Source organism: Filomicrobium insigne, from assembly GCF_900104305.1.
GTDB lineage: Bacteria > Pseudomonadota > Alphaproteobacteria > Rhizobiales > Hyphomicrobiaceae > Filomicrobium > Filomicrobium insigne.
The window spans coordinates 400,844-609,227 of sequence record NZ_FNJC01000001.1 but is presented as its reverse complement, the minus strand read 5'-3'; the positions used below and the strand labels follow the sequence as shown (position 1 = coordinate 609,227).

The 208,384-nt window shown below is 57.3% G+C and carries 164 protein-coding genes, 4 tRNA genes and 1 CRISPR repeat array (1 of these 169 only partly in view); of the genes, 84 read left to right on the top strand and 84 right to left on the bottom strand.

Annotated elements, in window-relative coordinates; translation table 11 throughout:
• Positions 1-7: 7 nt before the first annotated feature.
• A CRISPR array of direct repeats spans positions 8-280; the repeat unit is 29 nt; unit sequence GGGACGACCTCCGCGTGGGCGGAGGAACC.
• A 45-nt stretch (positions 281-325) separates the two neighbouring features.
• From cas2e to cas7e, 5 genes are read right to left on the bottom strand one after another with little or no spacing between them, the layout of a single operon-like run.
• Positions 326-634, bottom strand: a complete 309-nt coding sequence (gene cas2e, locus BLS30_RS02720; RefSeq protein ID WP_090226412.1) for a type I-E CRISPR-associated endoribonuclease Cas2e — start codon at positions 632-634, stop codon at positions 326-328.
• A gap of 11 nt (positions 635-645) precedes the next feature.
• Complete coding sequence (gene cas1e / locus BLS30_RS02715; protein WP_090226409.1) at positions 646-1,539, bottom strand: type I-E CRISPR-associated endonuclease Cas1e; 894 nt, start codon at positions 1,537-1,539, stop codon at positions 646-648.
• Positions 1,540-1,543: 4 nt separating this feature from the next.
• Positions 1,544-2,305: a type I-E CRISPR-associated protein Cas6/Cse3/CasE gene (cas6e, locus tag BLS30_RS02710; protein WP_090226407.1), complete on the bottom strand. Its 762-nt coding sequence runs from the start codon at positions 2,303-2,305 to the stop codon at positions 1,544-1,546.
• Positions 2,302-3,072, bottom strand: a complete 771-nt coding sequence (gene cas5e, locus BLS30_RS02705; protein ID WP_090227351.1) for a type I-E CRISPR-associated protein Cas5/CasD — start codon at positions 3,070-3,072, stop codon at positions 2,302-2,304. The genes cas6e and cas5e overlap by 4 nt, the downstream gene beginning before the upstream one ends.
• A gap of 5 nt (positions 3,073-3,077) precedes the next feature.
• Positions 3,078-4,190, bottom strand: a complete 1,113-nt coding sequence (gene cas7e, locus BLS30_RS02700; protein ID WP_210183991.1) for a type I-E CRISPR-associated protein Cas7/Cse4/CasC — start codon at positions 4,188-4,190, stop codon at positions 3,078-3,080.
• Between cas7e and BLS30_RS18090 the strand changes: the two genes are divergently transcribed.
• Together BLS30_RS18090 and BLS30_RS02690 are read left to right on the top strand one after the other, a co-directional pair.
• On the top strand, positions 4,096-4,704 hold the full coding sequence (locus tag BLS30_RS18090) for a hypothetical protein (protein WP_170832372.1): 609 nt from the start codon (positions 4,096-4,098) through the stop codon (positions 4,702-4,704). The two genes, cas7e and BLS30_RS18090, sit on opposite strands and share 95 nt — an antisense overlap.
• A 105-nt stretch (positions 4,705-4,809) precedes the next feature.
• On the top strand, positions 4,810-5,136 hold the full coding sequence (locus BLS30_RS02690; protein WP_210183990.1) for a signal recognition particle: 327 nt from the start codon (positions 4,810-4,812) through the stop codon (positions 5,134-5,136).
• Between the two features lie 41 nt (positions 5,137-5,177).
• On the opposite strand, the gene BLS30_RS02685 is transcribed toward BLS30_RS02690, so the two are convergent.
• The gene (locus BLS30_RS02685) at positions 5,178-6,422 is read right to left on the bottom strand and encodes a tyrosine-type recombinase/integrase (protein ID WP_090226402.1); all 1,245 of its coding nucleotides are present in this window, start codon (positions 6,420-6,422) and stop codon (positions 5,178-5,180) included.
• A 174-nt stretch (positions 6,423-6,596) separates the two neighbouring features.
• Positions 6,597-6,681, bottom strand: a tRNA-Leu gene (locus BLS30_RS02680).
• Positions 6,682-6,859: 178 nt separating this feature from the next.
• Here BLS30_RS02680 and BLS30_RS02675 point away from each other — a divergent pair.
• Entirely contained in the window at positions 6,860-7,837 is a 978-nt protein-coding gene (locus tag BLS30_RS02675) for a complex I NDUFA9 subunit family protein (protein ID WP_090226399.1), read from the top strand.
• A gap of 74 nt (positions 7,838-7,911) precedes the next feature.
• On the opposite strand, the gene BLS30_RS02670 is transcribed toward BLS30_RS02675, so the two are convergent.
• From BLS30_RS02670 to BLS30_RS02625, 10 genes are all read right to left on the bottom strand, one after another.
• Positions 7,912-8,175, bottom strand: coding sequence for a BQ00720 family protein (locus tag BLS30_RS02670; RefSeq protein WP_046477846.1), 264 nt, complete (start codon positions 8,173-8,175; stop codon positions 7,912-7,914).
• A 183-nt stretch (positions 8,176-8,358) separates the two neighbouring features.
• Positions 8,359-8,793, bottom strand: coding sequence for an Hsp20 family protein (locus BLS30_RS02665; protein WP_046477848.1), 435 nt, complete (start codon positions 8,791-8,793; stop codon positions 8,359-8,361).
• 497 nt (positions 8,794-9,290) lie between these two features.
• Entirely contained in the window at positions 9,291-11,117 is a 1,827-nt protein-coding gene (locus tag BLS30_RS02660) for an ABC-F family ATP-binding cassette domain-containing protein (RefSeq protein ID WP_090226396.1), read from the bottom strand.
• 8 nt (positions 11,118-11,125) lie between these two features.
• Positions 11,126-12,319 (bottom strand): glycosyltransferase family 4 protein, encoded by a 1,194-nt coding sequence (locus BLS30_RS02655; RefSeq protein ID WP_090226394.1) that lies wholly within the window; start codon positions 12,317-12,319, stop codon positions 11,126-11,128.
• Between the two features lie 129 nt (positions 12,320-12,448).
• Positions 12,449-13,186 carry a sulfite exporter TauE/SafE family protein gene (locus BLS30_RS02650; RefSeq protein WP_046477853.1) on the bottom strand — a complete coding sequence of 246 codons (738 nt, stop codon included), beginning with the start codon at positions 13,184-13,186 and terminating at the stop codon, positions 12,449-12,451.
• A 122-nt stretch (positions 13,187-13,308) separates the two neighbouring features.
• Positions 13,309-15,630 carry a DUF3604 domain-containing protein gene (locus BLS30_RS02645; RefSeq protein ID WP_210183989.1) on the bottom strand — a complete coding sequence of 774 codons (2,322 nt, stop codon included), beginning with the start codon at positions 15,628-15,630 and terminating at the stop codon, positions 13,309-13,311.
• 90 nt (positions 15,631-15,720) lie between these two features.
• The gene (locus BLS30_RS02640; RefSeq protein ID WP_046477856.1) at positions 15,721-16,992 is read right to left on the bottom strand and encodes a TRAP transporter large permease; all 1,272 of its coding nucleotides are present in this window, start codon (positions 16,990-16,992) and stop codon (positions 15,721-15,723) included.
• Positions 16,993-17,051: 59 nt separating this feature from the next.
• Positions 17,052-17,552, bottom strand: coding sequence for a TRAP transporter small permease (locus tag BLS30_RS02635; RefSeq protein ID WP_046477858.1), 501 nt, complete (start codon positions 17,550-17,552; stop codon positions 17,052-17,054).
• A 41-nt stretch (positions 17,553-17,593) separates the two neighbouring features.
• Positions 17,594-18,631: a TRAP transporter substrate-binding protein gene (locus BLS30_RS02630; protein ID WP_046477859.1), complete on the bottom strand. Its 1,038-nt coding sequence runs from the start codon at positions 18,629-18,631 to the stop codon at positions 17,594-17,596.
• Positions 18,632-18,809: 178 nt separating this feature from the next.
• Positions 18,810-19,616 carry a GntR family transcriptional regulator gene (locus tag BLS30_RS02625; protein WP_082101066.1) on the bottom strand — a complete coding sequence of 269 codons (807 nt, stop codon included), beginning with the start codon at positions 19,614-19,616 and terminating at the stop codon, positions 18,810-18,812.
• A gap of 207 nt (positions 19,617-19,823) precedes the next feature.
• Between BLS30_RS02625 and BLS30_RS02620 the strand changes: the two genes are divergently transcribed.
• From BLS30_RS02620 to BLS30_RS02605, 4 genes are all read left to right on the top strand, one after another.
• On the top strand, positions 19,824-20,180 hold the full coding sequence (locus tag BLS30_RS02620) for an ArsR/SmtB family transcription factor (protein ID WP_090226392.1): 357 nt from the start codon (positions 19,824-19,826) through the stop codon (positions 20,178-20,180).
• The gene (locus BLS30_RS02615) at positions 20,173-20,673 is read left to right on the top strand and encodes an arsenate reductase ArsC (RefSeq protein ID WP_090226388.1); all 501 of its coding nucleotides are present in this window, start codon (positions 20,173-20,175) and stop codon (positions 20,671-20,673) included. The genes BLS30_RS02620 and BLS30_RS02615 overlap by 8 nt, the downstream gene beginning before the upstream one ends.
• 12 nt (positions 20,674-20,685) lie before the next feature.
• Positions 20,686-21,750, top strand: coding sequence for an ACR3 family arsenite efflux transporter (gene arsB / locus BLS30_RS02610; protein WP_090226386.1), 1,065 nt, complete (start codon positions 20,686-20,688; stop codon positions 21,748-21,750).
• Positions 21,751-21,891: 141 nt separating this feature from the next.
• Positions 21,892-22,980, top strand: a complete 1,089-nt coding sequence (locus BLS30_RS02605; protein ID WP_046477870.1) for a linear amide C-N hydrolase — start codon at positions 21,892-21,894, stop codon at positions 22,978-22,980.
• 2 nt (positions 22,981-22,982) lie between these two features.
• On the opposite strand, the gene BLS30_RS02600 is transcribed toward BLS30_RS02605, so the two are convergent.
• A complete protein-coding gene (locus BLS30_RS02600; protein WP_090227341.1) occupies positions 22,983-23,909 on the bottom strand; it encodes a LysR family transcriptional regulator in 927 nt (308 codons plus the stop codon).
• Between the two features lie 169 nt (positions 23,910-24,078).
• On the opposite strand from BLS30_RS02600, the gene BLS30_RS02595 reads away from it, so the two are divergent.
• The 15 genes from BLS30_RS02595 (at position 24,079) to BLS30_RS02525 (ending at position 39,899) form a co-directional block, all read left to right on the top strand.
• A complete protein-coding gene (locus tag BLS30_RS02595) occupies positions 24,079-25,050 on the top strand; it encodes an aldo/keto reductase (RefSeq protein ID WP_090226383.1) in 972 nt (323 codons plus the stop codon).
• Positions 25,051-25,123: 73 nt separating this feature from the next.
• On the top strand, positions 25,124-25,588 hold the full coding sequence (locus BLS30_RS02590; RefSeq protein ID WP_046477872.1) for a (2Fe-2S)-binding protein: 465 nt from the start codon (positions 25,124-25,126) through the stop codon (positions 25,586-25,588).
• Positions 25,585-27,903 carry a xanthine dehydrogenase family protein molybdopterin-binding subunit gene (locus BLS30_RS02585; RefSeq protein WP_090226379.1) on the top strand — a complete coding sequence of 773 codons (2,319 nt, stop codon included), beginning with the start codon at positions 25,585-25,587 and terminating at the stop codon, positions 27,901-27,903. Before BLS30_RS02590 ends, BLS30_RS02585 begins: the two co-directional genes overlap by 4 nt.
• 746 nt (positions 27,904-28,649) lie before the next feature.
• Entirely contained in the window at positions 28,650-29,909 is a 1,260-nt protein-coding gene (gene urtA, locus BLS30_RS02580) for an urea ABC transporter substrate-binding protein (RefSeq protein WP_210184009.1), read from the top strand.
• A 60-nt stretch (positions 29,910-29,969) separates the two neighbouring features.
• Complete coding sequence (gene urtB / locus BLS30_RS02575) at positions 29,970-31,574, top strand: urea ABC transporter permease subunit UrtB (RefSeq protein WP_090226373.1); 1,605 nt, start codon at positions 29,970-29,972, stop codon at positions 31,572-31,574.
• Positions 31,571-32,704: an urea ABC transporter permease subunit UrtC gene (urtC, locus tag BLS30_RS02570; RefSeq protein ID WP_090226371.1), complete on the top strand. Its 1,134-nt coding sequence runs from the start codon at positions 31,571-31,573 to the stop codon at positions 32,702-32,704. Before urtB ends, urtC begins: the two co-directional genes overlap by 4 nt.
• Before the next feature lie 12 nt (positions 32,705-32,716).
• Positions 32,717-33,484: an urea ABC transporter ATP-binding protein UrtD gene (urtD, locus tag BLS30_RS02565; RefSeq protein ID WP_046477881.1), complete on the top strand. Its 768-nt coding sequence runs from the start codon at positions 32,717-32,719 to the stop codon at positions 33,482-33,484.
• A gap of 22 nt (positions 33,485-33,506) precedes the next feature.
• Positions 33,507-34,202: an urea ABC transporter ATP-binding subunit UrtE gene (urtE, locus tag BLS30_RS02560; RefSeq protein WP_046477884.1), complete on the top strand. Its 696-nt coding sequence runs from the start codon at positions 33,507-33,509 to the stop codon at positions 34,200-34,202.
• A complete protein-coding gene (locus BLS30_RS02555; protein WP_090226368.1) occupies positions 34,177-35,031 on the top strand; it encodes an urease accessory protein UreD in 855 nt (284 codons plus the stop codon). The genes urtE and BLS30_RS02555 overlap by 26 nt, the downstream gene beginning before the upstream one ends.
• A 29-nt stretch (positions 35,032-35,060) precedes the next feature.
• Positions 35,061-35,687 (top strand): urease subunit gamma, encoded by a 627-nt coding sequence (locus BLS30_RS02550; RefSeq protein WP_090226367.1) that lies wholly within the window; start codon positions 35,061-35,063, stop codon positions 35,685-35,687.
• Positions 35,687-37,396, top strand: a complete 1,710-nt coding sequence (gene ureC / locus BLS30_RS02545; RefSeq protein WP_090226364.1) for an urease subunit alpha — start codon at positions 35,687-35,689, stop codon at positions 37,394-37,396. Before BLS30_RS02550 ends, ureC begins: the two co-directional genes overlap by 1 nt.
• Before the next feature lie 7 nt (positions 37,397-37,403).
• The gene (ureE, locus tag BLS30_RS02540) at positions 37,404-37,892 is read left to right on the top strand and encodes an urease accessory protein UreE (protein ID WP_090226360.1); all 489 of its coding nucleotides are present in this window, start codon (positions 37,404-37,406) and stop codon (positions 37,890-37,892) included.
• Positions 37,840-38,646, top strand: coding sequence for an urease accessory protein UreF (locus BLS30_RS02535; RefSeq protein WP_244512347.1), 807 nt, complete (start codon positions 37,840-37,842; stop codon positions 38,644-38,646). Before ureE ends, BLS30_RS02535 begins: the two co-directional genes overlap by 53 nt.
• On the top strand, positions 38,643-39,266 hold the full coding sequence (gene ureG, locus BLS30_RS02530; RefSeq protein WP_090226357.1) for an urease accessory protein UreG: 624 nt from the start codon (positions 38,643-38,645) through the stop codon (positions 39,264-39,266). Before BLS30_RS02535 ends, ureG begins: the two co-directional genes overlap by 4 nt.
• 36 nt (positions 39,267-39,302) lie before the next feature.
• Positions 39,303-39,899, top strand: a complete 597-nt coding sequence (locus BLS30_RS02525; RefSeq protein ID WP_046477889.1) for a HupE/UreJ family protein — start codon at positions 39,303-39,305, stop codon at positions 39,897-39,899.
• A 98-nt stretch (positions 39,900-39,997) separates the two neighbouring features.
• Here BLS30_RS02525 and BLS30_RS02520 read toward each other — a convergent pair whose 3' ends face one another.
• The 3 genes from BLS30_RS02520 to BLS30_RS02510 form a co-directional block, all read right to left on the bottom strand.
• The gene (locus BLS30_RS02520; RefSeq protein ID WP_090226354.1) at positions 39,998-41,074 is read right to left on the bottom strand and encodes a carbon-nitrogen hydrolase family protein; all 1,077 of its coding nucleotides are present in this window, start codon (positions 41,072-41,074) and stop codon (positions 39,998-40,000) included.
• A gap of 41 nt (positions 41,075-41,115) precedes the next feature.
• Positions 41,116-43,041, bottom strand: a complete 1,926-nt coding sequence (locus BLS30_RS02515; RefSeq protein WP_046477890.1) for a TRAP transporter permease — start codon at positions 43,039-43,041, stop codon at positions 41,116-41,118.
• 159 nt (positions 43,042-43,200) lie between these two features.
• Positions 43,201-44,220 carry a TAXI family TRAP transporter solute-binding subunit gene (locus BLS30_RS02510; RefSeq protein ID WP_046477891.1) on the bottom strand — a complete coding sequence of 340 codons (1,020 nt, stop codon included), beginning with the start codon at positions 44,218-44,220 and terminating at the stop codon, positions 43,201-43,203.
• 176 nt (positions 44,221-44,396) lie between these two features.
• Here BLS30_RS02510 and BLS30_RS02505 point away from each other — a divergent pair, with 176 nt between their 5' ends.
• Positions 44,397-45,314 carry a LysR family transcriptional regulator gene (locus BLS30_RS02505; RefSeq protein WP_046477892.1) on the top strand — a complete coding sequence of 306 codons (918 nt, stop codon included), beginning with the start codon at positions 44,397-44,399 and terminating at the stop codon, positions 45,312-45,314.
• A 6-nt stretch (positions 45,315-45,320) separates the two neighbouring features.
• Here the strand turns inward: BLS30_RS02505 and BLS30_RS02500 are convergent, their stop codons facing one another.
• The 3 genes from BLS30_RS02500 to BLS30_RS02490 are packed head-to-tail and all read right to left on the bottom strand — an operon-like array spanning position 45,321 to position 50,216.
• Positions 45,321-46,439, bottom strand: a complete 1,119-nt coding sequence (locus BLS30_RS02500; protein WP_244465062.1) for an ABC transporter permease — start codon at positions 46,437-46,439, stop codon at positions 45,321-45,323.
• Between the two features lie 10 nt (positions 46,440-46,449).
• The gene (rbbA, locus tag BLS30_RS02495; protein WP_090226351.1) at positions 46,450-49,209 is read right to left on the bottom strand and encodes a ribosome-associated ATPase/putative transporter RbbA; all 2,760 of its coding nucleotides are present in this window, start codon (positions 49,207-49,209) and stop codon (positions 46,450-46,452) included.
• Between the two features lie 2 nt (positions 49,210-49,211).
• Positions 49,212-50,216 carry an HlyD family secretion protein gene (locus BLS30_RS02490; RefSeq protein ID WP_090227331.1) on the bottom strand — a complete coding sequence of 335 codons (1,005 nt, stop codon included), beginning with the start codon at positions 50,214-50,216 and terminating at the stop codon, positions 49,212-49,214.
• Between the two features lie 547 nt (positions 50,217-50,763).
• Between BLS30_RS02490 and BLS30_RS02480 the strand changes: the two genes are divergently transcribed.
• Complete coding sequence (locus BLS30_RS02480) at positions 50,764-50,988, top strand: anti-sigma factor (protein WP_046477895.1); 225 nt, start codon at positions 50,764-50,766, stop codon at positions 50,986-50,988.
• Between the two features lie 37 nt (positions 50,989-51,025).
• Here BLS30_RS02480 and BLS30_RS02475 read toward each other — a convergent pair.
• Both BLS30_RS02475 and BLS30_RS02470 read right to left on the bottom strand, forming a co-directional pair.
• Positions 51,026-51,101 (bottom strand) — tRNA-Ala (locus BLS30_RS02475).
• A gap of 198 nt (positions 51,102-51,299) precedes the next feature.
• The gene (locus BLS30_RS02470; RefSeq protein WP_244512346.1) at positions 51,300-51,722 is read right to left on the bottom strand and encodes a TIGR02300 family protein; all 423 of its coding nucleotides are present in this window, start codon (positions 51,720-51,722) and stop codon (positions 51,300-51,302) included.
• A 240-nt stretch (positions 51,723-51,962) separates the two neighbouring features.
• Here BLS30_RS02470 and aroA point away from each other — a divergent pair, with 240 nt between their 5' ends.
• From aroA to BLS30_RS02405, 13 genes are all read left to right on the top strand, one after another.
• Positions 51,963-53,300 (top strand): 3-phosphoshikimate 1-carboxyvinyltransferase, encoded by a 1,338-nt coding sequence (aroA, locus tag BLS30_RS02465; protein ID WP_046477896.1) that lies wholly within the window; start codon positions 51,963-51,965, stop codon positions 53,298-53,300.
• A 5-nt stretch (positions 53,301-53,305) separates the two neighbouring features.
• On the top strand, positions 53,306-53,932 hold the full coding sequence (gene cmk, locus BLS30_RS02460; protein WP_046477897.1) for a (d)CMP kinase: 627 nt from the start codon (positions 53,306-53,308) through the stop codon (positions 53,930-53,932).
• A gap of 236 nt (positions 53,933-54,168) precedes the next feature.
• Entirely contained in the window at positions 54,169-55,902 is a 1,734-nt protein-coding gene (gene rpsA, locus BLS30_RS02455; RefSeq protein ID WP_046477898.1) for a 30S ribosomal protein S1, read from the top strand.
• A gap of 246 nt (positions 55,903-56,148) precedes the next feature.
• A complete protein-coding gene (sppA, locus tag BLS30_RS02450; protein ID WP_046477899.1) occupies positions 56,149-57,117 on the top strand; it encodes a signal peptide peptidase SppA in 969 nt (322 codons plus the stop codon).
• Positions 57,118-57,152: 35 nt separating this feature from the next.
• Complete coding sequence (gene ihfB / locus BLS30_RS02445) at positions 57,153-57,449, top strand: integration host factor subunit beta (RefSeq protein WP_046477900.1); 297 nt, start codon at positions 57,153-57,155, stop codon at positions 57,447-57,449.
• 172 nt (positions 57,450-57,621) lie between these two features.
• Positions 57,622-57,972: a hypothetical protein gene (locus BLS30_RS02440; protein ID WP_090226347.1), complete on the top strand. Its 351-nt coding sequence runs from the start codon at positions 57,622-57,624 to the stop codon at positions 57,970-57,972.
• Between the two features lie 48 nt (positions 57,973-58,020).
• The gene (locus tag BLS30_RS02435; protein ID WP_090227325.1) at positions 58,021-58,689 is read left to right on the top strand and encodes a phosphoribosylanthranilate isomerase; all 669 of its coding nucleotides are present in this window, start codon (positions 58,021-58,023) and stop codon (positions 58,687-58,689) included.
• Between the two features lie 153 nt (positions 58,690-58,842).
• Positions 58,843-60,096 carry a tryptophan synthase subunit beta gene (gene trpB / locus BLS30_RS02430; protein ID WP_046477902.1) on the top strand — a complete coding sequence of 418 codons (1,254 nt, stop codon included), beginning with the start codon at positions 58,843-58,845 and terminating at the stop codon, positions 60,094-60,096.
• A gap of 245 nt (positions 60,097-60,341) precedes the next feature.
• The gene (gene dctP, locus BLS30_RS02425; RefSeq protein ID WP_082101067.1) at positions 60,342-61,493 is read left to right on the top strand and encodes a TRAP transporter substrate-binding protein DctP; all 1,152 of its coding nucleotides are present in this window, start codon (positions 60,342-60,344) and stop codon (positions 61,491-61,493) included.
• 132 nt (positions 61,494-61,625) lie between these two features.
• Entirely contained in the window at positions 61,626-64,139 is a 2,514-nt protein-coding gene (locus BLS30_RS02420; RefSeq protein WP_052743785.1) for a putative bifunctional diguanylate cyclase/phosphodiesterase, read from the top strand.
• 188 nt (positions 64,140-64,327) lie between these two features.
• Positions 64,328-65,149, top strand: a complete 822-nt coding sequence (gene trpA / locus BLS30_RS02415) for a tryptophan synthase subunit alpha (protein WP_046477903.1) — start codon at positions 64,328-64,330, stop codon at positions 65,147-65,149.
• A 184-nt stretch (positions 65,150-65,333) separates the two neighbouring features.
• Positions 65,334-66,446: an acetyl-CoA carboxylase, carboxyltransferase subunit beta gene (gene accD, locus BLS30_RS02410; protein WP_046477904.1), complete on the top strand. Its 1,113-nt coding sequence runs from the start codon at positions 65,334-65,336 to the stop codon at positions 66,444-66,446.
• A gap of 216 nt (positions 66,447-66,662) precedes the next feature.
• Positions 66,663-68,006 carry a bifunctional folylpolyglutamate synthase/dihydrofolate synthase gene (locus tag BLS30_RS02405; protein ID WP_090226344.1) on the top strand — a complete coding sequence of 448 codons (1,344 nt, stop codon included), beginning with the start codon at positions 66,663-66,665 and terminating at the stop codon, positions 68,004-68,006.
• A gap of 64 nt (positions 68,007-68,070) precedes the next feature.
• Here the strand turns inward: BLS30_RS02405 and trxA are convergent, their stop codons facing one another.
• The 12 genes from trxA to BLS30_RS02345 form a co-directional block, all read right to left on the bottom strand.
• Complete coding sequence (gene trxA / locus BLS30_RS02400; RefSeq protein WP_046477906.1) at positions 68,071-68,397, bottom strand: thioredoxin; 327 nt, start codon at positions 68,395-68,397, stop codon at positions 68,071-68,073.
• Between the two features lie 111 nt (positions 68,398-68,508).
• A complete protein-coding gene (gene addA / locus BLS30_RS02395; protein ID WP_090226341.1) occupies positions 68,509-72,084 on the bottom strand; it encodes a double-strand break repair helicase AddA in 3,576 nt (1,191 codons plus the stop codon).
• Positions 72,084-75,233, bottom strand: a complete 3,150-nt coding sequence (gene addB, locus BLS30_RS02390) for a double-strand break repair protein AddB (RefSeq protein WP_090226339.1) — start codon at positions 75,231-75,233, stop codon at positions 72,084-72,086. The genes addA and addB overlap by 1 nt, the downstream gene beginning before the upstream one ends.
• A gap of 16 nt (positions 75,234-75,249) precedes the next feature.
• The gene (locus tag BLS30_RS02385; RefSeq protein WP_090226337.1) at positions 75,250-75,978 is read right to left on the bottom strand and encodes a nucleotidyltransferase family protein; all 729 of its coding nucleotides are present in this window, start codon (positions 75,976-75,978) and stop codon (positions 75,250-75,252) included.
• A gap of 60 nt (positions 75,979-76,038) precedes the next feature.
• Positions 76,039-77,595, bottom strand: coding sequence for a tRNA (adenosine(37)-N6)-threonylcarbamoyltransferase complex ATPase subunit type 1 TsaE (gene tsaE, locus BLS30_RS02380; RefSeq protein ID WP_244512345.1), 1,557 nt, complete (start codon positions 77,593-77,595; stop codon positions 76,039-76,041).
• Between the two features lie 142 nt (positions 77,596-77,737).
• On the bottom strand, positions 77,738-80,272 hold the full coding sequence (locus BLS30_RS02375) for a sensor histidine kinase (protein WP_046477911.1): 2,535 nt from the start codon (positions 80,270-80,272) through the stop codon (positions 77,738-77,740).
• 236 nt (positions 80,273-80,508) lie between these two features.
• Positions 80,509-81,918, bottom strand: coding sequence for an adenosylhomocysteinase (gene ahcY / locus BLS30_RS02370; protein ID WP_046477912.1), 1,410 nt, complete (start codon positions 81,916-81,918; stop codon positions 80,509-80,511).
• Positions 81,919-82,231: 313 nt separating this feature from the next.
• Positions 82,232-82,537, bottom strand: a complete 306-nt coding sequence (locus BLS30_RS02365) for an HPr family phosphocarrier protein (protein WP_046477913.1) — start codon at positions 82,535-82,537, stop codon at positions 82,232-82,234.
• 57 nt (positions 82,538-82,594) lie between these two features.
• On the bottom strand, positions 82,595-82,999 hold the full coding sequence (locus BLS30_RS02360; RefSeq protein ID WP_046477914.1) for a PTS sugar transporter subunit IIA: 405 nt from the start codon (positions 82,997-82,999) through the stop codon (positions 82,595-82,597).
• Between the two features lie 156 nt (positions 83,000-83,155).
• Entirely contained in the window at positions 83,156-83,641 is a 486-nt protein-coding gene (locus BLS30_RS02355) for an HPr kinase/phosphorylase (RefSeq protein WP_046477915.1), read from the bottom strand.
• Positions 83,625-85,577 (bottom strand): stimulus-sensing domain-containing protein, encoded by a 1,953-nt coding sequence (locus BLS30_RS02350; protein WP_052743786.1) that lies wholly within the window; start codon positions 85,575-85,577, stop codon positions 83,625-83,627. Before BLS30_RS02350 ends, BLS30_RS02355 begins: the two co-directional genes overlap by 17 nt.
• Before the next feature lie 85 nt (positions 85,578-85,662).
• Positions 85,663-86,370 (bottom strand): response regulator transcription factor, encoded by a 708-nt coding sequence (locus BLS30_RS02345; RefSeq protein ID WP_046477916.1) that lies wholly within the window; start codon positions 86,368-86,370, stop codon positions 85,663-85,665.
• Positions 86,371-86,893: 523 nt separating this feature from the next.
• On the opposite strand from BLS30_RS02345, the gene BLS30_RS02340 reads away from it, so the two are divergent.
• The 6 genes from BLS30_RS02340 (at position 86,894) to BLS30_RS02315 (ending at position 95,359) form a co-directional block, all read left to right on the top strand.
• Positions 86,894-88,483 carry a phosphoenolpyruvate carboxykinase gene (locus BLS30_RS02340; protein WP_046480142.1) on the top strand — a complete coding sequence of 530 codons (1,590 nt, stop codon included), beginning with the start codon at positions 86,894-86,896 and terminating at the stop codon, positions 88,481-88,483.
• Positions 88,484-88,714: 231 nt separating this feature from the next.
• Positions 88,715-90,490, top strand: a complete 1,776-nt coding sequence (locus BLS30_RS02335; protein ID WP_046477917.1) for an N-acetylglutaminylglutamine amidotransferase — start codon at positions 88,715-88,717, stop codon at positions 90,488-90,490.
• Positions 90,491-90,599: 109 nt separating this feature from the next.
• Positions 90,600-92,342, top strand: a complete 1,743-nt coding sequence (ngg, locus tag BLS30_RS02330) for an N-acetylglutaminylglutamine synthetase (protein ID WP_082101245.1) — start codon at positions 90,600-90,602, stop codon at positions 92,340-92,342.
• Entirely contained in the window at positions 92,329-93,489 is a 1,161-nt protein-coding gene (locus BLS30_RS02325) for an osmoprotectant NAGGN system M42 family peptidase (protein WP_046477918.1), read from the top strand. The genes ngg and BLS30_RS02325 overlap by 14 nt, the downstream gene beginning before the upstream one ends.
• Before the next feature lie 145 nt (positions 93,490-93,634).
• Positions 93,635-94,294, top strand: coding sequence for a peroxiredoxin family protein (locus tag BLS30_RS02320; protein ID WP_046477919.1), 660 nt, complete (start codon positions 93,635-93,637; stop codon positions 94,292-94,294).
• A gap of 99 nt (positions 94,295-94,393) precedes the next feature.
• A complete protein-coding gene (locus BLS30_RS02315) occupies positions 94,394-95,359 on the top strand; it encodes an HAD family hydrolase (RefSeq protein WP_082101069.1) in 966 nt (321 codons plus the stop codon).
• 37 nt (positions 95,360-95,396) lie between these two features.
• Here the strand turns inward: BLS30_RS02315 and BLS30_RS02310 are convergent, their stop codons facing one another.
• Entirely contained in the window at positions 95,397-97,283 is a 1,887-nt protein-coding gene (locus BLS30_RS02310; protein WP_090226331.1) for a hypothetical protein, read from the bottom strand.
• A 738-nt stretch (positions 97,284-98,021) separates the two neighbouring features.
• Between BLS30_RS02310 and BLS30_RS02305 the strand changes: the two genes are divergently transcribed.
• Both BLS30_RS02305 and BLS30_RS02300 read left to right on the top strand, forming a co-directional pair.
• Positions 98,022-99,614, top strand: a complete 1,593-nt coding sequence (locus BLS30_RS02305) for a BCCT family transporter (RefSeq protein WP_046477921.1) — start codon at positions 98,022-98,024, stop codon at positions 99,612-99,614.
• A 16-nt stretch (positions 99,615-99,630) separates the two neighbouring features.
• On the top strand, positions 99,631-100,557 hold the full coding sequence (locus tag BLS30_RS02300; protein ID WP_090226329.1) for a diacylglycerol/lipid kinase family protein: 927 nt from the start codon (positions 99,631-99,633) through the stop codon (positions 100,555-100,557).
• A 28-nt stretch (positions 100,558-100,585) separates the two neighbouring features.
• Here BLS30_RS02300 and BLS30_RS02295 read toward each other — a convergent pair whose 3' ends face one another.
• The 3 genes from BLS30_RS02295 to BLS30_RS02285 all read right to left on the bottom strand — a co-directional run bounded on the left by BLS30_RS02295 (position 100,586) and on the right by BLS30_RS02285 (position 103,472).
• Positions 100,586-101,647: a glycosyltransferase family 4 protein gene (locus BLS30_RS02295; protein ID WP_090226326.1), complete on the bottom strand. Its 1,062-nt coding sequence runs from the start codon at positions 101,645-101,647 to the stop codon at positions 100,586-100,588.
• Positions 101,648-102,442, bottom strand: a complete 795-nt coding sequence (locus tag BLS30_RS02290) for a UDP-2,3-diacylglucosamine diphosphatase (protein WP_046477924.1) — start codon at positions 102,440-102,442, stop codon at positions 101,648-101,650.
• 172 nt (positions 102,443-102,614) lie between these two features.
• The gene (locus tag BLS30_RS02285) at positions 102,615-103,472 is read right to left on the bottom strand and encodes an ABC transporter substrate-binding protein (RefSeq protein ID WP_082101071.1); all 858 of its coding nucleotides are present in this window, start codon (positions 103,470-103,472) and stop codon (positions 102,615-102,617) included.
• A gap of 300 nt (positions 103,473-103,772) precedes the next feature.
• Here BLS30_RS02285 and BLS30_RS02280 point away from each other — a divergent pair, with 300 nt between their 5' ends.
• Positions 103,773-105,800, top strand: coding sequence for a putative bifunctional diguanylate cyclase/phosphodiesterase (locus BLS30_RS02280; RefSeq protein WP_090226322.1), 2,028 nt, complete (start codon positions 103,773-103,775; stop codon positions 105,798-105,800).
• Positions 105,801-106,010: 210 nt separating this feature from the next.
• Positions 106,011-107,546, top strand: coding sequence for a glycosyltransferase (locus BLS30_RS02275; protein WP_090226319.1), 1,536 nt, complete (start codon positions 106,011-106,013; stop codon positions 107,544-107,546).
• Here the strand turns inward: BLS30_RS02275 and BLS30_RS02270 are convergent.
• The 3 genes from BLS30_RS02270 to exbB are packed head-to-tail and all read right to left on the bottom strand — an operon-like array spanning position 107,539 to position 110,029.
• A complete protein-coding gene (locus BLS30_RS02270) occupies positions 107,539-108,357 on the bottom strand; it encodes an energy transducer TonB (RefSeq protein WP_046477926.1) in 819 nt (272 codons plus the stop codon). The genes BLS30_RS02275 and BLS30_RS02270 overlap by 8 nt on opposite strands.
• A 4-nt stretch (positions 108,358-108,361) precedes the next feature.
• Positions 108,362-108,820 carry a TonB system transport protein ExbD gene (gene exbD / locus BLS30_RS02265; RefSeq protein WP_090226316.1) on the bottom strand — a complete coding sequence of 153 codons (459 nt, stop codon included), beginning with the start codon at positions 108,818-108,820 and terminating at the stop codon, positions 108,362-108,364.
• Positions 108,821-108,823: 3 nt separating this feature from the next.
• The gene (exbB, locus tag BLS30_RS02260; RefSeq protein ID WP_090227323.1) at positions 108,824-110,029 is read right to left on the bottom strand and encodes a tonB-system energizer ExbB; all 1,206 of its coding nucleotides are present in this window, start codon (positions 110,027-110,029) and stop codon (positions 108,824-108,826) included.
• Between the two features lie 637 nt (positions 110,030-110,666).
• Between exbB and BLS30_RS02255 the strand changes: the two genes are divergently transcribed.
• On the top strand, positions 110,667-112,016 hold the full coding sequence (locus BLS30_RS02255; RefSeq protein WP_090226314.1) for a globin-coupled sensor protein: 1,350 nt from the start codon (positions 110,667-110,669) through the stop codon (positions 112,014-112,016).
• A gap of 224 nt (positions 112,017-112,240) precedes the next feature.
• On the opposite strand, the gene BLS30_RS02250 is transcribed toward BLS30_RS02255, so the two are convergent.
• A tRNA-Gly gene (locus BLS30_RS02250) sits at positions 112,241-112,315 on the bottom strand.
• A gap of 187 nt (positions 112,316-112,502) precedes the next feature.
• On the opposite strand from BLS30_RS02250, the gene BLS30_RS02245 reads away from it, so the two are divergent.
• A complete protein-coding gene (locus BLS30_RS02245) occupies positions 112,503-113,504 on the top strand; it encodes a radical SAM protein (protein WP_090226310.1) in 1,002 nt (333 codons plus the stop codon).
• A gap of 3 nt (positions 113,505-113,507) precedes the next feature.
• On the opposite strand, the gene mscL is transcribed toward BLS30_RS02245, so the two are convergent.
• Complete coding sequence (mscL, locus tag BLS30_RS02240) at positions 113,508-113,912, bottom strand: large-conductance mechanosensitive channel protein MscL (RefSeq protein ID WP_425284144.1); 405 nt, start codon at positions 113,910-113,912, stop codon at positions 113,508-113,510.
• A 393-nt stretch (positions 113,913-114,305) separates the two neighbouring features.
• On the opposite strand from mscL, the gene BLS30_RS02235 reads away from it, so the two are divergent.
• Entirely contained in the window at positions 114,306-117,845 is a 3,540-nt protein-coding gene (locus tag BLS30_RS02235) for a hybrid sensor histidine kinase/response regulator (protein ID WP_090226306.1), read from the top strand.
• A 23-nt stretch (positions 117,846-117,868) separates the two neighbouring features.
• Here the strand turns inward: BLS30_RS02235 and BLS30_RS02230 are convergent, their stop codons facing one another.
• Positions 117,869-118,525, bottom strand: coding sequence for a response regulator (locus BLS30_RS02230; protein ID WP_046480147.1), 657 nt, complete (start codon positions 118,523-118,525; stop codon positions 117,869-117,871).
• 274 nt (positions 118,526-118,799) lie between these two features.
• Here BLS30_RS02230 and BLS30_RS02225 point away from each other — a divergent pair, with 274 nt between their 5' ends.
• Together BLS30_RS02225 and BLS30_RS02220 are read left to right on the top strand one after the other, a co-directional pair.
• Entirely contained in the window at positions 118,800-119,060 is a 261-nt protein-coding gene (locus BLS30_RS02225) for a DUF4212 domain-containing protein (RefSeq protein ID WP_046477934.1), read from the top strand.
• Positions 119,061-119,126: 66 nt separating this feature from the next.
• Positions 119,127-120,959 carry a solute symporter family protein gene (locus BLS30_RS02220; protein ID WP_090226303.1) on the top strand — a complete coding sequence of 611 codons (1,833 nt, stop codon included), beginning with the start codon at positions 119,127-119,129 and terminating at the stop codon, positions 120,957-120,959.
• Here the strand turns inward: BLS30_RS02220 and BLS30_RS02215 are convergent.
• Both BLS30_RS02215 and BLS30_RS02210 read right to left on the bottom strand, forming a co-directional pair.
• A complete protein-coding gene (locus BLS30_RS02215; RefSeq protein ID WP_090226301.1) occupies positions 120,953-121,426 on the bottom strand; it encodes a secondary thiamine-phosphate synthase enzyme YjbQ in 474 nt (157 codons plus the stop codon). The two genes, BLS30_RS02220 and BLS30_RS02215, sit on opposite strands and share 7 nt — an antisense overlap.
• Positions 121,427-121,448: 22 nt before the next feature.
• Positions 121,449-121,997 carry a hypothetical protein gene (locus BLS30_RS02210; RefSeq protein ID WP_139165279.1) on the bottom strand — a complete coding sequence of 183 codons (549 nt, stop codon included), beginning with the start codon at positions 121,995-121,997 and terminating at the stop codon, positions 121,449-121,451.
• A gap of 412 nt (positions 121,998-122,409) precedes the next feature.
• Here BLS30_RS02210 and BLS30_RS02205 point away from each other — a divergent pair, with 412 nt between their 5' ends.
• The 3 genes from BLS30_RS02205 to BLS30_RS02195 all read left to right on the top strand — a co-directional run bounded on the left by BLS30_RS02205 (position 122,410) and on the right by BLS30_RS02195 (position 127,459).
• The gene (locus BLS30_RS02205) at positions 122,410-125,247 is read left to right on the top strand and encodes an SEL1-like repeat protein (RefSeq protein ID WP_170832392.1); all 2,838 of its coding nucleotides are present in this window, start codon (positions 122,410-122,412) and stop codon (positions 125,245-125,247) included.
• A 233-nt stretch (positions 125,248-125,480) separates the two neighbouring features.
• Entirely contained in the window at positions 125,481-126,413 is a 933-nt protein-coding gene (locus tag BLS30_RS02200) for a sulfite exporter TauE/SafE family protein (protein ID WP_090226295.1), read from the top strand.
• The gene (locus tag BLS30_RS02195) at positions 126,413-127,459 is read left to right on the top strand and encodes a TIGR02186 family protein (protein WP_082101074.1); all 1,047 of its coding nucleotides are present in this window, start codon (positions 126,413-126,415) and stop codon (positions 127,457-127,459) included. The genes BLS30_RS02200 and BLS30_RS02195 overlap by 1 nt, the downstream gene beginning before the upstream one ends.
• Positions 127,460-127,483: 24 nt before the next feature.
• Here BLS30_RS02195 and pdeM read toward each other — a convergent pair whose 3' ends face one another.
• Positions 127,484-128,212: a ligase-associated DNA damage response endonuclease PdeM gene (pdeM, locus tag BLS30_RS02190; RefSeq protein ID WP_090226292.1), complete on the bottom strand. Its 729-nt coding sequence runs from the start codon at positions 128,210-128,212 to the stop codon at positions 127,484-127,486.
• Positions 128,213-128,308: 96 nt separating this feature from the next.
• Complete coding sequence (locus BLS30_RS02185) at positions 128,309-130,921, bottom strand: ligase-associated DNA damage response DEXH box helicase (RefSeq protein ID WP_090226289.1); 2,613 nt, start codon at positions 130,919-130,921, stop codon at positions 128,309-128,311.
• A 147-nt stretch (positions 130,922-131,068) separates the two neighbouring features.
• Here BLS30_RS02185 and BLS30_RS02180 point away from each other — a divergent pair, with 147 nt between their 5' ends.
• Both BLS30_RS02180 and BLS30_RS02175 read left to right on the top strand, forming a co-directional pair.
• Positions 131,069-131,356, top strand: a complete 288-nt coding sequence (locus tag BLS30_RS02180; protein WP_046477942.1) for a DUF6460 domain-containing protein — start codon at positions 131,069-131,071, stop codon at positions 131,354-131,356.
• Positions 131,340-132,713, top strand: coding sequence for an MATE family efflux transporter (locus tag BLS30_RS02175; protein WP_046477943.1), 1,374 nt, complete (start codon positions 131,340-131,342; stop codon positions 132,711-132,713). Before BLS30_RS02180 ends, BLS30_RS02175 begins: the two co-directional genes overlap by 17 nt.
• On the opposite strand, the gene BLS30_RS02170 is transcribed toward BLS30_RS02175, so the two are convergent.
• Positions 132,710-133,801, bottom strand: a complete 1,092-nt coding sequence (locus BLS30_RS02170) for a quinone-dependent dihydroorotate dehydrogenase (RefSeq protein WP_090226287.1) — start codon at positions 133,799-133,801, stop codon at positions 132,710-132,712. The two genes, BLS30_RS02175 and BLS30_RS02170, sit on opposite strands and share 4 nt — an antisense overlap.
• Positions 133,798-134,169: a DUF952 domain-containing protein gene (locus tag BLS30_RS02165; protein WP_046477944.1), complete on the bottom strand. Its 372-nt coding sequence runs from the start codon at positions 134,167-134,169 to the stop codon at positions 133,798-133,800. The genes BLS30_RS02170 and BLS30_RS02165 overlap by 4 nt, the downstream gene beginning before the upstream one ends.
• Positions 134,170-134,555: 386 nt before the next feature.
• Between BLS30_RS02165 and BLS30_RS02160 the strand changes: the two genes are divergently transcribed.
• Together BLS30_RS02160 and BLS30_RS02155 are read left to right on the top strand one after the other, a co-directional pair.
• Positions 134,556-136,289, top strand: a complete 1,734-nt coding sequence (locus tag BLS30_RS02160) for a DUF262 domain-containing protein (RefSeq protein ID WP_090226284.1) — start codon at positions 134,556-134,558, stop codon at positions 136,287-136,289.
• Positions 136,290-136,366: 77 nt separating this feature from the next.
• Positions 136,367-138,286 carry a DUF262 domain-containing protein gene (locus tag BLS30_RS02155; RefSeq protein ID WP_170832391.1) on the top strand — a complete coding sequence of 640 codons (1,920 nt, stop codon included), beginning with the start codon at positions 136,367-136,369 and terminating at the stop codon, positions 138,284-138,286.
• A 29-nt stretch (positions 138,287-138,315) separates the two neighbouring features.
• Here the strand turns inward: BLS30_RS02155 and BLS30_RS02150 are convergent, their stop codons facing one another.
• Positions 138,316-139,932 (bottom strand): lysine--tRNA ligase, encoded by a 1,617-nt coding sequence (locus BLS30_RS02150; RefSeq protein ID WP_090226279.1) that lies wholly within the window; start codon positions 139,930-139,932, stop codon positions 138,316-138,318.
• Positions 139,933-140,286: 354 nt separating this feature from the next.
• Between BLS30_RS02150 and BLS30_RS02145 the strand changes: the two genes are divergently transcribed.
• Positions 140,287-140,697, top strand: coding sequence for a tellurite resistance TerB family protein (locus tag BLS30_RS02145; RefSeq protein WP_046477948.1), 411 nt, complete (start codon positions 140,287-140,289; stop codon positions 140,695-140,697).
• Positions 140,698-140,739: 42 nt separating this feature from the next.
• Here the strand turns inward: BLS30_RS02145 and BLS30_RS02140 are convergent, their stop codons facing one another.
• Positions 140,740-141,405: an alpha/beta hydrolase family protein gene (locus BLS30_RS02140; RefSeq protein WP_244512344.1), complete on the bottom strand. Its 666-nt coding sequence runs from the start codon at positions 141,403-141,405 to the stop codon at positions 140,740-140,742.
• Between the two features lie 129 nt (positions 141,406-141,534).
• Between BLS30_RS02140 and BLS30_RS02135 the strand changes: the two genes are divergently transcribed.
• Both BLS30_RS02135 and mepA read left to right on the top strand, forming a co-directional pair.
• Entirely contained in the window at positions 141,535-142,404 is an 870-nt protein-coding gene (locus tag BLS30_RS02135) for a sterol desaturase family protein (RefSeq protein ID WP_090226276.1), read from the top strand.
• 92 nt (positions 142,405-142,496) lie between these two features.
• A complete protein-coding gene (gene mepA, locus BLS30_RS02130; protein WP_090226273.1) occupies positions 142,497-143,558 on the top strand; it encodes a penicillin-insensitive murein endopeptidase in 1,062 nt (353 codons plus the stop codon).
• Between the two features lie 31 nt (positions 143,559-143,589).
• Here the strand turns inward: mepA and msrA are convergent, their stop codons facing one another.
• Positions 143,590-144,252 carry a peptide-methionine (S)-S-oxide reductase MsrA gene (gene msrA / locus BLS30_RS02125; RefSeq protein ID WP_090226270.1) on the bottom strand — a complete coding sequence of 221 codons (663 nt, stop codon included), beginning with the start codon at positions 144,250-144,252 and terminating at the stop codon, positions 143,590-143,592.
• A 188-nt stretch (positions 144,253-144,440) separates the two neighbouring features.
• Here msrA and BLS30_RS02120 point away from each other — a divergent pair, with 188 nt between their 5' ends.
• Positions 144,441-145,313 carry a hypothetical protein gene (locus BLS30_RS02120; RefSeq protein ID WP_046477951.1) on the top strand — a complete coding sequence of 291 codons (873 nt, stop codon included), beginning with the start codon at positions 144,441-144,443 and terminating at the stop codon, positions 145,311-145,313.
• Between the two features lie 18 nt (positions 145,314-145,331).
• Here the strand turns inward: BLS30_RS02120 and BLS30_RS02115 are convergent, their stop codons facing one another.
• Positions 145,332-145,778, bottom strand: coding sequence for a hypothetical protein (locus tag BLS30_RS02115; protein WP_046477952.1), 447 nt, complete (start codon positions 145,776-145,778; stop codon positions 145,332-145,334).
• Positions 145,779-146,018: 240 nt separating this feature from the next.
• Here BLS30_RS02115 and BLS30_RS02110 point away from each other — a divergent pair.
• The 3 genes from BLS30_RS02110 (at position 146,019) to BLS30_RS02100 (ending at position 147,656) form a co-directional block, all read left to right on the top strand.
• Positions 146,019-146,108: transfer RNA gene (locus tag BLS30_RS02110), tRNA-Ser, on the top strand.
• A 268-nt stretch (positions 146,109-146,376) separates the two neighbouring features.
• Positions 146,377-146,718 carry an ArsR/SmtB family transcription factor gene (locus tag BLS30_RS02105; protein WP_170832390.1) on the top strand — a complete coding sequence of 114 codons (342 nt, stop codon included), beginning with the start codon at positions 146,377-146,379 and terminating at the stop codon, positions 146,716-146,718.
• Complete coding sequence (locus BLS30_RS02100; RefSeq protein WP_170832389.1) at positions 146,715-147,656, top strand: SRPBCC family protein; 942 nt, start codon at positions 146,715-146,717, stop codon at positions 147,654-147,656. The genes BLS30_RS02105 and BLS30_RS02100 overlap by 4 nt, the downstream gene beginning before the upstream one ends.
• A gap of 86 nt (positions 147,657-147,742) precedes the next feature.
• On the opposite strand, the gene BLS30_RS02095 is transcribed toward BLS30_RS02100, so the two are convergent.
• The gene (locus tag BLS30_RS02095) at positions 147,743-148,636 is read right to left on the bottom strand and encodes a LysR substrate-binding domain-containing protein (protein ID WP_090226268.1); all 894 of its coding nucleotides are present in this window, start codon (positions 148,634-148,636) and stop codon (positions 147,743-147,745) included.
• Between the two features lie 133 nt (positions 148,637-148,769).
• Between BLS30_RS02095 and BLS30_RS02090 the strand changes: the two genes are divergently transcribed.
• Positions 148,770-149,474 (top strand): FMN-dependent NADH-azoreductase, encoded by a 705-nt coding sequence (locus BLS30_RS02090; RefSeq protein ID WP_090226265.1) that lies wholly within the window; start codon positions 148,770-148,772, stop codon positions 149,472-149,474.
• Between the two features lie 600 nt (positions 149,475-150,074).
• Here BLS30_RS02090 and BLS30_RS02080 read toward each other — a convergent pair.
• The 6 genes from BLS30_RS02080 to BLS30_RS02055 form a co-directional block, all read right to left on the bottom strand.
• Positions 150,075-151,676, bottom strand: a complete 1,602-nt coding sequence (locus BLS30_RS02080; RefSeq protein ID WP_090226259.1) for an MFS transporter — start codon at positions 151,674-151,676, stop codon at positions 150,075-150,077.
• Positions 151,677-151,712: 36 nt separating this feature from the next.
• Complete coding sequence (locus tag BLS30_RS02075; protein ID WP_090226256.1) at positions 151,713-153,578, bottom strand: amidohydrolase; 1,866 nt, start codon at positions 153,576-153,578, stop codon at positions 151,713-151,715.
• A gap of 158 nt (positions 153,579-153,736) precedes the next feature.
• Positions 153,737-154,420: a hydrolase gene (locus BLS30_RS02070; protein ID WP_090226254.1), complete on the bottom strand. Its 684-nt coding sequence runs from the start codon at positions 154,418-154,420 to the stop codon at positions 153,737-153,739.
• A gap of 293 nt (positions 154,421-154,713) precedes the next feature.
• Entirely contained in the window at positions 154,714-155,175 is a 462-nt protein-coding gene (locus BLS30_RS02065; RefSeq protein ID WP_090226251.1) for an Rrf2 family transcriptional regulator, read from the bottom strand.
• Positions 155,176-155,235: 60 nt separating this feature from the next.
• A complete protein-coding gene (locus BLS30_RS02060) occupies positions 155,236-155,751 on the bottom strand; it encodes a winged helix-turn-helix domain-containing protein (RefSeq protein ID WP_244512343.1) in 516 nt (171 codons plus the stop codon).
• A 72-nt stretch (positions 155,752-155,823) separates the two neighbouring features.
• Positions 155,824-157,992, bottom strand: coding sequence for a TonB-dependent receptor plug domain-containing protein (locus BLS30_RS02055; RefSeq protein ID WP_210183988.1), 2,169 nt, complete (start codon positions 157,990-157,992; stop codon positions 155,824-155,826).
• 515 nt (positions 157,993-158,507) lie between these two features.
• Between BLS30_RS02055 and BLS30_RS02050 the strand changes: the two genes are divergently transcribed.
• The 5 genes from BLS30_RS02050 (at position 158,508) to BLS30_RS02030 (ending at position 173,701) form a co-directional block, all read left to right on the top strand.
• Positions 158,508-159,179: a LuxR C-terminal-related transcriptional regulator gene (locus tag BLS30_RS02050; RefSeq protein WP_090226245.1), complete on the top strand. Its 672-nt coding sequence runs from the start codon at positions 158,508-158,510 to the stop codon at positions 159,177-159,179.
• A gap of 459 nt (positions 159,180-159,638) precedes the next feature.
• The gene (locus tag BLS30_RS02045) at positions 159,639-168,518 is read left to right on the top strand and encodes a peroxidase family protein (protein ID WP_210183987.1); all 8,880 of its coding nucleotides are present in this window, start codon (positions 159,639-159,641) and stop codon (positions 168,516-168,518) included.
• Positions 168,519-168,599: 81 nt separating this feature from the next.
• On the top strand, positions 168,600-170,366 hold the full coding sequence (locus BLS30_RS02040; RefSeq protein ID WP_046477969.1) for a type I secretion system permease/ATPase: 1,767 nt from the start codon (positions 168,600-168,602) through the stop codon (positions 170,364-170,366).
• The gene (locus BLS30_RS02035) at positions 170,363-172,354 is read left to right on the top strand and encodes a cadherin-like domain-containing protein (protein WP_090226240.1); all 1,992 of its coding nucleotides are present in this window, start codon (positions 170,363-170,365) and stop codon (positions 172,352-172,354) included. The genes BLS30_RS02040 and BLS30_RS02035 overlap by 4 nt, the downstream gene beginning before the upstream one ends.
• Positions 172,355-172,372: 18 nt before the next feature.
• Complete coding sequence (locus tag BLS30_RS02030) at positions 172,373-173,701, top strand: HlyD family type I secretion periplasmic adaptor subunit (RefSeq protein ID WP_046477970.1); 1,329 nt, start codon at positions 172,373-172,375, stop codon at positions 173,699-173,701.
• A gap of 21 nt (positions 173,702-173,722) precedes the next feature.
• Here BLS30_RS02030 and BLS30_RS02025 read toward each other — a convergent pair whose 3' ends face one another.
• From BLS30_RS02025 to BLS30_RS02005, 5 genes are all read right to left on the bottom strand, one after another.
• Entirely contained in the window at positions 173,723-175,126 is a 1,404-nt protein-coding gene (locus tag BLS30_RS02025; RefSeq protein WP_090226238.1) for an amidase family protein, read from the bottom strand.
• Between the two features lie 69 nt (positions 175,127-175,195).
• The gene (locus tag BLS30_RS02020) at positions 175,196-175,900 is read right to left on the bottom strand and encodes a cyclase family protein (RefSeq protein WP_046477972.1); all 705 of its coding nucleotides are present in this window, start codon (positions 175,898-175,900) and stop codon (positions 175,196-175,198) included.
• 47 nt (positions 175,901-175,947) lie between these two features.
• Complete coding sequence (locus BLS30_RS02015) at positions 175,948-177,276, bottom strand: TRAP transporter large permease (RefSeq protein ID WP_046477973.1); 1,329 nt, start codon at positions 177,274-177,276, stop codon at positions 175,948-175,950.
• Positions 177,276-177,824 (bottom strand): TRAP transporter small permease, encoded by a 549-nt coding sequence (locus BLS30_RS02010; protein ID WP_046477974.1) that lies wholly within the window; start codon positions 177,822-177,824, stop codon positions 177,276-177,278. Before BLS30_RS02010 ends, BLS30_RS02015 begins: the two co-directional genes overlap by 1 nt.
• Positions 177,825-177,904: 80 nt before the next feature.
• Positions 177,905-178,972: a C4-dicarboxylate TRAP transporter substrate-binding protein gene (locus BLS30_RS02005; protein WP_046477975.1), complete on the bottom strand. Its 1,068-nt coding sequence runs from the start codon at positions 178,970-178,972 to the stop codon at positions 177,905-177,907.
• A gap of 215 nt (positions 178,973-179,187) precedes the next feature.
• Between BLS30_RS02005 and BLS30_RS02000 the strand changes: the two genes are divergently transcribed.
• Entirely contained in the window at positions 179,188-180,123 is a 936-nt protein-coding gene (locus BLS30_RS02000; protein ID WP_046477976.1) for a LysR family transcriptional regulator, read from the top strand.
• 101 nt (positions 180,124-180,224) lie between these two features.
• Positions 180,225-181,205 (top strand): DUF808 domain-containing protein, encoded by a 981-nt coding sequence (locus BLS30_RS01995; protein ID WP_046477977.1) that lies wholly within the window; start codon positions 180,225-180,227, stop codon positions 181,203-181,205.
• 16 nt (positions 181,206-181,221) lie between these two features.
• On the opposite strand, the gene BLS30_RS01990 is transcribed toward BLS30_RS01995, so the two are convergent.
• The gene (locus BLS30_RS01990; protein WP_210183986.1) at positions 181,222-185,352 is read right to left on the bottom strand and encodes a Pls/PosA family non-ribosomal peptide synthetase; all 4,131 of its coding nucleotides are present in this window, start codon (positions 185,350-185,352) and stop codon (positions 181,222-181,224) included.
• Between the two features lie 212 nt (positions 185,353-185,564).
• On the opposite strand from BLS30_RS01990, the gene BLS30_RS01985 reads away from it, so the two are divergent.
• Positions 185,565-186,887, top strand: coding sequence for a KamA family radical SAM protein (locus BLS30_RS01985; RefSeq protein WP_046477978.1), 1,323 nt, complete (start codon positions 185,565-185,567; stop codon positions 186,885-186,887).
• A 51-nt stretch (positions 186,888-186,938) separates the two neighbouring features.
• A complete protein-coding gene (locus BLS30_RS01980) occupies positions 186,939-187,619 on the top strand; it encodes a 4'-phosphopantetheinyl transferase family protein (RefSeq protein ID WP_090226235.1) in 681 nt (226 codons plus the stop codon).
• A gap of 19 nt (positions 187,620-187,638) precedes the next feature.
• On the opposite strand, the gene BLS30_RS01975 is transcribed toward BLS30_RS01980, so the two are convergent.
• Positions 187,639-188,691, bottom strand: coding sequence for a dienelactone hydrolase family protein (locus tag BLS30_RS01975; protein WP_090226232.1), 1,053 nt, complete (start codon positions 188,689-188,691; stop codon positions 187,639-187,641).
• Positions 188,688-189,704: a C45 family autoproteolytic acyltransferase/hydrolase gene (locus tag BLS30_RS01970; RefSeq protein WP_090226230.1), complete on the bottom strand. Its 1,017-nt coding sequence runs from the start codon at positions 189,702-189,704 to the stop codon at positions 188,688-188,690. The genes BLS30_RS01975 and BLS30_RS01970 overlap by 4 nt, the downstream gene beginning before the upstream one ends.
• A 263-nt stretch (positions 189,705-189,967) precedes the next feature.
• On the opposite strand from BLS30_RS01970, the gene BLS30_RS01965 reads away from it, so the two are divergent.
• Together BLS30_RS01965 and BLS30_RS01960 are read left to right on the top strand one after the other, a co-directional pair.
• Positions 189,968-190,558: a VOC family protein gene (locus tag BLS30_RS01965; protein ID WP_090226227.1), complete on the top strand. Its 591-nt coding sequence runs from the start codon at positions 189,968-189,970 to the stop codon at positions 190,556-190,558.
• Positions 190,559-190,597: 39 nt separating this feature from the next.
• The gene (locus BLS30_RS01960; protein WP_046477982.1) at positions 190,598-190,801 is read left to right on the top strand and encodes a hypothetical protein; all 204 of its coding nucleotides are present in this window, start codon (positions 190,598-190,600) and stop codon (positions 190,799-190,801) included.
• A 97-nt stretch (positions 190,802-190,898) separates the two neighbouring features.
• Here BLS30_RS01960 and bcsS read toward each other — a convergent pair whose 3' ends face one another.
• Positions 190,899-191,741: a cellulose biosynthesis protein BcsS gene (bcsS, locus tag BLS30_RS01955; RefSeq protein WP_046477983.1), complete on the bottom strand. Its 843-nt coding sequence runs from the start codon at positions 191,739-191,741 to the stop codon at positions 190,899-190,901.
• Between the two features lie 399 nt (positions 191,742-192,140).
• Between bcsS and BLS30_RS01950 the strand changes: the two genes are divergently transcribed.
• Positions 192,141-192,854 (top strand): MOSC domain-containing protein, encoded by a 714-nt coding sequence (locus tag BLS30_RS01950; protein WP_046477984.1) that lies wholly within the window; start codon positions 192,141-192,143, stop codon positions 192,852-192,854.
• Between the two features lie 39 nt (positions 192,855-192,893).
• On the opposite strand, the gene BLS30_RS01945 is transcribed toward BLS30_RS01950, so the two are convergent.
• From BLS30_RS01945 to BLS30_RS01925, 5 genes are all read right to left on the bottom strand, one after another.
• Entirely contained in the window at positions 192,894-194,348 is a 1,455-nt protein-coding gene (locus BLS30_RS01945; protein WP_090226222.1) for a GntP family permease, read from the bottom strand.
• A 3-nt stretch (positions 194,349-194,351) separates the two neighbouring features.
• On the bottom strand, positions 194,352-195,416 hold the full coding sequence (locus BLS30_RS01940) for a patatin-like phospholipase family protein (protein ID WP_046477986.1): 1,065 nt from the start codon (positions 195,414-195,416) through the stop codon (positions 194,352-194,354).
• Between the two features lie 56 nt (positions 195,417-195,472).
• A complete protein-coding gene (locus BLS30_RS01935; protein WP_046477987.1) occupies positions 195,473-196,036 on the bottom strand; it encodes an HdeD family acid-resistance protein in 564 nt (187 codons plus the stop codon).
• A 79-nt stretch (positions 196,037-196,115) separates the two neighbouring features.
• Entirely contained in the window at positions 196,116-196,430 is a 315-nt protein-coding gene (locus tag BLS30_RS01930; protein WP_046477988.1) for a hypothetical protein, read from the bottom strand.
• Between the two features lie 468 nt (positions 196,431-196,898).
• On the bottom strand, positions 196,899-197,228 hold the full coding sequence (locus BLS30_RS01925; RefSeq protein WP_052743792.1) for an HPF/RaiA family ribosome-associated protein: 330 nt from the start codon (positions 197,226-197,228) through the stop codon (positions 196,899-196,901).
• Positions 197,229-197,434: 206 nt separating this feature from the next.
• Here BLS30_RS01925 and BLS30_RS01920 point away from each other — a divergent pair, with 206 nt between their 5' ends.
• From BLS30_RS01920 to BLS30_RS01905, 4 genes are all read left to right on the top strand, one after another.
• Entirely contained in the window at positions 197,435-198,418 is a 984-nt protein-coding gene (locus BLS30_RS01920) for a zinc-dependent alcohol dehydrogenase family protein (protein WP_090226219.1), read from the top strand.
• An 81-nt stretch (positions 198,419-198,499) separates the two neighbouring features.
• Positions 198,500-201,181, top strand: a complete 2,682-nt coding sequence (locus BLS30_RS01915) for a bifunctional acetate--CoA ligase family protein/GNAT family N-acetyltransferase (protein ID WP_090226215.1) — start codon at positions 198,500-198,502, stop codon at positions 201,179-201,181.
• Positions 201,182-201,473: 292 nt separating this feature from the next.
• Positions 201,474-201,833 (top strand): phasin family protein, encoded by a 360-nt coding sequence (locus tag BLS30_RS01910; protein WP_046480159.1) that lies wholly within the window; start codon positions 201,474-201,476, stop codon positions 201,831-201,833.
• Between the two features lie 61 nt (positions 201,834-201,894).
• Positions 201,895-203,766, top strand: coding sequence for a PHA/PHB synthase family protein (locus BLS30_RS01905; RefSeq protein WP_244512342.1), 1,872 nt, complete (start codon positions 201,895-201,897; stop codon positions 203,764-203,766).
• Positions 203,767-203,795: 29 nt separating this feature from the next.
• Here BLS30_RS01905 and BLS30_RS01900 read toward each other — a convergent pair whose 3' ends face one another.
• The 5 genes from BLS30_RS01900 to BLS30_RS01885 form a co-directional block, all read right to left on the bottom strand.
• Positions 203,796-204,215: a c-type cytochrome gene (locus tag BLS30_RS01900; protein ID WP_170832387.1), complete on the bottom strand. Its 420-nt coding sequence runs from the start codon at positions 204,213-204,215 to the stop codon at positions 203,796-203,798.
• 31 nt (positions 204,216-204,246) lie between these two features.
• The gene (locus BLS30_RS01895) at positions 204,247-204,618 is read right to left on the bottom strand and encodes a hypothetical protein (protein WP_046477991.1); all 372 of its coding nucleotides are present in this window, start codon (positions 204,616-204,618) and stop codon (positions 204,247-204,249) included.
• A 68-nt stretch (positions 204,619-204,686) separates the two neighbouring features.
• Positions 204,687-205,118: a host attachment protein gene (locus BLS30_RS01890; RefSeq protein WP_046477992.1), complete on the bottom strand. Its 432-nt coding sequence runs from the start codon at positions 205,116-205,118 to the stop codon at positions 204,687-204,689.
• A 108-nt stretch (positions 205,119-205,226) separates the two neighbouring features.
• Positions 205,227-205,550: a DUF6455 family protein gene (locus tag BLS30_RS18485; RefSeq protein WP_353736545.1), complete on the bottom strand. Its 324-nt coding sequence runs from the start codon at positions 205,548-205,550 to the stop codon at positions 205,227-205,229.
• A 111-nt stretch (positions 205,551-205,661) separates the two neighbouring features.
• Positions 205,662-207,794 (bottom strand): DUF294 nucleotidyltransferase-like domain-containing protein, encoded by a 2,133-nt coding sequence (locus tag BLS30_RS01885; RefSeq protein ID WP_090226207.1) that lies wholly within the window; start codon positions 207,792-207,794, stop codon positions 205,662-205,664.
• A gap of 346 nt (positions 207,795-208,140) precedes the next feature.
• Here BLS30_RS01885 and BLS30_RS01880 point away from each other — a divergent pair, with 346 nt between their 5' ends.
• A protein-coding gene (locus BLS30_RS01880) for a DUF4212 domain-containing protein (protein WP_046477995.1) crosses the window boundary here: on the top strand, positions 208,141-208,384 show its 5' portion. Its footprint extends 8 nt past the window's final position; 244 of the gene's 252 nt are visible here — the first part of the coding sequence; the start codon lies at positions 208,141-208,143; its stop codon lies off the right edge, out of view.

Genomic DNA, 208,384 nt, shown 5'->3' with positions numbered 1-208,384 from the left:
TCGTTGGGGGACGACCTCCGCGTGGGCGGAGGAACCGCTTCAAGCAGCCATACACCCGGTGGCGTCCCGGGACGACCTCCGCGTGGGCGGAGGAACCGGAGGGCCGCAGCGCCATTTCTGGACCTTCCAGGGACGACCTCCGCGTGGGCGGAGGAACCTATCGGTATAAGCCTAGTATGATTACTGGTACGGGACGACCTCCGCGTGGGCGGAGGAACCGTGATCATGCGGCGTTATCAGACGCATGGCTTGGGACGACCTCCGCGTGGGCGGAGGAACCTCTACCCTCTAAAGAACTGAAATTGCTTCACTTGTCAAAGAACACTCAGCAACTGCCACGTAATGCCCGGCGAACGAGAAGGGAACCCTCATGCTTGACGAGGTCCTTCGGCGGCTCCCCCAAAGATTGCACGCGGATGCCACCAGGAGCGCTGCGATCGCGCCACGCCATGACAACGCTGCCGGTTTGAAGGGAAGCGTGCCAGTCTGAGACCACGCTCCAGACGCGCTCACGCACGCCCTTGCTGAGATTAGGTCCGATATAAAGTCCTGGGGAGAGTTCGAGCATCACGGACCCCAGGAACCCGCGGTAACGCATTTCGACATCGCGGGTTACGACAATGCATAGGGGCATACCCAAACCTCTTACGATTGCGACGTAGAAATGTATCCTGAAACCTGCTCCTCCAGGAGCGTCTTTATGTGCTCGATAAGCCTCGCCACGACCTGCTCGCGGTTGAATATCTCAGCCGCCCGTGTACGAACGAGGCGTTCTAGGTTCTCTCGTTCATTCTTCATAAATTGCTTAGCTGCGCCAAAGGCGATGGGCAGGGTTACGTCGTGTCGGACAAGGTCAGCGATGTCCAGCACAAATGACTGGCCGCTATCTTCGTGGACGAAGCCTAGCTGGGGGATGGTGGCCGTCGAAGCAACGGCGATCGCAGCCGCAGCTTCAACGGCGCTGGCCGCATGATTTATCGCCTGGTTTGGCACGTCAGTAGCATTTGGATTGGCACGATCATAGCGTCGGCCGTGCCATGGGACACCGTATTTCTGAGCTGTAAGTTCATAAAGGCGCTTGAGGCGTGCGCCCTCCATCCCCCGTAGCATTTCGATCGTACGGGCCTTGACCTCTTCGCCAAAGCGAATGGCATACATCTGGCGCGCAACGGCAATGCGTTGCTGGCTTGAGGCCCAAAGTGTTACCTGGCGACGGGCAAGTGCAGATGTGTCGGGCAATAGAGGCGGGGCCGTGTAAAAGCGCACTCCATCATTGCCAATGGCTGCAAGTGCGCAGCCGTGCGCGGCGAGAATGCGCAGCGCATCATGGGTGACGGAAGAGCCGGGTCCGAGCAAGACGATCGACACGGATTGATGAGGTATTTGATAATCGCCGGCATCGAGCATACCTCCGCCAGCGGTCATGAAACGTAGGCATCCGTCCTCCACCTCAAGCCTACCGCGGTCGAGAAAAATCAGGCCGTGCCGGTCGGAATGTGGAATGCGGGCTTTATCGAGGCCCAGACGCCCAAGCAGCATTGTCCTACTCCGATGGTGCGGGGCGCAGGAGGAGCATGCCGAAGCCGAACGCTCGGTGGCGGCCAACGCCGCGACCAAGCAGACGTCGAAAGGCATCGGGACATGTTACCTTCAGTATGCCTTCAAAAACGGCGTCCGGCCCTTCGATGTCACCAACCAATTCTCTTTTGCCGTTTCGTCGGCTGACGCGGGTGCGACGCAACGCGAGCGGCCGAGCCTCGATCAGCCTAGCTCCATAGGCCCCCAGACGGCCGCCGAGCCATTCCGCATAGACGGTGGCGCGATCGAGACCTGTGCGGGTTGCGCGCGGGCCGGCTTTTTCAGCTGCCGCTAGAAAGACATCGCGTTCGCGGTTCCTCGTGCGGTCATCCGCCAAGTGTTGGCGGATCGTTGGCCGCACGCGAACCTCGAAACCGAGGCGCTGGTCGGTTGCGAAACAGTCCGGCATGCGCTTGGCAGCAAGGCTGTCAAGGCCCAATGCGGCGGCGACAGCCGGTTCAGCGAAGGTTTCGGCGTGGTCGCGCAGCGTCGACAAGTTGGCTCGTGTATAGCCGAGAAGTTGCGGAGGCTTTCGCGGATGATCGATAATCCGGAACGGTTGCGGCGCCAGCTCGCCGAAGGCGGCTTTGAGCAGCGCGTGCCAACCATAGCCGTCGTCGGCTCCACGCTTCGAGAGCCCTTCTCCCGCGATCCACAAGCCCGCCCGGACAGGGTCGGGCTGCAATTGGATCATAAACAGCGGCTCCGCAGTTGCGTTCTCGGTCATAGCCGCGTCCCTTCGTGGGGCGGGAAGGATGCGCGAGGAAGCCTAAAGACGTACAGTTCACTCTCTCCTGCGTGTACGCCTGATATCCAATCGCGGTGATCGGTCAGCCTTGTGGCGCGGTGAGGTCCCGCGGGCCGGGGTTCGGCTGCGGGTATTACGACCGTGATGCTCTCTTCGGGCGTTGCATCGCGCCGCGTTCGTCCCTGTGTGGTCCAAGCCAGCGGCCAAGCACTCAGAGCAGCGAGCACATTCTCAGCCTCGGTCGGGGGCGCAGCTAGGATCGGGCCAGAGGGCAGGCAAGGCTTGCGACCGATGAATAGCGGTCGCGCGGGATACTCGAAAGCGGCCGATATATCTGCAAGTGTTGGGAATTCATCGGCTGGTTCTAGACGCATAGCGACGATCACACATGCGTCGGCGCGATGATAGCGCAGGCGGATATGTGGAGATTTGTAGGTCGCTGCCCCGCCAGCCCGGCGTTCGGGCTCACCGCGTGTCGTCCACCCCTTATCGCGTGCAGAGAGTTGGGCGGTTTGGAAATCACGCAGCTCCGTTCCTGGCCGGTCGATGCGTACGCCCATGACAATACGCTCCTGCAAACGCTGGTGCGCCTCGCGTTCTTCGCGCCGCAACCCGAGAGCGTTGGCGATCAGGCCCGTGACAAGCGAGACCAACGGAAACTCCAGCGTCGGCCCGTTGGCATCGATCATGGTGCCGCCAAAGGCCATTAGGGGAGCTTCGAGCCGCAAAATCAAATGGTCGGGCATCCGCTTCATGCTCCTGCAGGGTGCGCAGCAACCAACTCGCGCGCCCAGGAGGCCAGTTCGGGGAGGGGCGAAGCTTGAGAATGCGGCGGAGTACATGGCTCCACCGACGTATGACGGCGCATTTCGCTGTTCCCGTATGCTGCGTCGACTTTGCCAAGGTAGCTTGCGAGCGCGCTTGTCGCGGCCTCGACGCGAGCGGCGCAAGGAGTGCGAAAGCCGTTCGCGAGGGTTCGTGGCTGACGGCTGCCAGCCTCGATTAACATCAGCTCGGCATACGCATAGGGAGCCGTAGACCCCTTCTTTGCCCCGGGGGAGACACTGGCGATGAGATGGACTAGGTGCTCGACGACCTTTCCGGCGAGCGCCGGATCATCAGTCAGGTTGGCAATTAGAAGGGGCACGTCAATTACGACGTAGCCGTAGAACAGGCCGGCTGTCAGTTCGGTATCGAAGAGGCCTCCGGCCCCTGCTTCGCCTGCCTCGTAAGTCAGATCGTCGACAACGGTGAAGTAATCACTTTCCGAGGCTTCCGTGTGTACTGTGAAAGCATGTGCGACGTGGATCGCGGCGTCGGTGATGGCCTCTCTGTCAGACGTAATCATGCGTCCAAAGAGCGCCGCCTCAAGGCCCGCCGTCAATGCGCCCCGCTCGCGGAGCGCGGAAAGGTTTGCCTTCTCGCTCTTCGCAAAAAGCGCCTTGACTGCATCAGAGGCAGCATTTGGGTCTTGATGACTTTCGGCAATGGTAATCGCCTTCTTAGTGAGATAGTCGATTTCCGGTTCCCCCAAGAGCAGCGCCTGCCTGTCTTTCACTTTCGCCGATTTTTCTCCATGAAGGCTGAGAGCCATGGCTTCACAAATGGCTTGATGGACTTCCGGCGTGCCAAGCTGCGCAGCCGATAGCGCCGGTAGGATCCGGCGTTCAGGGATTTCGCGAGAGCGCACCCCCATGGGGGCACCAACATTCTTGAGCGACCAATTATCTTCTGCGGTCCGCCAATGTCGCTTCAGGCATTGTGAGGAGATGCGCGTACGGATTACCCTCGCGTCGATGGAGAGAGAGCGCGAGGCGCAAGAAGCAGGCTGGCGATCCGCATCCGACCAAGATCTCGCTGCCAAGGCTGGAATATTGGATGCTGCCGCCTGGGACGCACACGAGAGCGCCCGAAAGAAGAAGGCGGCTGAAGAGGCGGCGGAGAGACAGGCGGAACGGGAACGTCTTCTGAAACAGCCCACTGCGCAAATTGCGTTTTTGAAGGTGGTAGAGAACGCTCGTATTGAGTTCGCCGCTGCTGACACGGATTTCAAGCGTGGAGCAACTCGTCCGGCACGCGCCAAGGCGGTCTGCTCAACGTTGAATTCGCGCACGATCGGAGGATGGGTCGGACGGGTGGCGACGCTCAGCACCAACGGGGACGGCCTCGGCGTTCTCAGCGTGGAAATCGCAGACTACATATATCTATCGACCTGGAACAATTCCTTTTCTGATTTCGCAGATAACACGCTAATCCCCGCGAACTCCCCGCTGTATCAGACCATGTCCAGTCTGAAGATTGGCGATCATGTGCGATTTGATGGTCGTCTATTCCGGAGCGACACCAATGTCAGCAGGATCGAGCTTCCAAGGGATTGAAGGCTCTTGACCAGACCATCCAATACCTAGCGGTTAGCCGCTAAGGGCAGAAGCAATTCCGTCGGATCACGAAGTGTTCCCGAGACTGGCAGGAGAAATAGGTCAATGAAGATGGTACTCTCCATCGCAGGCGCGGTTGCTCTGATGCCGAGCACCGCTCATGCACTCTCCGATATGGAGCGGTTTGAGATCGCTAGCAACCTCGCGAGGGTTATCGCCGCAGAGGAAGCGTGCGGGTTATCCTATGACCAGGCAGCTATTGCGGCCTATGTCGATAAGATGGTGCCGCCGGACGACATGAAGTTCCCGGGGGAACTCGCGATGAGCACGAGTGGTGCACGCTTTGAACTCGAGCAGATGAGCAAATCAGCCAAAACAGCTCATTGCCGACAGATAGAGCGGGTAGCAAAATCCCACGGCTTTACCAAATAGTCGTTGAGGCGCGCCACAATACGGTTCGTTCAAGTTAAGCATTAGGCTGCGCCGCCAAAGTCGCGCCTGATGACCTTGGCACCTTCGCGCAACGTATCCAGATGATCCGCCCAACGCTGCATAAGCTCGACGCGCTGGTCCCAATAGGTCGCTCGGTTATAGGCGCGACGCACCGCGTCGCCGTCGACATGGGCCAAGGCGGCCTCGATCACGTCGGGGTCGAAGCCCAGCTCGTTAAGCATAGTGCTGGCGCTGCTCCTGAAGCCGTGAGCGGTGGCCTCTTCCTTCGCGTAGCCGAGACGCCGCAAGGCGGCATTCAGGGTGCCATCGGAGATGGGGCGCCGGGGCGTGCGCACACTCGGGAAGACGAGGCCCTTGGGGCCGGTGAACTCGTGCAGCTGCCGCAGTATCGCTGCCGCCTGCCGTGGCAGAGGCACTCGGTGTTCCTTGCGCATCTTGGTGCGGCTGGCCGGAATGACCCAAATCGCTTTGTCCAGGTCGAGTTCTTTCCAGTCGGCCTGCCGCAGCTCGCCGGGGCGCGGGAAGAGCAGCGCCATCAACTTGAGGGCTGCATGTGTTGCTGGCTGGCCGTCGTAGCCGTCGATCGCGCGTAAGAGGCCACCGAACTCCTTCGGGTCGAGGATGGCGGCGCGGTGTGTCACTGTGGGGGCCGCAATTGCGCCGACCAGTGGCGCCGCGGGGTCGCTTTCTGCCCGGGCCGTAGCAACGGCAAAACGAAAGATCCGGGACAGTAAGCTGCGCATACGGCGGGCGGTTTCTAATTGCCCTCGACCGGCCACTTTCTGCAGAATGACGAGAAGCTCTGCAGGCTTGATTTCTGCAATGGGCCGCTCGGCCAACGTAGGTCTTGCTAAGTCGATGAGCCACCGCGCCTTGTCGAGGGTTACCGGCGCCCGGCCCTCAGCCTCAATCTTGGCGACGTACTCGTCGGCAACGATGCCAAAGGTGTTGGCCCCGGCGATCTTGCCGGCAATCTTGTCCAACCTCTTTTGCGTGGCGGGGTCGATACCGTTCTTCAGCAGCGCGCGGGCTTCACTGACCTTGGCGCGCGCTTGCTCAAGCGAAAGCCCCTCGCTGCCGGCACCCGCATAGGAGCCGAAGGCGATCAGCTTCTGCTTGCCGCCGAACCGATACTGCATCCGCCAGAGGCGGGAACCGGTAGGGGTGATGAGGAGGTGAAGCCCGCGGCCGTCAGAAAGCTTATAGGGCCGCGCGCGTGGCTTGGCCGCCCGTATCGCGGCATCGGTCAGTTTTAGCTTTGCCATCCCCGGTCCTTGTTGGTATCGCGCTGACACGCTGTTGGTACTTGCCAACAATTATACCAACAATTGCTCCGGATACCAACGAATGGCGCCGGACGTCCGAGGGCCGCGTTCGGTCAAAAGTCCCTATTTGCAAAGGGCCTTGCGAATGTCCGGGAACTTCGGCGAACGGGAAAATGGTGCCCAGGAGAGGACTCGAACCTCCACGGTGTTACCCGCTAGTACCTGAAACTAGTGCGTCTACCAATTCCGCCACCTGGGCATTGGGTGGGTCAGGGCGCATGAGTTAGTTGGCGCCGCGGCCGTTGTCAATTGGTACGTGACCTTTCGCAGGCTTTCCGGTTGTCGCGACGTCGTGTAAAGCCACGAGTTCGGAGTTCGCCACGACATCAAGTATAAGATAAACACAGCAATCAAACTATCACGAGCGGGATCAGACGATGCAGCTTCTCCACGGTGGCTTGGTCACGATCTTTGGCGGTTCTGGCTTTGTCGGCCGCTATGCAACGCGTCAATGCGCTGAGCGCGGATGGCGTATTCGGGCAGCCTGCCGCCGTCCGGACTTGGCTGGGCATCTACAACCGATGGGCGTTGTCGGGCAAATTCACGCAGTCCAATCGAACCTGCGTTATCCCCAATCGATCGCCCCGGCGATCGAAGGTGCTGAGGCAGTTGTCAACTGTGTCGGCATACTGTCGCCGACCGGCCGCCAGACGTTCTCCGCCGTGCATGTTGAGGGGGCGCGTGCCGTCGCCCGGGCGGCGCGTGAAGCGGGCGTGCGCCGTTTGATCCATGTCTCAGCGTTGGGGGCTAATGCCAAATCGCCCTCGCAGTATGCGCGAACGAAAGCCGCTGGCGAACAGGCAGTGTTGGAGGAGTTCCCGAGCGCAATCATCTTGCGGCCATCGGTTCTCTTTGGAGCCGAAGACGAGTTCTTCAATCGCTTCGCGGGCATGGCACGAATTTCGCCGTTTCTGCCGTTGATCGGCGGTGGGCGGACGCGCTTCCAGCCGATTTTCGTCGGTGATCTCGGTACGGCGATTGCGAACGCCGTTGAGGGCGCCGGAGCCCCAGGTGAGGTGCATGAGCTTGGCGGTCCTGACGTGTTTACGTTTCGCCAAATTCTCGATCACGCCCAGCATTGGTCAGGCCGCCGCCGCCGCTATCTGAACCTGCCTTTCTGGCTCGCCAAACTCATGGCAGTCGCAACTTGGCCGCTACCAAATCAGGTTCGGCCTTTGACGCTCGACCAGGTTCGGCTACTGCAAGTCGACAACGTTGTAAGCGAGGCGGCAGAAAACGAGCAGCGCACGATTGAAAGTCTGGGCGTGGAGAACATCCACGCGGCGGGCATCATCGTTCCCACCTATCTCGAGCGCTTCAATCCAAAGGGGCAGTTCGCTCACTATCGCGGTTGAGGCGGCCAAAAACCGAAAGGCCCCGACATAGGGTCGGGGCCTGGAAAGTTTCTCAATTGTTGCGAGATTGCACCTTAGTGAAGGCTGGCAATCTCCAGTTCGTCTCCAAGTGCATGGCCAAGCGCAGCCTGCATCGAATCGGTAAGGGCCAGCGGCGTGCCATCTGCCGCGTGCAGGGCATAGAGATTAATACCCTCAGGCAACCCCTCGATCGCGGGAAACATCTTGTGAGCTTGATCTGAGGTGAGCGTTTTAATGTACGCCACCTCGCCACCACCGAGTTCTGCGAACTCACTGGTAGTCATAGATTTCTTCAGTTGGTCCCGATGTTCAGTCATGACGCAACTCCCTTCATCCGCCTTTGCCAAATCACCATGGCTCCAAGGCCATCATGCCCGACTACCGCGGCGGGACTGGAGCGCGTATCCAACCGCTCGACGCCAATAGCCTACATGATTGCGCGATTCGCGTGATCAGGCCACGCTACTTGCTTGCTCTACTCTTGATCTTAACGGTCGGGGCTAAGGCTTTCCGTTGCCGATATCGATCTTTCGGATCGTTTTTTCCGGCTCTAGCCTGACCAGATCTATTGAGAGGAGACCGTTCACCAAGTTGGCATTCTTCACTTCGATCCCTTCGGCCAGGACGAAGGTGCGTTGAAACTGCCGGGCAGCAATGCCGCGATAAAGATAGTCGCGGGCTTGGTCGTCCTGTTGACGGCCGCGAATGGTAAGCTGGTTGTCCTCTAGAGTGATCTCAAGCTGGTCGCTCGTGAAACCCGCAACCGCGAGCGTGATGCGAAGCAGCTCAGCGCTGCCGTTATCTCTCACTGCCACGCGTTCGATGTTGTAAGGCGGGTAGCCGCCATCGGCACCCTTACCGGCTCTGTCGACCAGACGTTCGATCTCTTCAAACCCAAGCAAAAGCGGGTGGGAGAGCATACCCATGCGTGTCATCTTTGAATCAAGTCCTTGTATTAAGCGACTTTTTTTTCCGGAAAAAAAACCGGCCCTTCCGTGGAGCCCTGACAGTTGGGCCTCCATGCCTCTTGAGTGCTTCTCTAAAGCCACCCGAAAAGCATCTTTAAGCAAACATATGGGGGGCAGCAGGGTGAGTTCAAGCAGATCTACTGAACTCCACATGCGCATAGCCGCCCTGCACTGAGCGGCGTCCTGAAGGGGAGTTAACTTGAATAATCAACCTGTGTTCCTTATATGTTCATGCAAGAGAAGGAACACAAGAGAAATGAGAAAGAAAAAGCAGCAGCAGACGACGACGTTGGCACCAGGTGAAAAGGTCAGGCATTGCCTCGTATGCCATGAGGAGTTTGTCAGTGCCTGGTCCGGAAACCGTGTATGCAATCGCTGCCGGTCTACGGCGGTTTGGAAGCAGGGTGCGTAAAAAACGGAAAACCCGCGAGGCCGCTTGTCCACGCCTCAGGCGGCCTCGCGAGTCAGCCTTCCAGTTCCTCTCGCTTCATTTCCAGTTCCAGCCATTCTTCCTCAAGCTGGGCGAGTTGGCGTTCGGCTGCGGCCAGCCGCTCGCTTGCCTGCGTAAAGCCGCCGGGATCCTTCGCGTAAAAATTGGCATCAGCGATGCGCGCATGAAGGCCCTGGATCTCACCCTGTAGCGCATCGATTTGGCCGGGAAGCTTCTCCAGCGCGTGCTTTTCCTTGAAGGACAGCTTGCGTTGCGCCGCACCCCGTTCGTTACCACTCTTCTCAGAGACTGATGATTTTTCTCGCCGCTCGGGTGCAGGCATGCCTTTGTCAGGCGCAATATCCATTGCCCCACGGCATTGCGCGATCATATCCGAATAGCCGCCCGGATATTCCCGCCAACGGCCTTCTCCCTCTGGAACGATAACGCTGGTGACCACGCGATCCAAAAAATCGCGATCATGGCTGACGAGCAGGATTGTGCCCGGATAATCCGCGAGCAGTTCCTGCAACAGATCGAGAGTCTCAAGATCGAGATCGTTTGTCGGCTCGTCCAGCACGAGAAGGTTGGAGGGCTTCGCCAATGCACGTGCCAGCATCAATCGTCCACGTTCGCCACCCGAGAGCACATATAGGGGGGAGCGCGCCTGCTCCGGCAGGAAAAGGAAATCCTTCATATAGCTCGCAACATGCCGAGCTTTGCCGTTGATGATGACTTGGTCGCCACGTCCGCCGGTCAGAGCATGGGCGACGGTGGCGTTGGGGTCGAGGTCGTCGCGCTTCTGATCAAGCATGACCAGTTCCAAATTGGTGCCGAGGCGAAGATCGCCACTGTCTGGCGTGAGCTCGCCCGTAAGCATGCGAATCAAAGTCGTTTTGCCCGCGCCGTTCGGTCCTACGAAGCCGATCCGATCCCCTCTCAGCACACGCAATGAAAAGTCCTGGACGACCGGGTTGCCACCATATGACTTCGTCAGGTTCTTTGCCTCGATGACGAGCTTGCCCGACAGCTGACTCTCCGAGGCCTCCAGAACCACATTGCCTTGTGCGCGGCGGAATTCGCTGCGCTCATTTCGCATTGCGCGGAGTTCCGCGACGCGGCGGACGTTACGCTTGCGGCGCCCTGTAACACCCCCATGCATCCATTGCTCTTCTCGAACGATTTTGCGATCGAGCTTATGTCGCTCGGTCTCCTCCTGTTCGAGAAGTTGATCACGCCATGCTTCAAAACTTGCAAAACCTTGATCGAGCCGACGCGCAATTCCCCGATCGAGCCAGATAGTCGACCGGGATAGGTTCTCTAGAAACCGCCGGTCGTGGCTGATCAGGACGAGCGCCGCTTTCGTCGTCTTGAGTTCGGCTTCGAGCCACTCAATGGCAGGGAGATCGAGATGGTTTGTGGGCTCATCAAGCAGAAGAACGTCAGGTCTTGGCGCCAAGACGCGCGCAAGTGCCGTCCGTCGCGCTTCGCCACCGGAAAGTTGCGCGGGGTCTTCCTCACCCGAAAGCCCGAGTTCAGAAAGCATGACCTGACCACGATACGGATCATCCGTCGGGCTCAATCCCGCTGCGACGTAGTCACTGGTTGTTTGGAAGCCAGAGAAGTCAGCTTCCTGCGGTAGATAACGGATCACCGCTCCTGGATGTGCAAAACGGGTTCCGGAATCAGGTTCGATCTGGCCGGCAGCGATCTTCAGCAAGGTTGATTTACCCGATCCGTTGCGCCCAACGAGACAGAGCCGGTCCCCTGCGGCAACGCTGAGTTCTGCGCCTTCGATCAGTGGAGTTCCACCAAACGTCAGATGGATATCTTTGAGGGTGAGAAGAGGTGGATTTGCCATGTGTAAAATTATGCGTTGTGCTGAGCGAGGAGCGCGCTGTAGGCACTGCGAATGCCTTCCTGCACGTGTTCCAGTGTGAAGCCGGACAAGACGCGCTCCCGCGCTGCCTTGCCCATCTCCACGCGCAAATTAGGCTCGCGCACGAGCCGGGCCAAAGCCGTTGCCAAAGCCTGTGCATCGCCTGCGGGGACGACATAGCCTTCCACCGCGTTGCGAACGAAGTGCCGGCAGCCGGGAACGTCGGTGACGATCAAAGGCCGAGAGCAAGCTGCGGCCTCTAGAACTGCCCGCGGCATACCTTCCCGCGTGATCGCCGGCAGAACGCATATATCAGTATCGGCCCAGACGTCGCGAACGTCCGAGACATGGCCGTGCCAAACAAGGAGCCCCTCGCGTTGCCACTGCGCGACCTGCGCCTCTGAGATGGCATCAGGATTGTCATGATCAATCTTGCCGTAAAGCTTCAACGTGATCTTTGTTCCGTCATGGCGCAAGATACGAGCCGCTTCGGCGAGTGTTTCCAGTCCTTTGGAACGGATAATCCGGCCCACAAAAGCCGTTGATGCAACTGTCGAAGTTGGAGGAGGAAGAGCGGGGTAAGCTTCAATATCTATGCCCGCTCCGCCCAATACGGTCGAGCGCGTTCCAATCTTTATGCCGTTGTCCGTGAGATAGGCGCGGTCATCGGGGTTTTCCGCTAGGAGCCACGTGTCGGGCCGGCCGAGAATACCGCCGAGTGCGGCAAATGCCGCCGGTCGAATAACCCGAGCAGCCATGCCTTCGGAAATTCCGAGGAAGCCAAGCCCTGTAAGGTGCATAACGACGCGACACCGTGGAGCCATTCTCAGGGCAAGGGCGGATAGCACCATGGGCTGCATCGCGACCACATGGACGACGTCAGGCTGCTCTTGCGCAATGAGCTGCGCTAGGCTCCGCACCGTTCCGGCCTGACGAAGGGGAGACAGCGAGGAACGACGGAAGTCGAACGGCACAACACGGGCGCCAAGCGCCTCGAGTTCATCGAAGCGCCCGGAGGATCGGGTCGCAATCACGACCTCGTTGGCAAACTCTCTCAAGGTCGCAATCAGCGGCTTGAAATGAGAAAGCGCGAACCAATCCTCGCTGATAAGCAGGAGGATCTTGCCGCTGTGCTGGTCGTTACGATGCCGTTGCATCAAATTTAGGTCATCCCCGATTGCCATTCTCCGAGCGTTTCTCACACTCGGGGCGACCTATATCAGATATTTGGGCCTGTGCAGCGCCCGCGCTGCGATGCCGCCACCAGGTTCCAGGTGGACAAGAACAAGCGGATATCAAAGCGAAGGGGCGTCTTAGATATTTGTCCAAACCAGAATGATCCCGGACACGCCCAGCAATGCCAAAATGATCTCTTTGAAACGCTTATCGTTGACGCGGGCATACAAGGCAGACCCGAGGAACGCACCGGCGAATGTTCCCGGCAGAGCGGCAGCTACGGCGATGCCAAGTTCCTTTGTCACGAGCCCGGCGGCAAAATGCGACGCCAGAGCGGCGCTGCATATGGTGATATTGAAGACTTGGAACACACTTCGTCTTTGGTCCTTCGTCCAGCCTCGGACATCAGCCCATATCGTCGGCAGTGGACCTGACAGCCCAGCCAGCCCGCCCAAAATTCCACCTCCGAGACCAACCGCTCCATCAGCCAGGCGACCACCCCACGCGACGGGGCTCCGAGACCGGTGAAGAAGCGAGTGCGTGGCGTACAATAGCAGCAAGCATCCAATGCCAAGCTTGAATGTTCTGACATCGATCGACGCAAGGAGTGCGGTGCCAAGGGGCACGCCGATCAGGCCGGGCACGATAAAAGGGACAACACGCTTCAACTCGATGGCGTGACGAATTTTGGGAAGAGTTTGAAGTTGAGCAACCAGAGAGCACACGATGACCAGTGTCGCCGCGACGGTTGGTGAGACCGCATAGAGCCAAATCCCCATTGCAGTGATGCCGGTCCCGAAGCCGGCAAGCCCGTTGACGAACCCGCCGGCGAGGGCCCCTGCGACCAGAATGACAACAAAGGATTCTAATCCCAATAGGGCAACTCCCGGTAAGCGGCCCTTATTGGTCGCTCAGACGCCAAGTTTTTATTGGTGCTCACACGTGAATCCGCGCGCGACCTTCCGAGCCGCGCGCGGACGTGGGGGCACTTCGGCCCTTATCTATAAACATAGACCGGGCTGGTCCATGCACGCGTGCCATCCTCTTGTGTAACGCGGATGTAGATGGCGTTGTCGCCGTTCGCATGCAGTGGAACATCGCGATTAAAGCGGAAGCTGCGGTGTGGGTTGTCTCCCGGCAAGCGGAAGACCTTGACGAAACGTGGCAATTGTCCCGACGCGTCGTAAACACGGTCTTCCATTCCGATGTCAGCCACCGGCAGTTCGAACGAGACAAGCGGTGTCTTCAACTCGAGAACGCCTGCCTTCACATCATTCAGCGTCACATCGAAGCCGCCGAAGTTACCCGTCGTCAGCGCCTTCCACGTCAGCCCGTCTGTGCCGTCCTGCTCCAGTTTCTTGTCCCGGTTCAGGAAGTTCACGGGGCGCGCTTCCACGACCCCGTTGCCGTTAAATCGTGCGCTTCCATCCCAGATCACTTCCCGGAAACGCCCGCGATATTCAGCGCCCTCCCAAAGCACCCGGACACGGGCGCCGAGATCGGCTTCGCTATAGGGACGCAACGTCTCTACAAGTTCGCGGCCGTTGAAGATGTCGATTCTCTCGATAGGCGAGTTCGAAGCGACCGACACATCGAGGTTAAACGTGCCGTCCGGCAAGTGTACGATGTCGCCCATCAGGGCTTCGGTCGCAGAGTGGCCTTCCGCCGGTCCGAGCTTCGGATCGTCATGATAGAGCGTTCCCGCTGCGCTGAAGCGCGCTTTGAGGTCGATGATCATACGGCCGCCCGGACCACCGGTCGTGCCGTAGTGGTGGCGCTTTCTCAGGCAATCAAGCAGTGCAGACCGCGAGAGCTCTTCCATCAGATAGCAGGAAAGTCCACCGATAGCGCCGAACTTTCCAGCACCAGGATAGCTTGCGCCCGGGCGCCCCTTGTGTCCATCCGAGTTTGTCACAACACCGACTCGGTAGCCTAAGTCCAACGCATCATGCAGCAGCCACTCGAACGTGCCCCATGATGAGTGAACTTCGACCGACCGTTCGAAACGTCCGTCATGCGCGACCTTGATATCAGCGTAACGCCCGCCGCAGTGCGCAAAGCAAACGACGTCGAATTCACCAGCTTCAGCAAAAGCTTCAAACAGTTTGCCTGCGGTCGTGCAGTCGTATTTGGCCGTCGCTTGGTCTTCGATCAAAGCATGCGAGGATCGGCGGATGATACGGTCTTCGACAGGAAAATAGACGTTACGGTCGCCACCAAGCGAAGTGTTTCCCGACCATTCGTATCCGGGCAGGGCAATAAAGCGGCCGGGTTCGTCGAACTCGGCTGTGATACGATTGAGTTCTGCCCAAAATTCGTCGGTAATCTGGAAATCGTTGCCCTGGTGGCCGCAGGCATCGACGAACGCGCGGTCGCGGGCAAAGGCGAAGTATTCGCGCGCGCTGCCCGTGCCGATCGTTTCTTCCGACTGTCCGTGCAGATCAGCCCAGAAATGGACGAGCTTCGTATCCTCGATGATGAGCGGATTGGTCTCCGCAACGACTGCGCCGGAAACATCGCGAACGAGGACGGAAACTTCCCCCGGTTTAGCAACAGAAAGTCCGTCCAACTCGAAGGCAAAACGACCGGGTTTCATTTCGAGCGTCTTTGGAAGACCGTCGATGGCGCCGCGTGCCTCCAACGTAAGCGCGGCGTCGCACTGATCTGAGGGGTTACCCCACTTGTCTTCGCCCTTCACTTTCAAAGCGAAACGCTCGCCGGGGCGCCGCCGCGTCGGCAGTACGGCGACATAGCGTTCCGGCGCGCCCGGAACGATCGAGATCATTGGCTGATCTGGAAGCGTCTGAAAGTTGAAGGTTGCGATCGGGTCGACCAGTACGCGGAATTCGAACGTCTGCTCACAGAAGGTCTGAAGCCGCATGCCGGGACCGCCATGATCCGTCACGCCAAAGCGGATCACAATGCGATCGCCCTCCTTGAGGTATCCCTTCACGACCTTGATCCATAACGTACGATCCCAGGGGCGCACGTTGGCCTTCGGATCCCACCGCACCTGGAGTACGGCGCCGTTGGAGGCTTCGACCGTGCAGTAGTTAGGGCCTTTAGGGTCGTCGAACTGCGGGTTACTTTGGTCCGAAGCGAAACGGAAGCAGACGCGGAGGCTTCCGGAATCATCGACGCCGAACACGCCGGCAGTGTAGGTCAGCGTGAACGATGCATAGGAACCGGCTTCGAAACGGCCTGACGGTGAGATCTCGGCGTGCCCGAGTTGATTGTCGGCGATCGCACGCCGGATAACACCGCTGTCCATTTCCTCCCACGGACGGTTCGAGGTCACGTCGGCGTTTGTACTTGTCATGGATCTTCCAGTCCTTCTTATCAGTAGATTTGGGCGCGCCGTTTTTTGCATCAGCGCGCCAGTTTCCTTGTGGATCGGTCTAGCGCGACCTCACTTGAAGACGTTCACCAGGAACGTGGAGAGCGGCGGGCAATAGGAGATCAAAAGGAGGTCGATGATCAGCACCAAGATGTAAGGCCAGATCGAAACGACGATCCGTTCCACCGAGACTTTCGTGATGGCGGAAGCAATGAACAGATCGACGCCAAGCGGCGGTGTGACAGTGCCGATGCTCAGATTCACCGCCATGATCACACCAAACACGATGGGGTCGATGCCGAAGCTCATCGCCGCCGGGTAGAGGATCGACGTGAATATAACGATGGCCGCGGCGGCGTTCATCATGCAGCCCACGAGCAGCAAGAAGACGTTGACGAATAGAATGTAGAAAATCTGATTGCCGGCAGTTGCCGCGAGATACGCAGAGATGCTTTGCGGAATCTGGTTGATGGTAATCAACCAGGCGAAGACGCCGGCCGCGTTCATGATGAACATCACGATGGCAGACGATATCACCGCCTTGAAGAACGCCTTATAAAGCGAGTTCAGCGAGAGCTCGCCGTAAGCCCAGCCAACGATCAGCCCGTAAAGTACGGCCACGACCGCAGCTTCGGTTGGCGTGAAGATACCGCCATAGATGCCCGAGAGAATGATGACCGGCATGAGGAGCGGCCAAAACGCCGCTTTGAACGTTCGGACGATCTCGCCAGCACCTTGAAACTCCGCTTTCTCAACTTTCTCCCGAGCAGAGAGGAACCAGTTAAGGAACAGCATGCTGACGCAGATCAGGACGCCCGGAAGAATTCCAGCGAGGAATAGATCCGCAATCGAAACGCCAGTAACGACTCCGTAAAGGATGAGCAGAATGCTCGGCGGAATAATCATGCCCGTGACGCCGGCGGCGGCGATTGTGGCCGCGGTGTACTGCGGGTCATATCCCTTCTCCGCCATTGGTCCGTTCATGACACTGCCAATGGCGGCTACGGTCGCAGCATTAGAGCCCGAGAGCGCAGCGAAGAAGCTGGAGCCGAGAATGGCGACTGCGCCCAAGCCTCCGCGGAAATGACCGACGAGAGATCCCGCGAAATCCACGAGGCGGCGCGACATACCGCCTGTCGACATGATCTCACCGGCAAGAATGAAGAACGGGATAGCGAGCAGTGGAAATGAATTGTTCGTCGAGAACATGCGCTGGGCAACAATCTCGAAGCTGATGCCGCTCAACGCGAGACCTGCGATGCTTGCCAGCCCGAGTGCAACAGCGATCGGCGTTCGGATCATCATCAAAGCGATGAGTGTGATAAAAATTGTAGCGGTCGTCATGTCGGAGGTCCCTCGTAGGCCGCTTTCGGCGCAGGTCTGAAAGAAGTGCGTCTAAGAGCTCAGCTTCCGCTCGAGACGAGTTCGGAAGCTGGGGCCGTGAGTTGCCGTACGAAAAGCTCCACGACATAGATCAGCATGAAGGCTGCACCGACCGGCACCGCCGCATACACCCAAGCCATCGAAACCTCGAGCGCAGGTGAGATTTGCGGCATCACCCGGAGGGTAAGTTCTCCGCCCTTTACGACAAGGATGGTGAAGAAGAGCGCGCTGGCCAATGATGCGAAGAGGAGCGCGACACGCTTGGCCCCATCGGGAAGTTGATCAATGAAGATTCCGATTGCAGCGTGGGAGTTGCGCCGAAGCGCAACAGCTGATCCTAAGAACATCACCCACACGAACAGATAGCGTATGAGTTCGTCGGGGAAAGCCAAAGAGCTCTCCACGACGAAGCGAAAGAACACCGTAGCGACGCCAAGCACAAACATCGCGGCGAAGCAGACGACACAAATGGCCGCCAGGATATGCTCGGAAAAGTCTAGGATTTTCTGGACGATTTTCATGATGATTTCTCCGGTAGTCGTTCCTGGCGGCCCATCCTTTCTCACTTGGTTTCGACAACGCTCGAGATCAGCTCACTGCCGAGCTTGCCACGGTACTCGTCCCAGACCTTTTTCATCGCGGCCTGGAAGGCTTTGGTCTGTTCGGGCGTCAGGCGGGTCACGGTCATGCCGCCAGCTTCCATTTCGGAAAGATATTTTGCCTCTTCTTCGTTGAGCGTTTCGCGTTCCCAAGCCTGCGTGTCTAGCGCGGCATCCTGGAAGAGCTTCTGAACGGCTTCAGGCTGCTTCTGCCACATCTTGTCGTCGGCGAGGAACATGATGCCGGCCCACTGGTGGTTGGACAGAGTGATGAACTTCTGCACCTTGTCGAAGCCGAAGGCCTTCACGTTGCCAACGGGGTTGTCTTGACCGTCGATGGTGCCCTGCTGAAGCCCGGTAAAGACTTCTGAGAGCGCCATAGGTGTCGGATTGGCGCCGAGTGCCTTGAAGGTCGCAACGTTCAGCGGGTTGTTCACCACGCGGAACTTGACGCCCTTCATGTCGTCCGGCTTCTCGACTTTTGTGTTGCGCGTCGTGATGGTACGGAAGCCGCTTTCATACATCGCGAGTGTACGAATGCCGGTCTTTTTCAACATGTCTTCATAGAGCTTCTTGCCGACAGGACCGTCAGCAACGGCATAGGCGTGCTCACGATCACGGAAAATGAATGGCAGATAGAAGATGTCGAGCGGAGCATAGAAGCTGGCGACATTGGTCGTGGGCACCAGTGCGAAATCAACAACGCCGCCAATCTGGAGACTTTCAACGAGATCGCGCGACGAACCAATGGTGCTGTTGGGGTAGACAGTGACAGTGATCTTGCCGCCGCTCTTTTCCTTCACGATATCGGCGAACTTCTGTGCACCGCGAGACAGAGGGTGAGCCTCGTTGTAGGGATGCCCGAATTTCAAGCTAAGCTCCGGCATGTCTTGTGCGGACGCAGGCAGGAAGGACATCGACGCCATACCGACGGCGCCCACCAAGGCAGCGCTATATCGGGCGAATTTGCGTGCGAGCCGCAGTGGATTGGGTGTCGTCATATCTTCTTCTCCTATGCTCAAACTTGAAAAGGGTTCCGGCTCAAACCGGCGAATGCTCTGGCAGACTTTGTCCGTCTGCGCTTGTTTTTGGCCCGTGCTCAATCCCCCGAGTTTCCGAGCTGTCTGCGACCGTCGAGACCTTCGGGAAGAAGAAATAAAAAACGCTATTTTGTAGAAGCTAGCCCCCACTCTTGCTGGCCCCCTCGTATGGTGCTCCGCTTGCGATCTCCAACATTCGATCGCTTGGAGGCAGGAAGATGCGTTGCCATGTGATGGGCACGTCGCGGTAAGTCATCCCGCAGATCGTCCAGACAATTCCGTATTGCCCAGCAGGCACTCCGATAATGCGCGTTACGCGCGGAGGAAGGGCCTGACAGAGCATTGTTTGACGCGAGTTGAGTGTAGGCGCGTTGAAGCGCTCGGCGAGCATGTCGCGGATAGAGACACCGTCGAGGTTTACCCGCTTCATACGCGCGAGCTGCCCGAAGCGGTCTGCCGGCAGGTAGACCTCGCTAAAAGCGTCGAATTCCTTGTTGATTGATGCGAGCCGCCGGATGCGGATGAACCGGTCCTCTTTGGCCTGGAGGAAATCCCGCCAAGGCCCGCTCTCCTGAGTCTCTTCAGCGTCAAGAATGGTGAAATAGACAGGCAGGAGTTGTTCCCCGCCGTCGGCCTTGAAACGGAAATGGCGCAGATGGCGCTCCGGTGCGCGTGCGCCGGATACGAAAGTCCCCCGCCCTTGGTGGCGTTCAACAACACCCATGTCGACGAGATTGCGAAGAGCACGCTGAACGGTGCCAAGGCTCGCCTTGGCTTCCTTGGCAAGTTGCTCTTCGGACGGAAGCTGACCGCCGGGCTTCCAGCGCCCGGATTCGATCTCGCTGAGGAGTTGCTCCGCGATCAACCGATGCTTCGACTTCGCGGATTCCTTGGGTTCCGAAGGTCCCCTGTTGTCGTCCTGTGCGTTCATTCTCGGGACCCGCATCAACACGATGTCCTATGGTGGACTTGCTGCATATTGAGATTAATGCCCCAGAGAATGGCGTCAACTCCTATATAGGAGATGGGCATAATTTCTACACAACGCCAAAAAATCAGGCTTGCGCGCTAGAAAATCCGGCCACAGCTGGTTTCCGCGATCTGGTGACAGATTGGGATTGACGGATGGCTACATTTCTGGATATCTCGATATATGGATCAAAGTGATGCTCTGCTCGCCCTCGCCGCGCTTGCTCAACCGACACGGTTGGACGCCTTTCGCCTGCTCGTTCGGCATGAGCCTGAAGGGCTTCCTGCTGGAGAGATTTCACGTCTTCTGGATGTTCCGCAAAACACGATGTCCACGCACTTGGCGCATCTTTCACGTGCGGGACTTGTCAAGTCCGAGCGGCATAGCCGGTCGATAGTCTATCGGGCCTCTCTCGAAGGCTTGCGGGCTTTGACGGTGTTTATGCTTAAGGATTGTTGTGGCGGCAGTCCGGAAATTTGCACGCCCATCATCAACGAAATCAAAAAAAGCTGTTCGCCGAAGGAGAGACGGCGTGCCTGATAAGAACTACAACGTGCTGTTCTTGTGCACGCATAATTCCGCCCGTTCAATCCTCGCAGAAAGCGCAATGAACCGGTTGGGGCAGGGCAGGTTCTTTGGATACAGCGCCGGCAGCCAGCCAAGCGGACGCATCCATCCCTACGCGATAGATCTCCTCGGAGAACTTGGCCATGACGTAGACGCTTTGCGTTCCAAATCCTGGGATGAGTTTGCCCAGCCAGGGGCTCCGCAGTTCGATTTCATATTCACCGTTTGCGATGCCGCTGCCGACGAGGTTTGCCCAGTATGGCCGGGTCATCCGGTGAGTGCGCATTGGGGAATAGCCGATCCGTCGCGCGTCGAAGGCGCACCTGCGGCCCAACGCCGTGCGTTTTCTGAGACTTTGCAGATCATGAGCGATCGCATCCGGAAGTTCATCGCTTTGCCGTTTGAAAAGCTCGATAGCGAGACGCTCAAAGAGCAACTTCGGGAAATCGGTAAAATCAAATTATAGACTGTAGGGCTCATGAACTCTTTCGAACGATACCTGTCTCTTTGGGTTGCGTTGTGCATGGTGGTCGGGATCGCTCTGGGCCATGTCATGCCCGAAGCGTTCCAGTCGATTGCTGCGGTTGAGGTGGCGCAGGTCAACCTGCCTATTGCCGTGCTCATTTGGCTGATGATCATTCCGATGCTCATCAAGATCGACTTCGCTGCGCTTGGACACGTGAAAGAGCACTGGCGCGGCATCGGTGTGACGCTCCTGGTCAATTGGGCGATCAAGCCGTTCTCGATGGCTGCGTTGGGATGGCTCTTTATAGGCTATCTCTTCCGGCCCTATCTGCCAGAAGATCAGATAACATCTTACCTCGCCGGGCTCATTCTACTGGCGGCCGCGCCGTGCACGGCCATGGTATTTGTGTGGAGCAATTTGACGAAAGGGGAACCGCACTTCACGTTGTCTCAGGTCGCACTCAACGACACCATCATGGTGTTCGCATTTGCGCCGATCGTTGGACTGCTGTTGGGCCTCTCAGCAATCACCATTCCGTGGAACACCTTGGTTTTGTCGGTGGTGCTCTACATTCTGGTCCCGGTACTGATTGCGCAAGTCTTACGAAGATTGGTCTTGGCGCGTGGAGGCGAGCCGGCTCTCGCAGGTTTACTTTCTGCGCTGCAGCCGACATCGCTGATTTCTCTCCTCGCGACGCTAGTGCTCTTGTTTGGCTTCCAGGGCAAACAGATTCTGGAGCAGCCGTTGGTCATTGCGCTGTTGGCGGTGCCTATTCTTTTCCAAGTCTACTTGAATTCCGGTTTGGCCTATTTGCTGAATCGCTTAGTGGGCGAGAAGCATTGCGTTGCCGGTCCCTCCGCTCTGATCGGAGCCAGCAACTTCTTTGAGTTGGCCGTAGCTGCAGCGATTAGTCTCTTCGGGGTCAACTCGGGCGCGGCACTTGCGACAGTCGTCGGCGTTTTGATCGAAGTGCCGGTGATGCTGTCCGTGGTCTACATCGTGAACGGAACGAAAAACTGGTACGAACGCGATCTGAATCCGGCGGCCGATGCGCGCCCGACGCGGCAAGAACTATGATACCTGCCGGAAAGAGAGATCTTAAACTAAACTGAAATTGTTAGCCATGCCGCCACGTTGAAGTGGTTGTCATTCAGCACCGATGAAATAGTCCCGCTCTGCGTCTCAACGACGGGGCTAAACAATTCATAGGTGGCAGGTATGAGGTTCCAACAATCCGTCTTGCGTCGCAGCGCCGACCGCAAATTATATCCCGCATTGGCACTCATTCTGGCGCCTCTGTTGATCACCTCCTCCACTGCGGAAGCTTGCACCCGCGCCGTATATTTGGGTGCAAACGGACAGGTCATTACAGCTCGGTCCATGGATTGGAAGAATGATGTTGGGACCAACCTCTGGATTTTTCCACGCGGTATGGAGCGTACGGGAAACGCTGGTCCTAACTCGATCAAGTGGACGTCAAAATACGGAAGCGTCATTGCCTCCGGCTATGATGTGTCCACCACGGATGGTGTCAACGAGGAAGGGCTGGCTGCCAACGTCCTTTGGCTCGTTGAGTCCGAATATCCGACGCGCGACAAATCAAAGCCTGGCTTGACAATCGCCGCGTGGGCTCAATACGTGCTCGACAATTTTGCGACGGTCCAAGAGGCGGTCGACGCATTGAGGAAAGAACCCTTCACGATCGTCACGGCGAACGTCCCCGGCGAAACCCGGCTGACGACCTTGCACCTGTCGTTGTCGGATGCGAGCGGTGATAGCGCAATTATCGAATACATTCAGGGAAAGCAGGTCATCCATCACGGAAGAGAATATCAGGTGATGACCAATTCACCGATATTCGAACAGCAGCTGGCCTTGAACGCATACTGGAAGCAGATCGGCGGTACGGTTATGCTCCCCGGGACCAACAGAGCGGCCGATCGCTTCGCGCGTGCTTCGTTTTACATCAAGGCCGTCCCGCAGGAGCAGGAGCCCAATCGCGCGGTTGCGAGCGTGTTCAGTGTCATTCGGAATGCGTCTGTGCCCTACGGCCTAAACACGCCCGAGGAGCCCAACATTTCCTCAACGCGCTGGCGCACTGTCGTAGATCACAAGCGTAAACTCTACTTTTTTGAATCCGCTTTAACGCCGAACACGTTCTGGGTTGAGCTGAACCAGATCGATTTTTCCGCCCCAAATTCGGTTCGCAAACTTGATCTCGGCGCGAACCAGGATCGCACGTATTCGGGAAATGCGACGAGCGAGTTCAAGGCGGCAAAACCGTTTGAGTTTCTTGGACTGCCGTAATGCTAGACGGTCGTCTCAGCCGCGTTTCGAGCTTCACTCATCAAGTCGAGAAAAGCCTGCGCCGCCGGATTTTTGGGCGCGCGGATGTGCAGATTGCCGGCAAAAGCGACGACCAGCTCCCAGCAGATTTCGGGCTCTTTCAGTTCCGCGTAGCCGATGCTGATGCCACTGGCTTCCGCAGCAGACGCGATCGCGATGGGTTCCGGCAGCAGGGCGACGCCGAGGCCGCGCGAAACAAGTTCCAGCATGACCTGAAGATCACTAACCTCGAACGCAGTCTGCCGTAAAACGCCAGCTTCTGCGAACGTACGGTCTATGAGGCGACGCGTTCCCCAGTCGGCCTGAAAGTCGACGAACGGTTCTCGTGCGAGCTCGTGAAGTGAAACGTCACGGCGTTCGGCCAGAGGATGCGACGGAGGACACGCGATAACGAGAGCTTCACAAGTGATCAACTCCGTCGTGATGCCTTTGGGAGGTTCGACGAGAGGCATAAATGCTAGGTCAACGCGGCCGTCCTGTAGTTTTTCCATCAGGGTGCCCATGCCGCTCTGACATAACTTGATCTCGATGGAAGGATGCTGCGCATGAAAGCGGCCCAACAGTTCCGGAAGATCAATGAAGGCGCTCAAGCTTTGCACCGTGCCGATCGCAAGAACGCCGCGCTGGAGACCGTTGATCGCCGCGACTGCCTCCCGTGCATCTTGCGCTGCAGCAAGAATGACCTTGGCCTTTTCATAAAGAACCTGGCCAGCAGCGGTCAGCTCTACTTGTCGGGTATTGCGAAAGAAGAGCTTCGTGCTGAGTCCCTCCTCAAGCGCGCGAATAGAGGCGGAGAGGCCGGATTGCACGATGTTCATGCGGCGCGCAGCCCGCGTGAAGTGCTGTTCTTCGGCCGCGGCCACAAAATGTTCAAGCTGACGGAGATCCATGCTCACCATCTCTAATTCAGAATAATTTGATCTCAAAATTCTATTAGAAAGATCAGTATGGCGCTTCCATATACGCACTGCAACATGATGGAGGTTCCCCGTGGGTCAGAGCGCATCCCGTCCACACGCAACGACTGCGCTTCCGACGCGCAGACTCGGGCGGACGGATATGGAGATTACCCGCGTTGGCTTCGGAGCGTGGGCGATTGGCGGTCCTGATTGGGCCGTTGGGTGGGGCAAGCAAGACGACAAGGAATCGGTCGCCGCAATCCGTCATGCCGTCGATGTCGGGATCAACTGGGTTGATACGGCAGCCATCTATGGGCTTGGCCATTCCGAAGAAATCGTCCGCGAGGCGTTGGCCGAAATTCCTGAAAATCGGCGACCGTACGTTTTCACCAAATGCGGGCTTGTCTGGGATGAGGCTGATCGGCTTGCTCCGCCACGTCGTGTGGGAGCACCCGACAGTATTCGCCGCGAAGTCGAGTTCTCCCTGCGCCGGCTCAATGTCGAGCGCATTGATCTTTACCAGATGCACTGGCCGGCTAACGACGGCACGCCTTTGGAAGTTTATTGGGAAACGCTGCTGGATCTGAAAAAGGAAGGGAAGATCCGCGCGGCGGGATTATCCAACCATGGCACGGCACAATTGGAAGCCGCAGAACGTATTGGCCATGTCGATACGCTGCAGCCGCCGTTCTCCGCAATCCGGCGCGAGGCTGCCAAAGGGGAACTACCTTGGTGCGCGGCTCATGAAACAGGCGTCATTGTCTACAGCCCGATGCAGTCAGGCCTATTAACGGGTTCGTTCTCCGCGGAACGTGCGGCAGCACTGCCTGCGGACGACTGGCGTTCCCGAAACAGCGAGTTCTCTGGCGAGCAACTGCAACGCAACCTCAGGCTCGCCGATGCATTCGGGGCGATGGCGGCCGAGAAGGGCACAACCACTGCAGCTGTTGCCGTGGCTTGGACGCTGGGTTGGCGTGGGGTCACTGGCGCCATCGTCGGCGCCCGGAACCCGGCACAAGTTGATGGCTGGTTGGACGCAGCCCGACTCGAATTGATCCGCGACGACATGAAAACAATCGCGAAGGCGATCGGAAAGACAAAAGCAGGAAGCGGTCCGGCTGGGCCGATGTGATGGCGCTTGGTCGACATGCTGCCGCTTACCGGCGGCAACGAACAACATCGCACCTTATGAGCAGGAACCTCGGATGACGACAGTCACAGTAAACGGCAAAGAGATGCAGTTCGACGGTGATCCCGAAATGCCTCTCCTGTGGTTTCTGCGCGATATCGCAGGCATGACAGGTACGAAATTCGGATGCGGCGCAGCGCTTTGCGGGGCGTGCACGGTGCATCTGGATGGGACGGCTGTTCGCTCCTGTCAGACCACGTTGGCCGATGCGGCCGGAAAGCAAGTCACGACAATCGAAGGCCTGGACCCCGAGGGTATGCACCCCGTTCAGGTCGCATGGCGAGAGTTGAACGTCGCTCAGTGCGGCTATTGCCAGTGTGGTCAGATCATGCAGGCAGCATCGCTTCTGAAGGATACGCCACAGCCGACGGACGATGACATTGATGCCGCTATGAGCGGGAACATCTGCCGGTGTGGCACCTATCCACGCATTCGCGCCGCCATCAAACTTGCCGCTTCCAAGCTGGGAGATGCACGATGACTACAGTAGCCAATGACGTCCTATCAGACATCACGAACGTCAGTCGTCGCGCGTTCACGTTGGGCTTGGGTGCTAGCGTGTTTGTCCTTGCGGCCGGCTTGAAGCCGTCTTTTGGGGCTGACGGGCAAGCGTACGGTGGCGATGCGATGCCACACGGTCTCAAGGAAGATCCGCTTGTCTTCCTCAGCGTTGCCGAAGATGGGACGGTGAGCATCATCTGCCATCGTTCGGAGATGGGTCAGGGCATCCGCACGAGTCTGCCCATGGTGATGGCCGACGAATTGGACGCGGATTGGTCCCGCGTGAAGATCGTGCAAGCGCCGGGCGATGAGCCAACGTACGGCAACCAGAATACCGATGGTTCGCGCAGTATGCGCCATCACTTCCAACCGGCGCGACGGATGGGAGCTGCCGCCCGTCGCATGTTGGAGGAAGCTGCGGCGAAAACCTGGAATGTCCCCGTCGAGGAAGTCGAAGCGGTGAACCATGAAGTGATTCACAAAGCGACCGGCCGCAAGCTCGGCTACGGTGCGTTGGCTAAGTCCGCAGCAGAGATGTCCGTTCCTCCCCGCGAGAAGATCAGCCTCAAGAAGCCGTCTCAGTTCCGGTATATTGGGAAAGGCAAGATCGGGTTGGTCGACAACTTCGACATCACGACAGGGCGCGCGAAATACGGCATCGATACCCGGTTCGACGACATGCTCTATGCCGTGATTGTTCGGCCGCCCGTATACGGTGGCAAAGTCGCAAAATTCGATGCCACTGAGGCCCTTAAAGTGCCCGGAGTCGTCAAGGTTGTCGAACTTGAATCGCCGCCGCCACCTTCAGAATTCCAGCCGCTCGGCGGCATTGCCGTCATTGCCTCAAACACCTGGGCGGCAATACAGGGGCGAGACAAGCTGGACATAACATGGGACCACGGTCCCAACGCATCGTATTCCACCGATATCTATCACGCGGACATGCGAGCAACGGCACAAAAGCCGGGCAAAGTCGTTCGCAGCTATGGCGACGTTGATGCCGCGATGAAGACGGCGGCTAAGCGCATTACTGCGGACTACTACATCCCTCACCACGCGCACGGCACGATAGAGCCGCCGGCAGCGGTCGCGCGCATCGTGGATGGGAAATGCGACGTGTGGGGGCCCTTGCAGGACCCGCAGGCGGCACGCGATCGTCTCGTAAAGCTTCTGGGCATTGCCTATGAGGACGTTACCGTGAACGTCACCCTCCTGGGCGGTGGCTTCGGCCGCAAGTCCAAGCCGGATTTCGCTTTGGAAGCCGCACTTCTCTCGAAGGCGGTGGACGGGCGTCCCGTCAAAGTCACCTGGACGCGTGAGGACGACCTCATGCACGATTACCTCAATACGACGGCCGTAGAGCACCTGGAGGCTGGGCTAGACGCCGATGGTAAGCCGGTCGCCTGGCTTCATCGCAGCGTCGCTCCAAGTATTACGTCGATCTTCAAGCCGGGCGTAAAGTATGAAGCCCCATTTGAGCTCGGCATGGGCTTGGTCGATGTTCCTCTCGACGTACCAAACCTTCGCGTTGAGAATGGAGAGGCTGAGGCGCATACGAGGATCGGCTGGTTCCGTTCGGTGACCAATGTCCCTCATGCATTCGCGATCCAGTCCTTTGTGGCTGAATTGGCGACTGCCGCGGGACGTGATCCAAAGGATTACTTGCTCGAGCTCATCGGCCCGCCGCGACGGATCACGCTCAAGTTGCCCGAATTAAAGACGGATGATCCGTGGTGGAACTACGGTGAACACCCTGAAACATATGCAATTGATACTGGCAGATTACGTCGCGTCACGGAGGTCGTGGCCCAAGCGTCGAAGTGGGGGCGCGAGTTGCCGAAGGGGCGGGGACTGGGCATTGCGGCACACCGTAGCTTTGTGACCTACACGGCTGCGGTCGTAGAAGTAGAGGTCGACGGTGGTGGGCGGATAACGATCCCACGTGTCGACATTGCCGTCGATTGTGGACCTCAGATCAACCCGGAACGGATACGCTCTCAAATGGAAGGCGCCGTCATCCAAGGCGTCAGTCTCGCGACGGTCAGCAACATCACATTCCGTGACGGGCAGGTCGAGCAAACCAACTTTGACGGCTTTGAGCTGACACGGATCGATGCGGCGCCGCGCGAAATTCACGTGCATCTTGTTGCACCTGACGAGACATACGAAGAGCCATTAGGTGGTGTTGGCGAACCGGGTGTGCCTCCAATAGCTCCCGCCTTGGTCAACGCAGTATTCGCAGCGACGGGAAAGCGCCTGCGTGAGCTGCCGATCCGGGATCAAATGGCAAGCTAAGGGGAAGCAGCGCCGCTATAACGCGGCCGGTAGGAAAGCTCCCCAATTGTACTCGTATATAGAGGCCGCTGGTGTCGTCACCGGCGGCCTCTCACGTTTCGAAGCACACAAATGCGCCGTACCAGATCGCATCAGCAATCCATGATCGCGATGTGCGGGTGAGCCGACCGGCCTCGCTACCCTGACGATCGGGCGCCGAAGGTGCTGGATTAATTATTCAGCATAACGCCTAGCAGTTAAGCAGCAATGGGTTTTCAACGAGCGCTGAAGCAGCGCGAATAATATCTGGCAACCCGCTGATTTTTATCGTGAAAAAATTACCTCAGCGGTCCTGGCACGCATGTTGCTGAGAATTTATTGGTCCGCATCGTCGGCAGACGAAAAGTTCTGATTTATCCGTATGTTGCCGCATTTTCAGGGAAGGCCTCCAGACCCGTTGTGAGCGAAATTGTTCAATCGAGCTGGAGGCCATTCGAATGGCCTCGGGGTTCTGCTCAGGAAGACGGCAAATGAGGGAATTTCGGTCGGAACTAGATCGGAACGAGGGGCTAGAAGCGAATGAAAAATCCGAACTTGAGACGATCGATTTTCGGCGCCGTTGGAGGGTGGCGCTGAGGGTCGCGTAGCGACTCGAGAAAGAGTGGAAGCTCGTTCTGCAAACGGAACAATTCCGCCGAGAATGAAAGTCAGCCGTGTCTGGAGGAAGCTTTATGGTTTTCCATACGTTACGAAAGTTCGTGCGTCTTATGAGTATTGCGTTGCCGATCGTCGTGTCGGCAGCTCACCACGCAACAGCCGAAGAGACGATCAAGGTCGGCATTTTGCATTCGCTCTCGGGCACGATGGCCATCAGCGAAACGACCTTGAAAGACGTCATGCTGATGTTGATTGAAGAGCAGAATAAGAAGGGTGGTTTGCTCGGAAAGAAGCTCGAGCCGGTTGTCGTTGATCCCGCGTCGAACTGGCCGCTCTTCGCCGAAAAGGCTCGTGAACTCATTGCTGGAAACAAAGTCGCGGCCGTCTTCGGTTGCTGGACATCGGTATCCAGAAAGTCTGTCCTTCCGGTTTTCAAGGAACTCAACTCTATCCTCTTCTATCCCGTGCAGTACGAGGGTGAAGAGAGCGAACGTAACGTCTTCTATACGGGTGCGGCTCCGAACCAGCAGGCAATTCCCGCCGTTGATTATCTGATGAGCGAAGAGGGCGGCTCAGTGAAGCGCTGGGTGCTCGCCGGAACAGACTACGTCTATCCGCGCACGACCAACAAGATTCTGGAGGCATACCTCCTCGCCAAGGGTGTGGCGAAGGAAGACATCATGATCAACTACACGCCGTTCGGTCATTCCGATTGGCAAACGATCGTGTCGGACATCAAGAAGTTTGGCTCCGCTGGCAAGAAGACGGCTGTCGTCTCGACGATCAACGGCGATGCCAACGTTCCCTTCTATAAGGAACTCGCCAACCAGGGCATTTCCGCAACCGACATTCCCGTCGTCGCTTTCTCGGTCGGTGAAGAGGAGTTGGCTGGTGTCGATACGACGAACCTTGTCGGCCACCTTGCCGCCTGGAACTACTTCATGTCCGTCGACACGCCGGAAAACAAAGAGTTCATCGAGAAGTGGCAAGCCTTCACCAAAAATCCGAAGCGCGTCAGCAACGACCCGATGGAAGCTCACGTCATCGGCTTCAACATGTGGGTGAAGGCCGTCGAGAAAGCAGGCACGACCGATCCTGACAAGGTAATCGACGCCATCGTAGGCGTTGAAACGCCCAACCTCACCGGTGGTGTGTCCAAGATGCTGCCGAACCATCACATCACCAAGCCGGTGATGATCGGAGAAGTTCGTTCTGACGGACAATTCGATGTCGTCTGGGAAACGGAAGATCTCGTGCCGGGTGATGCATGGTCCGACTTCCTCGACGGTTCCAAAAACCTGGAGTCGGACTGGGTTGAGCTGAAATGCGGCCAATACGACGCCGTGAAGAAGGCGTGTCTCACGCAATAAATTCGGAGCCACCGGGTGCGTTAAAACTCACTCGGTGGCCTTCCAATAGAAAGCGGTGCGATGCGGGAAACCTTCTTCTTTCTTCTAATGCTTTGCTTGAGCTTGGCTGCCGGTCACGCGTTAGCGCAGGAAGCCGACAGTTTCGAAACAGGCTTACAGCGGCTGTCTGCGAATTCGTTTTCAGAAACCGAGAGAGCTATCGAGGAAATAGCGGCCTCCGGCCATCCTCAAGCGTACAAAATTCTTGATGCAGCTTCTTCACGTCGTTTGTTCTACAGCAAGTTGCAAAACGTCGTTGCCTGGAAAAAAGATTCCGGCGCCTATGTCGATGCCCGAACGGGGGACGCGACCACTTCTCCGCCAGACGATCTGAAGGCGGTCCGGCTGAACAATAAACTGCGCGGCCTCGTTGACGCGGCCATGGGTGGCCTATCGTTACTTGCCGATGATCCGGGCAAGCGCCGTGATGCGGCGGCGAGCGTTTTCAAAACGCGCGATGTAAAGAATTTGCAATCAGTCAACGCGGCGCTCGCGAAGGAGAAAAACGCTGAAATTGCGAAGATGCTCACCGAGGCAAAAGCCGCGATCATCGTAACAACGACGGGTTACCCCGACGCCGAAGTTATTGATGCAATAAAATCGCTGGAAGCACGTGGCGATCAAGAGACCCTCGGGCTGATACGCGCAGTACCGGACACGGCATCAGAGGCTGTAAAGAAAGCAGCCGCCAGTGCTGAGGCATCGGTCGAGACGAAGCTCGCGCTCTGGGAAACAGCGCAAAATCTTTGGTACGGGCTTTCGCTGGGTTCTGTCTTGCTGCTCGCCGCGATTGGTCTGGCCATCACCTTCGGCGTCATGGGCGTCATCAATATGGCCCACGGCGAAATGGTGATGATCGGGGCCTACACGACCTTTGTCGTTCAAGAGTTCATCCGGTCCTCCGCGCCAGAGCTTTTTAATTATTCCCTGGCGATTGCTGTTCCTCTTGCATTCGTTGTTGCGGGCGTTGTCGGCGTCGCCATTGAGCGCGGTGTGATCCGCTTCCTCTACGGACGCCCCCTCGATACGCTCCTGGCCACATGGGGTATCAGCCTGATCCTCCAGCAGACCGTGCGTACGATCTTCGGGCCAACCAACCGAGAGGTAGGCGCTCCGGATTTCATGTCGGGCGCTTTTGAAATCGGACAGCTGTCCATCACATGGAACCGACTCTGGATCTTCATCTTTGCCGCGTTGATCTTTACGGGACTTCTTCTTGCCCTGCGCTACACCAGCATGGGACTTCAGATGCGCGCGGTCACGCAGAACAGACGCATGGCGGGCTCGATGGGAATTCGGACGGGACGCGTCGATGCGCTGACATTTGGTCTGGGTTCGGGCATCGCAGGCTTGGCAGGGGTTGCTCTCTCCCAAATTGACAACGTCTCGCCGAACCTCGGCCAGAGCTACATCATCGATAGCTTCCTCGTCGTGATCTTTGGCGGCGTCGGCAACCTCTGGGGCACTCTGATCGGCGCAATGTCTCTCGGCATCGCCAACAAGTTTCTCGAGCCGTTTGCCGGCGCAGTCTTGGGCAAGATCCTGCTGCTCGTCCTCATCATCCTATTCATTCAGAAGCGGCCGCGTGGGCTCTTCGCGCTAAAAGGGAGAGCGATAGAGCAATGATCTCACGGGCGATATTTGAAAACAACGTTGGCGGGACGATCTTCCTAGGCATCCTGGCAATCCTTGCCGTCATGGTCCCGGTCCTTCATTTGGCTGTTCCGGAGGATTCGTTTTTCCACGTCTCCACGTCGACGGTCGTCGTCTTCGGCAAATACTTAAGCTTCGCGCTCCTTGCCTTATCCCTCGATCTGATCTGGGGTTATTGCGGCATTCTCTCGCTCGGCCATGGTGCGTTTTTCGCGCTTGGCGGGTATGCGATGGGTATGTACCTGAAGCTGCAGACCAGTGGCGGTGCGCCGCCGGACTTCATGGTCTTCCTGAATTGGAAGGACCTCCCGTGGTACTGGTGGGGCTTTGACCATCTCTCGTTCGCCCTCCTTATGGTCCTCTTCATCCCGGGCATCCTCGCGTTTGTCTTCGGCTACTTCGCGTTCCGCTCTCGCGTAACCGGTGTCTATCTCTCGATCATCACGCAGCTCCTGACCTACGCCTTGTGGCTCTCATTCTTCCGTAACGACATGGGATTTGGCGGCAACAACGGACTGACGGACTTCAGCACCATTGCCGGCTACTCGGTGCAGGCTCCGGAAACACGAGCGGCTCTCTTTTCCACAACAGCCATCGCGCTGATGGCCGGCTACCTGATTGCCAAAGCGGTCGTGGAGTCCAAGCTTGGAAAAGTGCTCGTCGCAATCCGCGACGCCGAAAGCCGCACACGCTTCATCGGCTATCGTGTCGAGGCCTATAAGACGTTCGTCTTCACGCTTGCTGCCATGATGGCCGGTGTCGCGGGTGCCCTTTATGTGCCGCAGGTCGGCATCATCAATCCCGGCGAGTTTCATCCGGCGAATTCGATCGAGATGGTCATCTGGGTTGGCGCCGGTGGGCGCGGCACGCTTACCGGCGCCGCGCTGGGGGCGGTCCTGATCAACTATTTCAAGACGATCTTCACGACAGGTTTTCTGGCGCCCTACTGGCTGTTTGCGCTGGGTGGGATCTTCATACTTGTCACCGTCTTCCTGCCGAAAGGTATCGTTGGGACGCTGGCTTCGGTTGATTGGCGTCGATGGATTCCCGCGAAACGCGCACCGGCGGACGAAGCCCAGTTGAAGCCGGAGCCGGCAGAATAGGAAGGGCGATCTGTGGATCAAGTTTCTGGAAACAAGATCACGCGCGCTTTGCTGTACCTAAGCGGTGTCAGCGTGAGCTTCGAGGGCTTTCGCGCCATCAACAACTTATCGCTCACGATTGATCACGGTGAGATGCGCGCGATCATAGGACCCAATGGTGCCGGTAAAACCACGATGATGGACATCATCACAGGCAAGACCAGACCGGACGAAGGCGACGTTTTATACAACGATGGGAACGTGGACCTCACCCAACTCGACGAGACCTCGATCGCGAATCTGGGCATCGGACGCAAATTCCAAAAGCCGACGGTTTTCGAGCAGCACACAGTCGAGGACAATCTGCTGCTATCGTTGAAGGCAGACCGTGGCGTTTGGCCAAACCTCTTCTGGCGTACGACGGAAGCCCATCGCGAGCGTATCGACGAAATTCTTGAGATCACGAAATTGACGGCGCATCGCTCGCGCATGGCAGGTGCCCTCTCGCATGGCCAGAAGCAATGGCTCGAAATCGGAATGCTTCTCGGGCAGGACCCGAAGCTGCTGCTGGTTGACGAGCCGGTTGCTGGCATGACCGATGCGGAGACGGCACAAACGGCCGATCTGTTGCGCGACATCGCGAAGGATCACTCCGTTGTCGTCGTTGAGCACGACATGGATTTCGTGCGCGCCCTCGATGTGAAGGTAACGGTGCTGCACGAAGGGTCTGTTCTCGCGGAAGGCCGCCTCGATCAGGTGACGTCGGACGAACGTGTCATCGAAGTCTATCTGGGTCGGTGATCAACGAAGGAAGAGGCGCGCGATGCTGAGCGTTGAAGATATCGATCTGTCATACGGAGCAGCGAAAGCTCTTCGAAATGTCAGCATCACGGCAAATACGGGCGAGGTCATGTGCGTGCTTGGCCGCAACGGCGTCGGCAAGACGTCTCTCTTGCGCGCCATCGTAGGCCAGCATCCCATTCAATCCGGTAAGATCATGTGGGAAGATAAGGACATCTCCACGTTACCTTCCTACGAACGCTGCCGACGTGGCATCGCCGTCGTGCCCCAAGGCCGTGAGATCTTCCCGCTGCTGACGGTGCGCGAAAATCTCGAAACGGGTTTTGCTCCTTTGAGCCGCGGCGAACGTAAGATCTCAGATGAAATCTTCGAGTTGTTTCCAGTGCTCAAATCGATGCTCCACCGTCGCGGCGGTGATCTGTCGGGTGGCCAGCAGCAGCAGCTCGCCATAGGTCGCGCCCTCGTGACCAAACCACGTCTTCTGGTGCTTGATGAACCGACCGAAGGTATTCAGCCGTCGGTGATCAAGGACATCGGCCGCGCCATCGCCTATCTGCGCAACAAGGGAGAAATGGCGATCGTTCTCGTTGAGCAATATTTTGATTTCGCCTGCGAACTTGCGGATCGCTTTGCGGTAATGGAACGCGGAGCTATCGTCATGTCGGGCGGTAAAGAGGAGCTACAATCTCCCGATGTTCGGCAGCGCGTCTCAGTTTAGCGCGCCCGCGAAAGACGGAATTGATGTTCCGTCTTATGTGCGCGCCCACAGCGAAGTACAGGCTCAATTCACCCGTGTTGGTCACGCGACGCGGCTCGCGGATTGCTTTGAGACCGGTGGCCTGCGCCTCAAGCTTCCAAACGCCGAAGCGGTCTGCGAGGGCGTTCTAATCAACACCGCAGGTGGTATGACCGGCGGAGACACCGCGCGCATTACCGCCGCCGCGGGCGCCCATACACGCCTGAGAATTACGACGCAATCCGCTGAAAAGATTTATCGCGCCGAAGAGATCGCGGCGTCAGTAGATGTCGCTATCAGTTTGGGAACGAAGTCGCGTTTCACATGGATGCCACAGGAAACGATCCTGTTTGATGGCGCAGCATTGTCACGCACACTTACCGTGAACATGACGGAGTGTGCATCGGCCATGTTGTTTGAAATGACCGTGTTCGGGCGCGTCGCACGTCACGAGCAAATGGGGCTGGGTATTTTTCGCGATCGCTGGCGCGTACGGCGCGGAGGCAAGCTTGTCTTTGCCGAGGACACGCACCTCGATGGGAATATGTTTGAAACGCTGGCGCATAAGGCTGTCGGGGATGGCGCACGTGCCGTGGCGACGTTTCTCCTCGTAGCGCCCGACGCTGAGGCACGTTTGAACCATGCGCGGGAACTGCTACGCAACGCCGGATCCTATTGTGGGGCGAGCGCGTGGAACCGAATGTTGGTGGCCCGCTTTTCAGCGCGAGATCCGCACGACCTTCGCCAGGATGCGGCACAATTCATTTCAAGATTGATGCGTACAAAGCCGCCACGGGTGTGGGCATGCTGACGGGTGGAAACAGGTAATCTGGAAGCGCAATGAATCTGACGCCGAGAGAAAAGGACAAGCTGCTGGTCGCAATGGCAGCGATGGTGGCGCGCCGTCGTTTGGAGCGAGGCGTGAAACTGAACCATCCTGAGGCTATCGCGCTCATCACCGACACGGTTGTCGAAGGCGCAAGGGATGGCCGCACAGTAGCTGAGTTGATGCAACTTGGCGCGCAGATTTTGTCAGCGGACCAGGTCATGGATGGCATCGCGGAGATGATCCATGACGTCCAGGTCGAAGCGACATTTCCCGATGGCACCAAGCTCGTCACGGTCCATGATCCAATACGTGGCATGAAGAAGGCCCCATCCGTCGTGCCTGGAGAGATCGTGACACCCGACGGCGAGATCGAGCTCAACAAGGATGCTCCAACAATTACGCTAACCGTCGCGAACACCGGCGATCGGCCGATCCAGGTCGGCAGCCACTACCATTTCTATGAAACAAACCCCGCGCTTGAATTTGATCGGGAACAGGCGCGAGGGATGCGGTTGAACATCGCCGCGGGCACTGCCGTGAGGTTCGAGCCGGGGCAATCGCGTGAAGTTTCGCTGGTGCCGTTTGCGGGCGGACGCGAAGTCTACGGATTCCGTCAATCGGTGATGGGGAAACTTTGATGGCAACCCGTATGTCCCGCAGCGCCTATGCCGACATGTTTGGCCCAACGACAGGCGACAAGGTGCGTCTGGCCGACACCGCACTTTTCGTAGAAGTCGAACAGGATTTCACCATCTACGGCGACGAGGTCAAATTCGGCGGCGGCAAAGTCATTCGCGATGGTATGGGCCAGTCGCAGCGAACGCGAAGCGACGGCGCCGTCGATACGGTCATCACCAACGCGCTCATCATCGATCACTGGGGCATCGTCAAAGCCGACGTCGGCTTGAAGGACGGTTTGATTGATGCGATTGGCAAAGCCGGAAACCCGGATATCCAACCCGGCGTTAAGATCGTCATCGGTCCCGGCACAGAGGTCATCGCCGGCGAAGGTAAGATCCTTACCGCTGGCGGTTTCGACGCGCACATCCACTTCATTTGCCCACAGCAGATCGAAGAAGCCTTGATGTCAGGCGTCACGTCGATGCTCGGGGGTGGCACGGGGCCTGCCACCGGCACGAATGCAACGACGTGTACGCCTGGACCTTGGCACATCAGCCGCATGATTCAGGCAGCCGACGCCTTCCCGATGAATCTCGGATTTGCCGGGAAGGGTAACGCGTCACTGCCCGGAGGTCTCGTAGAACAGGTTGAGGCTGGCGCTTGCGCTCTGAAACTGCACGAAGACTGGGGCACGACACCGGCAGCCATAGACTGCTGTTTGACCGTCGCGGATGACCACGACGTTCAAGTCATGATCCACTCCGATACGCTCAACGAGAGCGGCTTCGTCGAGGATACGATAGCGGCCTTCAAAGGCCGCACCATTCACGCGTTCCATACGGAAGGCGCCGGTGGCGGGCACGCACCGGACATCATGAAGGTAGCGGGACTGAAAAACGTTCTGCCATCCTCAACCAACCCAACCCGGCCGTTCACCGTCAATACACTCGACGAGCATCTCGATATGCTGATGGTGTGCCACCATCTCGACAGTGCAATTCCCGAAGATCTCGCTTTCGCCGAAAGCCGCATCCGCAAGGAGACGATCGCCGCCGAAGACATACTTCATGATCTCGGCGCGCTGTCGATGATGTCGTCCGATAGCCAGGCCATGGGCCGCGTCGGCGAGGTCGTCATGCGCACGTGGCAAACGGCCGACAAAATGAAACGACAGCGTGGCCAGTTGCCCGGAGAAAATGGCAACGACAACGTGCGTGCCAAACGCTACGTCGCCAAATACACGATCAATCCGGCAATCGCGCATGGCGTGTCGCGATATGTTGGTTCCATAGAGATTGGGAAGCTTGCCGATCTCGTCCTCTGGACGCCTGCGTTCTTCGGCGTGAAACCGGACATGGTGATTAAAGGAGGGTCGATAGCAGCTGCCGCGATGGGAGATCCCAATGCGTCGATCCCGACGCCGCAGCCTGTGCACTACCGGCCAATGTTCGCCTCCTATGGAAAATCCCTCGCCAAAAGCGCGTTGACGTTCGTCTCCAAAGCGGCACTCCATCGAGGCATGGCGGGAGAACTAAGCGTTGAGAAACAACTCGTGGCCGTCGAAAACGTCCGCGGTGGAATTTCCAAAGAATGCATGATCCACAACGGCGCGACTCCACACATAGAGATAGATGCCGAAACGTACCGCGTAACTGCAGATGGCGAATTGCTTGTGTGTGAACCCGCCAAGGAGCTGCCGATGGCGCAGCGTTACTTCTTATTCTGAGGGAACTATGATCCGGGCAATTCGACATGAAAGCCAAGGCGCGGACCACGAGCCGGTCGATGATGAGGTGACACTGGATTTCGACCAGCGCCATCGCCGGCGTATGACATTGATGGGAGCTGCTGGACTCGAGTTTCTGCTTGATCTTCCAAAGGCCGAGCGCCTTCGCGGAGGCGACGCACTGATCCTTGATGATGGCAGGCGCGTTCGCGTCAACGCGGCACCCGAGCCGTTGGCCGAGATCGCCGCACCATCTGCGGATGCGCTCGTGCGCATCGCATGGCACCTCGGCAACCGTCACTTGCCGGTGATGCTTGCACCAGGCCGTCTGATCATACGGCAGGATCACGTCATAGAGGACATGGTGCGCGGCCTCGGTGCGACCGTCACTCAAGTAGAGTCACCCTTCGATCCTGAGAGCGGTGCTTATGCGGGTGGTGCGCATGGTCACCACCATCATCATCACGATGAGGGCCACGGCGATCAGCAGGCGTGAGCGGACAGAGGCCGGTCCATGGCCCACCCGGTGGGAGGATGCTTCCATTAACGTGCCTGCGGCGGAGACGTCGCAAGGCCATTCGGCGTTGCCCCTCTTTGCATGGCTGTCTCCGTCCTTCCCGGTGGGCAGTTTCGCATTCAGTCACGGGATGGAATGGGCCGTACATCAAGGGACGGTACGCGATCCGGAAACCACGAGGGCGTGGATTGGCGCACTGTTGACCCATGGATCGCTTCGCAATGACGTCATTTTGGCGAGTTGCGCGTGGTCATCCGTTCGCGCGACGGATGCAGCAGGATTGCGAGAGGCTGCAGAACTGGCGGTGGCGCTTTCTGGGTGCCGAGAGCGCCATTTGGAAACGTCGGCACAAGGTACGGCGTTCGTCACAGCTTTGAAAACAGCATGGATGACGCCGAAGATCGCTTGGGCTCTTGAGGCATTGAGAACGGAAGAGATTGCTTATCCCGTTGCACTCGCGATAGGTGGCGCGGGACATGCGATTGAGCGTCATCCGCTTTTGGAAGCCTTTGCTCTAGCCCTTGTGCAGAATCTCGTGTCTGCTGCGATACGATTGAGTGTCATCGGGCAAAGCGACGGTCAACGCGCAATAGCTTCATTGATGCCGTCCGCGCGCAGGCTTGCTGCTGAAGCGGAAGTCGCAACTCTCGACGATCTGGGCGGTGCCGCGTTTCACTCCGATATCGCCGCCATCAAGCACGAAACACAATACACGAGGCTTTTCCGCTCATGACACAAACGACAAACGGTCCTTTGCGCGTCGGCATAGGCGGCCCTGTCGGATCGGGCAAAACGGCGCTCATGGAAGCGCTCTGCAAAACATTCCGTGACCGTCTCGATATCATCGCGATCACCAATGACATCTACACCAAGGAAGACGCCCTCATCCTGACACGCGCAGCAGCGCTCCCGGCGGAACGTATCATGGGGGTCGAGACCGGCGGCTGTCCGCATACCGCCATCCGTGAGGACTGCTCGTTGAACCTTTCGGCGATTGCCGAGATGTACGCGAAGTTCCCGAACGCGGATATCGTGTTGATCGAATCCGGTGGCGACAATCTCGCGGCGACGTTTTCACCCGAATTGGCTGACCTCACGATTTACGTCATCGACGTTGCCCAAGGTGAGAAGATCCCCCGCAAGGGCGGTCCAGGCATTACGAGGTCCGACTTGCTCGTCATCAACAAAATCGATCTGGCACCACACGTTGGCGCCGATCTCGAAGTGATGGATCGCGACGCCAAAAAGCAGCGCGGCGAACGTCCGTTTGTGTTCACCAACATACGCGACGGCAAAGGCGTCAATGACGTCGCGGCGTTTATTGCGCGCGCGGGCGGTCTGCCTGACGCGTGAAGACTTCAGGTGGGAATTGCTACAAGGGGTGAAGAGATGAAAAGTCACGTGAACAGGATCGTCGTGCTGGGATTCGCCGGATTGCTCGCAACCACGGTTCCGGCATTGGCTCATGTCGGCACCGGCGTCCATGACGGATTCGCGCACGGCTTCATGCATCCGTTCAATGGGCTGGATCATCTGCTTGCGATGGTCGGCGTGGGATTGTTTGCAGCACAGCTTGGTGGCCGGGCGCTGTGGTTGGTGCCATTGGCTTTCGTGTCAATGATGGTTGCCGGAGGTGTCTTGGGCTTCAACGGAATTGGGTTGCCATTCGTTGAACTGGGCATCGTTGCTTCGGTAATTGCTATCGGCGTGCTGCTGGCCTTTGACGTGCGGTTGCCAGTTGCGATCGCCATGGCATTGATCGGTGTCTTTGCCGTGTTTCATGGGTACGCCCACGGGGCTGAGCTTCCTCCGGGCAACGATGCCATGACCTATGTCGGCGGGTTCGTTCTCGCAACCGCGCTATTGCATGTATTCGGCGTCGGTATTGGACTGGCGTTTCACAAATTGCCATCCGCATCGCGCGTATTGGCAGGCCGGGCTATGGGTGGAGCCATGACCGTTGTTGGTTTAGTCCTCCTGTCATAGGGAGCAACAGATTGGCACAGAATGAGAGCGGCCGGATTCTGCATCTTGCAGCCCGGCCGTCTTGTTATCTTTGAACATTGGCAGGATAGACGGCGTTCTCACGCTTGCGCAGATCGTCCGACAATCAAGTCATCCTCCGATGTCGTAGGCTCAGCCGTTTCCCGAGGTCGCCGCGTATCTTGCGTTGTCAACAACGGAGCCTGACGGGTCTGGTTCAAGGAAACAGAAAAGACATCGAGCCTATTATAGTAGCCCGCCATGTCGTGATGTTGCTTGAGCTCCGTGAGATGCGACATGTCAAGGTCGGCGACGACGAGCCCCTCTTCGTCGTCGCGAGATTCAGCGAGCGATGTCCCGGCGGGGGTGACAATCATGGATGCTGGCCGAGACGACCGCCGAAGGAGATCGGCGGATTGCCCGTCCTCCCCGCAAATCGCTGTCACTGTGGCGTCATCGAGAACGCCTGCCGAGACAATAGTGTAGACCTTAGCCTCGAAACAGTGGGCAGCAGCACGGATGCGAATGGCTTCGCGCAAGTCATACGGTGGCGCGGCTGGATCGTCACGGAACGGCCAAACGGTTGGATAGTTGGCGCAATGGATCTGCTCACCTTGCGCCATCAGCACATACCGAGCGAGTGGATTGCCGTTCTCGCCGCAGATCAAGCCGCCAACCTTGCCGAACCCCATATCGACGACCTTGAGACCAGCACCATCGCCGCGATTCCAGGTCAGCTTTTCATAGAACGTCGGCACGAGTTTACGGTGGTGGTTGACGATGTTGCCGTCGCGATTGATCAGGACCGTGCTGTTCCACAAACAACCGGCACTGTAGTTGGCTACCTCGGAGAAGCCGAGCGAGACGGCCACGCCGTGCTTGGCGGCAGAAGCTGCTATGGCGGCGATAGCAGGTCCATCGACTTCCAGCGAGGAGGCCGCAAACCGACGAAAAAGCGCGTGGCCATCAATAGGGCGAAGGAAAGCGTTCCAGATCGGAAAGCCGGGAATGAAGCTTTCCGGGAAGACGAGGAGCTCAACTCCGCGCGATCCTGCTTCCGCGATGAACTTACAGGCCTTCGCGACCCCTGCTTCAGGATCGAACATGACGGAAGCCACGTTCGCTGCGGCCACCTTGACCGAAGTAGCCGACCTGCCGTTGAGGACGTGGGAATTCATTGATGTCTCCATATTGAATGAGGCGCGCGATGCTACAGGTGTCAGCCTGTTTCGACGGCCGTGCGTTCGGAGCTGGCCAAGCGGCGGCGATAGGCAATCCAGAAGATGAGGACTGCGATGCATCCGAGCCCGATCGGCATTAGATGCGTGATGAGGTAAGCAAGGAAGAGCGCCGGTCCACAGATGACGAAAATCGCGCGTTCGATTCGGCTCAGCGAATATCCGAGATCCCCGTAGATCGCGCCGGCCAACATCGCCGTGGCAGCCAGATAAGAGAAAATTGCGACGACGGCTTCAGCTCGGATCTGTTCGGGATCGAGCATGGTCGGCAAGGACACAAAGAGGAAGGGCACGAGCACACATATGCCTCCGAGCTTGATCGACTCTTTGACCGTGCCAGCAAACGACCCGCCGGAAATTCTCACGGCCACGAGTATGCCAACGGCGACCGGTGGCGTGAGAGAGGAAAAGATCGCGAAGTAGAATCCATACATATTCGCAACCAGCGGCGACAGGCCGGCATCGATGAGACCTGGCACCACGACAATCGCGATGAGAGCGTAGGCGGCGGGTGTGGGCAGCCCCATACCGATGATCAAGCAAACCACCATCCCTATCATCAGGGATAGGAATAGAGAGCCATCTGAATAGAGCGTAACGAGGCGGCCCGCCGAAACGCCGAGCCCCGTGGTGCTCAACGATTGGACCGCGAGGCCGATGGCCGAAAGAACGACCGCGAGTTGAACGGCTGTTGCCAGTCCTGTAAGGCCACCGGAGAAAATCTCGGATAGGTTCGGGCGGAAACGCTTCGGCCGGAGTAGTGAAAAGCCAACAACGATGACACACGCCCAGAACCCGGCGAGCGCAGGCGAATAGCGCAAGACGAGCAGGACAATGAGCGTGAGAAATGAGAGTGCGAACGCAGGCAGGGTCCACCACACCATGTCCCAGTTCACGGCCATCCGATCCGTTTTGGGTCGTTCGCACTGACCCACCATGGCATAGACGCCGATGGCGACGGCAGCCATGTAAAGCAACCCGGGAATGAAGCCGGCGATGACGATATCAACGTAGGAAACGCCGAGGTTCACCGCCATGAGAAACGCACCCAGACCCATGATGGGGGGCAGCAACTGACTGCCGGTCGATGCAAGAACCTCAACGGACCCAGCTTCTTCCTTCGTGAAGCCGTTGCGCGCCATCGTCGGTATCGTCATGACGCCGGACAACGCGATGTTGCTTACCGCCTGCCCCGTGACCATTCCGATCAACGCGCTCGCCACGATCGCTGAAAACGCCACCCCGCCCCGCAGTAGGTTGCCGAATGCGGTGCCGATTTCAGCGAACATGTCTATGACACGTGTGCCGTGAAGTAGCCCGCCATAGATCAGCAGAAGAAAGATCATGTCTGCGGATAATGGCATGTACGTCAGGACGCCGCGCGGCCCCCCGATACCGGACAGGAACGTAATGACGACGTTAAGCGGCTGGCGCTGAATTCCAAATGGACTAGGCAACAGGTGACCAGCCAGGAAATAGAGCGACGCCAACAAACAGACGAGCGCAATGATGGCACCCCACCATCTCCAAGCAGCGAGTAGAACGGCGACGATCAGCAGGCTTCCCATAACGAGCGGCACGGCGCCGACGAAGGGTTGCATGATTTCGAGCATCTCAGCGTTGAGATAGAGGTAGCTGCCGGCGCTGACGGCAAAAATCCCGCAGACGATCCCAGATAGAACATCGGCCCAGTTGATCTGTCCTGACTCAGAATGGAGGCCGCGCCGCGCAATCATAAAAGCAGCCAGAACCAGCACGCCGACGAGATGCGACATGTAGTGCTGCATAGCGCCGTGGACGCTCCACCATACGGTGATCATTTGGTAGAGGACGAAGACCGATCCGAACACGGCAATGGCGAAATCGATCGGCACTTTCCTTGCGGTATGGCTTTCTGATTGCGACATTGTGAAGGCCTCGTTCTGAAGGGCACGACTGTGAAAGAAAAAGCTCTTCAACGGCTCTGCGGAACGCGATGCGCCTGATAGGCGTAGACCCGAGCAAACAGGCGCATCGCATGACGAAGAACTTCTAAGAGAGATGATCCAAGTCCAGGGAGCTCGGTCTCACTTCTTGACCAAGCCGGCCTCGACGTATGCCCGCATGGCACCAGGATGGATGCGTTCCGGAGATGTCCGAGCCATGATTGAAATCGTCTCCGGGTCCCAGATTTTGGCGATGGCGCTATATTTGCCGAGGCTCGGACCGGAAGAAATCCAAAGCTTGGCCATTTCATATGCGAGATCGTCGGGAAACGATTTGTGCGCTGTCAGGAGTGTGTAGTTTCCAAAGCTGGTGAACTCGCCAGTCTGGCCCGATAACGTTTTCGCTGGAACTTTGCGAATGGCGAACGGAGCTCCCTTTGAAGAATTGTATTCCTCAATCTTTTCTGCGGGAATGTTGATGTAATGCCATGGCCGGCCAGCGCTCTCCAACGTCTTGAACGGAGCCGCTTCGAGGTTTGATCCGAAATTCAAGCTCGAGTGCACGACGAGCGTACCGATGTCGGAACGTCCATCGAGCATCGCATCTATATTCTGGCCCGGCCCCAAGGCATCGAACGAACGAAGCTTGGGTGTGATCCCCCAGGCGTCGAGCAGCATCCGCTGATGCATGCCCCACTCATTTTGCGTCAGGAGACCTACGGCGACACGTTTGCCAGCCATGTCATCGATCGTCTTGATCTTGTCGTCCAGTGTGACGAACACGTTTGTGCTTTGGCTCATGACGCCAATGACGCGGAAATCTTCAACAACCTTGAGCGGTTCTGGAAAAAATGGCTTTACGCCGTTGGCTGCTGCCCATTCGACCACTTCGCCGGAACCGATGAGCGTGTTCTTCCAAAGCTCGGGAGAGGACGCAAGAAAGCGGACGTTATAAGTGAATCCTGGCGTCTCGACCGCAATCGGTTGGATAGCTTTTGAATAGTCCGGTGCATAATTTTGCATGGTCGCCCAGGCCAAATACGGGCCCGAACCTGCTGGAGACACAAGTATATCAACCTTTGCGGGGTCAGCTTGAGCGGTAGCTACAGTCATAAAGGAAAAAGCAGCAGCGATTGCCGAGCATACCGAGATTCTATTCATAAGCTTTTCCTTAAGATGATTTCAGTTCAACTCGAAAAAAGCGGTAACGCCTAATTTATAAGTCAATTGCTCGCCAGTTGTGCACAGCAACAAGCAAGACAAGTCTTGAATTAGACTACCTGTTCGTGGTCAATTGGGTAAATATTGTTTTACGTTCTAGTGGATAGGAAAAAGCTATGGATGTCTCCATTCGCTTCCTTCGCTATTTCGTTGCGACGGCGGAATGCGGCAGCGTCACGAGCGCCGCCACCAAGCTGAACATCTCCCAGCCGAGTGTGTCAGCTGCCATAGCCCAGCTTGAAGCTGACCTGGACATGCAGCTCCTTGTCAGGCGGCCATCACGGGGCGTCATGCTGACGCCGCAAGGCTCGGAAGTTTTGCGCGCCGCACGGGAGCTCATAGAGCGCGTAGAACAATTCAGGGCGGCCACCGGCGCCGTAAACGTCGAGATGCGAGGCGAACTTTCGATCGCCTGTTTCATCAATTTGGGCGCCACCTATCTTGGCCAGCTCATACGATCCTTCGGAGAAAAGTATCCCAACGTCGACATCCTGTTTCAGGACATCGATCAGCAGGACATTTTCTCAGCTCTGACGAGTGGAAGGGTCGAGCTGGCATTGACATTCGATCTCGATCTGCCGTCAGGTCTCGACGCAACGATCGTTGCGCAGCGACCCGCCATGGCCATTCTGGCAGAGAACGACCCGCTGACGCGTCGCAAGACAGTGACCATGGAAGCTCTGTCGGAACGCCCGTTCGTTTTGATGGATCTGCCGCACACGCGTGACTATTTTCTCTCGCTCTTCACGGCCAAAGGTTTGAGCCCGAATATTCGACATAGGACGCGATCCTTCGAAACGGTCCGCAGTCTCGTCGGAAATGGTCTTGGGGTGTCGATCCTGAATTTGGAGCCGAAAACGCCTATCACCTACGACGGCTGCGCGATTGTCACGCGGCCAATCACGGGATCGCCGAAGCCGTTGCAGGTCGTCATTCTTACGCCTCAGCGCCTGCGTCAGAGACGACTAGCCCAGGCCTTCACCGAGCATATTAGCGATTATTTCTCCGCTCCGTCAGGTAGCCCCGTCCACTGATCATTCTCATCGACTTGCGGCGATGGAACGTCGGAACAGCAAGAGGCTGGTGCCCAGGAATGCTGAACCCAAGATGACGACGGCCAGAAACTGAGGCCAGACTGTTTCGAAGCCTGCCCCGCGAAATATGATGGCCTGCGCATAGGCCATGTAGTGCCGCGAAGGTAGAAGCAACGTCAAAGGCTGCAGCCACTCGGGCTGGCTCTCGATGGGCGTCACGCCGCCTGACAGCATCATCATCGGCATGACGGTCATCAGCAGCAGGAGTGAGAATTGCGCCATGGTGCGCGCGACAGTGCCGAGGAATATGCCGATCGCTGCGGCGGAAAACAGATAGATCGTCGTCCCGAGCAAAAGCAGCGCGCGAGAGCCAGCGATCGGCACGCCAAGGATGTACTCGACAACAACGGCCATCGAAATGGCAAAGGCGATCAGGATCACCAAGCCGTTGGCGAGAACCTTTGCCATTGCGATTTCGAAAGCCGTAAGCGGCATGACGAGCAGGTGTTCAATGGTGCCATGTTCTCGTTCGCGTAACAGGGCAGCCCCCACGAGTGCGATCGTGAGAATCGAGAGTTGGTCGAGGAGCGCGACGACGGACTGAAACCAGATCTGCTCACCGTTGGGGTTGAATGCCCGCCGAGACACAAGGTCGATCATTGATATGCTCGCGGCATCGGAGCGTTGTGCGAAGTTCGCAATTTCCTGAAGAAGGATTGCATAGAGATACGACGCACCGGTCGCTGCCTGCATAACAGCGGTCGCGTCGATGTTGAGTTGGAGTTCAGGCTCCAATCCTTTCGCAATGTCGGCCTCAAATCTTGGTGGGATGACAATCACGAAGGTATAGAGGCTCTCGTCCATGCCTCTATCGATCTCGGCGGCGGAAATGATCTTCGGCGTCTGGAAATAGGGAGGCGTGATTGCGTTGCGCAACTTGCGGGAAAGTGCGGAGTGATCTTCGTCGACGATGGCCACACTCGCGTTGTTGACGGGCTCTTTAAAGCCGCGCGCCCGTTCGATGATGCTCGGGCCAAGCGCCCACACGATTAGTACGATCATGAGGACGTCACGCATAAGACTGCGTATCTCCTTCGTCCCAAGCCAGAAAATGTTGGAGAGCATCTGCACGCGGTCACTTCTCCTGCTTGCGGAGGCCGACGACCGCGATCGCAAGGAACACGGGAACGAACAAAGTGAGTGTCAGGATGTCCGGCAGAAGTTCATGCCACCCCAGGCCCTTCGTGAAGGCGCCGACACTCATGTGCATGTAGTACGTGGTAGGCCAAAGCGTGCCCATGATCCGCGCGCCACCTTCGAGAGAGGAGACCGGCTGCAGAAAACCTGAAAACTGCATCGTCGGCATCATGGTGAGGATTGCCGCAGCAAACACAGCCGCCACTTGGCTTGAGGTGAATGTTGCAATGAGCAAACCGTAGCCAGTCGCTGCAGCGGCATAGATGAGCGCGCCGGCGGCTAGAGCGAAAAAGCTGCCGTGGAGTGGCACATTGAAGATGAAGATCACAACAAACGTCATGATGAGAAAGTTCGCCATCGCAAGCCCGATATAGGGAAGTTGCTTGCCGAGCAGGAATTCCAGCCGCGATGTGGGTGTCACATAGAAATTTGTGATTGTGCCGATCTCTTTCTCTCGCACCACGCTAACGGCCATGAGAATTGCAGGAAACAGAATGAGCAGCATCGCCGGCACCGCGGGGGCTATCGCGTAAATGCTCTCGAACGTGGGATTGTACAAATAGCGCATCTCAATTTCCGCAGGTAAGGCGGCAGTGGCCATTCCCGTCTCATTGATCCTTTGCTTGATGAAAAGGTCATTCACGCTGCTGACGTAGCCGGACATTGTTGACGCGCGAATCGTATTGGCGCCATCGATCCATGCGGACACCTTTGGTCGGCTGCCTCGCTTCAGGTTGCGTCCGAACTGCGGGGGGATTTCGAGCGCAAGGGAGATGGCGTTGCCTGTGAGCCGGGCCTCTAGGTCCTGAATGTTTCGCAAAGGCTTAGCTTCGCGAAAGTAGCGCGATCCCCGAAATTCCTCGATGTAGGCGCGGCTTTCGGGGCTTCGGTCGTGGTCCAATACAGCAAACGTCACGCGATCGACGTCGGTCGTGATGCCATAGCTGAATATGAAAAGAAGAATGGTGCTGCCGATGAAAGCAAACGCCAGCCGCACGGGATCGCGCAAAACCTCCTTAGTTTCGCGCAGACTGTAAGCAAAGAGCCGGCCGAGGCTGAGTGAATGATGGGATGCTGATTGTTCCGTGCCTTGAGGCTCAATAACAGGAAGAGAAGTATCTTGCACCTTCTCGGAAGCCACGCTTTCCTCCGTTGCTCCTTCGCGAAGTGCGCCTTCCATGTAACTGATAAATGCATCTTCCAGGGAAGACGCGCCGCGCATATCGATGAGTTCTTGCGGCGTACCCACAGCAAGGACTTTGCCCGCATGCATGAGCGAGATGCGATCGCACCGCATCGCTTCGTTCATGAAGTGAGTGGAGATGAAAATCGTGACATTGTCCTTCCGGGACAGATCAATCAGGAATTTCCAGAATTCGTCGCGAGCGATCGGGTCAACGCCTGAGGTTGGCTCGTCGAGAATAAGAAGTTCGGGCTCGTGGAGCACAGCAACCGCAAGCGATAGCCGCTGACGAAGGCCAAGGGGAAGACCGCCCGCCAAGTCGTCGATATGCTCGGCCAGGCCGAAGCGGGAAACGAGGTCGCTGATCCGTGCGTTCGCCTTCTCCGTACCGAGATGAAAAAGCCGAGCATGGAGGTCGAGGTTCTGGCGCACGGTCAATTCGCCATAGAGCGAGAACGATTGCGACATGTACCCCACGCGTTTGCGCATGCTGAGACTGCTTGCGTCCATGGGTTCGCCGAACATGAAGGCCGTCCCCGAACTCGGAGGAAGCAACCCCGTCAGCATTTTCATGGTCGTGGTCTTTCCGCAGCCATTTGAGCCGAGAAAGCCAAAGATCTCACCACGGAAAATAGTGAAATCCACGTTGTCTACGGCGACGAAGTTGCCAAATTTTCGCGTAAGACCCTCAGCGCGAATTGCCGGTCCACCATCGTCCACAGTCCGCGGTGGAATGACGATCTTGCCCGTTTCCCGGTTAAGCGATTCCGGAAGAAGACCGACGTAAGCGCCTTCCAAATTATCGCTGCCGGTTCTCTCCATGAGCTGTTGGGGTGTGCCGGAGCCGATCTCGCGCCCATCGTTGATGGCAATAAGCCAGTCGAAAGCCTCTGCTTCGTCCATATAGGCCGTCGAAACCAGCAAACTCATGCTGGTTCGCTCCGCCTTGATGGAAGCAATGAGTTCCCAGAATTGACGGCGCGACAAGGGGTCGACGCCCGTCGTTGGCTCATCGAGGATCATAAAGTCGGGCTCATGGATCAGCGCGCAACACAGCCCGAGCTTCTGTTTCATCCCGCCCGAAAGCTTGCTAGCTGGACGGTCAAGAAAGGGATGCAGTCCGGTCGCACGCGTGACCCGGTCAATGCGTGCTTTGCGCTCTGCCGCCGACAAGTTAAAAAGCCTTCCAAAGAAATGAAGGTTCTCCGCAATGGAAAGATCGCCATAAAGGTTCTTTCCCAGGCCTTGGGGCATGTACGCAATACGGGGGCAAACGGCGTTGCGGTGGGCAGCCTCAGCCATGTTGCCGCTGAGCACGTCCAGATCACCTAGCTGTAATTTCCGCGCGCCGGCAATCAGTCCCATCAGCGTCGACTTGCCGACCCCGTCTGGACCGATAAGACCCACGGTAGCTCCTGCCGGCACGTCAATATCCATGTTATCGAGCGCCAACGTCTTTTTGTAACGGTGCGATAAAGCCCGCGCCCGGGCCACGAGCTCAGGCCCAGTGTCCATGATTACGATCCGCTGACCTTTGGTTCGGGGGGCACAAAGCGCTTTTCAAGCCAAGCGGGCCACGGCGGCGGATTAATCCCGGGCCGGACATATGCAACGCCACGAATGCCCGTTTTCACGACATTAATATGCTCTTCGATGAGCTCCGGCGGGATGCGCACCTTAACTCGAAACATGAGTTTTTCGCGCTCGCTGGACGTCTCAACCTGCTTCGGTGTGAATTGCGCTTCGGGCGATACGAAGGTGACCTTCGCAGGAACCGCGAAGTCGGTGCCATCAACGATGATACGGGCCTCCGAACCGATAGAGAGCCGATAGGCGTCCTCCGCCGGAATAAAGATCTCCATGTAAACGTCGGCGAGATTTACAAGTGTCAGCACCTTGCCGCCAGCCGCCATAACTTCCCCTGGTTCGGCAAGCCGATAGAGCACGCGGCCAAGCGTTGGCGCGACGAGGACGCAGTCATCAATCTGCGTTTTCACCTCTTTCTTGACGGCCACTGCAGCGTCAACTCCACGCTGTTTGGAGACGAGCGTTGCTTGGGCCGCTGTAAGATTGGCTTGCGCAACGTCGCGCGTATTTTTGCGCGTGTCGTAGGCCTCCTGGCTTGCATGCCCTTGCTCCAGCAGTCGGCTGGTGCGGCCGAGCTCCGTCTCTGCAAGTTGGAGCTGCGCCTTCGCTTGGGTGATTTGCGCTTCAGCCTGAGCGACTTGGCTTTGAGCGCTTGCAATATCAGCTTCCGATCGCGCGAGCTGAGCCTGAAGTTGTGAGTCGTCGATCTTCGCGAGGGCATCCCCGGGCTTTACGAGGTCTCCCTCTTGCGCCTGAATGCTTTCCACGCGTCCTGGTATTTTCGTGGAAATATCGACCTGGACAGCTTCGATCCGTCCATTTCCGGAGACGATGCCGGACGGCAGTTGATTACTCCCGCCATGGAAGAACACAAGATATCCAAATAGCCCGGCGAGCCCGAGCACAGCAGCCAAAACTTTAATGTTGAAGCTCATCGGCTCCTCGTAGCTATCCAGCAATAAATAGCCTGACATCGCGGAAACGCAGCATAGTCTATATCGCAAGGGGAGACGCAATCGACCTGTCAAAAGGCGTATGCGGTGTCTTCGTCGGCTCACGCAGTAACGTAGACGGATATTCTCGGTCCGTTATAGCGTCAAAGCTATCTGACTAAATAGGAGATCCCGATGTTTTAGGGATAAATTCTGGACATCGTAATATCCGACAAGATATATCGAATGAGGTGGCGGAGCTTCTATGCATCTGCGGGAGAATGCCGGGAGTTGAGCTGACGATGAGCCCTCAAAGGCGAAAGTGCTCAGTTTGTAAAGGAAGAGGCTACCTGGACGGTCCATCGCTCATTGCTGGAATCGGGACCGATCCGGACTTCTGTCTCCAATGCAAAGACGTGGCTCCCTTTGAGGGAAGTCGTATTCTGAAACTGCCCGGTAATCACATCGGACGGCCTATTCTTCGGATCGCGGCAGGCGCCTATCTGGCTGCTGCGTTGCTCACGCTCGCGGGGCTAGCGTGGAAGCAGTGATGGCCGCTCTTCCAGTCAGACAGGAACTGAACGCCTACGTTGACGGGGAACTTCCACCCGAGCGAGCGGCTGAGATTGCTAAAATCGCTGAACGTAACGCCGATATCGCACAAGCCATCGCCGTGATCGCAAGCCTGAAAGTAGCATTACACCAGATGTTTGAGCATGAGGTGCGCGCGACGAGCGCCAGCCCTCTGCTCATCGATCCGGAACGTTCATTCTGAAAGGAAAGGGCTTAGGGTGACTAAGCAATTTCAAATCTGGTGGAGCCGAGGGGAATCGAACCCCTGACCTCTACAATGCCATTGTAGCGCTCTCCCAACTGAGCTACGGCCCCGACCGGTATTGGGAATGTACTCTTACAAGTAAGCCAAACGGAGCTAGATGACCGAGTCTCCGTTTAGAGGGCGTTCAATAGGGCGAGCCGACGTAAACATCAAGCCAAAATTGAATGCCTTGCACTTTCCAGGGCAAGAGCGGTTTTTCCGCGCCTCGCCCTGGGTGGTTTCTGGCCCCGCCTAGCCACGTCGCAGGCTTAGGTTTCGTCCTCGTCCCCATCGTGGGCGCCGCCAATAATATTGGAGACATCACCGCCGTCGGTTTCCTCATCTTCAAGGAAAGTATCATCGTCGGCATCGGCCAGATCATCGTCGGCTTCGACATCGACGAGATCTTCCTCCTCGTCCTTCTCATCCGCTTCACCATCGGCGCTGGCGAACTCGGACTTCTTGGTCTTACGTGCAGACGCTTCGTCGACTTTGTCGATCACCGCGCCCGGAGGGGCATGCGCGATTTCGTAGATCGTGCCGCAAATCGGACAAACGATCGGATCGCGATTGAGATCATAAAATCGGGAACCGCATTCGCTGCTCTGGCAGGTGCGTTTTATCCCGCGCGCGTCCTTGACCATGGGGTGTTGTGCCTTTGTCGTCTGGAAAAAGAGCGTGCCCTCTGCCATACCACCGTCGCTCTGTCAAAACTAACCTTCGGTGACAGCGAAAGTTCTCTAATATAGATGCGAACGCAAAAGGGCGATCCGTTCGCGTTCAGGGGTGAAAAAAGATCCCTGAGCAACGCCGATTGACATGAGCATGGCCGGCTTGCTCTAAGACGCCAAGATTTGCGCGCTTCCCGATTATAGAGCCCGGGCTGCTGCGTCCCCAATCCCGGCAATCCCAGCATAACCGGTGCCAAGCCGATGTCTTACGTTCCGAAGCCGCTTTCGTCTACTCGATCCGGACCATTGTCCGGCCAACTCACTGTTCCCGGCGACAAATCGATTTCCCATCGTGCGCTGCTCTTCGGTGCGCTCAGCCTGGGAACGACACGGATCACGGGATTGCTCGAGTCGGAAGATGTGCTCAACACGGCCAAGGTCGTCAGCGCGTTGGGCGCGCCTGCAACTAAGACAAAGGACGTATGGCAGGTGCAGGGCCGCGGGCTCGGTGGGTTCCAGCAGCCTGATGTTCCGCTCGATTTCGGCAATTCGGGAACTGGAGCACGTTTGGCCATGGGCGTCGTCGCCGGCCAGGCGGTTAGCGTCGAAATGATTGGGGACGAGTCTCTTTCCCGTCGTCCCATGAGCCGCGTCCTGAACCCACTCAAGCAAATGGGGCTCCAGGTCGAGAACAAGGATCGCGAGACGCTGCCACTCAAATTGCGCGGTACCGTCGATCTCGTACCGATTGAATACGAACTCCCCGTTCCCTCCGCGCAAGTCAAATCTGCGGTTCTAATCGCGGGCTTGCAGGCGACAGGCACGACGACGGTCATAGAGACCGAACCGACCCGCGACCATACGGAGCGCATGCTCCGCTTCTTCGGAGCCGAAATTACAACAGCGGCCGGGGGCGATGGGAAAACGCGGATCTCAGTAACGGGCGGTCAGCAGATGCAGGGCCGCGAGGTTGCGGTGCCAGCTGATCCCTCTTCAGCAGCCTTTCTCGCCGCCGCTGCGGTTTTGGTGCCGGGATCAGACGTCACGATCGAAGGCGTCCTTATCAACGATACACGCATTGGCTTCTACAAGACCCTCCAGGAAATGGGGGCCGACCTCACGTACGCGAATAAGCGTGAGGAGGGTGGCGAACAGATTGCCGACATCCGTGTGCGCCATTCCGCGCTGAAGGGCGTTCGGGTGCCGCCGGAACGTGCTCCGTCTATGATTGACGAATATCCTATCCTGGCCGTCGTGGCAGCTTTCGCTGAGGGCGAGACCGTCATGGAAGGCTTGGCCGAGTTGAAGGTCAAGGAAAGCGACCGGTTGGCGGCAACTGCGGCGGGCCTTGAAGTCAACGGCGTTAACGCGCGCGTTGAAGGAGATGCTTTGATCGTGGTTGGGTCGGACCGCGTTTCAGGGGGCGGGGTGGTCGCCACGCATCTCGATCACCGTATCGCAATGGCGTTCCTGGTCATGGGCTTCGCGTCCGAAAAGCCGGTCAAGGTGGACGATACATCCATGATCGCCACCAGTTTCCCGGAGTTCATTGGTCTTTTAGAGAAGCTGGGAGCGCGGTTCGACGCGGTTGCGGAGTGACCGTTATGATCATCGCGATAGACGGGCCAGCGGCATCGGGAAAAGGAACTCTTGCCCGGCGTCTCGCCGCCTATTTCGGTTACCACTATCTTGATACGGGCCTTCTTTATCGCGCTGTCGCCCGCGATTGTCTGGAGCTCGGCCACGATCTTAACGATACGCGCGCAGTTACCACGCTAGCCTGTTCGTTGGACCCGGTGCGGCTGGACGATGCAGGGCTGCGCGCCCCCGGTATCGGCGAGGCAGCTTCAATTGTCGCGAAAATCCCCGAAGTTCGGGCGGCGCTGCTGGAATATCAACGCAGTTTTGCGAACCGGCTGCCGGGGGCCATACTTGATGGACGGGACATAGGCACCGTGGTTTGCCCGGATGCGGACGCCAAGATCTTCGTCACCGCGTCTGTCGAAGAACGTGCCAAGCGCCGGTTCCGCGAGTATGAGGCGGCGGGCGAGAGCCCGGATATGGAGAAAATGCTGGAGTTAATCCGCGCGCGCGATGCGCGCGATGCTGGGCGCGGCGCGGCCCCGATGCGCCGCGCCGAAGACGCGGACTTGCTCGATACCACCGAAATGGATATAGAAACGGCATTCGACGCCGCCGTCGGATTGATCAAGAGGAAGATCGGCCAATAGGGTGTATGCAAGACGTACGCCCCAAATCTTATTGGCAGGGTGCGATACTCATCGCGGCGGCAACAAAATTCACCAATCGTATGATCGAGCCGGACGTGCTTGTTGCGGCGGCGGGAACGCTCCCGCTGGGCCAGCATTAATCCGTTGGGATCATTGACTAAAGCAACCGATGCCACGACCCGGATTTTATCTACGGGGCGGCATCAACCCCCTATTACTCAGGAGCGCAACTGCGTATGTCGCAAACCGAATTTTCAAAAGATCTTAACCCCACTCAGGACGAGTTTGCCGCCCTTCTGGCCGAAAGCCTAGCCAAGGACGACATTTATGAAGGTGCCGTCGTCACGGGTAAGGTGGTCGGCATCGAGAAGGATCTGGCCGTAATTGATGTTGGTTTGAAGATGGAAGGCCGCGTTCCTCTGCGCGAGTTCTCCACCAGCGGCAGTTCCGAAATCAAGATCGGCGATGAGGTCGAAGTCTACCTTGAGCGCATCGAAAATGCGCTCGGTGAAGCAGTTCTGTCCCGTGAGAAAGCACGCCGCGAGGAAAGCTGGAACCGTCTTGAAAAGCAGTTCGAGGCTGGCGAAAAGGTGACGGGCGTCATCTTTAACAAGGTCAAGGGCGGCTTTACGGTCGACCTCGATGGTGCAGTGGCCTTCCTGCCGGGCAGTCAGGTCGACATTCGCCCCGTCCGCGACATTGGCCCGCTGATGCACCAGCAACAGCCTTTCCAAATTCTCAAAATGGACCGTCGCCGTGGCAACATCGTCGTGTCGCGCCGCTCCGTTCTCGAAGAAACGCGTGCCGAACAGCGCGCCGACATCGTCGCCCGCCTGGAAGAAGGTCAGGTTATCGACGGTCTGGTCAAGAACATCACCGACTACGGTGCGTTCATCGACCTCGGTGGTATCGATGGTCTCCTTCACGTCACCGACATGGCTTGGCGCCGCGTCAACCATCCTTCCGAGATCCTCAACGTCGGCGATACCGTGAAGGTGCAGATCATCCGCATCAACCCGGAAACGCAGCGCATCAGCCTCGGCATGAAGCAGTTGCTGTCCGATCCGTGGGAAGGCATCGAAGCCAAGTACCCCGTCGGCGGTCGCTTCACCGGAACCGTAACGAACATTGCCGATTACGGTGCCTTTGTTGAGCTGGAGCCAGGTGTTGAGGGCTTGATCCACGTCTCCGAAATGAGCTGGACCAAGAAGAACATCCATCCAGGCAAGATCGTTTCCACGAGCCAGGAAGTGGAAGTTCAGATCCTTGAGGTCGATTCCAACAAGCGTCGTATCTCGCTGGGTCTCAAGCAGACGCAAGATAATCCTTGGGAAGTCTTCCTGGCTCAGCACCCGCGCGGTACGGAAGTCGAAGGCCCGATCCGCAACATCACAGAATTCGGTCTGTTCATCGGTCTCGAAGGTGGTGTCGACGGTATGGTCCACCTCTCCGACCTCGACTGGAACCGCGCTGGCGACGAAGCCATCAAGGACTTCAAGAAGGGCGACAATGTCAGGGCTGTGGTTCTCGATGTTGACAGCCAGAAAGAACGCATTTCGCTCGGTATCAAGCAGTTGGGCGGCGATCCGGCCGAAACCATTGGCGGATTCAAGAAGAGCGAGATCGTAACCTGCGAAGTGATCGGCGTTCAGGAGAACGGCATCGAAGTCAAGCTGGCCGATACCGACCTGACCACGTTCATCAAGCGTTCGGACTTGTCGCGTGACCGCTCCGAACAGCGCCCTGAGCGTTTCAGCGTAGGCGACAAGCTTGATGCTGCCGTTATCAGCCTCGACAAGGCGGCGCGCCGGATCAACGTTTCCATCAAAGCGCTGGAGATCGCCGAAGAGAAGAAGGCTGTTGCTCAGTACGGTTCGTCCGATTCAGGCGCATCACTCGGCGACATCTTGGGCGCTGCGATCAAGAAGAGCCAGAGCGACGACGACTCCGACGAGGAAGAGCAGGACTGAACGCACAATGCATGAACGTCGGGGTGTCTTAAACCGCCGTTCTGTGATGTGAATAAAGTTCGCAAGACAACTTTGGAAGGCGCACGATAGGGCTAGCCTATCGTGCGCCTTAATTGTAAGATTCCGGTTTCAGTGACCCGAATAACGATTATTGAAGACGGCCCGATACTTGCCTAACGTGAAAGGCAATCAGAAACAGCGCGTAAGTCCACCTAGCGGGCGACACGTGCGCACCGGAGTCTATCAATGAGCGTTGAGACCGAAGTCGTCCTTGATCGCCGCCGTTTGCGCCGCAAGATGGCTTCCTGGCGTATTCTGGCCGTACTCGCCCTATTGCTGGCAGTCGGCGCGCTACTTATGAGCGACAAGAGCCTATCGGGCTTCTTGAATAAGCCCCAAATTGCACGGGTTTCCATAGTTGGCACAATCCTCGAGGATCGCCGCCAGCTTCAATTGCTACGCGAAATCGCTAAAGCCGACCATGTCGCCGGCGTCTTGCTGTTCGTGAACAGCCCTGGTGGGACGACTACTGGCGGAGAAGCGCTTTACACGGCCTTGCGCGACGTGGCCGAAAAAAAGCCAGTGGTGGCCCAATTCGGTACAGTTGCCGCGTCTGCAGGCTACATCGTTGGGTTGGCAACCGATCACATCGTTTCCCGCGGCAATACGATCACGGGGTCCGTCGGCGTCCTGATGCAGTGGCCTGAGGTGACCGAACTCCTGGGCAAGATCGGCGTGAAGATGAACGAGGTCAAGAGCGGTGCGCTGAAGGCTGAGCCCTCTCCCTTTAAGGTAGCGGATCAGGAAGCTCTCAACGTCACGGCCGAGATGATCGATGACGGCTTTAAGTGGTTCTTGTCTCTTGTCGAAGCCAGGCGCGGTATTACCGCTGCAGAGGTGCCAGGATTGAAGGAAGGCCGCATCTTTTCGGGGCGTCAGGCTCAAGATTACAAACTCGTTGATGAGATCGGCGGAGAAGACGAGGCGGTTCGCTGGCTGAAAGAGAAACGCGGCGTTCCGGCGAATGTTGAAGTCGTCGACTGGAAAGTGAAAGACGACTCGGGTTGGGGGCTGTCCGCTTCTCTCTCTAATTTGGCGGCCGGATTGGTCGGTGCGGGCGTGGCGGGACTGACCCAATTCGCCAGCCGTGACGGAAACCTTTCTTCACTAAGTCTTGACGGTCTTGTTTCTGTTTGGCAACCTGCCAAAAATTGAATAATTACAACAACTTTCCTCATGGGAGGCAGCCGGTGATAAAGTCCGAACTGATCCAGCGGATTTCCGCTGCAAACCCTCATCTCTATCATCGCGATGTCGAGCGCATCGTGAACGTGATTTTCGATGAAATCGTTGATGCTCTGGCACGCGGGGACCGGGTCGAACTGCGTGGCTTTGGCGCGTTCACCGTCAAGCACCGTCCGGCACGTGAAGGCCGGAACCCACGTACTGGAGAGCCTGTACCAGTCGAGGAAAAATTCGTTCCGTTCTTCAAGACTGGCAAAGAGCTGCGTGACCGCCTTAATGTGCCAAAGAAAAAGGGTCACTAACCTTCTCTCACGCGGGCTGCCGTCGCCGGAAAAAAAGTCGTATAGATTACCGCAAAGGAAGGTTCACTTGCTGTGTCGGTTCGCAGGATGTGGGCCGTTATGGGAATCTACAACGGCCAGGGCACTCCGAATTATGATCCGGGGGCGCTGGTAGTTATCCGGGGCGCTGACCGTGCTGCAACGAATATTTACGATCGTAATCGCCTTCCCAATGGCGCTGGTCTTGATTGCACTAGCCGTGGCTAACCGCCATGATGTGCGTCTCGTGCTCGATCCATTTCGACCAGACACTCCGGCACTATCTCTAGTGCTTCCCTTTTATGCCTATCTCTTCGGTGTCCTGGCGTTGGGTATCATCGCGGGCGGTCTGGCTGTATGGTTCGGACAAGGCCACTGGCGTCACGCAGCGCGCGTGCGAACCCAAGAAGCGCGACGCTGGCAGGCTGAAGCCGACCGGCTGACCCGTGAACGCGATGCCAATGCAACCGGTGGCAGCCGACAGCTTATTGCCAATTCGCGATAAGTGTTCCTCGGCGTCCGTTATCTCAACGGATGGCATGGACCTAAGCCAATGCAACCAAAAGTAAAAATCTGCGGCTTGACCACGCAGGAAGCCCTCGAAGCTGCGATTGCCGCTGGTGCGGACTTCGTTGGTTTCGTGATTTTTCCGAAAAGTCCACGCCACGTAGATATCGCCGGTGCGAAGGCGCTCGCGAATACGGCGCGGAATCGTGCGCGCTCGGTTGTTTTGCTTGTTGACCCGGATGATGAGCTGTTTGATCGGGTGTGTGCAGAAGTGGCCCCCGACCTTATACAGCTGCACGGGCATGAAAGCCCTGAACGCGTCGCCAAGTTACGGGCGCGTGGCGATACAGCCATTATAAAAGCGATCGGCATCAAAGCTCCAGGCGATGCGGAAAAGGCAGAGCCCTATCGGCGGCCTAGTCGCGCCGACTTGATATTGTTCGATGCTGCTCCGCCCCCGGATGCAGGCGATGCCCTGCCAGGTGGCAACGGCCTCAGTTTCGACTGGAAAATTCTAGACGGCGTTGCGCGCCGATTTGACTTCGCGTTAGCCGGCGGGTTGAACGCTGAAAACGTCCGCGAAGCAATCCGCCTGACCGGAGCCGCGATCGTTGATGTGTCCTCCGGCGTCGAAAAGGCGCCAGGCATCAAAGACCCGCAACGTATTGTGCGGTTCCTTGAAACGGCAAAATCGACTAGCGTCGCGGCAAGATAGCGAGGCCATCGGGAAGATCTGTCGGCCGGCATGATGAAAAAGCGAACGGAGAGGTTCGCTTGGAGCGTCGCCGGGAATAGGCTACCCATCGCCGGCACCGGCAGTGTGAACCGCGACGGCAGGCACGACCAACAAGGAGCGTATACCAACGATATGGCGACCACCAACCAGCCTAACAAACTCAATAGCTACGTGACCGGTCCAGACGAGCGCGGACACTTTGGTCTCTTCGGCGGTCGCTTTGTAGCCGAAACCTTGATGCCGCTAATCCTGGAGCTGGAGAACGCGTATAACGCTGCCAAAGCAGACCCGGCATTCGCGGAAGAGCTTACCTACTTGATGACCTATTACGGCGGCCGTCCGAGCCCGCTGTACTTTGCCGAACGATTGACCGAGCATTTGCGAGGTGTAGCAGGCGGCGACAAGGGCGCGAAAATTTACTTCAAGCGCGATGAGCTGAACCACACAGGGTCCCATAAAATCAATAATTGCCTTGGCCAGATCCTTTTGGCCAAACGCATGGGCAAAACCCGCATCATCGCTGAGACAGGCGCTGGCCAGCACGGCGTCGCGGTCGCAACCGTCTGTGCGCGTTTCGGCCTGCCTTGCGAAGTCTACATGGGCAAGACCGACGTCGAACGGCAAAAGCCTAACGTCGTGCGTATGCACATGCTGGGGGCGAAGGTGAACCCCGTGACCAGCGGTGCGGGCACTCTGAAGGACGCGATGAACGAGGCGTTGCGCGATTGGGTCACCAACGTCCATGATACCTACTACATCATTGGTACCGCAGCAGGACCGCATCCCTACCCGGCAATGGTTCGCGACTTTCAATCCATCATCGGCCGCGAGGTGCGCGAGCAGATGATGGCAGCAGAAGGTCGTCTGCCGGATACGCTTGTCGCTTGTATTGGCGGCGGCTCCAATGCCATTGGCCTGTTCCATCCATTCCTGGATGATGAAGGCGTCAAGATTTATGGCGTCGAAGCCGGAGGATACGGTCTTGAGGTGTCGAATGGCCATGCTGCTTCGATGAATGGAGGGCGCCCTGGCGTACTTCATGGCAACCGCACGTATCTCTTGCAGGACGGCGACGGCCAGATTCTCGAAGGGCACTCAATCTCTGCCGGACTCGATTATCCCGGAGTGGGGCCAGAGCATTCCTGGCTGAAGGATACAGGGCGGGTCAAATACGTCTCGGTAACGGACAAGGAGGCGTTGGATGCATTCCAGCTTTGCACGCGTCTGGAAGGCATCATTCCGGCTTTGGAGCCATCGCATGCCCTTGCACACGTGGCCAAGCTTGCGCCGACGCTTCCTCAAAATGATCTATTGGTCATGAATATGTGCGGACGCGGCGATAAGGATGTTTTCACTGTCGCTGGCCATCTCGGCATGGACATCTGAACCTTGCCTCAGAAAGGCATTCGCTAAAAAGATCGAAGACACGATCCTTGATGCAAAAAATTGAGCTCGGGTTGCTGAAAATGCAACTCGAGCTTAATATTTTTTGAGTATCTGATTGTTTATTCCCCGCAATAGGGAGGAAGATTGGCGGATTTGATTATTGGTTTCCGAATAGCAGTCGGTAAAAATTTATAAAAATGAATTTCTAAATATTGTATTTTAAGTTTTGGCGTTGAGTGGTGCCCATGAAACGACGAACGTTCTTAGCCGGTTCCGCCGTCGGATTGGCGACAGCCTCCGTAGCCGGGTTTGTTGGCGGATCGAGTTCTCGCGGAGCCAAGCAAGATAGGGTTGCCAACATCAAGGCCCCCGCGGTGGTTTCAGGTAGAGAAGTTGGCACCACGTGGCGGGTCCAGACGTCATGGCCGGCCGGCATCGGTCTTCAGATCTTCGAGGACTGGTGTAACGGCATCGTCGAAAAGACGGGCGGTGAGCTTGCATTCCATCCCTTTGCGGCGGAAGAACTCGTCGGCGGCTTCCAGCTCTTCGACGCACTCAGGGACGGCACTTTGGATGCGATGAACTCGTTCACGCTCTATTGGGCTGGGCGCATGCCGACGGCTGTCTTTCTCTGTTCGTACCCGTTGGCCATGCGACACGCTAACGAGTGGGATGTCTTCTTCTATGGGCTTGGAGGGCTGGAACTGGCCCGCGAAGCCTTCGCCGAGCACGGGATGTTTTATGTCGGGCCCATCCAACATGGCCCCAACATCATCCACTCCCGGGTACCCATCAGATCGATTGATGATTTCCGCGGTCGCAAGATACGCATGCCCGGTGGCATTGTAGCCGAGGTATTTCAGGCGGCGGGAGCTGCAACGACAATGATACCGGGTAGCGAGATCGTTGAAGCGCTGCGTTCCGGCGTCATCGACGCAGCGGACTACGTCGGACCTTCCGTCAACTACGCGCTGGGCCTGCAGGATGTGACGAAATACATATCCATGGGGCCGCCCGGTTACCCATCAATCTACCAGTCGGTGGACCTTATGGATCTCACTGTGAGCATGAAGCGCTGGAATGAGCTGCCTGACCATTTGAAGAAATTCATCGAGTCAGAGCTGCGCTGCTATTCGGACTTCCACCACGCAACGATCCAGGCGGCTGATGTCGCGGCGTGGAAAAAATTTGCAGAAGCGGGGTCGACAATCAATCGGCTTGGCCAGGAGGATGTCGAGAGGTTTACGAGACTCGCGATACCTCGATGGTTTGCCTGGGCCAATAAGGGGCCGAAAGCGGCGCACATATTCAAAATTCAATTGGATTATATGATGTCTAATAGCCTCGGATATGTAACCCCAGACATGATCAAAGGCCTGCGCCTGAATTACAGCTAATGTGAAATTTAATCGAATTTCAATAAAAGTGGCTCATTGAAAGTTTCCTTTGAGATGTTCATGCATCGGTACAAGTGTATTGGATTTTGGGATCAAGGAAATAAATAATAATTTGACCGTAGGCTGCACGCCATGAGGTTGAGCCAAGACGCCAAACTACTCCTGTCTACGTTGATTGTGATTGTCGCGGCAGTCGCAGCAAGCTGGGTTGCGCTGGGCAAAGCCCGTCATTTCATCCTCAAGAAGGAGGGGCGGTATACGGCTGTACACTGGGCGCAATACCTGGAGAATAATCTTCGAGGGCTGGATGGCCTCCTATCGGCGGGCCTCATCACCAACGAAGACCGGATGACGTTTGATTTTGCGACGGCAACCGGCAATGTCCTCAATTATCAAATCCTCGATGAACGCGGTGCGGTTGCATTCTCCTCATGGTCAGGAGATTTCCGCCTGAGCATTCCAACGGATCACGTGCAAGCCGCCATCCGTAATGACAAGAGCTACACCGAACTCATTGAATACGAGGGTGGCGAATCCAGGCCCCGCCTTGTCGCTGAGGCCTACGTTCCCATCGAAAGCACCGCGGGTTACAAAGGGGCCGTCAACGTCAAAATTGACCTAACCGAACGTGCTGTGGAACTCGAACGGCGCAGCATGTTCGCCTTCCTCGGGCTCTTGGGTTTCGTAACGTTGATTAGTACGTTTTGCGGCGCGCTCGTGTGGCGCAACATCCGAAATAGGCAATGGGCTGAAGATCTCCAAAATAGCCGGAGCGTCGTACTTGAGCAGCTTGCGACAGGAATGCCGCTCAAGCAGGTGCTTCTGACACTCGTCCAATCTGTTGAGCGATTGAAGCCGGATACCGTCTGCTCCATCTTGCTACTGGATGAATCCGGCACCCGCTTTAAGGACGGTGTCTCCCCCAGCCTTCCCGAGTTTTTTAGGAACTCAATTAACGGAGTTCAGATCGGGCACGGCGTGGGGTCATGCGGAACCGCTGCTTACACGCGAGAACTTGTGATCGTATCGGATGTGTTAACTCATCCGTATTGGGCCGGTATCCGTGACCTCGTGGCGCGAACCGGCCTTCGCGCATGTTGGTCGCTGCCGGTAATCTCTTCCGACGATGAGGTTCTGGGCACAATTGCCCTTTACTACCGCGAGCCGCGTGAACCGACCGATGCCGAACTCGAATTCTTTCGGACGATATCGCATCTCGTTGGGATCGCCGTGGAGCAACGCCGTTTTCAGGCGCGTATCGCGCATCTAGCACATTACGATACCCTCACGGGGCTCCCCAACCGCCGAAAACTTCAGGCGCGTCTCCAGCAGTATGTGAGTGAAGCGCGAATCGCCAATGGAACCATGGCGCTCGCGATCCTCGACATCGATAAGTTCAAGACGATCAACGACACCTATGGGCATCCTGTCGGGGACTCCGTAATTCGCGAGGCGGCGCGGAGAATTGCTGCATGCGTGCGCGAGGACGACATCGTCGGCCGGCTGGGCGGCGACGAATTAGCGATCGTATTCCGGAAGGTCTCGGATGTGCGTGAAATCGCTGAGGTCTCCGATCGTATCGCGGAGGCCGTTCGGCTCCCGATGTATATCGATGGCAAGAGCATCGCCACCTCTTCGAGTATTGGCGTGAGCTGCTTCCCTCAGCACGCATCCGACTCGGATGAGCTTTTCATCAAGGCAGATCATGCGCTGTATCAAGCGAAGCAATCCGGTCGCGCGACGTGTGAAATATATGACGAAGAATTGCACGAGTTGATCCGCGAAAAACAAATTCTGGAACGAGACGCGGCTCTCGGTATCCAGAAGGACGAATTCTCGTTGGTCTATCAGCCGCAGATCGACCTCAAGAGCGGCGCACTGATTGGCCTTGAAGCACTGGCGCGTTGGGAGCATCCGGTTTTAGGCCAGGTGCCGCCGAATAAATTCATTCCGATCGCCGAAACTTCGCCGATTATCATTGAGCTTGGAGAACGTTTGCTGCGCCAGGCCTGCACGCAAGCTGCGCGTTGGCGGCAGGGCGGGCTGACCAACGTCAAAATCGCCGTAAACGTCGCTGCGAGGCAATTTAAGGACCCGCTGTTTGTCGAAAAAATAAAAAACATACTTGAGCAAACAGACTTGAAGCCTTGCGCGCTGGAACTTGAGATTACTGAGACAATGCTCATTGACGACTTCGATGTTGTCGAGAAGACGTTGGGCGAGCTCAATGCGTTAGGCACCTCGGTTTCGATCGATGATTTTGGTACGGGCTATTCTTCGTTGTTGTATCTATCGAAGCTGCCGTTCCAAAATCTCAAGATTGACCGTTCTTTCGTGCATAACTTGCCCTCTGACTCCAACAGCGTGGCGATTGTGACATCCATCATTGCGATGGCGCGGCAGCTAAATCTCTCCGTTATTGCTGAAGGAATTGAGACCTGCGAGCAGGCGGAATTTCTGCGTATGAACGAGTGCGTCGGAGGCCAAGGATATCTCTTTGCGCAGCCGATGGACGCGCTGCAGCTCGAAACGTGGCTGCGCGATGATTTCGTGAATACGTTTCACGGTCGGCTAGGTGCGATGAACGGACAAATGGAAGCTGCGCGCGTCGCGTCTCTGAAGCACAGTGAGCTACGTTCGGCCTGAGATTTGTGGCCGGAGGTACGGTCCGCGCACTTCTTTCTACCACTAACCTTCCGGGAGTGCTAAGGGAGGGAAACGACGGTCGCGAATTGGCCGCATGCCCCCGAATTTCGGGTTGCTTTTCCCGCAAATCGACGCCGCGCCGCTGCAATCCCGCAGTATCGTCCCGCCATAATTGATATACACGAAACATGACCGAAACACGCATCGACAAACGCTTTGCAGCGCTGAATCAGGAAGGCCGAGCAGCACTCGTAACCTTCGTAAGCGCAGGTGATCCCGACCTGGAAACCGCACGTCGCATCCTGTCAGGTCTTCCTGAAGCAGGTGCTGACATCATCGAGTTGGGTATGCCATTTTCTGACCCAATGGCCGATGGCCCTGCAATTCAGGCCTCTTCACTACGTGCGCTGAAATCTGGCCAGACCATGAAGAAGACGCTTGAATTGGTCGCAGACTTCCGCAAGCAGGATGCCGATACGCCAATCGTTTTGATGGGATACTACAACCCTATTTACGTCTATCCTGCGGAAAGCTTCCTCGATGACGCGAAGGCCGCTGGCGTGGATGGACTGATTGTCGTCGATGTTCCACCCGAAGCTGACGAAGAGCTTTGTCTGCCGGCCATCCAGCGGGGACTGAACTTCATCCGTCTGGCGACCCCCACAACAGATGAACACCGTTTGCCCGCGGTCCTCGCCAATACATCAGGTTTCGTCTATTATGTGTCCATTACCGGTATTACCGGCGCCGCCGCGCCAGTTGTTGACGAAGTGCACGCACAGGTAGCGCGCATTAAAGCTTCAACGAAATTGCCGGTTGCGGTGGGCTTCGGAGTTCGCACGGGCGAACAAGCCAAAGCCTTGGCGAAGGGGGCCGATGCCGTCGTGGTCGGTTCAGCACTTGTCACGGCCATCGCGCAGAGCCTTGACGATAAGGGTGGAGCAACTGACGGGACGGTACCAGCCGTCTTGAATCTTGTGAGGGATCTAAGCGCGGCTCTGCGTAACTGAGTTTGGTCGCGACAATCTGGCAATATATTGCAGCTTGTGACCTAGAGGCCGTAAACCGGCCAGGCGACGATGTCGCACTTGCGTTACCTTATCTAGAGGGATCGGCTAAGAGTCAGGATAAAGCCGTGCTAGGATTTGAAAGACCGTCAACCCATATGCTCCAATAAGCGAGGAGCCGTTTAGCGTGAACTGGATTAACAACGTCGTCCGCCCCAAAATCCGCAGCTTCTTAACCACGAAGCGCGAGGTGCCGGACAACCTGTGGCGCACATGCCCGGTAACGGGGAACATGGTGTTCCATAAGGATCTGGAAGCCAATCAGTTCGTCTTTCCTGGGTCGGACTATCATGAGCGTGTGAGCGCCGTCGATCGCATGAAAATGCTATTCGACGCGGGCGTTTATGAAAAAGTGCCGGTTCCCGGTGCGGCGACTGATCCGCTCAAATTCCGTGATGGCCGACGCTACCCGGACCGTTTGCGGGATGCCAAGTCCGCGACGGAGTTGGATGATGCTGTTGTCGTCGGCGAAGGCCTGCTCGACGGCCAGAATGTTGTGGCCGCTGCACAAGATTTCCGATTCATGGCAGGCTCTCTCGGCATGGCAGCTGGTGAGGCCATCATCGCCGGTATGTTGCGTGCCGTAGAGCGAAAAACGCCCTTCATTCTGTTCGCAGCATCGGGTGGAGCGCGCATGCAGGAAGGCATCATGTCGTTGATGCAAATGCCGCGCACGACCATTGCCGTTCAGGCGCTGCGAGACGCCAAACTGCCTTACATTGTCGTCCTGACCGACCCCACGACAGGGGGTGTAACCGCGTCCTATGCGATGCTGGGCGACGTTCATATTGCTGAGCCGGGCGCATTGATTTGCTTCGCTGGGCCGCGCGTGATCCAGCAAACGATCCGCGAACAGCTTCCGGAAGGCTTCCAACGCTCCGAATATCTACTTGAGCATGGCATGATCGACATGGTCGTGCATCGTCACAAATTGCGAGCAACCATCGCCCGCGTTTGCAGGCTCCTGATGAAGCCCGCCTTGGACAAGGCAGAGCGAGAGAAAGCCCCAGCTGCCCCTAAGCGTATGAATGGGAAAGCATATGCCAAGGCTGACGCTGTAGCGCCTAATGAGCGCATTGAGGATCCTGCCGCTTCCCAAAATGAAGCCGAGAGTGTGGTCGAAGCCGAACCGGTGACGGAGGCTGAGCGTTTCGAGCCGAAACGTACGGGCACCAAGGCGCAAAAGTCCGAGAAAGCAGCCGAGCAAACACAGGCTCAGCCTCCGAAATCGGACGCTTGATAGAGGGAATGCTCATCGTCGCATCGCGGGGACAAGCCTAGCCTTCTCACAAATAGATTTTTTCGATTGGCACTATTTCACTATGCGAGCGCATATAGATGTGGCAGGTGAAAGTGCGATCTCACCTTGAGAAGGCCACAGGACGAAAGTCATAACAAGGCGGTTCAGCCGCAGCTCGGAAACTCCAGCGCGCAAGAAAACCGGCGTGGGCACCAGATGAGCGAGAACTCCAGAAGCACGCAACTCCTTGCCGAGTTGAAGTCTCTGCACCCAAAACTGATCGATCTGTCCTTGGGGCGGATTGAACGCCTTTTGGCCAAGCTCGGAGATCCCCACAAGCGATTGCCTCCCGTCGTCCATGTTGCCGGCACCAACGGCAAGGGATCTACGACGGCGTTCCTGAGGTCCATCTTCGAGGCAGCGGGCCTGCGCGCTCACGTCTACACGTCACCGCACCTTGTTCGGTTCCATGAGCGCATCACGTTGGCTGGGCGTTCTGGTGAACCGGCGCAGGCGATCTCTGAAGCCGATCTCGTGGACGTTCTGAGCCGGACACAGGCCGTTAACAATGGCGATGACATCACGCAATTTGAGATCACGACCGCTGCTGCGTTCCTCGCATATGCTGAGAATCCAGCGGACATTCTCCTTTTGGAAGTAGGCCTTGGCGGTCGGCTCGACGCCACCAATGTGATCGCCAAACCCGAAATCTCTGTCATCACGCCGATTTCGCTGGATCACGCTGACAAGCTGGGCGACACGCTGGCTCAGATCGCGACCGAAAAGGCAGGTATTATCAAACCAGGTGTTCCGGTTGTCGTCTCCATGCAGCCCGACGAGGCTCTGTCCGCAATTGGGGAAACGGCCGAGCGTGTAGGCAGCCGGATGATCGCGTGGGGACGTGATTTCGATGCCTACGAACAGCGTGGCCGGCTGGTGGTGCAGCGTCATGAACAGCTTTTGGACCTGCAGATGCCGAGCCTGATCGGCCCGCACCAGATCGTCAATGCCGCGACGGCCGTGACAGCCGCGCTGGAAATGCCGCGCTTCGCGCTGTCAGAGGAAGCCATCGAGCAGGGGGTGATGAACGCCGTTTGGCCGGCCCGCATGCAACGGCTCCATGATGGTCCGCTCCCGGATATGCTGCACAGAGGATCGGAACTCTGGCTGGATGGCGGCCATAATCCAGCTGCTGGGGCAATGATCGCTCAGGCTCTGGCCGATCTGGAGGAGCGCAGTCCACGCCCACTCTATCTCGTATTGGGAATGATGGGTTTGAAGGACGTGACCGGCTTCGTCGCGAATTTCCGCGGCCTTGCGCGCCAGATTTACTCGGTTCCTATTCCCGGCGCCCATGAGGCACCGCATACGCCTCAGGCCGTTGCCGAATCAGCACGTTCTGCGGGGATCTCGGCGGAAGAGCAAAGCTCTGTCCCTGCCGCGCTCGCAACCATCGAGCGCCTGCATCCCGGTCCCAAACGCGTGTTGATTTGTGGATCCTTGTATCTTGCGGGCCAAGTTCTGGCCTTGCAGGAGGGCGTCGAAGCCCAATCAAACTAATCCCCGAATGAAAAAGCCGCGCACTTATCGTACGCGGCCTTTTCAAGGTAACGCCGGATGTAACTTACGCGGCGATTGACGCGTTCAGCCACTTCTCGAGAGAAGCGCGCTGCGTAAGCGCCCCAACGTGCTGCGCCGCAACTTCTCCACCCCGGAACAACATCAGTGTCGGCATGGCGCGAATGCCGTACTTCTGCGTGATGCCGGGGCTTTGGTCGACGTCAACCTTCACCACGGTAACGCTGTCCTTCAGGGCTTCGGCGACCTGCTCGAGCGCGGGTGCCATTGCCTTGCAAGGGCCGCACCATTCGGCGAAGAAGTCGACGAGTACCGGCTTATCGGACTTCAGAACAACCTCGTCGAACGTGGTGTCGGAAACGGTCACGGCCATGTATCGATTCTCCAGTTGGATTAATTGCGCGGGCGTAGGACACGCCCCCACGGCGCCAGAAAAGACGCAAGACTTCAGTTCGTCGATAAGTAGGTGTCTGGCCCTGAGGCGTCAAGATGAGGTCGCAGACAGTTCCCAAAGTCGTAATTCAGCCTGTGCAACCTGAGCGTCCGGAATCTCGAGGATGCGCGGGCCGAATGTCCACAGGAGGGCCACCCTAAGCTTTTTTCCAGGATAAATAGATGTGAGCGCCAGACGGTAGGCAGCAAGCTGCAAAAGATAGGTTTCAGCCACGTCCGTGACATCGTCGGGAGCCGTCCGGTTGGACTTGTAGTCGACGATCATAAGATCGTCGCCAACCTCCGCGAGCCTATCGATCTTGCCCGTCAGTCGCAACGTTGGGCCCTTGCCATCGGGGCGCGGAATATCTGCCGCAATCGCGACTTCTGCGCGGCTGCGGGGGCCGAACAACGGTGCAAAGCGTGCATCATTCAAAATGGCCAGCGTCTCTGAAATGATGCTGCTTTGCACACCAGGCGGCAAATCTGCCCCACGCAAAGTGAGATAGCGCTCCGCCATTTCCGGTCGTCTGTATTCCGGCACCAAGGGGAGATGCTCTAAGAGCGCATGCGTCAGCGTACCTCGCAAGAACCGGTAATCCGGCTGCGCAATGAGTGGCGTTGGCGTTGGAGGATCATCGGGCACCTCGTCCAGAGATACGGCTGGCTTTCCCGGCTCTGGATCGCCAGCCTCGTCGACATCATAGGGGGTGAGTTTTGAGGGTGCCAGGGGCAGGCTGACGACAGCATCGCGAGCGGGGGCACGGGGCGCCCATTCGGGCATCGGGACATTTGCTACGGCCCCGGAGCTTTCTGTCTTCGCTTTCTCAACCGGAGCTGCCTGAGATGACGACACGCGCCGAATAAGACGCCCTTCGGCATCGTTGAACTCGTCACTTAGCTCCGCGAGCCCATCACAGATGATATCGTACCAGCAGTTATCGTGACGCCCGTTCTTGCCCTCAAAACCCGCGATGTAGAGACGGTCTCGCGCCCGCGTCATTGCGACGTAAAGAAGCCTATTCTGCTCTTCCAAATCGGCTCTTGCCTTGGCTGTCCTCGCAGATTGGACGGCCTCGATTTGACTGGCGCCCTTAATGCGCCACGCGCGTAACGGTGGCGCCTTCTGGGAGGGAGATATTGTGATCAGAGGTTCCTTGTCAGGCCCGGAAGCAGCGCCACGACACGTGTCCGCGAGGAACACGATCGGAGCTTCGAGCCCTTTTGAGGCGTGCACCGTCATCACACGCACCTCGTTGCTCCCCTGCTCCATGTCTCGTTTGACCTGGCGTTGCCCGCTCCGCAGCCAGGTCAGAAAGCCGGTAAGGGAAGGAGCGGCGTCATCGTCATAACTGATCGCGAGATTGAGAAACTCGTCGAGAGGGTCGGCCGCTTCGGTGCCCAACCGTGCGAGCAATCGCCGGCGCATGCCATCTCGATCAAGCACCTGCGCAAAAAACTCGAACGGCGGTTGGAAGTCAGCGCGTTGCCGCCAACCCTTGAGAAGGCTGGCCGCTTCCAGATAGCGCGCATCGCGTCCCTGCGCTTCGATCAAAGATCTCCACAACGAGCCGGACCGCTTATATGCGAGATCGAAGAGATCATCGTCATCAAGACCGAACATTGGACTTTTGAGGACGTTGGCGAGCGCGAGATCATTGTCCGGCAAGGTGACAAAATCGCCGAGCGCTACGAGATCCTGAACGGCAAGCTGATCATTAAGCTCCATGCGGTCGGCACCCGCCACAGGGATGCCGAGAGCTTTGAGCGCGGCCACCATGGGCGCGGCAAAGGGCCGTCTCTTAGAGACGAGAATAAGGATATCGCCAGGAGTAATGGGCCGATCCTGCGAGACTAAGCGTTCCCCCGCCTCAAGCCAGCTCTTGATCGTTCGTGCGATGCGGCTCGCGAGTTTGTCGGCAGGCGCGACCGCAGCCTTCTCACCCAGCGGTATCCACGCGTCGGTCGTGTCAGCATCTTCTGGTGTCTCGGTCGGCCAGATTTCGACGAGGCCGCCGTGGCCAACGCGCGCCGCGGCATGACGGATCTCCGCGCCTATTGATCCCAGGCCCGGCGTCCGGCCCGGATTGGCGAACACCCGATCCACCGCGTTGAGAATAGGTTCTACGGTACGAAACGACAGATCAAGTTCGACGCTGTGCCAAGTCTGACCAGCGGTCTTGGACATGTCGGAAAATTGTTTGCCCTTCTGCGCGAACATTTCCGGCGCCGCGCCTTGGAAGCTGTAGATGGATTGCTTTTCATCACCCACCGCGAAAAGCGTCCGCACGTCCTCCCGCGCCCCTTCTCCTGAGTAAAACTCCCGCGCGAGCGTCTCGACCACGTTCCACTGCGCCGGGCTGGTGTCCTGCGATTCATCCACCAGGATGTGATCGATACCGCCATCGAGTTTGTAAAGAACCCAGTCGGCTGCACCACCGCTCCCTGCGCCAAGAAGACGGGCGGTCTTTTCGATCAGATCGTCGAAGTCAAGCGCCGCGCGCCGTGCTTTGGCATCGCTGTAACGCTGTAGGACGTCGCTCGCTAGAACCATGAGGGCGACCGTTGCTTCAACACACGCGAGCCCCTTGCGCTCCGTATCGAGCTTCGCAAACTTATCGCGAGCGTCTGTGAGCTGATCGCATAAACCGGGCTCGGTATCCTGGATGGCCTTCGTCGCAATGCGCGCACGGGGGCCCCCCGTCGACGTCAAAAACGCACGTTGAAAGCCGCCCAACGTCCCACGGATATCTTTCGCCCCCTTAGCCTGAGCCAAGGCTTCCGCAATCTTTACGTCGGTCGATTTGCCTTGTGACCAGACTTCGACGATGCGGCCTAGTGTGCCCGAACTCAGGACCTCAGCCATATCCTTCTCGATATCGCTGACACGTCCCTTTCGCCTGACGCCTATAGCAGTCCGTAGGTCGAGATCTGCCGCTGCGAATGCGGCTTCCGCGTCTTCAGCGTCCATTCGGCTTGTACGATCGATAGCAGCCAGCAGCCAGTCACGTGCGGCAATCGCTTCGCTTAAGACTTTGTCGAACCGGTCTTCGGCAGCATATGCGATTGCGGTCTTAAGCGCTTGCCCGATGCGACGATCGTTATGCTTCACGGCTTCCCGCAAGGTGCCGTCGATGGCTTCGCGTTTCAGCAAGCGGCCAAGGTCATCATCCAGTGTCGAGAAGCCCGGCGGGACGCCAGCCTCCAACGGAAAGCGTTGCAACAGGCGCTCGCAGAACGCGTGGATCGTCTGGACCTTGAGCCCGCCGGGTGTCTCGATAGCCCGCGTGAACAGGGTGCGTGCACGCGCTCTTTCCTCGTCGGTCGGCGTACGTCCCAGAAGCTTTTTAAGACTGGCATCAAGATCACTGCCCGTCGCCGTCACCCACTCCGACAGTCTGTCGAAGACACGTGTCGACATCTCTGCCGCGGCCGCCTTCGTGTAAGTGAGGCAGAGGATGCGTTCAGGGGCCGTGCCTGCAAGCAGCAATCGCAACGTCCGCATGGTCAAGACGTGCGTCTTGCCCGTGCCGGCATTAGCGCTGACCCACGCGGATACGCTGGGATCGGACGCCTGACTTTGACGCCGAGACGTGCTTTCGAGTTCGGCGACGACGTTTGACAACATTACGCAGCCTCCCCGTCCGCTTCACCGAACTGCGCCCACTCAGCCACGCGGGCGAGATGCGCATAATCGTCATAGTCATAAGAGAAGGCCCCGCGCCGAACAGCAGCATAAGCCATCGTTGGATTGTCATAAGCAGCCACCAGCCGCTTGAGACCCTCAAGAGCACCTTCCGCGAGCTTCGGCAGGTCGTCGGTTTTGATGATGCGCTCTTCCCCCGGCGGCTCACCGCCTGACGCACGAATATAGCGAAGCAGAGAGACGTTCTGTTCGGACACGCCGACAAATCCCCCTTCCAGTGCGATAGCCGCCTCGAGCGGGAGCTGCGGTCGCGTGTTGTCTAACACCGCTCTGTCGTTAGGCGGTGCGCCGGTCTTGTAGTCGGTAATGGCGACGCCGGCGTTGGTGATATCGAGACGGTCGGCGCGGGCGGTCAGCTTGAATGACCCACCGGCGCTTTCAAATGAGAGTTCACCGCCGATCTCAGCGAGCGTCTTTTGCAGGCCGTCGCGTCGCTGCGGCTCCGTTTCGGCAAACCACGTCGCAAACCGTTCGAAACGTGGCAACCAGAAAGCCGCGATCCTCGGATGGCTTGCGTGTTCTCGCATCACGTCGTTTGCGATGCGGAAGAGTTCGCGCGCTGTGTCATCTGGCAGACGAACCGGATAAGTCTTGGCGAAACGGGACATCGCTTCGTGGATAATGGCGCCACGCAATGCCGCATCCGGTTCGGCGCCGAGGAGCTGCAGCGGCTCCAAGCGCAGAACATGCCGTGCGTAGATCGCATAGGGATTGGCGATCCAGCGCTCGACGCCTGACACGCTGATCTTCCGTGGGCGAGCCTCAACGGGCGGCGTTGGGCGCGGCGGTTGCGCGGGAGCACGCGGAGGCGCGAAATCACGCAGGCGCGCCCAGGCAAGCCAAGGCTCGTTCGGCTCCAGCGCATCGTTCAGTCCCAACCCAGCGACAAGAGCCTTGAGTCGCAGGAGCCAGCGCGAGGGCACACTTGGCACGCCGTCCACCTTGCGCGCACGCGTCATGATGACCTTTGGGGCCGCAAGGAAAGACCTAAAGTCGTGCGCCGCCCGGCCAATGGCTTCCTCAGGCTGAGGCAGGCCGAGAGCCGCGCGCATGGGCCGGTTAAGCCAAGGTCCCGGATCGGCGGCATCCGGCCACGTCCCGTCATTGAGCGAAGCAAGGATCGTCACGTCGACTCTGAGAAGGCGCGCCTCCAGAGGCCCCCAGATTGAAAGCCGCGGATGCGGAGGTACCTTGGCGACGACATTGAGCCCAAGAATGAGACTGCGGTAGAGGTCTGGATAGTCGGTCGCTTTAACGTCCGGCGCGTCGTCACCGCTCGCCAGAAGTTTTTCGAAGAATAGCGCAGCCGTCTGTCCGGCTTCGCCGGCAAAGAGAGGTTCGCCAGGAGCTTCCAAACGTTCTTCTTCCGGCAGGCGCGTTAGGGCGAGGGCACACTTTAGGTGCGCTTCTGCTAGATCGGTAAGCGGGAGCTCCCCTTCCATGGCGGCCGTAGCCGTGAGCGGAGCGAACGCTTCGGTCAGGCGTGCCACAAGGTCTCTTGCACGCTCCCAGTCCTCATCCCAAAGTCGCTGTGCGGTCCGGGGCGCTTCGCCGCTTGCTGCTTCAATGCGCGCCTTTGTGAGTGCGGCTTCAATCCCGGGGATGCCATCGCCAAGATAGAGCTTTCGAAATACCGCATGCTCCAGCGCGTGTGCCGCAAAGCGGACTTCTCGAGCACTCAAACCAAGGCGTGCCAGCGGGTGCTTGAGCAGCGCCATGGTTTCCGGAGGTGCGAAATTGCGGGCAAGGCAATTGATAACCAATTCGAGAAATGCACCGGCCGCAGTCTTCGCGAAGGGGCGGCCCGCACTGTCGTCGACCCGGATACCCCACGCTTCAAGTCGAATAGCAACGCGTCGTGCCAGCAACCGATCAGGAGTGATAAGTGCCGCCGTTTGGTTCGGCGTTTCGAGAGCATGGCGCATGATCAGCGCGATGGCTTCGGCCTCGTCCTGCGCGGCCGGTGCTTCAACGAGGCTGACACCCGATAGGGCCTCAGCGACGTCCGTCCGATCAGCCGTCGCAACCCAATGATGCCAGGCACCTGTGGTTGCTGTCGGTCGCATGGACTCGCTGATAAGCGTTTCACGCATCGCGAGGCCGGGCGTTAGTTCGGAACCCGGCAGTTGACGCACGTCCGAGCGATTGAGACCCAAGCCATCCAGAAGCTTTCGCAGTGCGAACTGCGGGTGCTCAGGGTGCTCGGGGATGACATTCCAGCTTGCATCATCCAATCCAAGATCAAGCGCAGGCAGGACGATAGCACCCTGCGGCAATTGCAGGACCGCGCGCATGAGCTCAATCGTTGCCGGAATGGAACCGGTCACACCCGCAACGATGACGGGATCGGCTGGTGGCAAGTCGGTAAGGCGGCGTGCTTGCGCCAAAATCAGTTGGTTCTCGCGATCCTTTGGAGAAAGACGGCCACGTGCAGCCAGGATCGCCGGCCAGTATTCCGTGATGATCTTGAGGAAATCGAGAGATTTCTGCCAGTGCTCGGAGAAGGTGTCAGGCACCAAGTCCGCAATGCCATCGAGGGAGCACCCTTCGCGCTCCACAAGGTCCATGAGATTTGCGAGGTCGCGCGCCATGTTGGCGGCTTGCGCCGGTGTTCGGGCCCCGGCTGATGGCACCATCCCGAATGCGAGTTCGCCGGTGGGATCGCTGCCGGGCTGGCGCATCGCAGCCGACCATTTCTGCACGAGCTGCGTCAGCAGCAGAACCCGTTCCATCTCGGCGATGGCGGGGGGGATTTCCAGTTCGTCCGGGTTCGCTCCGACGGCCAAATCCGAGAACAGCGCTCCGTCGTCATCACCCTGAGAAACAGGCTGAATTCGAGGTAGCAAAAGCGCGCGCGCCTGTCCTGCCCGCATAAAGGCTTCGCCGATGGCGCGTTCGGCTCTACGGGTTGGAACCAGAATGGTAAGAGCCGTAAGATCTAGGGGATCGGGTTTCGGTCCGTGAACGTGTGGCAGGTCGCCATTCAGAACCGCTTGCGCGAGAACATCAAGAAAACTAGCCGCCGCGGGGACCGTATAAACTGCTCCCGGCTTGACCACCCCATCGGACATCCCCACCCCTCATTTTTTAAACCCGCTTCGCCGCATCCTCGATCCACGCTTCGGCGTCGTTCAGTGCGTCGGGTGTCCCAACATGCATCCACCAACCGTCGAGGCGAAGGCCGTAAAGGCGACCCCGCGCAATTGACGCGTCCCAAAGCTTATTTAGGGAAAACGACCCTTCTGGTGCGCCTTCAAATAAACGCGGGTGAGCGATGGATACGCCTGTGAATACAAAGGGTGAGACATCACGTTCAGGACGGCGCTCCAACAGCCCGTCCGGTGACATCGAGAAGTCCCCAAATCCATGATAGCCTAGAGAATGCGAAGCCAGCGCCACAAGCAATAAGCTATCCATGCGCTCAGGGTCCCAGGCTTTGATGAGCCTGTCTAGGTTCCGGCCGACACCTTCGATCCAGGTAGAATCTGAATTGTGGATAAGAAAGGGCTCGTTCCCAATCAGCGGCAGAGCCCTGACGATGCCCCCACCGGTATCAAGGAGACCATGGCGCTCATTGGAAATGATAATTTTAGGCGTTGTGCGGTGGCTAAGATGGTTTTCGAGGGCATCGGCGCAATAATGCACATTGACGATCGCACGCTCGACTCCCGCCTCGTGGAGCCGATCCAAAACATGATCGATCAACGGTCGCCCTGCCAACTTCACCATCGGTTTCGGAATTGAATCCGTAAGGGGGCGCATGCGTTGGCCAAGGCCAGCGGCCAAGACCATTGCAGTCGAAACTTTTGACGTCATGTCAGAACTCGGGTCATGAATGCTGAGAAATGGTGCGAACGAGGGTGTCTAACCTAAGTTTCAAAAGGCTGGAATTTTCTCACGGATATTAGGTGGGAAGGCCGCATCATACCATTGCGCCAGCGCCGCAAGTTCGGGATGGGCCAAGTCTCGGGTTAAATATCGCCAGACGCGGGGAATGTGAGCCAGATAACGGAGTTTGCCGTCGCGCTTCGCGAGCCGCGCGAATATTCCCAGGATCTTGGTGTTTCGCTGCGCGCCGAGCGCGGCATAGGTGAACCGAAAAGCGTCGGGATCAAAACCGGGCTCCGACTGCTGAACTTTCGCGAGGTAGTGTGTCAGCAAACGCGCTTCGATAGCCTCATCGACGTCGATACGTGCATCTTGCAGAAGAGAGACCAGATCATAGGCCGCTGGCCCCGCCAGCGCGTCCTGAAAGTCAATGAGCCCGACACGCTGCACGCCGGGGCGATCTGCCAGCCAGATTAGATTAGGTGAATGGAAGTCACGCAACACCCACCGGTGGGGCTCACGCGAGAGCGTATCGAAAATCTCAGACCATGCAGCCTGATAGGATTTGCGTATGTCAGGTGGGGCCTCTGTCCCGCGAATAGCGGGCCAATACCAGTCGAGAAGCAATTCCGTTTCGATGTCCAGAACACCCGTGTCGAACGGGGGCAGGACATGGGCCTTATCGGCGGTAGCGGAAAGCTTGCTTGGGATGGGGACGCCACGTAAAGCAATCAGCACGTCTGTCGCGGCACGCCACAACTCCTCCTGACTGCTCCCCTCCATCATGGCATGTTTGAACTCATGCTCCCCAAGGTCTTCCAGCACGAGAAATCCGTTGTCGAGATCGCGCGCAAAGATCTGCGGTGCGCTGAAATTGGCTGCGCGTAGCGCCTCCGCGATGGCAACGAACGGCATCGTGCCTTCGGCCAAATGTGCAATCTGACTATAAGCCAGCTGGTCACGGATTGGCGGCCCGTCCGGCTGGCGCGGCCAATCCATAACCAACGCCCGCTTATCACCCGTGATGGACGTAAGCCTTGCATAGTGGCGCGCGGAAGCATCGCCGGTGATCGGGGTGAGGCGAACATCGTCGTCGACGAAACCAGCTTCCCGCACGACCCTGTGGAGGGCGACGAGGCGTAAAACGCGCGTCTCCCAACTCCCGTGGCCTTCCAAGCGGAGAGAACGCGTTTCGCAGTCACTGACGACGGCACCGTCGTTGAGGAAAATGTCGAGCCGGTCTGCAGGTAAAGCATCCTCGGCACGCTCTGGCCACTCGATCAGGGCCGCGCCATGTGTGAGCGCGTGCTCAAGTCCCAGCTCATCGATCTCCTCAGGCGCACCGAGCCGGTAGAGGTCGAAATGTGCAATGCCGAGCCGTGCGGTTTCGTAGTTTTGCACGAGGGTGAAAGTGGGGCTCGGAATGTCGAGATCATCGTCATTGGCCACTGAGCGGATCAGGGCCCGTGTGAACGTGGTTTTTCCGGCTCCGAGATCGCCATGGAGGCAAATCGTGTCTCCCGGGCGCAGCAAAAAGCCCAGTTCCTGCGCCAAACGCAGCAGTTGCGGTTCGCTGAGGTCAGGCAAGGATTGAGTTTCAGACAAGCAAGTTTCCATGAGGCACAGCAAAGGTCGTTGAGCAAAAAAGCCCGAAGGTTGGCCAATGTGACCCAAAGACCGGCGCAAAAATCAGGCGGGACCGCGGTAGTATTAATTCGGCCTGATGGAAAATCCGATTAAAGCGTCCTTAGCGTTGCCTTTTTCTCGCTTCAACAGCCGCGCGTGCCTCCGCCAGCGGGTCGATTTCGAGATCCTGCTGCAGGCTGCCAACACCATGTTCCGGCAGCCGTACGGTCACGCGAGTTCCCTCTCCAGGCGCCGACTCGAGGGAAATCTCGCCGCCATGAAGCTCAACGAGGTTCTTGACGACTGCCAGCCCCAAGCCAGCGCCACGATGCTTGGAACCCCAGCTGTTGCTCTCAAACGGCTCGAACACCCGCTCTAGAGCGTCCTCGGGGATGCCGACACCGTTGTCCTCGACCTGAAACACCATTGTTCCGTTTTCTCGCCAGCAACCGATCAGAACGGTCCCGCCGTCGGGAGAGAAGCCGACGGCATTGGACAGAAGATTGTAGAGCACCTGGCGCACGCGTGCCTTGTCGGCCACGAACGTCTTGGCGTCGTCTGCGATTGCAATATCGAGGATCAGGTTGGAACGCACTGCGCGCTCGTGCACGCCCAACGCCGCAGCGTCGATCAGCTCGCGCACGTCGACTTCTTCAAGCTTCAGTTCCAAGGATCCCGCATCGATCGTTGCGAGGTCTAAAATACCGTCGATGATGTTCAGCAGAGTTTTCGACGACATGGAGATATCGCCAACGTACTCGCGCTGCTTGGGCGTCAAGTCGCCAAAGAGCGTGGTGCCGAGCAACTCCGTAAAGCCGATGATGTTGGTCAAAGGTGTGCGCAACTCGTACGAGACGCGGCCGATGAACTGGCTCTTGAGACGATCGGCAGCGACAAGCGCTTCGTTCCGCTCAACGAGCGCCCGTTCGTAGCGCTTGGAATAGGTCACATCGGTAAACGTGATCAGCGTCGCGCCGTCCGGTAACGGCATCGTCGCATAATCAATCACGGAATTATCGACGCGCACCATCTGGCCATCGATGGGAAGCCGTTCATCGCTCAGTGCAGTAATCGCAAGCTTGAGCTGCTGCCAAACGTGCGTGTCCTGATAGAGCGCGCGTGCATCGGCAATAATGTCATCGATATGCGGACTGCTATCGAGCTTCTCGCGCGACAACTGCCAAACGCTGGCGAAAGCTGAGTTGAACAGTTTGAGACGGCCATCAGTCGCAAACACCGCGACACCCTCTTTTAGGCTGTCGATCGTTTCGCTCTGTACGCCGATGAGCTCGTTGAAGCGGCTTTCCAAGGCAAGCCGTTCGGTTTCGTCGACGAGCAGCTGGGTCATACCGCCGTCCTGACGCTGCTCGCTGACGACGTGAAGCACCCGCCCGTCCGGTAGATGCCACCAATCCTCGCGTTCACCACCTGTACTGTGCATGGCGAGCACGCTGGCCCGCCATTCAGGATAATTCACGACTTCCGGAAGACGTCCCAGCTCACGAAGCCGGTCCAGTATATCAGTGTCCTTCGGTGCCGTTTTCAGCCACGTCTCATCGAATTCCCAAAGGTTGCGATAAGCGAGGTTGAAGAACACCAGCCTGCTTTCGGAATCAAACACCGCAATTGCCGAAGAAACGCGATCAAGAATACGGTCGAACGTTGCACTTTGCGATCCGGGTGCGCTGTCCGAGGTTGCCAATGCCGTCAAATCGATGGCTGCGGCGGCAGAGGCATCGTCGAGCTTGTGAACGATCACCTCGTGGATGCGCCGATCACCTCGCGTGATGAGGTTAAGCTGGCGGCGGAAGGTCGGCGTGGCGCGCACCGCGCGGGCGACGGTATCGCGTTGACGCAATTCAAGCAGCTCGATCTGCCGGTCGATAACTTCGTCGTTGCTCGTTGCTTCCACGGCCTCAACATAGGCAGCGTTGACCCAAATGATCCGACCTGCAGCATCCATGAGCCAAACCGGAAACGGGAGCGCGTTGATCAGCGCGCGACTTGAGCGGATATCGCGGGCTAGGCCTTCGTGGCCGTCAATGATGCGTGAGATATCGCGCTTGTATCCGGCGATATCCCGCAGCCGTAGCACAGCGCGGCCCGAGGATGCGCGTCCGTCGGCTTCCAAATGGCCGCCCACGGACGTCCTGATGATCATGTTGAAGGGACGGCCAAGACGCAGCAGCTTATCGACGGAGAGCCGCAACTTTTCGGCTGATCCGCGCTCCAGCCAAGACCCAAAGCCGAGAAGCTGCACATTGTCGTGCGGAAGACCGCGAATACCACGCAGCGTGTTGCTAACGACCGTAGGTTGCAGCCCTTCGTCCCATAGAACGAGAATCTGAGGCTCGCCGCCAATCACGGCTTCTGCGACGCCCAGTTGCTTTTTAAGCCTTTCTGATTCTTCACGAGCGCGACCAAGGGCGTGCCGGGTCGTCGTGAGAATCCGCCAAAGAGCCAGAATCGATCCGCCCGCAGCGCCTAAGAACACGGCAGCCGTCAGGAACATCGAAAGGCTCGATTCGGCAAACAGCATACTGCCGCCGTAAACGACGCCGGCAGTAATCATCACTGCGCTGGCTAGGCTAGCTACCAGCAGCACGACAAGTTCCGCTCGCGCGTTGGTCTCCCTGACATTTACCGGTGAAGACATCGCGTTCCAAATCAGCCGAATTCGTTGGCCTAGTTTGAGACTAGGTCGAAGGCAGCCTCCCACCCCGCGTGGACTGCGCCGAATCGGACAAAATTATGGAGTGTCGAGAAGGACCTGACTATAGGTTAACGAGACGTATACATGGCAAATTATGCACGAAAAAGCGCCGCAAGGTGGTTGCGGCGCTTTTTAAAGTTTGACCTGTGGCTAAGCTGCAGGATTCCCCTGTACAACGCTTAGTAGCGGTAGTGCTCAGGCTTGAACGGCCCTTCCGATTTCACACCGATATAGGAGGCCTGCTCATCCGAGAGCTTTGAGAGCTTCACGCCGATCTTTTCGAGATGCAACTTGGCGACCTTCTCATCAAGAAGCTTCGGCAGAGTGTAGACCTGCTTTTCATATCGGCCACCATCACGATGAGCCCACAGTTCCATCTGAGCCAGCGTCTGGTTGGTGAAGGATGCTGACATGACGAACGAGGGGTGACCCATGGCGTTGCCCAGGTTCACGAGGCGGCCCTCGGAAAGAAGGATGATCCGCTTGCCGTCGGGGAACTCGATTTCGTCGACCTGCGGCTTGATGTTGTCCCACTTGAAGTTCTTTAGGCCTGCGACTTGGATCTCGTTGTCGAAGTGACCGATGTTGCAGACAATTGCGCGATCCTTCATCGCCCGCATGTGGTCAATGGTGATGACGTCCTTGTTGCCGGTCGCGGTGCAGAAGATGTCGGCCTGTGGTGCGGCTTCTTCCATCGTGACGACTTCGTAGCCTTCCATGGCGGCCTGAAGCGCGCAGATGGGGTCGATCTCAGAGACCATAACCCGGCAGCCGGCGTTACGCAGGGAAGCCGCAGAACCTTTGCCGACGTCGCCGAAGCCTGCGACCATGGCAATCTTGCCGGCCATCATGACGTCGGTGCCGCGACGGATACCGTCGACGAGCGATTCACGGCAGCCATACAGGTTGTCGAACTTGGACTTCGTGACGCTGTCGTTGACGTTGATAGCAGGGAACAGCAGCTTGCCCTGTTTAGCAAGCTGATAAAGCCGGTTGACGCCCGTCGTCGTTTCTTCCGACACACCCTTGATATTCTTGGCGAGTTCAGCGAACCAGCCTGGCTTTTCGCCGAGCGTGCGCTTGATGAGCGCAAAGAGAATTTCTTCTTCTTCCGAACCTGGCTTCTCGAGGAAGGCCGTGTCGCCCTGCTCGGCGCGCAGACCGAGGTGAACGAGCATCGTGGCATCGCCGCCATCGTCCAGGATGAGGTTGGGCGTGCCACCGTCAGACCATTCGAGGATCTTGCGGGTGTACTCCCAGTAGTCGGTAAGGCTTTCACCCTTGATGGCGAATACGGGAATGCCGGCAGCAGCAATCGCTGCAGCTGCGTGATCTTGTGTCGAATAGATGTTGCAGGAGGCCCAGCGAACGTCGGCTCCGAGCGCTGTGAGCGTCTCGATCAGCACAGCTGTCTGGATGGTCATATGCAAGGAACCGGCGATGCGCGCGCCAGCGAGCGGCTTGGAAGCGCCAAACTCCTCACGGGTCGCCATCAAACCCGGCATTTCGGACTCTGCGATGCGGATCTCTTTACGTCCGAAATCTGCAAGCGAGATATCCTTGATGGCATAGTCGATGGCATTGGTCATACACAAATTCCTTTTTCAGCGGTGATTGGCCGGCTGGCACAAAAAGGCGGCCAGCCTCAGAAGGGCGCGCTCCATAAACCGAGCACACCGAGGCGTCGCGCCGGCAGAAATCCATCTGACTGCGTGCGACGCGCCACTCCCCGCCCTTATATCGAGGCCTCGCAAAAATCGCAATAACATATAAACAAGTCTTTATGTCTCTCTTTTCAAGCGTCAAACGCGGAGAGCACGCTTGGGGCGCGTATGGGAGCGCCTAACGAACTAAAATCGTTGGGGAAGCTAGCAAATGAAGGCGGCTCAGCTCGGCCTAGTCTTAAATCTCTTCGCACATATCTTCGCCGAAACCGGCCTCAACGAGTGCGACCAAGGCCTCGATGGCCTCTGGGCCTTCTGCCCCTTGCGCGCTCATATGGAGCGTTACGCCGGGTCCGGCGGCGAGCATCATCAAGCCCATGATTGACGTGCCGCCAACACTCACACCGTCGCGGGTTACCGTGACGTTTGCCTTGAAGCGCTCAGCGCATTTCACGAATTGGGCGGAAGCGCGTGCGTGGAGCCCCTTGCGGTTGCGGATTGTGACGACGGCTTCAGGATGTTTGCTATCGATAATTTCAGGCATGGTCAGATCAGATCGTCCCGCAATTCAGAAAAAGTGAGGGCGGGACTATGCACGAATTTAGGACTCACCAGACAATTCCTGGCTTGCGATCTTGATGTATTTGCGGCCGGCATCCCGCGCAACGATCACAGCTTCTTTAAGCTCCATTTCCGAGCGCACTGTCGCGAGCCTGATCAGAATGGGCAGATTGATACCCGCAATGACCTCGGTATCGACTTCATCCATCACTGAAATAGCCAAGTTAGACGGCGTTCCCCCGAACATATCAGTAAGAATGACGACGCCATTGCCGCTGTTGGTCGCCTTGACTGCGTCGATGATTTCCCGGCGTCGCTGCGCCATATCATCGTCAGGACCAATAGAGACCGTCTCAAGTTGTTGCTGAGGACCAACGACGTGCTCAAGCGCAGAGCGAAATTCCGCAGCGAGGCGACCGTGGGTCACGATAACAAGTCCAATCATCGCACTTGTACCGATATCCTGTCCGTTTCCAATCGCCGACCTTTCGTCAGGCCGGTGTTGTAATCGCGGGCTGTCGTGAAGCGAAACTGCACGAATCAGTCCCATGGCCCGGTGCGGGGCCGCCAAAGTGGCAAGGGTTTGCAGCAAGCGCAAGAGTCAAAGTACGAGATCATCCTTTTTGCCGTTCGCGCAGCCAAATTGTGCTAATTCTAGCAGTACCTTGCATGCCGCCGAAGCTTCAAATCCGGAGATCTGCAGCAGCGGGAGCGATATTCCGGCGATTTCGCGCCGCGGCCTTGGATCCGGCAGGCGTTCGACCTGATCCGCCGACACAAGTTCAACGATGAGCACAAGCTCGGCATTATCAAGAGCTGGGACCGTCACAATGCCGTGCCCGCGCACCTCAAGTTGGTCGCGTATTGTCTCAGGCGCGCTCAGGATTACCGTGCCGTTAACGACCTGGACTACGGCATAGTCGTCCGCCACGAGACGGACGTCACCCTTTACCAGCGAGTTCGGTCCCTGCATGAGGCAACGTAGTGCCAGATCTGATTTGCCTGAGCCTGATGGCCCGCAAATCAGTGCGGCTAGACCGTCAAGAGCGATAGCGGTCCCGTGAATGACATTAAGCCCGCCGGCCACTGGTCTTGCCTCCGCGCGCGGGTGGCTCCTGAGTAGGTAGCCGCACGGTGAATCGGGAGCCGAGCGGTCCGGCATTGGGATCGGCAGAGGGGCGGTTCTCGGCTGAGATCGTTCCGCTGTGCGCCATGATGATTTCGCGCGAGATGCTCAATCCGAGGCCGGAATTGCTGCCACGGCTCGAATGCTCTGTCGGCCGGTAAGTGTAAAACCTTGAGAAGATTGTTTCCAGCTTGTCTTCTTCTATGCCGCAACCGTCGTCTTCGACCCGGATTTCTATCTGGCCTCCCATCGCAATGGCCTTAACGACCACGCTGCCACCAGAAGGTGAAAAGGAGATCGCATTGTCGACCAGGTTGGTAAAGACCTGTGCGAGCCGACCGGCGTTGCCATTGACGATAAGACCCCGCGCTTCTGGATCATCCAGGATAAATTTCAGCTTGCAGTCGTATTTCTCGGCTTTGTCTTGGAAGATGGAGAGAACCTGACTCAGGATCTCCGACAGATCGACCGGCTCCTGCGACTGCAAAGCGAGTTCCGCATCAAGCCGAGACGCACGCGAAACGTCGGTTATGAGTCGGCTGAGGCGCGTGAGTTCACCTTGGATCTGCTCAACCAACATATCGCGCTGTTCATCGGTTTTGGCGTACGTGAGCGCCTGCGCTGTCGAACTTGCGGCGGTTAGAGGGTTTTTGAGCTCGTGCGCGACATCTGCCGCAAACTTTTCGCTGGATTCAATGCGCCGATAAAGAGACTCGGTCATTGCCCCGAATGCTGAGGCCATTTGCCCGACTTCGTCTTTACGCCCTGTGAAGGCTGGCAAGGACTGTCGTGCTTTAATATCGCGGCTGACGTGCTCGGCGGATTCCGACAACCGTTTCATCGGACCTGCAACGGTGCGGGCGAGCATGAAGCCGGTCAAGATGCTGGCAACCAGGGCAATACCCGCCAGGGGCCAGAGCCCATCACGCCAATCGCTGAGGATCTTATCGACCTCGCCTGGCGGCGAAGACAACAGCAAGACCCCCAATACCGTGTTCATGCGCTGGATCGGCACGGCGATGGAGACAATCTGTTGTCCCTTCGCATTCAGCAGGAGCATCGCGGCGTCATCGCCCTGCAATGCCTGACGCACCTCCGGATAGTACTTGCCGTTGGCTGAGCCGATTTCTTTGTAAACCTGTACTTCTTTATCGATCAGCCAATGCTGCAGCCGCGTCCAGAAGTCTTTAGTCGTCGGGCGCTCAGCCTCGGTTTCGGTTGTCTCCTGGACGGCGAGGCGTTTGATCTGGCCCGGCTTTAGAAGGTCATCTGTATCGACGACGAGATTGCCGCTGCGATCATAAATGCGCGCGCGTGTACTGGTGGGCTGCGTCAGGCGACGAAAGATGGGAGCGACTTTTTCCGGACTGATGGATAATTCGAGAGCGGCGAAACCGTCGTCGCGGAAGGGTATCCGTGCATTCTTGTCCGTTGGCAAACGATCGGGGTCGACGACGATCATGCCCCGTTCGATCTTGGCTTCCCCCGCTATAGCCGCAGCGATGATCTGCCCTTGGATGCGCAAAGCCTCTCGCTTGGCATTGATAAGCCAGCCGCTGTTGAAGCTAAGGTACACCATGCCGCCGAACAGGATGACGAAGCCAAGCAGGTTCGACACCATGATCCGTCGCAAGAGCGACGCCGAGATGAAGCGGACGAGCGGCTGGCGATTGAACCAGTCGACAAGCGCTCGGCGAACCGGGCCACCTTTCCGGAATGCAGCAAAGAAGCTTTTAACTCGTCCTGGAACCGGGATCGTGTTTAAGCCGGAACGTTCTGGTAGGTTTTCGAGCGCGGGACGAGCAAGATCGGGCAGCGACATAACGTGGCGCTGGACGCTATCACGAACGCCCATGAGCCAGTTACCTGAAGCCTCGCGGTCGCCCCCGAACGCCATTTCGTCTCCAAATTAATGGAGGAACCGATGAAGCGAACATACTTACCACCGCGGTCCCTCATACCCCCTTTATGGCGGTTCGGTCTCAGGCTTCTTTGAAGCGATACCCCACGCCGTAAAGCGTCTCAATCACATCGAACTCTTCGTCCACCTGCTTGAACTTCTTGCGCAAGCGCTTGATGTGGCTGTCGATGGTCCGATCGTCGACGTAGACTTGATCATCATATGCCGCATCCATCAAGGCGTCTCGTGTTTTCACGACGCCGGGTCGTGCGGCAAGCGCCTGAAGGATAAGGAATTCCGTAACGGTCAGCGTGACAGACCGGTTATCCCAATGACAAGTATGACGTTCCGGATCGAGCTTCAGCTTGCCCCGTTCCAGGACTTTCGCGGCTTCCGTCGGCGTCTGTTGACCGTCTTTGACACCAAAGCGGCGCAGAACCGCTTTAACGCGCTCGACAACGAGGCGTTGTGAGAAGGGTTTGGCGATGTAGTCGTCGGCACCCATCTTGAGGCCGAACAATTCATCGATTTCTTCATCCTTTGAGGTCAGGAAGATAACGGGCATGTCCGACTGCTGTCGCACGCGGCGCAGCAATTCCATCCCATCCATGCGCGGCATCTTGATGTCGAAGATGCCAAGATCGGCTGGATCTTCACTGAGGGCCTCCAGCGCCGAGACCCCGTCGTTATAGGTTCGGACCTTATAGCCTTCGGCTTCAAGCGCCATCCGAAGCGAACTGAGGATGTTGCGCTCATCGTCAACCAACGCAATCGTGCTCTTTTCTTTCATCTTTGTTTCTCGCCTGTAACCGAGTGAGTCGGCGATCCCTGCCTGAGGCGCTGTATGGCGCTATGTTGTGTGAATTGTGGCAAGCGGAAAAGTGCGCGCTGGCGTCTGAACATAATCTGAATGGCTATTTCACCGAGTGAGGCGAGGTGCCGTACCGAAATTCGCTCGACGAAGTCATGGGAGCGTCCGGAGCTGTCCCGCTTGATCAATCCTGAACACAAGGCTCCTGAAGGTAACAGTCAAGGTGCTTTGCATGGGCGTGGGTGTTTGATCAACAGTTTTATTGCGATGTGCCGAGATATACTGGCATCGGTGTTTGTTGCGCGCCTCGGCCTAGCCTGCCTAGGCCTGCCCCGTCCGTTGAAAGACTAAAGTATGCCTTCCCTTGGCAGCTATGAAAGTGCCTCAATCTTGCACCCACGGCTGCCGGAGCGTACCTTTTGGCAACACGCAATTTTTTGCGTGCTTTTGCATCGGTAGCCGGTTTCTCCGCCAGGGAGCAATCGAAGATGCGAGAATGTCCATGAAAACTTTGAAGTTCGCCCTGAGTTCAGAAGGTAAGGGACGCACCAACAATTCGGCGGCAGAGCTTGTCGAACACGCTGTGCGCCGGAACGAGGGCGCGCTTGCGGCCACGGGCGCCTTTGCGGTCCAGACAGGGCAGCACACAGGCCGATCGGCCAATGACAAGTACATCGTTTCTGATGACGAAACCCAATCTCAGATCTGGTGGGAGAATTCCAAAGCGATTACGCCTGAGCAATTCGATCGTCTTCTGGCGGACTTCCAAGCTTACGCCAGCGGGAAAGAGCTGTTCGTTCAGGACCTTTTCGCTGGGGCTGATCCAACCTATCAATTGCCAACCCGCATCGTTACGGAATTGGCCTGGCACGCACTCTTTATCCGACACCTTTTGCGCCGCCCTCTGAAGGCGCAGCTGGAAGGATTTGATCCGCAGTTCACCGTTGTTAATTTCCCGGGCTTCCGTGCTGATCCGCAAATCCACGGCACGCGGTCGGAGACGGTGATTGCATGCGATTTCACCCGTCGAATGGTTCTCGTGGGCGGTACGGGGTATGCAGGTGAAACCAAGAAGAGCGTATTCTCCTTCCTGAACTATCTGCTGCCGTCCAAAGGCGTTATGCCGATGCACTGCTCGGCGAACGTCGGAAACGACGGCGGTTCTGCCGTGTTCTTTGGGCTATCTGGAACCGGGAAGACGACGCTATCGGCAGATCCCAGCCGGACGCTGTTGGGCGATGACGAGCATGCCTGGTCTCCGGACGGCATCTTCAACTTTGAGGGCGGCTGCTACGCTAAGACGTTGCATCTTTCGGCCGAAGCAGAACCGGAAATCTTCGCGGCGTCCAACCGCTTTGCGACGGTTCTCGAGAACGTTGTTCTCGACGAAGATCGGATGCCGGACTTCGAGGACGGCAGCCTTACCCAGAACGCGCGCTCTGCTTATCCGCTGGAAGCCATTTCCAACGCGAGCGAGACTGGCCGCGCCGGCCATCCTAAGTCCGTCGTTATGCTGACGGCCGATGCATTTGGCGTTATGCCGCCAATCGCCAAGCTAAATCCCGCCCAGGCGATGTACCATTTCTTATCTGGTTACACCGCGAAGGTTGCCGGGACGGAGCGTGGCATGGGCAGCGAACCCCAAGCAACGTTCTCGACGTGCTTTGGTGCGCCCTTTATGCCCCGTCACCCCTCGGTCTACGGCAACTTGCTGCGCAAGCTTATTGCTGAGCACGGTGTCGCGTGTTGGCTCGTTAACACCGGTTGGACCGGTGGCAAGTTCGGTGATGGCAAGCGTATGCCGATTAAAGCAACGCGCACGCTGCTGAATGCCGCGTTGTCAGGTGCGTTGGCGAATAGTCCGATGCGGGCAGATCCCGTATTTGGCTTTATGGTTCCGACCGAATTGGAGGGCGTGGATCCGAGTATTCTCAACCCACGCCAGACTTGGTCAGATCCGTCGCTTTACGATGCTACGGCTGCGCAGCTTGTTGAGATGTTCAACAAGAACTTTGCGGCCTTCACTGACTACGTCGACCAAGATGTCTTGGCTGCCGGGCCTGTGCTGTCCGCCGTCCGGGCCGCGGAATGAGCCTATAACGAAAGAGATTTTAAGCACTTTCGCCACCTGCGTTCCAAGTCCACTTCAGAATTGAACCAATTGCGCGTTTGCGCGTTGTTCGAGTCTTCGAAGGGACTTCGGAATGCAGGTGGCGTGCGCGTTTTTATGATGCGTTGCGCCACAAATTTTGCGGGCCTGCCCATAACGTGCTACGTTCTCGAACCTAGCTAACAACTTAACAAATGAGGTCAGACGCACACGATGTGCGGAATCTGCGGCGAAATTCATTACTCAGGCGGATCCGCAGATCCGTCTGCGCTCGCGCGCATGACAGACGTCATGCGTCCCCGTGGTCCCGATGCCAGCGGACAATTTGTGCGCGGCTCTGTTGGTTTAGGCCATCGACGGCTCAAGATTATTGATCTGTCGGAAAGGTCTGCGCAGCCGATGATCGATTCCGAACTCGGACTCGAAATCGCATTCAATGGCTGCATCTATAATTATCCCGCGCTCCGCGAGGAGTTATCCGGTCTCGGTTACCGCTTTTTTTCTCACGGCGACACCGAGGTTATCCTCAAGGCCTTCCACGCGTGGGGCCCGGCTTGCGTCGAGCGCTTCAATGGCATGTTCGCCTTTGCGATTCACAATCGCGAAACAGGCCAAGTCATTCTCGCGCGCGACCGTTTCGGCATTAAGCCGCTCTATCTCTCGGAGACTAACGGTAGATTACGGTTCGCATCGACGCTCCCGGCGTTGGTCGCAGCGGGCGACGTTGACACCTCGATAGATCGCGTCGCGCTCGCTCACTACATGTCGTTTCACGCCGTGGTTCCGCCACCGCGTACGATCATTAATGGGGTCAAGAAACTGCCGCCAGCGACGGTCCGTGTCATCGAAGCGGACGGCAGGTCGACAGAGCATCGATATTGGCAGCCATTCCTTGCTCGGCACACTGAAGACGCCGGTTTGACGGCGGAAGACTGGACCGACCGTGTGCTGGACCAGCTTCGCAAGGCGGTCAGCCGTCGTATGGTCGCTGATGTCCCCGTCGGCGTGCTGCTGTCTGGTGGTGTCGATTCCAGCGTCATCGTGGCGCTTCTAGCCGAGGCTGGTCAGCACGGCCTGATGACGTTTTCGGTTGGCTTCGAAGAAGCGCACGGAGAAAAGGGCGACGAGTTCATCTACTCGGACTTGATCGCAAAACGTTTCGAAACCGATCACCATAAAATCATGGTGCCGTCCGAACGTTTGATGGAAGCGCTGCCGGGCACCATCGCTGCGATGTCCGAACCAATGGTTTCCTACGATAACGTTGGCTTCTACCTCCTATCGCAGGAGGTCTCAAAGCACATCAAGGTCGTGCAATCGGGACAGGGCGCTGACGAAGTCTTCGCCGGTTACCATTGGTATCCGCCCCTCGCCAACTCCAATGACGTGGCAGGCGATTACGCCCGTGTCTTCTTCGATCGCGACTATGCGCGCCTGAAAACCCACTTGAATGAAGATTGGCATGCGCCCCGGGATGAGGCCTTGGAGTACGTCGCCACTCACCTCGCCCAACCAGGTGCGGATACTCCGGTAGATCGCGCACTACGGCTTGATACGAACGTGATGCTGGTCGACGATCCGGTGAAGCGCGTGGACAACATGACGATGGCTTGGGGCTTGGAAGCTCGCGTTCCCTTCCTCGATCACGAGCTTGTCGAACTCGCCGCGCGCATTCCCCCTGAACATAAGCTCGCGGATGGTGGCAAAGGAGTTTTGAAAGCGGCCGCGCGGCGTGTCGTGCCGTCAGAAGTAATTGATCGCAAGAAGGGGTATTTCCCCGTTCCTGCGCTCAAGTACATCGATGGCCCTTATCTCGACATGGTTCGCGATGCGTTGACATCTGACGCAGCAAAGCAACGCAACCTGTTTCAGCAGAATTACTTGGACCAGCTATTTGCAGATCCAAAGGCGCACATTACGCCGCTCAGAGGTTCCGAACTCTGGCAGGTTGCGCTACTGGAGATGTGGCTGCAGGCCCACCACCTTTAGACCCAAGATGTTCTAGGTAAAGGAATGAGTCGTGGCGCAGAGTATACAACTTTCGAACCGCCCCCGCGAGGATGCGCAGGCTCCTAGCGGGGTGGAAGCCTCCGGTGCCATCTCTGAACAGAGCGAGACAGGTTTAGCCCCAGAAGCGAAACCCATTAAAAATGCACTGATTGATTGTGGCTGGGGGCGTTTGCTGTTTGGCCAGACTTTTGAGGATCCAAGTGCCCTGGCCGAGGCGATGCGTGCAGAGCGCCCTGATCGGAGAGATATCGCAGCCTACGTAGCCGACCCGCATGTCGTGCTTTCGACCGCACCACAAGAGCTGTTCCTCGACCCCTCCCATACCTATCGGCTGGACCTGACAAATTACGAGTCTCCACCGACCAAATATGCCGGCTTTTTCGTGCGCCGGCTTACATCCCTGCACGACGCGCAGCAGGTTAATGCGATCTACTCAGCGCGCCACATGGTTCCTGTTCCGCCCGAATTTTTCTGGTCATTGCGGGACAGCCGAAGCCTCACAGTCTTCGTTGCTGAAGATGAAGTGACCGGAGATGTCCTGGGATCGATCACTGGGGTAGACCACTCCCGCGCCTTCAATGACGCCGAGCGTGGGTCGTCGCTCTGGTGCTTGGCGGTTGATCCCCAAGCGCGCCACCCGCGCATCGGAGAGGCTTTAGTACGTCGTCTCGCTGATCAGTTCCAAGCGCAACGAGCGCACTATCTCGACCTGTCCGTACTTCATGACAACGAGCAGGCTATTGCACTGTACGAAAAGCTCGGCTTTGTACGCGTCCCCTACTTCACCATAAAACGTAAGAACCAGATCAACGAAAAGCTGTTCATTGGATCCGAGCATATCGAAGGGCTCAATCCCTATTCAGAAATCATCGTCAACGAGGCTATGCGGCGCGGCATCAACGTGGAAGTGACGGATGCCGAGGGCGGTTTCTTCCGCTTGACGTTGGGAGGCCGCAGTATTCGTTGCCGCGAAAGTTTGTCGGATCTCACGAGCGGTGTCGCGGTTCAAATCTGCGACGACAAATCCGTGACGCGTCGTGTTGTGGAAGCGGCGGGAATTTCTACACCCGCACAGATGTATCAACGCAGTAGCGACTCTCTGAAAGACGGCCGATTGGACGGGTTCTTGAAGGACCACAAATCCGTTGTCGTGAAACCGGCCCGCGGTGAACAGGGACGGGGCGTGGCCGTTGGCCTGACCAGCCGGGAGGAAGTTGAGGACGCCATTACCGCCGCACGCAAGATCTCGGACGGGATCGTTATTGAAGAAATGGTCGAAGGCGTTGATCTGCGCATAATCGTGATCGGCTTCGAAGTCGTCGCTGCGGCAATACGCCGACCGGCACGTATTGTCGGGAACGGTGAATGCACAATCGAAGAGCTGATCGAAAAGCAAAGCCGCCGCCGCGCCGCCGCGACACACGGCGAGTCAAGCATTCCTCTCGATGCAGAAACATTTCGCACGGTTCGTCGGGCAGGCTTCAATATGGATGACGTCCCAACTCAGGGGCAGGAGCTTGAGGTTCGTCGGACCGCTAATCTGCATACGGGTGGCACAATTCACGATGTTACCGACGAATTGCATCCTAGGCTGATAGAGGCGGCCGTTGGCGTGGCCCGTGCAATTGACATCCCCGTTGTTGGCGTCGACTTTATCGTGAAGTCGCCGAACCGGCCCGACTATGCTTTTATCGAAGCGAACGAAAGGCCGGGGCTCGCTAACCACGAACCGCAGCCGACAGCTGAACGCTTCGTTGATCTGCTTTTCCCCCACTCAATCCCAGCCGCCGCTCGCGCGGTTTTGGCCAGAGGGACAGATGCCAAGACTTAACATCGACACGGAATACCTAGGCGACACACTCGCGAGACTACTGCAAATACCTAGCCCGACGGGCTACACGGACATGATTGTCAGGATGGTCTGTCGTGAGCTCAAAGAGATTGGCGTACCCTTTGAGTTGACGCGCCGGGGTGCAATTCGCGCCACCTTGAAAGGCAAAAGTCCTCATGGCGCGCGCGCCATTATTTCTCACGTCGATACGCTCGGAGCACAAGTCAAGCAACTTAAGGACAATGGGCGACTGGAGGTCGTGCCAATCGGCTGTTGGTCGGCGCGCTTCGCGGAAGGTGCGCGCGTTACGATATTTTCAGACGCGGGAAGCTACCGCGGCACCGTCCTGCCATTGAAAGCATCGGGCCATACCTACGCTGACGAAGTCGATACTGCGCCAGTCGGCTGGCAGCACGTTGAGGTCAGGATCGACGCTTTATCCCGAAATGACACTGAGCTCGAAAAGCTTGGGATTGAGGTCGGCGATATCATCGCGATTGATCCTCAACCTGAGTTTTTGGAAAACGGCTACATCGTTTCGCGTCATCTCGACAATAAGGCTGGCGTCGCTCTGATGTTGGCGGCACTGCGCGCAATGCGCGAAGAAAAGATAGAGCTCGAGCTTGATGCGCATTGGGTATTTACGATCGCCGAGGAGGTCGGCATCGGGGCCGCATCTGTGCTGACGAGCGATATCGCATCGATGGTGGCCGTGGATAACGGCACCTCAGCACCAGGCCAGAACTCGTCCGAATTCGGCGTGACAATCGCTATGGCCGATCAAAGTGGACCTTTCGACTATCATCTCACCAAGAAGATGGTGCGGCTTTGCCAGGAAAACGACATCCGCTATCAGAAGGACATTTTCCGCCACTATCGCTCTGATAGCGCATCGGCTCTTGAAGCAGGCCACGATGTTCGAACGGCTCTGATAACTTTCGGCATCGACGCCTCCCACGGCTATGAACGCATCCATATGAATGCGCTACGATCCGTGGCGGAACTGGTGACCGCGTACCTGTCCAGCCCAGTCGAAATCAGGCGTGATGCCCACGAAACCGGCAGCTTGGCAGGATTCACGACGCAGCCGATGACAGAGGCTGAAGCGGACATCGAACTGCCTGAGAAGGCGGAAGAGGAAGCCTGAACGAGAGCTCGGCCGTTTTTATAGCGAATACGCAGTAAAAATGGGCTTGTGTTGCCACTATTGCTCGTGCCAAGCCTGAGCGAGAATCCGGTCTCGCATCCCTTGGTGATCGGCACGACAGCACTCAGGCGAGGACACTGCCTCTATGTTCGATCCCGAATCTCCACCAAAACTTGATGTCGCGGGCTGGCTGAATGTCGACGACGAACCGACGCTCGAAAAACTGAAAGGGCGCGTGGCTGTCCTTTACGTGTTTCAGACTCACTGTCCTGGGAGTCTGAGCCATGCTTTGCCGCAAGCTCAACGACTCGCAGAAGGCCTTGATCCTTCGCAGGCTGTTGTTCTCGGCCTCAATGCCCCGTTTGAGAACAAGGAGGGGCAAACGCGCGAAAAGCTTGAGGAGTTCGTCCAGAACCAGGGGCTGATCTTCCCGATTGCGCTTGATCGTGACGTACCAGGCTCGGAACGCACCGCAACGATGGCGGCCTACGAGCTGCAGGGAACGCCCTCAATTTTGATTTTTGACCGCCAGGGACGCCTCCGCAGAGCGTACCTTGGTGAAGCAACCGATATCCGGATCGCTGCCGAGGTCATGGGGCTGGCAATTGAACATCCCAACGCACCGCGCGAGACGTCGATCGCGATCGAACGGATGCTGCGTGCCACTCTGGTGGAACCGCATCAACACCATGATCATGACGGCAATTGCTGCGGCCACGACCATGACCACCATCATCATCACGACCATGCGCACCACCATCACCATGATGGGGAGTGCTGCAATGATCCCGATTGTAAGGGCTGAAGCCAGCTCAGGTGGATAAAGGACGTCTTCATTCCGCCCTCCGAATCGGATGAGCTTCGGGAGGCGGTTCACTGAAGATACCGGATGCGGGGGCGAGCAATGACAGAACGCGCGAAGGACGACATAGATTCGCACGTGGCTGGCGAAGCCCCCGAGCGGCCTCGCCGCGGCAAGCCGAGCGCTTCATCCAAATCGGCATCCAAGGCAACCTTTTCCAAAAAGATCATCGCTCTCGTCTACGACTTCGATGGTACGCTCTCCCCGCGCCCCATGCAGGAATACGCGTTTCTCCCTAAGATCGGAATTGATGCGGCGGAGTTCTGGGCCGAGACGAACCGGCTGGCGCGGGAGCATGGCGCGGATCCGTTGATCACCTACATGCACCTGCTCTACAAAAAGGCGAAGGCAGCTGGCGTCAGGATTGATCGCGAAGATCTCGTGGCGCAGGGCAAGGATGTCGAACTTTTCGAGGGCGTCGCGGAATGGTTCGCCGCCATCTCCGACTACGTTTCCTTGCGCGCCGAGAGCAATGGCGTCACGCTTCGTCATTACCTGATTTCTTCAGGCTTGACCGAGATCGTAGAAGGCACGCCGATCTATTCGAACTTCCACAATGTATTTGCGTCCGAATATTGGTTCGAAGCTTACGATCTGCCCTATCCGAAACGCGTCATCACGGACACCGGCAAAACGCAGTATCTGTTCCGGATCAACAAGGGCGTCGAGGATCTTGGCGAAAACATCAATCAGCACATGGACGAGGACAGCCGTCCCATCCCGTTTTCCAATATGATTTACTTCGGCGACGGTGACACCGACGTGCCATCGATGGCCGTGATGCGGAAGAATGGTGGTCACGCCGTCGCGGTCTATCCGCCGGGGAAATCGCGCAAGAAATGCGTTGACCTCTTCAAGGCCGGGCGGATCGACTTCTTCGCCTCGGCCGATTATCGGCGAGGTTCAGACCTGTTCAAGAGAACATGCCTGTTGATTGATCGGATGCTCGCCGACATCCGCGTGCAGGAAGAAACGTGGCGCTTGAGCCGTCTCATTGAACGGTCCTGACGGCACTCACAGCCTCCCTCTCCAGTCCCGGCCAAGCTTAGGCCGCTGCCGGCTGCGTCTGTAGGTCCTCGGTCGTCGGCGGCTGAGGTGTAACCTCTTTTAGCCAGCGCAGCGTCGCCGCATATTCCGGATCGTTGCGGAGGACTTCGTTGGGTTGGAAGCCATCGAGCTGGCTAACGGTGACCGAGACAAACTTACGGAATTCCGGAACGTCGAAATACGATGTGTGAATAAGTTCACGCCAGGTCAGGAAGTCGAGCGCCTTGGCAATTTGCCCTTCGTTACCTTCTGCAAAAGCCAACTCGCTGATGGCGTTACGGAACTTGCCGAGCGAAGTCATCATTTCACGGTTGCTGCGTTCCGTTATCTTTCGGGCCAGCTCAGGGGGAAGCGTCCGCGGCATACGGTCGATCCAGGACGGGTGCGCATTGGCCCCAACGGCGATCTCGGCTTCGGCATCATTGCCAAGCGCTGAGCGCTGCACTTCGAACCACGTTAGGTCATCGAGCCGCCGGCTGGCGAATGAGCTGAACAACCCCGCCAGCAACTGCACCAGCAGCACCATCAAGACCGCGACGATACCGAACACGACCGGGACCAACACGATAGGCATAGCAAAGCGTATAAGGTTGCCGAACGCGCCTTCCCGAACCTCTTCGTCGACCAGCCAACTCGAAGCTTCGTCAGTGACGAGGTGATACATCAGCCTGCTGTTAAGCAGTATATCATGGCCGCCACCGCAAAGCGTCCCGCCCTCGCAGGGTTTTCCGTCACGTTCAAGGAAGCGTCGATGAAAACGTCGGGTGCGTTGCACTTGTACGAGGTTGGGATAGTCCTGGTGCAGTTCCTGCCGGATACCCCGAAGCTGCTCCCGCAACTGCTTGATTTCAGTCCGGGCATTGAGAACGGCCCTAAGGTCCGTATCAGCGTTATCCAACTTGTCCTGTGCCTGCCGGATCTGGCGTCTTAGATCTCGTATTTTTCTTCGGGAATCCATCATCGCGGCTTCGGTGCGCTCGAAGTTTTCGGTCGCGTAGACATTGTCCCGCAGAAAGTTGGTAATCCCCACCATGTGGGTCGGGGAGGCGATCAGATAAAAGTACGCGATCGGAAGAATGAACACCGAGGCCAGCGAGAAAAATGGCACCGCAAACGTATTGTGAAAGATGTTGAACTTCACCGTGCGCAGAGAACTAAGCCCATGCACCGCTTCATCGTCCGGGTGCAGAAGTGGCAGCCAGCGTTCGCTGAACTTTTCCCGCGCCCTCTTGATGACCCCCGGGCGATAAAAGAAAAGTTGCCGCCTGTCCAAATACTTTGTGATCCCGACAAACACGACAAACGGCAGAGCCATCAAGCCCATGGAAATACCGTATCGCTGTAATTGACTCTCGAGCGTGTCTTCCCACCCGCCGTCGAAAACCTCGGCCACGCTCGAAATGGAGAACATGAGCAGCAGCATCAGGGAGGCGATGAAGATCGCCTTCAACAAGATGGGAAGCCGGAGGAACAGCAGCCGCTCTTTGCGCAATTCCACGAACGGCGTTCCAACAGTGATCCATTTCTTGAGGTGTTCCAGAGGCACGCGTTGCGCGGCGCTCTCCATCAGCGCTGATGCGATCACCGATCCGCCATGGCTATGTCCGATAACACAATAGGGTTCCTGGCGATCTTCCAGTTCTTTCATCTGCTTAAGCAGCCGGGTGCCAGCAGCGCGCCGCGTTAACTCACTGTTGTCGCCGCTCCAGACGAACGGTGTGAACGTGACATCGCTGGAATCACTACTGACAAGCTGCTGAGCGTGCTTCGCAAATGTGCTGCCGGGTTGCCACCATTGCAGGCTGTCTGCCGCCGTCGCAGCATCATGCTCTAAGCCCGTCGTGTAATGAGCAAAGGTGCCATGCACCGTTATGATAGTGGCCATACCAACGATCCCCCCGGAACTACGGGCTAAGTCACGAGTGTTCTAAGAAAGGAAATGCTCAAATCTGTGAGGCGCGGGGCTCGAGCTGTCACGCGAGTCCAGTTTTTGCGCGTCTGAAAAAAGCGGGCATCGCACGTGCACCTCCGGCGTTGGAGTGTCAGATCCATCGATACACACGGCCCGAAAAGAGGCCCCCCGATTTATGCTGCAATCCCTGTAGCGTTATAGCTGGGCAACAAATTGAACAGACGCACATCTCACGGGACAGTGATAGGCGCTGCCCCCACCCAGCGGCAAGCGGACAGACGCGGATTTGCGGTGCGATTTTGACTGAAGCATCTGTATTTCTGATCAGAAAGAAGACAGAAGTTCAAAGTAAATGCGCAAGTTATTATGGTCGCATTGGTCGATAATCGGTGATAAAGTTATTTAAGAGAGCACTTGATGCTGAAGTGAGAATCCAGAGTACGTAGATTTGATCGCATGTGCGGGAACTAAATATACATACAGAAATTGAAGATAAATTAGCCGTGCAGGGTTGCATGCTCGGTTGAATTGTTAAAAACTTCACCGGATATCGAAATTTGTTCGAGAAAGTTAGCTTCGGTCCGATCCTAGGTGGGGCGGACTCACCCTCGCCCGTCCAACGTCGCCCAATCACATGTGGACGGATGGTCCGGGCTTGGTCATGCGCATCTCGCCGGCGAGGCGAGCCTTTTGATGGAGAACCCCGCATCCATGAGCGAAGAACTGACCGAAGACGATTCTGGCACGGTCACCTATGACACGGATTATGAGGTGGGCCAGGACAACGTCGAGGTCATGGGATTCGACGTCCATAATCCCGTTTTCTTCGTCTCGGGTGTGGTGGTTGTGGCGTTTGTTGCGTTCTCGCTGCTGTTTCCAGAACTCAGCGTGTCCGTGTTCGAAACCCTGCGCAACCGCGTTACATCGGACTTCGATTGGGTTTTCGTTTTCACGGGCAACGTTTTCGTTCTTTTTGCGCTCTATCTAATTGTTTCGCCGTTCGGGTCCATCCGCCTTGGCGGCCCGGATGCAACCCCCGATTTCTCCCGAACCGCTTGGTTTGCCATGCTGTTCGCGGCGGGCATGGGCATCGGTCTGATCTTTTTTGGTGTATTCGAACCGGTCGCTCACGCGCAAAATCCCCCGCTCAACGTCTTACCTGAAAATATCGAGGCAGCGCAAAGCGTCGCGATGGCGGCCACGATTTATCACTGGGGGCTGCATCCCTGGGCGATCTACGCCATCGTTGGCCTGTCGCTAGCGTTCTTTAGCTACAATCGACAACTCCCACTGACCGTACGCTCGGTTTTCTATCCGCTCTTTGGAGATGCCGTATGGGGGTGGCCAGGGCACATTATTGATACACTAGCGGTCTTCGCGACATTGTTCGGCCTCGCGACATCCTTGGGATTTGGTGCTGAGCAAGCTCTCGCTGGCATGAACTATCTCTTTGGAATCCCCAACACGGATCTCACGAAAGTCCTGCTGATCGCGGTTATCACCTCCGTCGCCACATTGTCAGTCGTGGCCGGCCTGGATGCCGGCGTGAAGCGGCTATCGGAAATCAATATTGTGCTTGCCGCGGCGCTACTTGTGTTCGTGATTGCGGCAGGGGCGACGGCAGAGATCTTCATCGGCTTCCTGACCAATACGATTTCTTACCTCACGTACTTGCCTGCACTTTCGAGCCCGTTTGAACGAAATCCAGAATTCCTTCACGGTTGGACAACATTCTATTGGGCGTGGTGGATCTCATGGTCACCGTTCGTCGGTATGTTCATCGCTCGCGTTTCGCGAGGAAGGACGGTGCGAGAATTTATTCTATGCGTATTGATTGTACCGACTTTGATTTCCATACTCTGGATGACCACATTTGGCGGTACGGCACTGCACCAGATCGCTGTTGACGGCTACACCGGCGTCGCCGCAACTGTCGAAAACTGGCGTCCGGAGCTGTCACTTTTCAGAATGTTGGAGCCGCTTCCATTCTCGGGAATCCTGTCCTTTCTTGGCATCGCGCTCGTGCTGATGTTTTTCGTCACTTCGTCCGATTCAGGATCGCTCGTGATCGATACCATCACCGCGGGAGGGAAACTCGATCCGCCCGTAGCACAGCGGGTCTTTTGGGCTGTCTTGGAAGGACTTGTCGCGAGCGTCCTATTGTTGGGCGGAGGATTGGGGGCGCTGCAGGCCGCGGCTGTGACAACGGGCTTCCCCTTTGCGTTTGTCCTTCTCACGATGTGTGTCTGCGTCTATCTGGGGCTGCGCCAAGAGCTCAAATTCTTACGCGCGTCGACGGTCTGATCATTAGGATCGGTCCATGACGGTCCAAGAACCCGTTCCGCATAGAAAACGTTTTCTACTGCTGCACAATCCTGTCGCGGGCGTGCGACGCCGCACGCTGGCCCGCCGCGTGGCGGTCGAACTCGAGCGGCGCGGCGCTGAGATCGTCATGTTGCGTTTTTGGGGTGCCACCTCGACAGCCCCTGGTGCCATTGCACGTGATGTCCAGCTTGACGGGTTCGATGCCGTCATTGCAGCAGGGGGTGATGGTACGGTCAGAGCGCTGGCGACAGCGCTTGGCGAGAATACCACCATACCGATCGGCATCATCGCCACGGGCACAGGCAACGTTCTAGCGAACGAAATCGCAATGCCAAAGAAGCCTACGGAAATTGCCGAAGTTTTGATGACCGGCCCTGTCGTCAGCGTCGCCGGAGCCCTTGCAAACAAAGACCCTTTCTTCCTGATGGCCGGAGCGGGCTTCGATGGCGAGATCGTTGCTGGCCTCGACCTCAGCCTCAAACGGCGTATCGGCAAACTCGCTTACGCCATGCCGATCCTTAAGGCGCTGGCGAAAAGGCCGAAAATGTTCTCCCTAACTGTTGATGGAAAAGCCTTTGAAGCCTCATGGCTCGTTGTCGCCAACGGTCGCAATTACGCCGGAACGTACGTTATTGCCCCGGAAGCCAGCCTTTCTGAAACCGGCTTTCAAGCGCTCTTGTTCGCGGCGCGAACCCGCCGCGGACGCTTGCTCGAGCTACTGTCAGTCGCTGCTGGGCTGCACATGCGTTTGCCGAGCGTCAAGATCATCCCGTGCCAGCACTTGACCGTTGCTGGCTCCGATATTGCTGTACAGGCTGATGGGGATCAGATCGCAGATAGCCCGTTGACTGTGACGTCCGCAGGGCCTCGTCTGCGCCTGATCGCGCCGCCTGCATTTGCAAATGGTCTGGTTGTCGCTTGAAGCGTATCGGGAAAAAAGAAACGAAAGATCAGGCGGAACTTGCTGGCCGCGCTAGGGTAACGCGTCGCTTGGGTGTGCCTTGCCCCAGTCGCGCAAAGAGCGCTGTTTCGATGTTGGCGATGAAGAGCCGAGCCGCGGCTTCCCAACTGTAGTCGAGCGCGCGCTTTCTGATGATGTCACGATCCAGTGACATGGCAGCCTTAGCAGCGGCAGCTAGATCCTCTGACAAAAATCCCGTCTCCGCTTGGCGAACAAGGTCGAGCGGACCCGTGACAGGATAAGCGGCAACAGGCAGCCCCGAAGCCATTGCCTCCAGCAATACGATACCGAAGGTTTCAGTCTGGCTTGGCATGACGAAGACGTCTGCCGAGGCGTAGCACTCCGCCAAATCCTCACCGATCTGTTTGCCGGTAAAGGTAACGTCAGGATACTTGACCCGTAGTTCTGCAAACTGCGGTCCGGACCCAACCACAACCTTTTTACCAGGTAGGTCCGTCCTCAAAAACGCTTCGATATTCTTTTCGACAGCAACCCGCCCAACGTAAAGGAAAACAGGCCCCTCTCCGAAGCGGCGCACGTTGCGTGGTCGGAAAACATGCGTATCGACGCCCCGCGTCCAGGGCATGATGCGGTCAAAGCCCCGTGAGTCGAGTTCCGTTGCGAGGCTCGGCGTCGCGACCATGATACCCGCGCCCGCATTGTGAAACCGACGCAGGATTGACCAGATCCAGCTCTCAGGAATGCCAAAGCGCCGGGACAGATAGTCGGGAAACCGCGTGTGGAAGCTGGTCGTAAAGGGAACACCGCGCCGGATGCAGTGTGAGCGCGTCATCCAGCCCAGCGGTCCTTCGGTCGCGATGTGAACAGCGTCCGGTCGGATCAGATTCATGCGTTCGATAATGTAGGCATAGCCCGGGAGAGCCAGACGAATCTCCGGATACGTGGGGCACGGCCATGTCTGGAATTCCGCCGGCGTCAAGAACGTGAGCTCGACGTCCAACTGCGCAGCTTCCTCCGCCAGACGCTCGTAGGTTCGCACAACACCGTTGACTTGCGGTCTCCAAGCGTCGGTGGCGATGAGGATCTTCATTTACGCCGCCTTTAAGTCTTCCTTCACGAGGCTCGCTTCCGATGCGGCTGTCCGTGCCTGTACGACATCCATCCACCGAATAAGCTCGAAACGGCCATCTTCTGTTTCACCGATCGCCGTGCAACTCTCGACCCAATCACCTGTATTCAGATAATGGATATCGCCAAAGTTTCTTGAGGCGGCATGGTGAATATGTCCGCATATCACCCCGTCCGCATCTCGCCGCTGTGCCTCGCTTGAAAGCTTGCGTTCAAATTCTCCGATGAAATTGACAGCGGATTTAACGCGCAATTTCAGATAGTTGGAGAGGGACCAGTATTCGAGCCCTAGGCGCCGACGTACGAAATTCACCGGGGCATTAGTCCACAGGGCGAGCTGGTAGCTGCGATCCCCGAGCAACGCCAGCCATTTAGCATAGCGCACCACGACATCGAATTCGTCGCCATGCATGACGATGTAGCGTTTGCCATCCGCCGTTTCGTGGATGAACTGCCGCTCGATCTCAATGCCGCCGAAGCGCTGTCCGCAATACTGTCGCAGGCCATCGTCGTGGTTGCCGGGAATGAATACAATCCGGGCGCCCTTGCGTGCCTTGCGTAAAAGCTTTTGCAATACGTCATTGTGTGACTGAGGCCATACTGCACCGCGCTTGATGCGCCAGAAGTCAACAATATCGCCGACGAGGTAGATCGTATCGGCGTCATGTTCCCGAAGAAAATCGAGTAACTGCCCAGCTTGGCACGCTCGAGTGCCGAGATGGACATCAGAAATAAACATTGCGCGGTATCTGGTCATCCTCAGCTTTCCTGCAGACCGGTGGCCGATAGACTAGTGTATCCCCCGATCGCACCATGAGAAGATTCAAGTTTCAGGAGTATGACATTTTAGAGCTTGATAACCGCGCAAGGCGATCATCGTAGGGCAAAGTTGTGTATCTGAACCGTTTGTGCGCATGCAACCTGCGGTGTCAATAGATACGGAACGGGAAATAGCGTGTGACAAGTTCGACAAATCGTCCGCTCGAGCGAACCTGCTTCAAGGCGTCATCGAGTTCAGCCTTAAGCTGACGATCCCCTTTCGCAACCGCTATCGCGACGCCATCCCCAAAGAACTTGGGCTCGAGAAACGCCTCTCCTTTGAATTCACAGCACTGGTTGGAGGCGGTACCGTTCAACCAGAAGGACAAACTGATAGCGTCACCAAATATGGCGTTGACGTCCCCCTTTTTGAGGGCCTCACGCGCGGCATCCGCATCCTTGAACGTGACGATCTGACTGCCCCGGAAAAATTGCCGGATGAACGCCTCGTGCGTGGTGCCTTGCGCTACACCGACCTTCCGCCCCGATAAAGCTTCGGGCGTAGCTTCCAGCCCTGTGGCATCACGACGTCCAGCAAAGCGACCCGGGGTATGAAAGTATCGGTCGGTGAAGTCATAATTGGTGAGCGCTTGAGCTGTCACCATCTGCGAGGCGATAACTGCATCACCTTCCTTCCGAAGGAGGGAGGGCAGCAAATTCTCCCAGGGCTCGACCTTGATCTCGCATGTAACGTCCAGATCCAGGCATATGGCGCGCGCCAAGTCGACATTAAAGCCTGTTAGCACGCCGTCTTCGTCATAAAAGTTAAACGGGGGAAAGTCGCTGGTCGTGAGAAAGCGCAACACGACCCGGCGCGCTGCTTCACGTTCTGCTGCAGCGGGTTGTTCCTGCGCCTGAGTCCCTTCGTATGAACCCAGCAGAACCAAACTCAGGCAAAGCCACAGCGCAAACACAGCCAAGTGCGACCGAGGTCGGACCTGGCACCATATCGCCGTATCTATTCTCATCTGGATTCTCAACTTCCAGTTGTTTTAGCAGGGCCGCAAAAGGCAGTGCCTTGAAATCAGATTCTTTCAGCGGATCGCAAAACCCAAACTTTGCCGGTATTGCCATTTCCGCAACACAACTCAAAAATTGTGTGGATTTTATCTAACGGGTGCCTACCTGCGGGGGAGGTCAGCACAACTCTACAACTGCACACCGTGCTTGTGATCCTGATTTAGCGTGCATTTTCAGAGAAATACACACGTTTTTAATGGGTTCTCTCTATCCAGGCATACCAACTTTTGTCCTGGAAATTATCGTACATGTATAGCGTTCTCTCGTGCATCGTCGGCCAGCACAATGTCTGGCTCGTCGGATTGGCTTCGTTGGTGTGTCTAGCCGGCGTGGGCGTCACCTTGAGCCTCCTTCACCGGGCCGCAACCACCGGGGGATTGCAGCGGTACGGCTGGAACTTCCTGACCGGCGTTGCTGCAGGCGCTGCCATCTGGTGTACGCATTTCATCGCAATGCTCGCCTATAATCCAGGCGTCCCCGTGACGTTTATGCCGGTCTTGACGGTCGTCTCACTGCTTGTCGCGGTTACGGGGGCTGGATTGGGGTTCGCCTTCGCGACCAGCGGCCTGACCAGTGCAGCACCTATGATTGGTGGCAGTGCGGTGGGACTAGCGGTCGCAGCCATGCATTATACGGGCATGCTGGCTTACCGTATCGATGGTATCGTTGCCTGGGATGAAACCTACCTCCTCACTTCAATTGCATTATCGATCATTTTCGCTGGCGCTGCGACTCGCTCCGCTTTGCGCGCAGACACGATGACGGGACATTTATCAGCTGCTGCGCTTTTCGTGGTTGCCATCGTGAGTCTACATTTTACGGGCATGACGGCGCTACAAATCACTCCCCTCAATGGAGCGGTAGAAGTTGCAGACGATCCGTCGACAGCCATGGCGCTTGCTGTTGCCGGCATGGCTTTGGTCATTATTGGAGCTGGTATCTCCAGCTATCTCATCGACGATCGCGCCCGTTATGATAGCTATCAACGCTTGCAGCACATGGCTTTGCATGACCCCCTGACGGGGCTGCCGAATCGCACGAGCTTCACGAATTATCTCGAATTCGAACTCGACCGGGCGGAAGGCGCAAAGCGGAAAGTTGCGGTCCTTGAGATTGACCTTGATCGGTTTAAAGAGGTCAATGACCTTAGAGGTCACCAAGCCGGTGATGAAGTTCTCAAAGTTATCGCAGACAGAATGTCCAATCTTCTCCGAGAAGGCGAAATGGTCGCTCGCGTCGGTGGAGACGAGTTCACGGCCGTCAAAACGTTTATAGATCCGGTGACGCTCGTGGAGTTTCTAGAGCGGCTTCAGAAGGTCATCTTCGAACCAATAGAGATATCCGATTTCGAGGTGTCGATAGGTGCCAGCATCGGGGTGGCGATTTATCCTGATGATGCAAGGGACCGCGAAAATTTATTGAGCAATGCGGACTTGGCGATGTACCGGGCCAAGGCAAGCGCGACGGAAGACATCTGCTTTTATGAGTCCTCGATGGACGAACGCGTGCGGGCACGCCGGGTTCTGGCGAGCGATCTTCGCGATGCCGTTAAAAAGAATGAGCTTTCCCTGCATTATCAAGTTCAGACGTCGATCTCGACGGGAGAGGTCATTGGCTACGAGGCCCTTCTGCGTTGGCATCATCCTGTGCGTGGGGCCGTTCCTCCCGTAGAATTCATACCCATTGCTGAAGAAACAGGGCTCATTCTGGAGCTGGGCGAGTGGGTGTTGAAAACGGCGTGTGCCGCCGCCGCAAAGTGGTCACAGCCGTTGAAGATCGCGATCAACCTTTCTCCCGTTCAGTTCATCCATAGCGATCTGCCAAAGCTTGTGGAGGATGCTCTTAAAGAGAGCGGCTTGGATGCCAAAAGGCTTGAGCTTGAACTGACGGAGTCGACCATTGTCGAAAATAAGGAACGCACACTCGCGATCCTGCAAAAGATCAAGGAGCTCGGTGTCTCGATCGCTTTGGATGACTTTGGAACTGGATATTCGTCTCTCGAAACTCTGCGATCTTTCCCGTTTGATAAAATAAAACTCGATCGCTGCTTCATGCAGGATATCGAGGTGAGCCCTCAATCTAAGGCGATTATTCGCGCCGTCCTTGCACTAGGAAAAAGCCTTTCAATTCCGATCCTCGCTGAAGGCATAGAAACGAACTGCCAGTTTATGATCCTCAAGGATGAGGGCTGCGACGCAGCTCAGGGTTATTATATTGGTCGGCCAGGTCCCTCCATCTCCATAGAGACCGAGCAAGAAGACCTTCTCACGGCTTAGTTTGGAAGGAGCATGCGGTATATTGCGCCGTGGCAACACCGTTGGCGCAATATGCGTTAATCCCCTGGAGACGAGACGTATACTGTATTTCAGACGGCGTATTTGATTTACGATAATCGTCGCTTTGTCGAAGGTGCCTTGCGACGGGCTCGCGTAGCTTAAGCTTCGTCGAATGTTGACCGGCCTTGCTGGTCACGGATGACATGAGCGATGGATTGGCAGCGCGACCATTCTGCAGAGGCGATACGCCAAGACGTGTCGCAATGCCCTGGTGGAACCGACACAGGTCGGCCTGATGCTGAACCAGAGCTTCAACGGCTAGACCATGCCGTCAATCATCTGCGGCGAACAAGACCTGAGCTGTCATCTGCCTACAGTGTTGTGGGATGGCAAGCCGCCACGCTTGTCGTGCTGACGGTAGCATTGGTCATCGGCGCGGTCGCGATGCCGTCGGTAACGCACACCGTTGTCTTCGCGACAATGGCGCTGTCTTTCTTTTGTATCGTAGCTATCCGTATTCTGGCGATCGCGACCCTGCTCAGCGTACGCGCGCCTGCACCTGAATCCCCTAACGAAAAATCCGGGCTCGACGAGGTGTTTCCGCGTTATGCCATCCTGGTGCCCCTCTACAAAGAAGCGGAAGTTGTCCCGGCCTTGATTGAGGCCCTGTCGGCGCTCGACTATCCGACCGATTGCCTGGAAATCTCGCTTATAGTCGAACGCGAAGACCGCGCGACGCGAATGGCGCTTGAGGCGCAAGTACTACCAACGCACATGCGCATTGTCGAAGTTCCGGAAGGCCAGCCTCGCACGAAACCCCGCGCCCTGAACTACGCGCTGGCCAGTGCCCGCGGCGATTACGTCGTGGTCTACGATGCAGAGGATATGCCCGAACCTGACCAACTGCGCCGGGCGCTCAAAGCATTTCGTTCCGCCGGCCCCGAACTCGGCTGCGTTCAGGCTTGCCTCAATACGTACAATCCGGAAGAGACGTTTTTCACGCGACAGTTCACGATCGAATATACCGCTTTGTTCGACGCTATCGTGCCGACGTTGGCGCGGCTCGATCTACCAGTCCCGCTCGGCGGAACATCCAACCATTTCCCGCGCCGTATTCTGGAAACCTCTGGCGGCTGGGATCCCTTCAATGTCACCGAAGATGCAGACCTTGGTATTCGCCTCGCGCGACAAGGTGCGCGCGTCGCAGGTTTGGCGTCCACGACATGGGAGGAGGCGCCCGAAACCTTTCGGATTTGGCTGGGCCAGCGTACGCGCTGGCTGAAGGGCTGGATGCAAACTTACATCGTGCACATGCGTGAACCTACCCGCCTTCTGCGAGATCTGGGGTTGAAGCGTTTCGCAGGCCTGCAGGTGCTCATGGGAGGAATGATCCTCTCGTGCTTGGTTCATCCCTGGTTCTATGTCGTCCTAGGGGCCAGCCTGCTCTCTGGCCGTTCCGATCTGCTTGTTCCTTCGGACGAGTGGCACGTTCTCTATTGGGCTGGATTGTTCAACCTGTTCGCCGGATATGTCTCGGCGATCGCGCTGGGCGCGATCGCTGTCGCACGCCGTGGCCGCCCGGAACTTGCCATATCGGTCTTAGCAGTGCCGATCTATTGGCTGCTGATTTCCTGGGCCGCATATCGAGCACTATGGGAACTGGTATCGGCCCCGCACCACTGGGAAAAGACGCAGCATCACGCGAGAAACGTTGTGGCCAACAGCAACCCGCCCCTTGTTACTTGACCTGATAATGGATCGGCAGGGTGAATTCGAACGCGTTCCCAACGAGCTGAGACGGCGGCGTCGGAAGTGGTGACGCGCGCTCAAGAATATCGAGGGCAGCATCATCGAGAATCTTTGCGCCCGAGCCGTTGACTACGGCGTGCGCTACGACGCGGCCTTCGCGGTCAATGCTGAAGCTCACGATGACCTTGCCCTCAATGCGATTCCGTCTCGCAGCAGAGGGATAGCGTTTATGACGATGGAGGTGGTGAGCGACTTTCTTCTGCCAAGTCGCAATCGTCTTTTTATCGGCTTCGGAGAGCCCGGGCGTGGGGGCAGCGGCCTTCTCAGCGCGCGGAGCCTTGATTGGCGGAGGAGCCATCTCCGGCGCAGCCTTAGCTGCCGGAGTGGGTTCCTGTTCCGCTTCCTCGACTTCTTTCTCCGGCTCTTCCTTTTCCTCTTTTTCCTCGACCTTTTCTTCGGGTTTGTTTTCCGGCAACTTCAGGTCGGGGTCTTCCGGTTCATGCTCAGTTTTTTCGACTTTCGGCGTTTCTTCCGCAGCAGTCGGTTTGGCTTTTTCCTGCGTCTCCATCATCTCCGGAGTCGCGTCAGAACGAGGGCCGATGATGGGAGCTTTCGTGTCCTTGGGAGGAGCAACAGCAAGCGGAGCAAGGTCGAACAAGAGAGGCCCGGAATCGGCGGTCTCTTCTTCGTGGGGCTCAGGCTGCATCAGGACGAGACTGGCGGCGCTCGCGTGCAGCACAACCCCGAAGAATATAGCGACAGCCCATCTGCTGGTGCGCGTAAGGCGCGACTCGAAAGTGTATGACATACGGCTAAGGCCCCGCGGCGGGAGAAGCTGATGCCGGAAGAGCGTTGGTATCCGCAGACTCCAAACCCACGAGCCCAACCTTCAAGTACCCCCCGATGCGCAGCGCGTTCATGAGCTTCATCAGCTCACCGTAGGGCACATCCTTATCCGCCCGTACGTAAAGCCGCGTGTCTCTCTTCGACTCCGTGACGTCATCCAGGGCCGACACAAGTGCGTCGCGCGAAATCGTCTTTTCGCCGATCGAAAGCGTCGTGTCGGACTGCAGAGTCAGAAAGACGGGTTTGGAAGGGCGAGGCTGCGGCTTCGCGACGGCGACGGGCAATTCAACGGGAACATCGACCGTCGACAGAGGGGCGGCAACCATGAAGATGATGAGAAGAACCAACATGACGTCGATGAACGGCGTGATGTTGATCTCATGGTTGTCCGAAAGATCGTCGTCGTCACGAATTCGGCCGGCCATGACCTACTCTCCCGCTTTCAGATAAGGTGTTCTCGCGGCTTGGCGATCGAGATCGCGCGATACGAGCCGCTCCACCATTGCAGCACCATCTGCGAGTTTCGCTTTGTAGCCCGATATCGAACGCGCAAGTTGATTGTAGAAAATGACGGCTGGAATAGCGGCCACCAGACCGATGCCGGTGGCGAGCAGCGCCTCCGCGATACCCGGCGCAACGACAGCAAGGTTTGTGGTCTGGGCTTTCGAGATGCCGATGAAGCTGTTCATAATGCCCCATACCGTGCCGAAAAGGCCGACAAACGGAGCCGTCGCACCAATCGTAGCGAGAAGGCCGGTGCCGGATGTCATCGCGCGACCAGCGGTTGCCTCGATACGCGCAAGGTGTGATGTGACGCGCTCCTTGATGCCGTCAGCTGGCAAGAGGCCATTGTCAGAACGGATAACTTCATCGCGCGCCGCCGTGACCATTAAAGAGAGCGGATCAGAGGACGTCTGCCGTCGATCGGCTGCAGCCGCGAGGCTGGCGTCTCGCTGCAGGCGGGACATTTCACGCCGAAGGCGACCGGAGGCGAAGCCGAGGTGCGCCAGTTTGGCAAACCAGATTGTCCAGGAGAGCACGGATGCAATGGCAAGCAAGATCATCACGCCTTTGACGATGATGTCGGCGTTGAGAAACATATTCAGCGGCGACAGATCGTGCGGAAGATCCTGCCTGTCGTCCTCACTCGCCGGGGCTGCGGCAGCGGTTGCTGGATTTTGACCCACCGCAGTCGGCACGTCGATTGGAGCTTGATCTGCACCGGCAGATTGGTTCCCCGCCGGAGGAACATCGTCATTCGCAGGTGCGCCCGGGGACTCTGAGGCTGGCGCCGTAATAGTGCTGTCCGTCGCAGAGGGCGAAAGTGCCGGTGAGGTCTGCTGGGCTAGGCCTTGAGCCGGGGACATGGATGGCTGAGCCGTCGCCGGCGGCGTGTTGTCAATTGTTGGAGCAGCCGGAGATTGCGGCTCAACGGCTAAGGGAGCAGGCTGATTTGGCTCGACTGGTGGTGTTGGCGCAGAGTCCACAGCAGGGGGATTGGCGGGCGTCTGAGACGTGCTAGCCGGAGCTTCTTGGCTTAAAGCCGAGGGAGCGAGGCCTGCCGCAACAATGCAGATAGCCGCGAAAAGCGGCCACGTGCGCGCGGCAAACATCGAAGAACGGCTCAATCTCATCTGTATCATCGTCCGCCTTTTGCTTTGCGGTCAGAGTTGGCGGAAAGAATCCGCGGGGGGCGCGTGTCGCGCCAGTCTGCTGCGTGAGTTGGCAAAGTCTCGTTGCGAAGGGCCACCGCACGCTGCGGGAACGTGGTCACGAACGCAGGCCACGAACATGAGCGACACCGCGCGCTCTCAAGTGGCCACGATTGACATCCGTATAAGTATAGCCCCCGTAGCCGGTCCTCACATCTACAATGATGATTTTTTCTGTCAAGAATTAAGCCGGGAGTGTCCTCGAACGATGAAAGGTTTTTTGCGCGACAATATGTGGGATGCGGAGCAAGAATTGCGGCGTTTCGCCACGCAAAGCTCAACCGTAGGACCTCGTCGCATCCCTTCAATGACACTTCTCTGACGTTAACACGAACCATCCGCAGGCCATTGGGAAGTCGGTAATGACGGCCTTCAGGCAACGCCCCAGACGGGCAATCTGAAATATCGTGCAGTCGCTAAATGGCAGTGCAGCCCGACCTGAGAGATTGATTCTGCTAAAAGAATCGTTGCCGATTGCCGCATGATTGAGCACGCCATTCTACGCGAATCAGATAACCACAGAGCCTGTGGACAAATATATTCGCAGGCGAGCTATCCAATGACCGGCAGCATCTCAATCAAGTCGCGCTTGGCGTTCAATCAGATCGACGACGCGACCGCCACGCTCCTTCGAGAGAATAAGGAGTTGATTATGGGGGCGCTGCCCGCGGCTCTTGACGCGTTCTACGCCCATCTCAGTAGGTTTCCTGAGACGGCAGCATTTTTCAAGACCTCGGATGTCTCGGCACGGGCCAAAGCGGGTCAGATCCGGCATTGGTCTGTTCTACTCGATGGACGCTTCGATGACGCCTATGTGGCATCGACGGATCGCATCGGGCAAACCCACCACAAAATCGGCCTCGATCCCAAATGGCATATCGGCGGCTATAGCGTTCTGATTTCTAATCTTTTGGGCGAGCTCTCGAGTCGGATGACGCCGCAGGGATCCACGGTAGTCAGCTATCGCGGCGCGTCCAAGCCAGCCGAACGCAGAGCTCCGCTTGAAGCCGCGATCTTCAAGGTGGTAATGCTGGACCTTGAACTCTCGATCGCTATGTATCTTGAGGCAGGCCGCCGAGACACCCAAAGTCTCGCCTCCACCGTTGTCGAAACGGCAAAATCCGTTGCCCGGACCGCTGACGAACTTCGGACCGCCGCTGAAACGGTAGCGTCCGCGGCGGATACCTCGAGCAGCCAGACCTCCACCGTTGCCGCCGCAGCCGAGCAGGCCTCGGCCAATGTCCGCACAGTTGCCATGGCGGCCGATGAACTAAGCGCTTCGGTCAAGGAGATCGGACGGCAGGTGGCAAGCTCAACGGAGATCAGCCGCAAGGCAGTCAAAACCGCCGATCAGACTTCGGACAAGGTGCGTCAACTTACGCATGCGTCGCAGAAGGTTGGTGATATCATCGAGATTATCAGCAACATTGCACGTCAGACAAACCTGCTGGCGCTGAACGCCACCATCGAAGCCGCGCGTGCCGGTGAGGCTGGCAAAGGCTTCGCGGTTGTCGCGCAAGAGGTGAAGTCGCTCGCGAACCAGACTGCAAAAGCGACCAGCGAGATCAGCGCGCAGATTGCGGACATCCAGAGTTCTACGGCCGACGCCGTAACCTCGATCGCATCGATCGGAGACATCATCAAGTCGATGGACGAGGTCGCAACCATTATCTCGTCCACCACCGATGAGCAGAACGCAGCGACGATGGAAATCGCCCGCAACGTTCAGGAAGCCGCTCAAGGTACGACGGATGTCGCTACGAACACCGTGGGGCTTAGCCAATCTGCGGCATCGGCGGAAATGGCAGCGAGCCAGATGCTGAATGCTGTTCTCGAACTTGGGGCCAAGGCAGACGAACTTCGCAAAAACGCTGAAGGGTTCTTGGCGAAAACACGCAGCGCAGCCTGACGGAGACTAACTCCGCCAATGACTTGAGCTGCGCCAGACCTCGATGAGCTGGTCACCACGCTGATGCGGATTCCGATCCGCGTCAGCGGCTCTTCGCAGACACGCATAACGAAGCCAGAAAGCGTTCCGGGACTATTCCGGGACCGTCCTGGTGTCGTTGTCCGTTCGTTCGCGCTATGTCTGATTTTCGACCGGCTGAAAAATGCTCGCAGAGCACTAAAGTATGGAGCGGGCGAGGAGAATCGAACTCCCGACATACAGCTTGGGAAGCTGTCGTTCTACCACTGAACTACGCCCGCATCGCCAAGAGCGTTGATCTAGCACGCCGGCCCGAACTGGAAAAGAGGTCGTTGCAAGTCAGCCGGGTGCAGTTCACTTCGCCCTGATGCTTTTGTGACTTAGGTTCCGGCAGAACGGCGTGATAGGTTGTCCCCAACTGCGTACCCCACAGATGAGCCCCTCAGATCAACGTGGGAACGCGCCCGGATGACGACGAGGACGCCGAATTTGTCGACGACATTTGCTACGCCATCGGCAACGGAGCCACTGGCCAAGTTTACCGATCCCGATGTGACCGCGACCGGCGAACCCCGCGCGCGTGTCGCACTCAGGCAGCTTGAAACGCTTTGGTTCAATACGGGCACGCTCTGCAACATCACGTGCCGCAACTGTTATATTGAATCGAGCCCGACCAACGATGCACTGGTCTATCTGACGGCGGCAGAAGTCTCGAGCTTCTTGAACGAGGCAAAGCAACTCGGAACACGTGAAATCGGCGTCACGGGCGGTGAGCCGTTCATGAATCCGGAAATCCTGGCGATGCTGGGCGAAGCTCTCGCAATGGGCTTCGACGTCCTGGTTCTGACCAATGCGATGACGCCGATGCAACGTCCCCGCATCAAGGAAGGGCTGATGGATCTCCATCGGCGTTTTGGCAGCAGGTTGTGTTTGCGTGTCAGCCTTGATCACTACACGCAAGCTCACCATGAGAAAGAGCGCGGATTGAACACATGGCAGCCAGCCATTCTCGGCCTGGACTGGCTCTGCGCGTCCGGCTTCCGCACGGCGATTGCCGGGCGAACGTGTTGGCACGAAACCGCAGACATGGCACGTCAGGGTTACGCGCAATTGTTCAAGGAGCGTGGCTGGTCGATCGATGCCGATGACGCGGGCCAGTTGATGTTGTTTCCCGAGATGGCGGGAAGCGACACAGTTCCCGAAATCACTACCCGTTGCTGGTCCATTCTCGGCAAGTCACCGGACGAAATGATGTGCGCGTCTTCGCGGATGGTGGTGAAGCGCAATGGCGCCGTCGCACCCGTTGTGTTGCCCTGTACGCTGCTGCCGTATGATACGGCGTTTGAAATGGGAACGACTCTTGCCGACGCCGGAAAGGCAGATGGCGGCATGTTTGACAGCGGAGCGGTCAAACTCTGCCACCGCCATTGCGCGGAATTCTGCGTGCTCGGCGGTGGCAGCTGCTCGTAGTTTTTACGCGTTTTTCTTACGGAGTTCGTCGCGAATTTCAGCCAGCAACGCTTCCGTTGCCGTCGGAGCTGCCGGGGCGGCTTCCTGCTGCTTCTCGAAACGCTTGCGCAGCTCATTGACGGCTTTGACAAGCATGAACACCGCGAAGGCCACGATCAGAAAACTGATCATATTGTTGATGAACAGCCCAATGTTCATGGATACCGGTTCGCTTCCAGCTTCAGCGGCTTTAAGCGGAATCTTGATGTCGGAAAAATCAACACCGCCGAGCAGGAGCCCGATCGGGGGCATAATGATATCGTTAACCAGAGACGTTACGATCGTGCCGAACGCGCCACCGATGATGATGCCGACGGCCATGTCGATCATGTTGCCCTTAATGGCGAATTCGCGAAATTCTTGGATAATTCCCATTTTTCAAAGTCCTCTTCGCCGCATCGCTGAGGGCCATTCAGAATGCGGAAATCTTGAGTGGTCAGCGCTCTGAACAACCGAATTTAATCTATACGGTAGGCCATACGTGCCAGCAACGGTGCGATGTGCCAGACAAGCGCCACTTAGAGGGCTTTCCCCATTTTACGGCGGTCTTTGCCGGACATAGAATAGCGCTGCCGGTACTTTAGTTCCTGTGCGCCATATTCAAGACCGACACCATGCCTGTCGGAGCTTATGGACAAATCCGCTCAAGGCTGGCCAAAGTAGGTTTCCGTCTCGCGAAATTGGCATGTTGCAAGGGCGCTCCGGTACTCGATGCCCACTTCGCCAGCGGCGTATTCTTCGTTTCGGAGTGTTCGACCGTCGATGCTTGATGCCACGATGCTCATCGTTATTGCGCTGGCTTACGTCGGCGGCTTGTTCGTGATCGCCTGGATCGGTGACCGCGTCCTGCTGCGTTCTCCGCCCGGCAGCGGCGGGCGACCACTTATTTATTCGCTTTCGATCGCTGTCTACTGCACGTCGTGGACGTACTTCGGCAGCGTTGGTCTGTCGGCGCGGACCGGCTACGATTTCATACCGGTGTATCTCGGTCCCATCCTGATGTTCACCCTCGGCCTGCCTGTGCTTATGCGCATCGTCCGGGTCGCTAAAGGTCAGAACATCACGTCGGTCGCCGACTTCATTGCCGCGCGATACGGCAAGAGCCAGACCGTCGCCGCGCTTGTCACGGTCGTTGCCGTGGTCGGTTCACTCCCCTACATCGCGCTACAACTTAAAGCGATCGCCGTAACGATGGAAACGCTGATCGGCAACCACGCGCTGCTGCCGGTAGATCTGCCGCGGTCTATCTTCAACGACACGGCGTTCCTGATCACGGTGGCGCTGTCCGCATTCGCCATTTTGTTCGGGACCCGCCATGGTGATGCGACGGAACACCAGCAAGGTTTGATCCTCGCGATTGCGACCGAATCCCTCGTGAAACTGGCGGCGTTCTTGGCGGTCGGTCTCTTTGTCACGTTTGCGATGGCCGGTGGACCTCAAGCTCTGCTAGCTCAGGCTGCCGCGCATGAAGAAATAGCAAAGATCTTCGGGCAGTCATTTCATGGCGGCACGTGGTTGACGGTCGGTTTGCTAAGCGCGGTATGTATCGTGCTCCTGCCGCGCCAATTCCATGTCGCGATCGTCGAGAACAACTCCGAGTCCGAATTGCGCCGCGCGGCTTGGATGTTCCCGCTCTATCTTGTGCTCATCAATATTTTCGTAGTGCCACTGGCAGCGGCCGGATTGTTGTTTGTCGGATCCCAGGGCAACGACCCTGACTTTTATGTGCTGACGCTGCCAGTGAGCGCCGGCGCGGAATGGATGTCGCTGGTAGCATTTATCGGCGGGCTATCGGCGGCAACTGCGATGGTCATCGTCGAATCTATTGCGCTCGCGATCATGTTGTCGAACGGCGTCATCATTCCGCTGCTTGTGAGGTATCACGTTGCGGATATCGTTGCGCATGGAGACATGGCGCGGCTGTTGCTGACGATCCGCCGCGTCGCGATCGTTGGCGTCCTTTTTCTCGCCTACCTCGTCTTTAGCGCCCTCGGAGAATCTCAGGGGCTGGCCGCCATCGGTCTGGTGTCATTTGCCGCCATTGCCCAACTTGCGCCCGCTTTCTTCGGAGGTCTTTTCTGGGGCAAAGGGACCAGTAGCGGTGCTCTCGCCGGCATCTCTATCGGCTTTCTCGTCTGGGGCTATACCTTATTATTGCCTTGGGTCGCGAAGGCTGGACTGATCTCGCACGGCATCGTTGAGAATGGCCCGTTCGGGTTTAAGTTCCTGCGTCCGCAGGCACTGTTTTTTCTGGAGTTCGAACCGCTCACACACGGCGTTTTGTGGAGCATCGGCGCGAATATCATCGCTTACGTTATGGTATCGTTGGTGCGCGCGCCCACACCGATCGAACGTATCCAGGCCCAGCAATTCCTAAGCGACGAGCAATTTCGTTCGACGCTGCATTCTTCACCGTCGCTGCGTATGTGGCGCTCCCCCATCACGATCGATGATCTCCAGTCCACGGTCGCCCGCTATCTGGGAGAGGAACGTACCGTACGTTCGTTTAGCGACTATGCATCCGCAAACGGCGTGATGCTAATCCCGTCGGCCAAGGCTGATATTCAGATTATGCGTTTTGCCGAACGGCTTCTTGCGAGTTCCATCGGGGCGGCGTCATCCCGTCTTGTGCTCGCGCTTCTCCTGGCGCGCGCGAATGCGACTGGGCCGAACGCGTTGCGTCTTCTTGATGATGCCTCCGAGGCGCTTCACTACAACCGTGACCTGCTGCAATCCGCGATTGACCAGGTTCGCCAAGGGCTGAGCGTCTTCGATAAGGATATGCGTCTGATCTGCTGGAACAGACAATTCCGCGAGATGTTGGATCTCCCCGCGGATCTTGCCCAGGTCGGCATCCCCCTCGATCGTATTCTGGAAGTCCTGGCAGAGCGCGGAGACTTCGGCCAAGGCAATGTCAAGGATCTGGTGAGCCAGCGTCTCATTCGGCTGGCGGTGACCCGGGAAACCTTCCAGGAGCAGGTTGATGGCGGGCGCCGCATCGTCGAGATCCGCACGAGTACGATGCCGCAGGGCGGTATCGTGACGACATACTCCGACGTGACGGATCGGATCGCCGCAGCCTCTGCGTTGGCGCGCGCAAACGAAAACCTGGAACGGCGCGTGCGCGAACGGACAGCCGAGCTTCTGGACGTCAACGCAGCTCTAGCGGTGGCCAAGACCAAGGCTGACGAGGCCAATCTCGACAAGACGCGCTTCCTGGCGGCAGCAAGCCACGACATCATGCAGCCTCTGAACGCGGCACGCCTCTATGTCCAGAGTTTGTCCGAAAGCTCTATCGATCCTCAGTCAATGAAACTTGTGAGGAACGTTGATGCATCCCTGAATGCTGTCGAGGAAATCTTCTCCACCCTTATCGAGATCTCGCGAATGGACGCGCGTCGCGTTGATGTCGACATTACGGATTTCCCGCTCTCCGATATCTTCGAGCAGCTTAAGCTTGAGTTCGAACCTGTCGCGCGCGAGCGAGGGCTGGCGTTTACGGTTTTACCGACCAACGTTTGGGTCCGCTCCGACCGGCGCCTGCTGCGGCGCGTCCTGCAGAATCTCGTTTCAAACGCCGTGAAATATACGCGCACGGGTAAGGTCGTTTTGGGGCTGCGCCGGCGTGGTGAAGTTGTGAGTTTGCAGGTTCTCGATACCGGTCCGGGCATTCCGGAAGATAAACGCCGCCTGATCTTCCACGAGTTCCAGCGCATCGAGGGCGCGGGCAGCCGCGAGCATGGTCTCGGGTTGGGCCTGTCCATCGTCGAACGCATCTGCTTGATGCTCGGTCATCCGTTAGAGCTGAATTCCGAAGCGGGCAAAGGGTCAATGTTCTCCGTGGTCGTTCCGCTGGCGGTGCCGGTGAAAGAGACGAGAACGACTGTCGTTCCAGCCCGCAAACTGGGATCGCCTAAAGGAAGTTACGTCCTGTGCATCGACAATGAGCCGGCGGTCCTCGCAGGAATGGAAGCGCTGCTGGGAGGTTGGGGGTGCAAGGTGACCACGGCGACCAGCATCCCGACATCTGTTCAGGCCGCGTCGTCCATGCCGGCCTTGCCGGACGTGATCCTTGCCGACTACCATCTGGATCTTGGCACGGGCTTGGCTGCGATCGCGGCCGTGCGGGACAAGATGAAGGTGGATATTCCAGCCGTCATAATCACTGCCGATCACTCGGCAGAGGTCGAACGCCATGTCCGCGAGGCGGGGCACGCGATTCTGCGCAAGCCGTTGAAAGCAGCGGCACTGCGCGCACTGATGACTCGCCTGCTCATGCAGACGCCAACAGCGGCGCAGTAAGAGAGCCGAGAGCGAAAGGCGAACTATCGGGTCGCCGGCTGGCGCCAACCGTCGTCGATCTTGTTGATCGCGATCACTGCTTGAGTGCGGCTGTCCACGCCAAGTTTCTGTAGGATTGCCGAGACGTGTGCCTTGATGGTGGCTTCGGACACCGAAAGCTTATAAGCGATCTGCTTGTTCAGCAGTCCCTCGCCAAGCATCATCAACACGCGCACCTGCTGCGGCGTTAGTGTGGAAAGCCGCGCCGAAAGCTCTGAGGTATCGTCGTCCGCCCCGACGGAAAGATCTGTGCCAGAGGGCATGTAGATTTCACCGCCCAAAACTTGGCCGATGGCCTTGCGAATAGCTTCAGCCGAATGTGATTTCGGAATGAAACCCGAGGCACCGAACTCGATACAGCGCCGTATGGTCGTGGGTTCTTCGCTGGCCGAACAGACAACGACCGGTATCTCTGGGAATTGAGCCCTCAGGAACAAAAGGCCGGACAACCCCTGAACTCCAGGCATGGAAAGGTCCAGCAAAATCAGGTCGATCGCCCGATTGGGCATCAGGCGCATATTAAGTTCGTCGAGGGATCCCGCTTCGTCGATTGTACAGTTAAAGGCTGCGCTCAGCGACTCGCGCAGCGCACCCCGAAACAGCGGATGATCGTCAACGATTATGAAGCTATAGGCTGACATGCGGATTTCAAATACTACCTGCAGCGATTTTGAGCAAACACCAATCGTCGGCGGGTCAGCTATTTGGTCTAGCCGCCAGCCTTGGCCTTTGATCAAACTGAAGTTTCCATTCTGGTCTTAGATCTGACACATGCCGCTAATTAAGCAAGCACGGGTTAAATCAGGCAACGATCTTGTGGGGACTGCCGCACGATAGACGGGCCCCGGGCGTCCATTGCCTCGATTTTCCTGTAGACTGGTTAATGACTGAAAGACGGGAGAGGGGTGAACAGCCATGATGGAACGTAAGGAACGCAAGCCGTACTGGCGCCATACCAAATGGCAGATGCTGGCTAGCCTGGTTCCGTTCCTGTTCGTGATCATCGTGCTTCCACTTTACGCCGAGGGGCTCAATCACAACAAATTCCTTGGTTTCCCACTGGGATATTTCCTGACAGCCCATGGGCTCGTTGTCATTGCTTTGGTGACTGTTGCCAGCTTCGTTAATCGACAAGACGCCATTGACCACTGGCACGGCGCTCATGAGGACAGCTGACGTGCAGCCTTATTCAGCCGTCGCGGCGGTGATGCAGCAACTTTATAGTTTCGCACGGGGTTGCCCATGAGCTTCACACCGCGTGCACGCCTCATAAACCCCCGCCTCGGGACGTACTTCGCCATCTTCGCGAGCGCTTTTGCCGCTCTGGTTCTGATGCTGCTGATGCTCGAGCAGCTTGGCGCCGACGATGGATTGACGCGAGCTGCGCTGCTCTTCGGTATGCTGACAATGGTTGTCGGCATCGGTTTGCTCAGCTTTACGCGCGATCCCTTGGAATATTTCGCTTCAGGACGCCGTGTGCCGGCCGTGTACTGTGGAATTGGTCTGGCGATCTCTACGTTCGGGGCAACGGGTATAGCCTGCTTGACCGGTGTGCTTTTCATCATCGGGTACGATGGCCTCTGGATAATCAACGGGGCGATCGCGGGATTTGTGGTTACCGCCGTGCTGTTGGCGCCGTTTCTCCGTAAGTTCGGTACCTTCACGATTCCCACATACCTCGGTCGACGCTTCGACAGCCGCATGTTGCGCATTGTGTCGGCGGCCCTGTTGGCCGTTCCGACGCTCCTGATGTTTGCTGCCGAACTGAGTATGGGATCGCGGGCCGTCGCGTGGCTTTCGGGGGGAGGCCAAACTCTCGCGATGCTTGTAATGGTACTCGCCGTTTTTATCGGGCTCGTGCTGGGAGGTATGCGTTCGCTCACCTGGAGCAATGTCGCGACTGCCATTGTGGCCGGCGCAGCGCTGTTCGTACCTGTGGCCATTATCGCCGTGTTGCTTGGCTACCTGCCTTTACCCCAGTTGAGTCACGGGCCGGTGATCCGAGGGGTGGGGCGCGTAGAGGCCATCCAGGGGCTGCCAATTGTCGCTCAGTCGTTCTTGACCCTGAACCTTCCGCCCGATGCGATGCAGCCGATTGCAAAACGATTTTCGGAGCCGTTCGGAGCCATATCTCCGCTGGCGTTCGTGCTGGCAACCCTGACCACGATGGCGGGCGTCGCGGCGGCGCCGTGGCTGTTGCCGCGCATGGCAACAGCGCCGGGTGTCTACGAAGCGCGGAAATCTCTCGGCTGGGCGACATTCTTCTTCGGCGCCATCATGCTGACGTGCGCGACCATTGCCGTATTCATGCGGCACTACCTCCTTGATGTCACCGGGGCGTCGCTAGCGAGCCCGCCCGAATGGTTGCGGACGTTGAGTGCGGAAGGCTTTGCCGAAATCAGCACGCGCGGCACTCAACTGGCCATGACAAGCGTCAACTTCGATCGAGACAGCATTCTTCTCGCCCTCCCGATGGCCGCCGGCTTGCCCATGGTATTCGCCTATCTTGCTGCAGCGGGCATCGTAGCTGCGGCATTCGCCGCCGCAACAGCAACAGCGCTAACGCTGGCAAACTTGCTGTCGGAGGATATCGTCAGCGGCCTCAGCTGGAAGCCGCCCGGCGATGCCTTTCGGCTTGGGGCGGGCCGCATCATGTTGGCTTTGGTCATGACGTTTGGCGGGGTGGTCGCGGTTGTTGCGAATAGCGACGCTCTAAAGCTTTTGATGTGGGCACTCGCACTAACGGGAGCCAGCGCATTTCCGGTTCTGATCGCGTCGATCTGGTGGAAGCGCATCAATGAGTTCGGCGCCTTTGCCGGACTCGTCACAGGTTTCGCCGTCGGCGTGTTGATTATTTTGGCGGGCGAAGCGGGTCTGATTTCTGTGTCCAGTGCCCTGGCTGCGGTCTTCGCACTGCCCTCTAGCGTTCTCGCCATGGTCGTCGTCTCGCTTACGACCACGCCACCGTCTCGTCACGTGATGGAGCTTGTATTGGACCTGCGTGTTCCGGGCGGAGAGCTACTTTATGATCGCGAGATGCGGATCATGAAGCAGAAAGAACGCAAGCGTCACTGAACACCCGCGTCCGAGAAAAACGTTCCGAGATAATGTAAAGCAATCTCGCGGCTATGAGGCCGCGATCGATGCTCAATGACGTAAAGTCCTTGCCACGTGCCAAGGACCATGCTGCCGCCCACCACGGGAATGCCGAGTGACGTCGACGTCAACATCGATTTGATGTGGGCGGGCATGTCATCAGGCCCTTCGGTATCATGGACGTAGTGGGGCCCCTGCGGTGCTAGTTGATCGAGCGATCGAAGCAGATCCACTTGCACGTTGGGATCTGCGTTTTCCTGGATCGTCAACGAGGCTGAGGTGTGCCGTATGAAGGCCGTCAATAAGCCGTTCTCAGCCCCGATCTCCGTGAGCCAGTTCGCGAGGTGCCGGGTCACATCCTGAAACCCCGCACCATTCGTTTCGACAACGATATGGCCGTGGGCCTGCGACAGCGGGTGGCGAACGGTGTCCTGGGTTGCCAACATCGTGACTGCTCTAAAGCTGTTCTTACAACGGGGTGCCGCCAGGCTTCGCGCCTGGGAGCGAGTTAGGTGTCGGCGCCGGCGTGGAATCTGGAGACGGGGTTGGGTCGGGTGTAGAGTTGGGGGGCCTATGGTCTGGTTGGGTTTTGTCGCCGAAGTGTTCGAACCGTTCCCGAAACTTTTTGATCATGCCCTCTAGATAATCGACGGCCTGATCGACTTCCTCTTCGCTGGGGAGCTGAAATTCCGGCTTCGGTGCGCCGCTGAGCCCGCGTTTCCCGTCGATGAATTCATCCTCCAGGCGCCGCAATTCTGCGCGAAGCTCAGCGTTTTCCGATTTCAATTTATCGATGTCGCTTTGGGGGTCTTTGCCGCTGTTCTCCATGGGCTTGCAGGACCAGCCTGCATCTCCTTTTGAACAGAGCGACATGGCACCCGTAACCGTGTCCAGGCGCACAAAACCGTCGTCTGTCGGCGCCATAGTGTAACGAGTGGAATCCGATTGGGCGAAAACCGCTGGTGCGGTAAGCGCGACGAGGGATATGGCCCCTGCCCGAAGAATAGCTCTGTGCACGGCCAACCTCCTTTGTGAGAGCAACAATAAAACGGCGGCTAAGAGCTTTCACGCACGGCCTTCGCCGGTCCGCCGTGTGGGCCGTCATGCCCACCTTTAGGTGCGATAGCACGGGCTGCGTTCGTACTTATGGCAATTCGCGCAGATGCCCGCTCGTTCCGCCCGGAGAGTACGGAAACGGCTGCGATTTTATGGTGCGCCAGAGCAATGTCCAAGTTTAATCCGATATTTAACCGAACATTTACTGGGGGATGAGAATTTTAGTCTGAACGGTTCCCAACTTGTGCCGATTTTTGGACCGGCTCGCGCTCGCCCCTTGCAGATTATCGAAGGATGGCTGCACCCATCGGCCATTCGCCGCAGTAGTCGGGCGCGCGAGCGCTTCTTGATTAGCCAAGTGAATGGATGTGAGATGTCGAACCGCGAACAGCGAATCCCGTCGCCTGTGAACCAGCAGGGTGGCCGGTCGTCTACGCACCCAGCAGGTTTGACCGAAGAGCTGACGGCGGTCCTCAAGCTCATCGCAACGCAAAACGCCAAGGCGCGCGACGCAGAAGGCCGAATTCCGCCGTCAGACAAAGACGAGCGCGGCTCCGAAGGCGCGGCGCACGCACCCGCTGCCTGGGATCATTCGTCGGCGATCGACCGGATACAGGACGAAATTGGCGCACTAAGCGAGCGGTTTGCGGGCGCAGGGCCCGATACCGCTGGCTTTGACGAACCGCTTGCGCAAGACAACCGACAGGTGGCCCCAAAAGTTGCCGAACCTTCGGCGGATGACGAGCCGTGGGACCTAGCCACGGCTGAAGCGCTGACGCGCGTCTACGAAGTCGCGGCACTCGCCGGGGCACCGGCTACGCACGGTGACGCCATAACCAATCATCCCGCAGCGGTAAGCGATACGACGAGCGAAACCAACCGCGCAAAGCGAGATTGGTTGGAAGAACGCTTTGCAGGCATCGCTGCAAAATTGGAAAGCTCGCTGGCGGACGAGCATGAGAATAAGACCGTTGAACATCTCGACAGCCGGCTCGAGCATCTCGAAATTCGAATCTGCAAAGCCCTCGAAGGCCTAGTGACCCGATCTGATATCGAGCACCTACGTCCAGCTAGTGCACAATTCGAAACGGTTGCGGATCACTTGGACCGCACGACCGTCCAACTTTCGCGGCTCGACACAATCGAAGGCAATCTCAAAGCCATATTGGATCGTCTCGCCAATGAACGCTTCGACAACGAAGGCGCGGTAGCGAGCGAGCCCGTTGATATCCAGGCCGTTGCTGATGCGACGGCGAACAACATTGTCGCGCGCCTGTCCGACATGGGGCTCGGTCATGTCAACAGCAAAGAGCTTGCGGAAATCCGTCAGTCTATTGATTTGCTGATCGAAGAGCGCCGCCGTCACGACGAAGAGGCGGTCACGATTCTCGATACGTTGCAACAGGCGATGATTGGCGTGATTGATCGCGTTGATGCGCTCGCTCAATTGCAGAACACAATTGCTGAATTCGAAGATCCTCTGCCCGCCTATCCCGATAAGCTTATGGACGGCGACGAAGACGCACAGTACGGCGAAGCGGCAGGCATGGTGGATCCATACGCCGCTATGCCCGAACGGGAGAGCGACCTATCGCATTCGGCCAACTCGCTGCATGCAGCTTCGTCCTTCACCGACGTGCCAATGCAGCAGGCATCCTCAGCGTCCCAGGAACGTCTGCCGTCCCAGTCGGGTCCCCACACGTTTGAAGACGCGGACGACACCAGGTTCAGTGATGCAGCTCCTTCTGACGTGAGTCCTGTCGATCGTATTCGTCAGGAACTGATCGCGGACGCAAAGCGCGCCCGGCAGCAGGCGAGCGAACAGGCATCGAAGTCGACGATGGCGGGCATTGTCGATAAGATTCAGAAAACGGCCAACGCTCGCATCAAGCGCGGTGATGGCGATAAGCATGAAGCGAATGCCAAACTCGCGGCTCCCAAGGCGGTAAAGCGCAGCAAGAAGCCCGCCTCGGCTGCCGCTAGCGGAGCGTTGTTCGGTCGGCGGCGCAAGCTTCTGGTCGGCGCCGTTATCATTCTATTTGCCACGGCCGGTGCGCTGATGATGTTGCGCGCGACGAAAACCGATGCCCCTAAGGCTCCAGCTGTGAGCATTGAGCAGAATACGGGGTCTGCGCTTTTTTCAGCTCCAGAAGCATCAGCTCTGAACGAGAGCGATTTGGAAACCGATCGCGCTCAGCATGAACTGGAAAGTCCCGCTTCAGTGCCGGGTCAAACGGGCGAACTCGAAACGGCACCGCTTGAATATGATGGTCTCGCGGCTGATCCGGCCCGCCCTGTCGCGTCCAGCCTGCACGGAATAAAAATCCAGAATTCGGCCCGCGCTTTGACGCCAGACCAGATGGCGCAGCTCGATGAAAAGCGAGCCATGGCGCAACTCTCAACCAAACTTGGCGAAGCTGCCGCCCACGCCGTTCCGGCCGCGCTCTTTCCCGGTTCGGGAACGAGCACCGCCGCCGTGGCACCGATTACGAAAGCCCAAACGGCAAATGCATCCGGCGGAATGGTCAAGCGCACGCCTCTGAACCTGCCTCCGGCAACCGTTGGGCCGATGTCTCTCCGGATGGCCGCAGCCAATGGCGATGCGTCAGCCGAATTCGAGGTCGGAGCTCGTTTGGCCGAGGGTAACGGGACCGATCAGAATTTCGAAGAAGCAGCCCGCTGGTATCAGCGCTCCGCTGCGCAAGGTTTCGCGCAGGCGCAATATCGTTTGGGCACGTTCTATGAGCGCGGCCTCGGCATGAAGAAAGATCTGGCGCGTGCCCAAATCTGGTATCAGCGCGCCGCCGAGACCGGCAACATCAAGGCGATGCACAACCTAGCGGTTTTGAGCACCGGAGGGGACACAGGAACGCCGGATTACAAAACGGCAGCCAAATGGTTTTCTGAAGCGGCCGAACGTGGTCTCTCTGATAGTCAGTACAATCTCGCTGTTTTGCATGAGAATGGCTTAGGGACGGAAAAGGATTTGCGTCTCGCCTATCTTTATTTCTCGCTAGCCGAAAAATCTGGTGATGGAGAAGCGAAACGCCGTCTTGAGATACTCCGCCCACAACTTTCGCCAGATCAATTGGAAGTGGCTGAAGGGATGGTGAAATCGTGGCGCCGCAAGCCGACGGATCGTCTCGCCAATGATGCACGTGCGGCCGGTGAAGATTGGAAATCACGTGCTGATGTAGGCTACGGGGGTTAACCTGGAAAATTCAGGTTAGCCGATTTTCGTCGCTGATTTTTGCTGCGCTCATCGCTTCAATTTTAATGCGAGAAATTCGAAAAGATGTGCTCAAAAAATTTGCCTGTTCCGATTGGTCGCACGTCTTCCTACCGTTTAGTCGGGGAATGCGTCTAGCCAACGCGGTTGCGATGTCTTATTCAGACGGCCCAGCATAATTAGCTCAACAAAAATAACGAACTCGATCGGCGGGAATGGATCTCTATCTGCCTATTGCCGAGTTATCGGTAAACGTATTCGTATTTCTCGCCATGGGGGCCGCAGTTGGGTTCCTGTCGGGGATGTTTGGGGTTGGCGGCGGGTTCCTAATTACACCGCTCTTGATATTTTCCGGGATACCGTCAGCCGTTGCGGTTGGCACAGGAGCTGCTCAGACAGTCGCCTCATCCGTATCCGGTGCGATCGCTCAATATCGCCGTAATAACGTAGACGTGAAGATGGGCTTCCTCCTCCTTATGGGAGGTATCGTCGGTGCAATCATCGGTGTGCAGGTCGTGAAGCTGCTACGCCAGATTGGCCAGTTCGACCTGTTCATTTCGCTGGCTTACGTGTTCTTCCTCGGAAGTATTGGCACCTTGATGATGATCGAGAGCCTGAATGCTGTCCGTCGCTCATTTAGTGCGAACCAGGCCACAACGGCCATTAGGCGAAGCCACCACAATTGGATTCACGGGCTGCCGCTGAAGATGCGCTTTCATCGCTCGCGGCTTTACATCAGCGCCATACCGCCCGTAATGATCGGCGCCTTCGTGGGGCTGCTGGGTGCTATTATGGGCGTCGGTGGCGGGTTTATCATGGTGCCCGCGATGATCTACCTGCTGCGTATGCGCACCGGGCTTGTCATTGGCACTTCGTTGTTTCAAATTTTATTCGTTACAGCGGCCACAACCGTTCTTCAAACGACGCAGAACTATAACGTAGATATCGTCCTTGCCTTAATTTTGATGGTTGGAGGCGTGATAGGAGCTCAGTTTGGCGCAGTGGCTGGTGAGAAGCTCAAAGGCGAGCAGCTCCGCTTTCTGCTCGCGGGACTTGTCATACTTGTCTGTCTGCGCATGGGCTGGGATCTTGTCGTGATGCCGACCGAATTATTTTCCATTAGCGGCATCACGGGAGGGAGTCACTGATGGGGTTGAGGGAGCTGAACGAGAGCGTACGCGTTTGGTGGACGGAAGTCCGTGCAAGCGAGGTCGGCCGCATTTTTACAGTACGTAATATCGCGCTGGCCGTCGCCGCGGTTTTGATCGTTCTCGCCATTGCGTTCAGCTGGCCCAAGAGCGAAAAAGCTCCCCAACCTAAATCTCCAAGTGAGAGTGCGGCGAAGGCACCTGCCAAACCGCAGCCTGCACCCGAAACGCAACCTAAAGCCAAATCCGAGCCCGGTACCATCACGACGACGCCACCGCTGGCAACTGCGCCAGCCCGTCGTGGAACTTCGGTGGGGCGTGAAACGGTTGAGGCTGACGTCTCGACTCGGTCGGTATCGATTACCTCGAACTTCTCCGGCACGGAAATCGTGGTGTTCGGCGCAGTTGACGACTCGCATCAAGAGACGGCCGAGGCAGGCATCTACGATGTGGTCGTGGTGGTCGAAGGCACCCAGGTTCCACTCGTTGCACGTCGCAAATCCAACGTCGCCGGTATCTGGATCAACACTGAGTCCGTGAAGTTTGAGAGAGTGCCGAGCTACTACGCAATTGCGTCGACACGGCCGATCGAAGAGATCGCCGATGAGCGGGTTTTGCGAACCCAGCAGATCGGCTTCACGCACGTGCCGATGATGCCGGATCCGACCACAAAATCGCAGCTCAAGGAGAAAGAGCTTGAGCAATTCCGGGATGCGGTCATTCGCCTGAAGAAAGACGACGGCCTGTTTATCAAGAAGCCCTATGGCGTGGCTTTTATCGGAAAAGCGCTCTTCCGGACGAGTATCGATCTTCCGGCAAACGTGCCGGTCGGACCGTTGACCACGAAGGTTTATCTGTTCCGCGATGGGAGCCTTCTGGCCGATTACGAGGCGCATGTAACGCTGCAACGTGAGGGCATGGAAGCGTTCCTGCACTCGTTCGCCTTTGACCGTCCTTTTCTATACGGCTTGTTTGCGGTTTTCCTCGCGGTGACGGCCGGCTTAGCGGCTTCCGCATTCTTCCGGAGGCGTGGAGGTGCACACTAGGGGCAATCGGCGGGTGCACCGCGATCAATCTTCGCGAAGCATGGCCACCGGAACAGGATAAACCCCATCCTGACCCAGCATCCAAACGCTAAAGCCTGCCTCTTCGGTCCACAGCGGTAGAAACGCCGGATCGAGGACGTTGAGACCACCCGTATACGCGCCGAAAGCTGGAAGGACGAGCCGCGATCGGTCGCCGACAAAGCAGGGGCGGCGGATCGAGCATCCATGCTGTACAATTCTCGCGGCAGGATGCAGATGTCCGGCGATTTCGTAAAAATCACGCTCTGGAGAGGGGGCGTGACGGAGCACCAGTCCGCCGATTTCCACAATATCGGTGACCCGCCCGCCCAGGCTGATATCGACGACCGGGTCGTGGTTTCCACACACCCATATCCAGTCGCACACGGCCTGCAATTCGCGCAGCATTGCGAGATCGTCAGGGGCCAAACGTTGATGTGCCGAACGGTCATGTAAGCTATCGCCGAGGGCGATGAGCGTGCGCGCGTCGTTGTAGCGCTTAAGGAGAGCTGCTAGACGTTGAAGGGTGTCGCGAGTGTCGTAGGGCGGCAGAAATTGGCCATGCCGGGCGTAGGACGACCCTTTCTCAAAATGAAGGTCGGCGACAATAAGTATTTGGCGAGCAGGCCAGTAGAGTGCCCCGGAAAGGTCTGCGATCAAGGTCTCACTGCCGATCACGATCGGTTGCCTCCCGAACGCATCCGCGCTTGCATTCCGTGCCGCCACCCCAGGCATGCTCCCCCTCCAAAACTAAGTTCGTCCGCGCGATACTGTTAGGCTGCCAAGCAATGCCGCCTGAATTCAAGCGATATTGAGGATCGCGAGGTCGGGCTAGTCGCGGGCCGGTCCTTCTGTCGCCTCGCGGATCAAGGCTTCCGCAGCATCGCGCAGTATATCCTCCCGTCCAGCTTGTCCGGCAGGCTCCCGGCCGATTTCCAAAAGAATTGGTACGGACAGCGGCGACACGCCCCCCAGCGAGCGATGGACGATATGTCCGCGTACCCGTTGCAGGAAAGCCCCGAGACGCGCAATGTCGAGAAGGCCCGAGGCGGCATCTGCCCATGCCGCTTCCAGAAGAACGTGGCCAGGCTCAAACTTGCGCAAAACATCATAAATCAGATCGGTCGACATCGTAACTTGTCGTCCTGATTTTCTATGTCCGGGATGGCGTCGTTCTATAAGTCCGGCAATCACGGCGCACATGCGGAAGGTGCGCTTCATGAGACTGGATTCTGCGAGCCACGCCTCCAGATCATCTCCGAGCATGTCTTGTTCAAACAGCTGGTCCAGGCTGAGCTTGCCGGCCTCAATCATTTGGGAAAGCTCGCCAAGTCCCCATACGGCTAACCCGTAGTCGTTCGCCACAAAGCCAAGGGGACGCGCACCGGCACGCTCGAGCCGCCGTGTGAGCAACATGCCGAGCGTCTGATGGGCCAGTCGTCCCTCGAAGGGGTAGGCAACGAGATAATGGCGGCTTCCGCGCGGAAAGGTCTCGACCAGCACTTCATCGGGGCTGGGGATCAAGGAGTGAAGATCCTGGAGGCCCAGCCATTCCGCTACAGGAAGCGGTAAGTCAGCCCACGCGCGTCTATCATGAAGCATCGCACGCACGCGCTTCGCAAGGTGTGTCGAAAGTGGAAATTTACCGCCAGGGTAGCTGGGTATCATGGCATCTGTTGCGGTGGCGCGTGATACGAAGGCTTCCGTGTCGCGCAGTCCCTCAAAGCGCACGATCTCGCCAGCGAACACGAAGGTTTGGCCAGGGCTCAACTGGTCGATGAAGTCTTCATCCACCTCGCCGAGGACGCGCCCGCCCATGAGGGGGCGCTCTCCGCCGGGCCGACCGGTTTTGCCAGCCCGGGGCGTACGTCCGCGCCCAACGAGGCGAACTGTAATCAGTGGGCTTTCAACGATGGTGCCGACGTTGAGGCGGTAGGCTTGCGCGACACGGCCGTTGGCGATGCGCCAGCGGCCGTCCCCCGTTGGGCGCAACTTTGCAAAACGCTCGTAGGCTGCCAGAGCGTAGCCACCCGTGGAGACGAAGCTGAGGAGGCGATCGAAGGTCTCCCGTTTGAGCGCGCTGTAAGGAGATGCCGACCGCACTTCGCGATAGAGGTCATCGGGGGCAAAGGGCGCCTGGCAGGCCATCCCCAGAACGTGCTGCGCCAGAACATCAAGCCCTCCCGTTCGCGCCAGAACCACGTCCTGTTCGCCAGCACGGGCGGCGTCGAGCGCGGCGCGGCATTCAAGAACCTCGAACCGGTTCGAGGGAACCAGAAGCGCATGCGAAGGTTCATCGAGCCTGTGGTTCGCGCGTCCGATCCGCTGCGCTAGCCGACTTGCTCCTTTGGGGGCGCCGACGTTGATAACGAGATCAATATCGCCCCAGTCGATGCCGAGATCGAGCGTGGAGGTCGCGACAACCGCATCGAGACGTCCTGCCGCCATCGCAGCTTCCACCTTGCGCCGTTGCCCGACGTCCAGCGAACCATGGTGGAGCGCGATGCGCAGGTTGCCTTCGTTGATCCGCCAGAGTTCCTGGAAAACGAGTTCGGCCTGCATGCGCGTGTTGACGAACACGAGTGTCAGCCGGTGCTGTGCAATCGCGTCGTAGACAGCCGTCATTGCATAGCGCGTGGTGTGGCCCGACCAGGGGACCGGGGTTTCGAGTTCCAGAATTTCAATCTGCGGTTCAGCGCCTCCTGCCGCGACGACGAGATCTGCAAGCTCTAGACGCGCGTCGGGTTTATGCTGGCCCGTTAGATAAGCTCTAAGTTCACTGGGCCTGGCTACCGTCGCTGAGAGCCCCAGGGCAACAAGATCCGGAGCGAGCGAACGCAGGCGCGCGAGATCAAGGCTGAGCAAATCCCCGCGTTTGGAACCACAGAGTGCGTGCAACTCATCCAGTATGACGGTTTTCAGATCTGCAAAGAGAAAGCCAGCATCCGGGTGCGCGAGCAAAAGAGCCACTTGCTCAGGTGTCGTCAAAAGAATGCTGGGTGGTCGGCTGCGCTGCCGTGCGCGGCGGCTGGCTGGGGTATCTCCTGTGCGGGTTTCAGCAACAATGTCGAGCCCCATTTCCGCAATGGGAGTCCCGAGATTTCGCGCGATATCGACGGCGAGCGCTTTGAGCGGTGAGATGTAAAGGGTATGCAACCCTGAACCCTTCACGTCTTCCGGTGTCCGCTGGGAAAGTTCGACGAGGCTGGGCAGAAAGCCCGCCAGGGTTTTGCCTGCGCCGGTTGGGGCAATCAGGAGCGTCGAAGTACGGGCGCGCGCCTTTTTGAGTAGAGCGAGCTGATGGGGCCGGGGCGTCCATCCGCGTGTCTTAAACCACGTTTGAAAAACTTGAGGTAGTGAGACGTCGCGGCGTGTTCGTCCGCGGCGGGCCGGGGGCTTCGAAGAACGCTTGAGAACTCGGCTGGGTTTCCGCTTGTCGTTCATTGATCACTATAAGGCGGTGGACCAGAACCAAGCAGTCGCTTAACCAGGACAAGTATGCTAGAGGCGGCCCGGTAGCTGAAGCCGATGCTGCGTTGAGCCTGTTCGTCTGATAAGGCACCCGTTTTATCGAGAAGTGAGACCAAGATCATGGACCGTAATACGCTTTTCGGGGGCAACCCGATCAGTGTCATCATCCGGCTCGTTGTACTGTCGATCGTGGTAGGCATTGTCCTATCGGCCATGGGCATTACCCCACAGAACTTTCTCGCGCGCCTCGACGCATTGATCCGCCACATTTATGACCTCGGGTTCGGCGCCATCGACTGGATCCTGGGCTACTTGCTCCTCGGTGCGCTTGTCGTTGTGCCGATCTGGCTGATTGCGCGTGTGTTCGGCCTCCTGGGTACGCGCTCGTCAGATGACCGCAACCCCTAAGGCGGCGCAAGCGTCGATCAACGTAACGCATACCAGCGTATTAGCGATTGCGCTGCCGATTATCGCGTCCAACGTCTCGACCCCGCTCATAGGTCTCGTCGATACGGCCGTCGTCGGTCAGCTTCCTGCGCCCCATTACATCGGTGCTGTCGCACTCAGTTCAACGATATTTACTTTTCTGTACTGGGCGTTCGGTTTCCTGCGGATGGGCACGACGGGGCTGACGGCTCAGGCTGATGGTGCTGGCGATTCCGTCGAGGTAGGCGCAGCCTTAGGCCGCGCGCTGCTAATCGCTGCGGTCGCGGGCAGCGCGCTGATCCTGCTTCAGGCGCCGCTTTCCTGGTTCGCGTTCCTGATGGTGGAGGGGTCCAAGGCCGTAGAGGGCGAAGCCCACAATTATTTCGCCATCCGCATCTGGAGCGCGCCGGCTGCCCTGGCAAACTATGCGCTACTTGGTTGGTTTATCGGCCTTGGTCGCGCCCGTATCGCTTTGTTGCTTCAGGTGCTCTTGAACGGGCTCAACGCCATCCTCGACGCGTGGTTCGTACTCGGGCTTGGCTGGAATGTAGCTGGCGTTGCGCTGGGCACGGTCATCGCCGAAATCGCAGCGGCTGTCGTCGGATTGGTCATCGCGACGCGGGTATTGGCACGTATTGGCGGATTTCCGGATTTCACCGCTGTGTTGGCTCCAGAACACTTGCGTCGTGCGATTGCGGTCAACACCGACATCATGATCCGCACGCTTTGCTTGCTGACGGCGTTCACCTGGTTTGTCTTTCAGTCCGCAGCGTCTGGTGACGTAGTCCTCGCCGCGAACGCCGTACTCATGCAGTTCGTGAGCTTTATGGCCTACTTTCTGGATGGCTTCGCTTTTGCCGCGGAATCGTTGGTCGGTCGTGCGATCGGAGCGCGCAATCGCTCTCAGTTCGACGCTGCTGTCAGGCTGTCGAGCCTATGGGCGGGACTGATCAGTCTGGCTCTTGGCACGGCTCTGATGCTTTTGGGCGGAACGCTCATTGATCTCTTGACGATCAGTCCCGACGTACGTGCGGCGGCGCGGGTTTACCTGCACTGGGCAGCGCTCGTTCCGGTCGTCGGTGTCGTCTGTTTTCAGCTTGACGGCATCTTTATCGGAGCCACGCGTTCTGTCGATATGCGCAACATGGCTTTAATCAGCCTCGTCGTGTTCATGGCGGCTTGGGCGATATTGCATCCAGCCTTCGGCAACGACGGGCTATGGCTGGCGCTTATCATTTTGAACGTCACGCGCGCGATTACGCTAGCAGCGCGTTACCGGTCCCTCGTCGACGATGCGTTTCCCGTCGAACGTGCGGCGCGTCAAGCGATCCCAAGCTAAGCGTCGAGTGGTCGGTTAGCCCACGTTTCCGCCTCTATTCCAACAAGCCCTTGGATCGAACTGACCTGCGCTGCCTCGCACGCCCGCGCCAACCGCTGCGTGATGCTTTTGATCAGTCCTGGGCCGTTGAATATCAATCCGGTGTAGAGCTGAATGAGCGTGGCGCCGGCACGTATCTTGGTGAGAGCCCGTTCTCCGCTGTCGATTCCGCCGATTCCTATAAGCGGAATTTTGCCTTCAGTCGCAACGTAGACACGCCCGAGCATAGCCGTCGACCGGTCGAAAAGAGGTCGCCCCGAAAGCCCCCCGCCCTGGCGCGCGATCGCACCGGAAATGCCAGGTCTTGCGAGCGTGGTGTTGGAGACGGCGATGCCATCCACATGGTGTCGGACAAGCTGATCGCAAATTCCGGCGATATCTTCTTCTGCGATGTCTGGCGCGATTTTTACAATCACCGGTCGTCGCGGCTTTCCTTGAGCGATGAGCTTGGCCCGCATGTCCATGACGCGCCCGACAAGGTCGTCGAGAGCCGCCGGGGCCTGCAATTCGCGTAAGCCCGGCGTGTTGGGGGACGAGATGTTGACCGTGAAATAGTTCGCCACATCATAGAATTTTTCAATTCCTGCGACGTAATCTTCGGCGCGGTCCTTCGTGTCCTTGTTGGCACCGATGTTTACGCCAACGATGCCGCCATCCCGCCGTTGCTGCAGACGCTTCAATGCCGCGTCGTGACCGCCATTGTTGAAACCCAGGCGATTGATAACGGCACCTTCTCTCGGCAGCCTGAACAATCGCGGTGTCGGATTTCCTGACTGTGGTTTTGGAGTTACCGTGCCCACCTCCGCAAAACCGCAGCCCATAGCCAACACGGCGTCAACGACGCGGGCATCCTTGTCGAATCCGGCGGCGATCCCCAACGGGTTGGGAAATTTCATTCCCCAAACTGTTTGTTCCAGTTTTGGATGCACATGGGCGACATGACGGGGGTAGCACCCCATCTCCAACGCCCGAAGCGTCGTTTCATGAGCGACCTCAGGCGGTAGTGCCAGCAAAAGCGACTGGCCGGCACCGAACAGAGTTTCCATCATGATACAACGACCTCCGGCAAAACAGGGATGCCGTCGGCATCGAGCGGCAATGCATTCTGCTCCCGCGCAAGAACCGTCGGCAGAGAGCCGTAAAAATGCGGGAACAATTCTCCGCCCCGTGACGTTTCCCATCGCAATCTCGTGCCGAGATCGCTGGCCTGGAAACGCACAAGTATCAAATTACGCTGATCCTTAAAGTGCTTGCGGGCTGTACCCGACAATTGGTGGGCTGCGGAAAGATGAATGAACCCATCGCGCTTATCGTCCGCGGATCCCAGATAGACACCGGCGCGGCATGCCGCTGCCCAGTCATCCTCTCGGACAATCTTGTAAACCGGGTCGGTCTGCTGATGATCGTGCGACTGCATGTCTCTGCCTCTTGTTCTCGCCGGCGTCACAATTCCGATGTGTCCAATCCGCAATCCTTCGTGGATATTCAAACTCGCACATCGCGGACGTCAGGACAAAAGATTTGGGGGCCATCAAAGGGGGCACTATGCTACATTACGGAACGGTCCGTGAACCTCGCCGATCTAAGGGATCCGGCTTACGGAGAAATTGCCTCGGACGGGGACGACCTAATCGCCAGGAGGCTTTCGTTCGATGTTGATATGGCAGAATACTCCACCTGCGTCGCTACGCCGTTAGGGAATTGTCTACCTTGACATTGTGATTTGGTGTTTTGTCGCGTGCCCCTTTTAGGGTGCTGTCGGCCCGCGTTACTTGTATGGCGTGACGGTAAAAGGAAAAATTGATGAGTTCGACGCCGAGTGGTCCGGCGGATGCTTTAAGCGACCCGTTCCCCCATCCACGATCCGCATCGAGCGACCCTCCCGTGCGCGTTGAGCTGCTGGCCGTAAGCGAGTTGCTGTCGGGCCGCTACACATTTCGCCTGCCTTGGTTTCAGCGCGCTTATGCATGGCAGACGCAGCATATCAGCCGTCTGCTAGCCAACGTCGTCGCTGCAATGCGTGGAGGGGCTAGCCACTACATGCTCGGCAAAGTGATGTTGGCGACCAGCGGAACGGGCACCGACACCGCGTTGGTTGACGGTCAGCAACGGCTCTTGTCTCTGACGATCTTGTTTGCAGTACTCCGCGATCTTGAAGCCGATGCTAACGAGCAAGAATGGCTGCAGGCTCTGATCGCCGATCCGATATCTGATGCGGATATGACGCGTCCGGCGTACCGGCTTGCGCCGCAGGCTGCGTTGTCTGAGTTTCTGGAAGCTCATGTCCAATGTCCTGGCTCAACCTCCGTTGAGCCCGAAGAAGACCGCATGAGCCTCTCCGAAACCGAACAGAACGTTGTCGAAAACCGAGACCATCTGAGGTCGGAATTGACTTCAGGCGATGTGTCGGATGCTGAGCGGCGGGACTTGGCAAGATTTCTAGCCAGCAAGTGCTATGTCGTTGTCTCCACGACCGATGGCGAAGAACAAGCCTGGGAAATGCTCCGCGTCGAGGAAGAGACGCGTCTCGCATTTAATGAAACCGCATACGCTAAAGCATCGTTGCTTGGCGTCATGCCGGCCGATCAGCGGACGCGCTCCAGCGTTCTTTGGGATGAATGCGAACATATTCTTGGATCGGCTGACACACACGCGCTCCTGGGTCACGTTCGTACGCTCCATATGCGCAAACGCTCAAGTGCGCCCCTGGAGACCGACATCTGCCGGAACTTTGCGCTGAATCGTGCAGGCGCGGCGTTTATGGAAGATGTGTTCCTGCCGCACGCACGTAGCCTTGCTGCGATAAGGCTGCCGAATGCGGCCGCGCAGGCCCTGGCGCCAAAAATCGTTGCCGCGATTACGAAGATGTCGTGGGTCAATGATCAGGTGTGGGTGCCGGCGGCGTTACATTGGATGTCGACACGGGGCGTTGATGATCCGGCGGCAGAACTATTCTTCCGGCGTCTTGAGCGTCTCGTCTGGGTTATGCGTCTGGCAGGCGTCGATCCTGATCGGCAGGAAAATCGAATAATCCGCCTCCTCAGGCAGATAGATACCGTCGCCGATGTGACCGCGATGCGCGAATTGGATATTGAAGGGAGGTTACGGAACCCGGCGCTCAAGGCTCTGCGTAGCGTGAGCTTCCGCGCTAAGAAATTTTCTCCCGTCGTGCTGCGTCGTCTCAGCGTCGAACTAGGTGACGACATTGTTGAGCTGTCTAACGATGAGACGCTGACGATAGAGCACATCCTGCCACTCAGTCCGCCACCGGATCGGCTGTGGCATCAGGATTTTCGCTCGCGGGCATTCGTGAAGGCTTACACGAACAGGCTTGGAAACCTCACTCTGCTGACATTCGATGAAAATCAGCAGGCGGGCTCGTCGGATTGGGACGTGAAGCGGACGGTTCTGGCAAACTCTCGCGTCGCGTTGTCCCGCCAGGCGGCTGAGCAAGCGCAATGGCGGATTGCCGAGATTGATGCGCGCACAGAGCGCCTGATAGCGACACTGTTCACAGCTTGGGAACTCCCATTTTGACCTGTTATGCTTGACACATCGCATGCATCGCCGCACCCATGCAGAATGGCGGGGCTGCGAACTGCGATTCTCCAAGCATGAGCTACACGCTTAAGTCAGAAGATACGGCCATTGGCCGATTGCTGAGCGGTCATTCTGCTTTTCAGATTCCCGCCTTCCAGCGCGATTATTCCTGGCGCGAGGAACAAGCGGATCGGCTTCTCGACGACATCATCGCCGCTGCGGAAAATGCTGCGGAGGTACAACCCGCGCTGCCGCTATTCCTTGGCACCATGCTGTTTGTCGGCTCGGATGATCCGGAAGCGTCTGTGCGCACGAGCCTCGTCGTTGATGGCCAACAGCGTTTGCTGACACTCACGATCCTGATCGCGGTCCTGCGAGACTTTGCTCCGCTTGAAGAGCAGCCTGAACTACACCGGCGCATTGCATTGCTCCCGGGTGTCGGGCGATTGCAGACCGATACGTTCCACGTCACGCCGCGTGAGGCTGATGCAGCGTTCTTCCGCCGCGCCATTCAAAGACCGGGCGCAACGCGCAGCCCGCGAGGACGCCCCGTCCTCGAGCCAGGCAATGAAGCGCAATCGAATATGGAGGAAATACGCAGCTTCTTTGTTCGGCGCATCCGGCCAATGTCGGCTGAGCGACGTGCAGGCATCGCCGAGTTTCTATTTGAAAGCTGTAGAGTTCTGACTCTCTGGACGCACGATATTGACTATGCGCACGGGATATTCCTCAGCATCAACAAACCCGGCCTTCCGCTTACCGAAGAGGATGTCATCCTCGCGGAAGTCATTGGCCCCCTCCATGCTGAGCAACGCCGCCGCTATCAGCCAATCATCGCTCAGATGTCGCGTTATCGCGAACCGCGCAAAGCTGGTCGTCGTCAGGGCAAGACGTTCTTTACACACCTAGGGCTCGCGCAGGAATGGTCTAACGACCGCATGATCACGCAGTTGCGCCGAGCGGTCGCGCGCGCTGGAGGTCCGCAGCGTTTCGCGCAGTCAATCTTTGAGCCGATGGCCGACGCCTACGTTGTGACCCGGGGTCGTGAGGACGGACATAATACAATGCGCGAGGCTGGCGAATTGTTGGGCCGTCTGCGCGTGTTGGAGCGTTTCTGCGATGACGAATGGGTCCCCGTCGCAATGCTGGCATTGATCCGCTTCAAGGAGGATCAGACGGCCCTATGCGCATTTCTGAAAGCCCTCGATCGTTATGCCCTGGCGCTCTCCGTGCTGCGCCCCATCCAGAGTGAGCGACGCGCGTCTTACCGGCGGATTATCGCAGAACTGCATGCCAGCGACAGCGTCCGCGATCCCGAAAGTCTGTTTGCGCTGGACGACCATCAACAAGCCGCGCTTTTGCGGCGCGCGGCTCTGAGACTCAAGGATGCAGCCAATGGTGCGTCGAAGGCCATCCTGATACGCCTTGATGCGCATTTCAGCGGTCTGCCGATTTCGCATTATCTTGGCTTGCTCGAAAACACTGCGTACACCGTCGAGCATGTCTTGCCGAAAGGCGAACGTTTGGCGCGTGCGAGTGGCTGGAATCAGGCTTTTCCGGGTGCGGAAAATCGTCAGGCATGCGCCTGGTCCATTGGGAACCTTCTCCTGATGGAGGAAAGCCGCAATGCCGATGCGCGCCAGCATGACTTCAGGGCCAAGCATGACATCTATTTCCCCGACGCGGAGGCGCATGCACTGCATCTGACTGAAGAGTTTCGCAGTCTGGAGGATTGGACGCGGGCGACGCTTGAAGCGCGCCATATTCGATTGATGGAGGCGTTCAAAACAATTTGGCGGATTGACGGACCGATCCCAGAACTCCCCGAGCGTGGCCCGTCGATCCAACGCATCCGTGCGGCACGTGTACGTCTACCTCAAGCGAATGCCGAATACGATGAAAACACCGCCGTGGGCGATGACACGGCTGAACATGACCCCCAGACATCTGCAGACCGGCCCGATACCACAAGACCGTCCTCGGACAATTCGTGAGGTAAAGGGGACGGCATTGTCCTGAAATCTTATTTGATCAGTTCGCCGTTGAGGCCTTTCGCGATCAGAGTACGGGTGTTGTCGATCCCGTAGAGTTCGACAAACGAACCGAAGCGCGGTCCCTGTGATGAGCCCAGCAGGACTTCATAGATCGCCTTGAACCACTCGCGCAGCGTTTCCTTCGTGTAGCCGTTTGATTTGCCCGCCTCGTAAACGAGATTTTGCAAATCGGCCCCGCTGGCATCGGCAGGGGCAGCTGCCAACGCAGCATCGAGAGCACTGAGCGCTTGCCGTTCCTGCTCGTTGGCCGCTCGGAACTGCTTGGTCGGCGCAACAAAATCTCGATAGTAGGTGAGCGCATAGTCCGCGAGCTCGTCGAGTAGAGGATGGTTTTCAGCCGTCGCCCCGGGCGCGCGCCGCCGGATAAATCCCCAGAGCACCTGTTTATCCTCGGCATTGGAAGCGGACACAAGATTGAGCAACAGCGCGAAGCTGATCGGCAGTTCTGCTGCTGGCGGATGCCCGTCGTGCAGGTGCCAGACCGGGTTTTCAAGTTTCTGCTTCGCGTCCTGTCCTTCGTAGGACGCGAGAAACTGCAGATACTCATCCACTGTCTTCGGAATGATATCGAAGTAGAGCCGCTTTGCGGTCTTCGGCTTCTGGAACATGAACAACGCCAGACTCGCTGGCGATGCGTAAGTAAGCCATTCATCAATCGTCAGGCCATTCCCCTTGGACTTGGAGATCTTCTCTCCCTTCTCGTCCAGGAACAGCTCGTAGTTGAAGCCCTCTGGCGGCGTGCCACCGAGTGCGCGTGCGATCTTGGACGATAACGTGACCGAGTCGATGAGGTCCTTCCCTGCCATTTCGTAGTCGACGCCAAGCGCGACCCATCGCATCGCCCAATCTGCCTTCCACTGACACTTGACCGCGCCGCCGGTGACCTTGGTTTCAACATTCTCCCCAGTCTCGGGATCGACGTATGTGACTGTGCCCGCTTCGACGTTGCGCGCGATCATCGGCACCTGCAGGACTTTTCCGGTACGAGGACACACAGGCAGAAATGGTGAGTACGTTGCCCGACGTTCTGCCCCGAGTGTTGGCAGGATGATGTTCATCACGTCGTCATAGGCGGCGAGCATGCGCAGCAGTGTCGCATCCATCATGCCGCTCGTGTAGCATTCGGTCGCAGAGTAGAATTCGTAGTCAAAGCCGAAGCTGTCGAGAAAGGCTCTGAGCCGCGCGTTATTGTGCGCGGCAAAGCTTGGATGCTCACTCGAAAATGGATCGGGCACACGCGACAACGGCTTATCCAGATACTCTTTCAGCATCTCCTGGTTCGGCACGTTGCTGGGGACCTTCCGCAAACCGTCCATGTCGTCCGAAAAGCAAATCAGGCGGGTCTTGCGGCGCCCCTCTGTCAGCACGTTGAAAGCATGCCGCACCATGGACGTGCGTGCAACCTCACCGAACGTGCCGATGTGCGGCAGGCCCGAGGGACCATAGCCGGTCTCGAAGATGACCGTTTTTTCTTGCCCGTCCTTATTCCGCTCAAGCCGTTTGATCAGGCGGCGCGCTTCTTCAAATGGCCACGCCTTAGCGGTACTGGCGGCTGCCAGCAGATCCGGGTCAATGTCGATGCTCATAGTTCGCTCTGGTAGGTTTTGGTCCGGGTGAAGAGGCGCGCTGGGCTGTCGCGCAAGACGTCTGATACGTAGGGTATTAAGCCACCGAAACGTTCGCCGGAACCGGAAAGAACACGAAGTCAGCGGCAACCTAGAGTGCTTCCGGAAAAGTGGAAACCGGTTTTCCGATGAGAAGCACGATAAAAACAAACAACTAGGGTCATTCCGTCATTCAACGAAAAGCGGAATGACCCTAGTTGCCAGCGATCGTATTCGTCAACGCATCTAGCATTAGCTCATGCAACTTTAGACATTCTTTGCGATAACGAGCCGGTCAGCTACATAGAGCCCCGTCGGGGAACAAGAGGGATAACCATGAGCCAAAAAATTTCGCCCCAAGCCGCATTGATCTACACCATGATTACCACCTCGGCGGTGGATAATCTTATGTCGGACCCCGAATTGAGACGCATCGGCTGGATCGTCAAGGAGTTGCCAGTTTTCCGCGATTTCGACGAGACGAGCCTGATTGAGCACGCTCAGGCCTGCGGCAAGTTAATGTCAGGCCCGGATGGGTTGATCGCAACACTCGAAACAATCGCTTCGGCGCTCCCCGAGCATCTTCGCGAAACGGCGTATGCGCTTGCATGTGAGGTTGCTGTAACCGACGACGTCGTAATTGAGGAGCGTCGCTTCCTGCAATTGCTCCGTCAGCATCTGCATCTCGACAAGCTAACGACGTCCGCGATCGAACGCGGAGCCCTTGCGCGCCACCAGCCGCTGTGACGTTTAGTCTGGTCGCACACAGGTGAACCGGCCGGTCGTGGTTCACTTGCTGAGGCACGCTAGGAACGAATGTATGGCTTCGGCGGCGGTCTCCAGATTGCCTGTTCGCGTGAACCCGGATTTGACTCGGGGCGAGAGGTCATGATCGCCGTCGCCCATCCACGCGATCTGGATCGCCGGCGATAGGGAATAGCTTGAGACGTCGTCACGCGTCCCGAATGGATCGCGCTCGCCCTGCACAATGAGTCCGGGCGTTTGTAAGTGTACGAGGTGAGCGGTGCGCAGCGTGTCGGGCTTCTTCGGCGGGTGAAAAGGATAGCCCAGACACACTAGGCCGGCGATGGCGCCCTTAGTGAAAAGATCATCTGCGATCATGCTGGCGGCGCGTCCACCCATCGACTTGCCGCCAATAACGATGTGTGGCTTGGAACCAAGGATCTCGCGCAACGTGGCTACGGCGACGCGGTATTCATCCAGAAGTACCGGCATCCGGGGCGGCGGTCGTCGTTTGCCATCCTGCTGGCGCGCCGCCATATAAGCAAACTCGAAGCGGGTAACGCCGACCCCGCCCGACACAAGCAGGCCAGTGAGCGTTTCGAAGAACGGGCTTGCCATGCCTTGCCCCGCTCCGTGTGCCAGTAAGAGATGCGGCAGTGCGGAACGAGACTTGCTCGATTTTTCCGGGGCACAGGTCAGTAGATTGATCATGGTATTGCCTGTTGGCCGAAGTGACACGCGCACCATCCCCGAAAGGCTTTTCACAAAGCTTCGTGAGGGAATGTGCGCAATGGGGTGCGCCAGTGTAGTCTCAACACTCATTCGAGCGAGGCAAAGCCAGTGGACGTTTTTCCCGGCATTTCTGAACCAATATTTCGCCTTTCGGCATTCATTTCGATCCTTGTCGTGCTGGCAGCTTGCGAGCTATGGGCGCCGCGCCGGAAGCTGGTGGCCTCGAAGGCTCGGCGCTGGCTGACCAATATCTCGATCGTTGCTCTCGGTAGCCTCGTCGTACGCGCGATGGGAGCCTTGGCCGTTCCGCTTGTTGCGGTTGCCGCGGCGATATTCGCGGCCAGTCATGGCTGGGGCATCCTGAACATGGTTGCGTTGCCGGGATGGCTTGAGATCGTGATTGCCCTTCTGGTGCTTGATCTGGCCATCTGGTTCCAGCACTTGATGTCGCACAAAATCCCCGTGTTCTGGCGCCTGCATCGCATGCACCACGCGGACCGAGACATAGATGTCACGACGGCGTTGCGATTTCACCCCATCGAGATCGGCCTGTCGATGCTTTGGAAAATCGTTTGCGTCCTGGCGTTGGGCGCGGCGCCTCTGGCTGTCATCCTATTCGAGGTCATTCTCAACGGATGCGCCATGTTCAACCATGCGAATCTACGTTTGCCCGCTTCGGTTGACGGGTTTCTCCGTCTGTTTTTGGTGACACCGGACATGCACCGGGTCCACCACTCTGTGCTGAATCGCGAACACGATTCCAACTACGGCTTCAACTTGTCGATCTGGGATCGGTTGTTCGGAACTTACGTGCCACAGCCGAAAGGCGGCCATGAAGGAATGACCATTGGTCTCTCGCAGTATCAAACCGAGGATCCGACGCGGCTATGGTGGAGCCTGAGACTACCCTGGAAGCCACTTGCGCGCCGACATGAACCACCCAAAGATCAGCCAAATCCCAACGTGAAACGTGTCTGAACGAGACCACAGAAAAGGCTTGCCTCAATTTCGTCGCACCAGAGACTAGCATTTGCTAACCTCGTTCAAAATTGGCCTACGGGGGCTGAGAAATGCGAGCTTTTCTATTGACACGGCTCGTTGCAGCCGGTGCGATCGTCGTTTCCTGTGCAGCAGGTACGGCTGCATTTACGCCTGCCGCCATCGCTCAGACGGCCGTTGCAGACGTGATTGTGCCTCCGGCCCCTAAACCAGCCGTGCCGAAGCCGACACCGGCAAAACAGCTGTTTGGTTCCAAGGATCGCCCCGCTGACCTCAAGCCACGTGCCATTGGGTTTTACTCACGCGGTTGCTTAGCGGGCGGTCAGGCCTTGCCGATTGACGGGCCGGCGTGGCAGGCGATGCGTCTGTCACGCAACCGCAATTGGGGCCATCCAAATCTCATCAAGCTCATTGAAAGGTTGGCGACGGACGCCAAGCGGGAGGACGACTGGCCTGGCCTCCTTGTGGGCGATCTAACACAGCCGCGCGGCGGACCGATGCTGTCGGGTCACGCGAGCCATCAGATTGGGCTTGATGCTGATATCTGGCTGACACCGATGCCGGATCGGCGACTGAGCTGGGCGGAGCGCGAAACGACGTCAGCCGTATCAATGCTGGCCGACACCTTGTCAGTTGATCCCAAGGTATTCACAACCAAGCACGTGAAACTTATCCAACGTGCTGCTTCCTATCCCGAGGTTGAGCGGATTGGTGTGAACCCTGCCATAAAACTCGCCCTCTGCCGGGCGGAAGGCGGAGACAAGCCCTGGCTGCAAAAGATTCAAGGCTGGCCTGGGCACCATTATCATATGCACATTCGCATCAAATGCCCGGAAAATTCAGACGGATGTACCGGACAAGGGCCACCAACCCACACGAGCTGTGCGCATGCCGAAAAATGGTATCGCGACACAAAGGCGTGGCTGGAACAGCCGAAAAAGCCAAAGTCGAAGACTGAGGCCAAGAAGCCGTCGAAGCCCAAGCCCGAGGTCACGCTGACGGATCTGCCGAACGCTTGCGAGGATGTTCTCGCCGCGGCATCGGCCGGTAGCCCCAAAAACCAGATCGAACATGTTCTGGCGCCCGCACGGAAACCGGTGTCACGGGCTGCGGCCGTATCCCCCACGCGTTGACCGTCGTTTTTTGCCCGCGCGAAGCGCAGGTTCATGCGCCCTGCGACACCCCTGTGCCGATCGGACAGCTGACGCCCGTGCCACCCAGTCCGCAGTATCCGTGCGGAAGTTTTGCTAAGTATTGCTGGTGGTCAGCTTCGGCGAAGTAGAACGCAGGCGCGTCCTTTATCTCGGTTGTAATCGGCCCATATCCCTTCGCCTTTAGCGCGGCTTCGTACATTTTCTTCGAGGAGTCCGCCGCGTCTCGCTGCGCTGGCGTGAATGCGTAGATGCCGGAGCGATATTGCGTGCCAACGTCGTTGCCTTGTTGCATCCCCTGCGTTGGATCGTGGCTCTCCCAGAATGTCTGCAGCAGACGTTCATAGGAAATGATCTCGGGCCGATAGACAACGAGCACCACCTCGTTATGCCCGGTCAGGCCCGTACAGACCTCGTGGTAGGTCGGATTCGGCGTAAATCCGCCCGCATAACCAACCGCCGTAGCGTAAATCCCTTCGCCCAGTTCCCAGAATTTCCGTTCTGCGCCCCAAAAGCACCCCATGCCGAACAAGGCCTTCTCGGTGTCGGTAGGATAGGGCTCTTGCAGCTTCGTGCCGAGCACGTAGTGGGTTTCGGCTGTTGGGATTGGGTCGGGACGACCCGGTAAAGCCTTCGACGGCTGCGGCATTTCAATCTTCTTTGAGAACGAAAACATGATCGCAAATCACCTTCAGATTGCCTTTTCCAATGATATAGTCCGCCCGGCCACCGTGCGAAGGTCAACGTGCGTGAGAATAGTCTGTCGGACAACACGACTTCGCGAACTCGGGGCAAATGCCCCGAAAATATGGGCATACCAGCGTCGTCAGGGGGCGTTTGAGGTAACGGTGTAGGAGGGATGTGATGGTTGAGGCGACATCCGGCGCGGAAAATGCGCCCCAGAAAGAGACTGCCAAGGCGTCACGCCCAAAACCCACAGGGGCTCTGACCGAGGGGCGAGAGAGGTTCCAGGCAGGCGCTGGGCGCACGATCTCCTTCTCGTTGATCTTCCTTCTCCTTTTACCCTTCTTCGTCAGTCTCGGACCTATGCTGTTCTGGCGTGTGTCCCAAGGGCATTGGGCAGGCACTGTCGGTCTCGCCATACTTGCCGTCGCGTTCACGGCAATCATGTATTTAATCTTCGTAGAGCTGATCTTCTCGATCCGTTCACGCGTGGTGTTCGGCGAGAAGACGGTCCGACTGAGCTTGCCCCAGGGGCGGGGGCTCATGTCGCCGTTCAGCTATGAACTCCGTGACATCCCCTATGAAGATATCGCCGCGATTGAAATCAGACGCGAAGTCTACGGTGGTACTTTGGCCCCCGTTATGATGAAGGGCGCACGCATTCGATTGAAGGACGGCAGTTATTATCGTCTCGGGTATGTCAACGAAGCCAATGTGGACCCCTGCTTGCCGTTCACCGAGATCGGCGAGAAGATCGCCGCGCGAGCCGATGCGGAAATTATCGACGGCGGCGACGTGCGTCGGTCGGCCATGAAGAAATTCCTTGGTTTGATGGCTGTGGGACGCGAAGTCGCGCCGATTGAGCCCGAAGAAATCAAAGCGCTCAATGCCCGCCATAACCTCATGATGACGATCATGGTCGGCAGCTTGGTACTGTTGGTTGGCCTGGGTATCGCGTCTGAGCGGGATGACAGCCATATCGGCCATGCAGCCTTGCTCGGCAGCATCTGGTCTGGCCCCGCGACCGTGCCACCACCCTCGACAGGCAGATAAGCTCCAAGAAGAGAAAGCTCAGTTGGCGTAAACGTCGATCTGTTTGCGTCGACGGCCTGCATAAGCGGCCCATGTTCCAGCGAGCCCGAAAAGCAGGAATGTTGGAAGCCCGATAAGCAGGTTTACACCGTAGGTCCAGACCCACGGATAGGTGGCTTCCGACACGGCCTTCTGGGCCGCGATCAGCGATTGTGGTGCAAGCTCGGCAATGTGCTCCGAAAATGGTGTTCCGCGAAACGCGCTGATGCCGCTCAGCGCAGGAGTCGCGTCCGCGACGAAGGCGATAGCGGCGACGAGCAGCAGAACATAGGCGAGGAATCGCAGCGCGGTGCGCCCAATGTTGCCGATCAGGCGTACAAGCAGCGTTGCGAAACGCACCACGAGCCGCACGAGGTAGGTCGCCACATGCACCGGGATCATCAAAATCCGCGAGATGAGGTGAGCAAGCTGGCGTATGAGCATCATTGGGCGGGCACCTGCCGACAGTTTTGTCCCCTCTTGGCTAGCGGGGAGATGCGGCGCGCGCAAGGTCAACAATGGCGAATGCTATCTTCAACACAAGAGTTCGCCATCCTGCGCCCTGTCGCCTCTGGGCATTCCGATTCGACGAACCTCTAAATTCCGTTGAAATCATTGAGGCAATCAGTGTATTGCGCTCGCTCACGATCTCGCTATAGTGCGCGCCTTCTCTTGCGAGATCAGTCCGGAGGGGTGGCCGAGTGGTTGAAGGCGCACGCCTGGAACGCGTGTAGGCGGGCAACCGTCTCGAGGGTTCGAATCCCTCTCCCTCCGCCATAAGACGCCGACGCAAACTGACGGCTCTTCTCTTTGCCTCATAAAATTGGCACCTGGGACACTATTGTGTCGCGAGACGTGGTTCTCGCGCCCGCAATTAGGCGGGGACAGCGCTCGACTACAATTACCGATCACATGCTGCAGACCGCCTCCGCTCGTCGCGGAAGGCGCCCACTGCTTCAAGGGTGGGGTGCGCCAGTTCAATAACACTTAGCAAGTTGACGAAGTTTCTCTTGCGCGAACAGCCGCGCGGATGATAGTTAGTCATATGACTAAGCATTATCCGGAACTTTCGCTGCTCTTCCACGCTCTGGCCGATCCGACCCGTAGATCGATCCTGACACGGCTTGCGGAAGGGCCTGCGCGGGTCACGGACCTGTCGGAGCCCACCGGCCTGCGCCTGCCCACGGTGATGCGGCACATTTCGGTACTTGAGGAGGCAGGGCTGATCGCCACCTCCAAGGATGGGCGGGTACGCACCTGCGCCATCGTACCCGAGGCCATGGAACCGATTCAGACATGGCTCGATGAACAGAGAGCCATATGGGAAGACCGCCTTGACCGGCTGGAGGCGTTTGCGATGAAAGCGATGAAGGAGCGCAGGGAATGACATCGAACTTCAATCCGGATGGGATGCTCGCCGCGGCGCGCGATCCTGCGAAGGGCCGCTTTGCAACTCTGACCTTCGAGCGGGACGTGGCCGCGCCATTGTCGGTGCTGTGGCAGACATGGACGGCCCCAGCCGCGCGCGCGGTCTGGTCTGCTCCAACGCCCTCGGTCATTGTGGAATTTTTGGAGGCCGACAGCGGAGTGGGTGGGCGCGAAGTCTCGCTCTGCAAGGTCGAGGGCCAGCCGAATATCCGCTGTGAGTGTGGCTGGCTTGAGTGGCAGCCAGCGCTGCGCAGCGTGAATTACGAAGTAGTCTCGTCTGAAGGAGTGACGCAATCGACAGCGCTGGTGACGGCTGATTTCTCCGGCACGGACGAACGCAGCCGACTGGTCGTGACGGTGCAGCTTTCCTCGCTGGCTGACGGTATGGAGGTGGGCTACCGACAGGGCTTTGACGCGGGGCTGGACAATCTCGCCCGAGCGGCCAAGCGAACCATGGTACTGCAGCGCGTGATCCAGGCACCGCGAACCACTGTCTGGAACACTTGGATGAATCCTGAGGCGCTGCCGCAATGGTGGGGGCCGGACGGGTTTTCCTGTCGCACCAAGAGGATCGACCTGAGAACGGACGGCGAATGGGTGTTCGATATGATCGCCCCTGACGGCACGGTGTTCCCGAACCACCATCTCTATACCGAGGTTCGGCCTGAAGAGCGGATCGGCTATACACTGCTATGGGGCGAGAACGGGCCGAAACACGCCGACGCTTGGGCCTCGTTCGAGGATCAGAATGGAGCGACGAAGGTGACGCTCGGCATGGTGTTCAGCACAGAGGCCGAGTTTCAACAGGCGAAGGGATTCGGCGCAGTCGAACTGGGCTTGCAAACGCTGGGTAAGCTGGAACGCTTCATCAAAACCCGAGGGAATGCTGCGGCTTAGCAACCGAGTTCATGGATTACTCGAGAGAGCAATAGCGTAGACGTAGTTCGACGTTTCGTCTGTTCTGGTAGAGCAAGGTTTAAAGGTCAGTCAGGCCCAAGGCTCGCTTTCATTCGCGAAATCATCAGATCGAGTTCGCTGGCGCGCCTGTGGTCTTTCAACCTGACGGCCCAGAAGGCGGGCATCGCAAGACTGTGTTCACTGACCTGGACCAAGTCGCCCCGTCCGATATGGTCTGCGACCAGACACTCCGACAGCAGCGCCACGCCAAGACCAGAGACGGCGGCCTGAATGGCAACGCTTTCTTCGCTGAAATCGCCTGCCGACGAAAGATCGCCTGGCGCGCATCCTGCTTCGGCAAACCACCTCTTCCATCCGAGCGATTGGCGGTGATCCAACGTCCAGCGATAATGAATAAGTGGAACCCGCAGCAAATCCTCTGGCCGGTTTGGATGCCCGTGCTGGGAGAGAAAGCTCTTCGTTCCCACCGCGATCAGGCGATCGTCGAACAGGTGGAACCACGCCTCGTCCAGACCGCGTTGTTCCCGAGACCGGATCGCCAGATCGACGTCTCCGGCACGGAGATCGACCGGGCGATTGTCGGCATGAACGGTGATGTCGAGCTCGGTTTCCGATTTCAACCGAGCCAGGCGAGGCGTGAACCACTCGGCCGCGAAGGCCATCGTCATCGAAATGACCAAGGGCCGACGTGTGTCCTGTCTGACCTCTTCGCTTGCCGCTGCCATCCGGTCCATCGCGTCCCGCAGGACCGGGAACAGTTTGGCACCCGCTTCGGTAAGCCGCAGAGGACGGGGGCGCCTGTGAAACAGAGAAACCCCGAGCAGATCTTCCAGCTTCCGGACCTGATGGCTGATGGCTGTCGGATCGAGGTGCAGTTCCTCTGCAGCTCGGCCGAAATGCTGATGCCGCGCAGCTGCCTCGAAGGCCCGCAAGGCGTGTAGCGGCGGCAGTCGACGCATTACGTTTTACTCCGCTCTTCATGAATCTTATTCATCATATGCATGAGAGATCGCCCTTCGCCAATAGCGGCCGCCAACACTATTCCGTTGATCAGACGAAGAAAGATACGTCTCCAACCGATGAGGCTAGCCCATGAGCACGTTGCTGAAGATCGACGCGAGCGCGCAACTCCAGGATCGATCGCTGACCCGAAAGCTGACCGCCCTTTTCGAGCGCACGTTTGTCAACGTCGCTCCCCATACGCAAGTGGTCTCACGCGATGTCGGTCAAACGCCGCCGCCTTTCATTGATTATCGCTTCATCCATGCCGCGTTTACGCTTCCGCAGGAGCGTGAAGCCTGGATGGGCGATCACCTCGCCATATCGGATGAACTGATCGATGAGGTCATCGCGGCCGATATTATCGTGATGGGTGTGCCAATGTATAATTACGGGATGCCGGCATCCTTGAAAGCGTGGTTCGATCAGGTTGCCAGGATCGGCAAGACCTTTTCCTTTGATCTCAATCGCGGAGACTTCCCGATTGAGCCCATCCTGAGCGGAAAACATCTCGTTGTGCTGTCCGCCCGCGGGGAGTTTGGCTTTGTTCCCGGCGGTGTTCGCGCTGACAAGAACGCGCTCGATCCGGCTCTGGCCGCCTGCGCCCATTATCTCGGCGTATCGTCCAAAGCGATCGAGACCGTCACGATCGAGTACCAGGAATTCAAGGATGACCGGCATCGCGCTTCAGTTGCCGAGGCGCAAACACGAACCGCCGAGATCGCTCACCGTTTGGCATCGAGTTTTGCGTTTAAGCCCTCGTCTGAACGAGGCGTTTCCCATCATTCTTGTCAGTAAGTCGACAGCCGCTCATTCTTACGGCTCTGACCACTTGGGTGGAAGTCGGCAGAACACACAATTGGCTAGCCTCTTGCACGAGCCGTAGACTGCAATGTGGAAGATGCGCATCACGCGCGGATGGCACGGCCTGAAGCAGCCGTGCCAATGTCAGGCATCGTTAGCCGAACCGCTTAGCACCCGTGGCGCACCATGCAGCGGCGAAAGCGCCAGCCGCCACCCCAACGCCAGCGGCACTCACGCCGCCACCGGCGGCAGTGGCGACGCCAGCTTCCTCCCCATTGCGCTTTTTCGAGGAGCGATGGGCGAAAGATGGTTTGCTGCGTAGTTTGTGGTTGCGATAACGGTGCGGCCTGAGCGGCGGGCATCCCGACGCATAATGAACCAGCGATCGCGATACCGGCTGCGATGGAGGTTAATCTCATCAAGAATTCTCCTTTAATGAGCCCCGGCAGCAGCAGCAACTCGTGAGCCCCAGAAAAGGTTCAATCGAACAGCAAGGATGCCTAAACTTTGATGTGAGGGGTACGCGCGATGTACCCAGAATGTGCCAAATCCCAATAGCGCAGCGGGAGACATTTCCGCTGCACTGTTGTTTCCTTAAGCCCGGATCAAATGCGTGACGACGGGCGGGTCTGAGCCACGATGCAGTGCGAGGATGCGGTCTTGTACGGCGTGGTCTGCGCCGGTCACGCGCTCGTGGTGACGCAGATGGTAGAGCCACGAAACCTCGCACCAGGTTTCGACGAACCGGGACGGGTCGGCGGCATCTTGCATGAGCGTCCAGCCATATCCCCCACCCCGTCGCCGTGCGGCCGAGAGTTCGTTCATGAGGGTGATGAAGTTGGCGCGATCTTTTTCCGCGATTTCGTAGGTCACCTGGATCATGACCGGTCCGCGATCGTGTGTGGCCTCGTCGGAAACGAGCGGTTGAGGCCAATGCATCGATGGCGTGAGGTCGAGCGTCTCACCTCGGTTGAGTTTTGCCCGCCATGTCAGTGGGATCATGAGCAACGCGCCTGCAGCCGCGACGAGGAGGGTCGTGGGAATGCCGACAAGCGTTGCAACCTTACCCCAGATCAGACTGCCCCCGGACATCGCACCAAAGAAGACGGTGAGAAAAATCGAAAGCCCGCGTGCGCGCACCCAGTTGGGCAAAGCGGTCTGCGCTGAGACCTGTAAACTTGAGAGAACAGCAATCCACGATACCCCAGCGAGCCCACAGGCGATCGCCGCAAGAATAGGATTGTCGGTGAACGAGAGGATCGCGAGGACGGCAGCGGTACCGATAGATCCCGCCGCGACCGTGATGTCTGGCCCGAACCGTGCTTTCAGTTTTGGTAGAGCGACCGCTCCGGCGACTGCGCCCGCGCCAAGGCACCCGAGAAGAATGCCATACAGAGTGGGGCCGCCCTTTAAAACGTTGCGTACGATAAGAGGAATGAGCGCCCAAAAAGCACTGGCGAAGATGAAGAAACCCAGAGCCCGAATAAGCGTCCACGCCACGGGCCGGCTGTTGAGTGCATAGCGCAGGCCGGCAACAATCGCGGAGCCGACTTGCTCAGGGGGCAACTGACTTTCAGCGATGCGCGGCTGCCGCCACCATAAAAGCGCAGCAATGATGCCGACGACACTCAGCGCATTGATAAAGAAGGGTGTCGCAAGGCCATACGCCACAATAAGAAAGCCTGCCAACGCCGGACCGATTGCGCGGCTGACGTTGATCCCCATGGAATTAAGTGCAATTGCCGCCGTCAACTCTTGCCGTGGCACGAGCTGCGGCACGACGGCCTGCCACGCCGGGGCCATGAAAGCGGCGCCCGTACCCATGATGAACGTAATGAGAAGAAGCAGTGTCGGGGTCACCATCCCGAAGCTCACAAGGAAGGCGAGAATTCCGGCAACAACTCCTAAGATCGCGTTGACGATGAGCAGCAGTTTGCGCCGGTCAACGATGTCAGCAAGCGCGCCCGCCGGAAGGGCAAAGAGAAACACCGGCAAAGTCGTGGCGGCCTGCACGGCCGCCACTACGAGCGGAGACGGTGACAAGTCCGTCATCAACCATCCCGCACCCACGTCATGCATCCAGGTGCCGATGTTGGACACGATGGTGGCGGTCCACAGGACGGCAAAGGCCGGTCGTGCGAGCGGGGCCCACGCCGACGGAGCCTTCGCGGATTCAGTTGTTTTCTTGGCATCCATTGCGTTGGCTCCGAATGTGAGGGTTCCACCGTCGACCTAGACCGCGAAGCAGGAGCAGCCCAACGCTCCCCAAAAGGCCTTCTTGTCCCCGACCGGGATCGGCGTGTTCCAGGCAATGCCGTGATCGTGGCCGTGGACACCGCAGCTATGACGGCATCCGTCGTGGCAGGAATGAGCGAAGTGTGTCCCCTCGCCAGCATCTGCACGTTGGGCAGGACTTGGTATCGCGCCGACCGGGCTCCACGACGGTGATGCCGGTGGTACGGGAGGCGACAGGTCCGCGTAGTTGCCTTCTCCGTAAACAACCTTGCCACCGACGATCGTGAGCACGGAATTGATCCGACGGATCTCCTCAGGCGGAACGCTCATGTAGTCGGCGGAGAGGACTGCGAGGTCCGCGTATTGCCCCTGTGCGAGCGTTCCTTTGACGTCGGCCTCGCCCGAGAACCACGCCGAACCCTTCGTCCACAGTCGCAAGGCGGTTTCACGATCGAGAACATTGTCCTCTCCGTAGAGCGGAAGGCCTCCAAGCGTCTTTCCGGTTGTTAGCCAATAAAGTGCGACCCACGGATCGTAGGAGGCAACACGCGTCGCATCGGTACCTGCACCAACCGGCAATCCAGCCGCCAGCATCTTGGAGATCGGCGGCGTGTTCCGCGCGGCTTCTGCGCCATAACGGTTGACGAAATACTCGCCCTGAAATGCCATGCGATGTTGGATCGCAATGCCGCCCCCCAACGCTTTGATGCGATCGATATTGCGATCGCTGATGGTCTCTGCGTGGTCAATGATAAAGCGTGTTTCAAAGGGGGCTCGGCCGTTGACGCGTTCGAAGACCGAAAGAAAACGATCGATCGACTCGTCATATGTGGCGTGGATTCGGAACGGCCATCTGTTGGTGGCAAGCAGCTCGACAATAGGCTCGATCTCGCTTTCCATCGTGGGGACAAGGTCAGGGCGCGGTTCGAGGAAGTTTTCAAAGTCTGCGGCCGACCAAGCGAGGTTTTCACCTGCACCGTTCATGCGCAACATCGCATCACCGGCGCCGGGCTTCGTGAGCGTAAGCCAGCGTTCATAGTCATTGAGTTCGTCACCGGCTTTTTGCGCGAAGAGATTATAGGCGATGCGTACCGTCAGCTGATCGTCATCATGCAAGCGTTGAATGACATCGTAGTCCTCGGGATAGTTCTGACCGCCACCGCCAGCATCAATCACGGACGTGATGCCGAGCCGGTTCATTTCGCGCATGTAGTGGCGGGTGGAATTGATCTGATCTTCGATGGGGAGCTTGGGGCCACGCGCCAGCGTCGAATAAAGGATCAGTGCTGAGGGCTTGGCGATGAGCAGGCCCGTCGGGATTCCCTGCGAGTCCTTCTCGATAAGTCCACCGGGAGGATTGGGGGTGTTCTTGTTGATTCCGAGAACGTTGATCGCCGCTTTGTTGAGAAGCGCCTGACCGTAAAGGTGGAGAATAAAGACCGGGGTATCGGGCGCGGCCGCATTGATCTCATCCAGAGTTGGCAGACGCCGTTCTGAAAATTGAAACTCAGACCAGCCGCCGACCACACGAACCCATTGCGGTGCCGGTGTCCGTGCGGCCTGTTGCTTCAGAAGCCGCAGCGCATCGGCCACTGAAGGAACACCTTCCCAGCGTAATTCCATGTTGAAGTTGAGCCCGCCGCGGATCAGGTGGGTATGGCTGTCGTTCAAGCCCGGAATGACGCGCCGGCCGTCGAGGTTGACCACCTTCGTCTTGGCACCCGCTGTGCGCATGACGTCGTCGGTTGTGCCAGCCATCTGCACGAGCCCATCCTTGATGGCGATGGCCTGCGCTTCGGGGACGTTGCGATCAAGTGTCGTGATGCGCCCATCACGCAAGATGAGGTCGGGTGCGTCTGTCATTGGCTGGCTCCACGAGGTTCGCGGTGTCACGGTGGCGAGAGCGCCCACGGAGGCGAGGCCACGAACGAAAGTGCGGCGGCGAATATTCACGGCGCGTATCCTTTTGGAAGGGCGGGCGCCGTAGCGACGCCGGCTAAAAGCTCTTCGAAAGTCGCGACTTAGGTGGCCGGAACGGGGGCAAGTGTTGGCCCATGTTTCGCGCGCTCTTCAGCCTTGTGCACCATCGTGTAAGCGTAATCGATGCCCATGCCGTAAGCACCGGAATGTTCTTTCACAACGCCGGTAACAGCATCATAGGTGTCGCGGTGCGCCCAATCACGCTGCCACTCGAGCAGGACCTGCTGCCAGGTGACAGGAACCACACCGGCCTGCACCATTCGCTGCATGGCGTAGTTGTGAGCATCGAGCGAGGTGCCGCCGGACGCATCAGCGACCATGTAGATCTCATAGTCTGCGTCATGCATTGCTGAGAGCGCGAACGTCGTATTGCACACTTCGGTCCAGAGACCGGAAACAATGACCTTGTTGCGACCGTTCTTGGCAAGTGCATCGCGCACTTTCTGGTCATCCCAGGAATTCATCGAAGTGCGTTCCAGAATGGGGTGTTCTGGAAAGACGCTCAGGAGCTCCGGGTAGGTGTGGCCGGAGAAAGATTCCGTCTCAACCGTCGTGATGATTGTCGGGACGTTGAAGACCTTTGCAGATTTTGCAAGCGCAACGACATTGTTTTTGAGCGTTTGGCGGTCGATGCTCTGAACGCCGAAGGCCATCTGCGGCTGCTGGTCGATGAAAATCAGTTGCGAGTTCTGCGGCGTGAGCACTTCAAGCTTCTGCTTGGACATGATGTTTTCTCCCGGTGAGCGATGTGGCTAGAGCGACGGTGAATGCGTCATGCCGGCAAGCTATATCGCAGCCTGTGGAGTGACAATTGTGAAAATAAAGGCCAAACTGCATCCAAAATGGAACCAATAAATTTGGGGTTCAGGGCAGCATGGGGAGCGCGTGCGGTGGGACGACGGACCCCACCACGTCTGCGCACGTGTGGAGGCGAAATAGGAAGCTTCGAAAAATCATCCAGATGCGGGGGGACTGCCGCAGCTCTCCATAAGCGCAGGGGCAAGCCAACTAGAAAATATCAAGAATCGTGGCGCTGTTCTTTCAAGGTCTGTCCTCGTTGAACAAGCCTGCGGTTAAAGTCTTTGGAGAGAGATGCAAGCGTCACGGCTTCCAAGTGGGCCAGAAACACGGACTCCACTTCGAGAAAGGCGCTATTGAGCGCGCGGTTGACGGATTGCTCGACGAGACAAGCCGGCATTTCGGAGCGATGGCCCATCGCGACGAGCGTCGGTTCACCTACGGCTCTATAAATGTCGGCAAGCGTGACCTTTGTTGGATCGCAGGCGACGGTCCATCCCCCGCCATGGCCTTTCGCTGACGTCACAAATCCTTGGTCTCTGAGGCCGGCCATGATGCGGCGCACGACGACAGGATTTGTGCCCATCATCCTAGCCAGCTGTTCGGAGGTCGCCGGCTCATCAGAGCCGAGCATGTGAAGAAGAACGTGGAGGACGCCCGAAAGCTTGCTGTCTCGTTTCATGTAACTTTATATGTCGCTGTCCGAACGGATTGCAGACTGATCTCGGAAACGGGCCCAAATTTAAGCTGTCCCATCCTTTCGGAGAGCCTTGCGAATTTTGCGAATATGGGTCGCCGCAGCTTCCGCTGAGAGCTTTTGCACGGACCTGTAATGCGCAACGATTTCCCTGCCATGATCTGTCAGTTCCGCGCCGCCACCTGCTTTACCGCCATGCTTTTTGACGACGACGGGCTGCTCAAACATCTCGTTGATTTCATCGGCGAGATACCAGGCGCGCTTGTAGGACATGCCCATGGCTTTGCCCGCGGCGACAATCGAGCCGTATTTCTCGATACCCTCAAGGAGCTCCACCTTGCCGGGCCCTAGAAAGCTGCCTTCTGAGAATTTAAGGCGAATGAAAAGCTCAGGTTTTGAGACATCACCAGAGCGTGCAGGTCGCAGTGATTTCGGCACGAGATAGCCTCCCCACATGATGGCGTTGACCCGCCGATCAGAAAGCTGGGTACCGCGCCGATCACGGGTTCCCGCCCCGTGCGGGAACATCGAGATAGCATACAGGATACAACGTCGAATCACGGAAGGGAAAGGTCTCTTCAAGCCGGTCTGGAGGTCCGGCTTGAAGAGCGCGGTTTCGCGCGTGATAGCACCCTAGAACTTGGCTTTCACGTTGGCGAAAAACTGTCGACCGGGTTCCGGAAATCCTTCGGCCAGTTGATAATCTTGATCGAGTAGGTTTGTAGCGCCGATTGCCGCGGTGAAATTCTCATTGAAGGCATACTCGGCCTGCAGGTTGAGCAACGCGTACGACCCAATTTTGACGTAGTTTGGCATCGGGTTTGATGCCAAGAGCGTGCTCGTCGAGTTGGTCACCAGGCTGTTGCGATCGCTGGCGAGTTCGAGACTAGGGGTTAGCGTTAGCTTGTCCGTCGCCTGCCAAGCCAAATACAGAAATGCTTGGTGACGCGGTGTACCTTCTGGGCGCGGACCTGCCGACAGATAATCCAACTCGCGTTCGAGATATGTGTAGTTGCCGCCGATCCTGAGACCCGGCTGGATATCCCAATCGAACGAGAATTCCACACCGAAGTTCTCACCCTTTATGTTTTGGTTCTGGATTGCATTCCTGGCGACGAAAACGGGCTGAATCGAGTTCTTCAGATCCGAATAGAAAATGGCCGAAGACAGCTTGAGCTTGTCGATAAAAATGTCGGCCCAGCCGATTTCATAGTTGATCGTCCGCTCTGGGGCGAGGTCCGGATTTGGAACCGCGAACCCAAAGCGCGTGCTGAACCGCTCGAAGACTGTTGGAAACCTTGTCCGGTCAGAGACAGACGCGTGCACCTTGCCGGTATCGCTGAAGCTATAGATGGCCGCCGCTTGGCCATTCCAGGCATCGTTGTTCGGAGTATCGTTTTGGATGATGACGCCGTTGTCGAAATCCTCAGCTTTATGCACGACGTTTTTGTCGTAGCTGATGCCGGTCACGATATCGAGACGGCGGGTCGCGTGAAATGTGTTCTCGACGGCGAACGACCAAGTGTCTTCGATGTTATGATGCCACGGCTCACGAACGCTGCCCGGGAGATCCGGACGGCCGAGCTGGGCTTCAGCGTGATTATCGCGGCGGAAATGAACAGCACCTTTGAGTGTGTTCATTGGAATGAGGTTTGTGCCAGCTTCGAGAAATCCCCCGATGGCATAGTCATCGTAATAGCTGTCGAAAGCCCGCCCCATCGTTCGTGATGAATAGCTCGCGTCATCGTAGGTCGAAAGAAGGTTTTTGAAGGTGTTGTAGTAGGCGTTCGTCTTGACGTACGAGGCCGAACCGACTTGCGTTTTGGACAGCCACGACGTGCTTTGAATGTCCCAATAGGGCCACGTCCAATAACGCGGGCCTTGCACTTCCTGCCCAATAACATGAAGGGGCGCACTCTTCTCACCGGACTGCGACGTATAACTGAGGCTGTACTCATCGGTCGCGTTCGGCGTGTAGCCGGCCTTGACGTTGATGCGCCAGTCACGGATATCCGAGTGTTCGCGGTCCCCGCCATTCTCGTTGGCGAGGTTGATGGGCGTGAATCTGTCTGACAAATTCCAGTGGTCCTGATCGAGAATCGTCCCAGAAATTTGCGCGTAGTATTCGTCCTGGCGTGTGCCGGCGTAGCCGTAGCTGTTCCATGCATTGAGCGAACCGGAGTTGCCGTTCAACACCGCCCCCAAGCGGGCTTCTGTTTCCATGGCTTTCGTCGGCTTCCGAGAGACGAGATTGATCGCACCGCCCATGCCGCCGGGACCGTCCAAGACCGACACGTAGCCTTTCTGCACTTGTACTTCGGCAAGGTCAGACGTGAGAAAGCGGTTGAAGTCGAGGCGATTGTCGGCTGGCAGATAAATGCGCACACCATCGATGGATAATGGAACGCGAAGCCGGTCGAAGCCTCGCACGGATATATCGCGCTCGTTTCGGCTGCCCCCGGTGTTTTGCATCGTAACGCCGGGCAAAATGCTGACGGCCTGATCGAGCGAGTTTTTGTTGAAGGTCCACATCGCCTCGTTGGTGATGGTGCTGCCTCCGATGGCATCCAGCTGCCCGAGTGTGAAGACACCGACGGCACCTCTGCCCGAACCGCTCGAGGCTGGCAGAGGGCCGATGGGTGCTCCGTCGACATCGGTCACAGATGGAGCGGGTGCAACCTTGCGAACGGGCTTGGAGAGGGCCTGCGATGGGGACACCACAACTATAGGTGGGAGCACTGTGGCGTCGGAAGCTGTCACGTCGGCACCGGGTGTCGGAGCGGCGTCTTGAGCAAAAACCACGGAAGATTCAAACGCTATGACAGCACAAGCAAAGGGCGCGATACGCCTCGTTCTAATCACTGATGTTCCCTCCCACATGAACGAGTATTATGCCAACGTTATAGCCGTTAAGCTATATAGCTAGTCAAACAATAATGCACAAAAAGGCCTCACGTTGCGCCATGCGTGGCGCAAATGAGTCCATCAATATATCCTATCGAATATGTTGAATGAGTGCGGCGGCGACGGCGTTAATCCAGTCCATGGTCGGGATTGCCGGCTCGCATCTGAGGTTGAAGAAGGAGTGTCGAAGTTTATCTACAGCACAAGGAAGATCAGCTTAAAAATTATGCAAAGGAACGTTCGCATTGAGCAATCTATCCGGCGTATGAGCCGGACGGCAATAAAGTCAATAGATAGAAACGCATGAGATCAACGAGCGATGCTGGGTTAATCAAACGCTAAAAAGATAGTTTGCCGCTTCACAACATTGTGAGTATTATGTTAATTCCAACACGGATGTGTGGAGCATTGAGGTGTCAAAAATTTCTGTGGCGTTTATCGACGGTCATCCGATTATGATGGATGGCCTTATTAGTGCATTTTCTCGAGTTCAAGATTTTCAGGTTGTAGCAAGGGGAACTTCCGCAGCCGACGCGGTGAATAGCGCCGTTGTGCATAAACCGGACGTTCTCGTGCTGGACTTAAATATTGACGGCAACGCATATGAAGCGATGTCGAAAATCAACGGGAAATGTCCAAATACAAAAGTCGTCGTTTTTACGGGATTGGTCGGGGTCGAGTACGCATTGCGAGCGCTTGAGCTGGGTGCGAGTGGTTTCGTTTCCAAAGGAAGCACAGCTGAAGAGCTATGCAAAGCGCTGGTCGCGGTCGTGGGCGGTGAGACCTACATCACGCAAAGGTTTGCGACACAAGTGATATCCGCGTTGCGCGATGCGTCGCTGCGCAAGCGTGCGGCAGCTGCTATCAAGCTGAGCATCCGGGAGGAGCAGATCGTCCGTTTGTTGCTGCGTGGTAAAACGAATAAAGAAATAGCAAATCAACTCGCAATCAGCGAAAAAACGGTAAAGCATTATATGACAATTCTGATGCAGAAGCTAAATGCTCGCAATAGAATTGAAGTCGTATTAGCCGCTCAGAATTTATCTGTAGAGCATAAGTGCGGCCCCACAGTCTACCGGAATTAATTCCGGAATACGGCAAAAAACTATTCAATTTTATTTCTCGATGAAAAGGGAGGCCGTGCCTCCCTTTATTGGTTTGCGTGCGCCTACGGTGGAAGCACGGAACCATCATTCTCTCGCATGACAAAGTACGGGCGCGACTTGACGTTTTAAGATCTCAATTGCGGCACGCGTGCCGGCGTTCGGCGCAGCAAGGTCTACGCTGTCATAGAGAAACTCAGACGATGGTCTGGTCACCCATCAGCCTTTAGTCCGATTGGTTCCCGCCCGATGGTCCAATGTCTAGTCGGATCTTTGGTCGGACCCCAAGCTGGACCCAAGTCCGAACATTGAGTCCGACCTTCTCCCCTACTTGCGCATCGATTTCCCATCCATCCTGGAGCTCATGATCGCAGGTCTGTCTGCAGACCGCATTGCTGTCGGCATCGTCGACAGCTTCAACCGTTGCCGATGGAGACCGAGATGGGCGTCACGTTGAATCAGCATGATCTGGAATTCATCCTGAAGCAGATCAAGATCGCCGAAGCGCATTCTAATGGTGCGGCCCTAACGGAGATCCGTCTCGACGCGAACGGCAACGTGATCACAGACCCAGCCCTGTACGGGCCAGATGGCGTCTATCTTGGCGACCCCGCCGCGCCGCGCGCGATACCTGATCCGAAAACACCGTTCGGTCTGCGTACAGTCGATGGCAGCTATAACAACCTCGTTGAAGGACGCGAACTTTGGGGTGCTGCGGACCAGGTCATGCCGCGCATGCTTGAAGGAAGCTTCCTCGATGACCAGGACGGTGATCAAATGCCGCTTGGTCCTCCGGGCGGGCCAGTCGTCACGAACACCGATTACGGGCAACCGGGTAACGTTGCTGACGCAGATCCCCGGATCATCTCAAACTTGATCGTCGACATGAGCATCAGCAACCCGGCTGCCATCGTGGCCTGGTTCAACAATGAATTGGCTACAGCTGCATTTATCGAGAAATACGGCAAGGAGCCGGCTGCACCGGGTACTCTGGATGTACCCGCGGTGGACGGCATCGTTGAGACTGCGACCCACCGGGAGATCACGAATGAAGATCTTTCGTTGATTCCCAACATAGCGCCCGACGAGGGTATTTCCGCATCGTTCAACGGCTGGATGACGTTCTTCGGCCAGTTTTTTGATCACGGTCTCGACCTGATCACGAAGAGCGACAACGGTACGGTCTTCATTCCCCTAAACGAAGACGATCCGCTCGTGCTCGGCGCGGACGGCGTGTTGGGCACCGCCGACGACTTGCCCACTCACTTGCGCTTCATGGCGCTCACACGCGCTCAACCTGTCGAAGGACCCGACGGGGAGGTCAACCACGTCAACACGACGACGCCATTTGTCGATCAGAACCAGACGTATACCTCGCACGCGTCGCATCAGGTCTTCTTGCGTGAATATGCGATCGTCGACGGAGTACCCGTTGCCACCGGCCGCTTGCTGAACGGCGAGAATGGCGGGCTCCCCACGTGGGGCGACGTCAAGGCCCAGGCTCTAGAGAAGCTTGGGATCGTTCTGAGCGACATCGACGTCTTGAATGTCCCGCTCCTGCGTACGGACGCCTACGGTGAGTTCATTCGCGGCGCAGATGGATTCCCGCAGGTTATCGTCGGCATTGGCGCAGACGGCATTCCAAATACGTCAGACGACATCGTCGCGAGCGCAACCGTTGACATAAATGGCATCGTCCAGCCCGTCGTCATTGCAGATGTGAACGGTGGCCTGGGCCCGGTACGCACAGCGCACGCATTCCTCGATGATATCGCGCACAACGCAGCGCCCGGAATGTTTGACAGCAACGGCGATGGTGTCCCGGATAGCATGAAGGTCGCTGACAGCGACACCGATGTCAGTGGACCTGCGGACGCCCAACCAGCCGGAACCTACGATGATGAACTTCTCGATCGCCACTTCATCACCGGCGATGGGCGTGGAAACGAGAACATTGCTCTGACCGCAGTCCATCACGTATTCCACTCGGAACATAACCGCCAAGTAGCGCTCAACAAGAAGACAGTTCTTGAATCGGGTGACATCGATTTCATTAACGAGTGGCTGCTGACAGATCTCACGCCAGCTGAAGTTGACGCGATTCCTACGGACCCGGCAGCGTTGGCGGCCTATGCTGAAACCCTCAATTGGGATGGCGAGCGGCTGTTCCAGATGGCGCGGTTCGCGACTGAGATGCAGTATCAGCACCTCGTGTTCGAAGAGTTCGCCCGTAAAGTGCAACCAGCCATTGATCCGTTCGTATTCAACAGCGTGACGGACATCAACCCAGCCATTTTCGCGGAGTTTGCCAACACCGTTTACCGCTTCGGCCACTCCATGCTGACGGATACGGTCGGGCGCATCTTCGTCGATGAGAACGGCCAGCCGCTGGTGGACCCCACGACGTGGGAATCCGAAGCTGATCTGGGCTTGATCGAAGCCTTTCTCAATCCCGTGGAATTTGACCAGAACGGCGCCATCAGCCACGAAGAGGCCGCAGGCGCCATTGTTCGCGGCATGACATTGGTCCACGGTAACGAGATCGACGAATTTGTCGTCGGTTCACTCCGCAACAATTTGCTTGGGCTTCCGCTCGACCTCGCAGCTATCAACATTGCACGTGCCAGGGATACGGGCGTTCCCACACTTAACGATGCGCGTGCTCAGCTCTTCGCCGCGACAGGATCTAGCTTCCTCAAGCCATATGAGAGCTGGGTAGAGTTCGCCGCAAACTTGAAGAATCCGATCTCGGTGGTCAACTTCCTGGCCGCTTACGGCACGCATGACACCATTCTTTCCGCGGGAGATAGTCTTGCGGGCCGCCGCGACGCGGCGATCAAACTTGTCTTTGGCGACCAGTCAATCACAGATCCGACAGAGCAGGCGGCTTTTGACGCTGATCGGAAAGCGTTCCTCAATAGCACCGGCTCATACAGCGCCGAGAATACGGGCCTTAACACCATCGATCTCTGGATCGGCGGTCTCGCCGAGCGGATTCTGCTGTTCGGCGGCATGCTGGGTTCGACGTTCAATGCCATCTTCGAAGCACAGCTAGAAAACCTGCAGGACGGCGATCGCTTCTACTATCTGACGCGTACCCAAGGCCTGAATTTCCTCAATGAGCTTGAGAACAATGCATTCTCAAAGCTCATCATGGCCAATACCGATCTCATTCAAGATCCCGGCCCTGATGGCATCAAAGGTACGGCTGACGACACCGTAGCCCACCACATCGGTATCGATGCATTCCTGAAGTATGACCACATCCTCGAAGTCAACCAGGCTATGCAGATCGGCGACGATCCAGTCGGAAACGATCCGGTGCTTGAGGCTCTCGGTCTCGGCAAAGTCGTTCGAGAAAATCCAAATGGATCACCTGGCAACTATCTGCGCTTCTCTGGCGGCGAGCACGTCGTGCTCGGCGGCACCAATGATGCAGACACGCTCATAGGCGACCTTGGTGACGATGCGATCTGGGGCGACGGCGGCGATGACCGTATCGAAGGTGGCCAGGGCGTCGACCTCATTATGGGTGGTGCCGGTGACGACATCATCACGGACGAAGGCGATACCGGAGACTTTATCAAGGGCGATGAAGGCGACGACGTAATCGCCAATTCGAACGGTTTGGACATCCTTATGGGTGGCGACGGCAAGGACGTATTCTTTGTCGGCGTGGACGATACCGAAGTGTTCGGTGGTGAAGGTGACGATTTCATCGTTGGTGGCGATGGCGTCGACTTCCTGTTGGGCAACGAGGGCGATGACTGGATCGAAGGCGGCGGCGGCTTCGATACGATCGCTGGCGACAACTCGGAGCTCTTCTTTAACTCGACCATCCTTGGCCACGACGTCATGTTCGCCGGATCCGACGAGCAGGATTTCGACGCTGAATCCGGCGACGACATCATGGTCCAGGGCGAAAGCGTTATGCGTAACGAAGGCATGTTCGGCTTCGACTGGTCGACCTTCCAAGGTTCGCAGATCGACGGCTACGCCGATATGCGCATCAAGATCTTCACCACGGAGCAGCAAGACATCCTACGCAACCGCTTCGACAAGGTTGAAGCGCTGTCGGGTTGGGAGCGAAATGACACGCTGATCGGTGATGATCGCGTTGCCGCACTGCCGGATGGTGAGGGTGGCATCGAAGGCAACACGACAGCGGCGAATGAAGCGGTCTTCTTCAACGACGAACTGACCCAAGCTGGTGTCAACCGCATCGATGGATTGCGCGAACTGCTTGGCAATCTAATCGACGCAGCACCGCCTGGCGCGACTGCGGCAGAACTCGAAGAGATGATCGCATTCAACAGCGGCAACATTCTCTTAGGCGGCGGCGGTAGCGACATTCTTGAAGGCAACGGCGGCGACGACGTCCTCGATGGCGACAAGTGGCTGAACGTTCGCATCAGGATCACGGGCAACGGTCAGGAGAACTTGGCGGAAAATGAAATCGCCACGGTGACGAGCCTAAAACATACGTTTACGGATGATTTCGCGATCGTGGCTTGGCAGGGCAAATCACTCTTCGATTTGCTCATCGCACGGGAGATCAGGCCGAACCAATTGCACATCGTCCGTGAAATTCTCGATGGCGGCCATGAGGGTGATGTTGACGTCGCCGTCTTCAACGACGACTTGGCGAATTACACGATCACCTACAACGACGATGGCAGCATAACCGTCACCCACGTCACTGTGACGGCTGAGATCGATCCGGCAACGGGAACCAACATCGTTTCCGACGGTGTTGATACCTTGCGCAACATCGAGATCCTTCGCTTCCGGGATCAGGACGTACAGGTAAGCCAGCCGGCCACGGGTGTTCCAGTCATCAGCGATCTCACGCCGACCGAAGGGCAGACGTTGACGGTGGACACTAGCGCCATTCAGGATCCTGATGGTCTGGGGCCGTTCTCCTTCCAGTGGCAGGTTTCCGAGGATAATGGCACGACCTGGGTCGATATCCCTGCTGGGCTCGGAGGGACCGGCGCGTCGTTCACGCCGAATGAAGGTGTACTCGGATTTGGAAGTCAGGTCGGCGATATCCTTCGTGTGGCCGTCAGCTTCACTGATGGGTCAGGCGAGCTCGAAACAGTCTTCTCAGAACCAACCGGTGTCGTCGGTGACAATTGGAACGCTGTGCCCTTCCTGGCGAATACGTTCAACGGAACGGCGGGTGATGACATCGCAACCGGAACGAACGGGTTGTTCAATATCGGTGCTCTTGGCGGCGCCGATACGTTGAACGGCAACGCCGGCGATGACATTTTGAGCGGTCTCGGTGGAAACGACACGCTCAATGGTGGAGAAGGTAACGATACGCTCAACGGCGGTGGCGGAACGGACGTCGCTGTCTATTCTGGTAGCGTTGAAAATTATGCCTTCTCGCTAAACGGTGCCAACCAGCTCACCGTGACGGACACCGTCGGTGCGGAAGGCACGGACACGCTGACCAGTATTGAGCAGCTCCGTTTCGCAGGCACGACCTACACCTTGTTTAACGGTACAAACGGTGGCGCGACCACGGGCGGTACTGGCGGCTCAGATATCCTGCTGGGACATGGTGGTGTCGATACCCTGAATGGTAACAATGGTGCGGACGTCCTGGTTGGAGGCGCAGGCAACGACACGGTCAATGGCGGCGGCGGCGACGACCTGACGCTTTGGCGTGTCGGCGATGGCCGGGATTTCGTGAACGGTGGTGCGGCCACGGACACAGTCCACATCACCGGCGATCAGACCGCGGAAACTTTCCGTATCTATTCGCGAGCTGAAGCGTTGGCAGCGGGCATGACCGGGCTTAATGCCGCCACGGAAATTGTCATCACCCGTAACGGCACCGATAACGCATCGATTATCGCCGAACTCGACAACATCGAAGAGATCCACATCACGGGAGCTGGCGGCGGCGACACGTTCATCCCGATCGGAGACTTTACTCCAACGAGCCTGAGTACCAGCACGATCACAATTGATGGTACGCCTGGGGATGACACAATCGACATGTCGACCCTAAGTTCGGCCCATCGGATTGTGTTCAAGTCGAACGGCGGGAACGATACGATCCTCGGCATGATGCGTCCGCAGGATGTAATCGAACTGCCGCCGGGCGCAAATCCATCCGACTATAACATCGTCGATAACGGCGACGGCACCGTGACGATGTCGAATGGCAGTAATTCGATCACCTTCTCGGATGACAACATCACGCAGGTCGTTCCCGGTGGTTCGGGTCAGGGCAACTTTACGCTCACTGAGAGCGACCTGGCGGGACTTAAGGCTCTGGTCAACGGACTAGAAATTCCTGGTGACGACGATTCCGTTCCTGGCGTACGTACCGTATCGGGTCATGGCAACAACATCGCCAACCCCGATTGGGGCGCAGCAGACGAGCCGTTCATTCGGCTTACCGGAGCTCGCTATGGAGATCCCGATGCCGATGGAAATCGCGCGATCAACCCGATCTTCGATGGCCTCGATCCGCGCTCCATCAGCAACATCCTGGGTGAACAGGAAGCCAATCTGCCGAAAGCTCAGGATGCCAACATCTTCTTCATGGCATTCGGTCAGTACTTTGATCACGGCCTCGACTTCATCCCGAAGGGTGGGAATGGGATCATCGAGATTGGCGGCCCCGGCGCCGAGCGCGCACCAGGCACGGACAACCCGGCCGACCTCACGCGAGGCACGGTTGCTGGATTCGACGAGAACGGCGTGCCAATTCACATCAACAAGACGTCGCCTTACGTCGATCAGAACCAAGCCTATGGCTCACATGAACTCGTCGGACAATTCTTGCGCGAGGGCGACGGTTCAGGCGGTTTGGGTAGCCACCTGCTCGCAGGAGGACCAGATCCGTCGGCACCAGAGTTCAATCTCCTCCCCACCCTGCGTGAGCTGATCCAGCATCACTGGGAAAACAACACTATCTTCTATTCGGACTCCTTGCCGAACGGATCGATAGCTTTCCGGGATTACTATACCGACTATCCATTGGAAGGCGGTGCCACTGGCACGCTGCTTAATGCAGAAGGTGCCTTCGATCCGATGGTCGTTTCATCTATCGCCTCCAATTTCATGGGCAGTGGCCACTCCTTGCTGCTGGACACGAACCCCTTCATCAATCTGCTGGATCACTACGTCGCCGGCGATGGGCGCGCGAACGAAAACTTCGCCCTAACCTCGATGCATACGATCTGGGCCCGTAACCACAACTTCCACGTTGAAAATCTCGAAGCACATGGCTTTGAAGGCACGCCGGAAGAAGTGTTCCAGGCCGCAAAGATGATCAACGAAGCGGAATATCAGCGAGTCGTCTTTGACGAATTCGCAGACACCCTGCTTGGTGGTATGCGAGGATCAGGATCGCACGGACACGACGGGTACAACCCGCAGGCCGACGCAGGCATCTCTCACGAGTTTGCTGCCGCAGCGTATCGGTTCGGCCATTCACTCATCGGTCAAACCATGACGGTCATCGATGAGAACGGCCAACCTACGCAGGTTGCCCTGTTCGATGCGTTCCTCAATCCGAGCAATGAAAGCGGTGTGTTTGCCGGACCATTGCCTCCAGGCTACGTGCCTCAGCCAGGTTACGAACAGTTAGGCGTCGACTCCATTCTGGGCGGTATCGTTCAACAGACCGCTGAAGAAGTTGACTTCAACATCGTCGATGCAGTGCGGAACGACCTCGTGCGCATCAACGCCGATCTCTTCTCCTTCAACGTCGCACGCAGCCGTGACCTTGGCCTGGGTACGCTCAACCAGATCCGAGCGGATCTGATGATGTCCCAGAACCCATACGTCATGGAGGCGGTTGGGTTCGCAGGTGATCTGTCGCCGTATACGTCTTGGGAAGACTTCCAGGCCCGAAACGGACTGAGCGATGTGGTCATCGCGCAATTTAAGGAGGCATATCCGGATCTCGTTTTGTCACCTGAGGAGGTTGCGGCCTTCCAGGAGGTCAACCCGAATATCCAGCTTCTGGATGGTGCGAATGGATCCAAGGTTGTCAAAGGAATAGATCGCCTCGACGTGTGGGTTGGTGGGCTGGCCGAGAAGCACATCAATGGCGGTGTCGTCGGACAAACCTTCTGGGTCGTGATTCATGAGCAACTTGACCGTCTGCAGGAGGGCGATCGCTTCTACTACACCGATCGTTTCGACAACTTCGACTTCTACGAGACCTTCATCGATGGTCAGGAGTTCTCAGACATCATCGCGCGCAACACGGGGCTGACCGGCCTGCCGGAGCACATTTTCGAAGTCGATGATGAAGATAACGGGACCGACACCGGAACGGGTGATGGCACCGGTACTGACACTAACAACAATGATGACGACACCACCGGTAGCGGTGATGACGACGACAGTGAAACTGTTGACGATAACGACGACGTACAGACTCCCGCTCCCACGGCACACATCGGTGGCGAGGGTACGGATGTCCTGACCGGTACGTCGGGCGCTGACACGCTGCTTGGTTTCGGCGGTGATGATGTTATCTCGGGTGGCGCTGGCGCTGATATTATCAGAGGTGATAGCGGCAACGACCTCCTGAGCGGCGAAGACGGGCGGGACGTCATATTCGGCGGCATCGGCGATGATGACATCTTCGGTGGCAAGGGCGCCGATATGCTCTACGGCGATGATGGTAACGACCACATCTTCGGCGGTGCAGGCGGCAACCTCATTCAGGGCGGTGCTGGCAACGACACCGTTTTCGCGGGGGCTGGTGACGACCGGATCGTCGCAAATGCAGGTGACGGAAACGACACCTACTACGGTGACGAGATGTCGGGCGGAACGGGTAATGACACCCTCGACATGAGCGCGGTCTCGGCCGACGCGACCGTCGATCTCGGCAGTGGCTTCATGGGTATCGGCAGCGCGTTCAGTGCTGACAGCGGCCAAGATACGCTCTGGGGCATCGAGAATGTCGTAACGGGTTCTGGTGACGACGTCATTACCGCAAGCAGCGCCGCCAACGTGATGGACGGTGGAGCTGGAGCCGATACGTTCCGCTTCTTGTCTGGAGGTGACGCCGACGGCGACACGATTATGAGCTTCCAGCCCGGAGACAAAATTGATCTGAGCGCAATCGACGCCAATGGTGGCTCAGCTGGCAACCAGTCGTTCACCCTCGTGTCCGGTGCATTCACCGGTGCCAGCGGGGAATTGCTGGTCAGCTATGAAACGAGAGACGGTGAGGAATTCACCGTCGTGGAAGGCAACACCAGCGGCGGCACCGATTCTGACTTCAAGATCAGCATAAAGGGAACGCAGAACCTCACCGAGAGCGACTTCGATCTGTAACGCCTGTTGCCCGCGGGCTCGGCGAGAGCCGGCCCGCGGGAGAGTTCTCGCATAGGCAGTTAACCCGAGGAATAGTTCTCCATGCGCTCCGAGGCTGCGAAGTCAGCGAATAAAAGAAAACAGGCCGAACAACTCACGCAAGGGTTTCGCGGCATACTCGTTTTCCTGTTCGTCATGTCCGGGATCATCAACATCCTGGCCCTGACCGGCGCTTTCTACATGCTGCAGATCTACGACCGCGCGTTGACGAGCGGCAGCATTCCAACTCTGGTCGCGATATCTGCAGTTGCGATCGGTCTTTATCTCTTCCAGGGAATGTTCGACATCATCCGTTCGCAGATCCTCGTTCGGATTGGTGCGCGGCTCGACAAGAACATCGCTCCGATCGCTCATCAGGTGGCAATAGACATGCCACGCTTCGGCTTTTCGACGGCCGAAGCACTCGAACGCGGACGCGACGTTGATACGGTGCGCGGCTTTCTGGGAAGTCAGGGACCACTAGCCCTCTTCGATCTGCCTTGGATGCCCGTATTTCTTGTCTTCGTTTATATGCTGCATCCCTATCTCGGCGCCCTGACGATTGGTGGCGCTGCAGTCTTGGCGCTCCTGACGATCCTTGCTGAGATCCTCACCCGTCGCTTGACCAAGTCAACGCAGCAGGCTGTCGTGGCGCGCAATGCGGTAGCCGATTCCAACGCGCGCAATGCCGAGATCCTGAAGGCTATGGGCTTCGCGAAACGAGCGGTCGCACGCTTCAACGAGGCGAACGACGAGCATCTCGAACTGCAAACGCGGGCCACCGACATCAGCGGCACGTTCAGCGCAATATCGCGGGTATTGCGGATGCTTCTGCAGTCCGCCGTCCTCGGTCTGGGCGCGCTTTTGACCATTAATGGAGATCTGACGGCAGGCGCGATTATTGCGGCTTCTGTCGCGTCTGCGAGAGCATTGGCTCCGATCGATTTGGCAATCGCAAACTGGAAGAATGTGGTCGCGGCGCGTGCTGCGTTCGGACGTTTGAAAGAGACGGTTGTTTCGCTCGCGGGAGCGGCACCGAGGATGGCTCTGCCGGATCCAACAAAATCGCTCAAGATCGAAAATGTCACCGTGGCGGCGCCAGCGGTAGGCCGCGTGCTGCTCAGCGAGGTTAGCTTAGAGCTCAAAGCCGGAGACGCACTCGGCATCATCGGCCCCAGCGGTGGCGGCAAGACGACGCTGGCCCGGGCGCTCACCGGACTTTGGCCTGTGCTTCGCGGGAATGTTCGGCTCGACGATGCTGATTTATCCCAGTGGGATGACGAAGCGTTGGGGCGTCATATCGGATACCTGCCGCAGGACGTCGCACTGTTGGATGCCACGATCGGTGAAAACATTTCGCGACTGAATCCCGATGCCGATCCTTCGGAGATCGTCGCAGCAGCGCGTGCTGCCGGCGTTCATGAGATGATTGTGCGGATGCCGGATGGCTACCAGACCCAACTTGGGCCGCAAGGGGCATCGCTATCGGGCGGCCAGCGTCAACGCATCGGGCTCGCGCGCGCGCTGTTCGGCAACCCATTCCTGGTGATTCTCGACGAACCGAATTCGAATCTGGACGGCGAAGGCGAGGCGGCACTCACCCTGGCGATGCGAAGCGTGCGCGAGCGCGGCGGCATTGTGATTGTGATAGCTCATCGCCCAAGTGCCTTGGCCGCCGTCGATTTGGTGGCTGTCGTTCAAAATGGTCGCGTGACGTCCTTCGGTCGAAAGGAAGATGTTGTCGCGAAATTTGTTCCACGCAGCGTAAACACCGATCCGCAGCCCGTCGAAAAGCCGCTAGAGCGGCAAGCGCAAAGGGTGCCGGCATGATCGAAATCAAGGGTACGAAGACATCACCCCAAGAGAATGATCCTCACGAGCGTTATGTCCATAAGAGCATGGACAAGAACTCAAAGACGCCAGCGTATGTCGTGGTGCTACTCGCTGCCGTAGGGCTCTACCTCAAGTCAATCTTCCCGAGTGCGAGTAAGACGCAGGAAGATCCCCCGGCCGACACCCCTCCTGAGCAGGACGAAACGGAACTCGCAACCTCACAAACCACGACAGGTCAGGTCGCAGGCACGCCCACCGGAGAAAACACCGAGAAGGTGGGATCGAGCACGTCCTTGGCAGTGCTGGATTTGCCGCGTCCATTAAGTTTCACGCTATCTGAGTCTCCAGCATTTCAGTTTATGGATCCTTCACCGAAACTAGAGTGGTTCTCGCCGAAGACCATTATTTTCCAACCGGTAGCGGCCAACGACAACCCCAATGTGAGTGGCAAGATCTCCGCCTCGGGAGGCAGTGGTATTGGAGGTGGCGGCTCCATTTCGACACCCGGATCATCTGGACCTGATGGTGGTAGCGATACGGAAACAGGTAGCGGTCCTGGTGCCGGTAACGGTGGGTCGCAACAGGCCAACAGAGCACCCCGTTTGAGCGGTCCGGTCTACCTGATGGATATCGCGAGTTGCGCCACGCTGGCAATCGGCCTCAGCGACCTCCTGCGCAATGCCGTCGATCCAGACAACGATCCGTTGACGGTTCAGAATCTGCAGGTATCAACAGGAACCTTGAAGCCTCTTGAGAACGGCTGGCTGTTCGAGACGGACACGTTTGAACTTGGTCCGGTGATCGTCTCGTATGCGGTCAGTGACGGCCAGTTCGCCGTTGAGCAATTTGCGTATTTCTGGGTGGTCAAAGAGGCTTCGATCATTGGGACCGATGATGCCGACATGTTGCTCGGTACGAAGTGCGCCAACGAGATCGATGGCGCGGGCGGCGATGACATCATCGACGCTGGTGCGGGCAATGACGTAATCACTGGAGGGAGCGGCAACGACCATATCGTCGCGGGCGATGGTGATGATGTCGTCTACGGCGGAACCGGCCATGACATCATATTTGCCGGCTTGGGCGACGATTATGTCTCAGGCGGCGCTGGCAACGACCGCATCTTCGGCGAAGGCGGCAGCGACGCGTTGTTTGGCGACGACGGCCATGACCTGATCTTTGGCGGCGATGGCAACGACCGGCTGTTCGGCGGAACCGGAAACGACACACTGTACGGCGGTGCCCACAATGACATCTTGTTCGGCGAGGCCGGACACGATGTGCTCCACGGCGATTCCGGCGACGACAGGATCGACGGTGACGCAGGCAATGACGATATCCATGGTGGGGACGGCAACGATATCGTTATGGATGGCTTCGGCAACGATACCGTCGCAGCGGGCGATGGAAATGATATCTTAGTAGCGGCAAGCGACGGTGACGACGACCACTATGACGGAGGCGAAGGTTTCGACCGGCTGGATTATTCCAGCGCCACCGACATGGTGACGATTAACATCATGTCCGGTATGGCGAGTGGGGCCGAAATCGGCAGCGACAGCTTCAGTAACTTCGAGCATTTCCGCACAGGTGGTGGTGACGATCACTTCATCGTTGGCAGAAACAACGGTGTCGTCATGACCGGCGGAGATGGGAGCGACGTGTTCGAATTCAGCGCGCCAGAGAGCACCCCGTCAACATTGATGACAATCGCCTTCGAAATTACTGACTTCCAGCATGGAGACCGCTTACGGATCTCCAAACATGACTTGTTCAAGGAGGTCTTGGATGAAGTCGAGGACCGGTTCGAGAAGGTTTATGGCGAAGAGGTGGACGATGACGGCATACGCCTTCGCTACCACGATGAACGATCCGAAGAACTGGGCCACACAGTAATTGAAGCTGATCTCAATAAAGACGGTGTCTGGGAAACGACCATAGAGATCGCGGAACTGCAAGTGCTTGTCACTGTCGAAGGCGTATAGGAACACAGAGGAATTGCCGTGAGCAACAAAGCAGACAAGGCGCGCAAGTCCAGGTTGGATGATGAACAAGCTTTTCGCGTTGGCACACGCATGGTGACAGGTGCCGCCTTAAGCATGCTGCTCGTTCTTGGATTGGGCGGATGGGCTGCGACAGCCGAACTTGCAGGCGCGATCATCGCGTCAGGTTCTGTCAATGTTGATCGCAACTTGAAGGCGGTTCAGCATCGTGATGGCGGCATCGTCGGCGAGATCGCTATTCGCGAAGGCGATTTTGTTAAAGCTGGCCAAATACTTCTACGCCTTGACGACGCCCAGACGCGAGCGGAACTCTCCATCGTTCGATCGCAGCTCGCGGAGCTGGCGGCGCGTCGCGCGCGCCTGAGCGCAGAGAGAGATGGTTTGGCTACGCTCGACTTTCCTGACGGCTTGGAGCACGAAAGCGAAACCGCATCTGGTGCTATTCGCGGCGAAACTCACTTATTCTCCGGAAACCGCACACATCGGGATAGCCAGAAGCAGCAGCTCGCGTTGCAAGTCGATCAAATTGGTGAAGAGGTGAGAGGACTGGAGGCGCAGCGTAAAGCCAAGGGCGATGAACTTGCACTGGTCGAAGTGGAGTTCACAAAGATCAAAAAATTGCTGCAGAAAGGTCTTGTCGAGGCACCGCGCCTTTACACGATTGAGCGTGAAATGACAAAATTGCTGGGAGAGCGCGGAGAAATTGATGCCGGCATCGCCCGAGCTAAAACGCGGGTTGGAGAAATCCGCCTTCAGATCATGGCCATCGATGAAAACGCGAGAACCGAGGCGCAACGGGAACTGAGCGTGGTCAACACCAGGATCTCCGAACTCCAGGAACGTCGTACCGCAATTGAAGATCGCCTGGCGCGTACGGATATTCGCGCGCCGATATCCGGCACCATCAACGAACTGAACATTCACACAATCGGTGGTGTGATTTCTCCGGCTGCAGTTTTGGCCACCATTGTGCCGGAAGGCGCCAAACTCAAGATAGAAGCGAAAGTTTCCCCGGTAAGCATCGATCAGGTTGCGGAAGGGCAGCGTGCAAGGCTACGCTTCTCAACGTTCAATCAGCGCACGACACCTGAATTGGAAGGCCGCGTGGCACGCGTGTCACCGGCAACGACGCGCGATGCGGCCACAGGTGAGGTCAACTATATGGCAGACATCGAAGTGCTGCCTGACGAACTCGCCAAGCTCGGGGATAAGACGCTGCTTCCGGGCATGCCAGTTGAAGTCTTCATCACGACAGAAGACCGCACGGCCCTATCTTACATCGTGAAACCCATCACCGATCAGTTCACAAAGGCGTTCCGCGAAGAGTAAGCGGAGGCGGAAGTTCCCACGCTATACAATTGTGGGCCATTGCGCTTGGGCGGTGAATTCCGAGGTCGGTTCGTAGGCTGAGGCGGCCTCGAACAGCAGGGCATCGTCGTGGGCCCCGGCCACGATCTGGAGTCCAACGGGCAATCCATCACTCGTCAGCCCGGCTGGGATGGAAGCAGCAGGCTGTCCCGTCAGATTAAAGGGATAAGTGTAATACACCCACGAAACGATGCTTCTGTCCTCGTACCCCGGCGGCGTATTCAACCCGACCGGGAACGCTGCCGTCGGCAACGTCGGTGAAAGAAGCAGATCGTAGTCCTCAAAGAACTCACGCATCTTTTCACGGAATGCATACCGTGCGAACACGCGGTCGTAGTAGGACCGCATATCTTGAGAAATCGCCTCTTTGAGAACTTCCAAAACGGCCGGATCAATCAATTCGGGTGCTGTTTCAACGGTTGCACGCAGGCGTGTCCCCACGCCGGCATAGAATTCTGCCGTCCAGATATCACCAGGGTCGTCCATGACGTGATCGACAACATCCACGTGGTGACCGAGAGCTTCAAAAGATTTCGCGGCTTTTTCACAGAGCGAAAGGACTTCCGCATCGGCTCGCGCATAACCGAGCGTTGGGCTCCAGGCGATCCTTAGAGGCCGCCCGGCGGGTTGACCTGGCGCAAAGTCAGGCACCGGTCCGGCTACGGTGAACGGATCACGGCGATCATATCCGCAAATCACCGAAAGAACGGCCGCCGCATCTTCGCAGGTCCGCGTCAATGGACCAACGTGCGCCAGCGTCGGTGTTGCGGAAACCGGAAAAATGGGAATGCGAGCAAACTGCGCTTTGAAGCCAACGAGGCCGCATAACGCGCCAGGGATGCGTAACGATCCTCCGCCATCGGTTCCAATCGTATAGGGAAGCAGACCGGAGGCAACGGCCGCAGCCGCCCCGCAACTCGAACCGCCGGGGGTCATATCAAGGTTCCAGGGATTCCGCGTTATCCCTGTGAGCGGGCTGTCGCCAACAGCCTTGCAGCCAAACTCGCTGGTTGTCGATTTGCCCAAGAGAACGGCGCCTGCGTTGCGCAAGCGTTCTGTGACGGGAGCGTCAAGCGCGGCCGGGGTATCCGCCGAGGCCTTCGACCCGGAACGAAGCGGAAGCCCCTGCATGGCGATCAGGTCTTTGATCGACGTCGGGATGCCATCAAGTATGCCGATGCGCTCGCCACGCATCATTCTTTGTTCAGAGGCTTGGGCCAGTTTGCGTGCGCCCTCAAGATCGAGGCACGCAAACATATTCAGTTTGGGTTCGAGCGTTGACAACCGGCCGATGACATCATCGAGCACTTCAATTGGCGAGGCTTCTTTGCGGGCAAAAAGGCCCGCCATTTCGCGCACACCCATGAAGGCAAACCCGGTCGCCATCCGCTCTCTCCCATAGTGTTTTGAGATTTTTTGCGGGGGAAGCGCGCCGCCTCCCCCAGCGTGTAAGAATTACTCTTCCAGGATCGCCACTGCACGAACTGGAGAACCCGATCCGCCTTTGAATTTGATCGGTAGGCCGATGAATTCAAACTCGCCTTTGCCGACGAGTTCTTCAAGATTGACGAGCCACTCAAAGTGCGAAATGCCGAGGTCGCGGCACAGCCTGTGCTGAGCGAAAATATTGTCGGAAGGCTTGTCCGTTGAAGGGCCTTCGACACCGTGCATGCGAGAGCCACGGTCGTGGAGCCAGCGAGTAGCCTCGACCGTGAGGCCGGGGTTACCCCACACGATCTTGTTGCGATCTCCCCAGTTGCGCGCATGGAAGCCCGTGCACAGAAGCACGATGTGCCCATCAACCTTCACACCAGCTTTTTGCTCGGCTTCGGCCATATGTGCTTCGGTGATGTCTTCTAGGTCTCCGATGTGACGCAGGTCGAAGCAAACCGCCTTGCCCATGAACAGGTCAAGCGGCATCTCGTCGATGGGCGCGCCCTTGGGATTAACGTGCAGGAACGCGTCGACGTGCGTGCCGACGTGATCGAGCATTCCGATGTAGTTTGTTTGGAACGTCATGGCGTCGCCGGGCACGCCCAGGCCCATTGACTGAGTCGCTTCGTGCGACAAGGCTTTCAAGTAAATGGGGCTCTGGAATAGCTTATGAGCCGGCATATTATCTTCGACGGTCAGACTCAGATCGACGATTCGGCGTGCCACGGGCGTACCTCCGGTAGTTGGCGTTGATAGTAAGGGGGGGCGGCTGCTCACTGCATGAGCGATGGCAGCCATGTTGCGAGAGCGGGGAAGGCCGCGACCAGGAACACCAGGATCAAGAGGATGATCCAGTAGGGGATCGAGCCTTGGAATATCCGCCCGAGAGTGGCATCGGGATCGTTGACGCAGCCTTTGACTGTATAGACGCACAGGCCGAGCGGCGGTGTCAGGAGGCCTGCCTCGATCGCGACGATTCCGATAATGGCAAACGCGATAGGATCGTACCCGGCGCTCAGCGCGAGGGGCGCGAAGATGGGAACCGTGAGCAGAATGATCGAAACGGAATCGATGAACATTCCCAGCACGAACCAGACCGCGACCATGATGAGGAGAATCGTCAGTGGAGAGTCGCCGACGCTGAGGAACAGCGTCTGGATGAAGTCTACGATTCCGCCGAGTGCAAGAAGGCGGGAATACATCTGCGCTGTGATGAGCAAGAACAGAAGCGGCGCGGAGATACGTCCGGTTTCAAGCACAGCCTCTTTTAGCCCCGTAAGCGGAACGCCTTTTAGGACTGCGAGGACGAGAGCAAGCAGTGCACCGATGCCAGCAGCTTCCGTTGGCGTAAAGGCGCCCAACCAAATTCCGCCGAGCACGGCAAAAATGAGAAGCGCAACGCCGAGGCCACCGAACACTTCATTGAGTCGGCTTTCGCCGTTTTCATCTTCCGCGATCGCCGTATTCGCGTGAGCGCCGCCGAATGCGGAAGGCCGAAGTATGGCGAAACCAATAATGAAGACGAAGAACATGGTCGCCAATAAAATGCCAGGTAGGACACCTGCCACGAAAAGGCGGCCGATCGACTGCTCGGAGATCACACCCCAGACAATCAGCAGGACACTCGGTGGAATGAGCATGCCGAGAGAGGCACTGCCCGCGATTGATCCCAGGGCAACCGACTTGTCGTAATTGTGCCGAAGCATCTGCGGGTAGGCGATCCGCGAAAACGCAGCCGCCGATGCAATGCTCACACCCGTTACGGCACCAAAGACGGCGTTTCCGCCAACGGTCGCGAGCGCCAGACGGCCGGGCAACCGCTTAAAGCCGCGGTTGACCAGATTGTAGAGATCCGACGCCGCGCCGGATCGCGAAATGAATTCACCCATCAACACGAAGAGCGGAATGACGGCGAACACGTAGTCTCGGATCGCTTCATATGTCGTGTTGGCCAGAAGCGAACCAGCTATCTCGAGGCTACCGGTAAGATAGGCAAGCCCGAAGAAGCTGCATAGCCCGAGTGCCAGGACCACTGGAACGCTGCACATAACCAGCAAAAGAAGGACTGCAATGATTGCAATCGCGAATTCAGGCCCGCCCATTAGTGTGCTCCCACTTTGCTGCTTTCGTCTGCAGGGACCTCATGGGAGGTGTGTGCGGTTTCGCCTTTAAGGACAGCCTTTACGGCGAGAAGGACGTAGTTGACGACTGCGAAAATAGAACACGAGACGATGATAACGCGCAGGGGCCACGTCGGAAGCTGGAATGAGGCATGTCCTTCGAACTCGCTGGTCGCAATGGCGCGCATCATCGGCGCATAAGACGACCAGGCGATCAGGCTAAAGAGACCAATGCCGAGGATGGCGATTACAGTCTCAAGTACGATCTTCCCGCGAGGCCCCAGCCAATTTATGAGTAGTTCCGAGCGCAACATCGCGCCGATACGCACAGTATAGCTGAGCTGTAGATAGGCGATGATGACGATGCCGTTCGCGACGATTTCGGCGATGCCGATGATCGGTTTATTCAGGAGAGAACGCATCACCACGTCAGTGGTAATGAGCCCCGCGATCAGAAGAAGAAGGATCGCAGCCAGATATTTCAAAGCTTCGCTGATGCGCTCGACGACTGTGTCGATGGTCTGCAACACCTGGCGTCACTCCTTGGAATGTAAAAGAAGGGTGTGGGCGTCACGAGGTGGATGAAGAACCCAGTGACGCCGCAAACGTATTATTTTACTTCGTAACGGTAGGGCCACTTGTGGCCGAGCTCTTCGAGCTTCGTCATGTAGAAGTTCATGACTTTGGCACCTGATAGCCCGCGTGACGCCGCATCAGTGGCCATGCGCTGAGGGAAGTCCTTCAACGCTGTTGCCCATTCTTTGCGAGCCTCATCGGAGATTTCGCGGACGTCGACCTTGAGCGCCTTGAGCTGTTCAAGGCCACTTGCGTCGTTACGCTTGCAGACCTCGGCCGTAACGCCGGCCCACTCCTCACCCATCTCTTTGAGGATATCCTGCACTTCTTTTGGCAGGCGATCCCACTTTTGCTTGTTGATGGTGACGGCGTTGACGTACTGCGCACCGAAATCAGCTTTTGTGAAATACGGAGCGACCTCATTTAATTTGAACGCTTTCCACCATGTCGAGGCGCTCACATAGCCTTCGTATACGCCGGATTGGATGGACTGGTACGCTTCATTGAGGTTTGAGGCGACAGGAGTCGCTTTGACGATCCAATCGAGATTGGTGCCTGCGCCAGCGATTTTATGACCTTCGAGATCCGCGAATTTTTCCCAGGCGAAGTTCGTGCCCAGGCCATAATTAGCCAAGCATGACCCGCCGAGATAAACTTGATTGTGCTGCTTCTCAAAGACGTCCTTCATCTCAGGGAACTCTGCGAAGGTCGCCTGCGCCGCTTTGGTCACCACTTCGGCGTCCGGGCTGCCGAACGGCAGAAACAGCGAGAACGTCTGCAAGAAACCGTTCGAGGGTTCAAAAATCAGGCTGATAAAGCCGATGTCGAGAAGCCCATCGCGCGTTGCTTCCAGAACCTCGGTCACCTTTGCGACTTGACCGGCGTGCAGCTCCTGGATTTTGACTTTGTGCTCTGTACGCTCTTCGATGCGTTTCTTCAGTTCAGGCGCGAACCACTTGTGCGCCGTCTCCGTGTACGCGAGAAGGCCTATGGGGTGCCCTGAGCCCATTCGCAGGCTGATCGTGTCAGCATGAGCAAGGCTTGATAGAGCCATTAATGGTAGCGATAGGCAAACAGCGGTAAACCCGCGCCGCGCGATCATAAGATACCCCCGTATACTGTTTAGATTCACAACAAAACGGCATGTGGCACGGTTATTACATCGGCCATCATCGTTTGATTACGCTATTGATTAAAAAGGCGTATTGACAATACGAAAAATAGATATGTTAGGTATAAACAATATTTATATCAAAGAAACGATGCTATAATTATTTGCAGTACTTGCAACTGTGTTGTGCAGCACAGAGGGGGCATATGGAACTGCGAGATTTAAGGACGCTTATCGGCATCGCGGAGTCGGGGAGTCTTTCGGGTGCCGCGCGCAAACTCAATCTAACGCAGCCAGCGTTGAGCGCCTCACTAAAGAGGCTGGAAGATGAGCTTAAAGTTCAATTGGTTGCGCGGCATTCTCGCGGAGCGGACGTCACAGAAGAGGGGAAGTTCGTTCTGCAGAAAGCCTATGCGATTCTGCATGATGTAGCTGATATGACCACGGTCGCGCAGGACCTCATCGAGGAGCCGATCGGCGACGTCCGTCTCGGCCTTCCGACTACTGTAGCGGGCGGCATTACGGCGGAACTTGTCCATAGATTGTGCACACGCCACCCGCTCGTGCGTCTTCATGTCATTGAAGCGATGAGCGGCGTGCTGGTCGAGCAGCTGCAGTTGGGGCGGCTCGACATGGCAATACTCTTCGACATTCAACCCATGGCGGGTTTGCGTAGTGAGCCCATCCTAATCGAAGAGCCCAGGCTGTTGGTTTCAGGCTCGCATGAATTGGCGTCGCGCAAGCAGATCCGTCTCGATGAGCTCGACCAGTTGGAACTCGTCATGCCGAGCCAGGTCCACAGCATTCGGGGACTAATCGATCGAATATCGAAGTCCGAGGGGGTCAGTCTCAAGATCATAGCCGATGTGGATTCGTTTCCTGGCATCGTATCGTTGGTGCAAAAGGGATATCCGACAATCTTTCCCACCTACCTCGTCCGAGAGCACATTGAACGGGGGACGATCGCCGCGATACCGCTCGTTCAGCCGCGGATAGACTGGACGCTTCATCTCGCTACGAGACAGGATAGCGTTCGGCCACGGGCCAGTCTCGCGACGGCGCGATTGCTTATAGACCTCTGCTCGGAATTGGTCGTGAATGGAATTTGGCCAGGTCGGCTACACCCACGCCGCGCGCCCTAGGTCTTGCGCGCCAGCGCTTGGAACGCCATAAGCCAAACAGCTTCCAAGTTTACGAACTGCATCGTCCTTCGTCCTGAAACACTCAGAGGAGCACGGAAATTATGAGCGGTCTGCTTGCCCTTCTCGACGATGTCGCGGCCCTCACAAAATTGGCGGCTGCTCAACTTGATGACGTTGCGACCCAGGCCGCGAAGGCTGGCACGAAAGTCGCCGGCGTCGTGATCGACGATGGCGCCGTAACGCCGAAGTATCTGCACGGGCTCCCCGCCGCCCGGGAAATTCCCATCGTGATGAAGATTGCGCGCGGCTCTCTTTTCAACAAGATCGTTATTCTTCTGCCCGCTGCACTGCTGTTGAATGCGTTCTTTCCCTGGCTGTTGACGCCGCTGCTGATGTTGGGTGGCGCCTATCTCTGCTTCGAGGGTGCCGAAAAAATACTACATTGGCTCGTACCGTCGAAGGATCACGGCCCCAAACCCGAAACACTGGATGCCGCGCGTCTGGAACGCGAGCGGGTCGCTGGTGCGATCAAGACCGACTTCATCCTATCAGCGGAAATCATGACGATTGCGTTGGCGACTGTCGAAGCTGAAACTATCTGGATGCAAGCCGCCGTGCTCGCCCTCATCGCCGTTGGAATTACTGCCCTCGTCTACGGAACGGTTGCGATTCTTGTGAAGGCGGACGATTGGGGTTTAAAGCTCAGCCGGACCGGCGATTGGTCGGTGACCCGTGCCATTGGTCGAGGAATTGTGAGAAGTATGCCCGGCGTGATGGCGTTCATCTCGACAGTTGGCACTGCGGCAATGCTATGGGTAGGCGGCTCCATCGTAATTCACGGAGTCGAGGTGTTTGGCTGGACCGGGATAGGACACATCATTCATGACGCAGCCACTGCCGTCAGCCATACTGTGCCGGCGGCTGGTGTAACGCTGGAATGGATTGTGAAGGCAACACTGGACGGCTTGTTTGGTCTCGCAGTGGGTTTCGCGGTTATGCCTATCGCGCATTACGTGGTCACACCGCTGATCGAATTTGGGAAAGGCCTGTTTCGTCAGGGGCGTCCACCTGTCGAAGGGTGACAGGCGGACGCAATAATCAAGCTGATACCGTTGGGCTGCCGTGCCACCGACTGCCTTTGGGCATCGTCTCACCCTTCATGAGCAGCGACAATGGACCCAGAACCGCACCCGGTTCCATAACGGTGTCGTAGAGAACAATGCTCATGTTGCCGATTGTGCAACCTTCCCCAATGTGAAGCTCTGACGACTTCATCACGCGATCTTCAAACAGATGGTTCTGGACCACGGTGCCGGCGTTCAGTGACGCGTGATCGCCGATGTTGACCAGATCGAACTCTGAGAACAGCGCCGTTTCGATGTAGCAGTAGCGGCCGATCTTGCAGCCCATAAGCCGAAGAAGTACGGATGCGAACGGCGTACCGAAGAAGTTCGTGATGAGCGGCGCCAAGAGCGTTTCGTAGAGGCCGTTGATCAACTCGTTCCACCAGACATAACGGCTCCAAAGTGGGACAACCTCGGGTTTGAAGCGTCCCATCACAAGCCATTTGAGGCCGACGACGGTTCCGATGCAGGTCATCAGCGCGAACCAGGACATCACCGGAATAGCGGTATATGCGCCCCAGACGCCGTACCAATTGTAGACGGCCACGACCACGAGCAGGCTCGCAATCCCGATGCCGCCAAAGACGTATCCCGGCAGAACGACGCGGAGGCCGTCGATGAGTGCACGCTGGAAGTACAACCAAAACGAAGGTTTATATGTCAGCCGCTGATCGAAGCACGTCACTTTCTGACGGTTCGGCAGGCGGAAACCCGGTGAACCAAGCCAGTCCGTGCCGTCAGGGATCGCATCCGACGTATGCGGCGATGATGAAAGGACGCCCAGAAGGCAATCGCTGCCGAGATTCACGCCGGTCGATAAAATGGCGCTGTTTCCAAGGAAGGAGCGGTCGCCGATTTCGTTGGTCGCGACTTCGAAACGGCCAAGGTGCGTCCGCGTACTTCCCGTCATGCTTCCATCGGCGAAGAATACGCCGTCACCTGCGATCAGCATGTCAGGATTGACCCGCCAGACCGTCGACATCTCGGTATGTTTTCCGAGGCGTGCTCCAAGGTAGCGCATCCACGCCGGCAGATAGAGGGTCGTGAAAATCGGCATGCCGATAACTTGCGCAATTTGCATCACAAGGCTGGATAGCCAATGCTGCAGATAGGCAATTGAGTAGACTTTATAAACGCCCGGCTTCGGATTGGGATAAACAAGGTTCTTGCAGAGCCCGACCCAGAGAGCGAAGAAGGTCATCGTTGCGGGTATGATCGCAAGAAAGCCCAAGGCGGCGACATTCGCAGGGTAATGCAACACCAACATCGCGGTGAGCCATGCTGACACGGCGACGGGGGCCACTGTCACAAGCGTGACGATGAAACCCAACGAGAGTTGCAGCAATGTGAACGTCGTAAGACGGAACCAGCCAAACAGGACGGGAGCGCCCTCGGGTGTCGCAACTTCGCTCTGCTGAGCTGGCGAGCCACGAAAGGCAGCGCTAGCCGGGACGATGGATCCGTCGGGAAGCATCGACTGATCGTCGAGGCGAGAATCGGCACCCATTTTGACGTTCAGGCCGAGAGCGGAGTGGCAGCCGATGAAACAGCGTTCGCCAATCTCCACGTTGCCGACGACGAGTTCGCCATCCTCCATTCGCAATGCAGGAAGCTGCGCGTCAACGCCGATGCTGACGTCATTTCCGATTTTGATGCAGTCCCACGCGTAGATGAGGCTCGGGTTGAGGACGCAGCGTCGTCCAACGCGTGCACCCATGAGTCGCCACATGACAGGCGCTAACGGCGTACCGTTGAGAGCCGACATCCCGCTCAGGTGCTGCAGACGAGAGACAATCCACCAGCGGAGGTAATAGCTGCCCCACAGAGGATAACGACCTGGGCGGAACCGTCCGATAATGGTCCACTTTGCGGCGATTGCGATAACAACCAGCGCCAGCCAGGTGGCCAGGACGACCGCAAGGCTCGTGATGGCCAGTTCGACAACGGAGGCACGTTTCTGTAACGCCTCCATGGCGAGCGGCAGAATATAGACGATCGGCAAAGCCAGTAGCGGCACAATCGACAGCATATAAAGGACTTGAAATAGTACGGTTGACCAGGGGCGCTTCGGGGCGATGGCCTTGGCTGGAACAGCCGTAGCAGCCGTGGCCGCCGTTTTGGTCTTGGCCTGAGCGCTGACCTTTTCAATATGGGCCGCTAACTGCCGAACGGTCGGATGCGCATAGGTGTCACGAACCGGTACGCTTACGCTTAAGTCAGCACGCAGCGCCGTAACGAGTTGAGCGGCAAGCAACGAGTGTCCGCCAAGATCTGTGAAGAAGTTCTGCTCAGGCCCAACCTTGGGGACCTTCAGAAGCTTCGCCCAGACCGCAGCGACGCGCTCTTCAAATTCCGACATTTCAGCGTCGGTCGAAGCGTCCTCTGTCACCAGCGCGCGCGTTGGTGCAGGCAGACGATTACGGTCCACCTTGCCGCTGGTCAGCATCGGGAACTTGTCTAAGACGTCGAGATAGGCGGGCACCATATAGGTGGGAAGCCGATCCCGAAGAATGGCAAGCAAGTGCGACCGGTCCAGGGCGCCTGCGCCTTCTGTTAGCAGCACATATGCGGCAAGGCTTTGAACACCATCGGCATCATAGACTTTGACAGCAGACGACGTGATCTCTGACTGTTCGACGAGAATTGCTTCGATTTCAGACAGCTCGATACGGAAGCCCCGCAGCTTGACCTGACTGTCGATGCGGCCGAAGAATTCCAGTTCACCGTCAGAATTCCAGCGGACCTGATCGCCAGTCTTGTAGAGGCGGAGCGTCTGAGAGGTCGCTAGCTCATCGGAGACGGCATCAGACGGCGGCGCCCACGAGATGAAGGCACGCCCAGTGAGTTCCGGTTGATTGAGGTAACCGCGAGATAAGCCATCGCCGCTGACGTAAAGCTCGCCCTTTTCCCCATGCGGAACAGGCCGCATCTCGCTATCGAGAATGTGCAGGTTATAGCCCGGGAGCGGACGCCCGATGGTTACCGGCTTTCCGGCCTCAAGTACGCTCGCCGTCGTGTTGACCGTCGCTTCCGTTGGGCCATAGACGTTGCGCATCGTAAGGCCTGGACGGCACCAGCGGTTCACGAGGTCAGCGGGGCAAGCCTCTCCGCTAACAACGAGCTGTCTCAGAGAAGGAATGTTCTGTGTCAGAGTGGACAGCAACGTGGGAACAGTCGACAGGAAGGTTATCTTCCGGGACTTGAGGTAGTCCGCGAGATCCGCACCGAAACGCGGCGTGGCCTTGTCGCCGCAGACGAGCGTCGCGCCGTTCGAGAATGCCATCCACATCTCTTCCACGGAGCCATCGAATCCCAGAGCAAAACCCTGGTAAACGCGATCGTCGGCCGTCGTGCTGCACACTTCATTGAAGGCTTCAACGAAGTGAACGACATTCCGATGTTCCGTAACGACGCCTTTCGGACGCCCTGTCGTGCCGGAAGTGAACAAGACGTAGCAGATGTCGTCCGCTTGGACGCGCGACTCGCTACGCGATAAGCGCGTGTCACTATAGCCACTCGCGGACATACGATACTGCTCGACGGTCACGACTTTGCCAGCGCTGATCTCTGACAAGCGCGCCTCGTATTCAGCCTCTGTCACGACAATCGCCAGATCTGCGGCTTCCGCGATATAGCGAATGCGGTCGTTTGGCAGTGAGGGTTCGATCGGAACGTAGGCGCCGCCTGACTTTAGGACAGCCAGAATCGTAATAATGGGCCACTGAGACCGGTCGAGTGAAATCCCTACAAAGCGTCCGGGGGTAACACCAAGAGCGCGCAGGTAGCGCGCCATTCTATTGGCTTCCTCTTCCAGCTCGAGATAGCTCAGAGCCTTATCGCCGCATTCAAGAGCAATTGCATCGGGTGTGCGGTCAGCCTGCCGCTCGAATATTTCGTGGAGGCAGGGCGCCATCCGCGTTGGCTTCCATGATCGACCGGAACGAGACAATTGATCCAGTCGAGACATGAGAGAGTCGGATTTGGATTGAATGCGCGTTTCTCGCGATTCAGTCCGTGCGTCGATACCAAAATCAGCAGCGGCGAGCGTATCACCGGCCGCAAGTGCCGCATCACGCCATTTATTCTCTTTAAGAACAGAACTCATGAAAACCGCCACATGCGCGAAAAAAAGATTGGTGCGTGTGTCGGAACGCAAACTTCGTGCCGATTATAGCCAGAAAAAAGCAAACGGATCTGTAAATACTTTTTTAACCACTAAGAGGAGGAGCGTCGAGCTTAACCAGGAATCGGTCTGTGATTTGCGCAGGGTATGGCCAGTTGTTCAAATTTGATACGAATTTGAGGCGGAGTTGAACCATGCCCCACACCGACATCCTGGGCTTTGAGAATACGTCGGGGCTCTATGCTGCGACTGATAAGTCAGAATTTCTTGATCATAAATGGCAAGATAAGAATTCGGTTTTCCGAATTGATCAGCTTGAGGCAGCGCTTGGAAATGTCGCGCCGGAAAGCTTTGTTAACGAAATGCGCGAGGGTTTGAAAAAGGTCGGCATGTCAATCCGGCTTAATCCATACATCCTCGACTTGATTGACTGGCGCAATGCAGAAAGCGATCCAATTCGCCGGCAGTTCTTGCCGATGCTCTCCGAGCTTGAAGAAGATCATCCATGCACGTCAGTAGACTCGCTGGACGAGCGTAAAACATCGCCGGCTCCGAACCTGATACACCGTTATCCCGACAAGGTTCTGTTCCTCGTCACCTCTGTTTGCCCGGTATATTGCCAATACTGCACGCGCAGCTATGCCGTAGGCCAGGCGACGGAGTCGTTGCAAAAAGATACGGTTACAAGTGCAAGCGGCTGGTTGGCCGCCCTCAACTACATCCGCTCAAACCCAAGCATTGAGGACGTTGTGGTTTCCGGCGGCGACATCGCCCGCCTGAAGCCAGCGAATATCAAACTCATCGGCCATGCGCTCCTCGACATCGAGCACGTAAGGCGTATTCGCTTCGCAACCAAATCGGTTTCCGTTCAACCGATGAAGTTCCTTTCGGATGATCCTTGGTACGAAGCGATCAATGAGGTGGCGCAGCGTGGCCGCTCCTTATTCAAGAGCGTCTTCGTTCACACCCACTTCAACCATCCGCGCGAGGTCACGCCGCTGGTTGAGAAGGCTATGCGTCGGCTCTTTTCGGATGGCATTCACGTTCGCAACCAGGCGGTTCTCCTGCGCGGCGTAAACGACAATCCCAGCACAATGATCGAACTGATCAAGAAGCTGAGCGCCGTGAACATCCAGCCTTACTATGTCTACTCATGCGACATGGTCATGGGTACAGAGCACTTCCGAGTTCCAGTAAGTGACATGCAAATGCTGGAGCGTGAGGTGCGCGGAGCGACCGCCGGATTCAACACGCCATTGTTCATCGTGGACACCCCAGGTGGCGGTGGCAAGCGCGACGTCCACAGCTTCGAGTATCAGAACTCGAAGTTCGGAGCGACGGGCTACCGGTCGCCGTCGGTCGATCGGAACCGGATGTACTTCTACTTCGATCCGCTGAGGACGCTTGATCCCGCAGCGCGTGCCGAATGGCGTGCTCCAGGTGGCCGCGATGCCATTTTGGCACGTCTTCCTTCGGTACTCCCCACGGCGAAGCCTTCCGTGATGGCCGCCGAGTAACAACCCCAAAGGACTGGCCCGCGCCCGGCTTTCAACGCGCGGGAGTGAGCCATGACCCAAATCCGTGTGTACGGGGCGGACCTCTGCCGTTTAACGGCAGAGGACTGCTATCCGATTCTGGACTCCAGTGAAGCGCAGAGAGCTGCCTCGATCAGCCATCTTCTGGTGCGAGAGGAGTTCGTCAAAACCCGTGCATTACTCAGAACGGTTCTCGGCGCATACACAGATAGAAGTCCGAGAGATTTCACGTTCACCACAGGTGTGAACGGAAAGCCGCGCCTTGTCGGAGACGATCAAATCCATTTCAACGTATCGCACGCGGCCGGCCGTGCCTTGATCGCGATTGCTCCGGGCGCTGTCGGAATCGACATCGAGCGCGCCGACAAATCCATCAATCATTTGGCAGTGGCGGCTGAGATCTTCAGTCCCGAGGAATATGCAGCCGTCGAGCGCGCTCCACGGCTTGACCGCAGCGAAATCTTCTTCACCATCTGGACCCGCAAAGAGGCATACCTCAAAGCGACGGGCTGTGGTTTTTCTGCCAATCTTGAGCGGATTTCCTCGATGACGCCGGACCGCGAGATCGAGGATACGAGCATGCCTCAAGGATCGGAACATTGGTTCGCTTATGACCTGCCCGCGCCGGAATTCTTTCGCGCGGCGTTGGTTACATCATCTGATAGCTTGGAGATATCGATGTCAGATGTGTCCGGCATTTTGCAGGCTCACTAGGCCAGCAATTCTAGCCGCGTCAGCTTGTAGGCTTCTCGTCAAGAACGCCCGTCCGACGCAGAAAAGCAATGATGTCGTCCGTTGCCTGTTTCTTAAGAGACCATGAACCACCGCAACACGTCACGCCTTGGATCATGCAGGAGTCTCTGGCCCAAGAGTGCCAATCATCCTCGGGCAGGAGCTCACCCGTGTGCGCGGAGTACATTTTGCCGTCATCCTCAATCCAGACACGACATTTCGAGTAGTTCTCGGCCTCAGGATCGTGTTCAGGCCACCAGCCAAGTTCCTCCCACGCGTGATGCGCTCCTTTATACACTTTGGTTTCAATGCGTTCGTTTCCCGCGTTCTTTATGCGCAAGGATTCTGCCAGGCAGGGTTTGGCCGGCGTCTGATCATCAAGTTCAGCCAACATAAATAGTATGGGCGCCCCAGTTGTCTGCGCGTTGCGCGTAATCCAAGTGCAGTCGGGAGAAATGGCAATGTGTGCTGCAAAGGCGATATCGTCTACGCCCATCCATTTGCGCCGGATCGTCAAGGCAGTATCCATTGCGACGGTGCCGCCTTTCGATACGCCCATAATCGCAATGCGATCCGGAATGAAACGCTCGTCTGCGACCAGTTTGGCAAGGCCAGCAATAGCGTCGTTTTCGACATCCCATTGCTCCAACACGCTCTGGTCATAAAGAGAATCCGTCAGGCCGCGCGATGCGAAGCTGTCGATGATAAGCACCGCAGCACCGACCTTTGTTAGCTCCCGCGCGTAGTACACCTCACGCGTCTCTTCGACACCACTGCTCGAGGGCGTGATCACGACCGCGGGAATGGGAAATTCTACGGCCTTTGGAATGTAGAGCGTAGCTTGGACTTCGACGGGTTCGTCATTTGTCGTACCCGGCACAACATTGGTGACAAACCTCATTTGCTCGGTCGTGAAAGGCTCCTTTGCTGGGCCCCGTGACAACAAAAAGCTAGCTAATATCAAAGTGACAATGGAAGCCAGCACTAGGCTTCCCCACATGAAGCGCTGTCTGCTCGCTGTCGTCCAAATGCGCTTCGCAAGTGGAAAGGTCATGCGATGAACTCTGTCTTGTCGCAGAGGAAATTTATCGGGTAATCAATCCAGCCTTTTTTGCGCTCTCGTCGTAACCAGAAACTCGCTGTTTGCTGGTCTATATCGACGATAGCTCGCGCGATGGTATTGCGATTGAACAGGCTTGAAACGGCGCCCCGGCTTTCGTCACTCATCAGCTCTTTCATCGAGGCCATGTCCATGCCCGGCCGGGCGAGATCGCACGCGCTGTCGTAACGTCGGAATGTACTTTTGCCGTCGGTCTCGTCTTGGAAACATCTTAGCGTCGGAGAGAGTAGATGATTTGTATGAATGCTGGGAGTGTCTGGATACCGCACGCTGTGTCGCATAGCGGTACACTCCACAACGCAAACATCCCCATCGCTGCCTACGAGATTGTGAGCAAAGCCTGAAGAGCGCGGAACAGCAAGAACACCGTTGAGCTCTGCATGTAAACTACGAATTTCGGCCATTCTGCGGGCGATCACGAGCTTAGGAACGCCGATCTGCCAGTCCGTATGATCCAAGCTGTTGATGGCTTGCACATAACCGTTCGAGCTGATGGACAAGGCCGTCCCCCCTAAGGGGCAGCCATAATAATAAAGCTCTAGAGTTGTCGTGTCTCCGCATCTCTTTTTCAGGATGCAGATATCGTCGGATGCATCCGGATCCCAATCTTCATTATGAGCGATTAAGCGGCCGTTGTTGGTAACGACCGTCGTGCATTTCTCATAGTCGTCATCGCCAAGTTCATCCTCGATGCTCATCGCCCACAGTTCGATTAGAGGGACACCAGCCGCATCGGCATAGGCGTCCAATTCCTCGACATAAGCGGGAAAGTAACGAGCGGTTTGCTGGAGCAGCGGCTTGGCTTCATTCAACAGCTCCTGCCAGTCCTCGTCTTCACGGGATTCGGCGAGGTAGCCCCTAATGATAGATCCAAACATTTTACCAAGCGCGCGACCGCAGGCCGAAGGGCTGTTGGCATCAATTTCGTGATAGTTACGGTGGGCCATTTCGTCAGTGTGTCTCGTGCTGGAATGAGAGCAGTTCGATGCAGAGGTGTTGGGTGCGAAGCGACGAATTATTTACTGAGCAAACAAAATACCAAACCCAATTGGCATCACAGGGCACATTGTAAATTTTTTATTACCGCAGCAGGTCATGCATTTATTAAACGACCGAACTCACGAAACCCGTCGTTCTGCACCTGGCATTGGAATTGCTTCTGTCCCCTCATTGGCTCTCAAAATTGTAAAACCTGCCTTTAGAGGACAGTATGTCGAATCCGATTATGATCCAGACGCCCCAAAATGGTGCCCGTCTATTTAAGACTCTTAACCTTCGTCAGCACGTTAAGTTGGTGGCGTCTATGGCCTTTGCGGGGCTCGTGTTGGCGTGTGCGCCTGCGCAAGCCGTCGAGGCAACAACAAATACCACACCGAACCGAGGTTCCTGCTCCGGTGTAGGCTTTATCTGGTGGAGTGAATTGCTCGCCCCAGAAACGGAAAAGCTGACGGACTTCTATTCCAAGGTAATGGGTTGGAATACGAAGGTCGTTGATGCTGATGATCAGACCCAGGAGCCCAGCTCTCCCGAGGATCGCTATACTATTTTCCTGAACGGCAACCAGGAGGTCGCCGGACTAATGCGAGCCAATCATCCGGTTGCGCCGCATACAGGATTAGGTTGGTTCACTTATATGGAAGTTGAGGACGTGGCCGCGACCATCGAGAAGGTGGAGGCTAATGGTGGCACCATCCTGCGCGATCCAATGGAGACCGAGAACGGTGATGTCATCGCAGTTGTGAACGACCCGATGGGCAACGTCTTCGGCATCGTGACGCCCGCTCAAAAGCCCAACTGCTGAACCGAGCGCTCCAGCAAAATACGCGTTCAGGAGGAAGCAATGAAGGCCTACTTAGTCAAGAATGAGAATGGCGGCGTCGCGAGCGGTTGGCTGCTTCGCGAGGGAGTATCGATAAATTCGGCCATGTGCCGGCCTCGTGGAACGCAAACGGAGCCGGTCAAGGTCGAAGAAGCGTCGGTCGAAACTGTTTTGCGTGGGGCGGCATCTCCCCAAAACGCAATCAGCCACCAAGAACATTCCTGAGTTTTGAGAAGATTAGGATCTAAAAAAAGCCGTGGCGGTAAGCCACGGCTTTTTTTATTTGTAAAGGCGCAAGTGAACTTGCGGATATGTCGCTAGGTCACTTCATAGGAAGGCCGCGACGAGGTTCACCAAGAGCCATCCGGAACTCAATGGTGGCATAACCACCTTCTTCACCGAACTCACCTGCAAATCCGTCATCAGCAAACTGGTAACCGCCAGAGCCGATGATCGTGGTAGCGACAGTGCCAATCTCAAAGTCTAGCTTCAAGAAGCCGCCAAGGCGCTGTGCATCACCGGAATCGTCGCCCAGAGCCCAAGCCTCAGGCCCAATCGTGAAACGGTCGAAGCTGTAGCCAACCCGGGCAAGAGAATAATAGTTGTCGAAAGCTGTCGAGTAGCTACCGCCGAGAGCGAAATACAGGGGCGAATTGCTCAGGTCGTTGGATTCGATATCGGCAACAACCTTGAACCCGAATTCATCATCCTCATCACGACCACGGAAATTGGGGTTGGGATCAGACGTAACAGATTCACGATCGTAGTATTCAGCACCAACAAGCACCGAGAGGTCGAAACCGTTACGAACCCACAAATAGCCGAACATGATGTCGCCGGTCCAATAGTCACCGTCAACGGAGCCGGGTCCATTACCGAACGGTCCTTGCCCAGGGCCATAGTCATAATCGTAATCGCCGATCGAGCCGTAAATCCGGCCAATCCAGCCGGACTGGCCTAAATCCCGATTGAAGCCATAGTAGATGCCGGAGTAACCCTCGCGAGCGCCATTGGTCAGTTCACCACCGGAAAACGTGACGATCGGGTATGCCAGATCGCCGTACGACGGTTGATAAAAGCCATCGTCACCTGCGAATGCTGAGGTTGCGATGAGGCCGGCAGTAAATGCCGAGGCCAGAGCGATCGTCGATTTCTTTATTGCCATAGCTGTTACGGCTTCCCCCTTGCCGGAGCCAAAATCCAAGAAACATTGCTAGTAGGATTAACTGAGTCGCGGGTTAACAGCACATAAACAGGTGCGCATACCTGAGGCATTGTTGCGAATTTGGTACAGTTCGCCACCGTGAAGCCGACGTAATGGTGATTCACAGAAAAATTTGGATGTGAAGAAACGCGGAACCGTATCGCAAAATGCTTTTACTTCAGCGCAGTAAAGCACGAAAAACGATTCGTTAAAATGGACCCAACAGAATGTGCGCTGAGGCCGGATGCCGCGACGCATGGTGCTGATGGTCCCATCTTAAGGGCCGTTTGGACACAGGACACGAGCGGCTCAAACGGTTCACGTATGACAGCAAAACAAGGCGAGTAAGGACGGGCTTGGATGACAGCCGGCTTGGCAATCATTGAACATATGTATGCCGGGGTTTCACGGCCGTTAGGGCCATCAGGGGCGCTTAGTGCCATCGATAAGTCAGCTGTTGCCGGTCCCTGGCGCGTTACCCGCACGGGGTTGGTTGGCGACGAGCAAGCTGATCCCCGGCATCATGGCGGGCCAGAGAAGGCGCTGCATCATTACGCCCGGGATCACTATGCGACGTGGTCAGCGGAGATACCCGAAATTTCGCCATTGCTCGATGAGCCTCCTGCCTTCGGTGAAAACATCTCCACTTATGGATTGACTGAAGCTGATGTCTGTCTGGGGGACACAATGCGTCTGGGCGCTGTGGTGTTACAGGTGTCCCAAGGCCGGCAGCCATGTTGGAAATTGAATGCGCGCTTCGGCGTGGCGGACATGGCCATGCGCGTCCAACGTTCAGGGCGTTCGGGCTGGTACTATCGAGTTCTCGAAGAGGGGAGCATTGAGCCGGGCGACACGCTTTGCCTGATTGAACGCCCACATCCCGAATGGCCGCTCGCTCGCGCGATTTCGGTTCTCTATCAGCGCACGCTCGCCTTCGAAGAACTGACCGCGCTTGCCGCAATCCCAACACTTGCAGAAAGCTGGCGCCGCCTGATGCAACGCCGCCTTGAGACGTCCAAGGTTGAGGACTGGAGCAAGCGGCTCACGGGCGTCGATAAAGAAGAGACATCCTGAGGTCTCCGGTCTGAGCGTCATCTAGGCGGCGGGAGGGGCTCAGAAGGACCCAAACAACGAGCCCAGGAGGATTACGGCGACGAGGGCGATAATGGCGCCGACGATCGCCACCATGACGATATCTCGATAGCTGTCCCCGTGCGTGGTCCCGCACACGGCAAGCAGGGTCACGACGGCGCCGTTGTGCGGGAGGCTGTCGAGAGTGCCCGAGCCGATCACCGCCACACGATGCAGCAGCTCCGGGTTGATACCCAGTTCATGGGCAAGCTGCATGTATGTTTCGCCAAGCGTATCCAGCGCAATCGTGAGCCCACCTGATGCGGAGCCGGTGAGCGCAGCCAAAACATTGGTCGCGACCGTGAGCGAGACAAGAGGCCCGCCCTCGATAGAGAGGACCCAATCCCGGACCAACGCAAACGCCGGCAATGCGGCAATGACCGCGCCGAAGCCCACCAGGCTTGCAACACTGACGGCAGGCAGCACCGCGGCGTTGGCGCCTGCGTCCATGCTTTCGCGCAATGCCGGCAGCCGTTGCCTGTTTGTGAGGATCAAAATCAGTGTTGCGGAAGCCAGTGCGACGGCAACAGACCAGACGCCACCCACCGCTGACAAAGACGTTGCTCCCCAACGCTCCTCTGCCAGGAATGAGAAATCCAGCGACGGCAAGATAAAGGTTGCCATAAGCAGGTTGATGCCGACGACCGCAACAAGTGGCAGCACTGCGAGTCCAATCGGCGGAAGGCTGTCGCTCTGTTGCCCATGTCGCAACTCTGCGGGGTCAAACTCGCGCGCGGTTGTTGCCCGTTCTCGAATAAGCTGATCGTCGGCCACTGTATCAAGCGGGCTCGCATTGTCGCCGCCAAAGCCCTCACCTGCATCTCGCGCCGAAGCCTCCACGCGGTTGAGCCACCACATCCCGAACCCGAACATGATGAGCGCGGCAACAATTCCAAGTCCAGGTGCCGCAAACGGGGTTGTTCCGAAGAACGGCATCGGAATGGCATTTTGAATGGCCGGTGTTCCCGGCAACGCCGACATTGTGAAGGTCGATGTCCCGAGCGCGATGGCTGCGGGCATCAGCCGCCGTGGGATGTTCGCCGCGCGAAACAGTTCCTGCGCCATGGGGGCCAGAACAAAGAAGGCGACAAACAGACTAACGCCGCCATACGTGACCATCGCCCCAGCAAGCACGACCGCCAACATGGCGTGGCTCGGTCCAAGACGCTCAGTCATGAAGCGCGAAATGGCTCGGACCGATCCGCTGTCGTCCATCAACTTGCCAAACAGCGCGCCGAGGAGAAATAGAGGAAAGAATTGCGCGAAGAAGTTTGCAGCGCTGCCCATGAACGTTTGCGTCCAGTGAGCAAGTAACGGCTGATTTGAAAGGGCGGCTGCCAGGAGCGCCGCTGCCGGCGCCAACAGAAGAATGCTCCAGCCCCGGTAGGCAAACCAGATCAACAATCCCAGGGCGATCAGGATTCCGAAAAGCCCCATGACCTAGCACTCCGCCAAAAGAACATCGAGATCGGCCGTGGAGCTCTGCCCGATATCGTTTTTGTGCACATCGAGAAATTCTGAAGCGCAACGTCGCCCTTCATCCCGCAGCATGGTGAGGAAGGCCCATTCGGCGTTTAGCTTTGACGAGTAACCCAACGTCACCATCATGTCGCTCATGATCCGATGGGTTCGCATACTAGCCCAACGCGCACCTTCTCCCGAGCCAGGGTCGGCCACCTGACGCAAAAGCGCGATCATCCTCAGCTCTTTCATGAGCGTCGCATTGAAGGAGACCTCATTCAGTCGATTGAAAATCTCCGCTGCGGTCCTGGGCGTTCCCGGGCGCTCCCGAGGGTTGATTTGTACGAGGATCGTATCCTGCGCATCGCTTTCACGGACCAGGGGCGTAATTGTCGGATTTCCCGCAAATCCACCATCCCAGTAGGGTTCACCGTCTATTTCCACGGATTGAAACAGTGTTGGCAGACATGCGGAGGCGAGTAGGACCTCCGGCGTAATTTCCGCGTTCCGGAAGATGCGGCCGCGCCCGGTTCGGACGTTTGTAGCCGTAACGAACAGTTTGATCGGCGCGCGGGAGAGCCTCTCAAAATCGATACTCTCTTCCAGGATCCGGGTAAGTGGATTGAACCCTTGCGGATTGAGGTCGTAGGGCGAGAAAACTCGCGACATCAAATCCATCGCGATGAAGGCTGGTGACGTATCAAGCGTCCAACGCCCGAGCATCCGATCGATTGGAGTTCGTTGCAGGGGGCTTAAGGCGGCGGCCCGAGATACGCGATTCCAATAGGCATCAAGAGCCGCGCGTGCACCAATCGCGCCGTTGTCTGTCCAGCCATCGGCGAGGACGGCAGCATTCATCGCGCCGGCCGATGTGCCAGAGATGGCGTCAATCTTGAGGTCAGGCTCTTCGAGAAGCCTATCCAATACGCCCCAAGTAAATGCGCCATGAGACCCCCCACCTTGCAGCGCGAGGTCAATGAGCTTCACCGTCGTTCGACGGCGGGAACCAGATCTGTTGGTCGTCTTGCCCCCACCCGATGGCATCCGTTGCTATCCCTACTCCCAACATACCCTTCTGGTTCGGCAGAAGTCCGGAAACGTCACGCTGGAACGGCGCGATGGTCATGCCGCATGCGCCAACCAAGCGAAATCCACCAGAACCCATGGATGAGCAGATCCACGCCCACGACGAGGCCAAGCACCCATAGGCCACTGATCGGCCACTGAGTGAGGATGACTGCACCAGCGGCGATGCCGACGACTCCGGAAAGTAATAGAAGCCATCCGGCCCAGTCCCAGTATTGAAAGGCTTGGAAAAGACGCACGATACCGGAAGCGATCAACGCGATCCCGAAAACGAGCGTGAGGGCGATCGAAGCGCGCAGCGGGTCGGCGACAAGTAGGACACCACCGGCTGCGTACAAGAAGCCGACCAACAGCCTCAGCAGGAAGCCGCGCCAATGCTGTGCGGAGAAGGAATGAATGATTTCCGCGATACCAGCAACAAGCAGAACGATACCGATCAGCACAGCACTGATAACCGTTGCAAGGGCCAAATCTCCGAGAATGAAAAGCCCGGCGATAACAAAGACGACCCCGAGCAGAATAGCGCCCCACCAACTCGCACCGCCAGAATCGGTATAGGTAATTGATTTGTCCGCCATGATTTAATCTCCAGGAATTGGGGTTGCAAAACCTTATCGAGTTCGCGGCCATGCGATTGCACGACCGCGTCGAACACCATTATTTTTCCGGAGTGGTCATCTTTGGGACCGCACCGCTCATATTTCCGGTTGCAGGAAGTTTCCCGGCTTCGTCGCCCATGGTCTTAGCGGGGCCTTTGGGGCCGACAGATCCGGTTTCCATTTCGGGGGAGGGGCGAGGAGTAGCTCCCATTTCTGGGAGACGCTCGCTCATGGTCCCGGTCGCAGGCAGTTTTCCGGCTTCATCGCCCATGGACTTGGGCGGACCACCTTTCGTATTGTCCTGAGAGATCGCTGGTGAGGATATTGCGCCGGCCAAGAGAATAAGAAGTGCCGATGTCAGATAAGGTCTCATTTTTAGGTCTCCGCAGTGAATGAATCCGCTATGAGACCCCCCATTCTCAGTGCCCACTATAAAAGAAAATTTTGCTTTGGCGTATCAATTAATTTTCGAGGCGCGGCAATAGTTAATGGATAGCTATAGAGATAATTTCGAAATTCATGCGGTGGGTGCGGAGTTGCAAGGTGTTGATTCATTGCGTTTTGCAAAAGTGGCAGGAGAAAAATAGTTCAGCCGACGGAATATGATGGGCGGAATTAAAAATTAAAAGGCGCGTGAGGCGCAAGCTTGAGTAACGTGGCTAGGGAGCCGCAAAAGACGCAGAGCATCATGGAGGCGTCAATGCAAATGGTAAGGCTCGATGCTGCCGAACAGAGAGCCGCTTAAGAGGCGCAAATAACACTTAAAATTGAAGGCCCTTAATAAGATGTCTTCCCCGGCCTGATGACCGGGGAAGCATATTTGCAACTCGGTATGCCGTGGTTAGTGTCTGGCCAATTTCTCCTTACGCTCCACGAGAATACGCTCAGCAGCCTCGAAGGCCTCGCGCACGGCTACGTTGACATCCTCAGCGGCTTCACCGCGACTTGCCTCACCTGTGACGTTAATATCCGGACCAGGAATTGAGAGTTTCAGGTGGACCTTGAACTCCCGGCCTGTAACTTTCCGTTTTTGAGGAGCTTCTATCACGACTTCACAGGCAACGATCCTGGGATAGAGCTTCTGAAGATCCGTGAGACGTTGTCGGACTTGGTTCTCGACCGCCTCAGAAGACTCTAGATGCCGAAACGTGATGATGAGTGGGTCTTGCATAGTCTTGCCTCGCGAAGTGAAGCCTACAGCGTCAAAGCTGGATGCGACGGAAACGGATGGATTATGTAAGTGAAACCCCCGCCGTGAAATGTTCCAAACTCTTTGCACTGCATCAAAGCCAACGAGTGTTGGTCCTATTTATTTAGGTATGGAAGCGGCCACGGCCTAGACCGTCAACAGCGAAAAATTGACTGCAGGGTGTGCGCATGAAGGCAATGATTTTCGAAAAGCTTGACAAGCCTCTGCAACTTGTCGAGCGGCCAGATCCAACGCCCGGCGAAGGTGAAGTACGTGTAAAGATAGAAGCATGTGCGGTGTGCCGGACCGACCTTCATATCGTTGATGGTGATCTGTCAGAGCCAAAGTTGCCGTTGGTGCCAGGGCACGAGATCGTCGGCATTGTTGATGCCGTCGGACCGGGTGTTTCCGCAGATCGAATTGGACACCGCGTTGGCATACCCTGGCTGGGCCAGACTTGTGGGCAGTGCGGTTATTGCCGGAGCGATCGTGAAAACCTCTGTGACCATCCTTTGTTCACTGGTTACACGCGCGACGGAGGATTTGCCACGCATACGGTGGCCACGTCGGACTTCGCGTTTGACCTCGATCCCAACGCTGATCCGATAGCAACGTCACCTCTCCTGTGTGCAGGTTTGATTGGATGGAGGTCGTTGCGCCATGCTGGTGAAGGCAAAATGATAGGGATCTACGGTTTTGGTGCGGCGGCTCATATCATTACTCAGATATGTCTGTGGCAGGGGCGTGCCGTGTACGCCTTCACCCGCCCCGGAGATACGAAATCGCAAGAGTTTGCGCGAAGCCTTGGGGTCACATGGGTGGGCGGTTCAGATGAACCTTCGCCGGAACTTCTCGATGCTGCGATAATTTTTGCACCGGTGGGCGCGCTCGTCCCGGCCGCTCTTGCGGCGGTCGCTAAAGGCGGAAGGGTCGTGTGCGGTGGCATTCACATGAGCGACATTCCGCAAATGCGCTACCGCTTGATCTGGGGCGAGCGCGAGCTTGTATCGGTGGCAAACCTAACGCGTCAGGATGCGCGGGAGTTCTTCCCTGTAGCCCGCAAGGCTGGGGTGAAGACGCATACCACGGTTTATCCCCTGGACGCGGCCAACGACGCGTTGGCGGATTTGCGCTCCGGTCGACTTAATGGAGCAGCGGTACTGGTGCCGTAATGTTCGGCCGATATGGGTACCACCGATCCAACAAAGCTCTTTCCAAAAGAGCATGTTGTCACGATGGCGAGGTGAAGCTCAATGACAATCCGTAACCTCGAACATGCGGTTCGCCCTAAGTCGATTGCCGTCCTGGGGGCCTCCAGTCGCGAAGGCTCGCTCGGCCACATCTTGATGCGAAATATTATTGAAGCGGGGTTCGCCGGAGAAATATGGCCGGTCAATCCGAAGTATGATGAAGTCGCAGGGCGTCGTTGCTATGCACGGGTGAGCGACATTTCTAGCATTCCCGATTTTGCAGTCATCGCCACGCCGCCTGGAGCTATTCCCAGTCTCATCCACGAGCTTGGTGAGAAAGGTACCCGCGCAGCCGTTGTGATAACGGCGGGCCTTACGCGCGAGAACGGTTTGCGACAGGCGATGCTCGATGCTGCCAAGCCGTTCCTTTTCCGCATTATCGGGCCGAACACGGTGGGGTTGATCGTTCCAGAGGCTAAGCTGAATGCTAGCTTCGCGCACATGTTTCCGCGCCCTGGCGGACTGGCACTTCTCTCTCAATCCGGGGCAATCGCGACCTCCCTTATCGATTGGGCGGCTGACGAGAATGTCGGCTTTTCACACATCGTTTCTCTTGGTGACATGGCGGATGTCGATGTTGGCGATTACCTAGACATGCTTGCGGGGGATGGGAAAACACGCGCCATCCTTATGTACCTTGAGACAATACCCAACCCGCGCAAGTTTATGTCTGCTGCCCGTGCTGCAGCCCGCATAAAGCCTGTCATCGCGATTAAGTCGGGTCGGCATGAACAGGCGGCCAAGGCGGCCGCAACGCACACGGGGGCATTGGCAGGCGGGGATGCCGCGGTTGACGCAGCCTTGAATCGGGCCGGCATTCTTCGCGTGCACGATTTAGGCGAGCTCTTTGACGCGGCAGAGGTATTAGCGCGGTTCAAGCAGTTGAAGCGCTCTCGGGTCGGCATCGTAACGAATGGCGGCGGCGCAGGCGTGCTTGCTGTAGATCGTCTGGTCGACTGCAAGGGAGAGCTTCCTGAACTTTCGCCCGAGACCATCGCAAGGCTAGATCGGGCGTTGCCGTCCAACTGGTCGCGCGCCAACCCGGTTGACATTATCGGTGATGCACCCCCCGGCCGTTACAAGGAAGCTGTTGCTGCCGTGGCTGCGGACCCCAACATGGACGCCCTGTTGGTTTTAAACTGTCCGACAGGACTGGCGTCAGCGAGTGATGCTGCGAAAGCGGTAGGGGCACTCGCCAGCAGCGGCACGATTGCCGGGAAGCCGGTTCTGACGTGTTGGCTAGGCGGTAAGTCCGCCATCCCGGCGCGGCATATTCTGCAAGATAGCGGACTGGCGAGTTTCGAGACGCCGGACGATGCGGCCGTCGCAGTCTCATATTTGAGCGACTGGTCACGAGCGCAGAAGGCGCTGATGCGTGTGCCGACCCACGGCAGCGAGGACATGCACGTCAATCGAGAGCGCGTCTTCGAGATCTTCCAGAAAGTTGCCAATGAAGGTCGCAGCATACTTACCGAGCCTGAAGCCAAAGCAGCTCTGGCAGCCTACGAAATTCCAGTACCGGATATGGTCGAGGCGCCTTCGGTCGATGACGTCGAAAAGCTGGCATTGAAGCTGCTGGAAACGTCGGACAAGATCGTCGTCAAGCTACTATCGAGGCAAATTTCCCACAAATCCGATATCGGAGGCGTTGCGCTCAACATCGAAACAGCTGCAGCTGCGCGTGCTGCTGCAGAGAAAATGGTGAAGAGAGTTGCAAAAGAGAGGCCCGACGCCACGATCGACGGCTTCACCTTGCAGCCGATGGTTGCCCGTAAAAATGCGCAGGAACTGCTGCTCGGGATGAGCCGTGATCCGGTCTTCGGACCAGTCATCTTGTTCGGCGCCGGCGGGACGGCCGTCGAGGTCGTCGCCGACACCGCGACCGGCCTGCCTCCATTGGATGACGTCCTTGCTGGCGATCTCATAGATCGTACGCGGATCGGCCGCCTTCTGGCTGGCTACCGCGACCGCCCGGCAGCCAACCGCGAGGCGATCAGCCGTGCGTTGAATGCGCTTTCACGCATGATCGTTGACTTTGCCTGCATAGTCTCATTGGACATAAATCCGCTGATTGCCGATAGCGATGGCGTCGTAGCTCTCGATGCGAGGATCGAGATCAATCCAGAAAATATCGATTGCCCCACTCCCAATCCTGATCTTGCCGTCCGTCCTTATCCCTCAGGTTGGGAGAAAGATCTGATCCTCCACGGCACGCGGTATCATGTTCGTCCCATCAAGCCCGCGGACGTCGCCCTTTATCCGACTTTCCTGGAGAAGGTATCGGCAGAAGATTTACGTTTGCGGCTCCTTGCGCCGCGCAAGCACTTTCCAAACGAGATGCTGTTGCGGCTTACACAACTCGACTACGAGCGGGACATTGCCTTCGTCGCGATAGACGTAGCATCTGGCGAATTGGCGGGCATAGGCCGTCTGTCTTCGGACCCGGACAAGGAGATGTCTGAGTTCGGCCTCGTTGTGCGAACGGATCAACAAGGACGAGGGTTGGGATACGCTCTTCTGGAAGAGCTCATCCGCTTTGCAAAGGCTGACGGCATTTCGCGGATCGACGGGTTCGTTCTGAGAGACAATACGAAGATGCTGAAGTTGTGCCACGAGATGGGATTTCAGGCGCATCTCGATACGGGCGATCCGGGTCTCTCGATCGTGTCTCTCCAGCTGAAGTAGGCGGAATACTTTAGTGTACGGCAGCGCCAGCGCGTCGCAGTTCACGTTGATCAAGATCAACGTGAACTGTTAGCCGCGGTGACTACTCTAACATTGAGTTGGGAGCTTCCAGATCGCACGAAACAGTTGCTCTTGAATAGCAAGTGCAATGCACCTGTGAGGAGAGAGGCTTATGACAGCGAGATTGTCGAAAGGCGGAGGCCGATCCAAGATTGAGATCGGGAACCTGGAGGACCAAATAGTGTTAGACAGACCAGATGGAACGAAGCCGCAGAGAGCAATGATGAATAGAATGAACGTTTTTACCCAGCCGCAAACAGCCTTATTCGGTCAGCAGGCTTTTCTGGCACTTGGCCGACTCCAGGGGCATGCGTTCAAATCCATGATGAGCTACCAGATTGAGGCTTTGGCGTTCCTCAAGCATCGTTATGAGCAGGATGTGAAGCTGCTCGAAGATTTGAATGCTAGCAAGGAAATCGATGACGCCGTTCATATCTACACCGATTTCTTCCAGAACGCCCTGAACGATTATTCGAGCGAAGCCGGGAAGATGGCGAATATAGGTTCGAAGTTTGCGTCCGAGACAGCCGATCGGATCCAAAGGGAAGCCGAAGCACTCGCCGACGAGTTGTCTTCGCCGAAGGCGGCCTGAAATCATATGGTGGCAGGCGTGGTTGCCAATTTGCGCAAGGTGAGTGCGCAGAGGAGGACTAATGGGGGCGCCCGTTCCACGGGAAAGTGACGTTGCGGACCTGTCAGTTGATGCGCAGCTGCCTAAAGACATGAGCGCAAAGGATCGACGGCAAGGTGGGCTTGTCGCGTATCCAGCATCCGAGAGCGTCGTTGAGAGCCGCACAGCGCAAGAGCAGGAAAGTGTCTTTCGGCTAGCCGATCGGCAGTTTCATGCGGCGTGGGCCCCACTGACGTTTGGCCTATCTCCTATAAGCTTGGCAGGCGCTTGGTGGGACTGGGCTTTGCACTTGGCCACGTTGCCTGGCAAGCAATACGAGCTTCAGGTCCGAGCAGTCGAAAACTGGTCGAAGCTTTTTCATTATGCGTGGGAATGCACATGTCAGGGTCAAGGCGCGACGCCGTGCGTTTGCCCACCACCTCAGGACCGGCGCTTCCAACATCGCGGATGGCAGGTCTTCCCGTTCAATATGCTCCATCAGGCCTTCTTGTTAGGACAGGACTGGTGGCATGATGCCACCACAAGCGTACATGGTGTGACGGCTCGGCACGAACGGCTCGTCGAATTCTATAGCCGGCAGTTTCTCGACATGATGTCGCCTGCGAACTTCGTTGCGACGAACCCCGAAATTATCGAGCAGACCGTCAAAGAGCACGGCGCTAATTTTATGCGTGGCTTAGGTCATGCGACAGAGGATATCGGCCGATCCGTCAGCGGCCAGCGTCCAGCGGGTGCCGAAGACTTTGAAGTTGGGAAACGCGTAGCCGTTACGCCGGGTGAAGTCATTTTCAGGAATGAGCTTATCGAGCTCATCCAATATAAGCCGAAGACCGAAAAAGTCCGGCCGGAGCCGATCCTTATCATCCCGGCCTGGATCATGAAGTATTACATACTCGATTTGTCGCCTCACAATTCGCTCATTCGCTATCTTGTTGCGCAAGGGTTCACGGTCTTCTGTATTTCCTGGCGCAATCCAGGGCCCGAGCTACGCGATATGTCGATGGACGATTATCGCAGGTTGGGAGTTATGGCAGCTCTCGATGTGGTCGAAACAGTAACCGGCAGAGAAAAGGTGCATGCCGTCGGCTATTGCTTGGGCGGCACTCTGTTGTCGATTGCTGCGTCAGCCATGGCGCGTGATGGAGATGATCGTCTCGCCAGCTTGTCCTTCTTCGCGGCGGAAGTGGATTTTGAGGAGCCGGGGGAACTTGGCCTTTTCATAGATGAAGGGCAGGTTTCGTTTATCGAGGACATGATGTGGCAGTCGGGGTACCTCGATCAGCGCTACATGGCCGGGGCATTCCAGATGTTGAGGTCGCAAGACCTCATCTGGTCCCGCATGGTTCACGAGTACCTTATGGGTGATCGGCCGGACATGACGGACCTTATGGCATGGAACGCCGATGCGACCCGCATGCCTTATCGGATGCAGTCGGATTATCTACGAAAGCTTTTCTTGGGCAATGATCTCGCGCAGGGTCGTTTTCGCGTCGATGGGCGTCCCATCCAACTCGAATGCATTGAGGTCCCGGTGTTCGCAGTCGGCACAACGACTGATCACGTGGCGCCCTGGCATTCGGTGTTTAAGCTCGTTCATCTTCTCGATGTCGAGGTCGATTTCGTCTTGACCTCAGGCGGGCACAATGCCGGTATCGTTTCAGAAATTGGTCATCCGCGTCGTTCGTATCAGGTGCTCCGCCACCCACGTGCAACGCCAAGCCCAGACCCGGATGCTTGGGCCGCCAGCGCCCCGCGAAAGCCCGGGTCCTGGTGGCCGGAATGGACGGCTTGGCTCAGCGATATCTCGGGAAAACCCACCACGCCGCCGCCACTCGGTCGAGTGCCTTATAAGCCTATGTATCCAGCGCCTGGAACTTATGTTCTGGAACGCTGAGATCGCGATCCGTAGGGAAGCCAGCGTCCTTACGTATTGTGAGGAATGGCCGGCTTCTGATCACCCTTTTGAGGCTTGGGGAGCAGTGCCGGTCCCGACTTAGCATCACGCAAAGAGTCAATATAAGCGATCAGATCATCCATCTCGCCACGTGTAAGCTGCATGTCCGGCATAGGAACGTGAGGCATCATCAAGACGTGCCGGATATTGTCGGCGGTTTGTCCCTTACGATTGGCGATGGCGCGAAATGTTGGCACGCCGGCCGGGACGGTTGCGTTGCTATCGCTTGCTATTACGTGGCAACTCACACACCAACGTTCTGCGATTGCTTTGCCACGCGTCATATCGGGAGGGCTTTGCGGAGCATCTGCTGCAAAAGCCATTTTAGCGCAAGCTGATGCAAGCATGACGCCGACCAAAATCCAAGTTGCGCGATGAGCGTCGGTCATGGAAATCATGAATCAGGCCTATGTGAAGGGATTAATCGAGATCTGAAACAGCGACGACGTAGAATGTCCGCATTTCTCCGTCGCTCTCTCGGAACGATATATATTCTCCTGGCACGAGCTTGTGTTTGTCGAGTTTGAAGCCTGCCTCGTCATCGTCACTGCGCGTTGTGTCGTAGTCGAACGCCCAGACACCACCTGGCTTATGGACCAGATGGCCAATTGGAGAAGGTTCGTGGGGCCAGATGCGTTTGACGCGACACCGATCCCGATTCTGCCGCCACTCTTTGGCATCGAGATGTCCATTATCATCGAGCGGAGCGACAAACTCGTAGCCACGGTCTCGACTGCCGTTGGGAAAATCTGGGTCTCTGGCGAGTTCCAAGCGAACATGCTTCAGCGCCATTGGCGTACCTCACAATAATATTTATGACGCGCTGGGCATGGCAGGCGTCTCCAAACAGATAATCGAGACTAGCAGAGAAGGTTTTCTGTTTCGAGACGGTGGACGATCTCTACGTTGGCTGCTTGCGTGAGATCTGCGGCCACTTCAGCGATAACCTTGACACGCATCCCATCGTCGAACGAGGCATGCAGATCTGCGATCATAGAAGGCGGCGCAACAATCAAAAGCCTGTCAAAGTCTCCCCTCGTGGAGCGCTCCTGCAGGAGGTCGGCGAGCTTACAAGCAAACTTCGTTTCCGGAGAGCAGGGTCGCCGGCACAAAGGAACAGCATCGTAATTCGGATCATCTGCGCATTCGCAAGGAAGTTCCCGGCAAAGTGGAACATCTTCGTCAAATCGGTATGGCTCAAGAATACGCGTGTTCCGCCCCGTCCCGAGCCGTTCAACAATGCGGGCCCTTGCGTTACCCGCAACTAAAATCCATCGCTTAATCCGCTTCATGACGTTCCGCACCCAGATCTTATCGTTAATCTTGCGGACTACGAGGCTATGCGGAATGCTGCGTGCTCGTCCTTGACTTGGGTCAAACCAGACCCAAGCCTTCTCTCTCTACCTATTATTTAAATGCAAACTGAGCCGGCGATGGTCCGTCTCACAGGGGGCGTTCGAGGCAGTCTTCGAAGACCGACGGCAGCTTTCCAGCAGCGAAATGATAGGGCAGAACGCGGCGGGCTCACCGCCGTGAGGCCAATTCTCAAGCCATTCCAAACACTCGGCTGCGTTGGTGCAATGCAAACATTTTGTACGAGCCTCCGCATACGCATTGCCCTGACGCAGGCGAATAAGGCTTAATGTGTCGACATCGAGTTTCTCGATCATATCGCTCAAACGGCGGGCTTGCCGCTCGACGTGGCGGAACCTCGGCCAATCCATGATATCCTCCACAACTTGAGTTCATCCTGCGAAATGGCATAGAGCGATTTCGTGCGGCGTTGACTTGACGCAAACATGCACGAGATGCCGCACTCATCTTGGTGCGACAGATTAGATGCGTCCTTCACCGACGAGGTCTGTTGCTATGTATACGTCAGCGACCGCTGCTTTGAGTGCAGCACGTTGCGCACGGTCCAGACGCGCCGTTGCGACCTTGTTCCCCGGCGGTACGCCATCCGCAATGTCGGTGATCTGCTGTTCAAGAATAGATCTGATGATCGTTTCGTGTGCGACGAGTAGACGTTCGATCGCATCAGGCGAAGCCGCGCCCTTGGCCGCAATTTTGCGAAAACGCTCAGGGGTGCTCCTCGCACGCGCGTCATACTTGATCGAAAGAACGCGTGCGGCTGTGATGATCGGAAATAAGCCGACCTTCTTAAGATCAACGCGACCCTTCTCATCACGCCTGAAGCCACCAAAAAGCGTAAAAGCCTGACCACCTGGTATCCGAGCAGCCTCGGTCAGCAATTTGATGAAGGGGGTGGATTGAGATCCGCACGCATATGCGTGCTCCCATATAGCTTCACCGAGAGCGACATCACCAAAAACTGGGATGCCGTCAAAGAAGATGTCGACGTTAAGCAGGTCTTTCGGGCGCTGCCGGCGCACCCAGCTTTCGATCATGCCTTTCCAGTCAGCGAAACTCATGCGCCAGGCGGCATTGCGTGCCATCACGCCCCCTTTGCAGTAAGGAACGCCGACCTCATCAAGAATATCGGATAAATGCCTTCCAAGTTTTTCGAACCATCTGTCTTCAGGTCCGCCAGGCTCGCCGCTGTTGAAGATGATGGCGTTGTCTTGATCTGCCGCGAGGAGGCTTTCCCCGCGCCCTGCCGATCCTAAAACCAGAACGGCATAGGGAACTGGCGGCGCACCATGCCCAGCGTCCTTCATTCGTGCTTCAGCAAGTTGCGAGGCGCGTCGCGTCAAAACCCGCAATTCAGAACTGATGACATTTGCGATCGTGAAGGCACGAACGTCTTCGGCGATCAACTCTTTCGCAATGACAGGTAACTTGGCCCAGGCCTGACTGAGTTCGCCAACGGTATTCGCGACGTCGATTTCATCGCCAAGTGCAATAGCGGAGGAGGCGCGGTATCGCAGCAGATCGCGCATGGTCAAAGCGCCAATGATCTCGCCATTGGCATTATGTACGCCGAGGTGACGGAAGCCGAACCGCTGCATGCGCGCGATCGCGCGATAGAGAAAGGCTTGGTCGGAGATTGACTGCAGCGGTGTATTCATAATGTCAGCGACCGGTCGAGCAAGAGCGTCGGCTCCGCGGGAAGCGATCGCGCGCATGATATCGCGTTCCGTCACGATCCCATGCCGGCCATCGCCAATTTCTACGAAAGCTGAGCTCACTTTGCGATTAATGAGCGTGCGGGAAACCTCGTGCATGGTGTCGTTTGGAGAAACGCGCACCGGTGGCATGCCCATGACTTCGTAGACGCGGTGACGATAGGGATAAGTGTCGGTCCGCATCAGTGGACCTTGAACCTTGTCATCAGGCTCGTCGGTGGCCTTTCCGGTCGGAGCATCTTCAAACGTCGCCATGAGCCCGCCCGCAGCTTGAGCATCACGTTCAATGGCGTGGCGTGTCGCGGCTTCTGCTTCGGCAAGGGTCCGCACATTTTTCGCGCGGAGCAGCGGAAGTAGCGCTAAGAATGCTCTCGCTGTGGCGGTGGCATCGCCGAGCGCCGTGTGCCGTCCCTCGATCTTGATATCCAGCCATGCACATAAGCTGTCGAGACTATGTCCGGCGAGAGTAGGGGCAGCGATTTGCGCAAGTGTCCGGATGTCTAGGGCGTGTCGTGGCCGCCATTCGATTCCGGCGAGTTGGCACTCGCGCTGCAACACGGCAAGATCATATGCAGTAGCATGCCCGACAAGTATGGAAGTCCCGATAAAATCGCGTAATTCAGGCCACACGTCTTTAAACGGAGCAGCGGTGGCGACGTCGGCATCTGCGATACCGTGAATGGTCGTCGAAGACGGGGGGATCGGGATGTCCGGATTGACAAGCCGATTGAAGCATCGATACTTGTCGATCACGCCGCCGTGAACTTTAATCGCACCTATTTGCACAATTCGCGCGGTGGTTGAATCAAGACCTGTTGCTTCAATGTCAAGAACGACCGCGTCCAAGCCGACAAGCGGCGTGCAATAACTGGTTTCGGTCATGGGAGCAATATTATCTCCTGATGAGAGGAATACTGAGACGGCCGAAAATTATTACGAACTGGACGTTTTTGCTGCAAAATTACCTTGCCGCAAATGGTATTAGATGACGCCGAAGATTTACTATAGAGTAATTGAAGTAGTTGATGCGGGTATTATTGCGGTGCACACTATTTAAGTGTGGTAATTATTCAATTATGCATAGAAATACGACTTAAGTTCTCTATGCGTGGCGTTTACTGAAGATTAATCTCCCAATTTGGGGCGGTTTGCCTGAGCCGATAGCGCTGCGGGCTGCTTACATCCGTCCTGTATCCCGCGCGATCGCGCGATAAAGGGAGAAACGACCATGCAACAGGACGGAGCAAGACACTGGCGCAGAACCAGTAGGCTCATGTGGACGATGTTCGTGTTGTGGCTGTTCTTCAGCTTCATCATCCACATGTTCGTTATTCAACTTAACACCATCGTCATCCTCGGCTTCCCGCTCGGCTTCTACATGGCCGCGCAAGGGTCGTTGATCGCGTTCGTCATCATGCTCTTCGCGTTTGCGAAATTGCAGGACAACATCGACCGCGAAGAAGGCTTCGCTG

Coding starts and splice junctions, on each gene's coding strand:
- cas2e (WP_090226412.1), bottom strand. CDS start 634: ATGCCCCTATGCATTGTCGTAACCCGCGATGTCGAAATGCGTTACCGC.
- cas1e (WP_090226409.1), bottom strand. CDS start 1,539: ATGCTGCTTGGGCGTCTGGGCCTCGATAAAGCCCGCATTCCACATTCC.
- cas6e (WP_090226407.1), bottom strand. CDS start 2,305: ATGACCGAGAACGCAACTGCGGAGCCGCTGTTTATGATCCAATTGCAG.
- cas5e (WP_090227351.1), bottom strand. CDS start 3,072: ATGCCCGACCATTTGATTTTGCGGCTCGAAGCTCCCCTAATGGCCTTT.
- BLS30_RS18090 (WP_170832372.1), top strand. CDS start 4,096: ATGCGCGTACGGATTACCCTCGCGTCGATGGAGAGAGAGCGCGAGGCG.
- BLS30_RS02690 (WP_210183990.1), top strand. CDS start 4,810: ATGAAGATGGTACTCTCCATCGCAGGCGCGGTTGCTCTGATGCCGAGC.
- BLS30_RS02685 (WP_090226402.1), bottom strand. CDS start 6,422: ATGGCAAAGCTAAAACTGACCGATGCCGCGATACGGGCGGCCAAGCCA.
- BLS30_RS02675 (WP_090226399.1), top strand. CDS start 6,860: ATGCAGCTTCTCCACGGTGGCTTGGTCACGATCTTTGGCGGTTCTGGC.
- BLS30_RS02670 (WP_046477846.1), bottom strand. CDS start 8,175: ATGACTGAACATCGGGACCAACTGAAGAAATCTATGACTACCAGTGAG.
- BLS30_RS02665 (WP_046477848.1), bottom strand. CDS start 8,793: ATGACACGCATGGGTATGCTCTCCCACCCGCTTTTGCTTGGGTTTGAA.
- BLS30_RS02660 (WP_090226396.1), bottom strand. CDS start 11,117: ATGGCAAATCCACCTCTTCTCACCCTCAAAGATATCCATCTGACGTTT.
- BLS30_RS02655 (WP_090226394.1), bottom strand. CDS start 12,319: ATGGCAATCGGGGATGACCTAAATTTGATGCAACGGCATCGTAACGAC.
- BLS30_RS02645 (WP_210183989.1), bottom strand. CDS start 15,630: ATGACAAGTACAAACGCCGACGTGACCTCGAACCGTCCGTGGGAGGAA.
- BLS30_RS02640 (WP_046477856.1), bottom strand. CDS start 16,992: ATGACGACCGCTACAATTTTTATCACACTCATCGCTTTGATGATGATC.
- BLS30_RS02635 (WP_046477858.1), bottom strand. CDS start 17,552: ATGAAAATCGTCCAGAAAATCCTAGACTTTTCCGAGCATATCCTGGCG.
- BLS30_RS02630 (WP_046477859.1), bottom strand. CDS start 18,631: ATGACGACACCCAATCCACTGCGGCTCGCACGCAAATTCGCCCGATAT.
- BLS30_RS02625 (WP_082101066.1), bottom strand. CDS start 19,616: ATGCGGGTCCCGAGAATGAACGCACAGGACGACAACAGGGGACCTTCG.
- BLS30_RS02620 (WP_090226392.1), top strand. CDS start 19,824: ATGGATCAAAGTGATGCTCTGCTCGCCCTCGCCGCGCTTGCTCAACCG.
- arsB (WP_090226386.1), top strand. CDS start 20,686: ATGAACTCTTTCGAACGATACCTGTCTCTTTGGGTTGCGTTGTGCATG.
- BLS30_RS02605 (WP_046477870.1), top strand. CDS start 21,892: ATGAGGTTCCAACAATCCGTCTTGCGTCGCAGCGCCGACCGCAAATTA.
- BLS30_RS02600 (WP_090227341.1), bottom strand. CDS start 23,909: ATGGATCTCCGTCAGCTTGAACATTTTGTGGCCGCGGCCGAAGAACAG.
- BLS30_RS02595 (WP_090226383.1), top strand. CDS start 24,079: ATGGAGATTACCCGCGTTGGCTTCGGAGCGTGGGCGATTGGCGGTCCT.
- BLS30_RS02590 (WP_046477872.1), top strand. CDS start 25,124: ATGACGACAGTCACAGTAAACGGCAAAGAGATGCAGTTCGACGGTGAT.
- BLS30_RS02585 (WP_090226379.1), top strand. CDS start 25,585: ATGACTACAGTAGCCAATGACGTCCTATCAGACATCACGAACGTCAGT.
- urtA (WP_210184009.1), top strand. CDS start 28,650: ATGAGTATTGCGTTGCCGATCGTCGTGTCGGCAGCTCACCACGCAACA.
- urtB (WP_090226373.1), top strand. CDS start 29,970: ATGCGGGAAACCTTCTTCTTTCTTCTAATGCTTTGCTTGAGCTTGGCT.
- urtC (WP_090226371.1), top strand. CDS start 31,571: ATGATCTCACGGGCGATATTTGAAAACAACGTTGGCGGGACGATCTTC.
- urtE (WP_046477884.1), top strand. CDS start 33,507: ATGCTGAGCGTTGAAGATATCGATCTGTCATACGGAGCAGCGAAAGCT.
- BLS30_RS02555 (WP_090226368.1), top strand. CDS start 34,177: ATGTTCGGCAGCGCGTCTCAGTTTAGCGCGCCCGCGAAAGACGGAATT.
- BLS30_RS02550 (WP_090226367.1), top strand. CDS start 35,061: ATGAATCTGACGCCGAGAGAAAAGGACAAGCTGCTGGTCGCAATGGCA.
- ureC (WP_090226364.1), top strand. CDS start 35,687: ATGGCAACCCGTATGTCCCGCAGCGCCTATGCCGACATGTTTGGCCCA.
- ureE (WP_090226360.1), top strand. CDS start 37,404: ATGATCCGGGCAATTCGACATGAAAGCCAAGGCGCGGACCACGAGCCG.
- BLS30_RS02535 (WP_244512347.1), top strand. CDS start 37,840: ATGGTCACCACCATCATCATCACGATGAGGGCCACGGCGATCAGCAGG.
- ureG (WP_090226357.1), top strand. CDS start 38,643: ATGACACAAACGACAAACGGTCCTTTGCGCGTCGGCATAGGCGGCCCT.
- BLS30_RS02525 (WP_046477889.1), top strand. CDS start 39,303: ATGAAAAGTCACGTGAACAGGATCGTCGTGCTGGGATTCGCCGGATTG.
- BLS30_RS02520 (WP_090226354.1), bottom strand. CDS start 41,074: ATGAATTCCCACGTCCTCAACGGCAGGTCGGCTACTTCGGTCAAGGTG.
- BLS30_RS02515 (WP_046477890.1), bottom strand. CDS start 43,041: ATGTCGCAATCAGAAAGCCATACCGCAAGGAAAGTGCCGATCGATTTC.
- BLS30_RS02510 (WP_046477891.1), bottom strand. CDS start 44,220: ATGAATAGAATCTCGGTATGCTCGGCAATCGCTGCTGCTTTTTCCTTT.
- BLS30_RS02505 (WP_046477892.1), top strand. CDS start 44,397: ATGGATGTCTCCATTCGCTTCCTTCGCTATTTCGTTGCGACGGCGGAA.
- BLS30_RS02500 (WP_244465062.1), bottom strand. CDS start 46,439: ATGCTCTCCAACATTTTCTGGCTTGGGACGAAGGAGATACGCAGTCTT.
- rbbA (WP_090226351.1), bottom strand. CDS start 49,209: ATGGACACTGGGCCTGAGCTCGTGGCCCGGGCGCGGGCTTTATCGCAC.
- BLS30_RS02490 (WP_090227331.1), bottom strand. CDS start 50,216: ATGAGCTTCAACATTAAAGTTTTGGCTGCTGTGCTCGGGCTCGCCGGG.
- BLS30_RS02480 (WP_046477895.1), top strand. CDS start 50,764: ATGGCCGCTCTTCCAGTCAGACAGGAACTGAACGCCTACGTTGACGGG.
- BLS30_RS02470 (WP_244512346.1), bottom strand. CDS start 51,722: ATGGCAGAGGGCACGCTCTTTTTCCAGACGACAAAGGCACAACACCCC.
- aroA (WP_046477896.1), top strand. CDS start 51,963: ATGTCTTACGTTCCGAAGCCGCTTTCGTCTACTCGATCCGGACCATTG.
- cmk (WP_046477897.1), top strand. CDS start 53,306: ATGATCATCGCGATAGACGGGCCAGCGGCATCGGGAAAAGGAACTCTT.
- rpsA (WP_046477898.1), top strand. CDS start 54,169: ATGTCGCAAACCGAATTTTCAAAAGATCTTAACCCCACTCAGGACGAG.
- sppA (WP_046477899.1), top strand. CDS start 56,149: ATGAGCGTTGAGACCGAAGTCGTCCTTGATCGCCGCCGTTTGCGCCGC.
- BLS30_RS02435 (WP_090227325.1), top strand. CDS start 58,021: ATGCAACCAAAAGTAAAAATCTGCGGCTTGACCACGCAGGAAGCCCTC.
- trpB (WP_046477902.1), top strand. CDS start 58,843: ATGGCGACCACCAACCAGCCTAACAAACTCAATAGCTACGTGACCGGT.
- dctP (WP_082101067.1), top strand. CDS start 60,342: ATGAAACGACGAACGTTCTTAGCCGGTTCCGCCGTCGGATTGGCGACA.
- BLS30_RS02420 (WP_052743785.1), top strand. CDS start 61,626: ATGAGGTTGAGCCAAGACGCCAAACTACTCCTGTCTACGTTGATTGTG.
- trpA (WP_046477903.1), top strand. CDS start 64,328: ATGACCGAAACACGCATCGACAAACGCTTTGCAGCGCTGAATCAGGAA.
- BLS30_RS02405 (WP_090226344.1), top strand. CDS start 66,663: ATGAGCGAGAACTCCAGAAGCACGCAACTCCTTGCCGAGTTGAAGTCT.
- trxA (WP_046477906.1), bottom strand. CDS start 68,397: ATGGCCGTGACCGTTTCCGACACCACGTTCGACGAGGTTGTTCTGAAG.
- addA (WP_090226341.1), bottom strand. CDS start 72,084: ATGTTGTCAAACGTCGTCGCCGAACTCGAAAGCACGTCTCGGCGTCAA.
- addB (WP_090226339.1), bottom strand. CDS start 75,233: ATGTCCGATGGGGTGGTCAAGCCGGGAGCAGTTTATACGGTCCCCGCG.
- BLS30_RS02385 (WP_090226337.1), bottom strand. CDS start 75,978: ATGACGTCAAAAGTTTCGACTGCAATGGTCTTGGCCGCTGGCCTTGGC.
- BLS30_RS02375 (WP_046477911.1), bottom strand. CDS start 80,272: ATGTCTTCACCGGTAAATGTCAGGGAGACCAACGCGCGAGCGGAACTT.
- ahcY (WP_046477912.1), bottom strand. CDS start 81,918: ATGACCAATGCCATCGACTATGCCATCAAGGATATCTCGCTTGCAGAT.
- BLS30_RS02365 (WP_046477913.1), bottom strand. CDS start 82,537: ATGCCTGAAATTATCGATAGCAAACATCCTGAAGCCGTCGTCACAATC.
- BLS30_RS02360 (WP_046477914.1), bottom strand. CDS start 82,999: ATGATTGGACTTGTTATCGTGACCCACGGTCGCCTCGCTGCGGAATTT.
- BLS30_RS02350 (WP_052743786.1), bottom strand. CDS start 85,577: ATGGCGTTCGGGGGCGACCGCGAGGCTTCAGGTAACTGGCTCATGGGC.
- BLS30_RS02345 (WP_046477916.1), bottom strand. CDS start 86,370: ATGAAAGAAAAGAGCACGATTGCGTTGGTTGACGATGAGCGCAACATC.
- BLS30_RS02340 (WP_046480142.1), top strand. CDS start 86,894: ATGAAAACTTTGAAGTTCGCCCTGAGTTCAGAAGGTAAGGGACGCACC.
- BLS30_RS02335 (WP_046477917.1), top strand. CDS start 88,715: ATGTGCGGAATCTGCGGCGAAATTCATTACTCAGGCGGATCCGCAGAT.
- BLS30_RS02325 (WP_046477918.1), top strand. CDS start 92,329: ATGCCAAGACTTAACATCGACACGGAATACCTAGGCGACACACTCGCG.
- BLS30_RS02320 (WP_046477919.1), top strand. CDS start 93,635: ATGTTCGATCCCGAATCTCCACCAAAACTTGATGTCGCGGGCTGGCTG.
- BLS30_RS02315 (WP_082101069.1), top strand. CDS start 94,394: ATGACAGAACGCGCGAAGGACGACATAGATTCGCACGTGGCTGGCGAA.
- BLS30_RS02310 (WP_090226331.1), bottom strand. CDS start 97,283: ATGGCCACTATCATAACGGTGCATGGCACCTTTGCTCATTACACGACG.
- BLS30_RS02305 (WP_046477921.1), top strand. CDS start 98,022: ATGAGCGAAGAACTGACCGAAGACGATTCTGGCACGGTCACCTATGAC.
- BLS30_RS02300 (WP_090226329.1), top strand. CDS start 99,631: ATGACGGTCCAAGAACCCGTTCCGCATAGAAAACGTTTTCTACTGCTG.
- BLS30_RS02295 (WP_090226326.1), bottom strand. CDS start 101,647: ATGAAGATCCTCATCGCCACCGACGCTTGGAGACCGCAAGTCAACGGT.
- BLS30_RS02290 (WP_046477924.1), bottom strand. CDS start 102,442: ATGACCAGATACCGCGCAATGTTTATTTCTGATGTCCATCTCGGCACT.
- BLS30_RS02285 (WP_082101071.1), bottom strand. CDS start 103,472: ATGAGAATAGATACGGCGATATGGTGCCAGGTCCGACCTCGGTCGCAC.
- BLS30_RS02280 (WP_090226322.1), top strand. CDS start 103,773: ATGTATAGCGTTCTCTCGTGCATCGTCGGCCAGCACAATGTCTGGCTC.
- BLS30_RS02275 (WP_090226319.1), top strand. CDS start 106,011: ATGGATTGGCAGCGCGACCATTCTGCAGAGGCGATACGCCAAGACGTG.
- BLS30_RS02270 (WP_046477926.1), bottom strand. CDS start 108,357: ATGTCATACACTTTCGAGTCGCGCCTTACGCGCACCAGCAGATGGGCT.
- exbD (WP_090226316.1), bottom strand. CDS start 108,820: ATGGCCGGCCGAATTCGTGACGACGACGATCTTTCGGACAACCATGAG.
- exbB (WP_090227323.1), bottom strand. CDS start 110,029: ATGAGATTGAGCCGTTCTTCGATGTTTGCCGCGCGCACGTGGCCGCTT.
- BLS30_RS02255 (WP_090226314.1), top strand. CDS start 110,667: ATGACCGGCAGCATCTCAATCAAGTCGCGCTTGGCGTTCAATCAGATC.
- BLS30_RS02245 (WP_090226310.1), top strand. CDS start 112,503: ATGACGACGAGGACGCCGAATTTGTCGACGACATTTGCTACGCCATCG.
- BLS30_RS02235 (WP_090226306.1), top strand. CDS start 114,306: ATGCTTGATGCCACGATGCTCATCGTTATTGCGCTGGCTTACGTCGGC.
- BLS30_RS02230 (WP_046480147.1), bottom strand. CDS start 118,525: ATGTCAGCCTATAGCTTCATAATCGTTGACGATCATCCGCTGTTTCGG.
- BLS30_RS02225 (WP_046477934.1), top strand. CDS start 118,800: ATGATGGAACGTAAGGAACGCAAGCCGTACTGGCGCCATACCAAATGG.
- BLS30_RS02220 (WP_090226303.1), top strand. CDS start 119,127: ATGAGCTTCACACCGCGTGCACGCCTCATAAACCCCCGCCTCGGGACG.
- BLS30_RS02215 (WP_090226301.1), bottom strand. CDS start 121,426: ATGTTGGCAACCCAGGACACCGTTCGCCACCCGCTGTCGCAGGCCCAC.
- BLS30_RS02205 (WP_170832392.1), top strand. CDS start 122,410: ATGTCGAACCGCGAACAGCGAATCCCGTCGCCTGTGAACCAGCAGGGT.
- BLS30_RS02200 (WP_090226295.1), top strand. CDS start 125,481: ATGGATCTCTATCTGCCTATTGCCGAGTTATCGGTAAACGTATTCGTA.
- BLS30_RS02195 (WP_082101074.1), top strand. CDS start 126,413: ATGGGGTTGAGGGAGCTGAACGAGAGCGTACGCGTTTGGTGGACGGAA.
- pdeM (WP_090226292.1), bottom strand. CDS start 128,212: ATGCCTGGGGTGGCGGCACGGAATGCAAGCGCGGATGCGTTCGGGAGG.
- BLS30_RS02185 (WP_090226289.1), bottom strand. CDS start 130,921: ATGAACGACAAGCGGAAACCCAGCCGAGTTCTCAAGCGTTCTTCGAAG.
- BLS30_RS02180 (WP_046477942.1), top strand. CDS start 131,069: ATGGACCGTAATACGCTTTTCGGGGGCAACCCGATCAGTGTCATCATC.
- BLS30_RS02175 (WP_046477943.1), top strand. CDS start 131,340: ATGACCGCAACCCCTAAGGCGGCGCAAGCGTCGATCAACGTAACGCAT.
- BLS30_RS02170 (WP_090226287.1), bottom strand. CDS start 133,801: ATGATGGAAACTCTGTTCGGTGCCGGCCAGTCGCTTTTGCTGGCACTA.
- BLS30_RS02165 (WP_046477944.1), bottom strand. CDS start 134,169: ATGCAGTCGCACGATCATCAGCAGACCGACCCGGTTTACAAGATTGTC.
- BLS30_RS02160 (WP_090226284.1), top strand. CDS start 134,556: ATGAGTTCGACGCCGAGTGGTCCGGCGGATGCTTTAAGCGACCCGTTC.
- BLS30_RS02155 (WP_170832391.1), top strand. CDS start 136,367: ATGAGCTACACGCTTAAGTCAGAAGATACGGCCATTGGCCGATTGCTG.
- BLS30_RS02150 (WP_090226279.1), bottom strand. CDS start 139,932: ATGAGCATCGACATTGACCCGGATCTGCTGGCAGCCGCCAGTACCGCT.
- BLS30_RS02145 (WP_046477948.1), top strand. CDS start 140,287: ATGAGCCAAAAAATTTCGCCCCAAGCCGCATTGATCTACACCATGATT.
- BLS30_RS02140 (WP_244512344.1), bottom strand. CDS start 141,405: ATGATCAATCTACTGACCTGTGCCCCGGAAAAATCGAGCAAGTCTCGT.
- mepA (WP_090226273.1), top strand. CDS start 142,497: ATGCGAGCTTTTCTATTGACACGGCTCGTTGCAGCCGGTGCGATCGTC.
- msrA (WP_090226270.1), bottom strand. CDS start 144,252: ATGTTTTCGTTCTCAAAGAAGATTGAAATGCCGCAGCCGTCGAAGGCT.
- BLS30_RS02120 (WP_046477951.1), top strand. CDS start 144,441: ATGGTTGAGGCGACATCCGGCGCGGAAAATGCGCCCCAGAAAGAGACT.
- BLS30_RS02115 (WP_046477952.1), bottom strand. CDS start 145,778: ATGATGCTCATACGCCAGCTTGCTCACCTCATCTCGCGGATTTTGATG.
- BLS30_RS02105 (WP_170832390.1), top strand. CDS start 146,377: ATGACTAAGCATTATCCGGAACTTTCGCTGCTCTTCCACGCTCTGGCC.
- BLS30_RS02100 (WP_170832389.1), top strand. CDS start 146,715: ATGACATCGAACTTCAATCCGGATGGGATGCTCGCCGCGGCGCGCGAT.
- BLS30_RS02095 (WP_090226268.1), bottom strand. CDS start 148,636: ATGCGTCGACTGCCGCCGCTACACGCCTTGCGGGCCTTCGAGGCAGCT.
- BLS30_RS02090 (WP_090226265.1), top strand. CDS start 148,770: ATGAGCACGTTGCTGAAGATCGACGCGAGCGCGCAACTCCAGGATCGA.
- BLS30_RS02080 (WP_090226259.1), bottom strand. CDS start 151,676: ATGGATGCCAAGAAAACAACTGAATCCGCGAAGGCTCCGTCGGCGTGG.
- BLS30_RS02075 (WP_090226256.1), bottom strand. CDS start 153,578: ATGACAGACGCACCCGACCTCATCTTGCGTGATGGGCGCATCACGACA.
- BLS30_RS02070 (WP_090226254.1), bottom strand. CDS start 154,420: ATGTCCAAGCAGAAGCTTGAAGTGCTCACGCCGCAGAACTCGCAACTG.
- BLS30_RS02065 (WP_090226251.1), bottom strand. CDS start 155,175: ATGAAACGAGACAGCAAGCTTTCGGGCGTCCTCCACGTTCTTCTTCAC.
- BLS30_RS02045 (WP_210183987.1), top strand. CDS start 159,639: ATGGGCGTCACGTTGAATCAGCATGATCTGGAATTCATCCTGAAGCAG.
- BLS30_RS02040 (WP_046477969.1), top strand. CDS start 168,600: ATGCGCTCCGAGGCTGCGAAGTCAGCGAATAAAAGAAAACAGGCCGAA.
- BLS30_RS02035 (WP_090226240.1), top strand. CDS start 170,363: ATGATCGAAATCAAGGGTACGAAGACATCACCCCAAGAGAATGATCCT.
- BLS30_RS02025 (WP_090226238.1), bottom strand. CDS start 175,126: ATGGCGACCGGGTTTGCCTTCATGGGTGTGCGCGAAATGGCGGGCCTT.
- BLS30_RS02015 (WP_046477973.1), bottom strand. CDS start 177,276: ATGGGCGGGCCTGAATTCGCGATTGCAATCATTGCAGTCCTTCTTTTG.
- BLS30_RS02005 (WP_046477975.1), bottom strand. CDS start 178,972: ATGATCGCGCGGCGCGGGTTTACCGCTGTTTGCCTATCGCTACCATTA.
- BLS30_RS02000 (WP_046477976.1), top strand. CDS start 179,188: ATGGAACTGCGAGATTTAAGGACGCTTATCGGCATCGCGGAGTCGGGG.
- BLS30_RS01995 (WP_046477977.1), top strand. CDS start 180,225: ATGAGCGGTCTGCTTGCCCTTCTCGACGATGTCGCGGCCCTCACAAAA.
- BLS30_RS01990 (WP_210183986.1), bottom strand. CDS start 185,352: ATGAGTTCTGTTCTTAAAGAGAATAAATGGCGTGATGCGGCACTTGCG.
- BLS30_RS01985 (WP_046477978.1), top strand. CDS start 185,565: ATGCCCCACACCGACATCCTGGGCTTTGAGAATACGTCGGGGCTCTAT.
- BLS30_RS01980 (WP_090226235.1), top strand. CDS start 186,939: ATGACCCAAATCCGTGTGTACGGGGCGGACCTCTGCCGTTTAACGGCA.
- BLS30_RS01975 (WP_090226232.1), bottom strand. CDS start 188,691: ATGACCTTTCCACTTGCGAAGCGCATTTGGACGACAGCGAGCAGACAG.
- BLS30_RS01970 (WP_090226230.1), bottom strand. CDS start 189,704: ATGGCCCACCGTAACTATCACGAAATTGATGCCAACAGCCCTTCGGCC.
- BLS30_RS01965 (WP_090226227.1), top strand. CDS start 189,968: ATGTCGAATCCGATTATGATCCAGACGCCCCAAAATGGTGCCCGTCTA.
- BLS30_RS01960 (WP_046477982.1), top strand. CDS start 190,598: ATGAAGGCCTACTTAGTCAAGAATGAGAATGGCGGCGTCGCGAGCGGT.
- bcsS (WP_046477983.1), bottom strand. CDS start 191,741: ATGGCAATAAAGAAATCGACGATCGCTCTGGCCTCGGCATTTACTGCC.
- BLS30_RS01950 (WP_046477984.1), top strand. CDS start 192,141: ATGACAGCCGGCTTGGCAATCATTGAACATATGTATGCCGGGGTTTCA.
- BLS30_RS01945 (WP_090226222.1), bottom strand. CDS start 194,348: ATGGGGCTTTTCGGAATCCTGATCGCCCTGGGATTGTTGATCTGGTTT.
- BLS30_RS01940 (WP_046477986.1), bottom strand. CDS start 195,416: ATGCCATCGGGTGGGGGCAAGACGACCAACAGATCTGGTTCCCGCCGT.
- BLS30_RS01935 (WP_046477987.1), bottom strand. CDS start 196,036: ATGGCGGACAAATCAATTACCTATACCGATTCTGGCGGTGCGAGTTGG.
- BLS30_RS01930 (WP_046477988.1), bottom strand. CDS start 196,430: ATGAGACCTTATCTGACATCGGCACTTCTTATTCTCTTGGCCGGCGCA.
- BLS30_RS01925 (WP_052743792.1), bottom strand. CDS start 197,228: ATGCAAGACCCACTCATCATCACGTTTCGGCATCTAGAGTCTTCTGAG.
- BLS30_RS01920 (WP_090226219.1), top strand. CDS start 197,435: ATGAAGGCAATGATTTTCGAAAAGCTTGACAAGCCTCTGCAACTTGTC.
- BLS30_RS01915 (WP_090226215.1), top strand. CDS start 198,500: ATGACAATCCGTAACCTCGAACATGCGGTTCGCCCTAAGTCGATTGCC.
- BLS30_RS01910 (WP_046480159.1), top strand. CDS start 201,474: ATGAACGTTTTTACCCAGCCGCAAACAGCCTTATTCGGTCAGCAGGCT.
- BLS30_RS01905 (WP_244512342.1), top strand. CDS start 201,895: ATGGGGGCGCCCGTTCCACGGGAAAGTGACGTTGCGGACCTGTCAGTT.
- BLS30_RS01900 (WP_170832387.1), bottom strand. CDS start 204,215: ATGACCGACGCTCATCGCGCAACTTGGATTTTGGTCGGCGTCATGCTT.
- BLS30_RS01895 (WP_046477991.1), bottom strand. CDS start 204,618: ATGGCGCTGAAGCATGTTCGCTTGGAACTCGCCAGAGACCCAGATTTT.
- BLS30_RS01890 (WP_046477992.1), bottom strand. CDS start 205,118: ATGAAGCGGATTAAGCGATGGATTTTAGTTGCGGGTAACGCAAGGGCC.
- BLS30_RS18485 (WP_353736545.1), bottom strand. CDS start 205,550: ATGGATTGGCCGAGGTTCCGCCACGTCGAGCGGCAAGCCCGCCGTTTG.
- BLS30_RS01885 (WP_090226207.1), bottom strand. CDS start 207,794: ATGACCGAAACCAGTTATTGCACGCCGCTTGTCGGCTTGGACGCGGTC.